The organism is Chitinophaga sp. LS1, assembly GCF_034274695.1.
GTDB lineage: Bacteria > Bacteroidota > Bacteroidia > Chitinophagales > Chitinophagaceae > Chitinophaga.
Genome location: NZ_CP128362.1, coordinates 2,850,172 through 3,080,857 on the forward strand (window position 1 = coordinate 2,850,172; position 230,686 = coordinate 3,080,857).

215 protein-coding genes, 7 tRNA genes, 1 other RNA gene and 1 pseudogene (2 of these 224 running past the window's edge) are annotated in these 230,686 nt (G+C 44.8%); 159 read left to right on the forward strand and 65 right to left on the reverse strand.

Going from position 1 to position 230,686, the window contains the following annotated elements:
- On the reverse strand, window positions 1–1,757 hold the 5' portion of the coding sequence (locus tag QQL36_RS11765; protein ID WP_321569815.1) for a TonB-dependent receptor. 253 nt of this gene lie to the left of the window's left edge; only the first 1,757 of its 2,010 coding nucleotides appear in the window; the start codon lies at window positions 1,755–1,757; its stop codon lies off the left edge, out of view.
- 478 nt (window positions 1,758–2,235) lie between these two features.
- On the opposite strand from QQL36_RS11765, the gene QQL36_RS11770 reads away from it, so the two are divergent.
- The 14 genes from QQL36_RS11770 to QQL36_RS11835 all read left to right on the forward strand — a co-directional run bounded on the left by QQL36_RS11770 (window position 2,236) and on the right by QQL36_RS11835 (window position 17,023).
- Window positions 2,236–3,075: an energy transducer TonB gene (locus QQL36_RS11770; protein ID WP_321569816.1), complete on the forward strand. Its 840-nt coding sequence runs from the start codon at window positions 2,236–2,238 to the stop codon at window positions 3,073–3,075.
- 238 nt (window positions 3,076–3,313) lie between these two features.
- Window positions 3,314–5,890, forward strand: a complete 2,577-nt coding sequence (locus QQL36_RS11775; protein ID WP_083721251.1) for a phosphoenolpyruvate carboxylase — start codon at window positions 3,314–3,316, stop codon at window positions 5,888–5,890.
- An 83-nt stretch (window positions 5,891–5,973) separates the two neighbouring features.
- Window positions 5,974–6,276, forward strand: coding sequence for an urease subunit gamma (gene ureA / locus QQL36_RS11780; RefSeq protein ID WP_083721250.1), 303 nt, complete (start codon window positions 5,974–5,976; stop codon window positions 6,274–6,276).
- Window positions 6,277–6,292: 16 nt separating this feature from the next.
- Complete coding sequence (gene ureB, locus QQL36_RS11785) at window positions 6,293–6,667, forward strand: urease subunit beta (RefSeq protein ID WP_083721249.1); 375 nt, start codon at window positions 6,293–6,295, stop codon at window positions 6,665–6,667.
- Window positions 6,664–8,379: an urease subunit alpha gene (ureC, locus tag QQL36_RS11790; RefSeq protein WP_321569817.1), complete on the forward strand. Its 1,716-nt coding sequence runs from the start codon at window positions 6,664–6,666 to the stop codon at window positions 8,377–8,379. The genes ureB and ureC overlap by 4 nt, the downstream gene beginning before the upstream one ends.
- Window positions 8,380–8,886 (forward strand): urease accessory protein UreE, encoded by a 507-nt coding sequence (gene ureE, locus QQL36_RS11795; RefSeq protein ID WP_321569818.1) that lies wholly within the window; start codon window positions 8,380–8,382, stop codon window positions 8,884–8,886.
- A gap of 2 nt (window positions 8,887–8,888) precedes the next feature.
- On the forward strand, window positions 8,889–9,560 hold the full coding sequence (locus QQL36_RS11800; protein ID WP_321569819.1) for an urease accessory protein UreF: 672 nt from the start codon (window positions 8,889–8,891) through the stop codon (window positions 9,558–9,560).
- Window positions 9,561–10,175, forward strand: coding sequence for an urease accessory protein UreG (gene ureG, locus QQL36_RS11805; RefSeq protein ID WP_083721245.1), 615 nt, complete (start codon window positions 9,561–9,563; stop codon window positions 10,173–10,175). It abuts the gene before it with no gap.
- Window positions 10,175–10,957 carry an urease accessory protein UreD gene (locus QQL36_RS11810; protein WP_321569820.1) on the forward strand — a complete coding sequence of 261 codons (783 nt, stop codon included), beginning with the start codon at window positions 10,175–10,177 and terminating at the stop codon, window positions 10,955–10,957. Before ureG ends, QQL36_RS11810 begins: the two co-directional genes overlap by 1 nt.
- 12 nt (window positions 10,958–10,969) lie before the next feature.
- Entirely contained in the window at window positions 10,970–11,671 is a 702-nt protein-coding gene (locus QQL36_RS11815) for a sulfite exporter TauE/SafE family protein (RefSeq protein ID WP_321569821.1), read from the forward strand.
- A gap of 128 nt (window positions 11,672–11,799) precedes the next feature.
- Window positions 11,800–13,200, forward strand: coding sequence for an NADP-dependent phosphogluconate dehydrogenase (gene gndA / locus QQL36_RS11820; RefSeq protein ID WP_083721242.1), 1,401 nt, complete (start codon window positions 11,800–11,802; stop codon window positions 13,198–13,200).
- 66 nt (window positions 13,201–13,266) lie between these two features.
- A complete protein-coding gene (gene zwf / locus QQL36_RS11825; protein ID WP_083721240.1) occupies window positions 13,267–14,772 on the forward strand; it encodes a glucose-6-phosphate dehydrogenase in 1,506 nt (501 codons plus the stop codon).
- An 8-nt stretch (window positions 14,773–14,780) separates the two neighbouring features.
- On the forward strand, window positions 14,781–15,506 hold the full coding sequence (gene pgl / locus QQL36_RS11830) for a 6-phosphogluconolactonase (RefSeq protein WP_083721238.1): 726 nt from the start codon (window positions 14,781–14,783) through the stop codon (window positions 15,504–15,506).
- A 65-nt stretch (window positions 15,507–15,571) separates the two neighbouring features.
- Entirely contained in the window at window positions 15,572–17,023 is a 1,452-nt protein-coding gene (locus QQL36_RS11835; RefSeq protein ID WP_321569822.1) for an alpha-L-fucosidase, read from the forward strand.
- Between the two features lie 51 nt (window positions 17,024–17,074).
- Here QQL36_RS11835 and QQL36_RS11840 read toward each other — a convergent pair whose 3' ends face one another.
- A complete protein-coding gene (locus QQL36_RS11840) occupies window positions 17,075–18,481 on the reverse strand; it encodes an FMN-binding glutamate synthase family protein (protein ID WP_235643459.1) in 1,407 nt (468 codons plus the stop codon).
- Window positions 18,482–18,716: 235 nt separating this feature from the next.
- Between QQL36_RS11840 and QQL36_RS11845 the strand changes: the two genes are divergently transcribed.
- From QQL36_RS11845 to QQL36_RS11875, 7 genes are all read left to right on the forward strand, one after another.
- Complete coding sequence (locus tag QQL36_RS11845; RefSeq protein WP_321569823.1) at window positions 18,717–21,284, forward strand: family 20 glycosylhydrolase; 2,568 nt, start codon at window positions 18,717–18,719, stop codon at window positions 21,282–21,284.
- Window positions 21,285–21,439: 155 nt separating this feature from the next.
- Entirely contained in the window at window positions 21,440–21,880 is a 441-nt protein-coding gene (locus tag QQL36_RS11850; protein ID WP_321569824.1) for a universal stress protein, read from the forward strand.
- A gap of 100 nt (window positions 21,881–21,980) precedes the next feature.
- Window positions 21,981–24,566, forward strand: a complete 2,586-nt coding sequence (locus QQL36_RS11855; protein WP_321569825.1) for a phosphatidylglycerol lysyltransferase domain-containing protein — start codon at window positions 21,981–21,983, stop codon at window positions 24,564–24,566.
- A 17-nt stretch (window positions 24,567–24,583) separates the two neighbouring features.
- On the forward strand, window positions 24,584–25,276 hold the full coding sequence (locus QQL36_RS11860) for an AcvB/VirJ family lysyl-phosphatidylglycerol hydrolase (protein ID WP_321569826.1): 693 nt from the start codon (window positions 24,584–24,586) through the stop codon (window positions 25,274–25,276).
- Window positions 25,277–25,627: 351 nt separating this feature from the next.
- On the forward strand, window positions 25,628–25,993 hold the full coding sequence (locus QQL36_RS11865) for a hypothetical protein (RefSeq protein WP_321569827.1): 366 nt from the start codon (window positions 25,628–25,630) through the stop codon (window positions 25,991–25,993).
- A gap of 135 nt (window positions 25,994–26,128) precedes the next feature.
- Complete coding sequence (locus tag QQL36_RS11870; RefSeq protein ID WP_083721219.1) at window positions 26,129–26,401, forward strand: hypothetical protein; 273 nt, start codon at window positions 26,129–26,131, stop codon at window positions 26,399–26,401.
- A 972-nt stretch (window positions 26,402–27,373) separates the two neighbouring features.
- The gene (locus tag QQL36_RS11875; protein WP_083721217.1) at window positions 27,374–27,970 is read left to right on the forward strand and encodes a response regulator transcription factor; all 597 of its coding nucleotides are present in this window, start codon (window positions 27,374–27,376) and stop codon (window positions 27,968–27,970) included.
- Window positions 27,971–27,985: 15 nt separating this feature from the next.
- Here QQL36_RS11875 and QQL36_RS11880 read toward each other — a convergent pair whose 3' ends face one another.
- The 3 genes from QQL36_RS11880 to QQL36_RS11890 form a co-directional block, all read right to left on the reverse strand.
- Window positions 27,986–28,642 (reverse strand): FAD-binding oxidoreductase, encoded by a 657-nt coding sequence (locus tag QQL36_RS11880; protein WP_321569828.1) that lies wholly within the window; start codon window positions 28,640–28,642, stop codon window positions 27,986–27,988.
- Between the two features lie 12 nt (window positions 28,643–28,654).
- Window positions 28,655–28,903: a hypothetical protein gene (locus QQL36_RS11885; protein WP_321569829.1), complete on the reverse strand. Its 249-nt coding sequence runs from the start codon at window positions 28,901–28,903 to the stop codon at window positions 28,655–28,657.
- Window positions 28,904–28,989: 86 nt separating this feature from the next.
- Complete coding sequence (locus tag QQL36_RS11890; RefSeq protein WP_083721211.1) at window positions 28,990–29,841, reverse strand: helix-turn-helix domain-containing protein; 852 nt, start codon at window positions 29,839–29,841, stop codon at window positions 28,990–28,992.
- 140 nt (window positions 29,842–29,981) lie between these two features.
- Here QQL36_RS11890 and QQL36_RS11895 point away from each other — a divergent pair, with 140 nt between their 5' ends.
- Entirely contained in the window at window positions 29,982–30,218 is a 237-nt protein-coding gene (locus QQL36_RS11895; RefSeq protein ID WP_143708711.1) for a hypothetical protein, read from the forward strand.
- Here the strand turns inward: QQL36_RS11895 and QQL36_RS11900 are convergent.
- The 5 genes from QQL36_RS11900 to QQL36_RS11920 form a co-directional block, all read right to left on the reverse strand.
- On the reverse strand, window positions 30,215–31,195 hold the full coding sequence (locus QQL36_RS11900) for a tetratricopeptide repeat protein (protein WP_083721207.1): 981 nt from the start codon (window positions 31,193–31,195) through the stop codon (window positions 30,215–30,217). The two genes, QQL36_RS11895 and QQL36_RS11900, sit on opposite strands and share 4 nt — an antisense overlap.
- Window positions 31,196–31,439: 244 nt before the next feature.
- A complete protein-coding gene (locus QQL36_RS11905) occupies window positions 31,440–31,916 on the reverse strand; it encodes a MarR family winged helix-turn-helix transcriptional regulator (RefSeq protein WP_083721205.1) in 477 nt (158 codons plus the stop codon).
- Between the two features lie 121 nt (window positions 31,917–32,037).
- The gene (gene uxuA / locus QQL36_RS11910) at window positions 32,038–33,219 is read right to left on the reverse strand and encodes a mannonate dehydratase (RefSeq protein ID WP_220388708.1); all 1,182 of its coding nucleotides are present in this window, start codon (window positions 33,217–33,219) and stop codon (window positions 32,038–32,040) included.
- A 70-nt stretch (window positions 33,220–33,289) separates the two neighbouring features.
- Complete coding sequence (locus tag QQL36_RS11915) at window positions 33,290–34,576, reverse strand: glycerate kinase (protein ID WP_321569830.1); 1,287 nt, start codon at window positions 34,574–34,576, stop codon at window positions 33,290–33,292.
- A gap of 68 nt (window positions 34,577–34,644) precedes the next feature.
- Window positions 34,645–35,082, reverse strand: a complete 438-nt coding sequence (locus QQL36_RS11920) for a hypothetical protein (protein ID WP_321569831.1) — start codon at window positions 35,080–35,082, stop codon at window positions 34,645–34,647.
- Between the two features lie 190 nt (window positions 35,083–35,272).
- On the opposite strand from QQL36_RS11920, the gene QQL36_RS11925 reads away from it, so the two are divergent.
- From QQL36_RS11925 to QQL36_RS11935, 3 genes are all read left to right on the forward strand, one after another.
- Window positions 35,273–38,326 (forward strand): amidohydrolase family protein, encoded by a 3,054-nt coding sequence (locus QQL36_RS11925; RefSeq protein ID WP_321569832.1) that lies wholly within the window; start codon window positions 35,273–35,275, stop codon window positions 38,324–38,326.
- 11 nt (window positions 38,327–38,337) lie between these two features.
- A complete protein-coding gene (locus QQL36_RS11930; RefSeq protein WP_083721199.1) occupies window positions 38,338–39,630 on the forward strand; it encodes an amidohydrolase family protein in 1,293 nt (430 codons plus the stop codon).
- A gap of 107 nt (window positions 39,631–39,737) precedes the next feature.
- The gene (locus QQL36_RS11935) at window positions 39,738–40,241 is read left to right on the forward strand and encodes a pyridoxamine 5'-phosphate oxidase family protein (RefSeq protein ID WP_321569833.1); all 504 of its coding nucleotides are present in this window, start codon (window positions 39,738–39,740) and stop codon (window positions 40,239–40,241) included.
- A gap of 95 nt (window positions 40,242–40,336) precedes the next feature.
- Here QQL36_RS11935 and tyrS read toward each other — a convergent pair whose 3' ends face one another.
- Window positions 40,337–41,620 carry a tyrosine--tRNA ligase gene (gene tyrS / locus QQL36_RS11940; RefSeq protein ID WP_321569834.1) on the reverse strand — a complete coding sequence of 428 codons (1,284 nt, stop codon included), beginning with the start codon at window positions 41,618–41,620 and terminating at the stop codon, window positions 40,337–40,339.
- Between the two features lie 142 nt (window positions 41,621–41,762).
- Here tyrS and QQL36_RS11945 point away from each other — a divergent pair, with 142 nt between their 5' ends.
- A complete protein-coding gene (locus QQL36_RS11945; RefSeq protein WP_321569835.1) occupies window positions 41,763–42,473 on the forward strand; it encodes a hypothetical protein in 711 nt (236 codons plus the stop codon).
- 95 nt (window positions 42,474–42,568) lie between these two features.
- Here the strand turns inward: QQL36_RS11945 and rfbD are convergent, their stop codons facing one another.
- The 6 genes from rfbD to QQL36_RS11975 form a co-directional block, all read right to left on the reverse strand.
- Window positions 42,569–43,432, reverse strand: a complete 864-nt coding sequence (gene rfbD, locus QQL36_RS11950) for a dTDP-4-dehydrorhamnose reductase (RefSeq protein WP_321569836.1) — start codon at window positions 43,430–43,432, stop codon at window positions 42,569–42,571.
- A 1-nt stretch (window position 43,433) separates the two neighbouring features.
- Window positions 43,434–44,003 carry a dTDP-4-dehydrorhamnose 3,5-epimerase gene (gene rfbC / locus QQL36_RS11955; protein ID WP_083721188.1) on the reverse strand — a complete coding sequence of 190 codons (570 nt, stop codon included), beginning with the start codon at window positions 44,001–44,003 and terminating at the stop codon, window positions 43,434–43,436.
- Between the two features lie 6 nt (window positions 44,004–44,009).
- Complete coding sequence (rfbB, locus tag QQL36_RS11960) at window positions 44,010–45,065, reverse strand: dTDP-glucose 4,6-dehydratase (RefSeq protein ID WP_083721186.1); 1,056 nt, start codon at window positions 45,063–45,065, stop codon at window positions 44,010–44,012.
- A gap of 101 nt (window positions 45,066–45,166) precedes the next feature.
- The gene (locus tag QQL36_RS11965) at window positions 45,167–46,111 is read right to left on the reverse strand and encodes a UDP-glucuronic acid decarboxylase family protein (protein WP_083721184.1); all 945 of its coding nucleotides are present in this window, start codon (window positions 46,109–46,111) and stop codon (window positions 45,167–45,169) included.
- Window positions 46,112–46,129: 18 nt separating this feature from the next.
- Window positions 46,130–47,443 carry a UDP-glucose dehydrogenase family protein gene (locus QQL36_RS11970; protein WP_083721181.1) on the reverse strand — a complete coding sequence of 438 codons (1,314 nt, stop codon included), beginning with the start codon at window positions 47,441–47,443 and terminating at the stop codon, window positions 46,130–46,132.
- The gene (locus QQL36_RS11975; protein WP_083721178.1) at window positions 47,440–48,579 is read right to left on the reverse strand and encodes a DegT/DnrJ/EryC1/StrS family aminotransferase; all 1,140 of its coding nucleotides are present in this window, start codon (window positions 48,577–48,579) and stop codon (window positions 47,440–47,442) included. The genes QQL36_RS11970 and QQL36_RS11975 overlap by 4 nt, the downstream gene beginning before the upstream one ends.
- 108 nt (window positions 48,580–48,687) lie before the next feature.
- On the opposite strand from QQL36_RS11975, the gene QQL36_RS11980 reads away from it, so the two are divergent.
- Window positions 48,688–49,935 carry a 3-deoxy-D-manno-octulosonic acid transferase gene (locus QQL36_RS11980; protein WP_321569837.1) on the forward strand — a complete coding sequence of 416 codons (1,248 nt, stop codon included), beginning with the start codon at window positions 48,688–48,690 and terminating at the stop codon, window positions 49,933–49,935.
- On the opposite strand, the gene QQL36_RS11985 is transcribed toward QQL36_RS11980, so the two are convergent.
- Entirely contained in the window at window positions 49,905–50,978 is a 1,074-nt protein-coding gene (locus QQL36_RS11985) for a hypothetical protein (protein ID WP_321569838.1), read from the reverse strand. The two genes, QQL36_RS11980 and QQL36_RS11985, sit on opposite strands and share 31 nt — an antisense overlap.
- A gap of 129 nt (window positions 50,979–51,107) precedes the next feature.
- On the opposite strand from QQL36_RS11985, the gene QQL36_RS11990 reads away from it, so the two are divergent.
- Window positions 51,108–51,674 (forward strand): thymidine kinase, encoded by a 567-nt coding sequence (locus QQL36_RS11990; protein WP_083721171.1) that lies wholly within the window; start codon window positions 51,108–51,110, stop codon window positions 51,672–51,674.
- Window positions 51,675–51,677: 3 nt separating this feature from the next.
- Here QQL36_RS11990 and QQL36_RS11995 read toward each other — a convergent pair whose 3' ends face one another.
- The gene (locus QQL36_RS11995) at window positions 51,678–52,184 is read right to left on the reverse strand and encodes a GtrA family protein (RefSeq protein ID WP_321569839.1); all 507 of its coding nucleotides are present in this window, start codon (window positions 52,182–52,184) and stop codon (window positions 51,678–51,680) included.
- A 117-nt stretch (window positions 52,185–52,301) separates the two neighbouring features.
- Entirely contained in the window at window positions 52,302–53,777 is a 1,476-nt protein-coding gene (gene accC / locus QQL36_RS12000) for an acetyl-CoA carboxylase biotin carboxylase subunit (RefSeq protein WP_321569840.1), read from the reverse strand.
- A 31-nt stretch (window positions 53,778–53,808) separates the two neighbouring features.
- Here accC (QQL36_RS12000) and QQL36_RS12005 point away from each other — a divergent pair, with 31 nt between their 5' ends.
- Genes QQL36_RS12005 through QQL36_RS12020 form a run of 4 tightly spaced genes read left to right on the forward strand, consistent with a single transcriptional unit; the run spans window position 53,809 to window position 56,897 of the window.
- A complete protein-coding gene (locus tag QQL36_RS12005; RefSeq protein ID WP_083721167.1) occupies window positions 53,809–54,474 on the forward strand; it encodes a heme exporter protein CcmB in 666 nt (221 codons plus the stop codon).
- A gap of 42 nt (window positions 54,475–54,516) precedes the next feature.
- Window positions 54,517–55,179 carry a cytochrome c biogenesis protein CcsA gene (ccsA, locus tag QQL36_RS12010; protein WP_321569841.1) on the forward strand — a complete coding sequence of 221 codons (663 nt, stop codon included), beginning with the start codon at window positions 54,517–54,519 and terminating at the stop codon, window positions 55,177–55,179.
- Entirely contained in the window at window positions 55,176–55,433 is a 258-nt protein-coding gene (locus tag QQL36_RS12015; protein ID WP_204545984.1) for a CcmD family protein, read from the forward strand. Before ccsA ends, QQL36_RS12015 begins: the two co-directional genes overlap by 4 nt.
- 45 nt (window positions 55,434–55,478) lie before the next feature.
- A complete protein-coding gene (locus QQL36_RS12020) occupies window positions 55,479–56,897 on the forward strand; it encodes a Glu/Leu/Phe/Val family dehydrogenase (protein WP_083721164.1) in 1,419 nt (472 codons plus the stop codon).
- Window positions 56,898–57,003: 106 nt separating this feature from the next.
- Here QQL36_RS12020 and QQL36_RS12025 read toward each other — a convergent pair whose 3' ends face one another.
- On the reverse strand, window positions 57,004–57,447 hold the full coding sequence (locus QQL36_RS12025) for a type I restriction enzyme HsdR N-terminal domain-containing protein (RefSeq protein WP_321569842.1): 444 nt from the start codon (window positions 57,445–57,447) through the stop codon (window positions 57,004–57,006).
- Window positions 57,448–57,501: 54 nt separating this feature from the next.
- On the opposite strand from QQL36_RS12025, the gene QQL36_RS12030 reads away from it, so the two are divergent.
- The 4 genes from QQL36_RS12030 to QQL36_RS12045 all read left to right on the forward strand — a co-directional run bounded on the left by QQL36_RS12030 (window position 57,502) and on the right by QQL36_RS12045 (window position 61,985).
- Window positions 57,502–58,272 (forward strand): AMP nucleosidase, encoded by a 771-nt coding sequence (locus tag QQL36_RS12030; protein WP_320580561.1) that lies wholly within the window; start codon window positions 57,502–57,504, stop codon window positions 58,270–58,272.
- A gap of 59 nt (window positions 58,273–58,331) precedes the next feature.
- Complete coding sequence (locus QQL36_RS12035; RefSeq protein WP_321569843.1) at window positions 58,332–60,095, forward strand: ABC transporter ATP-binding protein; 1,764 nt, start codon at window positions 58,332–58,334, stop codon at window positions 60,093–60,095.
- A 91-nt stretch (window positions 60,096–60,186) separates the two neighbouring features.
- Entirely contained in the window at window positions 60,187–61,236 is a 1,050-nt protein-coding gene (gene queA, locus QQL36_RS12040; RefSeq protein ID WP_083721156.1) for a tRNA preQ1(34) S-adenosylmethionine ribosyltransferase-isomerase QueA, read from the forward strand.
- A 77-nt stretch (window positions 61,237–61,313) separates the two neighbouring features.
- Complete coding sequence (locus tag QQL36_RS12045; RefSeq protein ID WP_321569844.1) at window positions 61,314–61,985, forward strand: 2-C-methyl-D-erythritol 4-phosphate cytidylyltransferase; 672 nt, start codon at window positions 61,314–61,316, stop codon at window positions 61,983–61,985.
- Here QQL36_RS12045 and QQL36_RS12050 read toward each other — a convergent pair.
- Both QQL36_RS12050 and radC read right to left on the reverse strand, forming a co-directional pair.
- Window positions 61,982–62,959, reverse strand: a complete 978-nt coding sequence (locus QQL36_RS12050) for a Gfo/Idh/MocA family protein (RefSeq protein ID WP_083721152.1) — start codon at window positions 62,957–62,959, stop codon at window positions 61,982–61,984. The genes QQL36_RS12045 and QQL36_RS12050 overlap by 4 nt on opposite strands.
- An 87-nt stretch (window positions 62,960–63,046) precedes the next feature.
- Window positions 63,047–63,844, reverse strand: coding sequence for a RadC family protein (radC, locus tag QQL36_RS12055; protein WP_321569845.1), 798 nt, complete (start codon window positions 63,842–63,844; stop codon window positions 63,047–63,049).
- Window positions 63,845–64,064: 220 nt separating this feature from the next.
- Between radC and QQL36_RS12060 the strand changes: the two genes are divergently transcribed.
- The 4 genes from QQL36_RS12060 to QQL36_RS12075 all read left to right on the forward strand — a co-directional run bounded on the left by QQL36_RS12060 (window position 64,065) and on the right by QQL36_RS12075 (window position 67,023).
- Window positions 64,065–65,009 carry a ribose-phosphate pyrophosphokinase gene (locus QQL36_RS12060; RefSeq protein ID WP_072360476.1) on the forward strand — a complete coding sequence of 315 codons (945 nt, stop codon included), beginning with the start codon at window positions 64,065–64,067 and terminating at the stop codon, window positions 65,007–65,009.
- A 41-nt stretch (window positions 65,010–65,050) separates the two neighbouring features.
- On the forward strand, window positions 65,051–65,641 hold the full coding sequence (locus QQL36_RS12065; protein WP_321569846.1) for a 50S ribosomal protein L25: 591 nt from the start codon (window positions 65,051–65,053) through the stop codon (window positions 65,639–65,641).
- Between the two features lie 144 nt (window positions 65,642–65,785).
- Window positions 65,786–66,367 (forward strand): aminoacyl-tRNA hydrolase, encoded by a 582-nt coding sequence (pth, locus tag QQL36_RS12070; protein ID WP_083721146.1) that lies wholly within the window; start codon window positions 65,786–65,788, stop codon window positions 66,365–66,367.
- Window positions 66,368–66,411: 44 nt separating this feature from the next.
- Window positions 66,412–67,023, forward strand: a complete 612-nt coding sequence (locus tag QQL36_RS12075; RefSeq protein ID WP_083721143.1) for a fumarylacetoacetate hydrolase family protein — start codon at window positions 66,412–66,414, stop codon at window positions 67,021–67,023.
- Window positions 67,024–67,245: 222 nt separating this feature from the next.
- On the opposite strand, the gene QQL36_RS12080 is transcribed toward QQL36_RS12075, so the two are convergent.
- Window positions 67,246–67,719: a MarR family winged helix-turn-helix transcriptional regulator gene (locus QQL36_RS12080; RefSeq protein WP_321569847.1), complete on the reverse strand. Its 474-nt coding sequence runs from the start codon at window positions 67,717–67,719 to the stop codon at window positions 67,246–67,248.
- 74 nt (window positions 67,720–67,793) lie between these two features.
- On the opposite strand from QQL36_RS12080, the gene QQL36_RS12085 reads away from it, so the two are divergent.
- The 4 genes from QQL36_RS12085 (at window position 67,794) to QQL36_RS12100 (ending at window position 72,046) form a co-directional block, all read left to right on the forward strand.
- Window positions 67,794–69,905: a thiamine pyrophosphate-dependent enzyme gene (locus QQL36_RS12085; RefSeq protein ID WP_321569848.1), complete on the forward strand. Its 2,112-nt coding sequence runs from the start codon at window positions 67,794–67,796 to the stop codon at window positions 69,903–69,905.
- A gap of 79 nt (window positions 69,906–69,984) precedes the next feature.
- Window positions 69,985–70,058 (forward strand) — tRNA-Met (locus QQL36_RS12090).
- A 78-nt stretch (window positions 70,059–70,136) separates the two neighbouring features.
- Window positions 70,137–71,375, forward strand: a complete 1,239-nt coding sequence (locus tag QQL36_RS12095) for an AAA family ATPase (RefSeq protein ID WP_321569849.1) — start codon at window positions 70,137–70,139, stop codon at window positions 71,373–71,375.
- Entirely contained in the window at window positions 71,372–72,046 is a 675-nt protein-coding gene (locus QQL36_RS12100; protein WP_143708709.1) for a hypothetical protein, read from the forward strand. The genes QQL36_RS12095 and QQL36_RS12100 overlap by 4 nt, the downstream gene beginning before the upstream one ends.
- 992 nt (window positions 72,047–73,038) lie before the next feature.
- Here QQL36_RS12100 and QQL36_RS12105 read toward each other — a convergent pair.
- On the reverse strand, window positions 73,039–73,779 hold the full coding sequence (locus tag QQL36_RS12105) for a hypothetical protein (RefSeq protein WP_321569850.1): 741 nt from the start codon (window positions 73,777–73,779) through the stop codon (window positions 73,039–73,041).
- 315 nt (window positions 73,780–74,094) lie between these two features.
- On the opposite strand from QQL36_RS12105, the gene QQL36_RS12110 reads away from it, so the two are divergent.
- The 3 genes from QQL36_RS12110 (at window position 74,095) to QQL36_RS12120 (ending at window position 76,125) form a co-directional block, all read left to right on the forward strand.
- Complete coding sequence (locus tag QQL36_RS12110; RefSeq protein ID WP_321569851.1) at window positions 74,095–75,276, forward strand: hypothetical protein; 1,182 nt, start codon at window positions 74,095–74,097, stop codon at window positions 75,274–75,276.
- 72 nt (window positions 75,277–75,348) lie between these two features.
- Window positions 75,349–75,489 carry a hypothetical protein gene (locus QQL36_RS12115; RefSeq protein ID WP_179090983.1) on the forward strand — a complete coding sequence of 47 codons (141 nt, stop codon included), beginning with the start codon at window positions 75,349–75,351 and terminating at the stop codon, window positions 75,487–75,489.
- Window positions 75,490–75,510: 21 nt separating this feature from the next.
- On the forward strand, window positions 75,511–76,125 hold the full coding sequence (locus QQL36_RS12120) for a peptidylprolyl isomerase (protein WP_321569852.1): 615 nt from the start codon (window positions 75,511–75,513) through the stop codon (window positions 76,123–76,125).
- Here the strand turns inward: QQL36_RS12120 and QQL36_RS12125 are convergent.
- From QQL36_RS12125 to QQL36_RS12150, 6 genes are read right to left on the reverse strand one after another with little or no spacing between them, the layout of a single operon-like run.
- The gene (locus QQL36_RS12125; RefSeq protein WP_321569853.1) at window positions 76,122–76,775 is read right to left on the reverse strand and encodes a class I SAM-dependent methyltransferase; all 654 of its coding nucleotides are present in this window, start codon (window positions 76,773–76,775) and stop codon (window positions 76,122–76,124) included. The genes QQL36_RS12120 and QQL36_RS12125 overlap by 4 nt on opposite strands.
- An 18-nt stretch (window positions 76,776–76,793) precedes the next feature.
- Window positions 76,794–77,780 (reverse strand): glycosyltransferase family 2 protein, encoded by a 987-nt coding sequence (locus QQL36_RS12130; RefSeq protein ID WP_321569854.1) that lies wholly within the window; start codon window positions 77,778–77,780, stop codon window positions 76,794–76,796.
- Entirely contained in the window at window positions 77,773–79,698 is a 1,926-nt protein-coding gene (locus tag QQL36_RS12135; protein ID WP_321569855.1) for a glycosyltransferase family 2 protein, read from the reverse strand. Before QQL36_RS12135 ends, QQL36_RS12130 begins: the two co-directional genes overlap by 8 nt.
- On the reverse strand, window positions 79,688–80,896 hold the full coding sequence (locus tag QQL36_RS12140; protein WP_321569856.1) for an ABC transporter ATP-binding protein: 1,209 nt from the start codon (window positions 80,894–80,896) through the stop codon (window positions 79,688–79,690). Before QQL36_RS12140 ends, QQL36_RS12135 begins: the two co-directional genes overlap by 11 nt.
- The gene (locus tag QQL36_RS12145) at window positions 80,893–81,738 is read right to left on the reverse strand and encodes an ABC transporter permease (RefSeq protein WP_083721119.1); all 846 of its coding nucleotides are present in this window, start codon (window positions 81,736–81,738) and stop codon (window positions 80,893–80,895) included. The genes QQL36_RS12140 and QQL36_RS12145 overlap by 4 nt, the downstream gene beginning before the upstream one ends.
- A gap of 3 nt (window positions 81,739–81,741) precedes the next feature.
- Entirely contained in the window at window positions 81,742–82,602 is an 861-nt protein-coding gene (locus QQL36_RS12150; RefSeq protein ID WP_321569857.1) for a beta-1,6-N-acetylglucosaminyltransferase, read from the reverse strand.
- A 209-nt stretch (window positions 82,603–82,811) separates the two neighbouring features.
- On the opposite strand from QQL36_RS12150, the gene QQL36_RS12155 reads away from it, so the two are divergent.
- Genes QQL36_RS12155 through QQL36_RS12165 form a run of 3 tightly spaced genes read left to right on the forward strand, consistent with a single transcriptional unit; the run spans window position 82,812 to window position 85,492 of the window.
- Window positions 82,812–83,228 carry an acyl-CoA thioesterase gene (locus QQL36_RS12155; protein WP_321569858.1) on the forward strand — a complete coding sequence of 139 codons (417 nt, stop codon included), beginning with the start codon at window positions 82,812–82,814 and terminating at the stop codon, window positions 83,226–83,228.
- Between the two features lie 3 nt (window positions 83,229–83,231).
- The gene (locus QQL36_RS12160) at window positions 83,232–84,203 is read left to right on the forward strand and encodes an NAD(P)H-quinone oxidoreductase (RefSeq protein WP_321569859.1); all 972 of its coding nucleotides are present in this window, start codon (window positions 83,232–83,234) and stop codon (window positions 84,201–84,203) included.
- A gap of 41 nt (window positions 84,204–84,244) precedes the next feature.
- Window positions 84,245–85,492 (forward strand): ATP-binding protein, encoded by a 1,248-nt coding sequence (locus QQL36_RS12165; protein WP_321569860.1) that lies wholly within the window; start codon window positions 84,245–84,247, stop codon window positions 85,490–85,492.
- A gap of 36 nt (window positions 85,493–85,528) precedes the next feature.
- On the opposite strand, the gene QQL36_RS12170 is transcribed toward QQL36_RS12165, so the two are convergent.
- The 3 genes from QQL36_RS12170 to QQL36_RS12180 form a co-directional block, all read right to left on the reverse strand.
- Window positions 85,529–86,446 (reverse strand): DUF6600 domain-containing protein, encoded by a 918-nt coding sequence (locus QQL36_RS12170; RefSeq protein WP_321569861.1) that lies wholly within the window; start codon window positions 86,444–86,446, stop codon window positions 85,529–85,531.
- Window positions 86,447–86,463: 17 nt separating this feature from the next.
- On the reverse strand, window positions 86,464–86,949 hold the full coding sequence (locus QQL36_RS12175; protein ID WP_321569862.1) for a hypothetical protein: 486 nt from the start codon (window positions 86,947–86,949) through the stop codon (window positions 86,464–86,466).
- A 111-nt stretch (window positions 86,950–87,060) separates the two neighbouring features.
- On the reverse strand, window positions 87,061–87,744 hold the full coding sequence (locus QQL36_RS12180; protein ID WP_083721103.1) for a VIT1/CCC1 transporter family protein: 684 nt from the start codon (window positions 87,742–87,744) through the stop codon (window positions 87,061–87,063).
- Between the two features lie 177 nt (window positions 87,745–87,921).
- Here QQL36_RS12180 and yiaA point away from each other — a divergent pair, with 177 nt between their 5' ends.
- Together yiaA and QQL36_RS12190 are read left to right on the forward strand one after the other, a co-directional pair.
- Window positions 87,922–88,341 (forward strand): inner membrane protein YiaA, encoded by a 420-nt coding sequence (gene yiaA, locus QQL36_RS12185; RefSeq protein WP_083721101.1) that lies wholly within the window; start codon window positions 87,922–87,924, stop codon window positions 88,339–88,341.
- A 159-nt stretch (window positions 88,342–88,500) separates the two neighbouring features.
- Window positions 88,501–88,833 (forward strand): DUF4870 domain-containing protein, encoded by a 333-nt coding sequence (locus QQL36_RS12190; RefSeq protein ID WP_083721099.1) that lies wholly within the window; start codon window positions 88,501–88,503, stop codon window positions 88,831–88,833.
- Between the two features lie 147 nt (window positions 88,834–88,980).
- Here the strand turns inward: QQL36_RS12190 and QQL36_RS12195 are convergent, their stop codons facing one another.
- A complete protein-coding gene (locus QQL36_RS12195; protein ID WP_321569863.1) occupies window positions 88,981–90,021 on the reverse strand; it encodes an isoaspartyl peptidase/L-asparaginase in 1,041 nt (346 codons plus the stop codon).
- 119 nt (window positions 90,022–90,140) lie between these two features.
- On the opposite strand from QQL36_RS12195, the gene QQL36_RS12200 reads away from it, so the two are divergent.
- The 4 genes from QQL36_RS12200 (at window position 90,141) to QQL36_RS12215 (ending at window position 96,859) form a co-directional block, all read left to right on the forward strand.
- On the forward strand, window positions 90,141–92,213 hold the full coding sequence (locus QQL36_RS12200) for a hypothetical protein (RefSeq protein WP_321569864.1): 2,073 nt from the start codon (window positions 90,141–90,143) through the stop codon (window positions 92,211–92,213).
- A gap of 20 nt (window positions 92,214–92,233) precedes the next feature.
- Window positions 92,234–93,340, forward strand: a complete 1,107-nt coding sequence (locus QQL36_RS12205; protein WP_321569865.1) for a glycoside hydrolase family 88 protein — start codon at window positions 92,234–92,236, stop codon at window positions 93,338–93,340.
- A 272-nt stretch (window positions 93,341–93,612) separates the two neighbouring features.
- Entirely contained in the window at window positions 93,613–96,060 is a 2,448-nt protein-coding gene (locus tag QQL36_RS12210; protein ID WP_321569866.1) for a glutaminase family protein, read from the forward strand.
- A gap of 643 nt (window positions 96,061–96,703) precedes the next feature.
- Entirely contained in the window at window positions 96,704–96,859 is a 156-nt protein-coding gene (locus QQL36_RS12215; RefSeq protein WP_321569867.1) for a hypothetical protein, read from the forward strand.
- Between the two features lie 101 nt (window positions 96,860–96,960).
- On the opposite strand, the gene QQL36_RS12220 is transcribed toward QQL36_RS12215, so the two are convergent.
- A complete protein-coding gene (locus tag QQL36_RS12220) occupies window positions 96,961–97,200 on the reverse strand; it encodes a hypothetical protein (RefSeq protein WP_083721084.1) in 240 nt (79 codons plus the stop codon).
- 84 nt (window positions 97,201–97,284) lie between these two features.
- On the opposite strand from QQL36_RS12220, the gene QQL36_RS12225 reads away from it, so the two are divergent.
- The 3 genes from QQL36_RS12225 to QQL36_RS12235 all read left to right on the forward strand — a co-directional run bounded on the left by QQL36_RS12225 (window position 97,285) and on the right by QQL36_RS12235 (window position 102,436).
- On the forward strand, window positions 97,285–98,730 hold the full coding sequence (locus tag QQL36_RS12225) for a sialate O-acetylesterase (RefSeq protein WP_321569868.1): 1,446 nt from the start codon (window positions 97,285–97,287) through the stop codon (window positions 98,728–98,730).
- A 144-nt stretch (window positions 98,731–98,874) separates the two neighbouring features.
- Window positions 98,875–99,750, forward strand: a complete 876-nt coding sequence (locus QQL36_RS12230; protein ID WP_321569869.1) for a DMT family transporter — start codon at window positions 98,875–98,877, stop codon at window positions 99,748–99,750.
- A gap of 202 nt (window positions 99,751–99,952) precedes the next feature.
- The gene (locus QQL36_RS12235) at window positions 99,953–102,436 is read left to right on the forward strand and encodes an ABC transporter permease (protein WP_321569870.1); all 2,484 of its coding nucleotides are present in this window, start codon (window positions 99,953–99,955) and stop codon (window positions 102,434–102,436) included.
- 1 nt (window position 102,437) lies between these two features.
- Here the strand turns inward: QQL36_RS12235 and QQL36_RS12240 are convergent, their stop codons facing one another.
- Together QQL36_RS12240 and QQL36_RS12245 are read right to left on the reverse strand one after the other, a co-directional pair.
- Window positions 102,438–102,857 carry a hypothetical protein gene (locus tag QQL36_RS12240; protein ID WP_083721076.1) on the reverse strand — a complete coding sequence of 140 codons (420 nt, stop codon included), beginning with the start codon at window positions 102,855–102,857 and terminating at the stop codon, window positions 102,438–102,440.
- Window positions 102,858–102,905: 48 nt separating this feature from the next.
- A complete protein-coding gene (locus tag QQL36_RS12245; protein ID WP_083721074.1) occupies window positions 102,906–103,145 on the reverse strand; it encodes a hypothetical protein in 240 nt (79 codons plus the stop codon).
- Between the two features lie 409 nt (window positions 103,146–103,554).
- Between QQL36_RS12245 and QQL36_RS12250 the strand changes: the two genes are divergently transcribed.
- From QQL36_RS12250 to QQL36_RS35645, 8 genes are all read left to right on the forward strand, one after another.
- Window positions 103,555–104,130, forward strand: a complete 576-nt coding sequence (locus QQL36_RS12250) for an RNA polymerase sigma-70 factor (RefSeq protein ID WP_321569871.1) — start codon at window positions 103,555–103,557, stop codon at window positions 104,128–104,130.
- 242 nt (window positions 104,131–104,372) lie between these two features.
- Window positions 104,373–105,371 (forward strand): FecR family protein, encoded by a 999-nt coding sequence (locus tag QQL36_RS12255; protein WP_083721069.1) that lies wholly within the window; start codon window positions 104,373–104,375, stop codon window positions 105,369–105,371.
- Between the two features lie 403 nt (window positions 105,372–105,774).
- Window positions 105,775–109,263 carry a TonB-dependent receptor gene (locus tag QQL36_RS12260; RefSeq protein WP_321569872.1) on the forward strand — a complete coding sequence of 1,163 codons (3,489 nt, stop codon included), beginning with the start codon at window positions 105,775–105,777 and terminating at the stop codon, window positions 109,261–109,263.
- Window positions 109,264–109,267: 4 nt separating this feature from the next.
- Entirely contained in the window at window positions 109,268–110,872 is a 1,605-nt protein-coding gene (locus QQL36_RS12265) for a RagB/SusD family nutrient uptake outer membrane protein (protein ID WP_321569873.1), read from the forward strand.
- A 32-nt stretch (window positions 110,873–110,904) separates the two neighbouring features.
- Window positions 110,905–112,038 carry a SusE domain-containing protein gene (locus QQL36_RS12270; protein ID WP_321569874.1) on the forward strand — a complete coding sequence of 378 codons (1,134 nt, stop codon included), beginning with the start codon at window positions 110,905–110,907 and terminating at the stop codon, window positions 112,036–112,038.
- Window positions 112,039–112,049: 11 nt separating this feature from the next.
- Entirely contained in the window at window positions 112,050–113,183 is a 1,134-nt protein-coding gene (locus QQL36_RS12275) for a glycoside hydrolase family 76 protein (protein WP_321569875.1), read from the forward strand.
- Window positions 113,184–113,227: 44 nt separating this feature from the next.
- On the forward strand, window positions 113,228–114,292 hold the full coding sequence (locus QQL36_RS12280; RefSeq protein ID WP_321569876.1) for a glycoside hydrolase family 76 protein: 1,065 nt from the start codon (window positions 113,228–113,230) through the stop codon (window positions 114,290–114,292).
- An 89-nt stretch (window positions 114,293–114,381) separates the two neighbouring features.
- Window positions 114,382–114,690: a GIY-YIG nuclease family protein gene (locus tag QQL36_RS35645; protein WP_083721058.1), complete on the forward strand. Its 309-nt coding sequence runs from the start codon at window positions 114,382–114,384 to the stop codon at window positions 114,688–114,690.
- Here the strand turns inward: QQL36_RS35645 and QQL36_RS12290 are convergent.
- From QQL36_RS12290 to QQL36_RS12315, 6 genes are all read right to left on the reverse strand, one after another.
- Window positions 114,659–114,820 (reverse strand): phosphatidate cytidylyltransferase, encoded by a 162-nt coding sequence (locus QQL36_RS12290; protein WP_083721056.1) that lies wholly within the window; start codon window positions 114,818–114,820, stop codon window positions 114,659–114,661. The two genes, QQL36_RS35645 and QQL36_RS12290, sit on opposite strands and share 32 nt — an antisense overlap.
- 146 nt (window positions 114,821–114,966) lie before the next feature.
- Window positions 114,967–117,444 carry a mechanosensitive ion channel family protein gene (locus QQL36_RS12295; RefSeq protein WP_321569878.1) on the reverse strand — a complete coding sequence of 826 codons (2,478 nt, stop codon included), beginning with the start codon at window positions 117,442–117,444 and terminating at the stop codon, window positions 114,967–114,969.
- 78 nt (window positions 117,445–117,522) lie between these two features.
- The gene (locus QQL36_RS12300) at window positions 117,523–118,104 is read right to left on the reverse strand and encodes a nitroreductase (RefSeq protein WP_083721053.1); all 582 of its coding nucleotides are present in this window, start codon (window positions 118,102–118,104) and stop codon (window positions 117,523–117,525) included.
- A 9-nt stretch (window positions 118,105–118,113) separates the two neighbouring features.
- On the reverse strand, window positions 118,114–118,554 hold the full coding sequence (locus tag QQL36_RS12305) for a thioesterase family protein (RefSeq protein WP_083721051.1): 441 nt from the start codon (window positions 118,552–118,554) through the stop codon (window positions 118,114–118,116).
- Between the two features lie 12 nt (window positions 118,555–118,566).
- Window positions 118,567–119,142 carry an RdgB/HAM1 family non-canonical purine NTP pyrophosphatase gene (rdgB, locus tag QQL36_RS12310; RefSeq protein WP_083721049.1) on the reverse strand — a complete coding sequence of 192 codons (576 nt, stop codon included), beginning with the start codon at window positions 119,140–119,142 and terminating at the stop codon, window positions 118,567–118,569.
- A 17-nt stretch (window positions 119,143–119,159) separates the two neighbouring features.
- On the reverse strand, window positions 119,160–119,657 hold the full coding sequence (locus tag QQL36_RS12315; protein ID WP_083721047.1) for a hypothetical protein: 498 nt from the start codon (window positions 119,655–119,657) through the stop codon (window positions 119,160–119,162).
- A gap of 169 nt (window positions 119,658–119,826) precedes the next feature.
- On the opposite strand from QQL36_RS12315, the gene QQL36_RS12320 reads away from it, so the two are divergent.
- From QQL36_RS12320 to carA, 39 genes and pseudogenes are all read left to right on the forward strand, one after another.
- Window positions 119,827–120,945, forward strand: a complete 1,119-nt coding sequence (locus tag QQL36_RS12320; RefSeq protein ID WP_235643451.1) for a branched-chain amino acid aminotransferase — start codon at window positions 119,827–119,829, stop codon at window positions 120,943–120,945.
- Between the two features lie 277 nt (window positions 120,946–121,222).
- A complete protein-coding gene (locus tag QQL36_RS12325) occupies window positions 121,223–121,411 on the forward strand; it encodes a hypothetical protein (protein ID WP_321569879.1) in 189 nt (62 codons plus the stop codon).
- A 271-nt stretch (window positions 121,412–121,682) separates the two neighbouring features.
- Window positions 121,683–122,063, forward strand: coding sequence for a 30S ribosomal protein S12 (gene rpsL, locus QQL36_RS12330; RefSeq protein WP_012789278.1), 381 nt, complete (start codon window positions 121,683–121,685; stop codon window positions 122,061–122,063).
- Window positions 122,064–122,095: 32 nt separating this feature from the next.
- Window positions 122,096–122,563, forward strand: coding sequence for a 30S ribosomal protein S7 (rpsG, locus tag QQL36_RS12335; protein ID WP_320580615.1), 468 nt, complete (start codon window positions 122,096–122,098; stop codon window positions 122,561–122,563).
- 241 nt (window positions 122,564–122,804) lie between these two features.
- The gene (fusA, locus tag QQL36_RS12340) at window positions 122,805–124,949 is read left to right on the forward strand and encodes an elongation factor G (RefSeq protein WP_083721041.1); all 2,145 of its coding nucleotides are present in this window, start codon (window positions 122,805–122,807) and stop codon (window positions 124,947–124,949) included.
- Between the two features lie 183 nt (window positions 124,950–125,132).
- The gene (locus QQL36_RS12345; protein WP_321569880.1) at window positions 125,133–125,774 is read left to right on the forward strand and encodes a polysaccharide deacetylase family protein; all 642 of its coding nucleotides are present in this window, start codon (window positions 125,133–125,135) and stop codon (window positions 125,772–125,774) included.
- A 274-nt stretch (window positions 125,775–126,048) separates the two neighbouring features.
- Window positions 126,049–126,657, forward strand: coding sequence for an outer membrane beta-barrel protein (locus QQL36_RS12350; protein ID WP_083721264.1), 609 nt, complete (start codon window positions 126,049–126,051; stop codon window positions 126,655–126,657).
- Between the two features lie 1,346 nt (window positions 126,658–128,003).
- A complete protein-coding gene (gene rpsJ / locus QQL36_RS12355) occupies window positions 128,004–128,309 on the forward strand; it encodes a 30S ribosomal protein S10 (RefSeq protein ID WP_012789286.1) in 306 nt (101 codons plus the stop codon).
- 238 nt (window positions 128,310–128,547) lie between these two features.
- Complete coding sequence (gene rplC / locus QQL36_RS12360; protein ID WP_083721037.1) at window positions 128,548–129,165, forward strand: 50S ribosomal protein L3; 618 nt, start codon at window positions 128,548–128,550, stop codon at window positions 129,163–129,165.
- 1 nt (window position 129,166) lies between these two features.
- Complete coding sequence (gene rplD / locus QQL36_RS12365) at window positions 129,167–129,805, forward strand: 50S ribosomal protein L4 (protein WP_083721035.1); 639 nt, start codon at window positions 129,167–129,169, stop codon at window positions 129,803–129,805.
- 57 nt (window positions 129,806–129,862) lie between these two features.
- Window positions 129,863–130,162 (forward strand): 50S ribosomal protein L23, encoded by a 300-nt coding sequence (gene rplW, locus QQL36_RS12370; RefSeq protein ID WP_083721033.1) that lies wholly within the window; start codon window positions 129,863–129,865, stop codon window positions 130,160–130,162.
- An 87-nt stretch (window positions 130,163–130,249) separates the two neighbouring features.
- Window positions 130,250–131,080, forward strand: a complete 831-nt coding sequence (gene rplB, locus QQL36_RS12375; RefSeq protein ID WP_083721031.1) for a 50S ribosomal protein L2 — start codon at window positions 130,250–130,252, stop codon at window positions 131,078–131,080.
- A gap of 79 nt (window positions 131,081–131,159) precedes the next feature.
- Window positions 131,160–131,426 (forward strand): 30S ribosomal protein S19, encoded by a 267-nt coding sequence (gene rpsS, locus QQL36_RS12380; RefSeq protein WP_072360589.1) that lies wholly within the window; start codon window positions 131,160–131,162, stop codon window positions 131,424–131,426.
- A gap of 92 nt (window positions 131,427–131,518) precedes the next feature.
- Complete coding sequence (gene rplV / locus QQL36_RS12385) at window positions 131,519–131,875, forward strand: 50S ribosomal protein L22 (RefSeq protein ID WP_083721029.1); 357 nt, start codon at window positions 131,519–131,521, stop codon at window positions 131,873–131,875.
- Window positions 131,876–131,917: 42 nt separating this feature from the next.
- A complete protein-coding gene (rpsC, locus tag QQL36_RS12390; RefSeq protein ID WP_083721027.1) occupies window positions 131,918–132,721 on the forward strand; it encodes a 30S ribosomal protein S3 in 804 nt (267 codons plus the stop codon).
- A gap of 40 nt (window positions 132,722–132,761) precedes the next feature.
- On the forward strand, window positions 132,762–133,184 hold the full coding sequence (gene rplP / locus QQL36_RS12395) for a 50S ribosomal protein L16 (RefSeq protein ID WP_083721025.1): 423 nt from the start codon (window positions 132,762–132,764) through the stop codon (window positions 133,182–133,184).
- Between the two features lie 54 nt (window positions 133,185–133,238).
- The gene (rpmC, locus tag QQL36_RS12400; protein ID WP_072360597.1) at window positions 133,239–133,439 is read left to right on the forward strand and encodes a 50S ribosomal protein L29; all 201 of its coding nucleotides are present in this window, start codon (window positions 133,239–133,241) and stop codon (window positions 133,437–133,439) included.
- 64 nt (window positions 133,440–133,503) lie between these two features.
- Entirely contained in the window at window positions 133,504–133,761 is a 258-nt protein-coding gene (gene rpsQ / locus QQL36_RS12405; RefSeq protein ID WP_083721022.1) for a 30S ribosomal protein S17, read from the forward strand.
- A 76-nt stretch (window positions 133,762–133,837) separates the two neighbouring features.
- The gene (rplN, locus tag QQL36_RS12410) at window positions 133,838–134,206 is read left to right on the forward strand and encodes a 50S ribosomal protein L14 (protein ID WP_072360601.1); all 369 of its coding nucleotides are present in this window, start codon (window positions 133,838–133,840) and stop codon (window positions 134,204–134,206) included.
- Between the two features lie 158 nt (window positions 134,207–134,364).
- Window positions 134,365–134,703 (forward strand): 50S ribosomal protein L24, encoded by a 339-nt coding sequence (rplX, locus tag QQL36_RS12415; RefSeq protein WP_083721263.1) that lies wholly within the window; start codon window positions 134,365–134,367, stop codon window positions 134,701–134,703.
- Window positions 134,703–135,278, forward strand: coding sequence for a 50S ribosomal protein L5 (gene rplE, locus QQL36_RS12420; RefSeq protein ID WP_083721020.1), 576 nt, complete (start codon window positions 134,703–134,705; stop codon window positions 135,276–135,278). The genes rplX and rplE overlap by 1 nt, the downstream gene beginning before the upstream one ends.
- Window positions 135,279–135,354: 76 nt before the next feature.
- A complete protein-coding gene (gene rpsN, locus QQL36_RS12425) occupies window positions 135,355–135,624 on the forward strand; it encodes a 30S ribosomal protein S14 (protein WP_083721018.1) in 270 nt (89 codons plus the stop codon).
- Window positions 135,625–135,768: 144 nt separating this feature from the next.
- Window positions 135,769–136,167 carry a 30S ribosomal protein S8 gene (rpsH, locus tag QQL36_RS12430; RefSeq protein WP_083721016.1) on the forward strand — a complete coding sequence of 133 codons (399 nt, stop codon included), beginning with the start codon at window positions 135,769–135,771 and terminating at the stop codon, window positions 136,165–136,167.
- A 148-nt stretch (window positions 136,168–136,315) separates the two neighbouring features.
- A complete protein-coding gene (gene rplF / locus QQL36_RS12435; RefSeq protein WP_083721014.1) occupies window positions 136,316–136,870 on the forward strand; it encodes a 50S ribosomal protein L6 in 555 nt (184 codons plus the stop codon).
- A gap of 86 nt (window positions 136,871–136,956) precedes the next feature.
- Window positions 136,957–137,313 carry a 50S ribosomal protein L18 gene (gene rplR / locus QQL36_RS12440; RefSeq protein ID WP_083721011.1) on the forward strand — a complete coding sequence of 119 codons (357 nt, stop codon included), beginning with the start codon at window positions 136,957–136,959 and terminating at the stop codon, window positions 137,311–137,313.
- 39 nt (window positions 137,314–137,352) lie between these two features.
- A complete protein-coding gene (rpsE, locus tag QQL36_RS12445; protein WP_072360615.1) occupies window positions 137,353–137,871 on the forward strand; it encodes a 30S ribosomal protein S5 in 519 nt (172 codons plus the stop codon).
- Between the two features lie 74 nt (window positions 137,872–137,945).
- Window positions 137,946–138,131: a 50S ribosomal protein L30 gene (rpmD, locus tag QQL36_RS12450; protein WP_083721009.1), complete on the forward strand. Its 186-nt coding sequence runs from the start codon at window positions 137,946–137,948 to the stop codon at window positions 138,129–138,131.
- A 114-nt stretch (window positions 138,132–138,245) separates the two neighbouring features.
- Window positions 138,246–138,692 (forward strand): 50S ribosomal protein L15, encoded by a 447-nt coding sequence (gene rplO / locus QQL36_RS12455; protein ID WP_083721007.1) that lies wholly within the window; start codon window positions 138,246–138,248, stop codon window positions 138,690–138,692.
- Between the two features lie 178 nt (window positions 138,693–138,870).
- Window positions 138,871–140,211 carry a preprotein translocase subunit SecY gene (gene secY / locus QQL36_RS12460; protein ID WP_083721005.1) on the forward strand — a complete coding sequence of 447 codons (1,341 nt, stop codon included), beginning with the start codon at window positions 138,871–138,873 and terminating at the stop codon, window positions 140,209–140,211.
- A 126-nt stretch (window positions 140,212–140,337) separates the two neighbouring features.
- Window positions 140,338–141,138 carry a type I methionyl aminopeptidase gene (map, locus tag QQL36_RS12465; RefSeq protein ID WP_083721003.1) on the forward strand — a complete coding sequence of 267 codons (801 nt, stop codon included), beginning with the start codon at window positions 140,338–140,340 and terminating at the stop codon, window positions 141,136–141,138.
- 114 nt (window positions 141,139–141,252) lie between these two features.
- On the forward strand, window positions 141,253–141,471 hold the full coding sequence (gene infA, locus QQL36_RS12470; protein ID WP_012789309.1) for a translation initiation factor IF-1: 219 nt from the start codon (window positions 141,253–141,255) through the stop codon (window positions 141,469–141,471).
- Window positions 141,472–141,497: 26 nt separating this feature from the next.
- The gene (gene rpmJ, locus QQL36_RS12475; RefSeq protein ID WP_072360626.1) at window positions 141,498–141,614 is read left to right on the forward strand and encodes a 50S ribosomal protein L36; all 117 of its coding nucleotides are present in this window, start codon (window positions 141,498–141,500) and stop codon (window positions 141,612–141,614) included.
- Between the two features lie 34 nt (window positions 141,615–141,648).
- On the forward strand, window positions 141,649–142,029 hold the full coding sequence (rpsM, locus tag QQL36_RS12480; protein WP_072360628.1) for a 30S ribosomal protein S13: 381 nt from the start codon (window positions 141,649–141,651) through the stop codon (window positions 142,027–142,029).
- A 92-nt stretch (window positions 142,030–142,121) separates the two neighbouring features.
- The gene (rpsK, locus tag QQL36_RS12485; protein WP_072360630.1) at window positions 142,122–142,523 is read left to right on the forward strand and encodes a 30S ribosomal protein S11; all 402 of its coding nucleotides are present in this window, start codon (window positions 142,122–142,124) and stop codon (window positions 142,521–142,523) included.
- Between the two features lie 167 nt (window positions 142,524–142,690).
- Window positions 142,691–143,296 (forward strand): 30S ribosomal protein S4, encoded by a 606-nt coding sequence (rpsD, locus tag QQL36_RS12490; protein ID WP_083721001.1) that lies wholly within the window; start codon window positions 142,691–142,693, stop codon window positions 143,294–143,296.
- Between the two features lie 126 nt (window positions 143,297–143,422).
- Window positions 143,423–144,418 carry a DNA-directed RNA polymerase subunit alpha gene (locus tag QQL36_RS12495; RefSeq protein ID WP_083720999.1) on the forward strand — a complete coding sequence of 332 codons (996 nt, stop codon included), beginning with the start codon at window positions 143,423–143,425 and terminating at the stop codon, window positions 144,416–144,418.
- Window positions 144,419–144,490: 72 nt separating this feature from the next.
- Window positions 144,491–144,871: pseudogene (gene rplQ / locus QQL36_RS12500) on the forward strand (50S ribosomal protein L17); the annotation flags it as partial.
- A 264-nt stretch (window positions 144,872–145,135) separates the two neighbouring features.
- Window positions 145,136–145,957: a hypothetical protein gene (locus tag QQL36_RS12505; protein WP_083720994.1), complete on the forward strand. Its 822-nt coding sequence runs from the start codon at window positions 145,136–145,138 to the stop codon at window positions 145,955–145,957.
- 96 nt (window positions 145,958–146,053) lie between these two features.
- Window positions 146,054–147,163: a glutamine-hydrolyzing carbamoyl-phosphate synthase small subunit gene (gene carA / locus QQL36_RS12510; protein WP_083720992.1), complete on the forward strand. Its 1,110-nt coding sequence runs from the start codon at window positions 146,054–146,056 to the stop codon at window positions 147,161–147,163.
- 622 nt (window positions 147,164–147,785) lie between these two features.
- Here the strand turns inward: carA and QQL36_RS12515 are convergent.
- Window positions 147,786–149,015 (reverse strand): pyridoxal phosphate-dependent aminotransferase, encoded by a 1,230-nt coding sequence (locus QQL36_RS12515; RefSeq protein WP_321569881.1) that lies wholly within the window; start codon window positions 149,013–149,015, stop codon window positions 147,786–147,788.
- Between the two features lie 171 nt (window positions 149,016–149,186).
- Window positions 149,187–149,588: a DUF1573 domain-containing protein gene (locus QQL36_RS12520; protein ID WP_083720988.1), complete on the reverse strand. Its 402-nt coding sequence runs from the start codon at window positions 149,586–149,588 to the stop codon at window positions 149,187–149,189.
- A 200-nt stretch (window positions 149,589–149,788) separates the two neighbouring features.
- Here QQL36_RS12520 and QQL36_RS12525 point away from each other — a divergent pair, with 200 nt between their 5' ends.
- On the forward strand, window positions 149,789–152,188 hold the full coding sequence (locus tag QQL36_RS12525; protein WP_083720986.1) for a thiamine pyrophosphate-dependent enzyme: 2,400 nt from the start codon (window positions 149,789–149,791) through the stop codon (window positions 152,186–152,188).
- Window positions 152,189–152,609: 421 nt separating this feature from the next.
- Window positions 152,610–153,323, forward strand: coding sequence for a response regulator transcription factor (locus QQL36_RS12530; RefSeq protein WP_083720984.1), 714 nt, complete (start codon window positions 152,610–152,612; stop codon window positions 153,321–153,323).
- A gap of 55 nt (window positions 153,324–153,378) precedes the next feature.
- Here the strand turns inward: QQL36_RS12530 and QQL36_RS12535 are convergent, their stop codons facing one another.
- Both QQL36_RS12535 and QQL36_RS12540 read right to left on the reverse strand, forming a co-directional pair.
- Window positions 153,379–154,089, reverse strand: coding sequence for a YebC/PmpR family DNA-binding transcriptional regulator (locus QQL36_RS12535; RefSeq protein ID WP_083720982.1), 711 nt, complete (start codon window positions 154,087–154,089; stop codon window positions 153,379–153,381).
- 111 nt (window positions 154,090–154,200) lie between these two features.
- Window positions 154,201–155,691: an amino acid permease gene (locus QQL36_RS12540; RefSeq protein ID WP_083720980.1), complete on the reverse strand. Its 1,491-nt coding sequence runs from the start codon at window positions 155,689–155,691 to the stop codon at window positions 154,201–154,203.
- A gap of 180 nt (window positions 155,692–155,871) precedes the next feature.
- On the opposite strand from QQL36_RS12540, the gene QQL36_RS12545 reads away from it, so the two are divergent.
- From QQL36_RS12545 to QQL36_RS12555, 3 genes are all read left to right on the forward strand, one after another.
- Window positions 155,872–157,131: a dicarboxylate/amino acid:cation symporter gene (locus tag QQL36_RS12545; RefSeq protein WP_321569882.1), complete on the forward strand. Its 1,260-nt coding sequence runs from the start codon at window positions 155,872–155,874 to the stop codon at window positions 157,129–157,131.
- Between the two features lie 87 nt (window positions 157,132–157,218).
- Window positions 157,219–157,884: a DedA family protein gene (locus QQL36_RS12550; protein ID WP_083720975.1), complete on the forward strand. Its 666-nt coding sequence runs from the start codon at window positions 157,219–157,221 to the stop codon at window positions 157,882–157,884.
- A 17-nt stretch (window positions 157,885–157,901) separates the two neighbouring features.
- Window positions 157,902–159,140, forward strand: a complete 1,239-nt coding sequence (locus QQL36_RS12555) for an MFS transporter (protein ID WP_083720972.1) — start codon at window positions 157,902–157,904, stop codon at window positions 159,138–159,140.
- A 74-nt stretch (window positions 159,141–159,214) separates the two neighbouring features.
- Here QQL36_RS12555 and QQL36_RS12560 read toward each other — a convergent pair whose 3' ends face one another.
- The 3 genes from QQL36_RS12560 to QQL36_RS12570 all read right to left on the reverse strand — a co-directional run bounded on the left by QQL36_RS12560 (window position 159,215) and on the right by QQL36_RS12570 (window position 161,463).
- Complete coding sequence (locus QQL36_RS12560) at window positions 159,215–159,676, reverse strand: MarR family winged helix-turn-helix transcriptional regulator (protein ID WP_083720970.1); 462 nt, start codon at window positions 159,674–159,676, stop codon at window positions 159,215–159,217.
- A 260-nt stretch (window positions 159,677–159,936) separates the two neighbouring features.
- Entirely contained in the window at window positions 159,937–160,875 is a 939-nt protein-coding gene (gene mdh, locus QQL36_RS12565) for a malate dehydrogenase (protein WP_083720968.1), read from the reverse strand.
- 75 nt (window positions 160,876–160,950) lie between these two features.
- Complete coding sequence (locus QQL36_RS12570; protein WP_179090981.1) at window positions 160,951–161,463, reverse strand: TlpA family protein disulfide reductase; 513 nt, start codon at window positions 161,461–161,463, stop codon at window positions 160,951–160,953.
- 355 nt (window positions 161,464–161,818) lie between these two features.
- Between QQL36_RS12570 and efp the strand changes: the two genes are divergently transcribed.
- From efp to accC (QQL36_RS12585), 3 genes are all read left to right on the forward strand, one after another.
- Window positions 161,819–162,385, forward strand: coding sequence for an elongation factor P (efp, locus tag QQL36_RS12575; RefSeq protein ID WP_083720963.1), 567 nt, complete (start codon window positions 161,819–161,821; stop codon window positions 162,383–162,385).
- 58 nt (window positions 162,386–162,443) lie between these two features.
- Window positions 162,444–162,932, forward strand: a complete 489-nt coding sequence (accB, locus tag QQL36_RS12580; protein ID WP_083720961.1) for an acetyl-CoA carboxylase biotin carboxyl carrier protein — start codon at window positions 162,444–162,446, stop codon at window positions 162,930–162,932.
- 112 nt (window positions 162,933–163,044) lie between these two features.
- Complete coding sequence (accC, locus tag QQL36_RS12585; RefSeq protein ID WP_083720959.1) at window positions 163,045–164,382, forward strand: acetyl-CoA carboxylase biotin carboxylase subunit; 1,338 nt, start codon at window positions 163,045–163,047, stop codon at window positions 164,380–164,382.
- Window positions 164,383–164,510: 128 nt separating this feature from the next.
- Here accC (QQL36_RS12585) and QQL36_RS12590 read toward each other — a convergent pair whose 3' ends face one another.
- On the reverse strand, window positions 164,511–166,709 hold the full coding sequence (locus tag QQL36_RS12590; RefSeq protein WP_083720957.1) for a glutamine synthetase III: 2,199 nt from the start codon (window positions 166,707–166,709) through the stop codon (window positions 164,511–164,513).
- A 372-nt stretch (window positions 166,710–167,081) separates the two neighbouring features.
- On the opposite strand from QQL36_RS12590, the gene purL reads away from it, so the two are divergent.
- Window positions 167,082–169,337 carry a phosphoribosylformylglycinamidine synthase subunit PurL gene (purL, locus tag QQL36_RS12595; protein ID WP_083720955.1) on the forward strand — a complete coding sequence of 752 codons (2,256 nt, stop codon included), beginning with the start codon at window positions 167,082–167,084 and terminating at the stop codon, window positions 169,335–169,337.
- 683 nt (window positions 169,338–170,020) lie between these two features.
- Here the strand turns inward: purL and QQL36_RS12600 are convergent.
- Window positions 170,021–171,262 (reverse strand): aminotransferase class I/II-fold pyridoxal phosphate-dependent enzyme, encoded by a 1,242-nt coding sequence (locus tag QQL36_RS12600; RefSeq protein WP_083720953.1) that lies wholly within the window; start codon window positions 171,260–171,262, stop codon window positions 170,021–170,023.
- A 105-nt stretch (window positions 171,263–171,367) separates the two neighbouring features.
- On the opposite strand from QQL36_RS12600, the gene pafA reads away from it, so the two are divergent.
- From pafA to QQL36_RS12615, 3 genes are all read left to right on the forward strand, one after another.
- Window positions 171,368–173,047, forward strand: a complete 1,680-nt coding sequence (gene pafA / locus QQL36_RS12605; protein WP_321569883.1) for an alkaline phosphatase PafA — start codon at window positions 171,368–171,370, stop codon at window positions 173,045–173,047.
- Between the two features lie 262 nt (window positions 173,048–173,309).
- Complete coding sequence (locus QQL36_RS12610; RefSeq protein WP_083720948.1) at window positions 173,310–174,089, forward strand: enoyl-CoA hydratase/isomerase family protein; 780 nt, start codon at window positions 173,310–173,312, stop codon at window positions 174,087–174,089.
- Between the two features lie 131 nt (window positions 174,090–174,220).
- On the forward strand, window positions 174,221–174,874 hold the full coding sequence (locus QQL36_RS12615) for a hypothetical protein (protein WP_083720946.1): 654 nt from the start codon (window positions 174,221–174,223) through the stop codon (window positions 174,872–174,874).
- A 231-nt stretch (window positions 174,875–175,105) separates the two neighbouring features.
- On the opposite strand, the gene QQL36_RS12620 is transcribed toward QQL36_RS12615, so the two are convergent.
- Window positions 175,106–175,486, reverse strand: coding sequence for a hypothetical protein (locus QQL36_RS12620; RefSeq protein WP_083720944.1), 381 nt, complete (start codon window positions 175,484–175,486; stop codon window positions 175,106–175,108).
- A 322-nt stretch (window positions 175,487–175,808) separates the two neighbouring features.
- Between QQL36_RS12620 and QQL36_RS12625 the strand changes: the two genes are divergently transcribed.
- From QQL36_RS12625 to aroE, 3 genes are all read left to right on the forward strand, one after another.
- A complete protein-coding gene (locus QQL36_RS12625; protein ID WP_321569884.1) occupies window positions 175,809–177,242 on the forward strand; it encodes a tetratricopeptide repeat protein in 1,434 nt (477 codons plus the stop codon).
- Between the two features lie 306 nt (window positions 177,243–177,548).
- Window positions 177,549–178,313 (forward strand): phosphosulfolactate synthase, encoded by a 765-nt coding sequence (locus tag QQL36_RS12630; RefSeq protein ID WP_083720942.1) that lies wholly within the window; start codon window positions 177,549–177,551, stop codon window positions 178,311–178,313.
- A 6-nt stretch (window positions 178,314–178,319) separates the two neighbouring features.
- Window positions 178,320–179,060 carry a shikimate dehydrogenase gene (aroE, locus tag QQL36_RS12635; RefSeq protein ID WP_321570549.1) on the forward strand — a complete coding sequence of 247 codons (741 nt, stop codon included), beginning with the start codon at window positions 178,320–178,322 and terminating at the stop codon, window positions 179,058–179,060.
- A gap of 181 nt (window positions 179,061–179,241) precedes the next feature.
- Here the strand turns inward: aroE and QQL36_RS12640 are convergent, their stop codons facing one another.
- Complete coding sequence (locus QQL36_RS12640; protein WP_083721261.1) at window positions 179,242–180,039, reverse strand: class I SAM-dependent methyltransferase; 798 nt, start codon at window positions 180,037–180,039, stop codon at window positions 179,242–179,244.
- A gap of 43 nt (window positions 180,040–180,082) precedes the next feature.
- On the opposite strand from QQL36_RS12640, the gene truB reads away from it, so the two are divergent.
- A complete protein-coding gene (gene truB, locus QQL36_RS12645) occupies window positions 180,083–180,769 on the forward strand; it encodes a tRNA pseudouridine(55) synthase TruB (protein WP_321569885.1) in 687 nt (228 codons plus the stop codon).
- Window positions 180,770–180,841: 72 nt separating this feature from the next.
- Here truB and QQL36_RS12650 read toward each other — a convergent pair whose 3' ends face one another.
- Window positions 180,842–183,253 (reverse strand): BamA/TamA family outer membrane protein, encoded by a 2,412-nt coding sequence (locus tag QQL36_RS12650; protein WP_083720935.1) that lies wholly within the window; start codon window positions 183,251–183,253, stop codon window positions 180,842–180,844.
- 106 nt (window positions 183,254–183,359) lie between these two features.
- On the opposite strand from QQL36_RS12650, the gene QQL36_RS12655 reads away from it, so the two are divergent.
- Entirely contained in the window at window positions 183,360–184,091 is a 732-nt protein-coding gene (locus tag QQL36_RS12655; RefSeq protein ID WP_321569886.1) for an RNA methyltransferase, read from the forward strand.
- On the opposite strand, the gene QQL36_RS12660 is transcribed toward QQL36_RS12655, so the two are convergent.
- The gene (locus QQL36_RS12660; protein ID WP_083720931.1) at window positions 184,084–185,316 is read right to left on the reverse strand and encodes an ABC transporter permease; all 1,233 of its coding nucleotides are present in this window, start codon (window positions 185,314–185,316) and stop codon (window positions 184,084–184,086) included. The two genes, QQL36_RS12655 and QQL36_RS12660, sit on opposite strands and share 8 nt — an antisense overlap.
- A gap of 94 nt (window positions 185,317–185,410) precedes the next feature.
- Here QQL36_RS12660 and QQL36_RS12665 point away from each other — a divergent pair, with 94 nt between their 5' ends.
- Window positions 185,411–186,697 (forward strand): DUF5103 domain-containing protein, encoded by a 1,287-nt coding sequence (locus QQL36_RS12665; protein WP_083720928.1) that lies wholly within the window; start codon window positions 185,411–185,413, stop codon window positions 186,695–186,697.
- 83 nt (window positions 186,698–186,780) lie between these two features.
- Here the strand turns inward: QQL36_RS12665 and QQL36_RS12670 are convergent, their stop codons facing one another.
- The 3 genes from QQL36_RS12670 to ffs form a co-directional block, all read right to left on the reverse strand.
- Window positions 186,781–188,100 (reverse strand): NAD(P)/FAD-dependent oxidoreductase, encoded by a 1,320-nt coding sequence (locus tag QQL36_RS12670; RefSeq protein WP_321569887.1) that lies wholly within the window; start codon window positions 188,098–188,100, stop codon window positions 186,781–186,783.
- A gap of 198 nt (window positions 188,101–188,298) precedes the next feature.
- Entirely contained in the window at window positions 188,299–188,949 is a 651-nt protein-coding gene (gene fsa, locus QQL36_RS12675) for a fructose-6-phosphate aldolase (RefSeq protein ID WP_321569888.1), read from the reverse strand.
- Window positions 188,950–189,195: 246 nt separating this feature from the next.
- Window positions 189,196–189,295: signal recognition particle sRNA small type (gene ffs / locus QQL36_RS12680), an RNA gene on the reverse strand.
- 290 nt (window positions 189,296–189,585) lie between these two features.
- Here ffs and QQL36_RS12685 point away from each other — a divergent pair.
- Together QQL36_RS12685 and QQL36_RS12690 are read left to right on the forward strand one after the other, a co-directional pair.
- Complete coding sequence (locus QQL36_RS12685; protein WP_321569889.1) at window positions 189,586–190,038, forward strand: DUF5684 domain-containing protein; 453 nt, start codon at window positions 189,586–189,588, stop codon at window positions 190,036–190,038.
- 87 nt (window positions 190,039–190,125) lie between these two features.
- The gene (locus tag QQL36_RS12690; RefSeq protein ID WP_321569890.1) at window positions 190,126–190,605 is read left to right on the forward strand and encodes an RDD family protein; all 480 of its coding nucleotides are present in this window, start codon (window positions 190,126–190,128) and stop codon (window positions 190,603–190,605) included.
- Between the two features lie 3 nt (window positions 190,606–190,608).
- On the opposite strand, the gene QQL36_RS12695 is transcribed toward QQL36_RS12690, so the two are convergent.
- Window positions 190,609–191,340 carry an RDD family protein gene (locus QQL36_RS12695; protein WP_321569891.1) on the reverse strand — a complete coding sequence of 244 codons (732 nt, stop codon included), beginning with the start codon at window positions 191,338–191,340 and terminating at the stop codon, window positions 190,609–190,611.
- Window positions 191,341–191,387: 47 nt separating this feature from the next.
- On the opposite strand from QQL36_RS12695, the gene QQL36_RS12700 reads away from it, so the two are divergent.
- The 5 genes from QQL36_RS12700 to QQL36_RS12720 all read left to right on the forward strand — a co-directional run bounded on the left by QQL36_RS12700 (window position 191,388) and on the right by QQL36_RS12720 (window position 196,731).
- Window positions 191,388–192,371, forward strand: a complete 984-nt coding sequence (locus QQL36_RS12700) for a stage II sporulation protein M (RefSeq protein WP_321569892.1) — start codon at window positions 191,388–191,390, stop codon at window positions 192,369–192,371.
- Window positions 192,368–193,192, forward strand: coding sequence for a DUF4129 domain-containing protein (locus QQL36_RS12705; protein WP_321569893.1), 825 nt, complete (start codon window positions 192,368–192,370; stop codon window positions 193,190–193,192). The genes QQL36_RS12700 and QQL36_RS12705 overlap by 4 nt, the downstream gene beginning before the upstream one ends.
- Window positions 193,193–193,263: 71 nt before the next feature.
- Window positions 193,264–194,412, forward strand: coding sequence for a DUF4350 domain-containing protein (locus QQL36_RS12710; RefSeq protein WP_321569894.1), 1,149 nt, complete (start codon window positions 193,264–193,266; stop codon window positions 194,410–194,412).
- A complete protein-coding gene (locus tag QQL36_RS12715) occupies window positions 194,412–195,392 on the forward strand; it encodes an AAA family ATPase (protein WP_083720910.1) in 981 nt (326 codons plus the stop codon). Before QQL36_RS12710 ends, QQL36_RS12715 begins: the two co-directional genes overlap by 1 nt.
- A 1-nt stretch (window position 195,393) precedes the next feature.
- Window positions 195,394–196,731, forward strand: coding sequence for a DUF58 domain-containing protein (locus tag QQL36_RS12720; RefSeq protein ID WP_083720908.1), 1,338 nt, complete (start codon window positions 195,394–195,396; stop codon window positions 196,729–196,731).
- Here the strand turns inward: QQL36_RS12720 and QQL36_RS12725 are convergent.
- The 3 genes from QQL36_RS12725 to QQL36_RS12735 form a co-directional block, all read right to left on the reverse strand.
- Window positions 196,720–197,355, reverse strand: a complete 636-nt coding sequence (locus QQL36_RS12725; RefSeq protein WP_083720906.1) for a hypothetical protein — start codon at window positions 197,353–197,355, stop codon at window positions 196,720–196,722. The genes QQL36_RS12720 and QQL36_RS12725 overlap by 12 nt on opposite strands.
- A gap of 269 nt (window positions 197,356–197,624) precedes the next feature.
- The gene (locus tag QQL36_RS12730; RefSeq protein WP_083720903.1) at window positions 197,625–198,623 is read right to left on the reverse strand and encodes an NAD(P)H-dependent flavin oxidoreductase; all 999 of its coding nucleotides are present in this window, start codon (window positions 198,621–198,623) and stop codon (window positions 197,625–197,627) included.
- Between the two features lie 17 nt (window positions 198,624–198,640).
- Complete coding sequence (locus QQL36_RS12735; protein ID WP_083720901.1) at window positions 198,641–199,228, reverse strand: riboflavin synthase; 588 nt, start codon at window positions 199,226–199,228, stop codon at window positions 198,641–198,643.
- Window positions 199,229–199,356: 128 nt separating this feature from the next.
- Between QQL36_RS12735 and rpsU the strand changes: the two genes are divergently transcribed.
- The 17 genes from rpsU to QQL36_RS12820 all read left to right on the forward strand — a co-directional run bounded on the left by rpsU (window position 199,357) and on the right by QQL36_RS12820 (window position 212,474).
- Complete coding sequence (gene rpsU / locus QQL36_RS12740; protein ID WP_083720899.1) at window positions 199,357–199,554, forward strand: 30S ribosomal protein S21; 198 nt, start codon at window positions 199,357–199,359, stop codon at window positions 199,552–199,554.
- A gap of 80 nt (window positions 199,555–199,634) precedes the next feature.
- Window positions 199,635–200,579 (forward strand): tyrosine-type recombinase/integrase, encoded by a 945-nt coding sequence (locus tag QQL36_RS12745; protein WP_235643449.1) that lies wholly within the window; start codon window positions 199,635–199,637, stop codon window positions 200,577–200,579.
- Between the two features lie 290 nt (window positions 200,580–200,869).
- Window positions 200,870–201,169, forward strand: coding sequence for a ribosome hibernation-promoting factor, HPF/YfiA family (gene hpf / locus QQL36_RS12750; RefSeq protein WP_083721260.1), 300 nt, complete (start codon window positions 200,870–200,872; stop codon window positions 201,167–201,169).
- A gap of 274 nt (window positions 201,170–201,443) precedes the next feature.
- Window positions 201,444–201,517: transfer RNA gene (locus QQL36_RS12755), tRNA-Thr, on the forward strand.
- Between the two features lie 84 nt (window positions 201,518–201,601).
- Window positions 201,602–201,683 (forward strand) — tRNA-Tyr (locus QQL36_RS12760).
- A gap of 123 nt (window positions 201,684–201,806) precedes the next feature.
- Window positions 201,807–201,879 (forward strand) — tRNA-Gly (locus QQL36_RS12765).
- Window positions 201,880–202,062: 183 nt separating this feature from the next.
- Window positions 202,063–202,134 (forward strand) — tRNA-Thr (locus QQL36_RS12770).
- Between the two features lie 37 nt (window positions 202,135–202,171).
- Window positions 202,172–202,248: transfer RNA gene (locus tag QQL36_RS12775), tRNA-Tyr, on the forward strand.
- A 69-nt stretch (window positions 202,249–202,317) separates the two neighbouring features.
- Window positions 202,318–203,505: an elongation factor Tu gene (gene tuf / locus QQL36_RS12780; protein WP_083720894.1), complete on the forward strand. Its 1,188-nt coding sequence runs from the start codon at window positions 202,318–202,320 to the stop codon at window positions 203,503–203,505.
- Window positions 203,506–203,620: 115 nt separating this feature from the next.
- Window positions 203,621–203,691: transfer RNA gene (locus QQL36_RS12785), tRNA-Trp, on the forward strand.
- A 96-nt stretch (window positions 203,692–203,787) separates the two neighbouring features.
- Complete coding sequence (secE, locus tag QQL36_RS12790; protein WP_083720891.1) at window positions 203,788–203,979, forward strand: preprotein translocase subunit SecE; 192 nt, start codon at window positions 203,788–203,790, stop codon at window positions 203,977–203,979.
- The gene (gene nusG / locus QQL36_RS12795) at window positions 203,979–204,572 is read left to right on the forward strand and encodes a transcription termination/antitermination protein NusG (RefSeq protein WP_235643442.1); all 594 of its coding nucleotides are present in this window, start codon (window positions 203,979–203,981) and stop codon (window positions 204,570–204,572) included. Before secE ends, nusG begins: the two co-directional genes overlap by 1 nt.
- Window positions 204,573–204,847: 275 nt before the next feature.
- A complete protein-coding gene (locus tag QQL36_RS12800) occupies window positions 204,848–205,528 on the forward strand; it encodes a response regulator transcription factor (RefSeq protein ID WP_083720885.1) in 681 nt (226 codons plus the stop codon).
- Between the two features lie 8 nt (window positions 205,529–205,536).
- Window positions 205,537–206,898 carry a HAMP domain-containing sensor histidine kinase gene (locus tag QQL36_RS12805; protein ID WP_321569895.1) on the forward strand — a complete coding sequence of 454 codons (1,362 nt, stop codon included), beginning with the start codon at window positions 205,537–205,539 and terminating at the stop codon, window positions 206,896–206,898.
- Between the two features lie 90 nt (window positions 206,899–206,988).
- A complete protein-coding gene (locus QQL36_RS12810) occupies window positions 206,989–208,269 on the forward strand; it encodes a TolC family protein (protein ID WP_321569896.1) in 1,281 nt (426 codons plus the stop codon).
- Between the two features lie 10 nt (window positions 208,270–208,279).
- Window positions 208,280–209,377, forward strand: coding sequence for an efflux RND transporter periplasmic adaptor subunit (locus tag QQL36_RS12815; RefSeq protein WP_321569897.1), 1,098 nt, complete (start codon window positions 208,280–208,282; stop codon window positions 209,375–209,377).
- A 1-nt stretch (window position 209,378) separates the two neighbouring features.
- Window positions 209,379–212,474: a CusA/CzcA family heavy metal efflux RND transporter gene (locus QQL36_RS12820; RefSeq protein WP_321569898.1), complete on the forward strand. Its 3,096-nt coding sequence runs from the start codon at window positions 209,379–209,381 to the stop codon at window positions 212,472–212,474.
- Window positions 212,475–212,489: 15 nt separating this feature from the next.
- Here the strand turns inward: QQL36_RS12820 and QQL36_RS12825 are convergent, their stop codons facing one another.
- A complete protein-coding gene (locus QQL36_RS12825; RefSeq protein WP_321569899.1) occupies window positions 212,490–213,056 on the reverse strand; it encodes a DUF1579 domain-containing protein in 567 nt (188 codons plus the stop codon).
- A gap of 374 nt (window positions 213,057–213,430) precedes the next feature.
- On the opposite strand from QQL36_RS12825, the gene rplK reads away from it, so the two are divergent.
- The 11 genes from rplK to QQL36_RS12880 all read left to right on the forward strand — a co-directional run.
- Window positions 213,431–213,874, forward strand: coding sequence for a 50S ribosomal protein L11 (rplK, locus tag QQL36_RS12830; protein WP_072360740.1), 444 nt, complete (start codon window positions 213,431–213,433; stop codon window positions 213,872–213,874).
- Between the two features lie 46 nt (window positions 213,875–213,920).
- Window positions 213,921–214,610: a 50S ribosomal protein L1 gene (gene rplA, locus QQL36_RS12835; protein ID WP_083720872.1), complete on the forward strand. Its 690-nt coding sequence runs from the start codon at window positions 213,921–213,923 to the stop codon at window positions 214,608–214,610.
- A 40-nt stretch (window positions 214,611–214,650) separates the two neighbouring features.
- A complete protein-coding gene (rplJ, locus tag QQL36_RS12840; protein ID WP_083720870.1) occupies window positions 214,651–215,181 on the forward strand; it encodes a 50S ribosomal protein L10 in 531 nt (176 codons plus the stop codon).
- Window positions 215,182–215,282: 101 nt separating this feature from the next.
- Window positions 215,283–215,654 carry a 50S ribosomal protein L7/L12 gene (rplL, locus tag QQL36_RS12845; RefSeq protein WP_083720868.1) on the forward strand — a complete coding sequence of 124 codons (372 nt, stop codon included), beginning with the start codon at window positions 215,283–215,285 and terminating at the stop codon, window positions 215,652–215,654.
- A 250-nt stretch (window positions 215,655–215,904) separates the two neighbouring features.
- Window positions 215,905–219,714, forward strand: a complete 3,810-nt coding sequence (rpoB, locus tag QQL36_RS12850) for a DNA-directed RNA polymerase subunit beta (RefSeq protein WP_083720866.1) — start codon at window positions 215,905–215,907, stop codon at window positions 219,712–219,714.
- Window positions 219,715–219,842: 128 nt separating this feature from the next.
- Window positions 219,843–224,138 (forward strand): DNA-directed RNA polymerase subunit beta', encoded by a 4,296-nt coding sequence (rpoC, locus tag QQL36_RS12855; RefSeq protein WP_083720864.1) that lies wholly within the window; start codon window positions 219,843–219,845, stop codon window positions 224,136–224,138.
- A gap of 97 nt (window positions 224,139–224,235) precedes the next feature.
- Window positions 224,236–224,916 carry a DUF4397 domain-containing protein gene (locus QQL36_RS12860; RefSeq protein ID WP_179090979.1) on the forward strand — a complete coding sequence of 227 codons (681 nt, stop codon included), beginning with the start codon at window positions 224,236–224,238 and terminating at the stop codon, window positions 224,914–224,916.
- A gap of 115 nt (window positions 224,917–225,031) precedes the next feature.
- The gene (locus QQL36_RS12865; protein ID WP_179090978.1) at window positions 225,032–225,643 is read left to right on the forward strand and encodes an OmpH family outer membrane protein; all 612 of its coding nucleotides are present in this window, start codon (window positions 225,032–225,034) and stop codon (window positions 225,641–225,643) included.
- A 177-nt stretch (window positions 225,644–225,820) separates the two neighbouring features.
- Window positions 225,821–227,254, forward strand: a complete 1,434-nt coding sequence (locus QQL36_RS12870; RefSeq protein WP_083720858.1) for an APC family permease — start codon at window positions 225,821–225,823, stop codon at window positions 227,252–227,254.
- A gap of 693 nt (window positions 227,255–227,947) precedes the next feature.
- On the forward strand, window positions 227,948–228,892 hold the full coding sequence (locus QQL36_RS12875; RefSeq protein ID WP_321569900.1) for a FecR family protein: 945 nt from the start codon (window positions 227,948–227,950) through the stop codon (window positions 228,890–228,892).
- Between the two features lie 202 nt (window positions 228,893–229,094).
- A protein-coding gene (locus QQL36_RS12880; protein ID WP_321569901.1) for a TonB-dependent receptor crosses the window boundary here: on the forward strand, window positions 229,095–230,686 show its 5' end (the start). It continues 1,600 nt past the right edge of the window; the window shows 1,592 of its 3,192 coding nt (coding positions 1–1,592); its start codon is at window positions 229,095–229,097; the stop codon falls past the right edge of the window.

Consider the following 230,686-nt stretch of genomic DNA (forward strand, 5'->3'; position numbering starts at 1 on the left):
GATAAGTGTGCAGGCAATTGTGCCAGCAAGCCTGCATATGCTACATGACGCGGTACGCCGGTAATGGCATTGCCGGAAAGGTTTTTGCCAGCTGTGTTATAATCACTGAATATGAAATGGCTGTAAGCATAACTACCATTGAATTGCAGCCATTTAGTGAACCAGGTCATACCTTGCACTTCTATGCCTTTTTGTTCCGTGCCGCCAGCATTGATGAAGTATTCTGTACCATCATCATGGAGCTGACGAACGATGGCATCCTGTAGTTTGTAATAGAATACAGATGCATCCAGCTGGTATTGATGACGGGCTCCCTGTAAACGGAAGCCTGCTTCGTAATTCCAGCCTGTTTCAGCCTGTAAAGTGGTATTAATGATATTGTCAGTCGCGCGTACTTCTGCAATGGAAGGAGGAGAATATCCTCTGCTTACAGAAGCGCGTACAGACCATTCAGGGAGGATAAGATAAGAGAGAGATACCCGTGGCATCAACTCTGCATCAAACTTCTTTCTACCCTCTTCAAAGCGGTATTTAAAATAATTGACGCTGAGAGCGGCTTCTATAATCCATTGTGTACCGGGACGAACAGATAGACTTGTGAAAAAGAAATGCTGGCCGGCAGTGATATTGCTGGCTGCCTGCACGGTATCTCTTTTCCCTTTGTTATTGCCATAGTTTACAATGTCAGAATTGGTTTGTGACCATTCAATACCCGTGGTCCAGTCTACATGTATATTGGTGCCATTGATGGGTTGATCCTGTAGTGCGATATAAGTACGTGCACCGGCAGTGTTTTCATCCCTGGCTTCGAAGTTTGTAATAAACGGATTTTCGAAGTGTGTATTGATTCCGTAAAGGGTAAACACATGTTTCCAGTGTGTGGATAACTGGGCAGTGTGTACTAAACCACCTAAAGCGGTTTTATTGCGGATGCCGGCTTGTTGCTCAATGGCGCCGGGCAGGGTAGCAGTGGCTGGTCGGGCAGCGCGGGGATTGGCGGCAGCCTGGGCGGCGGTGAGGCCTCCGGGGGTACGATAATCCATATCGCTATAGAATGCAATCAGTTTGAGGCTGTTATACGGATTGTATTGCCACTGTTGGGCCGTTTGTATATAATATCTTTTTAAGGCGCTATTCTGGCGGTAGCCGTCAGATCGCTGTACACCTTCATATATATTGACCTGGTATTTATTCCATTGTTGCTGCCAGCCGGCTTCTTCATGGAAGAGGCCATAACTGCCCCCCTGAATATCTGCTTTCAGGTGAGCGGTATCAGGAAGGGTACCGGCAGGGTGGAGGAGTACCACACCGCCAGAGTTAGCACCGAACTGGCTGCCATCAGGCCCTTTCAGTACTTCTATGCCGGAGAAAGCCCCTGCATCTGATAGGTTCAGATACGTGTTGCCACCTGCATCAGTAAAAGGAATTTCGTCCATATAGATCTTCACATTCCGGATGCCAAAGGGAGAGCGTAACAGACTACCTCTCAGAGATAAGCGATAACTACCGGGGGAACGTTCTTCCATTCGTATACCCGGAACGGAGTTCAAGATGGGGATGAGCGTAGTTCCTTGTTGCAGTAATATTTGTTTTTCGGTAATGACAGCGCTGCTGGATGGTACCTGTAAGAATGAGTATTTTTTGCCCGGATAGGCCATGACCTGTACTTCAGGAAGTTGGGTAGTGTCTGCGGGTTGTTGCGCATATACAGAAAATGACAACAGGCAGGTTAAGCAAGGCAGAATAAGGCGTGTCATGTATCAAATCTAGTTATTCTATTATTGGTAGCAAAACTGCGGCCGACATTAAATTCCAACAGATTTTTAAAAAATAATTCAAATCATATTTGGAAATGTAAAACAGGTTAGCGTATATTTGTCTACAGAATCGGTAGACTAATAAGCGCCGATACAAACCGCAAGAATTTTGTTTGCTATAAGCTGTAAATAGAAAAAGAAATGCCGGACAGGTTTGCGGGGCAAGGTATGTTGCAGATTTATTGGTGGTAAATTATAATGTAACGTATCCCCCCGCGCCCCTGGCATATTAGCATCTTGCACTGATACACATCCGACAAAAATTACTTTATATAAGATAGTGAATACTTCCTTTAGCAAAATAGGTGTCCCGATCCGGATATCAATCTGGAATGGATTTTTAAAAAGCTAAAAAATATTTCTCCTTTATCATATGGAATTGTTTTAACCCCGCATCTCTATTGTAAATGTTCAACACATGAATACAAAAAACATTTACAATGCAGACTTCCTCGACATTCTCTTCGAGGGTCGTAACAAAGATTACGGCGCATATGAACTCCGCAGAAGTGAAGATGGGCGTGTTCGCAAAGCCTTGATAGGTACAGCTTCTATCGCTTTGGTTGTGGTGGGTGGATATGTTTTAAGTAATAATCTCTTTGCTGCGTCAATGGGTATACGAAATACACAGCTCGTGTATGATAGTACCAAATTAATTGAATTACCTCCAGACGATAAGGTAATTCCTCCTCCTCCTGTTGACCCTCCTCCACCTCCGCCGGCCGCATCATCCATTAAAGTTACACCTCCCGTTATCACCCCTGATGAATTAGTTCGTGCTGAAGATGAAGTTGTGAAGCTCGATAGTATTGGTAACAAAACTATTGCATTAGCTACTGTACAAGGTGATGACGTCAATGGGCGTGATATCGCATCCATGCTTGGTGGTGAAGGTACTACAAATGTAGTAGAAGCCCCTAAAGTACCTGCAAAAGACCCCGTGTTTTATACCGTTGAAATCATGCCTTCATTCCCAGGTGGTGAAGACGCATTGTTAAGATTTCTCCGCGACAATGTGCACTATCCTCGCGTGGCTCAGGAAAGCGATATACAGGGAACAGTATTCGTACAGTTTGTAATAGACAAGCAGGGCAATATCAGCGATGTCAAAACAATTGGTGCTGTTAAAGGAGGTGGCCTTGAAGAAGAGTCCATCCGTGTAGTAAAGAAAATGCCAAAGTGGAAAGCCGGCCGTCAAAACGGAGAAGCGGTAAGTGTACAATTTAACCTCCCTGTCAGGTACACGCTGCAAAATTAATCCCCAATTGCTCCTGCACAAAGCATAATGATTTTTTAAGATACTAATTACTTTTTACCCGAACCTATTGTTCAATTAACGTTTGCACTCAACTGCAACGAGGGGGGATCCTTTGCGTGCCACGGCTATATGCCGTGGCATATTGTTTAGACAGTTTTTCTATTAAACTTTGTAACTATTTTGTACTACTTTTATCTCCCGGTTGGCTATGGGTCACTAAAAATTAGTAAAATCAGTTATGGAAGCACCGGTAAATAACACTCTACAGTTGTTTAAGAATTTGGTCGGCACCAAATTCCAGTTATACAACAGCCTTTTTACTGCTCTACCTTTTCATAAGGTGGAGAAGACCGGCGTCTTTCTCTCGTTATTCCTGATCCATTGTGAAGAGGGATACGGAAAGGAAAAAAGTCCGCAGGAAATTCTCACTTCTTTTTTCGAGCAGTATACCAATACCAATGAGCAGCAGAAGATTGATATGCTGTTCCGTTTTGTGCAATACGCAGAACGTCAGGTTGTACTGTTCGATGCACTGGAAGATGCTGCATTCCGCCACATTCACGACATGAACGGTACAGGTTCGCTTAGTCACCTGGAATCTGAAGTAGTGGCTGAACAAAAGCAGGATGAACTGGCTGCGAAGTTGCAGGATTTCTCAGTACGCCTTGTACTTACAGCACACCCTACACAGTTCTATCCAGGCAATGTTTTAAGTATTATCAATGACCTGTCAAGGGCGTTGATCAATGATAATACAGCTCAGGTGGATTCCTACCTGAAGCAGTTGGGTAAGACGCCTTTCTTTAAAAAGGAAAAGCCGACACCTTATGACGAGGCTATTAGCCTGGTCTGGTTCCTGGAAAATACGTTCTATACCGCTGCCGGTAAGATCGTATCCCGCCTCAAATCTCACTTCCCCGCAGCTATCAATGGCAATAATCCGGTGATCCGCATGGGATTCTGGCCAGGTGGTGACCGCGACGGTAACCCATTTGTAAATGCAGATATTACGCTGCGTGTAGCAGATGCGCTGCGTAGCGGGATCATTAAATGTTATTACCTGGATGTACGCCGCCTCAAGCGTCGCCTCACTTTCAAAGGCATCGAAAATGAGCTGGCCGCACTGGAACAACAGCTATACAGCAATCTCTTTATTCCTGGTCACAAGACAAACCTGTGCCGTCAGGATATACTCGATACCCTGTACAGGGTGCGTATTATCCTCATCGAGGAAAACAACGCCCTGTTCCTGAACCTGCTCGATGACCTCATTGTAAGGGTAGAGCTGTTCGGGCTGTTCTTTGCCACACTGGATATCCGTCAGGACAGCTCCGTACATGGACCGCTGCTGGCCGGGATCGCAGCTGGTTCCGACCTTCTGCCAAAGAACTATACAGATCTCAGCGACGAAGAAAAAATCAGTGCACTGCTCAAAATAAAATCAGCTGCTGATCCGGAAATCGTGAAGGAAGGTCTGCAACAGGATACCCTGGCTACCATCAAAGCGATCAAAACTATCCAGGACGCAAACGGCGAGTTTGGTTGTCATCGCTACATCATCAGTCACACAACCAGTGCACTCGATGTGATGGAAGTATATGGGCTTTTCCTGCTGAGCGGTTGGGATAAAAATGACCTGAGCGTGGACATCGTACCACTGTTCGAAACTATCGAAGACTTACGACATGCCGGTGAGGTAATGCGCTCTCTCTATTCCAACGAAGCATACAGAAAGCATCTGCAACAGCGCTATAACAAACAGACCATTATGCTCGGTTTCTCCGACGGTACCAAGGATGGTGGCTACCTGATGGCTAACTGGTGCATCTACAAAGCGAAGGAAGAACTGAGTGCTATCTCCAAAGAATATGGTATCAATGTAGTCTTCTTCGACGGTCGTGGAGGTCCTCCTGCAAGAGGTGGTGGAAAGACCCATCAGTTCTATGCATCTATGGGTCGCAATATTGCAAACAAAGAAATTCAGCTTACCATACAGGGGCAAACCATCAGCTCCAACTTTGGTACGGTAGATTCTGCTCAGTATAATATTGAACAACTCGTACATGCGGGTATTGCCAACGAATTGTTCTCCAGCCGTGAAAAGACGTTGACTGCCGAACAGGAAGAGACGTTGCAGGTACTGGCAGATGCCGGATTTGAGTCCTTCAATGAACTGAAGAACCATCCTGATTTCCTGGATTACCTGAACTACGCCAGCCCGCTGCGCTACTATGCCGAAACCAATATCGGCAGCCGCCCTTCCAAAAGGAATGGTTCTGCTAAGTTGAACCTGAATGACCTGAGAGCAGTGCCTTATGTAGGAGCATGGAGCCAGATCAAACAGAACGTTCCTGGTTTCTACGGTGTAGGTTACAGCATGGAAAAAATGGAGAAAGACGGTAAGTGGGAACAATTGCAGGATCTGTATAAAAATTCCCTGTTCTTCCGTACCCTGCTGGACAACTGTGAGATGGCGATGAAGAAATGTTACTTCCCACTCACTGCTGCTTACAGAAATCATCCGCAGTTCGGAGAAGTATGGACACTGATTTACGATGAATTCCAGCGTACCCGTACTTACCTGTTGAAACTGACAGGACATTCTGATCTGATGTCTCATTACCCGATCGACCAGTTGTCTATCCAGATGCGCGAGCGTATCGTACTGCCACTACTCACTATTCAGCAGTATGCATTAAGCCGCATCCGTGAGATGAATGAGGCTGGAAATGGAGATGGCCTGAAAGAAATCTTCGAGAAATTAGTCGTAAGATGTTCATTTGGGATCATCAACGCGGGAAGAAACTCTGCATAGAATTAATTTTAATAAGTTAGAAAGCCGGATTGATCATCCGGCTTTTTTTGTAATTTACCCCATAACCCAAAATCTAAAGAAGTATGCATTTAACAGCCCGGGAACAGGAGAAACTATTGCTCTTTTTGGCTGGTGAACTGGCCGAAAAGCGAAAGGCCAGAGGGGTAAAACTAAACTATCCTGAAGCCATTGCGCTGATCAGCAGCCGCCTGCAGGAGGGCGCCAGGGATGGACAGTCCGTGGCATATCTTATGCAATATGGTGCGACCATCCTCACCCGCGAAGACGTGATGGAAGGAGTGCCGGAAATGATAGACGAAATCCAGATTGAAGCCACTTTTCCAGATGGCTCAAAGCTGGTAACTGTCCACCATCCTATCAGATAACACCAAAATCTATGTTATGATTCCCGGAGAATACTTTATAAAGCCTGGTCATATCAATGCCAACGAAGGCCGTGATACTGCTACCATCACCGTGGTGAATACCGGCGACAGACCTGTACAAATCGGATCTCACACCCACTTTTTCGAAGTCAACCGCATGCTTTCCTTTGACCGCAAAACTGCTTTTGGCAAGCGCCTGAATATTATGGCAGGCACCGCTGTGCGCTTTGAACCGGGCGAAGAAAAGACGGTGGAACTCGTGAATCTTGGTGGTGCCAGGAATGCCTATGGCATGAACAACCTGGTGAATGGTACTACTACCACTGCCCTTGCAGCCACACAAGCCATGAAAAAGATCAATGACGGTCACTTTAAAAACAATCCATCATGAGTCTGCAGATCAACAGGGCACGCTACGCTGCCATGTATGGCCCTACCACCGGCGATCAGGTGAGACTGGGAGATACCGACATCATTATTGAAATAGAAAAAGACTATACTGTATACGGAGATGAAGCCAAATTCGGCGGGGGTAAAACCATCCGCGACGGTATGGCGCAATCCTCCACTGCCACCCGCAACGACGGTGTGCTGGATATGGTGATCACCAGCGTGATGATCATCGATCACTGGGGCATCGTGAAAGCAGACATCGGCATCAAAGATGGCCGCATTGTGAAAATAGGCAAAGCCGGTAACCCTGATACAATGGATGGGGTAGACCCTGACATGATTATCGGCGCCAGCACAGAAGTGCATGGCGGTGCAGGACTGATCGCTACTGCCGGGGGCATAGATACACATATTCACTTTATTAGCCCACAGCAGATCACCCATGCCTTACATAGCGGTATCACAACCATGATCGGTGGTGGTACAGGTCCTGCAGATGGGACGAATGCAACCACCGTCACTCCCGGCGCCTGGTTCATCCGTAAAATGCTGGAAGCAGCAGATGCTTTTCCTATGAACCTGGGTTTTCTTGGCAAAGGTAACTGTGCTACAGTAGACCCCTTGAACGAACAGATAGAAGCAGGTGCACTGGGATTAAAAATACATGAAGACTGGGGCGCTACCCCTGCTGTAATTGATGCTTCCCTGAAAGTGGCAGATAAGTACGATGTGCAGGTTGCGATCCATACCGATACCCTGAATGAATCCGGTTTCCTGGAAGATACCATTCAGGCCATCAATGGCCGTGTGATCCATACCTATCACACAGAAGGCGCTGGTGGCGGGCATGCGCCTGATATTATCAAGGCAGCTATGTACCCGAACATCCTGCCCTCTTCAACTAACCCGACCAGACCGTATACGGTGAATACGATCGATGAGCACTTAGATATGCTCATGGTGTGTCATCACCTGGATAAGAGTGTGCCGGAAGATGTATCCTTTGCTGACAGTCGTATCCGCCCTGAAACTATTGCGGCAGAAGACATTCTGCACGACATGGGCGTATTCAGTATGATGAGTTCCGACTCCCAGGCCATGGGCCGTGTAGGAGAGGTGATCATCCGTACGTGGCAGACGGCTGACAAGATGAAAAAACAAAGGGGCTACCTGCCTGAAGATAAAGAGAACGACAACTTCAGGGCAAAAAGGTACGTCGCAAAATATACGATCAATCCTGCTATTACGCACGGTATTTCGGAACATGTAGGCTCACTGGAACCCGGCAAACTGGCGGATATCGTGCTGTGGAAACCTGCATTGTTCGGGGCCAAGCCTGAAATGATTATCAAGGGCGGTATGATCAGCTGTGCCAGAATGGGCGATCCGAATGCGTCTATTCCTACCCCACAACCGGTGATATACAGGGAGATGTTTGGCGCGTTCTCAAAAGCCCTGCACAATACCTGCGTCACCTTTATAAGTCAGGCAGCTGTGAATAACAACATTGCCGCTACTTATGGTTTACAAAAGATCGTATTGCCGGTGAAGAACTGCCGTAATATTGGCAAGAAAGACCTGATTCACAATAACAGTACGCCTGACATCAAGGTGAATCCTGAAACATACGAAGTATCAGTAGATGGCAAGGTCGTGACCTGTGAACCTGCTACCGTACTGCCATTAGCTCAACGTTATTTTCTATTCTAAATGATCCTGATCAACTCAATACAGGGAAACATAAAAGCCGTGGATATGGCTGCACGGGTAGTGGATCCGTTGCAGCTGGAATGGTTTGAGACAGGTAAAAAGATCATGCGCCGCCATACCCGCAACGGGGTTGAAATAGGTTGGAAAGTGGTGAAAGGATTGCCTGTGTTGCAGGATGGTGATATTCTCTGGATGGATGAAAATGTAGTCATTGCCGTGAGTATCCTGCCTGCTGCAGCTATTGTACTTTCACCTGTCACCATGCTGGATATGGCGACTATCTGTTACGAGATTGGTAATAAGCACCTGCCTTTGTTCATCGTGAATGACGAGGTATTGGCGCCATACGAAGATCCGTTGTTTCGCTGGCTGGAAGCAAAAGGTTATGCGCCGAAACAGGAGCAACGGGTATTGACAAATATGCTGCGAAGTAATGTTCAGCCACATGAGCATGGATCTGGTTCTACCTTATTCAGTAAGATCCTGCAGCTGACCACTAAATCATAAATATGCAAAACTGGTTGCCACATCTGTTGCACCTGTCCGATCCGGCATTGCCGGTAGGGGCTTACACCCATTCCAATGGGCTGGAAACCTATGTGCAGCAAGGACTCGTCAAGGATGCTGCGACCGCGGGTACTTACATCCGCAATATGCTGGAATATAATTTTATTTACAACGATGGCTTCTTTGCATGGCAGGGATATATGGCTGCGGCAGCGGACGATGTAGAATTGTTATTATCGCTTGATGAGGAGTGTACCGCATTGAAATCTCCGCTGGAAATGAGACAGGCCAGCCAGAAACTGGGACTGCGGCTGTTGAAGTTGATGACCCCACTGACTAAACATGTATTCGCAAAGGAATATGCGTCAAAAACAACGGGTCATTACTGTTTAGTATTTGGGGTATATGCTTACCTGCTGGGCATTCCATTGGAAGAAGCTATGACGGCGTTTTATTACAATGCCGCTACCGGTATGGTGACGAATTGTGTAAAACTCGTGCCACTGGGGCAACAACAGGGGCAGGAAATCCTGTATAGTTTATTGCCATTATTATCAGATTGGGTAGCTAAGACGCAAATGATTCCCCGTGAGCTGGCAGGCCGCTGTAGTCCTGCTTTTGATATCAGCTGTATGCAGCATGAAAAATTATATTCAAGGTTATACATGTCGTAAATGGAGAACAGAAAATATATAAAAATAGGGGTGGCTGGCCCGGTAGGCGCTGGCAAAACTGCTTTGATAGAACGCTTATCCCGTCAGCTGCATGAGACATATAGTCTGGCGGTGATCACCAATGATATTTACACAAAAGAGGATGCGGAATTCCTCATGAAAAACAGCCTGTTGCCAGCCGAACGTATTATCGGTGTGGAGACAGGTGGTTGTCCACATACCGCTATCCGTGAGGATGCCAGTATGAACCTGGAAGCAGTAGAAGAAATGGTAACACGCATTCCGGATGTGGAAATCATCTTCATTGAAAGTGGTGGAGATAACCTGTCAGCTACTTTTAGTCCTGATCTGGCAGATGTGACCATTTTTGTGATCGATGTGGCAGAAGGTGATAAGATACCCCGCAAGGGAGGCCCCGGTATCACCCGTTCCGATCTGCTGGTGATCAACAAAATTGATCTGGCGCCTTATGTCAATGCAAGTCTTGAGGTAATGGAAAGAGATGCCCGGAAGATGCGGGATGAGCGGCCCTTTATTTTTACAAACCTGATGTCGCTACAGGGATTGGATCAGGTGATAGACTGGATTAAGAAATACGCGCTACTGGAAGCATAATGTATAGTGAGTTACAAATAAATACTGCCGTAAGGGATAGCAAAACTTATTTGCAACATTGCTATTTCACCCGCCCGTTCAAGGTGGCTGATATCAGTGGGCAGCATGCAGCAGATCTACATTTAACATTGATGAGTGCATCGCCCGGTATATTGGATGGTGATGAATATGATATGAAGGTGCATGTAGCGCCGGGTACCAGTTTACATTTGTACACCCAATCTTATCAGCGCATATTCCAGATGAAATCGGGTGCAAAGCAGGTGTTTTCAGTTCATGTAGGAGCAGGCAGTAGTTTTTATTACCTGCCGCATCCCAGTGTGCCACATGAAAATGCGGTGTTTACTGCTGTGAATAAAATCCGGTTAGAGAAGGATAGCCGGCTGTTGTGGGGAGAGATCATCACATGTGGGCGTAAGCTGAGTGGGGAGATCTTTCGCTGCCGGCATTTTCAGAGTACCACAGAAGTACGTTGTGAAGGAAAGCTTGTGTTTAAGGATGTGACTTTATTGGAACCGGCACAGATCCCGGCAGTAGAGATGGGGCAGTGGGAGGGATATACTCACCAGGCATCTTTGTATTGGCAGGATAGTACTGTCGATATGGTGGAAATGGCAGGAGAGATATATGACCTTTTGTCCGCCGAGGCAGGCATTCGGGGTGGTGTGTCCAGAACAGCAGCCGGCGCACTGTTGGTAAGGGTTTTAGGGCAGGGGGGCGAACAGCTCTACCTGCTATTTAAAAAGATAGCATTGCTGGCAGGTGCTGAAAGAAGACTTTAATACGATCATGGTATGAATATGGAGCTACAGTTGCTCATTATCACGGCATTGACAATCAGTACCCTGCACACGGTGACGGGACCGGATCATTATATTCCTTTCATAGCCCTGAGCAGGGTGAGGAACTGGTCAATAGGCAAAACGGTGGTATGGACGCTGCTTTGCGGCGTGGCGCATGTGGGTAGTTCTGTGTTGTTGGGATTGCTGGGAATCGCGTTGGGCTGGTCATTGTCAAAGATCAGTGGGTTGGAAAATCTGCGGGGAGGTATAGCCGGTTGGGCGCTACTCACCTTTGGATTGTTGTACACAATATGGGGATTGAAACGTGCCTGGCAAAACAGGGTGCACAAGCATTTTGATGTATACGACAACGGAGACATATATGTATATGAGCATAAACACGAGCAAATCGTGTATCCGCAAGAGCGGAGAAAGGTGACACCATGGATTATGCTTATTATCTTTGGTCTCGGTCCCTGTGAACCACTGATACCTTTATTGACATATCCTGCTGCGCAACATTCTACTTACGCCATGGTATTGCTCATCGTGATATTTACGCTTTTTACATTACTGACCATGGTGGCGATGGTGCTGTTAGGCTATTATGGCTTTTCGCTGCTGACTACCAGTCGATTGGAGCGATATGTGCATGCATTGGGAGGGTTCACTATTTTTATTTGCGGGTTAGGTATGGTGTGGTTGGGTTGGTAACGAAAAGATTTACTGGTACATATCATCGAGGTAATTGAATGTTTTCCCGATGCGCATATCGAATATGTACGATTCCTAATTGATAATTCGTAATTTTACTTCATCTTTTGGCTTTTACACGATAATTTATGGCACAAAGCGTATTCGATTTTGGCATGATTGGTCTTGGCGTAATGGGAAGAAACCTGTTGCTCAACATGGCTGATCATGGCTTTTCCGTTATTGGTTTCGACAAGGATACAACCAAGACCGGAGCACTGGAATCGGCTGCTACAGCTGGCACTACCGTGAAGGGAGTGGCTGAACTGGCAACCATGGTACAATTGCTGGAGCGTCCGCGCAAACTGATGATGCTGGTTCCCGCTGGGAAACCGGTTGATGATGTGATCGAATCACTGATCCCGCTGTTAGAGCAGGGCGATGTAGTGATCGATGGCGGTAACTCTCATTATACTGATACCCTGCGCAGGGTGAAATATCTGCGTGAGAAGGGTATTCATTTTATGGGCATCGGCGTATCCGGTGGTGAAAAGGGAGCCCGCACGGGTCCCAGCATCATGCCGGGTGGCGACAAGGAAGCTTATGAAAAGGTAAGACCTATGCTGGAGGCAGTATCTGCCAAGGTAAATGGCACTCCTTGCGTAGCTTACCTGGGTAAGGAAGGTGCCGGCCATTATGTGAAAATGGTACATAATGGTATTGAATATTCCATCATGCAGCTGATCAGCGAAACTTATGCCTTGCTGAAGAAGGAAGGTCTGAGCAATGAACAGCTTCATGAAACATTCAAAAAATGGAATGAAGGCGATCTGCAATCATTCCTCATCGAAATCACTGCGGACATCTTCCTGCAAAAGGATGACAAGACCAGTGCACACCTTGTAGACGTGATCTCTGACAAAGCCGGTTCCAAAGGAACAGGTAAGTGGACTTCACAGGATGCGATGGAACTGCCGGTAGCCGTACCAGTGATTGATACAGCAGTAGCTATGCGTACCGTGTCTGGTTACAAAGACGAGCGCGTAGAAGCTGCTAAAATTTATAGCTCTTCCGAGTCAGCACCTGCGCTGAGCGTAGAGCAGATTCACGATGCACTGAGCTTTGGTATTCTCCTGAGCTATGCACAGGGTCTGGCTATGCTGACACAGGCTTCCAAAGAACTGGAAATGGAAATTCCATTGCCGGAAGTAGTGAAAGTATGGAGAGGAGGTTGTATTATCCGTTCTACCCTCCTGGAAGTATTTAACCGCGCATATGAGGCGAATCCGTCATTGCCTAACATCTTATTGAGTGAAGAGATTGCAGCTATCGTGAAGCAGGTAGTTGGTAACACCCGTGCAGTAGTAGCAAGTGCTGCACAGGCGGGAGTAGCAGCAGCAGGTATTATGTCTGCACTGTCTTACTTCGATGCATATCGTACAGAGCGCATGCCTACCAACCTGGTACAGGCACAGCGTGACTACTTTGGTGCACATACCTATCAGCGAATAGACCAACCCGGTACTTTCCATACCGTGTGGGGAGAATAAATAGATGCGGCCTGACGGAGATTGCGCACAACTGCGTCAGGCTGCACTGCTTAAAACAATAATTTTATGCAAAACCACAAACGCCCTGCGGCCTCCATCCTCTTTATTTTTGGAGGTAGCGGCGATCTGAATTACAGAAAACTTTCGCCGGCTTTATATAACCTTTTTCTGGACGATTATATGCCGGAAAAATTCGCCATCGCAGGTATCGGACGTAGCCAGTACACCAACGAAGATTATCGTACCCACCTCCTGGACGGGATCAACAAATTTTCCCGTCGTAAAGATGAGCAGAATGGTCACTGGGATGAGTTCTCAAAAAATGTAACCTACCTGCAGATGGATGCGGACAATCAAGCTGCTTACAGCAAGATCACCGACTATGTGAAGGAGAAGGAAACTGAATGGGGAGAGCATCCAAATGTGATCTTCTACCTGGCAGTAGCACCACAACTAGTGCCTTCAATCGCTCAGAAACTGGGTGCACTGAACCTCTGCACAGATAAGAACTGTACCCGTATCGTTATCGAAAAGCCATTTGGCCATGACCTGCAGAGTGCTCATGACCTGAATGCGCTGCTGGGCCGTCTGTTCTCTGAAGAGCAGATTTACCGTATCGACCACTACCTGGGTAAAGAAACCGTTCAGAACATCCTGGCACTGCGTTTTGCCAATGCCCTTTTCGAACCAGTTTGGAACCGTAACTATATCGATCACGTACAGATCACTGCTTCAGAAACAGTAGGTCTGGAAGATCGTGCACAATACTATGAAAAGTCAGGCGCCCTGCGTGATATGGTGCAGAACCACATCCTGCAGGTACTCTGTATGGTGGCTATGGAAGCACCGGTATCATTCGATGCGAATGAGGTGCGTAATAAAAAGGTTGACGTGCTGAATGCAATGCGTCCTTTTACCAAAGGTGAGGTGCATGAGAATGCAGTACGTGGCCAGTATTCCAATGGCTGGATCAAGGGGAAAGAAGTTCCTGGCTACCGTGATGAAAAAGGCGTAGCAAAGGAATCAGCTACGGAAACATATGCAGCTGTGAAGTTCCATATTGATAACTGGCGCTGGCAGGGCGTACCTTTCTATGTACGTACCGGTAAGCACCTGCATCAGAAAGCAACAAATATCACCCTGCAGTTCCGTCCGGCTCCTCACTTTGCATTCCCATCAGAATCTGCTGAGACCTGGAGACCTAACCGACTGACTATCAGTATTACACCTGAAATGGATATCCGTATCCGCTTCCAGGCTAAACGCCCGGGTCAGGCCATGACACTGGAACCAGTAGACATGGTATTCAACTTCGATCACCAGTACGGTGATGACCATGCTCCGGAAGCATACGAAACACTGCTGCTGGATGTGATGGAAGGAGATGCTACCCTGTTTATGCGTGCAGACCAGGTAGAAGCTGCCTGGAAACTGATCATGCCAATACTGGAAACATGGGAATCCCGCACACCGGTAGACTTCCCTAACTATGCGCCTGATTCATGGGGGCCGGAAGATGCTGATGCAATGATCGCCAGAGATGGACATGCGTGGATCAATCTGCCTAAATAATATTTGACATGGAATTACATATAGCCAAGAATACCCAGGAACTAAGCGAGAACCTGGCTGCATGGATCAGCAACTATATACAGGAAGTATTACAGGATCAGGACATTTTTACCTTTGTACTATCCGGTGGCAGTACGCCTAAGTCGCTGTACCACTTACTGGCTAAGGAGCCTTACAGCAAGATGATTCCATGGGAAAGAATTCATTTCTTCTGGGGAGATGAGAGAGCTGTGCCGTTTGAAGATGACCGTAACAATGCCCGCATGGCATTTGAAAGTCTGCTGGAAGTAGTGAATGTGCCTAAGGAAAATATTCATGTAATGCGCACCGACATCAAGCCGGAAGAATCAGCAGCAGCATATGAAGAAATTCTGCTGGAATATTTCAAGGATTCAGACACGACCTTCGATCTTGTACTGCTAGGTATGGGGGATGATGGACATACCCTGTCCCTCTTCCCGGGTTTACCAATCGTGAACGAGAAAAAGGCGTGGGTAAGCGCTTTCTGGCTCCAGGCACAGGATATGTACCGCATTACGCTGACAGCACCGGTGGTGAACCAGTCAGCATGCGTAGTATTTATGGCGACCGGCGGTGGTAAGGCCCTGACTTTGAAAAATGTGATTGAAGGTACTTTTGATGCAGAGAAATTCCCTTCTCAGTTAATCAGACCGCAGGATGGTGAGTTACATTGGTTTGTGGATGAGGCTGCGGCAAGTGCCCTGGAAATGTAAAATGAGCTCTTTTTTAAATAGAAAGCCGGTTGCGAAAGTGACCGGCTTTTTTTATTTTGTTGAGTATGAAACCATCACTTATTTACCTGTTTGCGTTATTGTTCGGCGCTTCCTCCGTTATAGGACAAAAGAAATATACCGCCGACTGGGCTTCGCTGGAAACCCGTGGTATTCCGGCCTGGTTCAATCAGTCTAAATTCGGCATCTTCATACACTGGGGCGTATATGCAGTACCCTCTTATGCACCTGTAGGCCCGGGTGGTTACTCAGAATGGTACTGGTATCAGCTGGATGGCCGTACCGATGGTCCGCACGATGCCACCCGCGCATTCCACGATAAGAACTATGGCAAGGATGTACCATATCAGGATTTAGAAAAACAGTTTACTGCTGCATTGTTTAATCCTGATCAATGGGCGGATATCTTTCGTCGCTCAGGTGCAAAATACGTGGTGCTTACTTCCAAGCACCACGAAGGTTATGCGATGTGGGATAATAAACAGGCGAGTGAAAGCTACGGCCGTACATGGAATGCAAAAGATGGTACGCCAAAGAGAGATCTGCTGGGCGACCTTACGAATTCAGTGCGCAAGGCAGGTCTGAAAATGGGGTACTATTATTCCCTTTACGAATGGTTCAATCCAATCTGGAAAAAAGATAAACAACAATATATCAATCAGGTGATGATTCCCGAGTTCAAAGACCTGGTCACAAAGTATCAACCTTCTGTGATCTTCTCTGATGGCGAATGGGAACTGTCTGATACTGCATGGCACAGTACATCATTGCTGGCATGGTTGTTCAACGAATCGCCTGTGAAAGATGAAGTAGTGGTTGATGATCGCTGGGGCAGTAATACACGTGGTAAACACAATGGTGCGACTTACCTTACATCTGAATATGGTAGTGGTATGCAACCGGGCGTGATATGGGAAGAAAATCAGGGCATTGGTCAGTCTTATGGTTATAACCGCATGGAGAATGTGGATGATTACAAGAAGAGTGCAGATCTCACATTGATGCTGGTAGATATCGTATCAAGAGGTGGTAACCTGCTGCTGGATATCGGACCCACTGCTGATGGCCGTATTCCGGTGATTATGCAGCAAAGATTGATTGATATTGGTGCGTGGCTGGATGTGAATGGAGAAGCGATTTTTGATACTAAAGCATGGAAAGAAACAAGACAGTGGAGTGAAGGAAAAATACCTGAGCTGAAGGAGTCAAATTTCATGTCGGATTATAGTATTTCAAACCTGATAAAACCGGCCAGGGATCGTGCGCATGTAGAGCTATTCTTTACACAGAAAGAGAACGTATTGTATACGATTGTACCGGGATATGTACCGCAGGTGAAGATCAAAGATTATATGCCGTCCAGGAAGGTGGGTGTGAGTATACTGGGATGTAAAAAGAAGATCAGTGGAAAGCAGGTAGGGAAGGACTTTGTAATTGATTTATCAGGATTAACACCTGGTGATTTACCGACACCGTTATTTACCATTCGCATAAAATAAAATAGACCAAAACGCTTCTGCTTTTGGCAGAAGCGTTTTGGTTTTGATAATTTACCAGTTATCGATACTTATTTTCTCTATCGTTTCAGCATTCAATAAAGCCCCTACTTCTGTACTTGGATAGATCTCTTCGAAGGTCTTTACCTGGTTCATAAACACCCTTCTTGAAAGGTGACTTCTGGTAATATGATGTGGTGTTTCCAATCCTGCTGCAGCAGCCAGTTCAATGGCACTTTCAATAGTATCCTGATGATAATTAGCTACTCTGTGCTTTTTATCATCAACAACCAGACCCGCCTGCAACCATTTATCCTGTGTCGCTACACCTGTAGGACAACGGTTTGTATTACAAATTAAGGCTTGTATACAACCTATTGCCATCATCATTGCTCTTGCACTGTTGCAGGCATCGGCACCCAATGCCAAAGCGCGGAGGATGTGGAAGCCAGTGAGGATCTTACCAGAGGCAATCACCTTTACTTTATGACGGATATTGTATCCTCTCAGTGTATCGTGTACAAATGCCAGTGCATCCATCAGTGGCATACCAACAGAGTTGCTGAACTCAGGAGGTGCCGCACCGGTACCGCCCTCACCACCATCAACAGTGATAAAGTCAGGATAGCAGCCAGTTTCCAGCATGGCTTTACAGATCGCATGGAATTCAGATTTCTGACCGATACACAGTTTGAAACCAACAGGTTTACCATTTGCCAGATTACGCATTTTGCTGATGAATTCCATCATCTGGCGGGGTGTATTGAAGGCCGTGTGGTAAGGAGGGGAGGCCACTGTGGTATGTGGTTTCACATGACGGATAGCGGCGATTTCAGGGGTGTTCTTTGACGCAGGCAGGATACCGCCGTGGCCTGGTTTGGCACCCTGAGATACCTTTAGTTCGATCATGCGGATTTGTGGCTTCGCACTATTCTGTGCAAATAGGTGTTCGTCGAAATGACCATTTTCATCACGGCAGCCGAAGTAACCGGTGCCTATTTGCCAGATGATATCGCCACCCTGGTTCAGGTGGTGCTCACTGATACCACCTTCGCCGGTGTTATGAGCAAAGTTGCCAATTTTGGCGCCGCCGTTCAACGCTTCGACCGCATTGGCACTCAGGGAACCATAGCTCATAGCAGACACGTTGAGGATGCTGGCAGAATAAGGCTGCCGGCATTCAGTACCACCGATCTGCACACGTGGATCCTTGTTCATGGTGTCGAAGGAACGGGGCTGGATGGAATGGGCCATCCATTCATACCCCTCAGCATATACGTTGAACTGGGTACCAAAGGGTTGTGAGTTCAGTTCACGTTTGGCACGCTGATAGATAGTGGAACGGTCTACCCTGTTGACAGGGCTACCGTCGATATCGCTTTCTACAAAGTACTGGTAGATTTTAGGACGTATATCTTCCATCAGATAACGCATTCTGCCTACAATGGGGTAATTGCGCATAATGGCGTGTTTTTTCTGGAAAATATCAACAAATCCGAGGATAATAAGTGGAACAATCAATACCAGTAACCACAGCACCCAGGGAAAGAAATAAACGCCACAAAATATAAGCGCGAGACTGCCTAGCGTAAAAGCAAAAAATCCTTTCATAAACGAGCTTCCTTTTTAATGAGTAGTTAAAGATAGGAGAAAATGGTAATTCGCCTTATATTAGGGCGATTAATATCAACTGAACATGCATATAAGGAGGTTTTTACTGGTATGCGGTCTCTTTACAGTAGCCGTCACCAAGAGTTGGGCGCAGGCGCCTTTTGACGCTTCGCAATTGAAAGTATCCTGGGAAGTAGGGGAAAATCACTATCAGGGGAAAGCACAGTTTATGTCTGTTTTCACCATTGTCAATACAGGTCATACCGCATTTCCTGCCCAGGGATGGCAGTTATATTTCAACTTTGTAAGATCGGTAAATGCAGGCCCTACCACTGGTGGTGTAAGTGCTGCGCATGTGAACGGAGATTTGTATAAACTAACGCCTACTGCGGACAGTAAAGGGATTGCAGCTGGCGATTCTATTCGTATTGCACTGGTAGCTGATGCATGGGCGGTGAACTATACAGATGCACCAGATGGTTTATACTTCGTATGGGATAAAGAACCAGGCAAAGGATACAGTGTACCAGCATTGAATGTCCGCCCTTCTACACAACCTAAGCAATACCTGCGTTTTCCGGGTGATAAGATTGGTCTGATCACACCACAGGATATCTATGAGCAGAATAAAAATACAGCGGATGTACCCCTTGCTGAATTACCAAAGGTATTTCCTACACCAATTGAAATCACGAATGGTACAGGAGAACTGGTACTGACACCGGCCATGACCATCAGCGCAGATCCTGCATTTGCAAAGGAATCTGCCTATCTCGCAGCTGAACTGAAAACCGTATTTGGTAAGGAACCAGCTTTAACAAACGGCGGCAAAGCAACCATTACTTTATCTTCAGATGCCAGCCTGGCACCTGAAGATTATACACTGACTGTGACCAGCAATGGTGTACAGATTAAAGCGGGTGAAGGTGCCGGTATTTTCTATGGTATTCAATCCCTGAAATCGCTGTTCCCTGCGAATGCTTGGGCCGGTGCACAAAAGAAAATAACCCTCCCTGCAGTGAATGTAAAAGACGGTCCCCGCTTTGGCTACCGTGCATTTATGATCGATGTGTCCCGCAATTTTCATAGCAAAAATGACATCTATCGTCTGCTGGATCTGATGGCAATGTACAAACTGAACGTACTGCATTTTCACCTGACGGACGATGAAGGCTGGAGACTGGAAATCCCTTCCCTGCCTGAGTTGACGACAGTGGGTGCACACCGTGGTCATACACCCGATGAAAAGGATCATTTACAACCTGCATATGGTTCCGGTCCTGATGTGAGCAACGAAGCAGGCAGTGGTTTTTATACCAAACAGGATTTCATCGACATCCTTCATTTTGCCGCTGAGCGTCATATCCGTGTGATTCCTGAAATTGAAACACCGGGGCATGCGCGTGCAGCAATCGTATCAATGAAAGCCCGCTACGAAAAGTTATCAAAAGCTGGTCAACAGGCTGCTGCTGAAGAATATTTATTATCAGATCCGAAAGATGCATCTGTATATCGCTCTGTACAGAACTGGAATGACAATGTGATCAACGTAGCATTGCCGGCAGTATATCACTTCCTGGATAAGGTAGTGGAAGAAGTACAGGGAATGTATAAAGAAGCGGGCGTACCGCTGGAATATGTACACATGGGTGGTGATGAGGTACCAGCTGGGGTATGGGCGGGTTCTCCTGCTGTAAAGGCGCTAATGGAAAAAGATAAGCGTATTCGCGATGTGAATGATCTTTGGTATTACTATTATGGAAAAGTGAATGATCTGTTGAAGAAAAGAGGATTGAAACTGTATGGCTGGGAAGAGATGGGGATGCGTAAAACAACCCTGGATGGTAAGCCTTTCAGCATGCCAAACCCTGGATTTGGGGCTGAAAATCTGATGGTAGATGTATGGAACAATATCATGGGTGGGGGTGCAGAAGATCTGCCTTACCGGTTGGCCAATGCGAATTACAAAGTAGTGCTTTCAGGAGTGAGCAATATGTACTTCGATATGGCTTACATGAAGTCATTTGATGAACCGGGTTTCTACTGGGGTGGTTTTGTAGATGTGGATAAACCCTTCTATTTCATCCCGCTGGATTATTACAAGAACTCTAAAGTAGATGCACTGGGAAATCCGTTGGATCCGGCTATTTTCAAAGACAAACAACGACTGACTGGTTATGGTGCTGATAACATTGCAGGTGTGCAGGGATTGCTGTGGAGTGAGACAGTGAAGAATGTTGCCAGGATGGAGTATATGATCTTGCCTAAGTTGCTGGGATTGGCTGAGAGAGCATGGGCGAAAGATCCGGAATGGGCGCAGGTAAAAGATAGTGCACTAAGTGCAGATCTGTATGCAAAAGCGTGGAGTTCATTTGCAAATACACTGGGTAAGAAAGAGTTGGTGAGATTGAGTTATTATAATGGCGGGTATAATTACCGTATACCTACAGCGGGTGCGCGTGTAGTAGATGGGGTGGTGGTTGCGAATCTGCAATTACCAGGGTTTACGATCAGATATACAACAAATGGCAAGGAGCCGGATGCAAAGAGCAAAGTGTATGCAGGAACCATTAAAGAGAAAGGAACGATCAAATTAAAGGTATTTGATGCCAAAGGTAGGGCCAGCAGATCGGTATCTATTGAAAATAAATAGGCTGGTTGCAGGCCATCGCCGCCAAAAAACGCTTCTGTCACAGGCAGAAGCGTTTTTTGTTTTATCCCCATACTTATAGTAAATTTGTACCATAATACACCCTTACCTAAGCCTACCACAACAAACATCTGCATTTAAAAAAAAACCGACTGTCTATGTCAAAAATCATGATAGCTGTAGATCTTAGCAGCTATTCTGCCAGCGTTATTGCTGCTGGTATGGAACTCGCGCGGAGCACCAAGTCTCCTGTAACCATCACTTCTATCCTGGACAAGAACGCAGAAGTAATACCTGTGATCGAAACAGTAAGCCCATCTGCCGATGAGCTGAATGGTCGTCTGCAGGACATTATCGCACATCTTGAAACTTACCGGGAAGCTTACCCTGATGTAACTGTATCCGTTACCGCTACTTTAGGCAATCCAAAAGAAGACATTCTGGAGCAGGCAGCTGAAGAAGGTGCAACTACCCTCGTAATTGGTACACACGGCCGCACCGGTCTGGACCATTTACTGATTGGCAGCACGGCTGAATTTGTCATCCGTCATGCTTCTATTCCTGTATTGGTAGTGCCTTACAGGAAAGAAAAGCATTAAAATTTAATTAAACTGTTCACCATATCCTTATTGCCTTTCAACTTACACGTAGTTTTGTGTGTTAAGTAAGGATCATGCTATACTCAAAATTATACCTGTAATGCCCTTGAAAGACAAGATCAAAATTGGGCCGTTGTTGCGTAAACTGCATTGGAAAGAAATGCTGGCTGTACTTTTTATTTTACTGGCCATCTATTTCTTCAGGCAACAGCGCCATGAATTATATTCTCTGATGCCTGCCATAGAGCGGGCTGACCGCTTCTGGGTGATCGTCGGCATAGTACTCTCTGTGGTATACATTTTACTGCAGGCATGGATGTATCTCTATAGTTTCCGTTCTGTAGGTAGTAAGCTGGACATCGGCAGAGGAACTGAATTGTTTCTGAAGCGTAACCTGCTAAGTATCTTTTTGCCTGCAGGCGGCGTGAGCTCACTGGCTTACCTGCCACAGAGCCTCAGACGCAGCCAGATTAATAAGCAACAGATCCATCAGGCCTCCGGCATCTATGGATTTGTAGGTATTTTCTCCGTTTTCCTTGTGGGAATACCTGTGGTGGGCTATGCAGTATTGCACGATGAATCGATGCTGGAAGCAGTAGGGGGACTGGTGACCATTTGTGCGGTGCTGGCAGGCACTGTCTGGTTAGTGCGTTCTATCCAGACGAGGGGAGCCGCTTACAACCTGCTGGCAAAATATCTGCCTGGTGTGATGCAGCATGTAGACGAGATCTTCGCCTTTGACCTGAACCGCCCCGCATTTATAAAAACAATACTGGTGTCTGCCGGCATAGAGTTGGCAGGCATCGCTCATTTATACCTGAGCATGTTGGCTACAGGGGCGCATCCATCGCTGGAAGCCGCTTGTGTAGGGTACATCGTAGCTACGATCTTCCTGATTGTATCGCCTTTTTTGAGGGGATTGGGCGCCATTGAGCTTTCATTGGCTTACCTGCTCACCAATTATGGATTTACCTCCCTGCAGGCATTGGAAATCACATTATTATACCGCCTTTTCGAGTTCTGGCTGCCTTTGCTGGCAGGGGTGTTTGCTTTTATCCTGAAGGGGCGTCACCTGGTGCTGCGCTTAGTGCCGCCGGTGTTGATCTTTCTGCTGGGGATGGTGAACATTTTTTCGGTATTGACGCCTCCCCTCGCAAATCGTTTGCGGGTGCTGAGAGGCTATATTCCAACAGAGAGTATTCATGCTTCCAACTTATTGGTGGTGTTCCTGGGATTGGTACTGCTGGTCACCGCCACTTTTCTGTTCAGGGGATTGCGTAGTGCCTGGATTGTTGCACTGACGGTATCGGTGTTATCAGCCTTTGGCCATATCAGTAAGGCATTGGACTATGAAGAGGCTTCGCTGGCATTGTTAACGGCGCTTATTTTGCTTATTACTGCCAGGCAATATAGGATCAAGAGCAATCGTCAACTGGTGAATATCGGGGTCGTGACGGCAGTCGCAACGCTACTGGTAGTATTGATCTTTGGCACGATCGGTTTCTATTTCCTGAATGTAAAGCATTTCGGAATTGACTTTACCCTGTTGCATTCATTGCGTGCATCTTTTCATGGCTTCCTGTTACTTGAAGACGATGGGTTAAAACCGGTGACGCGTTTTGGCCGGGAGTTTTTAAGTGCCATCCGGGTATTGGGGGTAGGAGCCTGGGCGTTCCTGTTCTATACCATTATTCGTCCTTATCTGCATAAAGGCAAGCATACGAATGCGGCGATGGAAAAGGCGCAGTATTACCTGAGTCAATATGGTAGTTCCGCGATGGACTACTTTAAAGTGGGGGATGACAAGTTGCTCTTTATATCAGAGAAATACGAGGGTTTTATTGCCTACAGAGTAGCCAGTAGTTTTGCAATCGTACTGGAGGAGCCGGTATGTGCAGAAGATGCAAAATTGCCTTTGCTGCAGGAGTTTGAAGAGCAGTGTAAGAAGATGGGATTGAAGCCTGCATTCTACAGAGTGGATGAACAAAGTATGTATTATTTTGAACACCTGCGGAAAAAGAAGATCCTGATAGGGCAGGAGGGTATTGTGGATGTGACCGCGTTTACATTGAGTGGAAAGGATAAAAAATCCTTGCGTAACGGGTTGAATAGCCTGGCAGCGAAAGGGTATGTAACGGCAATAAAACGTGCGCCATTGAGCCCTGAGTTGGTAAAGGAACTGAAAGAAGTGTCTGACGAGTGGCTGGTGGATTATGATGTAAAAGAGATGACCTTCTCCCAGGGCTTGTTCGATATAGATGCCATCAGGGACCAGGATGTGATCACGGTAACGGATGCGCAGGGACAGGTGGCAGCATTTTTGAATATTATTCCGGACTATGCACCGGGGGAATGTACATATGATCTGATCCGCAAGCGTACGGCTACACCTGGTGGGTGCATGGATGCGTTGATCATCACATTGATACAGGATGCAAAGGATCAGGGTTTACAATACCTGAATCTGGGCCTGGTACCGATGTCTGGAATACAGCAACCGCAGAATACAGCCGAGCAGGTAGTAAAATTTGCGTACGAAAAGATCAAGGCGTTCCGTCATTATCATGGCTTGAGAGAATTCAAGGAAAAGTATGCCACGGACTGGACGAACAAGTACCTGGTATATGAGCATGATTTTGACCTGATACAACTCCCGGCTGCATTGAGCAAAGTAATGAAGGCTTGATTATAAAAACGCTTACAATGGTGAAAGGATTATGGCTGATGGGGGTACTGGGCCTTGTGATGGCTACAGCCCATGCGCAAACGGATATCAGCAAACTGCCTGTAACAGTGAAGGCACCTACAGCTGGCAACCAGCATCCGATAGTATTGTTTTTGTCAGGAGACGGAGGGATGAAGAAGTTTGCCGTGGATATGGTGAATACGCTGAATGCAAAGGGTTTTCCTGTTATTGGGTTGAACTCCCTGAAATACTTTTGGAGTAAGAAGACCCCACAGCAGGCAGGGGCAGATGTGGCAGCCTTATTACAATATTATAGTAAGGAGTGGAACAATCATTCATTTTTGCTGGTAGGTTACTCAATGGGAGCGGATGTATTGCCTTTCATATATCAGCATTTGCCGGGGGCGTTGCAGAACGGGACGTTATCGCTGGTGTTTATGTCACCATCCGCAAGTACGGATATGGTGGTACATATTTCAGATATGCTGGGCAAGAGTTCTACGCCTGGGGCGCTGAATGTACCGGCGGCGATGAATACGATCGTGAATAAGCCGTTATTATTGATTTTCGGGAAAGATGAAAACGACTTTGATCTGCATGCATTGACGATTACAAATTATAAATCCCTTGTATTGCCTGGAGGGCATCATTACAATGATGATGCGACTGGGGTAGTGACGCAGATGGTGTCGCACTGGGGGCCTAAATAAATAGTAACGCTCTTCCTCTCCGGAAGGGCGTTTTTTTTATCTCTAAAACTTTGGCGATCGCCTGTTTTTTTAATTAACAACTGGTTAACTGTCCTAATATTTGTTGCTAAAACGTTATACCATTCTATGTATGTAAACTATTGCAGATCATGCAATTAGTGAGGTATTTTGCAGCTATTTTTATTCGTTAACATCTTATTAACCAAATTCTCAGTCCGGTAATGTATCATTACAACGTAGTAATGTAATGTAGAAAAAAAGGATTTGTACCACATTTGTCAGCCATGGAAACCTCTTTCGGGTATCTACCCGTGAGAATTTTATCTTAAAGCGTATACACGAACAGCTATAATGGATAAAAACTTACTTCAGGATATTGCAACGGGTTGGTGCATTAAGATGCTGAAACCCTTTGCTGACGAGCCTTTTAATGGTTGGTTTTTGATGAAAACTCCCCAGGTTTCAACCGGGGGAGTTTACTTTTCAAGTAATGAAAGTGATTGGAAAATAAGGCGCAGCTGCAACAAAATAGCAGTAGGATTTTTTAGCTTGCATGCAGGCTATCCTGTATTAAAAATTGATCTTACACCCTCAAAATATAAGTTTATGAAAAACACGTACTATACTGCCTGCAGGGGCAGGTCCTATATTCCTGTTAACTATGGGGATGAAGCTAAACAAAGTTTTGTAACTGTTAAAACAGCATTAGCCAATTAAGGGATCGATACAAGAGACACAACATTAAAAAGGCTATCCGATAAATCAGCAAGGAAGAATCCATTGCAGACCTGGAACGAGTGACTTTAAAAATTTCTTATTATTCAAGTACATTGTAAACCCCACTATGCCAGCATGCCTAAACGTTATTTTGAAAGACTGCAAACCATTGATTACCTGATAAGGATCAAAGGCACAGGAAAACCCGCTCACCTTGCAAAAAGGTTAAGGATTTCCGAGAGAACTTTATTTGAATTTTTAAAAATGATGAAAGAACTGGGAGCTCCTATAGCATATGACCGCTATAAGGAAAGCTATTATTACTCGGAAAAAGGAGGCTTCAATATTAAATTTGTGAAGAATCTAACTTTAGCACTTGTGACGAACCTTCTCTTTTTTCTGATGTAATCCATTACTACTGTGTAACCCAATTCACACAGCTTATTCAATCTTTTTTTTCTGCTCAATCCTTCGGGATAGGGTCAGGACTTGTTTCCCCATGAATGCGCGTTACTGCGGAGTATGTTATTCCGCAGTTAACGGCGTATTAACTATGTCATTAACTGCACATTAACCTATTTTGGAGAAACTCTTCCTACCTTCCATGCCTGTTACACAAAAACTATATGGGGTTTGTCTTGCCATTTATCCCGCATAGGCAATTCTATATATGTAGCACCTAAATTTCGCAATTACCTTTTTCTCATAAGACGGTTTAGATTTCATAAGCTTCTGTACGCAGGTTTCTGTTAAGTTACCTGCCAGTTTTTTCCCATCTTAGCTATTATAAAAAAATCGGCCCTCACCAAGGGGTAAGGGCCAGAACATTCACATGTCAACCCGTTACAGCTGTGTCAATGAGTATGATACTGTAACGTTTTAATTTTTTAGTCAGTCATTAATGTTTGAACGATATATCAAATTTAGAGATAATGTTTTGATCTGGTGGTTAACCGATTGTTAAGGCACCCTCATTTTTATAATCCATAATTTTTTTACACTTAATATTGTGATACAGAACAGAGAACAAGCTCTTTTCTTTTCCTTTCATATTGTTTTACTATTTGGGAGCCTGCGGTTTTATGAGTAAATTGGTACGATTCCACGACTCCCTGACTATGTCCCTAATCAATGCAGGCTTACGTTTGAATAATTTTTTCTTTTTAGGTATTCTATAATATACAAACAATTGTTTATTAGTATTTATTGAAAAATCATATACTTATCGGATTGACTACTGTGGGTATTTGTTTCAAATTTGTTTCGGTATGGGAAACCGTGTATATATTCCATTACAGCCATACTAGTATACCAATTTATCGACACTTGCAGTACCGGAATTAAAGGTTTCGCAACATATACAAACCCAAAAAAAACAATATGAAAAATGTGCGGCGCAACAGCACTGGGAAGGCCAGTGGGGAGGATGCTTTAGGGGCGGAAGGCGGAGAACATGGGGATTCAAAACACCTGGTACAGCAACTGGCAAAAGATATCAGTAATGTCGTATTCATGGATAGTGACATTCCCGGACTAACTGCTATCGAAGCCGCCAATATTCTGAAAGCAGCTTATCCCGACATCAACGTACTATTATTTTCTGTGCGAAATAAGGAAACAGCTATTACCACCATTACCAGCAAGTATGATCCTGTACCACCACCAGCTTCTCTGAGTGCTACGTTTGCGCAACTTTACGAAGCGGCCATCCATAGTAATACGGCAACTATTCAGAAAGTACTTACTTTCTTCAACCGTAAACCGGAAGAAGAACCCATGCAGTATGGCCTTTCTCATCGTGAATTGCAGGTACTTGATTGTCTGGTAAGTGGAGATACCTACAAAAAAATAGCCGAGCACTGTCATATTAGTGTCGGCACTGTACGCTCACATATTATGAACATCTATCGCAAACTGGATGTAAATTCCCGTTCGTCTGCTATTGTCAAAGCTATGCAGGAAAGACTGGTAGGCTAGCTTACGCTTGTCCCACTATTCCCAGAACCCCGCCGCTTTTACCTGTTTCCAACCCAATTGTTTGAGCAATTTTCTTGTTTGAACCACCATCGGAATATAGCCAGCTACATAAAATGTAGTATCATTTGAAGGCAGTTGCAGTTGGTCCAGCCAATTGATAATATCCTTTTCCTGTCCGTCAGAGAACAGTACCGGCATGCCCATTATTGCTGCGGGTAGGGGATCTTCGTCTATTGCCACTGTATGGAAGCCCTGCTCCGGGTTCCGGTGGTGATACAGAGACAGGATATGGCCCATGGCGCTGGCATCGCCTATACATACCAGCTTAGAAGCTGCTGTAGGTTGGTGGAATCCGCCTCCGGGGCCTACGTACATGACAGGATCACCAGGAGCCAGCATTCGAAGCCACTCACTGCCCTGGCCTACGTGGCCCGCATCTATGATCAGGGTAGCTATCCGGGTATTTTCGTCGTAGTGTGCTACGGTGTAATCCCTGAACGCAGTACTGCTTACCTGGCACTTCAGGTGCTGACAGCTACGCCAGGCGAGGGGGGCGGGGAGCTGCAATTCCAATTTAAGTAAGCGGTGATCAAGAGCTGTTACCTGGCGCACATGCGCAGTCTTCCCCACCTTTCCCATCAGGAAGGCGGTTGCTTTTTCCTTTAACGACATATATTTTTGTGTTTAGTCTACTATCCCTGTTAGTTCCGGGAAGAGGTCAGTGATCAATGAGATGGCTTTGGGTGAGCGCAGTCGGAGGTGTGTAAAGATTCCGTTCAATTGTAGTACGGGTATCAGATCGATGATTTCCTGTACGGCTGATTCATAGGATGGATAATCAACTGGATTTTCAATTACAGCCAGACTGGCAAGGAAGTCGGAAACAGCCCCACGCTGTAACCGCACATTATTTTCTGTGCTGATAGCATGCATATCATTGTGTATTATATTGCTTGGCTGCATAAAGAGATCATTAATTCGGTACAAAATTATTGATGCTTCACACCTTACCTGTTATACTATTCCGGGTCAGATAGGGATTTATCCCGTACACTTTCCCTGAAGGCGGCAGGTGTATAGCCTGTATGTTGCTTAAAAAAGCGGTTGAAATAAGAGACTTCGTTGAATTGTAAATGCCAGGCTATTTCCTTCACACTTTCTTCTGCATGCAGTAGTAAGCGTTTGGCTTCCAGTATTCTACGTTCTGTAATGAGGGACGATGCAGTCTGTCCCGAGTATTGTCGCACCACTTCATTCAGGTAGTCCACCGAAATGTGGAGCGCCTCGGCATACTGTGCGGGTTTGGTCCATTCCAGGTAATGAGCGGCTACCAGTTCCCGGTAGCGGGTAAGGAGCGATTTATTGGCAGATGGTGCATCGGCAGTATGACGCTGTACCATGAGCAGGAGAATGGAGAGGTAATGCTGCAACAGGGGAATGGCCTGTGCCTTTTTTTCATTGTATTCTCTGTACATCAGGCAGATGATCTGGTTCACTGCTTCCAGCTCATCGGTTGGCAGTGTCACAGGTCCCTGCAGAGTGACCGGGAGTGATAACAGAGGAAGAAAGTCCGCAGTGAATGCAATGCCCCATCCTGTTCCTGTTTGCTCCGGTTGGGCCAGATGTACCTGACCGGGAACGATGAGTCCTATTTGCCCTGCATTCAACGTAACCAGCTCCATATCGATCATATGTGCACTGATACCTTCCATCAATACAAACAGCATGTAGTAATTGTGCCGGTGCACATCTGCCAGGCTGGCCATTTCCCTATTGGTAGTGGTGGACATGATTTTGATGGCAAAAGAAGGCAGATCCGGGAACAATCCATCCAGACTTTGCGACGCTATAAATTGCTTTTTCCGAGGCATATCATAAAGGTAGACGAACGGGGTGGGAGAAAATTGTAGAATTAACAAAAAAGTTATTTAGCCCTATTGTTTATTAATTATATATTGAATAAATTTATATACCCTATGACTTCCAAACTATTATTAAAAAACCTATGACCATGAATTGGATTGAAGAGTTAAATGTGATCTACCAAAAGCTAGGCGCTGTTGGTTTTGAAGAAGTAAAAAAAGAGATCTTAAAAGCCCAGATGAGCGGGCATAACGGAGAAACCTACTACCTTGTTCTCCAGCAGTTAATCATGATTAAGAAGGATAGAGTACAGATCTACGAACTGATCAAAGGTGAAGTAGAGAATATTATCCACTTCAGCAAGCACATGATTCACCTGAATTAATTTCTGTCAGCCAGTTCCTCTTTTAAGCTTTGCGCTTTGAAATAAATGGGTGCACTATCCGGTATTTTCAGCAACCATTCAAGGCAAAGTTGTTTATTGCCCTCTTTCAGATAGCTCAGGGCTATATAGAATGCGGCGTTATACTGGTAGGGTGAAGTCCCCGCAAATACGATCCCCAGATCCTTCCGGGCCCTGTTCAGTTCTCCCAGTTCAAGCAGGCTGACTCCTTTGTAATAGCGCGCCGGGGCGTGCGAGGAATCCTTTGCCAATAGCTGATCCAATAGCTGGATGGTATGGGTGAAATGACCGTGGTTAAAACTCATGGCTGCTTCGTGCAGAAGGAGGGCGGTATCGGCTTCCTGGCCTTCCCTGTGTATATGCTCCATCTCTGTACCGGAAAACTGTCTGTATACATCCTTGTGCCAGGGGCTCAGGAACAGCAGACCGGCCAGACCGGCGGCTATAATAGCGGTGACGATGACGTAGATACTGATCTTTGTATTTGGGTTGCCTTTGGTATGAAACCAGCGTTCCCGCTGATCAGCGAGCATCTCTTCCAGTTCTTCGCGTGTATTGTCATTGTCCTGGATGTTTCCCGACCAGGCCAGTGCTTCCTCCACGTATTTCATATGCACAGCATCCAACCCTGGGGAAGGCGCTACCGGATGGAAAGAAGACCCCTTGTTGGGCGTTTTTTCCATCAGTTCCTGTTTCCACTTTAGCTGGCAGGCATATAAAAAGAATGGCTCGAAATGATTAGTGAGCAAAAGTTTGTGATGACGGGCGTAGTTGTATATGGCCAGTAACACCTCTTCAAATACGTTGGCTGCTTCCTTTATATTACCTCCCCAACCAATTACCATGTGCTTTACCTTTCGGGAATAGCGCTTGTAAATGGCATCTACAATAGCAGGGGAGCTGTCCAGCAAACCATCTATATATTCGTCGTCATTATTTATAATCCGGCTGGATACCATAAAATCTTTCCTATGGGATAAAATTAAAAGTAATCAAGGTCAATAGACAAAAATATCTATTACAATGGTTATGCCGGATTTAAAAAATGTTGAATATAAAGGATGAGCGGTTTATTATGCTGTGTCTTATTAATGCATATCGTGTTATTTGTGTATCTTTTATAGAGAACTGAGCATTTGGGTGCCATTTCTCTGCATTGTTGCGTCTGGTCATCAAAAATTCCCGTATCTGGAAAAAATTCCATCAGGCAAGTTCAGGATGAAGTGAAAAGAGGAGTTTACCGAGGACCTGCCTGAGGGCAGCCGCATCTGAGTCTCCGATGATGGCTGTATATTCAGCCTGTATTTCTTCGAAGGTTTCAAATGCGGCTATCAGCAGTTTCTTGCCATTATCAGTCAGTGATATGAGAATGGCCCTGTTGTCGACGGCATGTTTCGTAGTAGAAATATATCCTTCTGATTCCAGGTACTTGACCACTTTGCTCATCGCCTGTTTGGTGATTCTTGCTTTCTTGGCCAGTTCATTGTTTATAATACCTTCTGGTTGAATATTGATAAATACTACCAGATCTCCCAGCTTAAAATTGTTATATCCTTTCTGTTGTAACTTTTCTACTATTCTACAGTCCATGTCCTTTTTCAACAATCCCAATAGTCTGGTCAGACTTCGTTTCCGTTGTGCCAGATGCAGCGCTACCTGCTCATCCAGTGAACTGTTCATTAGCTGTTTGTTTTCAGGGGTGTTACTTATTGGTTCAGCCGGTTACTATCCAGCTGCGTATGCGTTCGTTTCTAATCCCAACCTTATATAATTGCCAGCGTACGGCAGAAGGTGTTTGCTTTCATTTATTGAAGACTGAACGTGCAATACCCATTTCCAATCCCCGTAGTTCGGCAAGGCCCCGCAGTCGCCCAATCGCACTATAACCCGGATTGGTGTGTTTCTGCAGGTCATCCAGCATCTGGTGACCATGATCCGGTCGCATTGGGATGCTCACATTGCGCTTATGCATTACGGCGAGGATATTCCTGACCACTGCATACATATCCACATCGCCTTCGAGGTGATTGGCTTCATGGAAGTTGCCAATGCTGTCACGCTGTGTGCTGCGGAGGTGAATGAAATGAATATGTTCTCCCAGTCTTTCCACCATGCCTGGCAGGTCATTGTCTGCACGTACACCGTAAGAACCGGTGCAGAAACAGAGACCATTCGCCGCGTAAGGGGCTGCCTGCAGCAGTTCGCGTGCATCCTGTTCGGTGCTCACTATACGGGGCAGACCTAAAATAGGGAAGGGAGGATCGTCCGGATGGATGGCCAGTTTGATTCCTACTTCTTCTGCAACTGGTGCTATCTGTTGTAAGAAATAGAACAGGTGCAGCTTCAGCTGAGTAGCATCGATGCCTTTATATTTATCCAGGGCTTCCTGGAATTGCTGTAAAGAAAAACTTTCTTCAGAACCAGGTAAACCGGCTATGATGTTGCGTTGCAGCAGGGTCTTTTCTGCATCGGTCATACTATCAAAGCGCTCCTTAGCCATCGAGATGTCAGCAGGATCGTAATCATTCTCAGCTCCGGGACGTTGCAGCATGAAGAGATCGAAGGCCATGAAGGCTGCTTTTTCAAACCTTAATGCTTTAGAACCATCTTCCACGGTATAAGCAAGGTCAGTACGTGTCCAGTCCAGCACTGGCATAAAATTGTAGGTAACTACATAAATGCCACATTCTGCCAGATTACGCAACGACTGTTGGTAATGCTGGATGTATGTTTTGAAATCGCCACTTTGTGTTTTTATATCTTCATGTACAGGCACACTTTCTACTACGGACCAGGTCAGACCTGCCGCTTCGATGAGCGCTTTCCTTTCCAGGATCTCTTCTTTAGCCCATACTTCGCCATTTGGAACGTGGTGCAATGCCGTTACTATTCCGGTGGCCCCGGCTTGTTTGATATCAGCCAGGCTCACCGGGTCTTTCGGCCCGAACCAACGCCATGTCTGTTCCATTCTTAACATACGCATATACAGGTTTAAATGTCAAAAATAGGACTTCCAGCCATAATTAATAAAGAAGTAATGATGTTTTTATACACTATACAAGAAGAATGATTATAATATCCATCACATTCGTCTGTGTAGGCCCGGTAATCAGCAGTCCGCCGGCCTTTTGAAAAAAAGGATACGCATCCTGTTTATCCAGATGTTCCTGAGCATTCTTACCGATTTGCATAATCGCAGCATCGACAATGGCGCCCGCAGCATCTGTAGGACCATCAGTACCGTCGGTGCCTGCACTTAATAAAGTAATGCCTTCGGCTTCTCCCAGCGCAATGCCTGCCGCCAGCGCGAGTTGCTGGTTGCGTCCACCCAGGCCGTTACCAGTTACGGTGACAGTGCTTTCACCACCAGCCAGCAGACAGGTGGGCCTCTTACCCTTCCATTCTTTTGCCTGGGCAACCAGCGATTGTGCAATGGTGATTGCATCACCTGTCAATGTCGATGTGAGAATGTGTGTATCATATCCCAGTTGTGTGGCTGTGTGGACCGCAGCTTCCAGGGCTATACGGTTCGTGCCTGCGAGGAAAGTATAAGTGTGTGCAAAACGTGGATGCCCGGGTTTGGGCGTATCTGCTATTATTCCTGTGCAGCCTCTTTCCAGGTGTAAATAGATAGAAAGGGGCAGCAGCTCGGTGAGCTTGTATTTTTCCACCACCGCCATAGCATCTGCAAATGTGGAAGGATCAGGTACGGTAGGTCCTGAACCGATTACATGGAGATCATCGCCCACTACATCACTGAGAACAATGGCGCAGAGTGCGGGTGTATTTGTGAGGAGTGCGAGTTGTCCGCCTTTTACACCGGAGAGGTGTTTGCGTATGGTATTCATTTCGTGAATATCTGCGCCGCTTTTTAGCAAAAGATCAAATACGGATTGTACTTCCTGTAGCGTAACTCCGGGCGGATGATCTGCGAGTAGTGCAGATGCGCCACCGGATAACAGGAATAACACGATATCATCTGCCTGTACACCGGTGATCATTTCTGTCATTTGCAGTGTAGCAGCTACGCCATTTTCATCTGGAATAGGATGACCGGCTGTAGCAAGGGTGATATGTTGTAATGGTAATTCATGTCCGTATTTGGTGATCACCATGCCCTGTAACTGACAGTCAGAGAGTGCTGTTTCTACAGCATGTGCCATGGCAGCAGCTGCTTTCCCTGCACCAAATATCCATACAGGCCTGCCTGCGGTACGTGGAAATGATTTGCCGCAAATGGTGATGGTATCCGCATTATGTTGTATACATTGTTGTATTAACGTTGCCGGTTGTACGGCATTGATCGCGGAATTAAAAATGGAAATTGCATCAGTATTCATATTGAAAAAAAATAAGGATGCTTCTGAGCATCCTTATCCATTTTTATTTTGTTGGGTATTGTAAGTAACTAGTTGTTGTGCTTCTGTTGTTTCTTATCCATACGTGCTTCCATCTGTTCTTTCTTCTTCATTTCCCAGTCGTTCCATTTCTTGTATTGCTCTGGTGTAAGTACTGATTTGAAGCGTTGGCTACGTTCTTCATTGAGTGCTTTCACCTGTTGCATTTTATCTTTCTTTGCAAGAGATGTATTATTTTTGAGCGCATCCAGGCGACGGCTAATGTCAGTATTGATAGCATGAATATCTGCATCCTGCTTGTGCGTAAGATTCAAACGGCGATCGAGCTTAACACTCATTTTGTCTGCTTTTTCGTCAGCACTCCAGCGAACACGTTTACCTGTGCTGTCAACAGCATTTGTACGTTTATTCTGCGCCATACTATTTGCATGAACGCTTAAGAACAGGCACATCAGCAAACTACTTATGCAGATCATGTATTTTTTCATAAAAAGGAGATTGATTCGTCTTGTTAAATATAGTCATTTACCGCAATATTAATACCAATCATATAAAATATAGTGGGGACCAAAATTCATTTATTTATTTTAACAAATGAACAACATTATACACCGTCTATAGTAAGTGCCGATAATAATCCGATACCAAATCTAAACCGCTAAAAACCAATAGAAAAAGATGATTAAAACCCGTATCTACCTTCCCTTAAAAAGGGAGGCCCGTACGATGACCGGGAAAAGGCTGGCTGGCTTATGCCTGTTATTAGGCAGCCTGTTTGCCACTGGTCAGCTCAGGGCGCAACAGACGTTTCCTGTGAATGGTGTGGCTGATCCGAGAGAAGGCTGTTATGCCTTTACCAAAGCCACTATCGTTAAAAGTGCAGGGAATGTGTTAACCAATGCAACTTTAGTGATCCGGAATGGACGCATTGTCAGTGCAGGCACTGGCGCCATCCCTGCCGATGCAGTAGTGATCGATTGCGCCGGCAAGTTCATCTACCCTTCTTTTGTAGATGCCTACAGCGATTATGGGACACAAGCGGTAAAGAAAAGTAATGTAAGCCGTCGTGATGATCCTCAGTTTATCTCTACTACCAAAGGGGCTTACGGCTGGAACCAGGCCATTAAAAGCGAAGTAAATGCAGCAGCAGTTTTCAGTACCGATGCTGCTACCGCTGCTACCCTGCGCGAAGCCGGTTTTGGTACCGTACTTACGCATCAGCAGGATGGTATTGCAAGAGGTACCGGCGTACTGGTAACATTGGCAGATGGCAGAGAAAACAAAGCCATCATTAAAGAAAAAGCAAGTACCCATTATTCATTTGACAAAGGGAGTTCTACTCAGAACTATCCCGGTTCACTGATGGGATCTATTGCCTTACTGCGCCAGACTTATCTCGATGCGCAGTGGTATCGCTCACGTCCTGAAAAAGAAGGTGTGAACCTGTCCTTACAGGCATGGAATGACAACCAGTCCCTGCCCCAGATCTTTGAAGTGAATGATAAATGGGATGCACTGAGAGCCGATAAGATCGGAGATGAGTTTGGCGTGCAATACATCATCAGGGCAAGTGGTAACGAGTACCAGCGCATACCTGAAATGATTGCTTCCAAAGCATCTTTCATCCTGCCTGTTTCTTTCCCGTTGCCAATAGATGTGGAAGATCCGGAAGATGCACGCTTTGTTGCACTTAGTGAAATGAAGCACTGGGAAATGGCCCCTTCAGAGCCTGCTGCTTTTGAAAAAGCAAACATTCCTTTCTGTATCACAGCCGATGGGCTGAAAGATGTGAAGCAGTTTTTAGCCAGTGTACGCAAAGCCATAGAATATGGTTTGACCGAACAGAAAGCACTGGATGCAGTGACACTCGCACCTGCTAAACTGCTGAAAGCAGAGGACCAGGTGGGTTCACTGGATGCCGGTAAACTGGCCAACTTCCTTATTACATCAGGTAATATCTTCAATGAAAATACTGTCATTTATCAGAACTGGGTACAGGGTAAGAAATACAGTATCAAAGACGATAACTGGAAAGATGTAAGAGGTACCTATACCCTGACTGTTACCCCAGGCAATGCTACCTATACCGTGCTGGTAAAAGGTACTCCCAGTGCACCAGCGTTATCCTTATTATCCACTGATACCGTCGGTGGTTCACTCGGCTTTACCGGCGACCTGGTAAAAGTAGCGTTCCCTGTGAAGAAAGGCAGTGCACAACTACGCCTCACCGGTATTACAGATGGCAATGGATGGAGTGGTACTGGTGTGGATACCAGTGGTAATAACATTCACTGGCAGGCAGTATTGAAAGCGCCATTTGCGGGTACTGATTCGATGAAAGCAAAACCACAACCATTCATTGGCAATAACTATTTTCCATTCAATGGATATGGTTGGGAAACAATACCTGCACAGCAGGATATCCTTATCAAAAACGCTACTGTATGGACGAATGAACAGGATGGTAAACTGGAAAATACAGACGTGCTGATTCGCAATGGTAAGATTGCACAGATCGGTAAGAACCTTGTTGCCGGTAGCGCTAAGGTGATAGATGGTACAGGCAAACACCTGACAGCAGGTATCATTGATGAGCACTCTCACATCGCCATTTCAAGAGGTGTGAATGAAGGTACACAATCAGTTACTGCAGAAGTACGTATTGCTGATGTAGTCAATCCTGATGATGTGAACATCTATCGTCAGCTGAGTGGTGGTGTGACAGCATCTCACCTGTTGCACGGTTCTGCGAATACCATCGGTGGTCAGTCACAATTGATCAAACTGCGTTGGGGCGCAGACGCCGAAGCGTTGAAATTTGCGGGTGCTGATCCATTCATCAAGTTTGCACTGGGCGAAAACGTGAAGCAATCCAACTGGGGAGATAGACAAAGAGAGCGTTTCCCACAAACCCGTATGGGGGTAGAACAGTTACTGACGGATGCATTTACCCGCGCACTGGATTATGAAAAACTGGGTGCGGACAAGCGCAAAGATCTGGAACTGGAAACCCTGTTAGAGATCATCCACAGCAAGCGTTTCGTAACCTGCCACTCTTATGTACAGAGCGAAATTAATATGTTGATGCATGTGGCGGATACTTTCCATTTCCATATCAACACCTTTACACATATTCTGGAAGGCTATAAGGTAGCTGACAAGATGAAGGCACATGGCGCCGGAGCAGGCACCTTTGCCGACTGGTGGGCGTATAAGATGGAAGTACAGGATGCGATCCCTTACAATGCAACCATCATGCAACGTGTAGGTCTCACCGTAGCTATCAACTCAGACGATGCTGAAATGGCCCGCCGTCTGAACCAGGAAGCCGCCAAGAGCATCAAGTATGGTGATATGACCGAGGAGGAAGCCCTGAAACTGGTGACCCTGAATCCTGCCAAACTGCTGCACGTAGCAGATAAAACAGGTAGTATCAAGGCGGGTAAAGATGCTGACCTCGTACTGTGGAACGATGACCCACTGAGCATTTATGCAAAAGCAGATAAGACCATCGTGGATGGTATTGTATACTTCGACAGGGAGAAAGACAAAGCACTCCGTCAGCGCATCAGTTCAGAGCGTAACCGCCTGATCCGCAAAATGCTGGCAGAGAAGAAAAAAGGAACGCCTACACAGAAAGCGGCTCCTGCTGAAGAAGAGAACTATCATTGCGAAGACCTGCAGGCAGGTCACCAGCATAGTTTGTTGGGTGATGAAAATGGTAACAATTAAAACATTGATGGATGAAATACCTGATTCTATTATATATTTCAATCACCGGCTCTCTGGCGGCCATGGCACAGGAAACGATTTATCCTGCCGGCAAGCAGCAGGAGACCGTAGTACTGACCAATGCTACCATACATGTAGGCAATGGGCAGGTTATTGAAAAAGGCGTACTGACCTTTTCCAATGGCAAGATCACGGCGGTGGGCACTTCCGTAGCTACACCTGCAGCAGGAAAAGTGATTGACCTGCAAGGGAAACACGTATATCCCGGCATCATCGCTCCGGTAACGAACCTGGGTCTGACAGAAGTGGAAGCAGTAAGATCTACCAACGACTTCAAGGAAGTAGGGGAGATAGATCCTTCTGTGCGTGCACTGGTCGCTTATAATACCGACTCCAAAGTAATTAATACCATTCGAGCCAACGGTATTCTGCTGGCACAGGTGACACCGGAAGGTGGTTTGATTTCCGGCTCATCTTCTGTTGTTCAACTGGATGCCTGGAACTGGGAAGATGCTGCTTACCGTAAAGATGGTGCATTGCATTTCTACATGCCCAGCCTTTTGCCTCCCCCTGCTCCGCCAAAGGACAGACCGGCTCCTCCTTCCACCAGGATCAAAGATGCTACAGAGAAGATTGACCAGGTACGTGCTTTCTTCAGAGACGCAAAAGTATACCTGGCACAGAGTAAGCATGGGGAGACCAACCTGAAGTTTGAAGCGGTACGCCGCCTTTTCTCAAAAGATGAGAAGCTGTTTATACACTGTGATATTGTGAAAGAAATGCTGGTGGCGGTGGATTTTGCCAAAGAGTTCGGATTCGATGTGGTGATTGTAGGCGGGGCAGATGCATGGCGCATAGCGGATATCCTGAAACAAAATAACATAGCAGTTGTGCTGAAGCAACCACACGCCCTGCCCGTAATGCAGGATGATGATGTGGACCAGCCTTATAAACTGGCTTACCAGCTGCAGCAGGCAGGGGTATTATTTTGTCTGAGCAATGAAGGTTTCTGGCAGCAGCGTAACCTGCCTTTTGAAGCAGGTACCGCCAGTGCATATGGCTTAAGTAAGGAAGAAGCCCTGAGTGCAGTGACTATCAATGCCGCAAAGATCTTAGGGATTGATAAGGTGACCGGGACCCTGGAAACAGGGAAAGATGCGAATATCACCATCAGTACCGGCGATATTATGGATATGCGGTCCAGTGTAATTACACAGGCGTTTATTCAGGGAAGAGAGATCAGCCTGGATAATAAGCATAAGCAGCTGTATGAAAGATACAAGTTCAAGTATGGTTTGAAGTAAATTTAGTTTTCTGGCCTGTTATTAAAAATCGCTTTTGTCACCAGACAAAAGCGATTTTTTTTGAGGCTGGTATGATTTTTACTGCTACTCCCTTATAAACCATATATATGGGAGCAATTATGAAAAGAGATGACGCCATCAAGAAGGTCACGGAAATGATCAATGACGTTGGCGTATGCATGCTCACAAACATCGATGAGCATGGCCAGGTCATATCGCGACCAATGGCGACAGCTGATGTGGATAAAGAAGGAAATGTGTGGTTCTTCACCAACGAGTACTCGGGAAAAATTACCCAGATCTCTGAAAACAATGAACTGAACCTCATTTATGCACATCCGGGTCACAACACTTACCTGAATATCTTCGGTATTGGCAGCATTGTTATTGACAAAGAAAAAATGAAACAGCTCTGGACACCAGCAGTAAAAGCCTGGTTCCCGGACGGCATTGATGATCCAAAACTCTGCCTGTTAAGAGTAGATACCAAGCAGGCCTGGTACTGGGACAACTCTTCCAGCAAAATGATCATCTTTTTTAACATGCTGACTGCAATTATCAGGGGAAAGCAATTCGAAGACGGGGACACCGGAGAACTCAATCTGGACTAAGACAAACAATCGTAAACGGCCCTCATTTGCCAACACTTTACAGCGTATATAAACCAGTGGTCAGACTTTAGATTGTCCGACCACCGGGGATTTTTTTATTTAACAATAACCAGGTAGTAGTTCCTTCTCCCTTTCTGGAACAGAATATACTTACCCGCCAGCAGGAGAGAGCTATCTACTACTGCAGCCAGGTCTTCTACTTTCTTTTTATTGATGCTTACACCACCGCCCTGGAGCATTTTGCGGGCTTCTCCTTTACTTGGGAAGATGCCTTTTTCAGCAGCAAAGGAGATGACGTCTTTTCCTTCCTGCAGTTCTGCCAGGGTCGTTTCTACCTGTGGTACGCCATTCATAACATCCAGCAACTGCTCATCCGTGAGCGATTGCAGTATCTCGGCCGTATCGTTGCGGAATAGCAGTTCAGAAGCCTGCAAAGCGAACTCATAGTCCTTTTCACTGTGGATAAAAGTGGTCACTTCTTTTGCCAGTCTCTTCTGCAGCAGCCGCTGCTCAGGTTTTTCCCTGTGCTGAGCGATGAGTTCTTCTATTTCCGCCTTGTCCAGCAGGGTGAAGATCCTGATATAGTTCTCGGCGTCTTCGTCAGTCGCTTTCAGCCAGAATTGATAGAACTGGTATGGAGAGGTGAGTCGGGCGTCCAGCCATATGTTACCGCCTTCAGATTTACCGAATTTGGTACCGTCTGACTTTTTCATCAGCGGACAGGTAAAGGCAAATGCCTCACCATTGGCTTTCCGTCTTACCAGTTCGGTACCGGTTACGATATTGCCCCACTGGTCAGAACCGCCCATTTGCAGTTTACAGTTCCTGGCAGTATACAGGTGGAAAAAGTCGTAGCCCTGAATCAGCTGGTAAGAAAACTCCGTGAAGGACATACCGCTGTCGCCTTCGATTCTTCTTTTTACAGAATCTTTGGCCATCATATAGTTTACAGTGATGTGCTTACCTACATCACGGATAAAATCCAGGAAGCTGATGTTCTGAAACCAGTCGAAGTTATTGACCATTTCAGCAGCATTAGGTTTGGAAGGATCAAAGTCCAGGAACTTTTCCAGCTGGGCCTTAATACCTGCCTGGTTATGTTTGAGGGTATCAAGATCGAGCATTTTCCTTTCGGCCGCCTTAAAAGAAGGATCTCCCACCATACCGGTGGCACCGCCTACCAGCGCCAATGGCTTGTGGCCAGCCCGCTGCAGGTGTACCAGCAACAGGATTGGAACAAGGCTACCTACGTGCAGAGAATCTGCGGTAGGATCGAAACCCACATAGGCAGTGGTCATCTCTTTCTGTAATTGTTCCTCGGTGCCGGGCATAATATCCTGCAACATTCCCCGCCATCTTAATTCTTCTATCAGGTTCATGATTTATTGGGATAATTTTTGCAAACGTAAGAAATTAACCAGAAATTAGGCAGTCGCAAACGGTATTGCTTTTGCCCTACAACCCGGAACCAGGGTAAATACGTACATTCATGTGATAAAATAATAGCATATATCTCGCAGTATGAAGAAAAAAATGTTTTTTGCTGCGCCATTAATATTGGCAGCACAATTATTATACGGTCAGCAACAGGATTGTAAGAGCTACTACTTTCTGCAGAACAACGCGGAAGTGGAAATGAGCATTTATGACGGCAAGGGCGAACTGGTGGCTAAGAATATCGAGAAGGTATTGAATGTCAACAGAATGGCCAATGTGATCAGCTCCAACTTCTCTACTACGCTGAAGGATACAAAAGGCAAAGACCTTTCCACCGGGAAGGGTAAATTTAAATGCACCGGCTCCGAAATACTGCTGGATATGCAAATGGCGATGCCCAACATTCCTCAGCTTCAGAATATGAAGATGGAAGCAGGTAGTGACGAGATTTTCCTTTCTTATCCTGCAACCCTGAAAGAAGGGCAGACCCTGCCTGGTAATGAAAAGGAAATGAGGGGAAATATGAATGGTATGGAGATCAGCATGACCCTGAAGGTGAGCGACCGTAAAGTAGTGGGAAAGGAAAAGATCACGACCCCTGCCGGTACCTGGGAGTGCTTTAAGATCTCTTATAAACTGGGATTCACTGTGCAGATGATGGGAACGAACTTCCCGATGGACCTGGATGTAAATGCGACTGAATGGTTTGCGCCGGGGTTCGGGATTGTAAAAACGGATACTGAGAGAGGAGGTTCGACACTGGGGAGTATGCAGATCACGGCCTTTAAGAAATAACACATTCATGAAAGAGGTTATTCACCAACGGGGAATGAAAACCATTTTCAGAAAGAAAAGTGGGTGTATCTAACTTTTGATACACCCACTTTTCTTTATAGATGTTTCAGGCATACCGCCAGACTTTCTCTCCAATAAGGAATTTCCAGTCCGAAGGTATCCTTGATCTTTTGCTTGTTGAAAACGCTGTAAGCCGGGCGTTTGGCAGCAGTTGGATACTTATCAGAAGTAACCGGCTGAATATTGCAGCTCAGGCCACTCATATCCCTGATGGCAATGGCAAAGTCGTACCAGCTGGTCACGCCTTCGTTGCTGTAATGATATACACCACCTAAAGTACCGGGTGCATCGATCGCTTTGCTCAGTACTGACAGTAATGCCTGCGCCAGATCTACGGCATAGGTAGGCGTGCCTGCCTGGTCAAATACTACGTTCAGGCTATCCTTTTCCTGCATCAGCTCACGCATGCGCTTTACGAAGTTCACACCATACTGGCTGTATAACCATGCTGTGCGGATCACGATGGTATCTTCATTAATACCCAGCGCTGTCGCTTCACCACGTAGTTTGGAACTACCATAAATACTTTGTGCATCCGTATCGTCTTCTTCTGTATAAGGGGTATTTTTTTTACCGTCAAATACATAGTCAGTAGATATCTGGATAAATCTTGCATTGTGTGCCTGGCAAGCGTTAGCCAGGTGCATGACCGCTTCGAAGTTCAATCTGAAAGCCTGTTCTTCTTCTGATTCAGCTTTGTCTACCGCTGTATAGGCAGCACAGTTGATGCAGGCATGGATTTCCTGCTGAGAGAAGAATGCGGTTACTGCTTCTTCATTTGTTATATCCAGCTCTGTATAGTCTGTATATAAAAAACTGAAGGCTGGATAATCTCCTGCTATTTGCTTCAAAGCCTGTCCTAGCTGCCCATTGGCGCCGGTGATCAGCACTGTTTTCATATTATTCAGTGGGTTTGTTATATACAAAATTGTGTGTGCAGTTTGCCAGTGTTGGCAGGATCTGGTCCTTATCAGATACAATCGCATCTTTCAGGTCAATCTGCCAGTCGATCTTCAGGGCAGGATCATTGTAAATGAGGCCGCCTTCACTTGCTTTGTGGTAGAAGTTGTCAACTTTATACATCACCTCTGCAGTAGGGCTCAGTACTACATAGCCATGGGCAAAGCCTTTAGGCACGAGCAGTTGCAGCTTATTTTCGGCAGAGAGTTCTATAGAATAAGACTGACCATAGGTAGGAGAGCCGGTACGGATGTCAACCACCACGTCCAGGATCTTACCTTCCAGTGCCCTGATCAATTTGGTCTGAGCGTATGGTTCCAGCTGATAATGCAATCCACGCAATACCCCGTAGGTAGAACGGGCCTGGTTGTCCTGAATAAAGTTCAGGTCAAGGCCGGCATCTTTAAATACGCGTTCAGAATAGCTTTCAAAAAAATAACCGCGATTATCATGATGCACCTTTGGCTCATACACTAACAAATCGGGAATCGGTGTCGTTGTAAATGGCATGTAGTATTATCTTTTCTGGTATTGGTCACTGTAATATTCCTGGTAAGCACCGCTGGTTACGTGGTCCAGCCATTCTTCGTTGGCGAGATACCATTCTACGGTCTTTTCCAGTCCTTCTTCGAACTGCAGGGAAGGATACCAGCCCAGTTCTTTGTTCAGTTTAGTCGCATCGATCGCATAGCGAAGGTCATGGCCGGCGCGGTCTTTCACGAAAGTGATCAGTCCTGCGGAAGTGCCAGGTGCACGTCCTAGTTTCTTGTCCATGATCATGCAGAGCAGGTTAATGAGGTCGATGTTTTTCCACTCATTAAAACCACCGATATTGTATGTTTCCCCGATCCTGCCTTTATGGTAGATGGTGTCGATAGCGCGGGCGTGGTCTTCAACGAAGAGCCAGTCGCGAACGTTTTCACCTTTACCATATACAGGTACGGGCTTATTATGCTTGATGTTGTGAATAGCCAGCGGAATCAGCTTCTCAGGGAAATGGTTGGAGCCATAGTTGTTAGAGCAGTTGGAGATCACTACGGGCAGGTGGTATGTATGGTACCATGCCATTACGAAGTGGTCAGAGCTGGCTTTGGAGGCAGAGTAAGGAGAGCGGGGATCGTAAGAAGTTTCTTCTGTGAAGAAACCTTCCTGGCCCAGGCTACCGTATACTTCATCAGTTGAGATGTGATAGAAGCGTTTGCCTTCGAGATTATCTTTCCAGTATTTTCTGGCGGTATTCAGCAGGGTAGCAGTACCCATTACATTGGTCTTGATAAATGCCAGCGGGTCCATGATAGATCTGTCTACATGGCTCTCTGCGGCAAGATGTATTACACCATCAAATGTATATTCCTGGAACAGCTCATCGATAAAAGCTTCGTCAGTAATATCGCCTTTTACAAAAGTGTAGTTGGGCTTATCCTTGATATCATTCAGATTTTCCAGGTTACCGGCGTAGGTCAGCGCGTCAAGATTGACGATCTTATATTGTGGATAATTATTGACAAATAATCTCACCACGTGAGATCCAATAAATCCAGCACCTCCGGTTATTAAGATGGTATGGTTCATATATAATAAAATTACGGGTTACAAAATACGAATAACGATTGTAAAACTATCTCATTAGTATACAACCAGACATTCGTAGTCTGTAACCCGTGTTGAGTTATTTATTTGTTAAGAGCTTCTTTGAAGTATTCGTATGTGATGCGCAGACCGTCTTTTCTATCCACTTTAGGAGACCAGCCCAGTATCTCTTGTGCCTTTGTAATGTCTGGTTTACGTTGCTTCGGATCATCTTTTGGCAATGGCTGGTACACCAGTTTTTGCTTGGTACCGGTCAGTGCTATGATTTCTTCCGCAAATTCTTTCAGTGTAATCTCTGCAGGATTTCCGATGTTTACCGGTAAGTGGTAATCGCTCAGCAGCAGGCGGTAAATGCCTTCTACCAGGTCGTCTACATAGCAGAAAGACCGGGTCTGAGAGCCATCTCCGAATACAGTCAGATCCTGTCCTGTCAATGCCTGGCTCATGAATGCAGGCAGTGCACGGCCGTCATTGAGGCGCATTCTTGGACCATAAGTATTGAAGATGCGGATGATGCGTGTTTCTACACCGTGGAAATTGTGATAAGCCATGGTAATCGATTCCATGAAGCGTTTCGCCTCATCATACACTCCACGTGGACCTATTGGATTCACATTGCCCCAGTATTCTTCTGTCTGTGGATGTACCAACGGGTCTCCATATACTTCTGAAGTGGAAGCTACCAGGATCCTGGCTTTCTTCTCCTTGGCAAGACCCAGCAGGTTGTGGGTACCGAGGGAGCTTACTTTCAGTGTCTGGATCGGCATTTTCAGATAGTCAATCGGGCTCGCAGGAGAGGCAAAATGTAGGATATAATCCAGTTTGCCGGATACGTGCACGAATTTGCTGACATCATGATGGTAGTATTCAAATTCCGGTAACGGGAACAGGTGTTCGATGTTCTTGATATTGCCGGTGATAAGGTTATCCATTCCAACTACCTGGTAACCTTCTTTTATGAAACGATCACAGAGGTGTGAGCCCAGGAAACCTGCAGCACCAGTGATCAGAATTCTTTTTTTCTCCATAAATATTTTGGTTGAATGTTAAATAGAAGCAGCTGCGCGGCCTACGCTCTCATAATGAAAGCCTAGTTCCTGCATCCTTGCCACGTCAAACAGGTTACGACCGTCGAATATGAGTGGGTTATTCAGTGTTGACTTGATTTTCTCGAAGTCAGGCGTTCTGAATACGCTCCATTCGGTTGCTATCACCAATGCATCTGCATTGTCCAGGCAATCGTACTGGTGACTGGCGTAAGATACTTTGTCTCCCAGCAGTCTTTTTACATTCTCCATGGCTTCAGGGTCGTGTACTGTAATAGTAGCACCTGCGGCCACCAGTGCATCTATGATATATAAAGCCGGTGCTTCGCGAATATCGTCGGTATTTGGCTTGAAGGCCAGTCCCCACAGTGCAAAGTGTTTACCTTTCAGGTCGTTATTAAAGAAGGCATTGATCTTTGGCAGCAGGAACAGCTTTTGCTTTTCATTCACGTCCATTACTGCGTTCAGGATACTGAAGTCATATCCTGCATCTTCAGAAGATTTTACCAGTGCCTGTACGTCCTTAGGGAAGCAGCTACCACCGTAACCAATACCTGGGAACAGGAAGCGCTTACCGATACGGTCATCGCTACCTACACCACGGCGTACCATGTCTACATCGGCACCCAGTTTTTCGCACAGGATGGCGATTTCGTTCATGAAAGAGATTTTGGTAGCGAGGAAAGAGTTAGCAGCATACTTAGTCAGTTCTGCAGATTTTTCATCCATGAACAGGATGGGATTACCCTGGCGAACGAATGGTCCGAACAGTTCGCCCATTACTTTGCGGGCTCTTTCTGAACGGGTACCTATTACCACGCGGTCAGGTTTCATGAAGTCATCCACAGCTACACCTTCGCGCAGGAACTCAGGGTTGGACACCACATCGAATTCACATTTGCAGTTTTGGGCAATAGTAGCCTGTACTTTGTCGGCAGTGCCTACTGGTACAGTGCTTTTGTCTACAATAACCTTGTAGTCTGTAATGATGTTACCCAGTTGTTCGGCCACTTTCAGGATGTAAGAGAGGTCTGCGGAGCCATCTTCACCGGGAGGGGTAGGAAGTGCAAGAAAGATCACTTCAGCGTCTTTCACACCGGCTGCAAGGTCAGTAGTGAACTGCAGACGATTTTCTTTGAGGTTACGTTCAAATAATTTTTCCAGGCCGGGCTCGTAAATAGTGATTTGTCCGCCGGACAACTTGTTCACCTTAGCGGCATCAATGTCCACACAGGTGACATCGTTACCGGTTTCAGCAAAACAAGTACCAGTGACCAACCCTACGTACCCGGTGCCTACTACTGTAATTTTCATTTGGAGGTTTGATTTAAAAATGAAAGAACGGAGTGAATAATGTGATTCAATTGGTCTGCATCCATTTCGGTGTGGATCGGTAAGGAGATCACTTTGGACGTCAGAGAGTCTGTAATAGGCAGGTTAAAATCAGCGCCGCCAAAATTGGCAAACATCTTTTGCTTGTGAGCAGGTACAGGATAATAAATCATAGCAGGAACTTGCTGCTCAGCTAAATATTGTTGAAGTGCAAGACGGTCTGCACCTTCGAGTTGTAATGTATACTGGTGATATACGTGATAGCTGTTTGCCGCACGGTAAGGTACCGTAATCTTTGGATGGTTGGCAAATGCTGCATCGTAGGCGTCAGCTACTGCACGACGGGCCTTGATATACTCATCCAGCAGCGGGAGCTTGATGTTCAATACCACCGCCTGTAGTGTATCCAGGCGGGAATTGATACCCACTACATCATGATAGTAACGTTGAGACTGTCCGTGGTTGGCGATCATTTTGATCTTTGCAGCCAGGGCATCGTCGTTAGTGAACAGGGCTCCGCCATCACCATAGCAACCCAGGTTCTTGGAAGGGAAGAAGGAAGTACAGCCTATCTGACCGATAGCTCCGGTTTTCTTCACAGTTCCATCGGAGAAGGTATAAGTACCACCGATCGCCTGAGCGTTATCTTCGATAACAGGAATATTGTACTTGCGTGAAATTTCCATAATTGGCTCCATGTCAGCACTATGGCCATACAGGTGCACGGGAACGATTGCTTTGGTTTTTGGTGTGATGGCCTTTTCAACTGCCACCGGGTCAAGACAGAATGTCTTTGGATCTACATCAACGAAAACGGGTTTAAGCTGCAGGAGAGCTATTACTTCGGCTGTAGCAATAAAGGTAAAGGATGGTGTAATGACTTCATCACCAGGTTGCAGATCCAGCGCCATGATGGCGATCTGTAATGCATCGGTACCGTTGGCACAGGGAATTACGTGCTTCACTCCCAGATAGTCTTGCAGAGCCGACGTAAATTTCTGTACTGGCGCACCATTAATATAAGCTGCACTTTCTAAAACTTCCGCCATAGCAGCATCTACCTGCGGTTTTATCTTGTTGTATTGGCGTTTGAGATCCACCATTTGAATCGGAACCATGTCTGGGATAGATATTTTGTTTAAAGTGAGGCAAATTTACAAATTTTGACATAGGAAGGGCAGTATCTTTGCTCCTGTTAAAAAATTCAGTACAAGTACGTCATCAGGATGCTGGGAAATGCCATATATAATATAGGAATAAGATCATACCGGGCCGGGGTTGGGCTGGCTGCAATTATCGGCAATGCCAAAGCGAAACTGTGGATTGAAGGCCGCCGTCACTGGCGGGAACGGATGAAGGAACAGCTGAAAGGATCCGGCCCCCTCATTTGGGTGCATGCCGCCTCGCTGGGTGAATTTGAGCAGGGGAGACCCGTGCTGGAGGCGATCCGGGCCCAATACCCCCATTGCCGTATCCTGCTCACCTTTTATTCCCCATCCGGGTACGAGGTGCGTAAGAATTACCAGGGAGCTGATTACGTATACTACCTCCCGTTGGATACTCCGGGCAATGCCACAGATTTCCTGGACATCGTACATCCGACACTGGTGATCTTTATTAAATATGAGTTCTGGTATCATTTCCTGACAGCCTTGTCCCAAAGGCAGCTACCAGTATTGCTTATTTCCGGTATTTTCAGACCTAACCAGTTATTTTTCAAGCCTTATGGTGGTATTTTCAGACAATTGCTCCGGCAGTTTGACTGGATTTTTGTACAAAACCAGGATTCGCTGGACCTGATCCGGCAGCTGGGTATTGAAAGAGCAAGCCTGGCTGGGGATACCCGTTTTGACAGGGTATCGGCGCTGTTGGAGGAGCCTGCCTCTTTGCCCGCTATCGAAACCTTTATCAGTGGCCGTAAGGCTGTGATAGCAGGTAGTACCTGGGAAGCCGATGAACAGGCACTGGCTGAATGGTGGAAAACAAATGCGAAACCCGATCGCTGTTTGATACTGGCGCCGCATGAGATTCATGAAGCGCATATTAAACAGGTGCAGTCATTGTTCCCCGGCGCTGTCCGTTATTCACAGGGCGGTCAGGGCGAGGTGCTGATCATTGATAATATTGGTCTGTTGTCCCTGTTATATCGTTATGCCCGCGTCACCTTTATCGGTGGGGGATTTGGAAAAGATGGCATTCACAATATCCTGGAGCCGGCTACTTACAGCAAGCCGGTAGTATTCGGGCCAGTATTCCATAAATACCCGGAAGCAGCTGCATTATTGGCAGCAGGTGGTGGTGCGACCATTGCTAATGTCAGTGCATTAACTACAGAAATGGAATCCTTACTGGAAGACAATACCCGCTGTATGCAAATAGGTAATGCCGCCGGCCGTTTTGTGGCCGAAAATAAGGGTGCAACCGGAAAAATTCTGGCTTATATTCAGGAGAAACGTTTTTTCACCAAAGCATAGAACTGGCGAACGACACGGTTATCATCTACCCAACCCTGCCTGATTTTCAACTCTCTTTCTATCCAGTATTCCGCATCCGGCAATGAGTGCATCTCATTGATCGTCTTGACGGAGCGCTCATAAGAGTCTACATCACCACGGAACAGTTCCTGGATGAACTGGAATTTGTCGTTGATACCGATAGCCTGGCGCAGGTCTTTGACTGGCATATCGTTGAAGCGATCACCGATCTCTGACTGACTTTGACGCAGGCGGTCGTTTAGGGAAGGAATATTTTGTGCTACTTTTTGGTTCAGTTCTTTTAACTCGGAGTGAATACCGTTGGTTTCAGGCTTTTCTGTTTTTTCAGGTTTTTCAACCTTTTCGACTTTTTCTGGTCTGGAAGCACTGACAACGGGCTGGCTATGGTCACCGAAGAGGGTGATGAACACAGGTTGTTTTTCTTCTTCTTTGGGAGCCGGAGTAGGAGCGGGTGCAGGTATTGGTTCTGGAGCTGGTGTCGGTGGCTGGTAAGCGACCGGTGGTTCAGGAACTGGTGCTGGTTTTGGCTCCGGCGCAGGTGTTTGATAAGCTTTCAGGGCATCCTGTTCAGGTACTGGCGACTGATACGCTTTCAATGCTTCTAATGTAGGAGCCGGTGACTGGTACGCCCTCAGTGGTTCTGGCGCAGGCTCTGGCGTTTTCTCCGCAATAGGTTGATTTACAACCGGTGCCGGTTCAATCATTCCTACTGGCTCTGGAGCTGGCGGTTCAGGTCGTTTATATTCAACAACTGGTATTGACTCAGATGGCGTAAATTGCGGGGCGGTTATGTTATCATTGGAATCAACTGTAACTTCCGGGTCAGCCATAGTCGCTCCCGGCATAATTACAGCAATATTACTCTGTCTGCGTTGTAATTCTCTTTCCCGTTCTCTTTCAAGACTACGGGCATGAAGAATCTCCGCCTGCAATAATTGCACGTAATATGATATAGACTGCAGGGTCGCGCCAGTCGTCTTTAATTCCTGTAACTTGTCAATTAATGCACTTATTTTTTCCATAATCGCAAAAAAAAATAATTTAATGCAAAATGCGTTCCATGCGTTAATTGTTAACGTAGTCTGGGAGAATTTATTTTATTTGCATGAAGTTATACCATTTTAATTAACTGTAAATCAAAATAGTATATTATGTTTATTGAACCTTCTCTTGCAGGAGGGCGAAGGGGTTGGATAGAAGTGATCTGTGGCTCAATGTTTTCTGGAAAAACGGAGGAGTTGATCAGGAGATTAAAAAGGGCCCGCATTGCCAATTTAAAAGTCGAAATATTTAAACCGGTCATAGATACCCGCTACGACGTACAACATATTGTTTCTCACGATGAAAGCAGAATAAAAAGCACCCCTCTTGAGAACTCCCAGCAGATCCTGTTGCTTGCGCAAGACGTAGATGTCGTGGGCATAGACGAAGCCCAGTTCTTTGATGGTGAATTGATGGAAGTGTGCGACCAGCTGGCATTACGTGGAATTCGTGTAATTGTGGCAGGTCTGGACATGGATTACATGGGTAAGCCATTTGGGCAGATGCCATTTTTGCTGGCGAAGGCAGATTACATTACCAAGCTGCACGCCATCTGCGTGAAGTGTGGCAACATCGCCAATTATTCTTACCGTAAATCAGCCGATAAGCATACCGTATTGTTAGGAGAAACAGACCTGTACGAACCCCGTTGCAGGCACTGTTATTACGAAGAGTAGTCTTTATTTTTGCTCCGCTACTTTTACCTTGAATGTGAACCTCTTCTGTGCCAGGTAACTGAATATTACAACAAAGCAGGTAGTCAGTATTTTGGAAGGAGTAGGGTAGAAGTGCAGGTAGTCTACAAACAATTTCATGAATCCATAGTTCAGCAGCAGGCAGGTGCCTACCATCATAAAGTAGCGGACCAGTTGTACCCGGCCTCTCAGGTTGGATTCAGAGAATACGATGTATTTGCTCAACAGGAAACCTGTGGGAAAAGTGACAGCAAGCGCCATAAATAAAGCTGCGATATGCGCCTGTATAGTGATAAATGGTAAGACTACGTCAGCAGGGGGAATGAGGTCGTTACCTCCTCCAAGGATGTAATGGTAGCTGATATAATATAAACATATGTCCAACACCGTATTACCTCCACCACATGCCAGGTAGCGGAAGGTCTGAAAGGGCATCACTTTGGCAAATGGGCGGTAGAAAAACGAAATAACTAATAAAATAAACCGTCTCATAATAGAAATATACAATAACAAAACTAGTACGTTTTACCGTTATTGAATCGCGCTTTAGAATTATCTTAACAATTTGATGGTTTTTAAAGGGATGGATGAGACGGAATAAATGAACGTTTAGCGGCGGGTTTTCCATCTGCCTCCCGCCTGGTTTACAGGTTGCTGTTGTGCTTTTCGCAGTTCCTCCTGCCAAACCTGTACAGCCAGAAGTGCGGCCGCCCGGGCTGCATCCGGCGACGGAGTTTCCAAAGATTGTGGCGTGAAGTATTTCCCTATAAAATTAGTATCGAATTGTCCGTTGATGAATGCAGGTTGTTGCAGTGCCCAGCTGCCAAAGGGTAAAGTGGTCTGGATCCCTTTTACCTGGTACTCAGCAATCGCACGGATCAATCTTTCCCTTGCTTCCTCTCTGTTAGCGCCCCAGGCAATGAGTTTGGCAATCATTGGGTCATAATATATAGATATATCCATGCCTGCTTCATACCCGTCATCTACCCTGATCCCATATCCCTGAGGGCGTACATAAGTTTCAAGTGTACCTGTATCCGGCAGGAAATTGCTGGCAGGGTCTTCTGCACATATCCTTAACTCGATGGCATGGCCATTTATTGTCAGGTCTTCCTGTGAAAAAGATAATTTTTCCCCTCTGGCTATCCTGATCTGCTCTTTTACCAGGTCCAGTCCAGTGATCAGTTCTGTCACCGGGTGTTCCACCTGCAGGCGGGTGTTCATTTCCAGGAAATAAAATTGTAACTGTTCATCTACGAGGAACTCTACTGTGCCGGCCCCATAATAGTTACAGGCTTTGGCTACATCAAGCGCGCACTTGCCCATGGCGGAACGGATATCCGGTGTCAGGCAGGAGGAGGGCGCTTCTTCGATCAGTTTCTGGTGACGGCGTTGTATAGAACACTCACGTTCAAAGAGATATACGTAATTACCATGCTGGTCACCCAGTATTTGTATTTCAATGTGGCGGGGAGCACCTACATATTTTTCAATGAAAACGGCATCGTCGCCAAAGGCGCTCATGGCTTCACTTTTGGCCAGCCGGATCTGTTCTTCCAGCTCTGAGGCTGCGTTTACTACCCGCATACCTTTACCTCCACCACCGGCAGAGGCTTTGATCAGAATAGGGAAGCCGGTTTTTTTCACGACCTCCTGGGCCTCCTCAAGGCTGCGTAGGGGCGTTTCGGTACCGGGTACCATTGGTACGCCGAATTTTTGAGCGGCTTGTTTGGCGGCCAGTTTGCTACCCATCATTTCGATGGCGTAGGCGCTGGGGCCAATGAAAGTAATACCGGCGGCAATCACCGCTGCAGCAAAACGGGCATTTTCGCTTAGAAATCCATAACCCGGATGGATGGCATCCGCTCCGGCTTGTTTGGCTGCTGCCAGGATCTTTTCGATTTGCAGGTAGGATTGGCTGGATGGGGCAGGGCCTATACAGATAGCTTCATCAGCATATTGTACAAAGGGCATGGTACGGTCAGCTTCAGAATACACCGCTACAGTAGCAATGCCCATTTCCCGTGCAGATCGCATAATACGTAGTGCGATTTCGCCGCGATTGGCTACCAGTATTTTTTTCATAAAAGCGAATATAAGGTATCTTTGCCCCCTCATGAAATCGACCGCATTCCAACAAACAATTACCCTGGTAAAAAAAGACATATTACTGGAATTACGTCAGAAATATGCGCTTTATGGGGTTCTGCTCTATATCATTTCTACCGTATTTGTCATTAACCTGATGATAGGCAAGCCGGAAGAAAAGACCTGGAATGCACTTTTCTGGGTGGTACAGTTATTTGTTTCTGTCAATGCGATTGCCAAGAGCTTTTTGCAGGAAAACCGGGGGCGGCTGTTGTATTTTTACTCACTGGTACATCCCCGTAACTTCATCATTGCTAAGCTGATATATAATATTCTGCTCATGGCGCTCATGAGTATAATTACCCTGGTATGCTGCATTCTCTTTATGGGCAATCCTATTATTAATATATCCTATTTCCTGGGTGTTATTATGCTGGGGGGCCTCAGCCTTTCCCTGCTTTTTACCATGCTGGCGGCCATTGCAGCTCAGGCCAATCAGAATGCGGCACTCATGGCAATCATGGGATTCCCGATTATGCTTCCCTTGTTAACTATGCTGTCGAACATCGCCCGTTCCTCATTTATCACTGTCTATCAGCCCGGTCTGCCTAAGATGTTCCTGATGTTGGGTGCCATGGATATACTCATCGTAGGCTTGTCCCTGATTCTATTCCCTTTTTTATGGAAGGATTAGAATTTTGTTGTAGGTTTGCCACTCATTTAGTCGTTAAAAACAATGGCAAAGCACTGGTGGAAAGCTTTAGCGGTAATACTTCTCATCTACACTATAATTGCTGGGTTTACAATTAATATACCCCTTATAGGTACGAATCAGCAATCATCCCGGGGACTATTTTTCCACGTACCGATGTGGATGTGTATGTATACCATGTTTAGCATTTCGGTAGCAAATTCCCTGCTCTATCTCACAAAATACGATTTGAAGAAAGATGCCCTGGCTGGCGCAGCCGGTAGTGTAGGCGTATTCTTTGGCATACTGGGTTTTTGTACCGGTACGCTGTGGGCAACGTATACCTGGGGCGGAACAATCACGAATGACGCCAAACAACAGCTTACCGCTGTTGCTCTGCTCATATATATGGCTTACCTGGTACTGCGCATGTCTATTCCGGACATCGATAAGCGTGCACGTATCTCTGCCGTGTTTAACATTTTCGCATTTGCTTTGTTGATTCCCTTAACATATATCATCCCACGCATGGTGGAATCTCTTCACCCAGGTGCCGCCGGCTCTCCTACGTTTGCCTCAAAAGATACTGATGGCAGTATGAAGACGGTGCTCTATCCCGCATTCATTGGCTGGGTACTGATGAGTGTCTGGATCTATACCCTCGTGGTGCGCTACAAAAAATTAGAGTTAAAAAATATTTTTAAATGATTAACAAAGCGATTTCTTTCTGTTGTACCTGTTTGTTGTTATTAGTATCCCTGCTGACCTTTGGACAAGAGCCGGCATCACAACAACAGAATACGGAGACTGGACCGGTAAATGAATTTTTTCGTAGCAATGGCAAGATATATGTGGTAGTAGGAGTCCTGCTGATCATCTTTATTGGAATTGTGATTTTTTTAGTTCGCCTGGATAGGAAGATCAGTAAGCTGGAGCGTAGGGAACGTGCTGATACCCTCTAAGACTTTATTAAGTCCAACTACATATTTATACCAAAACAGTTTTTTATGGCGCAAGAACAGCACATAAGCTTTTTTCAGAACGTTGAAAAAAGCTTTGACAAAGCCGCAGGTTTCACGAAATGGGAGAAGGGCATTCTCGAGCAGATTAAAGCTTGTAATGCCGTTTACCGTATGAAATTCCCCGTACGCGTAGGTGATACGATTGAAGTGATCGAAGCCTATCGTGTACAGCACTCACACCACAAACTTCCTTGTAAAGGTGGTATCCGCTTCAGTGAAGAAGTGAACCAGGATGAGGTAATGGCCCTTGCCTCCCTGATGACTTACAAATGTGCCATCGTAAACGTACCCTTCGGTGGTGCAAAAGGTGGTATCAAAATCAATCCCCGCAATTATTCCCCATTCCAGCTGGAAAACATTACCCGTCGTTACACTGCTGAACTGGTAAAGAAAAACTTTATCGGCCCTGGTATCGATGTACCTGCTCCTGATTATGGCACCGGTGAAAGGGAAATGAGCTGGATCCTGGATACTTATATGAGTCTTCGTCCGGGAGAAATAGATGGTTATGGCTGCGTAACGGGTAAACCCGTATCACAGGGCGGTGTAAGAGGTCGTAAAGAAGCTACGGGTCTGGGTGTATTCTATGGTTTGCAGGAACTATGTAATATCAGGGAAGATATGAAAAAGGTCGGTCTGGAGCCAGGTCTCATTGGCAAAAGGGTGATCGTACAGGGTATGGGTAACGTAGGTTACCATGCCGCTAAATACTTCCATGAAGCAGGTTCTGTCATCGTAGGTCTGATCGAATATGATGGTGCGATCTACAATGAGAAAGGCCTGGATCCTGACAAGGTATTGAAACACAGGAACGAAACTGGTTCAATCATCAACTTCCCGGGGGCACAAACTCTGGCGAAAAATACAGACGGACTGGAACTGGATTGTGATATCCTGATCCCTGCCGCACTGGAAAATGTGATACACAAAGGCAATGCTGCTAATATTAAAGCCCGTATTATCGGTGAAGCTGCAAATGGTCCTATTACACCAGAAGCAGATGATATCCTGAATAAGAAAGGCGTGATTGTAGTGCCGGATATGTTCCTGAATGCAGGTGGGGTGACCGTATCTTACTTTGAGTGGCTCAAGAACCTTAGCCATGTACGTTATGGTCGTCTGGGCAAACGTTTTGATGAGAATATGAATATTCACATTCTTGGCGTGATTGAAGAAATGACAGGTAAGAGCGTGTCAGAAAGAGAAAGAAAATTCATTGCACACGGTGCGGACGAAGTGGATCTGGTATATTCCGGTCTGGAAGAAACTATGCATGCTGCTTTGCACGAAGTGCGTGAGATCATGGTGAACCATCCTGATGTACACGATATGCGTACTGCCGCTTATATCTGTGCAATTGATAAAGTAGGCGCAGCTTACGAACAACTGGGTATTTTCCCTTGATTGGAATACAGCATATTTACACAAGGACGTATCAGCAATGGTACGTCCTTTTTTCTGAAAATGTTTTTCATCCCCCGTTGGTGAATTCCCTCTTTCATGAATGTTTTTATTGGTGCGAGGGTAGCATTTCAATGAAATCCCAGCGGCCGGCCTGCACATTATGTTCGCAGCACCAGGTATTGATGCCGTTGGTGATCACCAGATAGGCAGCGGGCAATACCATATGATAGCGAACGATCTGCTCTAAAGTAGTCTGGCTGAGGGGAATCCCCATCTCCTTGCACTCCACGATCATCCAGGGCTGGTGATTTTTGTTGAAAACTACGATGTCATAGCGCTTTTTCATCTCTCCCAGGTAGATCTCTTTTTCAATGCCTATCAGGGATGCCGGGTATTTAAGGGTAGCGACGAGATAATTCAGAAAGTTTTGACGTACCCATTCTTCAGGGGTGAGGACAACGTATTTTTTCCGGAAACGGTCGAAGATCAGGTCTTTAGCGTTTTCAGTGATGATTTTGAAGTCAGGAGGGGGAAATTCGATGGTAATCATCGGGCAAAGGTAGTCTTCTCAGGAATTTTTTGTAAATTTGCATGTCAAAAGGCTATGAAGACAAAAGACGAAATAGTAGCTAATTGGCTTCCCCGCTACACCGGAGAAAAGCTGGAGAACTTTGGCTCCCACATCCTCCTCACCAACTTTAGTAATTACCTTAATTTATTTGCAGAATGGAACAATGTCAAGATCGTTGGCAATGGCAAAGCAATGCAATGTGCCACTGCAAATGACATTACCATCATCAATTTTGGTATGGGAAGCCCTGGTGCCGCTACCATCATGGACCTGCTGACAGCTATTTCACCCAATGCCGTATTATTCCTTGGCAAATGCGGTGGTCTGAAGAAAAAGAATAATGTTGGAGACCTGATCCTGCCTATTGCAGCTATCAGAGGTGAAGGTACCTCCAATGACTACTTCCCGCCCGAAGTTCCTGCACTGCCCTCATTTGCCCTTCAAAAGGCAATTTCCACCACCATCCGTGAATATGGCTGCGACTACTGGACAGGTACCTGCTACAGCACCAACCGCCGTGTATGGGAACATGATGTGGAATTCAAACGCTACCTGGAAAAGATCAGGGCAATGGCCGTGGATATGGAAACAGCCACCATCTTTTCAGTAGGTTTCTACAATAAGATCCCTACCGGTGCATTATTACTGGTTTCTGACCAACCTATGGTTCCGGAAGGAGTGAAGACAGAAGAATCTGATAAGAAAGTGACTTCTGATTATGTGAACAATCACCTCAAGATCGGTATTGACTCGCTGAAAGCGCTGATCAATAGTCACCAGACAGTGAAGCATCTACGATTCTAAGTTCGTAAGCAGTAAGAATTTTGCGTATTATTTCGTAATATGAGCAGTATAAAGGACTCATGCTCACATCTGCCACTACGCAACAAACATTACTTTCCATCCGGAATCTAACCGTTTCCTTCGCCGGCCATCAGGCGGTGAAGGATATTTCTCTGGATATCAGAAAAGGGGAGATTATGGGAATAGTCGGAGAATCCGGCTCCGGAAAGTCTGTGACGTCGCTGGCCCTGATGCGGCTCATTCAGTCCCCTGGACTTATTTCAGCTGGTAGTTTATTGTACCAGGTTGACCCGGAAAAGCCCCCTGTTAATCTTCCCGATCTCTCCGAAAGTGAGATGCGCAAATGGAGAGGCAATGAAATCGCAATGATCTTTCAGGAGCCGATGACGGCACTGAACCCGTTACATACCTGTGGTGCACAGGTTATGGAAGTGCTCCGTCTGCATAAGAAAGTCTCTGCCAGTGAGGCAAGGGAGCAAACATTAGCTTTATTCAGGCAGGTGCGCCTACCAGATCCGGAGAAGATCCTGCACCGTTATCCACATCAGTTGTCCGGCGGTCAGAAACAACGAGTCATGATTGCCATGGCCATCAGCTGTCAACCCCGCCTGCTGATAGCTGATGAACCGACTACAGCCCTGGACGTTACCGTACAAAAGACTATTCTCGCCCTGTTAAAGGAACTGCAACAGCAAACAGGTATGAGCGTGGTGTTTATCACCCATGACCTGGGTGTGATTGCAGAAATCGCTGACAGGGTCGCGGTGATGTACAAAGGGCAGATTGTAGAGCAGGGCAGTGTACAGGAGATATTCACACATCCACAACATCCTTATACCAAGGGCCTGCTGGCCTGCCGCCCTCCACTGGATAAAAGATTATACAGACTGCCGGTGACCCACGACTTTATGGAAGTGGACACTGCCGGTCAGATTCAGGAAAAAGGCCAGGCCGTACAATCGCTGGTACAAAGCCTCGAAATTCCTGCTGAAAAGATAATTCTCAGAGAACAGTACATTGCACAGCAACCTCCATTGTTGGAGGTAAAGGACCTGCATACCTGGTTTCCTGCCTCCCGCAATATATTCGGAAAGGTCCTGAGCTGGACCAAAGCCGTGAATGGGGTGAGCTTTACAGTCAAAGAAGGTGAAACAATGGGGTTGGTAGGGGAGTCAGGATGTGGAAAGACGACCCTTGGTCGTACCTTGCTACGACTCACGCCTCCCACTGGCGGAAGCATATTATATAAAGGGAAAGACCTTTGCCAGTTGCCGGCTTCAGAGATGCGGGACCTCCGCAAAGAGCTGCAAATCATATTTCAGGATCCTTACTCGTCCCTGAATCCACGTCTGACCGTAGGTCAGGCCATTCTGGAACCGTTGCAGGTACACGGATTATATGCTAATGATCAGCAGCGTAAAGAAAAGGTACAGGAATTGCTGGATAAAGTAAATCTGTTGCCGGAGCATTATTACCGTTATCCACATGAGTTTTCGGGTGGGCAGCGGCAGCGGATAGTCATCGCCCGTGCGTTGGCGTTACAACCTTCATTTATCATTTGCGATGAGTCGGTTGCCGCCCTGGACGTAAGTATACAGGCGCAGGTATTGAATCTGCTGATGCGCTTACGGGAAGAGTTTGGATTTACGTATATATTCATATCGCACGATCTATCGGTAGTGCGTTTTATCAGTGACAGAATGATTGTCATGAACAAGGGGAGGATAGAGGAAGCCGGCTTGGCCGATCAGGTCTATGAACATCCACAGAGTGCATATACAAAGCAGCTCATTAGTTCTATTCCTAAAAACATTTATGCGTAATTAATTGTTTTATAAATAGCAAATAATCATTTTTTGATAGATGGTATATTATCAATACCTTTGCAACCTTTAAATTTATTCATACCGTAATATGAAACTATCACAGTTTAGGTTTGATCTTCCTTTAAATCTGATCGCACAGCACCCTTCCAAGACAAGAGATGAAGCACGTTTGATGGTGGTAAATCGTGCCACCGGCAAAATCGAGCACAAGGTATTCAAGGATATCCTGAATTATTTCAATGACAAGGATGTAATGATGGTAAACAACACGAAAGTGTTCCCTGCCCGTCTTTATGGCCGTAAAGAGAAAACAGGTGCCAAGATTGAAGTATTCCTGTTGCGCGAACTGAACAAGCAGAATCGTTTGTGGGATGTGATTGTGGATCCTGCCCGTAAGATCAGGGTTGGTAACAAGTTGTATTTTGGAGATGATGAGTCGCTGGTAGCGGAAGTAATTGACAACACTACTTCCCGTGGCCGTACAATCCGTTTCCTGTTCGAAGGTAATGATGAAGAGTTTAAGCAAGTGCTGGACACCCTGGGTGAAACGCCACTGCCTAAGTACATCAAGCGTAAACCTGAAGATGAGGACAAGGAGCGTTATCAGACTGTGTATGCCAAGTACGAAGGTGCAGTAGCTGCGCCAACTGCTGGTTTGCACTTCAGCCGTGAGCTGATCAAGCGTCTTGAGATCAAAGGTATTAAGTTTGCAGAGGTAACTCTTCACACTGGTTTAGGTACTTTCCGTCCTATCGAAGTAGAAGATCTGAGCAAGCACAAGATGGATGCAGAGTATTTCAACATTGATGAATACGCTGTGAAGATTGTGAACAAGGCGAAAGAAGAAAATCGTAAAGTATGTGCGATCGGTACTACAACTGTAAGGGCTGTAGAATCTTCCGTGACTGCGCAGAACATGCTGAAAGCAGCAGAAGGATGGACTAACACATTCATTCATCCTCCTTATGATTTCGCTATCCCTAATGCTTTGGTAACTAACTTCCACCTGCCTAAGACAAGTCTGCTGATCATGGTGTGTGCGTTTGCTGGTTATGACCTGGTGATGGAAGCTTACCAACAGGCTATCAAGGAGAAATACCGTTTCTTCAGCTATGGCGATGCTATGCTGATCCTCTAATAAACGAAACAGATTCTCAATTATTTATTGCGAATGGTGCTGCTTAGGCAGAATCATTCGCAATTTAATTTCAGCTCGTGGAACAACGAAAGAAAGTAGCCATCATTGTAGCCGGAGGTTCCGGTACCCGCATGGGGAGTGCCGTTCCGAAACAGTTTTTGGAACTGGCCGGAAAGCCGGTATTATGGCATACCGTCAATGCTTTTGTGCAGGCATATGCTGATATGGAAATCGTATTGGTATTGCCGGAGGCCCATTTCAGTTATGTGGCTGAATGGATAGGCGATTTTAAGCAGGTGATGTTGGTGAAAGGTGGAGAAACCCGTTTCAATTCTGTACTCAACGGGTTGAAGATGGTGCAGGAACCGGCAGTGATTTTTGTACACGATGGTGTAAGGCCGCTGGTTAGCAGCGCATTAATTCACCGTTGTTATGAAGGAGCAGTAGCGCAGGGGAGTGCCATTCCTGTGATTGAAATGAAAGATAGTATCCGCGAGTTGGTAGGGGATGGTAACAGGGCGGTAGACAGGGAGCAATATAAGATTATACAGACCCCGCAGACATTCCTCTCGGAGTGGATCCTACCCGCATTTGAGCAACCTTTTGATCCGTTATTCACAGATGAAGCAACGGTAGTAGAGCGCCAGGGCCGCCAGGTACAGTTAGTACCCGGCGACGAAGCGAATATAAAGATCACCCGTCCGCTGGATCTGACGATCGCGGAGGCCTTATTAGGTACAAGAAATTAAGCTTCTGAAGATAATCCCTTATTGATTTTAGCAAGGATCTGATGTGCTACTTCCATAGCCTGCAGACCATCAATTGCATTCACCGGTACAGGTTTATTCAGGAGGATAGCATCTCTGAACAGTTCCAGCTCCATTCTGATCGCGTTCACCTGTTTGATTTCAGGATTATCGATAGCGATGGTTTTTTTACCGCTGTTGGTATCTATATCCAATGTGAATAATCCTTCATCTTCTGGTGTTTTCAGCTTGATGATTTCAGTCTTCTTGTCCAGGAAGTCGATGCCGATGTAAGCATCTTTCTGGAAGAGGCGCATTTTGCGCATCTTTTTCAGAGAGATACGGCTGGATGTCAGGTTGGCTACACAGCCGTTATGGAATTCAATGCGAACGTTGGCTATATCAGGTGTATCGCTCATCACAGCGACGCCACTGGCAGAGATACGGTTCACGGTAGACTTTACGATACTGAGCACGATGTCGATATCATGGATCATCAGGTCCAAAATTACGCTTACGTCGGTACCACGTGGATTAAATTCAGCCAGGCGATGTACTTCGATGAACATGGGGTTGAGTGCATGTCCTTTCAGTGCAAGGAAAGCCGGGTTGAAACGTTCCACATGACCTACCTGGAATTTGATATTAGCTTCTTCCACCAGTTTTACCAGTGTTTTAGCTTCTTCCATGGTATTAGTCATCGGCTTTTCCACGAAAATGTGCTTTCCGTTGCGGATAGCGCTTTCACATAACTTGAAGTGCTGGGTGGTAGGAGCGATGATATCGATGGCATCAGAAGCCTGTATCAGTTCTTCCGCGGTCGAGAATCTCGGAATCTGGTATTGCTGTGCTACACTGGCGGCATTGCTATCACTTGGATCAAAAAAGCCGACTACTTCTACGTCTTTTATGGTGGCCCATTGAGAAAGATGGATCTTACCCAGGTGCCCCACACCAAAGATTCCTATTTTGAGCATATTATTCTTTGAAAATAAAATAATTGCGAATGTAAGGAAAAGACGGTGTTATATCCAAATGTTATATTATATATGTGAATGTTGCAATTATACCATGGCAATCCTCATTCCGGAGAAGCCCAATGGAGAGTTGTTTTCTCTGATTAGCCTGCTCCTTACTGGTTGCTTTTTTTCTTCATCCATCAGGCCTTCTTCATTCAGGCTGTAGTACCCTGCCTGTGATACGATGATATGATCCAGCACCATTATATCCAAAATGCTGGCAGCCTGTACGACCTTTCGTGTAAAAAGAATATCGGCCTGACTGGGACTCAGATTGCCTGAAGGATGGTTATGGCAAAGAATAATAGAGGTAGCTCCCAGTTCCAGTGCCTCTCTCAGAATCACTCTCACATCGGCAGGTGCAGAAGAAATACCTCCAATGCTCACGCAACAATCCTTGATCACCGTATTCGCAAAATTTAAATACAGTACATGTACCCGCTCATTGGAGCAATCTCCCAGAATAGGTTTAAAATATAAAGCCGCTTCCTGCCCGTTTCTGATTTTGGTTTTTGGCAGCATGAATCCGGCCTGCCTTCGGCGCCCGAGCTCCAAAGCAGCTATTATTCTGGCTGCTTTAGCTTCGCCAATACCCCTCAGTTTCTTCAGTTGATTGACATTTAGCTTCCCTAATTCCTGTAAATTATTGGATGATTTGTGAAGTATTTCCTGTGCCAGCAACAATGCGGATTTGTGCTTATGGCCTGTATTTAATAATAAAGCGAGCAATTCTGCATCACTCAATGTTCCTGTCCCTTTTATGATTAACTTGTGTCTTGGTTGGTCATCTGTGTGCCAATCTTTGATTGACACATGCCCGGCTAACGAATCAATGGTATCCATTCTTTCTATGCTTTACCAAAAGTTACATCTTTTCCCCCGGGCTTTCAATTTTTTTTAAATTAGCACTACAATCCACAGCAAAGAGTAGGTAACTTCTTAATAATAAGAGTTTTACTTATTCGAAATAAAGCAAAGTCGTGTGTATGGCCCTGTAGTCACCAAAAAATAAAAAAATTCATACTCCAAATATCATAGTTTTGCAACCTCTTTTTTATAGTTCATGCAACCATCAGTAAAAATATTCACAGGGAACAGCAATCCCGCGCTGGCAGAGAAAATCGCCAGCCGCTACGGCAACGGGTTAGGCAAATTGACAATTCAGAAGTTCAGTGACGGAGAATTCCAGCCGATTTATATGGAAAGTATCCGCGGTGATTATGTTTTTCTCGTGCAGAGCACTAATTCTCCATCGGACAACCTGATGGAGTTATTAATGATGATCGACGCAGCCAAAAGGGCTTCTGCCGGTTATATCACCGCAGTAATTCCGTATTTTGGCTTCGCCCGGCAGGACAGAAAGGACAAACCAAGGGTAGCCATCGCCTCTAAGCTGGTAGCGAATCTGCTCACGTCGGCAGGCGCTAACAGGGTGATTACCATGGATTTGCACGCTCCTCAGATCCAGGGATTCTTCGATATCCCGGTAGACCACCTGGATAGTTCGGCAATTTTCATACCGTACATTGAGAATTTGAAGCTGGAAAATCTTACCTTTGCGTCCCCTGATGTGGGAAGCACTAACAGGGTAAGGGAAGTAGCAGCCTACTTCAACGCGGAAATGGTGATCTGCGATAAGCACCGTAAACGTGCGAATGAGATCGCTTCCATGGTTGTAATAGGTGATGTAAAAGACAAGGACATCGTGCTGATCGATGACATCTGCGATACTGCAGGTACCCTTACCAAAGCAGCTAACCTACTGATAGAAAAAGGAGCAAAGAGTGTTCGTGCATTTTGTACACACCCTGTGCTTAGCGGGAAGGCTTACGAAAACATTGAGAATTCTGTATTGGAAGAGTTCGTTATCTGCGATACCATTCCATTGAAACAGCAATCTTCAAAGATCAAGGTGATCAGTGTTGCTGATCTCTTTGCAGTAGCCATCAGGAACATGCATGAGAACAAGTCTATCACAAACTTGTTCGTGCATAGCCACCGCCGCTAGTAGCAACAAGCTTATTTATAACAATTATAAATGTTTAATCAATGAAAACGATAACAATCGAAGGACAACTCAGAAGCGAATATGGCAAAAAAGCCACCCGCCAGGTACGTTCTGAGGGACAAGTGCCTTGTGTTATTTACGGGGGTGCTGAAACCGTGAGCTTTTCTGCTCCGGCTGTTGCTTTCAAAACGCTTGTTTACACTTCTGAATTTCAGCTCGCTGAAATCAAATTAGGTGCTAAAACTTACAGATGTGTACTGAAAGATCTGCAGTTCGATACCGTAACTGACGAGCTGTCACACATCGACTTCCTGGAACTGGTTGAAGATAAGCCAGTAGCGGTAAGCCTGCCAATCAAGATCGTAGGTCAGTCCGAAGGTGTTAAAGCCGGTGGTAAACTGGTTGTAAAGATCAAGGCACTGAAAGTTAAGGCGCTGCCTAAGTACCTGCGTGAGAATATCGAAGTAAACATCGATAACCTGGAACTGAATGGTAACATCCGCGTAGAAGACGTAGTAGCTGAAAACATCGAGATCACTAACTCTCCTCGTATTCCTATCGCTTCCGTAGTAATGACCCGTCAGTTACGTCAGGAAGAGGCTGCTAACGAAAAAGACGCCAAGAAGAAATAATTTTCTTTATAGATATTTTTCCAAAAAGTCCCGTCCTGGTTCGTCCGGGATGGGACTTTTTTTATTTTTACGCCGTGGTTTGCAAAACTTCCGTATATATGGTGGATGGCGCCACGAGTTCGTGTTTATTAAATTAGTCGACAGATGAAATACCTGATAGTAGGGCTTGGGAATATAGGCGCAGAATATGAGCATACCCGCCATAATATTGGATTCGATATCGCAGATACCTTTGTTGCAAAGCACGGAGCTACCTACAAAAGCGAACGCCTGGCGGATGTGGCAGAAGTGAAATGGAAAGGGCGTACCCTTATTGTAATAAAGCCTACCACCTACATGAACCTGAGTGGCAAAGCCGTAAAATACTGGATGGACAAGGAGAAAGTGCCATTGGAAAATATTTTTGTGCTGGTAGACGATCTGGCCCTGCCGGTAGAAGTGCTGCGTATCCGCCCTGGTGGTAGTGATGCGGGACAAAACGGGCTTAAGAATATACAGGAGCTACTGGGTACAAATCAGTATCCACGGTTGAGATTCGGTATTGGTAATGACTATCCTAAAGGCAGACAGGTTGATTTTGTATTGGGCAAATGGCCTAAAGATGAAATGGTAATAGTGCAGTGGAAATTGGAAAAATGCGTGGAAATCATTGAAGGATTTGTATCTATAGGTTTGGAACGCACGATGAACAAGTATAATAACCTTAAATATTCACCTGGAAACTAAATTTATAAATCCATTCATTTAACCTTAATTAAAGATTAACCGTCATGAAAATTATATGCGTTGGAAGAAACTATGCCGATCATGCAAAGGAATTGAAAAATGAGGTACCGACAGAACCTGTGATTTTCATGAAGCCTAAGAATGCATTGCTGCAGAACAACCATCCATTTTACTATCCAGAGTTTACCGACAACCTCCATTATGAATGTGAACTGGTGCTGAGAATATGCAAAAACGGAAAGCATATTCAGGAAAAATTTGCAGATAAATACTATGACCAGATTGGGATTGGTATTGATTTCACTGCCCGTGATCTGCAGGATAAGCAAAAGCAGAAAGGATTACCGTGGGAGATTGCAAAGGCGTTTGATAATTCGGCTGTGGTAGGGCAGTTTATCCCCATTACCCCTGAGTTGGATAAAAAAGATATTAATTTCTGTTTGTATAAAAATAAAGAACTGGTGCAGCAGGGGAATACGAAAGACCTGTTGTTTTCATTTGATTTTCTGGTGGCTTATATTTCTAAATTCTTTACGCTGAATATCGGGGATCTGGTATTTACAGGTACGCCGGCTGGGGTAGGTCCTGTAGAGATAGGGGATACGCTGGAAGCGTTTATTGAAAATGACAGTTTGCTGGAGTTTGTAGTGAAATAAGTTTTGATGATTATAAATGAACCGGCCTGCTCATCCACTGAGCAGGCCGGTTTTTATTTTGATTTGTTTGAACAACTTTGATAGAATTTCTCGTTAGTTCTTGAAATCACTTGTTTGAGGTTATCTGTCACATCCAGAACTTTGGAGAATCCTTTATATTACTTTTTTCCAGGCTTCTTTTGGGTGTAATCGATCACCCTCTGAATTCCGGTGTCCTTTAAATTACTTATCTTCTGGCACCTGCTTCGTCAAAGTAACCTCATCCGGCACATTATTATAAATCACATCCAATATCCTCGTCAGCTCCTGAAAATCGTCTTCTGTAAGATGATTCCAGCCCGTTTTACGCATTTCCAGCACTAAAGGTCTTGCTTCCTTATACTTATCTGCGCCTTTAACAGTGAGCTGTAAAAACACCTTCCTGCGGTCCTGGGGAGATCCTTCCCTAAGCACCAGTTCTTTCTTAACCAGTAATTCAATAATACGGGAAACGGTGGTAATATCCTTCGATGTCAGCTTAGCGAGTTCGTTATGCGTAATCTTTTTGTGCTTATACAGGTTTTCTATCAGCAGCCACTGGTCAACAGTAATGTCCACCTTATGAATATCAAAAGTCTTTTGCCAGTAGTTACGGATTCTTTTAAGGGTGGCATCCAACTTAAAAAAAGATGGATTCGTTACGAAAGTATTAGGCATAATTATTTAAATTGCATTAGCAATAGTTGCATTAGCAACTATTTAATCTTATAAACATCCAAACAGGATATAAAGTGTTTAAAGATAATACAATCACCCCAACTATAAAAGCAGGGATTGCTAATAAGCAAGGCCTGTGGCTGAAAGCCTTCCGGCTGATGTGTCAGGCTTCCCAAATGGCCGCCACGTATGAAGCGAATCGCTCCGTTTGCAAATATGTACATTCCACGTCCCGTGGGCATGAAGCTATTCAGATAGCAGCTGGATTGCAGTTACAACCCTGGGATTATGCCAGTCCTTACTATCGGGATGACAGTATGATGCTGGCCATGGGTTTTACTCCCCTTGAGCTGATGTTACAACTCCTTGCAAAGGGAGATGACCCTTTCTCCGGCGGTCGATCGTATTATAGTCATCCAGCCAGCCGGGTACCCAATCGCCCCTTAATCCCTCACCAGAGCAGTGCTACCGGCATGCAGGTCATTCCGGCTACAGGCATGGCACAGGGTATCCGTTATCTGGAAAGAAATTTATCTGACTCTCTGCCTACCGGCCCCCATGGAGAATTACCGGTAGTTCTTTGCTCTCTCGGTGATGGCAGTGTCACGGAAGGTGAAGTCAGTGAAGCATGGCAGAGTGCTATTCTGTGGGAGTTACCAGTCATTTACCTGGTACAGGACAATGAATGGGGTATTTCTGCTTCATCTGCAGAAACCCGTGTAATGGATGCATATGAATATGCTGCGGGATTTAAAGGCCTGAAACGAATACGGGTGGATGGAAGTGATTTTGAAGAGAGTTATCATGGCATGGAGGCTGCAATCAGTTATGTACGCAAAGAAAGGAAACCTGTATTGGTACATGCCTGTGTGCCATTGTTAGGGCACCATACCTCCGGTGTACGCAAGGAATGGTACAGAACAGATGAAGACCTGTCCTTTCATGGAGAAAAGGATCCCTTACCCAAACTAAAAGCATTATTAATATCCTCCGGTATTCCGGAGAAGGACCTGTTAACCATTGAAAGAGAAACACAGGAATATATAGAAGCCGAATTTGATAAGGCGCGGATAGCACAGGATCCGGATCCCCGCACAGTGAAGGATCATGTATTTGCACCTGCTGCTGTTACAGTAGAAAAAGGGAATCGTACCCCCGCAAATGGTACGAAAGTGATGATGGTGGATGCTGCTTTGCATGCGGTAGAAGAAATCCTGCGGGACTATCCTGAAGCCATCTTTTTTGGTCAGGATGTAGGACGCCGTTTGGGTGGCGTATTCCGCGAAGCAGCTACCCTTGCGGAAAAATTCGGTGACCACAGGGTATACAACACAGCTATACAGGAAGCTTATATCGTTGGAGCTACTGCTGGTTTATCAGCAGTAGGTGTTAAGCCTATTGTAGAAATTCAGTTTGCCGATTATATCTATCCTGGATTTAATCAGCTGGTGACGGAGATTTCGAAATCCTGTTACCTCAGCTATGGCAAATTCCCGGTGCAGACCCTGATCCGTATACCTATTGGTGCTTATGGAGGTGGAGGACCTTATCATTCTGGTAGTATCGAATCTACTTTGCTTACCATTAAAGGTATTAAAGTAGTCTATCCATCCAATGCTGCTGATATGAAAGGACTGATGAAGGCTGCTTTTTTAGATCCCAATCCGGTTGTTATGCTGGAGCACAAAGGTTTATATTGGAGCAAAGTTCCTGGTACACAGGCGGCGATCATGATTGAACCAGATGCAGACTATCAGTTGCCAATGGGCAAGGGGAGGGTAGTGGTACCTGCTCATCCAAAAGACGTGAAGAAGGGCGATACTTGTTGTATCATCACCTACGGAATGGGGGTATACTGGGCAATGGCTGTCGCTGCGGCCTTCCCTGGTCAGGTAGAGGTGATTGATCTGCGTACATTATTCCCGCTGGATGAAGAGCTGGTCTATTCATCTGTTTCCCGCCATGGAAAATGCCTTGTGCTCACTGAAGAACAACTGAATAATTCCTTTGCACAGGCCTTAGCGGGTCGTATTCAACAGCACTGCTTTCGCTCGCTGGATGCGCCGATTTTCACGCTTGGTGCTTTGGATTTGCCAGCAGTGCCTATCAATCTGGCGTTGGAGAATGAAATGTTGCCAAATCCGCAAAAGGTGAAGGCTGCGGTGAAGGAATTATTAGCGTATTAAAAAAAAATATAAATACCTCTTGGCTTTTATCAATTTAGCGATTATCTTTGCACTCCCGTTTTGAACAAGACGAGGATTTGGCGAGGTAGCTCAGGCGGTTAGAGCGCAGGATTCATAACCCTGAGGTCAAGGGTTCAACTCCCTTTCTCGCTACGAATTAAAAAGGTTTTCAGGTAATTTGCTTGAAAGCCTTTTCTTTTTTATATTCATCTATACTTTGATGGTAAATTTATGAATGACATATTCATTTCATCTATCAGCATAAATGAAGTTCGGAATACAAAAGAACTCGAAATACCCATTTCGTCTGATGAAAGAAAGCATTTAATCATCACTGGACGAAACGGAAGTGGTAAAACTTCTCTACTTGTCGAATTACAAAAATATCTTTCTGCAGTTATACAAGAAAGCAATATTAGCTTTTTAGCTAATGTTATAAGGCGAAGAGATTATCTTATTTATGAAAAAAATGAAGTAATAAAGAATCATACTCCAGAAAGTATGAGTTCTTACACTACGGAAATAGAAGCTGTTAATAGAGAAATCAAGGCTTTAACAGGCGTGTCAATAAGCTTTAATCATTTTAATGAAATTTTATCAAATTTCAATTCAGGGAAATTTATAGTTGCGTCATTTGACTCAAAGCGTAACTCAAAATTTAATGTACCAAGTGGTATTAACAAAATTAAATTTAAGCGGAATTATAATCCCCGAGAGCATGTTGGAGCTGATTTTATTCAATACATTGTAAACTTAAAAGCAGACAGATCATTCGCTAGGGATGAGAATGAAACGGATGTTGTGAGAGAGGTTGACTCATGGTTTGCAAACTTTGAAAGAAACCTCGCTGAATTATTTAGTGATCCCCAACTTAAATTGTCGTTTGATAGAAAGAACTATAATTTTAATGTACTTGAAACAGGTAAGGAACCATATAATTTAAACCAACTTTCTGATGGTTATTCTGCGGTTTTAAGTATTATAACAGAATTATTATTAAGAATGGAGAGTTCTGGTGCAAAAAGTTATGATGTAGAAGGAATTGTGCTTATAGATGAAATTGAGACTCATCTTCATATTGAATTACAGAAAAAGGTACTTCCATTTCTAACTACATTTTTTCCAAAACTACAGTTTATCATTACAACACATTCCCCATTTGTTATAAGCTCAATAGAAAACGCAGTTATTTGCGATCTTGAAAAGAGGATTGTCACGGATGATTTATCTGGTTATTCCTATGATACTTTAATTGAGAGTTATTTTGAAGCAGATAAATATTCATCAATTTTAAAGAAGAAGATTGCTGAGTTTGAATATCTAAGTTCTAAAGAAGAGTTAGATGAAAAGGAAAGAGATCAACTACGGGAATTAAGGAAATATATTGATGATGTTCCCAAATTTTTAGCAGATGAATTAGCGGTTAAAATTCAACAAATTCAGTTAAGAACACTTAATAAGAACAAATGATTTTTGCTTCTAAATCTCAACCTGCCCCACCTTGCTTAGCAATTGAGAAAGCAAAAGCTACTGGGAGTTACAGATGTGACGGAGTTCTTCATGCAATAAGGAATGATTTCTATAATAAATGCTATATATGTGAGCAAAGAGAGCCTACAACAATAAACGTTGAACATTTTCGACCACATAGAAATTATCGGGATGTGATGTTTGATTGGAATAATCTCTTTTTTGCTTGTGGGCATTGCAATAACATAAAACTAGCCAAACCCATATTTGATGATATTCTAGATGTCACTCAGGAGACAGACGAAGTAGATAAAAAAATAAGATATCATATTAACCCATACCCAAAAGAAAAGGCTGAATTCCGGGCCCTTGAGAACACCGATCGTGTTAATAACTCAGTTACGCTTTTAGATGCAGTTTACAATGGAACTACTACCTTAAAATCTATTGAAGCCGCAAATGTTCGAAATCTTTTACTTAAAGAGATAAGGACTTTTCAGGATTTGTTATTTGACTATTATGATGAAACATATTCGGCTGAGGAAAAAGAGGAAATAAAACAAAAGATTATTAGACATTTGCGTCCTGCATCAAGCTTTACGGCTTTCAAAAGATGGGTAATAAGAGATCATGAAAACCTAAAGGCGGATTTCGAGCAATATTGTGGGTGAATAGCTAAGGCTTTTTTAAGCAGATCTATGAATATGCTAAAGCAACAGTTCAGCTAGTAAAGCCATCATCTTATTATCTTTCATGTCTATGAACTCGATCCTTCTTTGTAAAACTATACTGCTGATATTACCTGTTATTGTCCTGATTTTCGTATTCCTTATCAGAGATATATTACGCATTACAGCCAGAGCAGGAGGAGGTTCATGTGATTTTACCAAAGAGTATACTCTGATTGTAATAGGGCTGCATTTACTAGTACTTAACGTATTTTTGCTAATGCAAGGTGCGGGTGGCAACTGGCCTTTTCTTGTGATTGGCATTGCGTTACTTATTTGTTGTATTGCCCTGGGATTCAGAGAGCTTTAAACCTTGTTCTATGGCACTACAAATTTCTACCAATTGTAAAGTTCAAGCATTTACCTGGACATATAATGATGAGAATACTTCTCCAACAACCTGGAGGTGTAGTTGTGATTATTCTGCCAAGGAAGATGAGTCGTTTGTAAGAGAATGTTCTATAATGCCTTTAATGACATTAGGAATAATAAGAGCTTCACACATGATAATCCTGTATTGATTTTAGTAATGTCACTGCAAGAGTAAAATTTCTTCAATCTATAGAAACAAAGCATAAGAATGCTGCAGTAGCAGAAGCTGTTCCTGATTGGGGGCAGTTTAAAATTAAAAATATACTGATAGAATGCGAATTGTGGATATTGTCTAATACGGAGGTTTTGGCCACCCCAAACGGAGCAAAGAGCCCAACTTTTTCAATCTGGATAGTGACTATCTACCTCGTAGTTCATTTGATTTTATTAACGACTGGGTTGATAGTTCCAATAATGTTGATTAGTCTTATACTGTCACCACTTTTAGTACTCTTGATGGTATTTACAATATTGAAATATGGCAAATACAGAGATGGTAAGTTTGGATATCAATAATATTTCAGGCAGGATGTCTGAAAGCCTTTTAAAATTCTATTAAACATTCAATAAGTAATATTCCCCCTAATAGTATCATTCACCTGAACCTTATACTTAATCCCCGTATCCCTCCGGTTTTTTACAAGATAATCTTCAAATGAATAAAAGCATGGCTCTGACACCTTAATATCCAGCGTATCTCCCTTCATCCACCTAATATCATTAAAGCAATCAAAATCAAATCTGGATACATAAAAATTCCCGTATTTCGGAATGCTATCATTCCTATGAATAACCGATATGTTCAGAAAATAATAACCATTCCCAGGCTTAACATATCTATACACAATCAAATCATACTTTTGACTTGGCGATGTTTCTCTATAAAATACTTTCCGCTCGTAAGATGTATCAATAGGATCCTTGTGCACAACTTTCACGATAGTCCCATTCATAGGAAATATACTATCCTTAAATTGGGACTTACCCCTGCTTATAAATTCAGTAAATTTTTCAGCAACAATAACCGTATCGCTACCTTGCCAATAGACATCATCTACGTCGTAACTGAAGAACTTATATTGGCTCGCAGTACTTTCAACGGAGTCAGTTATTTTTAAAATCGCGATAAAGTAGGATCGGCCACCATCCCATGCTCCCTGTTCATAGGCGTAGTTTAATAAGAATTTGGTGCTGTCTGGTGAGTATGTTCTTGAACGCTCTGTAAAAGTACCGGTGCCGAAATCCGGAAAACATGCTGGTATGGCCAGCAGAGCCAATACCAGAAAAACTACAACAAATTTCATAAGTATAAAAATTTCAGCTTCCTACAAAATACGCCGATACCCCTTCACAATATCTCCAATCCTCACCTTATACCCCCCACACTGCACAGTAAATACTTATCTCCACACAAACAGATATCCATCACAAATACATCATGCGGTGTATACTCCTCACACCTCGCCTGCGCAAATGCTACCACACTATCCGGACAACCAGCCTCTTTCTTTAATTTTAAATAATGCCTTTACTTCGAAGTCTCCACCTGCTGCCGCTCCCCATCCAAATACGCCTGCAAAAAAAAATCGCATAACATATTTATTCTTTAATTTTATTCAATGGACAATTTAATAGATAACCTCATCAGCCGTTGGGAAAAAGCCTTTGACGACATTCAACACCTCCCTGCTTTCAAAGCACAGGTTAAAACAACACTATACGCCCCCGGCACCCGTTATAACCTCGAAAAATATGACCAGCACTCCTTCCCCTCAAATGGAGCCTTATCAAAGGAAAAAGACGACTACGAATACGGCTTCAGTGACCTGGGGTTACCTTGCTACATGACCTTTGGCAATGAAGCAATCAAAACCTTATGGGAAGGTTATTATAAATATACCAATAACCTCGCGGAGTACATAGAATTTAATATCAACACAGGCGTGCCTTCCGCCCTTACAAGGATTACATTTGAAAATGGCCGTAAGATCACCTCACAACGTTTGGGTATAAACGGTAAAGGAACTATTTACAAACCGGGCCAATCCAGGGAAGAGTTAATTAAAGAATATAAAGAAAATGATCTCTTCTTTTTCCTGATCACGACCACATTTGAGTACGACACCGATGGCAGGATCACCCGCTCCGTAAGCAACAATGTCGCCCCCGGGCTGGGAAAGTATTCTTCCTACGATGAATACGCCTATACCGATAATCAGCTGGATAAGATCAGAACCTTCCATGAAGGAGGCAGTAACCGTCTGACCTACAGCCGGAACAGGGAAAACCTGTCCAAGGATGCACTGATCGAAAAACTCGCCCAGGCTATGGCCCAATCCATCGTTAGTTCTCTGACGCATCATGAAACTACGTCACCACTGGCCCTCCTGGAAATAAATTACCACTATGCTGATAACTATTTCCCCCTCCTGGTTTCTCAATCTCAACAGGAAGTTGAACAAAGACTCGAAAATGGGGGAGAAGTTTTCTTTCATGACAAATATGACGATTCCTCTCCATTAGATATCACCTCATTCGAAGACTACTTCGCCCAAATGGAACAACTAATGGAAGAACAGGATAACTGGGATATTGGCCGGATAGCCCTCAGAAGAACCGCTGCTATCCTAACCGAAACCAAACTATTAGGGAAAATCAAAACCACCACTGACTTTGCAGCTTATGCTGTAGACTGGACCGTAGAAGGTGGCCGCGAAGATTTAGAGGAAATCCTCCTGGAATGCGGGGTAAAACCTGAAACCCTTGATCTGTGGAAAGAGAAAAAATTCATTACTGAGTAAATTTTATTTCCGATTGGCGTAATCAAAAAGAACGCTCATTCCCAATCTTTACAGCTTCTAAAAGAAGAGCAGATGTTGGATCTTGCTCACAAAGCAGGGTTTAAATATGCTAAAGTGGTATCCGGTGACGACCTTACAAAGGAATATTTTCAGGAAAGAAATGACGGTCTGTCCCTCTCCAATTCAGAACTCATCCTCGTGGCAAATACCTAATTATTTTTTATCTTGAGCGCTATGAAATACATATACGCTAGTCTGTTTTTATTGATATTCGCAGCCTGCGGTCAGTCAGTCGACTACCGCTCCCAGGAAGTCATTCTTGACCAGGCAGTTACGATTGAAGATGCTTACAAGCTGGCTGATAAATATTCCTTTATCACCGCGACTCCATTGAACTCTTCAAAGGATACAAATGCTTTGGATAAAAAGCTGTTTAGTCTGAATGTAGGAGATACTGCCACAATTGAAGGACGTTATTACAGGGTAGTAGCTGATACAGGGAATTACACCTTCCGGGCCAGCTATATCCACCTGGATGGTGCAGTATTAAAGCATAAAGAGATAGACAGCCTCCGCACGTTGATACAACAGCAATACGCCGCCGGTAAATCTTTCGAAGAGCTGAATACTAAATACAACATGGATCCCAATCAAAAGGACGGAGATACCGGTCCATTTACTGCCGGTATGATGGTAAAACCATTTGAAGATGCTGTACGTGTCCACAAAAAAGGAGATATCTTTTTAGTAGATGTGCCTGATAAGAAATGGTACTTTGTAGTGAAGAAAACTGCCGATAATGAAGGCGAAAAAATAAGGATCGTATTAAGTATTAAGAAAGTAAACTAACGATAAAAAGAGGTCACTGCTTCCTGACCTGTATAATTTGGCCCGGTCTGGTCATCAGCACCCACATAGGTCCAGGTGATATCAATATGCCGGGGGCCGGTACATGTCAGGAGCTTCCTTCTTTTATTATACTCAATCCCATACAAAGCAAATAATTTCTTTACATCCACCCCCTGTATATTATTCAGATCAAGATTGGCCACAAACAAGCCCCATGGTTGCAACGTTGCTATTGCCCTCACTAACACCTTCAATTTATCGCCTATATAATGAATACCATGTACACAGGTAATCAGATCATATTTCTCCGCAGGAACCCAATTCACTAAAGATCGTACCTCAAATTCCAGGCAACCAATAAAAGGAGGTATTTCCTGGAACAAATCCACCAGGTCAATCCCTTTCAATTGCACCCCTGACTGCTGCGCTAATCCTTTCGCATATTGAATCAATGCATTACCCTCCCCACAACATAAATCCAGCCATTTCACCTCACCCCTTTGCGCCAGGCAATCATCGAGGTACTTCGACGGATTGAAAAATAATTCCTTTTCATAACTATTCACTCCAATCGCCACCCGCTTACGATTCATCTTGTTATTCGCCACAATGGGAGACCAGATTAATTCAGCTTCTGTCAGCAATTTCATAACAACAAAATACTAAATTCATTGCTTGTATCGAAGCATTATTTTCAATAAAATTTTACATAAAAAATAGAGCGTTACCTTGTTCGGGTGCATCTTAAATGCTTTGCCAGCCTGGTTAAGCGCTTGTAGGGGTGCATTGTATTTATGATAGGTCATATCAGTAGTTCGTGCAAAATATAATGACCAGTTATATTGGGCCTGCCGTTTTAAACGGGAACGTTCTGTAGCAGGAAGATAAGGTTGTATCAGGTGAATGGCTTTCGAAATATCAAGAATATGCTGACAGGACAGGAAATACCTGCTGGTGATATTGGATGTATGTACTCTGTAATAGGCCAGCCGCTCTGGCGTATAAACCACCGGGTAATGCGCGGCAATCCTTACCCACATTTCCCAGTCCTCGCCATAATGAATGCCGAAAAAACCACCTAATTGTTCATAGACCTTTCTTCTGACCAATACTGCTGGTGGCTGCATTTTTTGCCCTGTAGCTATCTGCAATAGCCAATCCTGTATAACCCCTGTCTCCGTCTTCAGGACGTTACTTTTATTAATTTCAGCTCCCTGCTCATTGATGTATGAAAAACCTGTGCAAATGGCCCCGGCATCAGGATATTGTTCAAATAACTGCGTGGCCTGCTGATAAATACCCTGCCCTGATAAGTCATCTCCGTGTAATAAGTGCACAAAATGCCCCTTTGCACGATTAAGACATGTTTCAAAATTACGCAGGCTCCCACGGTTCTCCGGTTGTTGGTAAAACGATACCCGACCCTGGCCAATCGATGCTACCAGTGCTGCAATATCCCCATCTGTACTACAATCATCCACTACTTCAATCTGCATCAGCGCCGGCCCCAGGTCCTGTTCCAGCACACTTTTTAAAGTAGCTTCCAGGTAGTGACTACAATTGTAAGTTGGGATCATCACAGACCATAATGGTCTGTGTACCTCCGGTGAAAGCGGCTCTATAATAGGTGGTTGATCGGGAATCCTGTTATTCATAATATGCCTTCCAGTTTTGTTGTCCGGATTGTAACGCCAATCGCTCCTCTTCATTTGATAACAGGGGTATTTGCCTTTTTAATACCTCCTTCACTAATTGCAACATCATTTTCCTGTTGTCCGACATATTCTGACCATGAATCCGGTAAGCAGCTATCCTTTCTTTATGATGAAAAGTAGGTAGCAGCCTTGCTATTTTCAGGTTGAGGTCATAATCTTCACATGCCTTCAGTTTTGTGTCAAAATGAAAATGAAAGAACAGGTCCCTCCTGTATAGAATACAACCTTCCATACCTATGTAGTTCCCCTGCAATAAAGAGAGGTACCCGGTTCCGCTATTATATACTTCCGCTATGAATTCCCCGTTTGCATCAACCCTGTCATGTGCACCGGATACAAAAGCTAACTGCGGATAGTACCTGAAATAGAAAAGGTTTACTTCAGCAGCGCCTGGATATAAATAATCATCTGCATCGAGGAAGATCAGGAATTCCCCCTTACTAAATTGTACGCCTATATTCCGCGCTGCTGATAAACCAACACGTTCTACATAGATGTATTTCACCCGGTCTCCATATTCTTTACAAATCGCCGCCGTATCATCGCTGGAACCATCATCCACTACTATAACTTCCATATTGGGCCATGTTTGGCCCAGCGCACTCTCAATGGCCGGTCTGAGATAATGCCCATGGTTGTAACAGGGAATAATTACAGAAACAAGGTTCCACGCTACAGAAACCGGTTCCAACAGCCATAAGGGAAATGTCTGAATATCCTGCCGCCACAGGTGTTGATGTGCTTTATAAAATCGAATACCAGATTTACACCCCCTGATCTCAGTGATAATATGCCTGATATACTCCTCCTTGTTCCCTTTTATCCATTGTATTAATCGCTGCAGGTAGTATCGGGGTAACCCTTGCCGTAGTCGCTTTAATTCTCCCGGATGCTGGTAATTTTCATATTGCACAAGCAGTGCACTGACATGCCCACGCATATAACCGAACAGTTGTTTTCGCAACCCTTCTTCAGTAGAACGATGTTCATGATAAACAAACAACTCCGGTACATAATAACAATCCCACCCTTCGGCCAGTATGCGGTGCCACATTTCCGAATCACCACTACACCCCGAAGCTCCTACATCCAGCCTTTCATCAAATAACCCCGCCACCTGGAATGCTTCTTTCCGAAAGGCCATATTAGCTCCCGCGCCGATATCCCATGCCGGCACACCATACTCAAGGTGATCAAGAAAATACCGGTGATTAAACCGCTTGGGCAGATACCCTTTATTAAACCCCCACTTTCTTTCAAATGTATACTGCGCCCTTGTATCCAGGGAGGCGGGTATCACAAGCCCTGTCACTGCCATGATCAAAGGATCTGTAAAACATGCCTTTAGATTAGTGATCCAGTTTTGCGGAATGAGGACATCATCATCAGTATAAGCTATAATATCTCCTGTAGCTGTTCTGGCACCTGTATTACGTGCTATATCAAGCCCCTTCCTGTCTTCACGAACATATCGCACCTGGGCAAACTGTTTTGCTACCAGCAATGTCTCATCATTCTCCGGCGCATTATCCACCACAATCAATTCAAATTCAGTATCGGGACCAGATAATAATGATTGCAGGCACTTATACAATGACTGTGGCCGGTGACGGGTACAAATCACAACAGATAATCTTACTGCCTGATCCGTAAATGCAAGTGATGAACCACATTCGCTGTAATGTGTCAGTGCAGGTTGTATAGCAGCCCGTATTTTGACAGTAATGTCCTCCGGCGAAGTAACCCATACATGCCCCAATGGTACTTCTCCTAACCATACCACAACATAATGCTGGCCTTTCTCTACAGAAAAACTATCTACTGCGGATAATTGTATATGGTGTATTTTATAGTACATGCTGCTGTTTTAAAATCACCGGAAACGCAGGACGAACATACCCCATCCATTTCCCAAACCAGGCGGTATTCTCCCTGAAATCCTCCACATTGAATGAAAGACAACCTTCAAAATAAAATATCCGCTGCGTCGTGTCTTTTACAAAAACAATGGATAAATAGTAAGCACCATTGTTTAGAAAATTACCCGGTATATTACATTCCCCCGTTATAAGCCCTGCACGCAGATCTGATCCTTTGGATGCCACATCAAAAATGCATTCACCTGCCATGTTAAATAAATGAATGCCAACAATCAGACTACCCGGATCGGGATCGCTATACCAAAATTCAAACCTGGTAGTAAATGGTGTACGGATATCGAAAATATCCGTATCATATTCAATGGCTATTTTTTTGATTCGTATATAATCATTGCCAGGCGCTGATTCTGGCGTATCATAACTTTGTTCCAGGTAATTGTTGTCTGTACTTTTCAGGTAATTGGCAATCACAGTCTCCGGCTTGCCTGAATCAATGATATGCCCTTTATGTAAGGTGATGACCCGATCACACAGGTTTTGCAACGCCTGCGTATTGTGACTTACAAACAAAACCGTCTTTCCTTTTCTGTCTGAAATTTCTTTCATTTTCCCCAGGCATTTGCGCTGGAATTCTACATCTCCCACAGCCAGTACCTCATCTACAATCAGAATTTCAGGATTTAAATGTGCGGCTATCGCAAATGCCAGTCGCATATACATGCCACTTGAATAATGCTTGACAGGTGTATCAATTAATTCCTCTACACCAGAAAATGCAATGATCTCATCGAAACAGCTTTTTATCTCGGAACTTTTCATTCCCAGAATATTGCCATTGAGAAAAATATTTTCACGTCCTGTCAGATCTCCATGAAATCCTGACCCGACTTCAAGCAGACTGGCAATAGTCCCCCTGCCAGATATGCTGCCCGTAGTAGGTGTAGTTATAGAAGAAATGATTTTTAACAGGGTGGATTTTCCCGCACCATTGTTACCAATGAACCCCATGACTTCTCCCTGGTTGATTTCAAAGTTGATATCTTTCAGCGCCCATAGTAAGTATTTATCAGCATTCTGTCGCTTTAGCCAAAAGCGAATATCCTCCCGAAGCCGGCCAGAACCTGGATTACCAAGACGGTATAATTTGGAGATGTTTTCAACCTTTATAGCTATCATACAACGTCCATTATTTTAAGTTCCTTTTTCTTAAACAGCGTAATGCCCACCACTAATAAAAATAGTACTTCTACAATGCAAAGTGCCAACCAGCGGTAATGAACAGGTTCATTCGAAAAATAAGCTGCCCTGAATGTTTCTGTGATGACAGTGAGCGGATTTAACCAAAACAATAACTGGTATCGGGCCGGAACAATTGATGCCGGGTACACCACCGGTGTGGCAAACATAAATAGCCTGAGTATAAACTGAAGTGCATAATCCAGGTCCCTGTATCTCGCGGTAAAAACGCTGATAATCAGGCCGGCTCCCAGACCGAATCCTGCGGTCAACAGCAACAGGAATGGAGTAAGCAATATGTAGTAATTACCATGTATTCCCATCGTGGCAAAATGATAGATGTAGATGGCAATAAAAAGTAACAATTGAATACCTATCCTGATACTATGTGAAAGTACATTGCTAACAGGCACTACCAATCGTGGAAAATATACCTTATTGAAAATATTGGCATTTTGCAAAAAAGTATACATCGTCCCATTCAGACAATCGGAAAAGAAACTCCAGAAGAGAATCCCGGACAAATAAAATAGTACGGGCGGAATACCTCCCGTAGAAATCTTTACCACCTTTCCAAAGATGATATAGTAAACCAGGGTAGTCAGTGCCGGTTGAATAAATACCCAAAAAGGTCCCAATACCGTCTGCTGATAACTTGCAATCAGGTTACGCCTTACAAACCGGAACAAGAGATCTTTGTAACTGACAATTTCGCGGAGGTTCCAATCAAACCATTTTGTATTGGCATTAATTTCCCAGTCCCAGCTTTCGTTATTTTTCATCGGTTAAACCCAATTTTTAGTATAAAGGATGGTTCTATCAATTTCGTCCTGTATCTGATTGTCAATATTGGGATCAAATTTCCTCGCAAACAGCCGGCTACTATGCTGCAGACAATTCAGATCTTCCATAGTAAGCACTTTCGGGTGCGATCCACCGCCAGAACGATCTATATAGCGGTAATTGTCATTGATGATCATATTGCTTAATGGACTGTTCATCAGCAAGGTATTCACCAGGAATTCATCCGGCGCCCAGGTGTGTTTGAAAAATGAATAACATGTTCTTTCAGACAGGAACTGGCTTAGGTAGAATGCGGCCTCTCCACTCAGCGTCCAGTAAGCAGCTAAAGGCCCTCCATATAGCTGGTAGGGTAGTGGAAACTCCCTTTGCGGTAAAAGGTTGGAAAGTATATTTTCCAGTCGGTGTTTTCCCCTGAAACTGTAATCTATCAGGTGATATCGGGTATACCGCTGATGCGCTTCGTTCCACCAGGCAGTAGGCGGTGTTTCTGAGGTAAGGAAAGAGTGACCAATATAAGCATTGAGAAAATCATAAATATAACCAGTCGGTTTTATCGGATAGTCCTGCCCGCTCAGCAGGTTGACATAGTCATACGATCGGCCACTTGAAAAAATAGCACGCAGCGACGCACCGATGGCCTCAAGCTGACTAAACCCTGCCCAATGCACTGTTTTACGTTCCTGAACAAAAAAAGTATTCGGCAAGCTCGAGAGGGGTATAAAAGGAGCGATGTCTACTTTATTGTCAAGGTGTACATAAAAATCAAATTTCCTGTGGTATAGCGTTCTAATCAATCTCTCTGCCATAGCAGGGTACTGATGCAACACGATAATGTTGGCCATCCTCATAACGATCTCATTGTTGTGGTATCACTGTTACTCGATAGAGAAAAAAATCAGGGAGGAGATAGGTATAGTAGTAATATTAAAATTATTAAAACAAATTGAATAAAAGGGTAGTAAAAATTCGACAAAAACAAATATTGATAAAAGGGAAATATTATCAGAATCCTTCATGTAGATTTGCTTATAAATGAAAAAGGACCAACACAATGGAATACGTAAAAGAATACACCGTTAAACCAGAACACATCGACGTTCAGAACATCATGGACGGTCTCTATTACCCTTTCTACATGGAATATTGCAGACACGACTTTATCAAAGACATACTGGGTTTCAGCCTGGAAGAAGAAGCACAGAAAGGCATCAATATGGTGCTGTCTCAATATACCATCCAGTTCGTTCGCTCTCTGAAAAGAGACGATACATTCACCGTTACCTGTCAGCTCATGGCTGATGGAAGCGGCAAACCGCAGATCCATTTTGAACAGAAGATCATGCTCAATAACAAGGTCGTTACCAAAGCGGTATTCACAGGCACCTGTGTACCTGCTACCGGTGGCAGACCTTTCCTGCCAGATGCTATCAAAGAAAAACTGAAAGACGCACCCATTTTAAACGCATAAGCTATGAAAGCCATCGTCATTACCAAACCCGGAGGACCGGAAGTACTGCAACTACAGGAATACCCTACACCCACACCGGGTGCAGAAGAAGTGCTGATTGAAATCAAAGCGGCCGGACTGAACAGGGCAGACGTCTCTCAGCGCAAAGGGAAGTATCCACCTCCTCCCGGTGTAGTACAGGAGATCCTGGGAATGGAAGTGGCTGGCATCGTAAAGGAATGCGGCCCGGATGTGACCATGTGGAAACCCGGCGATAAAGTATGTGCCCTCATTGCTGGTGGTGGATATGCCACCTATGTCACTGCGAAAGAAGGACAATGTCTACCCATACCAGATAAACTTTCATTTGCCGAAGCAGCCAGTCTGCCCGAAGTGATAGCCACCGTATGGACAAATGTCTTTCAGCGGGCACGCTTACAACCCGGCGAAAATTTGCTGGTCCATGGTGGTAGCAGTGGTATCGGTATTGCTGCTATCCAGCTGGGGCATGCCTTTGACGCAAATGTATACGTAACCGTCGGCTCAGAAGAAAAAGGCAAAGCCTGCCTGGAACTCGGAGCCGCCGGTTATGTCAATTATAAAGAACAGGACTTCAGGGAGGCATATGCCAGCACTGGCATGGACGTGATTCTCGACATGGTGGGAGGGGACTATCTGGACAAAAACGTTCAGCTACTCAATACCGAAGGCCGCCTGGTGTACATTAATGCCATGGGTGGAAACATGGCGCAGCTGAACATCGGCAGGATGATGCAGAAGCGCCTCACTATCACTGGTACGACCCTGCGCCCCCGTGATTATACCTTTAGAAAAGCCCTGTCACAGGAGCTGCTGGAAAAAGTTTGGCCACTTATTCACAACGGAAAATACAAGCCTGTCATATATGCAACTTTTACATATGATAAAGCTCCGGAAGCCCACGCCCTCATGGAAAGCAGCCAACATATCGGTAAGATTATATTAACGAATGAATAAGCCTTTTATATTACTTTTGCCCACTTAAATGCGCACGTAATATGAAAGAAAAAGTGTCTGTTACAGATACCGGTATACAGTCTTCCGGCCTTCCCCGGGACTACATGGAAGCGGTGGCAGAATATATCTGGAATGGTTTTGACGCAGCTGCATCCATCATCGATATCACTTTTGAAACAAATGAAATAGATACTATCCATAGTCTGTCCATTACAGACAATGGTACTGGTATCGACTATGAACAGCTGAAGGAGACCTTCGGTAACTTCAACGACTCTATCAAGAAGGCCACCTTTCAGAAGACATCTTCCTTCATCAAAGGAAACAAAGGCCGTGGACGTTTCTCCTTTTCCGCCTTTAGTGGAAAAGCATTGTGGAAAACAGTCTATAAAGACCAGACCACCGGTCAGCTCAAAGCTTACGAGATCCTCATTACAAAAAACTCTAAAGATTATTTCGATCCGCACAACAACCGGGATCTGTCTAAAGGTGCTACCGGCACCATGGTGACTTTCACGGACCTCTTTGCTGTGACTGGTTTTTCCTTTCAGTCAGATGAATTTAAGACCTTCCTGGAAAGAGAGTTTGGCTGGTTTCTGATGCTGAACCGGGAAAAGGAATACCAGATCCGCATCAATGGAGTGGCTGTACCTTACCAGCAACTGATAGCAGAAAGCGATATTGGCACCTTGCCCATCAAGGATGTGGAGGGTAAGGACCACTATTTCAAGATTACCTTTGTCAGGTGGTCTGAGCGTATTGGCGATAAATTCTTCTTTTACTTCCTCAACTCCCATCAAAAGGAATTGTTCAAGGACCTCACTTCATTTAACAATAATGCGATCGGGTTTTATCACAGTGTGTATGTAGAATCCCGCTACTTCGATGCTTTCAACCCTCAGGATAATGAGTTGTCTCAAAACCTGTTTGAACGCACCCGTCAGCATGGAGTATTCAAATCGCTGATGAATCACCTGCATGAGCTGGTGCGACTGCGTCAGAAAGCCTTTGTAGATGGAGAAGCGGCAGAGAAACTGGTGGATAACTATGAGAAGAACGGCATCATTCCAAAACTCAATGATGGGAGAAAAAAGAAGGCATTGCTCAAGGTGGTGAAGAGTCTTTACTGTATAGAACCCCGTTTATTTCAAGGATTAAACAAAGAGCAGCAGCGTATCAATGTTGGCTTGCTCGGTATTCTGCTGGAAGCAGGTATGAAGGACGACATTGTAGAGCTGGTCAGCCATATTGTACCACTCACAGACGAAGACAGAAAGTTGTTGAGATAAAAGAATGCTGGTGATTATATCACCAGCATTCTTTTATTACCTTCTCACTCTCGATGATGGTGACGGTGAAGACATCATAGGTGCTGTACGCATAGGCAAACTATTTACATTTCGTATTTGCTCAGATCTTTGTATGGTCGGCGTCGGTCTGTCCTGCATTTGCATAATTGGCCGGGCAGTCGTGTTACTATTAAAACTCCTGAACTGTCTGGGTTGTGGATTCTGAACCTGTGGTCTGTACACCTGCATGTTATTGCCAGTCTGTACGGCATTGCCGCGTACTCTGGTTTCCTGTATAGCCATCGGGGTGATAGTCCTGTTAGTATACCGCTGAACCTCTGCCACATTCGGTCCCTGTGAATAATACAGGTTATTGCCGTGTGTAGTGGCAAAATTGTTAATCACAGAGATCCTGTCCGCACTATTGGGCCGTGTTACCACTCTCGAAATATCATTGTCATATATGTGATCCCTTGGCACCTGGTTCCAGTAATAGTCATGTGGTCTCCACCCGCCATAGGCAGCACCTACGCCTACACCAGGTCCCAGTGGCGCCCAGCAGTAATAGTTATCCACAGCACCCCAGGTAACCCATGCCGGTGACCAGTCGTATCCGGGTATCCATAACCAGCCATACGCATCGTCGTAAAACCAGCGGCCATAATGAAAAGGTGCCCATCCCCAGTTGAAATCAGATGCCCACATCCATCCTTCATTGCTATATACCCAATGACCATTCGTTGCATAAGGACGGAATTCTCCATCCATTCCCGGACTCCACACATGGCCATAGCCAGGGTAATCAATCCAGCTGCCATAAGGCGACAGGTCATCGTAAAATGTCTGGTAAGTAATACTTCCATTCGGGGAGGTGCTACCTTGTATCGCAGTTGTAGTAGTACAACTATTCAACAACAATAAACACGAACACAGGGCTAAAACAATACGTTTCATGACTATTAAATTTAAGGTTATTTCAATGCCTGGAAGAAACTCACATTCCCTTCATCAGAAACCTGTAACACTTCTTTCTTAGCGCCCTTGCTGAGCTCCACGAAATAACTGTCGGGGGCGTCAGCAGTCACACCAAATAACTGCATATCTGTACCATTATTCTCGTTATCATCATACCTTATTACAGATACCACATTGTAATCTTGGTATTCTTTCCTGATTTTGCTTTGAGCTTTCAGGGGCAGGTCGGTAAACTTTTTACTGCTGGTAGTACCTACCAATTCGGAGCCAGCATCGTAATAGGCTGTCATGGTATGCCCATGCCGCTGGAAGATGACCTCATCGAAATTGCCGGGATGAGACCATACCGCATGCTCCACATGGCTGAAATCCTGTGAGAATTGTGTTTTGGATAGATTGCTGACAACCTTGTCAAAGGAGTTTGCCTCACTGGTCATTACCACCATGAAAAGGGCGGCTGCTGATAAGAATAACGTTTTCATATGCTTTTAGTTTAATACTGATACAAAGCTAAAAGCATATGAAACGTCAAAGTAGGCGATGTAGGTCAATGGGGTTAAATGGTCGGTCAGGAGGCAAAGTCGTGTTCTGAATCAGCTCACCAATTTAGCCAGTGAATAAGCCGCCACAGCCGCTATAATGCCTGTGAGCGCTACCTTCAAAGTGCCTTTTATCAAAGGTTGCCCGGTTACTTTTGATTTAAAGTACCCAAATATGATCAGGGCTACCACCGTAATGATACAAGAAAAATAAAACCCCTGCTGGTTATTGGAAGTCATTAGATAGGGGAACAAAGGAATAAACCCACCTGCCAGGTAAGAGAATGCAATCGTCAATGCAGATTTGATCGCTCTGTCCTTATCCGGTTTATCTAGCCCCAGTTCAAAGCGCATCATAAAGTCTACCCATTTATGTTTGTCCTGGCTGATTTGTAAAGTCACTTGCTTACTCAGCTCTTTATCTACACCCATGTCAATAAAGATGGCTTCCACCTCCATTCTTTCTGTGTCCGGTACATTCTCTACTTCTTCATATTCCCGTTTTAGTTCGGAATCATAGTGCTCTACTTCTGTCTGACCGGCAAGAAATCCACCCAATCCCATTGAAATGCAACCTGCTGCAATTTCAGAAAGTCCGGATACGATAATGAGGTGGTTCGTATCCAGTACGCCGCTCAACCCCGCAGTAAGGGCAAAAGGTACGGTTAACCCGTCGGACATGCCGATGATAACATCTCTGACAAAGTTGGAGCTACTGATGTGTGTTTCCTGATGCATGCTTATTAGTATTGATATAAAATTATCAAAATAGAATGAGTATTTAAAACCGGCACATTAGAGAAGCTTGATTTTCATAATATTATAACGCAAAAAAATTTTATCCCTGAATTCAGCTATTTCAAGCCCCTGATAATTAGGGTTAATTTGTATCTTATATAGAAATTTACCGATACAATGAAACAAAAACCATCGATGGCATTTATTGCCGCATCCTGGGTTGCGTTGCTTATTGGGGTTGTTGGCTACATCGTAGGCCTGTATAATGCCCAAATGCAACTTAATGAAAAGGGATACTATTTCACTGTGCTGATGTATGGTCTCTTTGCAGGGGTATCTGTGCAAAAGTGCGTAAGGGATAGGTTAGAGAAAATTCCCGTTACAGACATTTACTATGGTATAAGCTGGGTGTCTACATTACTCTGTCTGATCCTCCTGGCAGTTGGATTATGGAACGCCACCATGCTGCCTAGCGAAAAAGGATTTTACGCATTTGCATTTTTACTGAGCATTTTTGGTGCCATCGCAGTACAGAAAAACACCCGCGATAGCCAGGCTGCAAAGGAAGAAATCGCTGATATTAATAGAGAGGCATAGTTTTAATATTCTGATCCTGAATTGATTGCATTGTTTGTAGTTGTTTCGTAGACGCTGTTTTTTTCGCTTGTAGTACTTCCGTAGTAGGCAAAAAATAGCTACACATGTTTGGGGCAAATACTTTTGTGACATCATCAATCACAAAAAAATGATCATATCATGAAGGACAAAACATTAGCTATCGTCGCCTACTGTACAATAATTGGTTGGGTAGTTGCATACATTAAGTATAAAGAAACACCTGAACGTTCACCACTGGTACGTTACCATCTTGCACAGGCCTTAGGCGTATTTATCGCTGGTCTGGCAATTTCAATTATTGTTTCTATCGTCGCAAGAATAATTCCTACCATGGGATTCCTCTTGAGTGTAGCCGGCCTTCTTCCATTGATTCTGCTGATATTTGGAATAATAACAGCTTCTAATGAAGCACAGAGACCTGTACCAGTAATTGGTAAAGTCTTCGAAAACAAATTCAGCTTTCTGAACTAAGCATGTTTTCAGAAAAAATTAATCCCAATCATTGTTGAAAAGCCCGGATTAACTATCCTTTTGAAAGCATAAAAAGACTGACTAATAAGGTGTTATTTACCATTCTCCCCTCTAAAAATGGTTGCCTGTTAGTCAGTCTTTCGCTTTTTATTGTGGTTTGTAGATCTCAATATCAATCTGGCCATCTTCGGTAATAGTACCTCTGTACATTCCTTCTGTATTAAAAGGCATCACAGCATGGCCTGCCTGATCCAGTGCAATTAATCCACCGCTCCCACCCAGGATACCGATTTTCTCAATCACTGTTTTCGCAGCCAGATCCAGACTAATACCCTTGTATTCCATCATGGCAGAAAGGTCGTAAGCTGCTACGTCTCTGATATAATATTCACCCCAACCGGTACAGGACACAGCGGCAGTTTTATTATTAGCATAAGTACCCGCACCAATGATAGGAGAGTCACCGATACGGCCGTACTTTTTGTTGGTCATACCACCAGTAGAGGTTCCTGCCGCCAGGTTACCATTTCTGTCCAGCGCTACAGCGCCTACTGTACCGAACTTGTTATCCACATTTTCGATACCCAGTTTGCCGGCTGGCGTATAACTATGGTCCGGTTTTGTTTTGGTAGAATCGGTTTTGAGTACTTGTTGCAGGGCGTCCCAGCGTTCCTGTGTCCAGAAATATTTAGGGTCTACGATTTCCAGACCTGCATCTTTTGCAAACTGCTCAGCTCCACGACCCGCCAGCATCACATGTTCAGATTTCTCCATCACAGCCTTGGCGGCAGCAATCGGATGTTTGACAGTGGTCACCCCGGCTACAGCACCTGCCTGCAGGGATTTACCATTCATAATGGCAGCATCCATTTCATTTTTGCCATCATGAGTGAAAACAGCGCCTTTGCCCGCATTGAAGAGAGGAGAGTCTTCCATCACCTTGATCGTAGCTTCTACTGCATCAACACTGCTCTTGCCGGCTTTCAGGAGTTTGTAACCCGTAATCAGGGCTTCTTTCAGTACCGCTGTGTAAGCAGCTTCTTTTTCAGGAGTCATGTTTTGTTTGGTAATCGTACCAGCACCGCCATGAATTACTAAAATATATCTTTCCTGTGGTGGGGTACCTTCTTCGGCATAGCAAACCGCCTTCAGACTAAGCATAAGGCAGCACAAGAGTAACTTTTTCATATAAGCTAAAATAGTAAAAAGACAGCATAGGATACCTTTCCTCTTATCATTTTGCATATTTGAAAAGTCAACTTTTTATGCAAACGTTTCCATAAAAACGTACTTTTAGTATTCCACGAATGAAAAACTATATTACTTTCCTGTTGACCTGCACATACAGTATAGTGTGTGGACAAACGCCCATCAACCGCCAGGCGCTGGTTGAGCGGCATAATGTGACCCTGCACCAGGCAGATACGCTCGCTGCTCTGACACTGGGCAATGGCAACTTTGCATTTACTGTAGATGTCACTGGTTTGCAAACGTTTCCCGAAGCATATAGCAAAGGTATTCCCCTGGGTACCCAGTCAGGCTGGGGATGGCATAGTTTTCCCAATAGGGAAGGGTATAAAATCGATGAAGCTTACCAGCCTTATCACCTGCATGGCCGGGATATCACCTACGCGGTACAAAAAAAGAATACCCCTGCTGTCGACTATTTCCGCCAGAATGTACATCGCTTACAATTGGGAAATATTGGGTTTCAGATACTGAAAAGGAATGGACAACCCGCTACCCTCGATGATATCCAACAGCTAGACCAGGTACTGGACCTCTGGAATGGAGAGATCCGCAGCGCTTTTACTGTAGAAGGCGTCCCCGTAAAAGTCCGTACCGTCGTTCATCCGCAAAAAGACCTCGTATCCATCAAAGTCATTTCCCCGCTTGTAAAGCAGGGGCGTCTGAAAATCCGTATCCGCCTTCCTTACCCCACAGGCGAATTCGCAGATGCAGGTACAGACTACCAGCATCCTGACAGGCACCAATCGTCTGTTATTAAACCCGGTCTTATCATCCACGAGTTAGATTCAACCCATTATTATCTGAATTACTCCCCTATAAATACCAGCAGTCCTCATCTCCATGAGTTTCTGCTTACCCCTGACGAGGAGATCACTGTTGAGTTCTCTCCTCATGAAGCGCAGGACCTTCCTTCTTTTGCGCAAACGGAAAAAGACAGCCGCCAATACTGGCAGGCATTCTGGAAAAGGGGCGGAGCGGTTGATTTCAGTGGTAGTACAGACCCCCGCGCCTTTGAACTGGAAAGGAGAGTGGTCCTTTCCCAATATCTCATGGCAGTGCAATGTGCTGGCTATATGCCGCCGCAGGAAACAGGGTTGACGTACAATAGCTGGTATGGTAAACCACACCTTGAAATGTACTGGTGGCATGCCGTTCATTTTGCTCTTTGGGGAAGGGCAGACCTGATGGAGAAAAGCCTGCAATGGTATGCGACCGTTGCAGACAAAGCCCGTGCTATTGCGCAAAGACAGGGTTACAAAGGTATTCGCTGGCAAAAGATGACAGACCCTGAAGGGAATGAAAGCCCCTCTTCTGTAGGCGCTTTCCTCATCTGGCAACAGCCTCATTTTATTTACATGGCTGAGTTACTGTATCGCCAGCACCCGGAAGTATTGGCAAAATATCAGTCGCTGGTCGCTGCCACGGCCGATTTTATGGCATCTTATGCGTGGTATGACAGTGCCACCCATCATTATATTTTAGGCAAAGGTCTCATTCCTGCACAGGAAAGATTTAAACCGGAAGACACGTACAATCCAACATACGAACTGGCTTACTGGCGATGGGGATTGCAAACGGCTCAACGATGGAGAGAAAGAGCAGGGCTACCCCGTAACCCGGAATGGGATCAGGTATTAAATGGCTTATCACCACTACCACAGCAGGAAGGCTTGTACCTGGCAGCTGAAAGTGCGCCTGATAGTTATACCCGACCGGCATACATGACAGATCACCCAGCTGTACTGGGTACCCTGGGGATGTTACCCACCAGTGCTGCACTGGATACGGTTGTTATGCATCATACCCTCGATAAGATATGGACCAGCTGGGATTGGAAAGATACCTGGGGATGGGATTTTCCACTCACCTGCATGACGGCGGTGAGACTGGGACAACCTGAAAGAGCGATAGATGCCCTGTTTATGAATATCAAAACAAATACCTGGTTACCCAATGGCCATAACTACCAGGATGATCGGTTAAGGCTTTACCTGCCTGGAAACGGTGGGTTATTAACAGCGGTGGCCCTGATGTGTGCAGGTTATGATGGCTGTACCATCAAAGAACCGGGTATTCCTAAAAACGGTAAATGGAAAATAAAATGGGAAGGCCTGCAGCCTATGCCCTGATAAATTAAAATAAATCCACAATGAAAAAGTACTTCCTGTTCGTTACCATGCTGTTGGCCGTAAACACCCAGGCACAGAAAACCCTCATTCCAAAGAAGACCACACTGGCTGCGCTGACGAAGACGAATCAATATTTTATGGAGAAGTGGCCGGATACGGGCAAAGAGATTGTGTTGAATAAAACATGGCCATCTAATATCTGGACCCGTGGTGTGTATTATGAAGGCCTCATGGCATTGTATGCTATTGATCCAAAGCAACCCTATTATGATTATGCAGTGCGATGGGGTGAAAAACATAACTGGAATCTTCGCAATGGTATTAAAACCCGCAATGCGGATGACCAGGATTGTGGGCAGACGTATATTGATCTGTACCTGATAGACAAAAAACCGGAACGTATCGCCAATATCAAAGCGTCTATTGATACAATGCTCAGGACATCTAAAATAGACGACTGGCATTGGATCGATGCCGTTCAGATGGCGATGCCTGTAATGGCCCGCTTAGGTAAAATATATAAGGATACGGCTTATTTCCACCGCATGTATGAAATGTATGAGTGGACAAAGAATGGTTTGTACAATAAAGAAGAGCATTTGTGGTGGAGAGATAAGGACTTCATTCCTCCTTATAAAGAACCAAATGGGCAGAACTGCTATTGGAGTCGTGGTAATGGATGGGTACTGGCAGCATTGGTAAGAACAATGGAACAACTCCCCGAAAATTCCCATTATTATAAGATCTTCCTCAATGACTTTAAGGAAATGTCAGCCGCTGTTTTACCCCTGCAAAGGACGGATGGGTTCTGGAATGCGAGTCTGCATGATCCAAATAATTATGGTGGAAAAGAGCTGACAGGTACTTCATTATTTGTATATGGTATTACCTGGGGTATTCGTAAAGGCTACCTGGATAAAAAGACTTATTATCCGGTGGTAGTGAAGGCGTGGAACGCGCTGGTAAAAGATTGTGTACATGATAATGGAATGCTGGGCTTTGTGCAGAGTACAGGTAAGCAACCTTCAGATGGTCAGCCGGTTAGTTTTGATAAGATACCTGATTTTGAGGATTATGGGCTGGGATGTTTCCTGCTCGCAGGTAGTGAGATTTATAAATTAAAATGATTTTTCAGGCCTGTGGCAGCTATTGCTTCTTTCCTGCCTGCCGCAGGCTCCACCCTCCCTCGTTGAACCCCATTTGCAAAAAAATTAAGCGTACCATATACCTTTATTTAGAATAAAATCCCTATTTTTCACCCGTGTGAATGAATAAAGTGTAGCAGAATACCACGTCATTACTCAAACTCAGGTCTATGCGTCTCAACACTTCCGCAGCCAGCAATGGCTTTGCGTCCACGTTCGCGTATAATTTAATCAATATAAAGCTCCACAAAACCATGAACAGATTTTTGGGATTTGCCGCGCTGTTGCTCGCTCAGCAATTGCATGCGCAACAACAACAGGCTCCAGCCTATCCATTGGTCACACACGATCCTTATTTCAGCATCTGGTCCGCTTCGGACAATCTCACCGCTTCGGCCACCCGTCACTGGACAGGTGCAGAACAGCCTATCGTAGGCATGGTAAAAGTGGATGGCACCACTTACCGTGTACTCGGTCAGCAAGGTGAACATTATGATGGTATCGTGCCTGCTGCCGATGAAAAGAAATATACTGTCGCCTATACAGAAACAGCGCCTGCTGCTGACTGGATGTCGACCGACTTCATTGAAAAAGGCTGGCAGACAGGTGAAGCTCCTTTCACCAACGACAAACACATGTCAGGTACACAATGGAATACCCGCGACATCTGGGTACGCCGCTCATTCAACCTGAATAAGATCCCTTCAGAACCATTGTTCCTGAAGATCAATCACGATGATAACGCTGAAGTATATATTAATGGTACTAAAGCGTATAGCTACGAAGGTTGGTTGAACCACACACAATATTTCCCCATTAGCGACGATGTAAAGAAGCTCCTGAAGAAAGGTAAAAATGTACTGGCCATACATGTTACCAATACACAGGGCGGTGCTTTCCTCGATGCTGGTATCTCAGTAAAACCAAAGAACTTACTGGCGGACAATATCAAAACAGCCGTGCAGAAAAGCGTACAGCTCACCGCTACGCAGACTACCTACACCTTTAGCTGTGGTAAAGTAGACCTGACGCTGAACTTCCTGTCTCCGTTATTATTAAATGACCTTGACCTGATGTCTCGTCCGGTATCTTATATTAGCTACAAAGTACAATCTAACGATGGTGCACAGCACGATGTACAGGTGTACTTTGGTGCAAGTTCCACGCTCGCTACCAATACCGCTGGCCAGGAAGTGACAGCACAGCAGCTCACCAGCAATGGCCTGTCTATCCTGAAAGCAGGTACAACAGAGCAGGCAATCCTGGCGAAGAAAGGTGATGACCTCCGCATAGACTGGGGATACCTGTATGTAGCTGTACCAAAAGAAGCCAACGCTACCCAGACTATAACAACTGATGGTGATGCGATTGCTTCTTTCGTAGGGAAAGCAAAAGCAGTAACTGCCGGCAAACAACTGATGTTGAACACGGTTGTAAAACTGGGTAAAGTAGGTGCTGAATCCAAAGAACAGGTTGTCCTTATTGGTTATGATGATATCTACAGCATTCAGTACTTCGGTACTAACCTGCGCCCATGGTGGAAAAAGGATGACACCTTCACCATCGAAAAAGAACTGGCTGCTGCCAGCAAATACTATGGTTCCATCCTGGAACGTTGCAAAACCTTCGACAAACAGATGTATGCTGATGCAACCAAAGCAGGTGGCGACACTTATGCTAAGTTGTGTGTACTCGGTTATCGACAGAGCATCGCTGCACATAAACTGGTGAAGAGTCCTGAAGGCGAAATACTGTTCCTCTCCAAAGAGAACTTCAGCAATGGCTGTATCAATACAGTGGATGTAACTTATCCATCCGCACCTCTGTTCCTGATCTACAATCCTGATCTGATGAAGGGGATGACAAACGGTATCTTCTACTTTAGCGAAAGCGGTAAATACACCGAGCCTTACGCTGCACATGACCTGGGTACCTATCCGCTGGCAAATGGGCAGGTATATGGCGAAGGCATGCCGGTAGAAGAATCTGGTAACATGATCATCCTGACTGCAGCTATCGCAAAAGCAGAAGGTAATGCTGATTATGCAAAGAAGCATTGGAAGACGCTGTCAACCTGGGCAGACTACCTGCTGAAAGAGGGTTTCGATCCAGCTAACCAGCTGTGTACCGATGACTTTGCCGGTCACCTGGCCAGAAATGCAAACCTTTCAGTAAAAGCGATCGTTGGTTTGGGTTGTTATGCTATGCTGGCAGATCAGCTGGGCGAAAAGACAACAGCTGAGAAATTCAGAACAGCGGCAAAGAATATGGTGACTAACTGGATGAAACTGGCAGATGATGGTGACCACTACACCCTGGCGTTTGAGCGCAAAGGCACCTGGAGCCAGAAGTACAACCTGGTTTGGGATAAAGTGTTGGGGCTGGACCTGTTTCCAAAAGCTGTATACGACAAGGAAATCAAATATTATCTGACACAGCAGCAACGTTTTGGTTTACCACTGGATAGCCGTAAAACCTACACTAAATCTGACTGGATCGTGTGGACAGCGGGGCTAACCGATAACCAGGCTGATTTTGAAGCACTGATCACTCCGGTGTATAAGTATGCAACAGAAACCAGCAGCCGTGTACCTATTTCCGACTGGCATGAAACTACCGATGGTAAGATGGTAGGATTCCAGGCGCGAAGTGTGGTAGGTGGATATTTTATGGAAATATTGGAAAAGAAACTGGGTAAATAATTGGCTGCAATCAGCCGTATCGGGGTGGGGTGGCCTTTTTACAGGCTTCCTCACCTTTGTTTTTAAGGTGTAGTAATTGTACTACACGTCATCATTGGCGGCTTGGTTATATTTGCAACACACACTTTGTTATACTATCCTTAGACTTCTCTATTACCAAATATCAATCTAAAATAATTTATTTAATATATGTATATGAGCATGATCATATACTGTTAAGAGCTTGGTTTTTATTAGGATATGGTAGAAAAAGGTTGTCATTCCTGGCGACCTTTCATTTTTCAAATCTTATTTTATCCCTTTATCTTTTTACCTACATCTATTACTTGTACCGGCCGGTTTGGCCGGTTTTTTTTCAGATTATTTAAATGATGAAGGCCTGTCGTTGACAGGCCCTCATCATTTAAATAGAAGCGCCTGCGAATTCTCTTCGCAGGCTGCTCACTTTTTTGGGTAATGGATGCAATTGAGGAAATAAAATGGATGGAATAAGGAAACAATGAATGTTTGGGGTTTGGGGAACAATGAACGAAACGGGGAAACAATGAACATTGGGGCATTGCCAACCGGATGAAAAATCAGGGGTCGCAATTGGATGAAATCCGGGGATCACAACTGGACAAAAAATCGGAGGTTAAAATGGATGAAATTTTGGAGGCGGCAACTGGATGAAAATAAAGTAGAAATCAGGGTGAAAATGAATGAAATTCAGGGTGAAATGGATGAAAAGCTGGGGGTAATAATGGACGAAATTTCGGGGTTAAAATGGATGAAACTCTTGGAAGTTACAATGGAATGAAAACTGCTTGCACTACACGAATAAATATCTTATTAATTAGTTTGAACTAAACCAGTTTTGACTAAACACTGATCAATCAGTTCTTGCTAATCACTTATCAATTAGTTCTCACTAAACCCACTGAAAAAGCGACGCGCTACGTGTTTAAATCTATTCACATCTTCTTCGCTCTCCAGTTCCATATCGAAATGAGAATTGGTCGTATTATAATATTGTAAAGCTGCTGCTGCAATGTCGATATTACCGTAGGCATCTGCAGTGGCTTTGATAAAGCTGCTATTTGAATTCAAATAGTGAAGTGCTTTGATGTCAAATTCGAAAGTGATGATACCGTTTGCCATGATAGTTTCATTTTAATAACTCATCCTATAAAAATTTCGTGCCAAACTTTTGTAACTTGTAGAGATCATTAAAAAACTAATTTCATGCGATTATCCACGTTCCTCAGTACCACTGTGTTATCACTATTTGTTACTTTTTGTTATGCTGATATTAAATTGCCTGCTTTAGTCGGAAGCAATATGGTTCTGCAACGCAATAAACCATTACATATCTGGGGATGGGCTGATAAAGGCGAAACAGTCACAGTAACTTTTAAAGGAAAAGCAGTAAAAACTGTTGCAACAGAAAAAGGTAAATGGCAGGTTACATTACCTGCGATGCCAGCTGGCGGCCCTTACGAAATGTCGTTAAAAGGGAAGAACACTATTCACCTTGATAATATATTAATAGGTGAAGTATGGGTGGCTTCCGGCCAGTCAAATATGGAAATGCCGCTCCAGGGCTGGGGCAAGGTCCACAACTTCGAACAGGAAGTCAAAGCAGCGAACTATCCCAACATTCGTCTGCTGATGATAAAACGTGCAACCAGTACCGTACCGCTTGATACCGTCACTGTTTTGCAGGGTGGATGGCAGGCGTGTACGCCGCAATATATTCCGGAATTTTCTGCAGTCGGATACTTTTTTGCCCGTGAAATTAATGGGTATCAACAAGTACCTGTGGGAATCATCCTCACTTCGTGGGGGGGGACTGTAGCAGAAGCGTGGACGAGTGGGGAATCGTTGAAAAAAATGCCGGCATTTGCGGATGCGGTTAAATCATTTGAGCAACTGTCTACGCCGGAAGCGCCTTCAAATCCTAATAAGGCAACATTATTATATAATGCGATGATCCATCCTGTTATACCATATACCATCCGTGGAGTGATCTGGTATCAGGGGGAGAGCAACGCTGAGAGGGCGTATCAATACAGGGAGTTGTTTCCCCTCATGATCAAAGACTGGCGGAAACAGTGGAAGCAGGGGGATTTTCCTTTCTATTTCGTACAGCTGGCTAATTACAAGGATGTGGATGCACAACCTGTGGAGTCTGATTGGGCAGAGCTGCGGGAGGCACAGTTAAAGACTTTATCACTGCCAGCTACAGGTATGGCATCGGCGATTGATATTGGAGAGGCGAAAGATATACATCCTAAAAATAAACAGGAGGTAGGGCGTAGGTTGTCCCTCATCGCAAGGGCAGAGGTGTATGGGGAGAAAATTCCTTATTCCGGGCCTATCTATTTGTCTAAGCAGATTGCAGGGAACAAAGTGACTTTGAACTTTAAATATACCAATGATGGATTGCAGGTGAAGAAAGGTGGGACATTAAAAGGGTTCGCTATCGCTGGCGAAGACAAGCAATTCCATTGGGCACAGGCTACGATCAAGGGGAATCAGGTCGTGGTGTGGAGTGAAGAGGTGCCACATCCTGTGGCGGTGAGGTATGGTTGGGCCAATAATCCTGAGGGTAATCTTTACAATGGTGCTGGGTTACCAGCGAGTCCTTTTAGGACAGATGATTGGAAGGGAGTGACATTTGGGAAGTAGGAGCGATCACTTTCAGAACATAAGTGTGGAAATCTTTCAGAACATATTGTTGGAAATGAATCCCTTTGTAGAAGTATCCAGAGCAACTTTCAGAACCGATGACAGGAAAGATATTACCTTTGGGAAGTAACCAGGTTTTATCAGATGCGTCAAGTTGTATTCGGTGTATTATTCGCCATGCTATGGGCTTCCGCCAGCGTGGCTACCAAGATTGGTATCAGATCAGCAGAGCCTTTAATATTGGCCAACTTCCGATTTTTCCTCGCCGGAGGAGGGATGTTGTTGTTTGCCTATCTTATTCAGAAAGGCAAACATAGAATGCCGCAGGGAAAGGAGTGGAGACAGCTGCTCACATTTGGGTTTCTCAATACTACCTTATACCTGAGTTTATATGTTATTTCCATGAAATCGGTATCTGCGGGTATCGGCACCCTGGCTACTGCAACGAACCCTTTATTCATCATGGCGATATCTGCATTATGGCTCAAGCGACCATTAAGATGGTATGAGCTCACGGGTATGTTCCTTGGTTTATCCGGCGTTGCAGTAGCTACTTATCCTTTGTTGGCCGATAGCCATGGGTCTGTAGCAGGGCTAATTATACTGCTAACCGGTATGTTATCTGTTTCTGTTGCTACTGTCTATTATTCCCGCATCGAATGGGAGTTATCCAATCTCGTCATTAATGGCTGGCAGGTGTTTCTGGGTGGGTTATTGTTATTGCCATTTACCTGCTTTACTTCTGATTTTTCTACTACCAGATACGACATCAATTTTTGGGGTGGGCTTTTATGGTTGGTACTTCCTGTTTCTGTCACGGCATTACAACTCTTCTTCTACCTTGTAAAGCGTGATGCAGTACGTGCATCGCTTTGGCTCTTTCTCTGTCCGGTATTCGGTTTTATTTATGCAGCTATCTTATTGCATGAGGCGGTTACCTTGTTTACATGGGTGGGGACGATTTTAGTAATAGCAGGGTTATATTTGGGACAGCGGGAGAAGTTTGCTGCGAAAAAGTGATTATTCAGTAAATTTAATCATGCCCAAAGATGGCAATTTCAAAAGTGTACCTGCAAAAGATCTTTTACAACAAATAAAACGATCTTAATCTTCCCTCGTCCATAACCGGACATCACTCCGCTCAAAACCGGACACCCTACCCCCACAACCCTCTGACTATCATCTTATTCCCACATGGCACTATTCCTGCTTCCACCTCCTCATGCTGAAAATCACCATCCGCCGCCTCCTCCGTTTTAAAAAAGCTTCCTTACTCAATATCGCCGGCCTTGCCATCGGCATCGCTGCCTCCCTGATCGTGTTCATGATCATTCGCTTTGAAACCAGCTTCGACACCCAGCAGCCCAACTATAAAAACATCTACCGCATCGTCACCCCAACAGACTACTCTACCGGCGTACAATACAATTCTGGAGTATCCACCGGCGTACCTGATGCTATAAAAAACGAGTTTCCACAAATGGAAAAAGTAGCAACCCTCCAAATGATAGAGGGGGCGCAGTTTTCTGCAGAAGAGAATGCAGGCAAAAATGCAGGAGAAAATGCAAGAAAGAATGCAGGAGATAATGCAGGCAGGAATGTAGAAGATAATGCAGGCAAGGATGCAGGAGAAAATGCAATAAAGAATGCAGGAAAAAATACAAGCGAAAAGGTCTTCAAAGAAGACCACGGTACTTACTTTATAGAACCCAGCTGGTTTGACCTGTTCCACCAAAAATGGCTCTCAGGCGATCCCTCCCAATTAGCCGCTCCCAATACAATCGTCTTAGACAAAACCACCGCCGAAAAATACTTCGGCACCTGGAAAAAAGCCATCGGCCAGATCATCACATTAGACAATAAGTATCCGCTCAAAGTAGCCGGTATCTTAGATAACGCACCTGCCAATACTGACTTTCCCCTCCGCATGGTAGTTTCATTTGAAACCCTCCGTCAGCACCCTGACGATTATAGCTATGTAAAAAACGACTGGGGCGGCATGAATGGTCAGCACCAGGTCTTTGTACAATTACCAGAAAATACAGACCCTGCTACTATCAGCAACCGCCTTAAAACTTTCAGCAAAGAACACTACACCAATCAATTGATTAAAGTAAGAACCCTGCTCTTACTTCCCCTCAGCGAAAACCACTTTGACAACCGTTTTAGTTATATCGTTCCTCATGTTTCCAGCCATACCCGATTGCTCACCCTTACATTCATCGGTGTGCTCATCCTGCTCATGGCCATCATTAACTTCATCAACCTCACCACCGCCCAAAGCGCCATCCGCTCCAAAGAAATCGGTATCCGCAAAGTATTAGGCAGCTTAAGAAGACAACTCATCACCGACCTGCTTTTTGAGACGGCTATACTCGTAACCGTAGCCATCCTGCTAGCCATCGGCATCGCACAATTATCCTTACCTGTATTGCGCGGATTTACCCCCATGCCAATCGCCGTATTCAGCATAGAAAATATTGTTTTCTTATTCATCCTTTTAATCTCTGTCACCTTATTCGCTGGCATCTACCCAGCTTTTATCTTATCCGGTTATCAACCGCTCAAAGCATTCAAACCCGCTGGTTTCTCCGTACGCCGTGGTTTAGTCATCACTCAATTTGCCATCTCCCAGATCATGATCATCGGCACTATCGTGGCCATGGAGCAGGTACACCTATTACAATCTGCTGACCTGGGGTTTAATAAGGAGGCGGTATACACGGTACCTGGTTTTGGTAATTACGACCTGAATGGTGCTGATGCCCTCAAAACCCGTTTAAAACAATACGCCGGTTTCGCCAGCATCACCTTAGCCAATATGCCACCCACTGCAAATAGCAACTGGATGGATGTTTTTTATTTTGACCAGGGGGCTACTCCCAGCAATTATAATATTGACATCCGTTGTGGGGATGCTGATTACGTCCGCACCTTTGGCCTGCAACTCATAGCAGGGCGTAACTACCAGGATGGTAAAAATATCCGTGAGCTTATCATCAATCAAACCTTTGCAAAGCAATTAGGCTATAAAGATCCTGCAAGTGCGATCGGTCACACGATAAAAATTAGTAACACAGGCGAATGGCACCAAATCGTAGGTGTGATAAAAGACTTTACCAACAATTCCCTGAGAGAACAGGTACGCCCGTCTGTAGTGATGCCCTGGCGCGAAGCCTGCTGGCTTACCTGCATAAAACTGACTGATTTCAAAATGATCGATGTACTGAAAGACGAATGGATGAAAGCCTTTCCCGGCTATGTGTTCAATGGTAGCTTCCTCACACAGCAAATGGAAAACTACTACCAGCAGGAGCAACAGCTTTCCCTGCTCTACCGCCTCTTTGCCGGCATCGCTATATTTATTTCCTGTCTGGGTTTATATGGAATGGTCTCTTTCATGGCAGTACAAAAAAAGAAAGAGATCGGAATTCGTAAGGTACTGGGTGCATCTGTCATGAATATACTTTACCTCTTCTGGAAAGAGTTTCTCACTTTAACAGGCATGGCTTTCCTGATAGCCGCACCAGCTGGCTGGTGGCTCATGAACAACTGGTTGCAAAACTTCACATTGCGTACGGAGGTCGGAGCAACAGTATTCCTGACCGCCATTGCAGCATCGGTAGCCATAGCTTTGCTCACCGTGAGTCACAAAGCAATGACTGCCGCGCTGACCAATCCGGTCCAAAGTATTCAAACGGAATAGACTACTCTTCAAATTCAATGGTTTTGATCTTGTTAGCAAGGTTGTCGATACTTTGCAGCTCGATCTCTATCATTTTCCTTTTCAGTGCTGCTGCTTCTTCAGAAGAGATAAGCCCATCACTTAATGCTGCTTCTATTTTCTGTAGTAAAAGTTTTTTAAATTTCACTACCCGTTTCCGTTTGTAATACGCATTCTTCTCCCGGATAAGGAACTTCCAGATTAAAGAGAAGGCTATTGAAACAGTGGGAGCAATAATTACAAGCCAGGACTTTAGTGGATAATTGTCAGGGAGATTGCTAGCTAGTAGTACGAGCAGGGTACCACTGCTTGCGCCAGCTATACTGGCAGATGTAGAGCTTGGTTGCTGGTTATTGAGAGCCTCTGTGGATGGGTTAGCAACCAATGAGTTTGCTTGATCCAAGGAATGAAAATGGTTTTATAGGATTGAATTGAATTTATGGTATTTGGGTCACTTCCCTAGTAGTACATCCATCGTGCGAAGAATCTCTTGTACATCATTCTGTTTTTCAAGTTCAAGTACTACTACCTTTCCTCTTCTGTCCTCCAATACTAAAGCCTTCGGAGGATGTGTGTTATATTTCTTCAGCCTGGCTGATTCCCTCCAGGCACTGATAACAGGTAATGCTAAGGTAGACAGCAAGCTGAAAACAGCTATAATTGATAATATGGTATTAAATATCGCCGACATTAATCATTTGAAGTTTGATAATTTTGGGTAACAATACTAAGTTAAGACTTTTCCCCCGATTCACACATAAAATTCTTACTATATTAACATTTCAATTAATGACTGATATTACTGTCGCAGTGTATACTGGTAAAGGGTTTGGGTTTTATTTATTTGACAGAAAAGTACTCAATTCTGAATGAGTAATCCACTCTATTCCTTTCAATTTTACCTTGGGCAAATTCAAATGGTTTGGGTGTCCCCTGCGGCAGCTTCCGGAAGAAGCGGCTTGCAGGAAAAAAATATTTTTTAGGGCTGTCAGTAATTTTTCTAATTTATCTGTCCTATATCAAATGGCCTAACTGCCATTATTCCACATTATGAAAGGGGCAAAAATTATCTATATCGTCTACGGTACTGTCAGCAGGGTATGAGCAACAATGAAAACATCCATTTATGGCAACAGCAAATAGCTGATGATGGCGATGAAAAAGCTTTCGCCTCGCTATTCCGTCACTATTACGAACGACTGTTGCATTTCTGCATGCAATATGTGTCCACGCGCGAAGCTGCGGAAGAAATCGTCTCCGACGTATTTGTGAAGATCTGGAACCGACGTGCCGGGCTGGGTGCTATTTCTAACCTGGAAGTATACCTGTTCGTAGCAGTCAAAAATCATTCACTCAATTATCTTGAACAATATTCCAACCTTAGAATTACTCCACTAAATGATGATTCAGGTTTAGCCGGGCTGACCACTACAGACCCGGAGAAAACAATGGAATGGAAAGAGATCCTCTTCAAAATGGATCAGGAAGTAAACCGCCTTCCGGATCAATGTCGGCGGGTATTTAAACTGATTAAAGAAGAAGGATTTAAATATAAAGATGTGGCTGAAATTCTTAACATCTCGCCACGCACTGTCGAAACACAATTATTCAGAGCGATGAAGCGATTGAATGAAGTGATCGGTCCATTTGTTTCAATGAAAGCAAAAAAGAAATAGGCAATTCGTCTTGCGGATGAAGTAGGTCATGTATTTCGCTAAGTAAGTAGATCATTCATTTCGCTGAAGAAGTAAGCCATTCGTCTTGCTAAAAGAAAGTAGGTCATTCTTTTAGCTAAAGAAATAGGCCTTTCTTTTCTCTGACAATGAACATGTATTTCGCTAAACAGAAAAAAAATTAATCTCTCTGTAAGTAGTTTTCAAAATATCTCTGTCCTTCTCATACAACCGGCTTCTCAATTATGATCAACGATGAACTTTTTAATACACTAGCCGCCAGGAAACTGGCTGGAGAAGCTACCGCCGAAGAGCTGCAGGAGTTGGATATCCTAATGCAGGATAACGATTATTTACGGGAACAATTTACCCTATTACAATCCTATTTCAGGGAAGCACCTTATCACGCTGCTGCAGATACTGAACTAGCCCTGCAAAAAACCATGGCACGCATTCACGCCACTCCCACACTCCAACCCAAAAGAGCTGTGTGGAAATGGCTCAGTGTCGCCGCCGCCGCTATATTAATACTCGGTACCGGATTATTGTATGTAGACAAAGCACATACTCCTATATCACAGATGGCAGCCAACGACACCATGCAATGGCTGCATCGCCAGAATGGCAAAGCAACCCGCGCCAGCATCGAACTCGCTGACGGTAGTAAGATCTGGCTCAATGTAGACAGTAAACTCACTTACCCTGAAGTGTTCAACAGCAAGTCCAGGGAAGTCTACCTCACCGGCGAAGCATTCTTTGATATCGCACCCAATCCAGGTCGGCCTTTCATCATTCACCTCGCTAAAGGAAGTGTACATGTACTAGGTACCTCCTTTAACATCCGTGCCTATGATAATGAAGCCGTGCAGACTTCCGTACAAACAGGTAAAGTAGCCTTTATACCTGCTGATAACAGGGATACCGTCTTCATCACACCAGATGAAAAAGTAACCTATCAGCCTGCCGCTACAAAAGCAATTATTAAAGAACCAACAGCTGCTGAAGACGATAAAGCCTGGACTGAAGGCCGACTCGTATTCAGAGATAAAACATTGGAAGAAATAGGCATTGAACTGGAAAGGACCTTCGGCAAGAAGATCTCATTTATAGATGAAGCACCACGGCATTACAGGCTCACCGGCTCATTCCAGAACAATAACCTGCAGGATATCATGTATTACCTTGCCAGATCAAGATCATTCCACTATAATATAACTGATAGCACACTGCTGATAAGTGAATAGCAGGAAGGTAAACGCAACCACTGTAATTGCATATTGCTGATAGGCAAACAGCAAGGCCACAAAACGGAAAAGCAATATAGCTTATGCATAGCAGCAAGGCCGCCAGATGGCAAAGCAAAACAGCTGATGCAGGAAAAACAAAACTGTCAAACCGCAAAGCTAAAGAGCGATGCATAACAGCGAAACCACAAAACGGCAAAGCAAACAGCTTTTGCATAACCGCAAAGCTGCCAGACCGAAAATGCTAAACACGTAAATCAAAACAGTAAAAGAAAAAAGAAACAAACAGCATAATTCACGTTAAGGTACAGGCATCACTAAAAAGGGCTTCCAATTCAGCCCTTTTTAGCCGCCCCCTACTCTGTAAATATCACTGATACACACAATAAACCAAAATAGCGTTATGAAAGAAAGACCGCTACGTTTTACTATTCCGGCTACTTTCCGCTCCCTTTTCCTGCCTATGTTCGTCTGTATGATCGTTATGAACATACTCGATCTGCGCGCCCAGATGGCTTTCGCCTCCAACACTGGCCGTTACTCAGGCGCACAGCAGGTCAATGCCGCCGAAAAGCCCACAGAAAACCGCATCTCCCTCCAGGTAAACGATGAAGGATTGGGACAGGTGCTGGAAAAAATTGAAGCGCAAACACCCTTCGTCTTCGTCTACTCTAACGACGAAGTGAAAGCCGGCCAAAGAGTCACCCTTACCGTCAAAGATCAACAGCTCGACGATGTGCTCAAACTCATCCTCTCTCCGCTGGACATCCGCTTCGAAAAGATCAATAACAAAATCATCCTGCGTCAGGGCCGCCAGCCAGCCGCTACTTACCAGGCAAATGATCTGAGTGTCAGTGGCCGTATTGTAGACGCCAAAGGCGTTGGCATCCCTAACGTCAACGTACGTCTGCAAGGTACCAATCTAGGCACCACTACAAATGATGATGGTTTTTTTACGCTAAAGATCCCAGCTGGGCAAGCCAATGGTACCTTAGTTTGCTCTTCCGTTGGCTACATCCCATCGGAGGTGGGTATCAATGGCAGAACTAATATTACCGTAATGCTCACCGCCGATTCCAAGGACCTGGGAGAGATAGTGATCACAGCTTACGGCTCACAAAAGAAAACCCAGGTAACTGCGGCCATCAATACCATTTCGACCAGGGATATTGAAGGCCGCCCTGTAACAAACATGTTCCAGGCCCTACAGGGTACTGCCCCCAACCTCATCCTGCAACAACAAAATGCAGAACCAGGTGCTAAACTCACCCTCAATATCCGTGGTGTAGGTAGCCTCACCGGCAACTCCCCACTCATCATCATCGATGGTGTGCAGACCGGTGGCGATGGCTTACAAAACCTGAACCCTTACGATGTGGAAAGCATCTCCGTATTGAAAGATGCCGCTTCTTCCGCTATCTACGGTTCTCAGGCTGCTAACGGTGTTATCTATATCACCACCAAAAGAGGTTCCAAAGACGATAAACCATCCGTGACCTACAATGGTATGTATGGCTGGCAAAAACCAACCACACTACCCCGCAACGTGGAAGCATGGGAATATATGACCCTGAAAGATGAAGCACTGGTGAACTCCGGTAAAACACCACAGTACACACCCGATGAAATTGCTTACTGGAAACGTAAAGGTTCATATCCCTCTTACATGGATGAAATGATCCGTAACTATACCCCTCAGCAAAATCATAGCTTAAGCCTGACTGGCGGGGGTAAAAGCAGCAGCTATCTGATCTCCCTCGGTTATGTCAACCAGGGCAACATGCTGCAGAATAAATACGTAAACCAGGACTTCTATTATAAACGCTACAACGCCAGAGCAAACCTCGGCGTAGATGTAAGCAAATACGTAAAAGTAAATGCAAACATTGCGTACACTAAATCCTTCTTCCGCCGCCAATCTGCCGACATCGGTATCCTGATGCGCGATGCCATGCGTACACCCCGTATCTATCCTGTAAAAGATTCTCTGGGCAACTTCGTCGTTCCTGCACTGAACAGTAACAACGTGTTCGCACAGCTGGATCTGCAAGGGTTTGACCTGGTTGAAAAAGATAACCTGCTCGGTGGTCTGGATGTAACGATCACCCCGGTGAAACACCTGAAGCTGAACTTCAATGCCTCCGGCAATTACACCATCACCAACGATATCAACAGGGTGAATAAGTATAGCTACGCTCCTTATTATACCACTGCGAATCCACCTACTTACAACCAGTATTCTGAATCTGAATACAAGGATAACAACACGAACGTATACGCCACTGCTGAATACGAAAACAACTTCGGCAAGCACTACGTAAAAGCACAGGTAGGCGCACGTAGCGATGCAGTGAATGAATACTATGGTATCAAAGCCAGCCGCTATGGTACCACCAACCTCGATGACCAATGGGCTATCGGTGGCGGTTATATTCCTAAGCCTGATGGCAGCTATGATTATTCTACCATCGGCACTTACAATGATATCAGCAATCCCAATCTCTATGCACTGAACTCTCTCTTTGGAAGGGTCAACTATGTATACGACGATAAATATCTCGCGGAGTTCACCTGGCGCTATGATGGCTCTTCCAAACTGGCTCCCGGTCATCGCTGGCAGTTCTTCCCTGCATTCTCCCTGGGGTGGAGAGTGACAGACGAAAAGCTCTTCAAAGACTTCAAAGATAAATACGGCAACATCAAGCTGCGCTACTCATGGGGTCAAGTGGGTAACTCCAACATCGGAGGCTTCAACTACCTGGCCCGCGTAACGCTCAACTCCGGCAAGTATGCGTTCAACAACGCACCTGCTCCCGGTGCTGATTTCTCCGCATACAACGAAACGTTGCAATGGGAAATCTCTACCATGAGTAACTATGGCGTGGATATGGATCTGTTCAATAACAAGATCACCGCCAGCTTCGACTACTTCAATAAAACTACCACTGGCATCTACCTCTTCCAGGTAGTACCGGGTACAGCAGGTATCGGCTCTTCTTTGCAGAACGTAGGTAAAGTGGAAAACAAAGGATGGGAAATCTCCTTATCCTACCACGCGAAAACAGGCGCTGTGAAGCACACGATCGGCGTAAACTTATCTGATAACCTGAACAGGGTGATCAAATATGGTGAACAGTCCATTCAGGGTTCTGACTTCACTTACATCATCAAAGAAGGATTCCCGATCGCTTCTTACTATGGCTACAAATCCAATGGTCTGTACCAGAACCTGGACGATATCAAGAATGCACCCAAAGTGCCATTCGCCTACAATCAACAGGTGATGCCCGGCGATATCAAATATATAGACCGTAATGGTGATGGCGTGATCGATGCAAACGACCGTTATGTATTCGGTAATCCATTCCCTCGTTACACATTCGGATTTAACTACAGTGCCAGCTGGCGCAACTTCGACTTCTCCATGTTCTGGCAGGGAGTTGGCAAGCGTACCCAGTTCCTGCGCGGTGATATCGTAGAAGCATTCCATAACAATGAGGACCACGCCTTTGTACAACACCTGGATCGCTGGACACCTACAAATCCGGATGCAACCTATCCACGTCTCACCATCGGTGCGGCTGATGCTAACAACTTCGCTTATTCAGACTACTGGCTGTTCGACACCCGCTACCTGCGCCTGAAGAACCTGCAATTTGGCTACAATCTGCCTAAGCGCTTTACCGATCGTATAAAGGTACAGGGTGCAAGGATCTACTTCACCAGTCAGAACCTGCTCACCTTCACACCTCGTCGCTTCCACGATCTTGGTGTAGATCCTGAGTTCACACAGTTCGACGATAAGCTGTCTTTTTCCAATTACAATGCTATTGCAGGACGTAGCTATCCGAATGCAGCTACCTTCTCTTTCGGTATAGACCTGAAATTTTAAACGTATGAAGAGACTACTGATAATACTCATAAGTGCGACTACGCTGTATTCCTGCCGTAAGCTGGATCAGCCTATCACACGCGAATATACAGAGGAAGCCTACTGGCGGGATGCTGATGATGCAATCGCAGCCGTAAACAGTTGTTACGAAAATATGTCGAACGACGGCTACTTTTTCGGCAACGAAGCACTGAGCGACAATGCTTATGTAAACGGTACCGGTTTTGACAACGTGACCGCTATTGCTGATGGGGCCTACGATCCATCCAATGCAAGAGTAACGAATGAATGGTCATACCGCTATACCTGTATCCGCAAGTGTAACACCGTAACAACGAATATCGACAAGGTGCCAAACATGGATTCTACCCTGAAAAAAAGGATCCTGGCCGAAGCCCGTTTTATTCGTGCCTACTCTTACTTTCAGCTGGCAGACTGGTATGGGGATGTTCCATTCTATACCAACCTCATTACCATCGACGAAGCTAAATCCATCACCCGCACACCAAAGGCAGACATCCTCAATTTTGTACAGTCAGAGCTGGCTGCCATCCGTGCAGACCTGCCGGTAAACACTGCTTATGCTGAACAGGACAGAGGCCGCATCACCCGTGGTGCTGCGATCGCTTTCAGTGCACGGGTACATTTGTACAAGGGAGAGTGGCAGGCTGTGGTAGATGATTGTGAACAACTCATTGGCAAAACTGATAACGGAACTTATAGTCTGCAATCCAGCTATAAAAATGTATTCAGCATCAACAATGAATATAACAGCGAAGTGATCCTCGACCTGCAATATGGGGGTGGTCGTACCTATGCTACACAACGCAACTTCCTTCCACAGACAGTTGCCTTGCTGAGGAGTGTGCTGGTGCCTACACAGGACCTCGTAGATGATTATGTAATGCTGAATGGTAAAGGTATCGCTGAATCAGGTTCCGGTTACAATGAAAGTAATCCTTACACCAACAGGGATCCTCGTTTTGAAGCCACCATCCTGCACGATGGTTCTACCATCACTGACTTTAACGGTGCGGTACAAACGATTCTCACACAGCCAGGTTCTAATCCCGCTACCAATAGTGTGGATGATCAGGGAGCTTCTCCCACCGGTTATTACTTCTACAAATATTACGATCCAACCGCCAGCAATTACAACTCCAGCCTGAATCTGATTATGATTCGCTATGCAGAAGTATTGCTGATGTATGCAGAAGCAAAAAATGAACTGGGACAACTGGATGCGAACGTATGGAATACCACTGTTCGTGCATTGCGTGTACGTGCTGGTTTCAATGATGCAGGTGCTACTGAATATTCTTCAGCCACTACCGACCAGCTCAGAACCATCGTACGCCGTGAAAGACGTGCAGAACTGGTATTCGAAGGTATTCGTCCATTCGATATCCGTCGCTGGAAAATAGCTGACCAGGTACTGGCCAGACCAGTAAGAGGGATCAAGGTAACCGGAGGTGCTTTTAACAAAGATGCAAATGGATATATCATTGTAGAAAACAGGCTTTTCAACAATCCAAAACATTACCTCTGGCCGGTGCCTACATTCGAACGCGACCAAAACAGCCACCTCGGACAAAACCAGGGTTGGTAGAATTTCCACTTATTTAAAAATTGCTGCAACACATGAAAACATACTTCCTGCATATATTAGCTATCATGTCCCTGCTGGCTGTCAGCTGTAAAAAGGACGATTACAAACTCAATACGAACATGAAGCCGGTACCAGCGCTGAGTGCACCGGTAGATGATAAGTATATCAAACTGCAACCTACTACCAGCGCTTCCGTATCATTCGAATGGGAGCAGGCACGTGCCGAAGATGGTTCACTGGTATTGTACGAAGTAGTGTTCGACAAGGAAGACGGCGACTTCTCTGCACCACTTGCTACCATTGCATCTGATGGTGGTGGTGTGAATAACAAACTGACACTGTCTCACAAAGATCTGAATACCATCGCTGCCAAAGCGGGTATCGCTTCTCTTGCAGTAGGCAAATTGAAATGGACTGTCAACTCATCAAAAGGATACAATATTCAGAAAGCTGCTGAAACCCGTACTATCGAAGTAGAAAGACCAAATGGTTTTGCAGAAATTCCTGTTGATGTATTCCTGACAGGTGCTGCTACTGAAGCTGGTGATAACCTGGCTGCTGCGCTGAAAATGAAATCTACTTCTGCGGGTGTATTTGAAATCTATACTTCTCTGAAAAATGGTACTTACCATTTCACAGACAGAAATAATGGTACGCCGACTACCTTCTATATTGATGGGGGAGCTGTAAAACAAGATGGCGAAAGTACGCAGGCAGTTGGCACAAAAATATACCGTCTGCAACTGGATTTCAACAATGCTGCAGCTACTGTAACTGAAATTACCGCGATAGGTCTATGGTTCGCACCTGAAAACAAAATCATGTACAACCTGGATTATACCAGCAATGGTGTATGGTCTTTCAAAAACCAGCCGATCACCTTCCACCAGGAATCATGGGGGCGTGATGAACGTTATAAATTCCGCCTGAGTGTCACTGCAGCTGATGGTACGACAGGTTACGAATGGTGGGGTTCTTCCAATGCAGACAACAACCGTCCTACTTCTGCCACACCACTGTCTTTCTGGGAACTGCACCTGATCAGCAACAGCGATCAGTACAACTACTGTTTCAAATTCAACGGTGATGTAGATACTAAAAACTGTGATGTGAATGTATACTTCTCTCCTGACAAGACGTATACGCATGAAGTGATCATTAAATAAATTATTGAATTATGCGCAAATTGATAATTGTTGGCACCTTACTCATTACAGGATTTACTTCCTGCCTGAAAGAGCCTGTGGACGATGGTCCCGGGCCTGGCGTAGGCGCTGTGAGCTATGTATATAACTGGCCTGCTATTGCTGATTCTACAGAGAATTCACTGATCAGCGGCTGGTACAATCAGAGTGGCAATTACTTTAACAAGAACAATAGCAGTGATCAGACTTTCAACTACTGGCCCAATGCGCATGCATTGGATCTACTGGTAGATGCATACCTGCGTACAGGTGATGTGGCCATCAAAGCACGTATGGATAAATTGCTGGATGGTGCACAGGTGAAGAATGGCAATACCATCATCAATCACTTCTATGATGATATGGAATGGATGACGCTGGCTTGCCTGCGTGCATACGAAGCCACCAGTGATGCGCGATACAAAACTGCCGCTACTACCCTGTGGGAAGACATCAAAGGTGGATGGGATGAAACCTTTGGTGGTGGTATTTATTGGAACAAGGACCGTCAAAATAAGAATACGCCCGCCAATGCGCCCGCCAGTATCATCGCCTCCCGCTTTTACCAGCTGGATCATAAAGGCGATGACCTGGCATGGGCCAAGAAGATCTATCAGTGGCAAAAGGATAATCTCGTAGACCCAACTACAGGGCTGGTATGGGATGGGCTGGATGCCAGTGGTACGAACAAGGCCTGGAAGTTTACCTACAACCAGGGTGTGTTCATAGGTGCAGCAGTAGAGTTGTACAAACTTACAGGAGATAATACTTACCTCTCTGATGCCTTGAGAACGGCGAATAATTCCCTGGGTAGTGAGTTCACCACCAACAACATCTTCAAAGACGAAGGTGGGGGCGATGGTGGTCTGTTCAAAGGTATATTGGTTCGTTACTTAATGCTGCTCATTACAGATGGTAGTATTTCCAGCACCGACCAGGCGAAATTTGCGAATTCCTTATTGCTGAATGCACAAACTATGTGGTTGCAGGGTACTACCCGTCCACAGGTGATCTTTAATACCAGCTGGACAAGTACAGCAACTACTACAGATCTGACTACCCAGCTCAGCGGATCTATGTTGATAGAAGCTGTCGCCAGACTAAAAGAACTGGAATTGATTGACTAATTTTATATCTCCGGCTTCGGCCGGAGATATAAAAATCCACAAGCATGCTTAAATACTCAGGTCTCATGATGCTGCTATGCCTTCATAGCAGCATTTTCGCGCAGTCATCTGCCAACAAAACTCACGCAGACACACTCTGGTCAGCAGTCACCAGGAATCTGTATGACGCGCAAAACAAACTCTATTACGAAACCACTGACAAGGAAAAGAGAGAAAACCCGCATTCCTATCTCTGGCCTTTGTGTGGTTTGATCCAGGCAGCCAACGAAATGGAAGCCATTCACCCGGGCAAAAACTACATGCCCACCGTTATTGCAGCCATTAATGCCTATTACGACAAAAAAGCGCCCGCACCGGGTTATGACTCCTATGTCGTGAAAGAAAAGGGCGGAGACAGGTTTTATGACGACAATCAGTGGATTGCCATCGCCTACCTGGATGCGTATAAGCGCACAAAGAAGAAATGGTATCTTGAAAAAGCCACGGAAATTTATAAATTTATGATGACGGGCTTTGATACCATTTCCGGCGGTGGTTTATACTGGAAAGAGGGAGATAAAGGTGGTAAAAACACCTGCTCCAATGGCCCGGGCGTATTGGTAGCCTTACAGTTATATCAGGCTACCCACCAGAAAAGCTATCTCGATACAGCGCTGCTGTTGTACAATTGGGTCAACAAATACCTGCAGGCGCCCGAAGGCTTTTATTACGACATGATCCATGTGCCATCGTTGAAAATCGACTCCGCTGCTTACACCTACAATGCGGGTACGATGCTGGAAGCCAATGTCAAACTATATCATATTACAAAGGATAAGCATTACCTGGAAGCTGCACAACACATAGCAGCCGGCAGTTATACTCACTTTTTCCGCCAGGGCAGGTTTCCATATTCCTATTGGTTCAATGCTGTCCTGCTCAGAGGGTACGAAGCATTGTATGCTGTGGATGGTAACCGACAGTATATCAATGCAATGCAGGAAGATGCCGACAAAGTATGGACTACCGAAAGTGATGAAAGAGGATTGGTCGGCCATAAGAAGGACAAAGATTTATTAGGACAAACGGGCATGATGGAAATTTATGCCCGCCTTGCCCGGATAAAATAAGTATCTTTGCTTCTCTATGAAATACAGGAATACAAAAGGTTACCTCCGACACAGGGTAACCTTTTGTGTTTCATGGCTTAACCATTAATATGTATACCGTTTATATCCTTTTTTCCCGGAGGTACCAGAAAATCTATACCGGACACACGACTGATCTTGTTAAAAGATTTCACTTTCACAATGTGCATGGGCGCCAGAAAGGTACCCTGCAGTACAGGCCATGGGAGGTCATCTATCTGCAAAACTTTGAGGATAAGATCTCCGCAATGAAACATGAATGGCTGCTTAAATCAGGCAAGGGCCGTGCGTGGATATGGTCCCGCATCAAGCAGGAGTTTTATGCCAACGGATATATCAGTGGCTCTGTTACTTCCGTCCACGGGATATCAGAAATATGATCAGGAACACCACAACTGCTACAGCAATGATCCCTGTCCATACACCGGCTTTAAAAATACCGCCTACTACTTCGCAGCTGCTTAACAGCATGATGGCAAAACCCAGTAACGCAAGTTGTAAGTTTTTCATAATCTTAGCTTTATATACTGATACATCATACAGTGTGCCAGATGCTACCTTGCGTTATAGTGAAGACATTTAATGGATATTACCCGATTTTCCCGTGGCAGGTTTTCATCATTTTGTTTCTGAAAGCGTGAATACGCTTTCAGAAACTATGGTGTTGGTGGATTAGGGTGCTGTTGTTGCCAGAACATGGGATCCATATTTATCTGCACCTGCTGTGGTGTAGGATGTGCAATCGTAATACCCGCTTCCTGCAGGGAAGCATATATTGACGTCAGCACCGCACTTTTCATGCTCCCTGCCTGACCCAGATCATTGATCCAGAAGAATGCCTGAAAATCCATCCCCCCATCTCTGAAGTTACTTAGTAACACTGTGGGCTCCGGCGCCGCCATGACCCCTTCATGCTGTTGCAAGCATTGTTTCATCACCAATATCACCTTATTAATATCCGCACCATACGTCACACCTACACTGATGTCTACTCTCCGTGAACGGTTACTCAATGTCCAGTTCACCAGCTGTTGCGCAATCAGTTCTCCATTCGGCACAATCACCTCCGATCCATCACCAGCCGAAATCCTGCTGGACCGGATACCAATCTCCTTTACCACACCCGTACGGGTTCCTAATTCAATGGTATCACCCACCTCAATTGGTTTTTCAAAAGCCAGTATAATCCCCGACACGAGGTTATTCACAATATTCTGTAATCCAAAACCAATACCTACACCCAATGCCCCCACGACAATTGCCAGCTTATCCAATGGTATCCCCGAAGCTGCAAACGCCAGTAATACGCCAGCTCCTAAAACTGCCAGTCGTAGTAACAACATGTAAGATCCCCAGCCTTTGCGGGTCGGTACATTATTGCCGGTATATCCCAATAAGAAAGTTAATAACTGACTCACCACCGAAGACACCCAAATAATCAACAGGAACACAATCACCCCTCCAAAAGAAAAAGCAAAACTGCCTATCTTTCGTTCTGCCACCAGTATATCTGCTACCAGTTCATACAAGGCGTCATATATGTACAGGTTCCTGGCTATCAGCGTCAGGTATCCCACTGTTGCTATTACATACAGGATCGATTTCAACCTTGCCTTGATATGCTGATAATCGAGGAAAGACACAAACGTACTTGAATGTTTATTCGCCTCCACATGCAGGTAAATGGCCTCCATCAGTATCTCCACCGTCAACACAATCGCCAGTGAAATGGTAATACTTACCACGCCCGCCGCACCAAAGATCTTTGCCGCAGTGACCCGCGCTATGATCACCAGGAACAATGACAATCCACTCATCATCATAAAGATCCACACCGCATGTTTTGCATATTTCGGTAATGGCAGCTTGGTTTGCTCAATGCTGTGCAACAGGTAGTAACCTAAGATCACACCGAGTATGCCACCTGTAAAGACGCCCCACTGCTCTGTAAATGTGACCTGTATCAACAGGTTATTCACACAGTATAACGCTAACAGGCATACGAGCAGGAACCATCTTCTGAACAAATGTCCTGGCAGATACTTTTTAATAATAACAGAAGCGCAAATCACCGCTATACCCCATGTAATCTCCGAAAACAATATCGGGTACTGAATATTCAGCATGGCCGACAAGGTGGCCATCAATAACAATGTGCCCGCTATCGGATGTACAATCACATACCTGATCTGTTGCAGGATGGTCTCCGCTTCCGGACCGGTATGATCTCTTCTGATCCGTCTTATGTTCGACATTACCCACCATGCAAACCCTACTGCCGCCAGCAACCAGAATAAGATCATCGGTCTTCTGATAGCAAAAAAGATCTGCAATACATGCATATTTTTCGCCACTGATCGCTGTAATACGTGTGGGAAAGTAGGCCCCTTTTTACCTGGCCGCGGCGGTTCCCACAGATAACTGAAATCTTTATCGAACATCCGCACACTATACTTCGACAACTGGAAATCCATATCCTCTAACAGGTTGGTGGATTCCAGGTACCGCTTTGCCACCTTATTCTGTAATAATCCAAGGAACAATAAATTGCGCTTGTTCGCACTGTCCACCTGTCTCCACTTGGTGATCAGTGTGGCCATTTGCCCCACATAAATATCCCGCAGTTCATCTTCCGCAGGTATATCTCTCATGGTGGTATCCTTTCGCAATTGCTGTAGGGTATCCGTGATGTTTACTAATTTATCATAATATTTGAATAACTGGCTTTGCCAGTTATCCAGCCGCCATTCCAATTGTACGAGTAAGACCCTGTTGGTATACAGGTCCATTACATTCGGGGTACTTCCAAGGGCGGTAATATCCCGCTTCACTACATTCAGAGAAGAATCGATCAGTGGGAGTCGTTCACTGATCTCAGAAGTATCCATCCCTCGTTTTAGTATACTCATTACCTCATTGAGCATGAGGGTATAACTTTCCAGTCGGGTGATCAGCACCGCCACCGAGGTATCAGAAAGGTGTAGTTTAGGTTTCCCCGAAGAGCTGTCTTTCACCTGTTGTGAAATGATTTTGCTCAGGGTCGCGCTGTCCAGGGGCTTGGACGCAGGGGTTTGTGCGTGCAGCAATACTACATGACACAAGAATAGCAGGAGTAAGGTTAATCTGACCTTCATGTATTAGCAGATTAAAAAGAATATGGCTTTGAGTAAGTTGTGAGCACCCAAAGCCATATCAATAAAAATACCGGATTTTTATTTTTCCCACTTCACTTTTTCAGACATTGGCTTTAAGCGCCTGCCTTCAGGTAGGGGTTCATCGGAATAACCGAGGTAAAAGATGCCGATTACCTTGTCTTCCTCGCCCAGAGAAAGATAATCTTTCATGGCGGGAGAGAAGGTCATACCACCGGAACCCCAGTAGCCAGCCAGTCCCAGGGCGGTAGCTCCCAGCCACAGGTTCTGGACTGCACAGGATACGGCAGCAATCTCTTCAATTTCAGGAATACCTGGTTTGTTGCCTCTCTTCATACAAAGTACGATTACGTGGGAGGCCAGGTCGCCCTGTGTTTTCAGTTTTTCGTAGTTGCCCAGGATAAATTTATCAGGGGCGGTATTGGCTTTGTATAGCTCAGCGTGAGCTGTACAAAAGCGTTTTACGGCATCGCCGCTAAATACCGGAAAGTACCATGGTTCAGTATAACCATGAGTAGGGGCCCAGTCAGCCAGTTCAAGGAGAGCCTGAATTTGTTCGTCCGGAATGTGTTTGCCATTCATAGAAAACGGCTTGATATTCCGACGGGTGGTGATAATGCTCTTCAATTGCTCAAAGTCCATGCGCGATATTTATTTAACAGGTGAAAGAGTTTGTTTCCACTCTTCGGGCAGGCGGGCTACTTTTCTGGTTTTGTAATCAAAGTAAATCATACCGGATTTGGCTTCTGCGATCAGGATGGTTTTATCCCCGCGGACAGTTGTAATACGGTAGTAAAGATCAAACCCAAAAGGGGTGAAATCGTCGGCCCCTACAGCGATGTCAAAGATATCGCCGTGGAAGCCTTCACCTTTGTATACGAGGGCGGCATCGGCCATGATAAGGCCTGCCTGACCATCTTTGTCCAGTTCACCATACCCGAAATTGGCAAGGAAGCGGAGACGTGCTTCGTGAATGATAGAGAGAATGGCATCGTTACCTACGTGACCGCCATAGTTGATATCCCCAATCCTTACAGGGAGTTGGGTGTGAAAATCCATTTGTTCGGGAAGCTCAATTTTTACTCTGGCCATTTATGTATGTTATCAGTGAGCCTTGAGGAAGGCAATCAGTTTCTGGAATGCTTTGGCTCTGTGGCTAAAAACATTTTTGCCGGCCATGTCCATTTCGGCAAATGCGAGCGCAGAACCATCAGGAACGAAGACAGGATCGTAGCCAAAGCCTTTGCCACCTCTGCGTTCGGTGAGGATCGTGCCGGGGCAGATACCTTCGAACTGGTATTCTTTATCGTCGAGAATAAGGGAGATGACGGTTCTGAAATGGGCACGGCGATCGGTTTGGCCTTTCATTTCGTGCAGCATCTTCTCAATATTGTCTTCGGCAGATTTCTGCTCGCCGGCATAGCGGGCGGAGAGTACACCGGGGGCGCCGTTCAATGCAAATACTTCCAGCCCTGTATCTTCAGAGAAGCAGTGCTGGTGAGTCATATTGTGGATGGTCACCGATTTTTCCCGGGCATTCTCTTCCAGGGTATCGTGTGGTTCCGGTATATCGATGTCGATACCGGCTTCCTGTAGGGTGATGATCTCGAACGTGTCGCCCAGCATGGAGCGGATTTCCTTTATTTTATTTTCGTTGTTGGTAGCGAATACTAGCTTCATGAATGTAAGTTACAGATTTATATCCCCAGCAATAGTTTGAGGCCTCCCCACAGCTTTCCTTTCAACATCTTATCCTGTGCGATGAGCTGCAGATCGTCTGAATGCAATAACTGACAGCCATTGGCGGAGATCATCTGGTAAACAGGGAAATCTTCCAACCCCATGGTAGCAGGAGGGATGCCAAAAAACACAGCCTGCTTCATTTTTACGGCCGATTGCCAGGATGTAAAGGCCATGGCAGGGTAATGGGCTATATTTATCAATGCTATATCCTGCATACCCAGTTTACAGGCATTTAAGATATTGGTGAGGAGGTTGAATAATTCTTCGTTTAAGTACGCTCCCCCCTCATTTTGTATGAATAGCGCAATATTTTTTTGATTTTCACCTAAAAATTTCACGTCCGGAATGACAGCAGGAGTGGTGGCAACAGGTGCTTTTTCCCCCGGTATGATGGGCTGGGTAAAGATCCTGGCCAGAAAGTATGGGTCCAGCTGTACTTGATCAAAAGACATGCATATATAGTTTAAATTGAATGTAAAGGCCCCCTTTGGGGAAAAATTTGCTTTATTTGCATTTGACGAATTGAGCAAATTTAAGTCTATTCATTTTCAGATGCGCGATTTCCGACTTTAGATTTCGCCTTCCTTTCATACATCCAAAACAAATTAACAGCACTTTATTATGATGGGAGTAGATAAACAAATAGAAAACAGGGTAGGGGAAGAAGCCTTAAAAAAAATTAAGGTAACCCGCACAAAGAACTCAAGGATTGGGGAAATAGACTTCAATAACCTTATCTTCGGGAAGCAATATGCCGACCATATGTTGGTGGCAGATTTTGATGGGAAAGAGTGGAAGAATGCAGAGATCCTGCCTTTCGGCCATCTGTCAGTGAGTCCTTCCAATGCTGCATGGCACTATGGCCAGGCTATTTTTGAAGGCATCAAAGCCTACAAAGATCAGGAGGGCAATCCGATGATTTTCCGTCCATACGATAATTATGCACGTTTTAACAGTTCTGCAGAGCGTATGGGGATGCCTGAAGTACCGGAGTGGCTTTTTATAGGCGGGATGGAACTTTTGATCGATCTGGACAGAAATTGGGTACCGACTAATGATGGTTGTTCCCTGTATTTACGTCCTTTTATGATTGCCGCTGATGAATTTATTGGCGTAAGGCCTTCAGATACGTATAAATTTGTTATTATTAACTCGCCGTCCGGTCCGTATTTTAATAAACCGATTAAATTGCTGGTACAGGACAAATATATTCGTGCTTTTCCTGGTGGTGTAGGTGCTGCCAAAGCAGCAGGTAACTATGGCGGGGTAATGTACCCAACCATGCAGGCACGCAAGCAGGGTTATGATCAGATACTGTGGGTAGATGGATTGGAATTCAAATACTTACAGGAATGCGGTACAATGAATGTGTTTGCCATAATAGGGAACACTGCCATAACGCCGGATTTGAATCAAGGCACGATTCTGGCTGGGGTAACACGCGCTGCTGTAATGTCTGTATTGGAAGATATGGGCTTGACAGTAGAGGAGAGGCCGGTATCGATCGAAGAGTTGGTAACGGCGAATGAAGCGGGTACCCTCCGCGAGGTATTTGGCACCGGTACAGCTGCCAGTGTGGCCTATGTACAGGAGTTGGATTACAAAGAGCACCAGATCAGGCTTGATACTACCAGATACGAGGTAGGAAATGAGTTGCTGCAAAGGCTGGATGCTATCCGTACGGGTAAAGCGGAAGATACCCGTCACTGGAATTACAAAGTAGGAACTTACTCAAAATAGTCTTAGTTGTGTTGAATTGAAAGGCCATCTGCGCGAGTAGATGGTCTTTCTCTTTTATATAAAGCCGTCTTTGCACAAAGACGGCTTTGTTTATATATGTCGGCCGAAATACGTATCCGATAAGACATCCTTAGGTCTCACAGGGAGATAAGCCGCCTATAAGCCGCCTATATCCCGCCTATAAGCCGTAGATAAGCCGCATCTATATAGAGGCGGCTTATCTACGGCTTATGTACGGCATATGTACGGGTTAGCCTTTATTTTAACCAAAGGCGCGATGGAAACACAAAGCTATTTTGTACATTTGCGCCCTATGACCATGGTATCTTTCATCGCGTCGTTGGATCAGGCTGCTCCTCCTGGGGAGATTTCACCTTATTTGAAGGCTTTGTGGTGGGATGGTAAAGGGAACTGGCAACAGGCTCACGACATTATCGAGCATATGGATAATGACACGGCCGCCTAGGTGCATGCCTACCTCCACAGGAAAGAAGGCGACCGGGGAAACGCCCGGTATTGGTACAACAGAGCGGGACGAAGTATGCCAGAATCTACGCTGGACATGGAATGGACGGATATTGTCACGGAATTAATCAATACATGACATGATTTCCTTCAAAAAAATGTTCAAAACATTTTGTTATTAACAAGGTTCGTGTTACCTTTGCCCTCCCAAATTCCCATTCTGGGTGATTTGGATGTCATTGTAAACCGACAGAAAAAAAAACTTAGGTAGAATGCCTACTATACAACAATTAGTAAGAAAAGGAAGAGAAATTATCCGGGCTAAGTCCAAGTCCAGGGCTTTAGATAGCTGTCCACAGCGCCGTGGTGTTTGTACCCGTGTGTACACAACCACCCCTAAGAAGCCAAACTCTGCACTGCGTAAGGTAGCAAAGGTGCGTTTGACCAACAAAGTAGAGGTGATTGCTTATATCCCTGGTGAAGGACATAACCTGCAGGAGCACTCTATCGTACTGATCCGTGGTGGTAGGGTAAAAGATTTACCGGGTGTTCGTTACCACATCGTTCGTGGTTCCCTCGATACTGCTGGTGTGAAAGACAGAAAGCAGAGCCGTTCCAAGTATGGTACCAAAAAGGAAAAGGCTAAGAAATAATTTATAATAACTATTTGAAATTTTCCAAATAAATGAGAAAGCAAGCCGCGAAAAAGATGCCTTTGGCTCCGGATCCTCGCTTTAACGACAAACAGGTTACCCGGTTTGTTAATAACGTGATGGAGCAGGGCAAAAAGAGCATTGCCTTTAGGATATTTTACGATGCGATCGACAGAGTGAGCACTATCACTAACGATAATGGTTACGAAGTGTGGAAGAAAGCGATCACAAACGTAACTCCTGCCGTTGAAGTTAGAAGCCGTCGTATCGGTGGTGCTACCTTCCAGATCCCTTCTGAGGTTCGTCCTGACAGAAAGATCTCCCTGTCTATGAAATGGTTGATCCGTTTCGCAGGTGAAAGGAATGGTAAGAGCATGGCTGAAAAGCTGGCTGCTGAAATCGTAGCTGCTGCAAAAGGTGAAGGTGCTGCTTTCAAAAAGAAAGAAGATACTCACCGTATGGCTGAAGCTAACAAGGCATTCTCTCACTTCAGGATCTAAATCTACTGCCGTTTTACGGTAGATGGTTTATAAAGATATAAGGGAAACATCCTCTGGGCTATACTGGGGGATGTTTTTCCTTTTCTCATATATACCAATTTTTTAAACCTTGTAACTAAAGGGTCGCGTAAGTATTCTGCTGCTGAAATAACAATTTGGCAAAGTTGCCTGTTGTATTTATTAGCAAAAATGAATTACCTTTGCCCCCCAAATTGCATTATTATACAGTCATTTTAATATTATGGCAGACTTAAGATTTCAAAGAAACTTTGGTATTGCGGCGCACATTGATGCGGGTAAAACCACTACCACAGAGCGTATCCTGTACTACACAGGTAAATCCCATAAGATAGGGGAAGTGCACGAAGGTGCCGCCACCATGGACTGGATGGCGCAGGAGCAGGAGAGAGGTATTACCATCACATCTGCTGCTACTACCTGTTTCTGGAAATTCCCAACCACTCAGGGAAAGCTCCAGCCAGATACAAAAGAATACAAATTTAACATCATCGATACTCCAGGTCACGTGGATTTCACCGTTGAGGTTGAACGTTCCCTGCGTGTACTGGATGGTCTGGTGGCTCTGTTCTGCGCTGTATCCGGCGTTGAACCACAGTCTGAAACCGTTTGGCGTCAGGCTAACCGCTACCGTGTACCACGTGTAGGTTTCGTAAACAAAATGGACCGTGCCGGTGCTGACTTCCTGAACGTGGTAAAACAGGTGAAGGAAATGCTGGGTGCAAATCCGGTTCCACTGATGCTGCCTATCGGCGCTGAAGATACTTTCAAAGGTGTGGTTGACCTGATCACCATGAAGGGTATCATCTGGGACGAAGAAGGTAAAGGTGCTACCTACCAGGAAATCGAAATTCCTGCTGATATGAAGGATGAAGCTGAAGAATGGAGAGCTAAACTCGTAGAAGCTGTTGCTGAATACGATGACAAACTCATGGAGAAATTCTTCGAAGATCCTAACACTATCTCTGAAGATGAAATTCACGAAGCTATCCGTAAAGCAACGATCGATATCGCTATCATCCCAATGCTGTGCGGTTCTTCATTCAAAAATAAAGGTGTACAGAAAATGCTGGATGCCGTATGTCGTTACCTGCCTTCACCAGTAGATATCGAAGCGGTTAAAGGTACTGATCCTGACAATGGTAACGAGATCGAGCGTAAGCCAGATGCAAAAGAACCATTCTCTGCACTGGCGTTCAAGATCATGACTGATCCATTCGTAGGTCGTCTGGCGTTCTTCCGGGCTTATTCCGGTCACCTGGATGCTGGTTCTTACGTACTGAACACCCGTACAGGTAAAAATGAGCGTATCAGCCGTATCATGCAGATGCACGCCAACAAGCAGAACCCAATCGACTTCATCGAAGCTGGTGATATCGGTGCTGCTGTAGGTTTTAAAGATATCAAAACAGGTGATACCCTGTGCGATGAGAAAAATCCTATCGTACTGGAATCTATGACCTTCCCGGAACCAGTTATCCACATCGCTATCGAGCCTAAAACTCAGGCGGATATGGACAAAATGGGTCTGGCTATCGCTAAACTGGTAGAAGAAGATCCTACCCTGAAAGCTAAAACTGATGAAGAAACCGGCCAGACCGTATTGAGCGGTATGGGTGAGCTTCACCTGGAAATCATCGTTGACCGTATGCGTCGCGAGTTCAAGGTAGAAGTTAACCAGGGTGCACCTCAGGTTGCTTTCAAGGAAGCATTCACGCTGAAGGTTGAACACCGTGAGGTTTATAAGAAACAAACTGGTGGTCGCGGTAAATTCGCAGACATCCAGATCGAAATCGGCCCTGCTGATCCGGAATGGCTGAAAGAGAACGACGGTAAACAATTCCAGTTCATCAACGATATCTTCGGTGGTTCCATCCCTAAAGAATTCGTTGCTCCGGTACAGAAAGGCTTTGAGTCTGCTATGCACCAGGGTGTACTGGCTGGCTACCCGCTGGATAACCTGAGAGTTCGCCTGTATGATGGTTCATTCCACCAGGTTGACTCCGATGCAGTATCCTTCGAATTGGCTGCAAGATCAGCTTTCCGTGAAGCAGGTCGTAAAGCAAAACCAGTTCTGCTGGAACCAATCATGAAAGTAGAAGTTCAGACCCCAGACCAATACATGGGTGACGTAACAGGTGACCTGAACCGTCGTCGTGGTATGCTGGAAGGTATGGAAATGAGAAACGGTGTACAGGTAATCAAAGCTAAAGTACCTCTGAAAGAAATGTTCGGATATGTAACTCAGCTGCGCTCCCTGTCTTCCGGTCGTGCTACTTCCATCATGGAGTTCTCTCACTACTCACCTGCTCCAAATGCTGTTGCTGAAGAAGAAATGGCAAAGGCAAAAGGTAAAGTGAATGCATAAATCATGATTAGTATCTGATTGAATATGGTCCCGTTCCGGTTAATCCGGAACGGGACTTTTGTTTGGGGCCAATTGTAACATCTCTATCACTGCAACGTTTTATCCTCAAGATGCTGGATCTTTTCTATATAGGGTAGTATATACCCAAAATTGTCTCTATACAAAAGCCGACTTTAACCAAAAATGAACACCCCCCGAATTTTGATCAGTATTGATCTGGAAGAGCTGAAACTGTCAGCCAATAATAATAATGGCCAGGAGATGAGCCTGGAAGAAAGGCAGCAGATTTCACTGGATGGTTTGGGAAAAACAATCACCTTACTGGACAAGTACCAGGTAAGAGCTACTTTTTTTATTACCGCCTCCTGGGCGCAGGCCTATCCGGAAGTGGTGCGTCAGTTAGCCCTCAAACACGAAGTTGCTTCACATGGTGCTTTGGATAAAGAAGTATTGGAGCAGATCATTGGTGACCGCTTATACGGTTGTCGCATGAGGGCATCCATAAAGCCCGATTATAGTTCGCTGAGGGCTGCCGGGTACTTATACCACTCCGGTGGTCAGCGGGTGCGTCCTATGACCATAGAAGGGGATTGCTATGAGATTTATGCGGAGTCTGTGCGTCCGTTGTGGATTACGAAACTCTTTTTAGGCCGTCAACCTGTTATTTCATTGCATTTCCGTAGTTGGGAATTGAGTGTACACCCCATTTCGCGTGCTACCGGCCCCAGATTGGCGGAGCGATTGGACAGCGTGCTGGGTTATCTGCAACGCAAAGGTCAGTTTATACCCCATATTGAGTGGCTGCAGGAACAGCTTACCGACTAATAATAGCCATCGATTGCAATACCAGCTTCATTTAATCTCATTTTCTTTATACTTATTTGATTCATTTCCAGTATATTCGCAACTATATTGTTGATGTCTGGCACTGAATTTGAAATACCCCATTTGTCCCCATCCCTGCTTATTTATCCTCTTATCTTATTGGCTCAGGTACCATTAGCAAAGCAAGACACATTTACAGATTGCATGTATTTCCTAGTTCGATAGGGCATTGTCCCGATGGCAAGTATTAATCAATAAAATCAAAAAACTGAAAATGAAAAAATTCCAAGCATTAACCCTGGCCCTGATGACGGTATTGTTTTTTAGCACCACGGCATTTGCGCAGACCCAGAAAGGAAACATTTTGATTGGATCTGACATTACAGACATTGGATTGAATTTTCAAAAATCCAGTACCCAGTTTAGTTTTAATCTGAACCCTAAAGCAGCCTGGTTTATCAGTGATGGGCTGGCAGTGGGTGGATATGTGAATTTCGGGCTGTCGACCAGTAATGGAGCAGGTTCTGATGTAAGTTATGGTATTGGTGCCCTGGCGCGTTATTATCCGACAGACAAGAATGTGCAGAAGCTGGAGTTTTCCAAGCGTGCAAGGTTTTTTGTAGAGGGTAATGCCGGTTTTGGTGGTACGAATCCTGCGAGTGGCGCATCTACGAATGGGGTAGAATTGGGTGTAGGCCCTGGTATTTCTTACTTCATTACACCTAATGTGGCGTTGGAAACGCTGTTGAAGTACAATATTATTGTTGGTGGTGGTAACTCAACTACGGCACAGCAGTTGAACCTGGGTGTAGGTTTCCAGATTTTCCTGCCTGGAGCGAAGGCGAAGGAGATCTACAACGAGGAGAAGCGTAATATGAAATAGGCATTAGAAAAATAATGAGGGGCCGCTTACGGATCATTTTGGTCTGTGGGCGGCTTTTTTCTGTTTTGAACACTTTGAATGAACTGGTTGATAATGAACATAATGAATGGTTGTAATAAGGAAAGTGACTATTATCTTTATATAAGTAAGACGCCGCCAGGGGCGTTGCTGGGATTGCCGAAAACCAGTTAAACAATAGAGTAGGCCTTTACCCTCTGAAAAACTAAGAAAATGAACGCAACTATTCTAGCAGCATTGACTAAGTTCTTGTATACTCTGTTCGGTAGCCTGTAGATTCCCGAAACATTGGCAAGCTTTTAAAGGTCCTGGTAGTAACCGGGACCTTTTTATGTGGGGATATGTGTGAGATTAATACTGAACAGGAATAACTGAACGGAATATTCTGAACTAGTTGAAAATGAATGAAATGAACGATGGTAGTATTCCTACTACTTACTAATTTTAGAATATGGGATTGCCGAAAACCATTATTAGAGTAGGCGTAACCAGTGAAAAACCATAACCATGGATCTGCTGAACCAATTATTAGCAACACTTTTAACGCTGTTGCAATCTCTGCTGGGTGGTTTGTAATTTATTACGCCCCTGATTCCACGGAAAATGCCACGCAACAAAAAAGACATTTTCCAACTTATTGCCTTCCTGGTGCGAGCCGGGGAGGCTTTTTTTATAATGAACGAGCTATCTCATGGTGAACAATCTGGATTTGCTGGGGGGAGTGGCGTATTCAGGAGTATTAGTTAAAAGAAAATGAACGGGCCATTTTTCTTCACTGAACGAAATGAACAAGCAGCTGAAAATGAATGAAATGAACTATTACAAATTGATTCTCTGCGGCTAATTTTAATCCAATGTTCCTTGTGTGAGGGGCATTTGGGATTGCCGAAAACCAAGTAACAGAGTAGGCATAACCTTATGAAAAGCCTTCAAAAACATCTATGGATTTATTGAACCAGGTATTGGCTTTAGTTCTTAGTCTGATTCAGCGTTTGTTGGGTAAGTTACCTCTCTGAAGCTGACAGGTCTAGAAATATTGCTTATTGCATTCCCAGACAGGACTTGCTGCCGGTTTCCCGGCGGCTTGTTTTTTTTATGGGGGGTATTGGAAGCAGCGAAGCCAACAGTGTGCCAATTTCCTTTAATATGTTATTTTCCTGCCTTAATTATACTTTTACACAAATTAACATTTGCCTCAAACCCGCCATCATTCTACAATTAACTAAAAAGGTATTTATTTTTCCCCGGTATTGTTGGGGAATACAAAAATACTGATTACCTTTGCCCTCCCAAATTGTAAAGGGGAAAAAAGTAGAAGTTCATTGCATATGTCTCAGAGAATTAGAATCAAGCTGAAGTCCTACGATCATAATCTGGTAGATAAGTCTGCTGAGAAGATCGTTAAAACAGTGCGTAACACTGGTGCCGTGGTAACAGGTCCAATACCTTTGCCAACTGAAAAGAAAATTTTTACGGTGCTGCGTTCACCGCACGTTAACAAGAAAGCTCGTGAGCAGTTCCAGTTGTGCACACACAAGCGCTTACTGGATATCTACACCTCTTCTTCCAGGACTGTAGACGCCTTGAGTAAGTTAGATCTGCCTTCCGGTGTGGAAGTAGAAATCAAAGCGTAGGACATCAGCAGGTGGGCAAAAGGCCTGCCTGGTTTGATTTAATCTTATGACTGCTGTTTTGCTGACAGTGAGGTATACAATCTCACAGGGGAAAGTAATCTCCGTTTGTCAGAGTGTAAACGCCACAAATTAAAATATAGGTCACGCCTTCTGGGTGGCCGCCCAATAAAGCATTTAAACCGCCTATCCTGGGGATAGCTAGATCCACCCCCAGGCGCTGGGTATAATATATAATAACATGAAAGGTATTATTGGCAAAAAGATCGGCATGACCAGCATCTTCGAACCGAATGGTAAGCAGACTGCTGTGACCATCATCGAAGCCGGTCCATGCGTAGTAACTCAGGTTAAATCTCAAGAGACTGACGGTTACAACGCTATTCAGGTAGCATTTGGCGAGAAAAAAGAAAAGAACGCTACCAAAGCACAAATCAATCACTTCGCGAAAGCAAGTACCTCCCCCAAACGATTTGTAAAAGAGTTCCGCAACCCGGATATACAAAAAGCTCTTGGTGAAACCATTACCACCGAAATATTTGCAGAAGGAGAAACAATTGACGTAGTCGGTACCTCAAAAGGTAAAGGCTTCCAGGGTGTTGTTAAACGCCATGGATTTAGCGGTGTGGGCGAAGCTACACACGGTCAGCACGACAGAAGCAGAGCTCCTGGTTCCGTGGGTGGATCCTCTTATCCTTCCCGCGTATTCAAGGGTATGCGTATGGCTGGTCAAACCGGTAATGAGCAGGTGAAAGTTAAAGGTCTTAAGATCGTTAAGATTTTCGCTGAGAAAAATTATATCCTGGTAAGTGGTTCCGTTCCCGGCCACATTGGTTCAATCGTTTTAATCCAGAAGTAATATGCAACTTGATATTTTAAATATAGAAGGTAAGAAAACAGGAAGAACTATTGAGCTCCCTGAAGAAATTTTCGGAGTGGAGCCTAACAACCACGTGATCTACCTGGCTGTTAAACAATACCTCGCTGCTCAGCGTCAGGGTACCCACAAGGTAAAGACCCGTGCTGAGGTGAAAGGTGCTTCCCGTAAACTGCACAAGCAAAAAGGTACTGGTGGTTCCCGTAAAGGTAACATCCGTAACCCACTGTATAAAGGTGGTGGTACCATCTTCGGTCCAAAACCGCACAAATATGACATTAAGCTGAACAGAAAAGTAAAAGATCTCGCTAAGATTTCTGCACTGTCTGTAAAAGCTAAAGAAAACAGTATCATCGTTCTGGAAGATCTGAACCTGGCTACTCCTAAAACTTCACAGTTTGCGGGTATCCTGGCGAAACTGAACCTGAATGTAAATGGCCGTAAGACTTTGGTTGTACTGCCTGAATACAATGATAATGTGTACCTGTCTCTGCGCAACATCCCTACAGTAGATAGCGTAATGCTGAGCGATATCAATACTTATGATATCATGAATAGCAATACCCTGATCATCACTGAGAGTGCTGCCAAAATCTTCACAGAAGAGCCGGTAGAAGCTTAATTGTCAAATTTAAATCACACAGCTGGCGGGAAAGCCTGCCACTCAAAGCGATAAAAGATGAAACTTTCAGACGTTTTAATCAGACCGGTAGTAAGTGAAAAAGTGAACAAAGCCACTGATAAATTCAACCGTTACTACTTCATCGTAGACAAGAAATCCAACAAACTGGAAATCAAGAAAGCAGTTGAAGAGTTCTATGGCGTTGCAGTATCAGAAGTGAACACTGCCGTTATGCCTGGTAAAGCTAAACAGCGTTTTACCAAAGCTGGTTTCATTGCTGGTAAGAAACCTTCTTACAAGAAAGCAATTGTAACCCTGGCTGCAGGAGAATCTATAGATCTGTATGCTAACATATAGTGCTCATAGCTGCGGCAACGCGGCATGATGGATGTATATGCAGATCACATTTATAAATAAAGCAACTAGTTAAACAATTACTAGATCATGGCACTGAAGAAATTTAAACCGATGACAGCCGGTACCCGTTGGAAAATTGGCAACGCGTTCGCTGAGCTGACCACGGATACTCCTGAAAAGAGCCTGCTGGAGGCTAAGTCCAAAACCGGCGGTAGAAACGTACAGGGTAGAAGATCTATGCGCTACATCGGTGGTGGACACAAGCAACATTACCGTATCATAGACTTCAAACGTGACAAACATAGTATTCCTGCTACTGTAAAGAGCATTGAGTACGATCCAAACCGTAGCGCATTCATCGCACTGCTGAACTATGCAGATGGTGAAAAACGTTACATCCTGGCTCCTCAGGGTTTACAGGTTGGTGCTACAGTAGTGAGCGGTCCTGATGCTGCTCCTGAAGTAGGTAACTCCCTGCCGCTGAGAAACATGCCACTGGGTACTGTTGTACACAATATCGAACTGCAGCCTGGTAGAGGTGGTGCAATCGCTAGAAGTGCCGGTACTTATGCACAGCTGAGCAACAAGGAAGAAAAATATGCCGTAATGAAAATGCCTTCTGGTGAGCTGCGTAAAGTGTTGATCACTTGTGCTGCTACTGTAGGTACAGTTTCTAACTCTGACCACGCACTGCAATCAATTGGTAAAGCGGGTGCTAACCGTTGGAGAGGTATCAAGCCACGTAACCGTGGTGTAGCCATGAACCCTGTAGATCACCCGATGGGTGGTGGTGAAGGTAGATCTTCCGGAGGTCACCCTAGATCCAGAACAGGTAAATATGCGAAAGGTCTGAAGACTCGTAAGCATAAGAGCTCTGATAAACTGATCATCAGCAGGAAAAACGGCAAAAAATTATAATTCATAAAGCTTTTACCAGTTCCGCTTCGGGCGGATAGCCAGAAGCGGAACGGTTAAAGTAGAATAAAAATAAAAAGACATGGGTCGTTCCATTAGAAAAGGTCCTTACGTTGACCAGAAATTAGGAAAGAAAGTAGATAAAATGAATGAAGGCACCAAGCGTACTGTAATCAAGACGTGGAGCCGTCGTTCTACCATCACACCTGATTTTGTGGGCCATACATTTGCGGTACACAATGGTAACAAGTTCATTCCGGTATACGTTACCGAGTTTATGGTAGGTCATAAACTGGGAGAATTTGCACCAACCCGCAACTTTAAAGGACACGCTAACAAGAAAATGTAGTCATTCGTTTGAAGTTTTAAGCTCGAGGTTTGCAGCGTGAAATACCTCGAACCCGGGACTTCGGACCTCAAACATTCAAATTTATAATTACAATGGAAGCAGTAGCTAAGCTTAATAATAATCCAACATCTACCCGCAAAATGCGTCTGCTGGCAGACCTGATCCGTGGTATGGAAGTTGAGAAAGCGCTGAATGTATTAAAGTTCCATCCTAAGCACCCTAGTGTACCTCTGGAAAAACTGCTGTTGTCAGCTGTTGCGAACTGGAAAGTGAAGAACGAAGGTGTACGCGTTGAAGATGCGAATCTGATTGTTAAAACCATCTTCGTTGATGGTGGTCGTATCCTGAAAAGAATGCGTCCGGCTCCACAGGGTAGAGGTTACCGTGTTCGCAAAAGAAGCAATCACGTAACCCTTGCAGTTGACAGCAAAGTGGCTGAGGCTAAATAAAAGAAACTAAACTATTTATCTAATAGACAAATAAACCAGAACATGGGTCAGAAAACAAATCCTATTGGTAACAGGTTAGGTATCATCAGAGGTTGGGACTCTAATTGGTATGGTGGCAAAAAAGATTATGCTACCAAACTGATCGAAGATAACAAGATCAGAACTTACCTGAATGCCCGTATCAACAAAGGTGGCATTTCCAGGGTAGTGATCGAGAGAACTTTAGGTAAATTGATCATCACCATCCATACATCCAAGCCTGGTATCATCATAGGTAAAGGTGGTGGAGAGGTAGACCGCATCAAGGAAGAAATAAAGAAACTGACTTCTAAAGAAGATGTACAGATCAACATTCTGGAGATCCGTCGTCCTGAAATAGATGCCAATATCGTAGCTGAAACTATCGCAAAACAGATTGAAAGCCGTATCAACTACAAACGTGCTATCAAGATGGCGATTGCTACTGCAATGAGAATGGGTGCTGAAGGTATCAAGGTTAAAGTAGGTGGTCGTCTGGGTGGTGCTGAAATCGCACGTTCAGAAGAGATGAAGCAAGGTCGTGTACCTTTGCACACCTTCCGTATGGATATCGACTATTCTTCTCTGTTTGCACAAACAGTATATGGTAAGATCGGTATCAAAGTATGGATCTGTAAAGGTGAAGTACTGGGTGAGCGCGATCTGAATCCAAATGCTATTTCCGGTAAGGATGGCGAAGGCCGCACAGGTGGTGAAGGTCATGGTCATCGTGGTGGAGAAAGAAGAGGCGGTGGCGACAGAAGAGGTGGTGATAACCGCGGCGGCGACAGAAGAGGTGGCGATAACCGTGGTGGTGGCCGTAGATAATCTTTATAACAATTAACATTAACATTTAACATATACTAAGATGTTACAGCCCAAGAGAACGAAACACAGGAAGATGCATAAAGGCCGCATCAAGGGGAACGCAAAACGTGGTGCGGATATCTCCTTTGGTAGTTTCGGCTTGAAAGCATTAGAACCTAAGTGGATCACAGACAGGCAGATCGAAGCTGCTCGTGTGGCTCTGACAAGAGCAATGAAACGTGAGGGTAACGTGTGGATCCGTATATTCCCTGACAAATCCATTACTGCCAAGCCTTTGGAAGTCAGAATGGGTAAAGGTAAAGGTGCTCCTGACCATTGGGCTGCTGTAGTTAAGCCAGGTCGTATGTTGTTCGAAGCGGACGGCGTACCTCTGGAAGTAGCTAAAGCTGCAATGGAGCTGGCTGCACAGAAACTGCCTATTAAAGTGAAATTTGTAGTACGTCGCGATTACGCTGAAGCATAATTGCTACAGCAACCGGGATAAACTATAAACGATAAACCAGAAATAATAAATACAATGGCAAACGAAAAGCTGGATCTGAAAGGTTTAAGCGAACAGGAGCTGAAAGAGAAAATCTCCGAAGAGCAATTACGCCTGAAGAAAATTACATTCAGTCACGCAATTACGCCAATTGAGAATCCAATGAGCATCCGCTCTCTCAGGCGTCAGATCGCACAGCTGAAAACTGAGCTGCGCAAAAGAGAACTGGGCTTCTAAGCCTTAAAAATAAATTCATTCATCGGTCCGTAAGGAGCGGTCTGGATAATAAATACTTTCAACAATGAGCGAAAGAAAATTAAGAAAAACCAGAATTGGTGTCGTTTCCAGCAACAAAGCGGAAAAAACAATCAGCGTTAGCGTTGAGCGTAAAGTGAAACACCCGATCTATGGTAAATTCGTGAAAAAAACCACCAAGTTCATGGCTCATGACGAGCTGAACCAGTGCAGCATCGGCGATACCGTTAGAATAATGGAAACTCGTCCGTTGAGCAAGAATAAGTGCTGGAGATTGATAGAGGTGATCGAAAAGGTAAAATAATTTATTATTGTTTCAAGCTGCATGCAGCGTTCCTGGATGCAGCCGCTGATTAAACAAATACAAATCTTATAAAAAGATGATACAACAAGAATCAAGGCTGAATGTAGCTGATAACAGTGGTGCCAAGGAAGTACTGTGTATTAGAGTGTTAGGCAACTCCGGCCAGGACTACGCAAAAGTAGGTGACAAGATCGTTGTTACTGTAAAAGACGCGATCGCAGGTGGTGGTGTGAAAAAAGGTACAGTGCACAAAGCTGTTATCGTAAGAACTAAAAACAAGCTGCGCCGTAAAGACGGATCTTATATCCGTTTCGACGATAATGCCGTTGTATTACTGAACAACTCTGACGAGCCACGCGGTACCCGTATCTTCGGCCCAGTTGCCCGTGAGCTGCGCGATAAGGGATACATGAAGATTATCTCTCTGGCTCCCGAAGTATTGTAAAGATATCGATGCGTTCGCTGAAAGCATAAAGCAAAAAGTAAAAAAAGCTTATTGCTTTGTGCTTTCAGCATAAATGCATATCTTTGCTGCCCGTTTCTAAAACGAATATTAATCAAGCGGAACCGATGTTTCGCTTGGCGTTTATAAATAAACAAATAATGAAAACGAGATTCAAGCCTAAGTTCAACATTAAGAAAGGCGACACCGTTGTAGTGATTGCCGGCGATGATAAGGACAGGACCAAGCCCCGTCAGGTGCTGGAAGTGATCCCTGACAAGGCGCGCGTACTGGTAGAAGGTGTGAACATCATCACCAAACATACCAAACCAACTGCTCAGAATACCAAAGGTGGTATTGTTAAGCAGGAAGCTCCTATCGCCATTTCTAACGTAATGTTGTGGGATGCTAAGGCTGGTAAACCTACCAAGGTAAACCGTCAGCGTGAAAATGGTAAATTAGTTCGTATAGCTAAAAAATCAGGGGAGGCAATCAAATAATGGCAAACACTACATATACACCCAGACTGCAGACTAAATACCGTACTGAAGTAGTTAATACTCTGCACAAAAAATTCAACTACAAAAGCGTAATGCAGGTACCTCGCCTGGTGAAGATCTGTCTGAACCAGGGTATCAATGGTGCTGTAGGTGATAAGAAACTGGTAGATATTGCTGTGGATGAAATGACCCGTATCTCCGGTCAGAAAGCTATCGCTACTTTATCCAAAAAGGATATTTCCAATTTCAAACTCAGGAAGAACATGCCAATCGGTGCTCGTGTAACACTGCGTGGTTATAACATGTACGAATTCCTGGATCGTCTGATCGCTGTATCACTGCCTCGTGTACGTGACTTCAAGGGTATCAATGAAAAAGCTTTCGATGGCCGCGGTAACTATACCCTGGGTATCAATGAGCAGATCATCTTCCCTGAGATCGACATCGATAAAGTAACAAAGATCTCCGGTATGGATATCACTTTCGTTACTACGGCTAACACCAACGAAGAAGCTTACGAGCTCCTGAAAGAACTGGGTATGCCGTTCAAGAACATCAAGAAAGATCAACAATAATATTTGATCTCAAATTCCAAATCCCTTCCGGGTTTTGGAATTTGACATTTATAAACTGGAATTATAAACTCTAATTATGGCAAAAGAATCCATAAAGGCTAGACAAAGGAAAAGAGAAGCCATGGTTGCTAAGTTCGCTGAAAAACGTGCTGCCCTCAAAGCTGAAGGTAACTACGAAGCACTGGATCAGCTGCCTAGAAACGCTTCTCCTGTTCGCCTGCACAACAGATGTCAGCTTTCCGGTCGTCCAAAAGGTTACATGCGTCATTTCGGTCTTTGCCGTAATATGTTCCGTGACCTGGCGCTCGCTGGTAAGATCCCTGGCGTAAGAAAAGCTAGCTGGTAATCACCACTCATGGGATGGACAATTATCCCCCGACGAATAGTAATTGTCCTTTTTCCCCCTTTTATATTCGTTAAAGATCTTGATTTTCCTATCTACACGATTTGGATATCGCATTGTAAAAAGTTTTTAAAATTATTAGAAACAATGGTTACTGATCCAATAGCAGACTTCCTGACCAGAATCCGGAATGCTCAAATGGCCAACCACAGGATTGTGGAAATTCCTGCCTCCAAACTGAAAAAACGTATCACTGAGATACTGTACGACAAAGGTTATATCCTGAAGTACAAATTTGAAGAAGACAACAAACAGGGTCTGATCAAAATAGCTCTGAAGTATGATCCTCAGACTAAAGTACCTGCTATCACTGATCTGCAGCGTATCAGCCGTCCTGGTCTTCGTCAATACTCCAAACCTGCTGATTTCAAACGTATCAAGAATGGTCTGGGTGTCGCTATCGTGTCTACATCTAAAGGTGTAATGACTGATAAAGAAGCGAAAGTACAGAACGTGGGTGGCGAAGTTGTTTGCTACGTTTATTAATATATTAAGGTCCGCACAGGACCTTCTGGCGTTTGTCAATGGCTTGTGCAGATCTCTCCAATAAATGGTCCGTTTCAGAATTAAGCCTTTCTATACGGTGGCTGAACACTGAGGGATCGAAAACACATAACAGTAAAAAACTGCAATTATGTCTCGTATAGGTAAAGCTCCTATCAAATTAGCAGCCGGTGTTACAGTAACTGTATCCGCTACTAATGAACTGACAGTAAAAGGCCCTAAAGGTGAACTGAAAAAGAACATCGACAGGGATATCAAAATAGAAGTGGCTGATGGTGTACTGACAGTAGTTCGTCCTACTGAACAGATCCGTCACCGTGCACTGCATGGTCTGTACCGCGCACTGATCAACAACATGGTGGTTGGTGTTACAGAAGGCTTCATTAAAAAACTTGAGCTGGTGGGTGTGGGTTACAAGGCTGCCAACGCTGGTCAGCTGCTGGACCTGTCTCTGGGTTACTCTCACAATATCGTGATTGAAATCCCTAAAGAACTGAAAGTAACTACATTGACTGAAAAGGGTGCTAACCCTAAAATCACACTGGAAGGTATTGACAACCAGCTGTTAGGTCAGGTAGCTGCTAAAATCCGTAGCCTGCGTAAACCAGAGCCTTATAAAGGTAAAGGTGTTCGCTACAGCGATGAAGTGGTTCGTAAGAAAGCAGGTAAGTCTGCAGGTAAATAATTTTAATTGGCTAACCGGTATGCTTTACTGGTTAGCTAATTCAACAATATTCCGGCAGCATCGGAATATATAAATTAAACATAGAAATGAGCACAAAAGCAGTTAATAGCAGACAGAAAATCCGTTACCGCATCCGTAAGAAAGTGGTAGGTAGCGCTCAGAGACCAAGATTATCTGTATTCCGCAGCAATAGCGATATTTACGTGCAATTGATCGATGATGCAAACGGTACTACACTGGCTTCTGCATCTTCCCGCGATAAGGATATCGTAGCACAGAAAGGTACCAAGATCGAGAAATCTAAATTGGTAGGTGCAGCTGTGGCTACTAAAGCAACCTCACTGGGTATTACAGCAGTAGTATTCGATCGTGGTGGTTATCTGTACCATGGTCGTGTGAAGAGCGTAGCTGATGGTGCAAGAGAAGCTGGTCTCCAATTCTAAAAATCGAAATTGATTAAATCGTAATTCGCAAATAATAAAATGGCAAAGAATACATTTAATAAAGTTAAGGCGGGTGACCTGGAGCTGAAAGAAAAAGTGGTAGCTATCAACCGTGTTACCAAAACCACCAAAGGCGGTCGTACTTTCAGTTTTTCTGCCCTGGTAGTAGTAGGTAACGAACACGGTGTAGTAGGTCATGGCCTGGGTAAAGCCAAAGAAGTACAGGAAGCAATCACTAAAGGTATCGATGATGCCAAGAAAAACCTGATCAAGGTTCCTGTAATGCATGGTACTATTCCTCACGACCAGCTGGCTAAAGAAGGCGCTGCTAAGGTGCTGATCAAACCAGCCGCTCATGGTACTGGTGTAATCGCCGGAGGTTCTATGCGTGCCGTGCTGGAAAGCGCAGGTATCACTGACGTTCTGGCAAAATCTCTGGGTTCTGCAAACCCTCACAACGTGGTAAAAGCTACATTCAAAGCTTTAGGCCTGCTGCGTGAGCCAATACAGATTGCAAAAACCAGAAGCGTATCTCTGAAGAAAGTATTTAATGGATAATAACACCCTATGGTGAAAGGGACTGCTGCACCGCAGCAGCTCCTGTAATTGTAAGGTGCTAATTCAAAATAACAATGGCAAAGATTAAAGTCACTCAGGTAAAAAGTGGTATAGACCGTCCAGAACGTCAGAAACTGACGCTGAAGGCCCTGGGTCTGAACAAAATGCACAACACCGTTGAGGTGGAAGCCACTCCCCAGATCCTTGGGATGGTGCGTAAAGTAAATCATCTGGTAAAGGTAGAAGAAGTACAGGGTTAAGGCTTTGCCGTTCCTCTGGAAAAAAATGCTACATTTATAGTGGATTATTTGCGAATAACATTATACATTTAATGCGAGCGGTTAATTTCCGCGTAAGTAAAAAAAATTAACTCAATGAATCTGCACACGTTACAACCTGCACAAGGTTCCGTACATAAAGAAAAACGCCTCGGTCGTGGTGAAGCATCCGGTAAAGGTGGAACAGCTACAAAAGGTAATAAAGGTGGTCAGTCCCGTGCTGGTTACTCCAGCAAAAGAGGTCACGAAGGTGGTCAGATGCCAATTCAGCGTCGTATGCCAAAACGTGGTTTCAAGAGCCTGGATCCTACTACCTATGTAGTATTCAACATCGGTCAGCTTGACACCCTGGTAGAAAAATACGGTTTACAGGATTTCTCTCTGGAAAATCTGTACATGAACGGCTTAATCAGCCGCACTGCAAAAGTAAAAATACTGGGTCAGGGCGAACTGAAGGCTAAAGTTACTGTAAGAGTGAACGCTATCAGTGAAAAGGCCAAGCAGCTGATCGAAGCAGCTGGTGGTTCAGTTGAACTGGTGTAAGTTTTCACGACTGGAGAGACGCCTACGGAGTAGTGCGTCTTTTCATCTTTTATTCAGCCAGCGAAATAATACATCACAAATCCCGGCCAGAGTTACTGAAGAGCAGCTAATTGCAGGTTTGGAATTTGGTCCCGCCATAACCGGGATGAAATTTTGAATATTAAACATTCATCTTCCTGTGAAGAAATTTATCGAAACGATTAAGAATATCTGGAGCATCGAGGATCTGCGTAGCAGAATCCTGACAACCCTGCTTCTTGTCCTCATTTATCGTGTAGGATCCTATATCGTGTTACCCGGTATCGATGCCAACCTGTTGCATCAGTTCTCAGAGAAATCCAATCAGGGTATCCTCGGACTGTTTAATATGTTTGCCGGAGGCTCTTTCTCAAGAGCGTCCATCTTTGCGCTGGGGATCATGCCATTTATCTCTGCCTCTATCGCCATACAACTGTTGACCATAGCTGTACCTTATTTCCAGAAACTCCAGAAAGAAGGAGAGAGTGGCAGAAAGAAAATCAATCAGTTCACCCGTATCCTTACGGTAGTGGTGACCGGTTTTCAGGCGAGTGCGTATGTTGCCTTTCTGAGAGGCCAATCCAGCGGAGCTATTATCGCTGAATATGGTACCTTCTTCTTCTGGCTCACTACCACAATCGTACTGACTGCAGGTACCCTCTTTGTAATGTGGCTGGGTGAAAAAATCACTGATAAAGGTATCGGTAACGGTACATCCATCATCATCATGGTGGGTATCCTTGCCCGCCTTCCTCAGGCCCTGATTCAGGAATTTACCTCCAGAACTGCGGAAGCCGGCGGCGGATTGCTGGTTTTCCTGATAGAACTGGCAGTATTCATATTCATTACTATCGGTCTGATCCTGCTGGTACAAGGTACCCGCAAGGTACCGGTGAACTATGCTAAACGTATAGTGGGTAACAAACAATATGGTGGTGTACGCCAGTTCATTCCTCTCAAGGTGAATGCAGCGGGTGTAATGCCAATCATCTTTGCCCAGGCTATCATGTTTATCCCGGCTACCGTTATTGGTTTTGCTACCAGTGACAGTGCTTCCGGATTCATCCGTATCTTCAGCGACCATACCAATGGTTGGTATAATGTGATCTATGCAGTATTGGTAATTGTATTCACTTACTTCTACACTGCATTGATCTTCAACCCAACCCAGATGGCCGAAGAAATGAAACGTAACAATGGTTTCATCCCAGGTGTTAAACCTGGTACTGCAACTGCAGATTATATTGGTGCAGTTATGGACCGCATCACCCTTCCAGGTGCATTCTTCCTGGCAATGGTGGGTATCCTGCCCGGTGTAGCTGCTGCCGTGCATATCAACAGTAATTTCGCAACCTTCTTCGGTGGTACTTCACTGCTGATCATGGTGGGTGTTATTCTGGATACGCTGCAGCAGATCGAAAGCCAGCTTCTGATGCGCCATTACGATGGCCTGATGAGCACTGGCCGTATCAAGGGCAGAACTGCTCCGGCAAATGTTTAATTCTCATTAGACAGCTGGGTCGTAAGTAGCCACAGAAGCATAAAGCAGACAGCAGCTAACCCTGCTGCAGGCTTTATGCTTGGTGGCTTCACTGTTTAAAAGACACAAGTCCAACCCGTTTTTACTATGGTGCATTATAAGACTAAAGACGAAATCGAATTGATGCGCAAAAGCGCATTATTAGTGAGCGCAACATTGGAAGAGGTAGCTAAGAAGCTGAAACCGGGTATGACTACTGATGATATCGACAAGATCGTTGAAGACTTCATCGTAGCCAACGGCGCCGTACCTTCCTTCAAGAACTATAAAGGGTTCCCTAAGGCCTGCTGTATCTCTGTGAATGCAGAGGTGGTACATGGTATTCCTAACAGCTACGTGGTACAGGATGGCGACATCGTGAGCGTAGACGTAGGGGTATTGCTGAACGGCTTCCATGGCGACAGTGCTTACACCTTTGCGGTAGGTAATGTAAAACCGGAAGTTTTACAGTTAATGAAGGCAACCAAGGCCGCTTTGTATAAAGGTATAGAGAAAGCTGTGGCAGGTAACCGTGTTGGTGACATCGCTCATGCTATTCAGGAATATACCGAGAAAGAGAGGGGGTATGGCGTGGTACGTGAGCTGGTAGGTCATGGTCTGGGTCGTCACCTGCACGAAGATCCTCAGGTACCTAATTACGGTAAGAGAGGCAGTGGTCCTATCATGAAAGAAGGACTGGTGATTGCGATCGAACCGATGATCAACCTGGGCACAAAGGACGTGGAGTATATGGAAGATGGGTGGACAGTGATCACCCGCGACGAGAAACCTTCCGTTCACTTTGAGCACAATGTGGCAGTAATGAAAGGGAAAGCAGACCTTTTATCGTCATTTGCCGGTATCGAGAAGGCAGAGGCGGAAAATCCTGCATTAACCGCAACCTATTGATAGTTAATGAGTAAGGACGATTATAATTCGTTTTCTCAGACAATTATTCAGGTTTATTTTTAGAATTTTATTTTTTACGAAGATTTCGCTATCTTTGCAGTCCTAAAAATTTTTATGGCAAAACAGGCACTCATTAAACAGGATGGAATAATACTAGAAGCCTTGTCTAACGCTATGTTCCGGGTGAAATTGGAAAATGGGCATGAGATTTTGGCCACCATTTCTGGCAAAATGAGAATGCACTATATCCGCATCCTTCCTGGCGATAAGGTAGGGGTCGAGATGAGCCCATATGATTTGAGCAGAGGAAGGATCATATTTAGATATAAATAAACACATAGACTTATAACTCATAACTTATGAAGGTAAGAGCTTCCATAAAAAAAAGAAGTGCAGATTGTAAGATCGTGCGCAGGAAGGGTAAATTGTTGGTGATCAACAAGAAGAATCCTCGTTTTAAACAACGTCAGGGTTAATCATATTAAATAAACTAGAAAATTTAATTCAAATATGGCACGTATAGCCGGTATCGATCTACCTAAGAATAAAAGAGGAGAAATTGGTCTGACCTATATCTATGGTATTGGCCGTTCTACCGCTCAGTACATTCTGGAGAAGTCAGGAATTGACTTTAACAAGAAAGTAAAAGACTGGAACGATGATGAGCAGACAACTATCCGTAACATCATCAATGGTGAGTTTAAGGTAGAAGGTCAGCTGCGTTCTGAAGTACAAATGAATATCAAGCGTCTGCTGGATATCGCTTGTTACCGTGGTCTTCGCCACAGAAAGGGCTTACCGCTCAGAGGCCAGCGTACTCGTACTAACAGCCGTACCCGTAAAGGTAAACGTAAGACGGTTGCAGGTAAGAAAAAAGCGCCTAAGAAATAATCTTGATAATACAAATAACAAGTTCCAGTTTCCAATTGTCGTAAAGATGACGTGGTGTATCTGGAACCTGGAACCTGGAATTTTATATAATTATGGCAAAAGCACAAAATACAAAAGCTGCAGCTAGCAAGAAAAGGGTAGTTAAAGTAGATAACTACGGTGATGTTCACATTTCTGCTAGTTTCAACAACATTATCATCAGCATTACCAACAAGCAAGGACAGGTAATCTCCTGGTCTACTGCTGGTAAAATGGGCTTCAAGGGTTCTAAGAAGAACACTCCATATGCTGCCCAGCTGGCTGCTTCCGATGCTGCTAAAGTAGCACTGGATGCTGGTCTGAAAAGAGCAGATGTTTTTGTAAAAGGTCCAGGAGCAGGACGTGAGAGCGCAATCCGTGCGATCGCTAACTCCGGTATCGAAGTGACTATGATCAAGGATGTGACTCCGCTGCCACACAATGGTTGCCGTCCTCCTAAGAAGAGAAGAGTATAGTATCTATATAATATACTGAAGATTTTCGAAAGTGGATAGCTGAGGGAAAACTCTCACTGACTACTTTCGAATTTCTAATTCAGAAATTTTAACAAACAAGTGGGTATATGATCGTGTTTAAGATTTTTTAAAGATCATATATCGTAACTAAAAAATCTAGTAACAAAATGGCAAGGTACACAGGACCAAAGACCAAGATCTCCAGAATTTTCGGAGAGCCGATTTTAGGTAACGGTAAGTATTTAGGAAAGAACAGCAACCCTCCGGGTCAGCATGGTGCAACCCGTAAGCGTAAACAGCTGGGTGAATACGCACTGCAGCTGCGTGAAAAACAGAAAGCTAAGTACACTTATGGTGTATTAGAGCGTCAGTTCGCTAACCTGTTCGTTGAGGCAAACCGTCGTAAAGGCGTTACCGGTGAAGTATTGATCAAATTACTGGAAGCTCGTCTGGATAATGCAGTATTCCGTATGGGTATTGCTCCTTCCCGTCCTGCTGCTCGTCAGCTGGTGTCTCACAAGCACATCACTGTAAACGGTCAGGTAATGAACATCCCTTCTTATCAACTGCAACCAGGTGATATCATCGGACTGAAAGAATCTGCTGCAACTAACACTGCAATCACCAGCAACATTCGTGGTAAAAACCCTAAATTCAGCTGGTTGGATTGGAACGAGAAAGAACTGAAAGGTACTTTCATCGCCTATCCTGAAAGGGAAGCAGTTCCTGAGAATATCAAGGAACAGCTGATCGTAGAATTGTACTCTAAATAATAACAATACTTTAGCCGTTAGCGAAGCATCGTCAGTTATCAATGTAAGTTTCTTATATTGGTATCTAATGATTGCCTGCTGACGGCTATTGGCAGTTTTACATAAACATTTAAACTTAACATATCAATGGCAATTCTGAATTTCCAAAAGCCTGATAAGATCGTTTTGCAAAAGTCAACAGACTTTGAAGCTCAATTCGAATTCCGGCCGTTAGAACCGGGTTATGGGGTGACTGTAGGTAACGCGCTTCGTCGTGTCCTGTTGTCATCACTGGAGGGTTATGCCATTGTGGGAATAAAGATAGAAGGAGCAGACCACGAGTTTGCAACTTTAAAAGGAATTACCGAAGACGTAACTGAGATCATCCTGAACCTGAAACAGGTTCGTTTCAAAAGGATCGTGGAGAATGAAGTGAGCAACGAAAAGATCCAGATCTCTATCAAAGGTAAGACCGAGTTCCGTGCTGATATGATCGAGAAAGCTACCAGTGCTTTCCAGATTATGAATCCTGAGTTACTCATCTGCACACTCGATCCATCTTCAAAGCTGGATATCGAACTGACTATCGGTAAAGGCCGTGGTTATGTGCCTGCTGAGGAAAACAAACCAAAGGATGCAGTATTCGGCTACATCGCCATCGACTCTATCTTTACACCTATTAAGAATGTAAAGTATAGCATTGAAAATACCCGTGTGGAGCAGAAGACTGACTACGAGAAGCTGATCATGGAAGTGATCACTGATGGTACCATCCACCCGGAAGAAGCTGTTAAACAAGCTTCCCGCATCCTGATCCAGCACCTGATGATCATCACTGACGAAAATATCAGCTTTGATACGAAGGATACTGAGAAAGAAGATGTGGTTGATGAACAAACACTGCAGCTGCGTAAGATCCTGAAGACTCCACTGGAAGATCTGGATCTGAGCGTACGTGCTTTCAACTGTCTGAAAGCTGCTAAAATCAACTCCCTGAGCGAACTGGTACAGTACGAACAGGAAGAGCTGATGAAGTTCAGAAACTTTGGTCAGAAATCCCTGAGCGAAATCGAGCAGGTACTGAACGAAAGAGGTCTGCATTTCGGTATGGATCTTTCCAAACTGAAACTAGACGAAGAATAGTCTAAACTACTTTATAACATAAGTACTCTGTAATTCCTGACACGGTACAGGGGAATCTAAAATCACAATGTCATGCGTCACGGTAATAAAGTGAACCACTTAAGCAGAACTGCTTCTCATCGTAAAGCCCTGTTATCTAACCTGGCTATCGAATTGATCAATCACAAACGTATCACCACCACCCTGGCGAAAGCTAAGGCGCTGCGTGTTTATGTTGAGCCTCTGCTGACAAGAGCAAAGGACGATTCTACCCACAACCGTAGAATTGTGTTCAGCTACCTGCAGAACAAAGAAGCGATCAAGGAAATCTTTGGTGCAGTAAGCGAGAAAATCGCAAACCGCCCAGGTGGTTATACCCGTATCATCAAGCTTGGCAAACGTATGGGCGATAATGCTGAAACTGCACTGATCGAACTGGTTGATTTCAACGAAATCTACGGTGGTAAAGTGGAAGAGAAAGCAGCTCCTGCGAAGAAAACCCGTCGTGCCGGCGGTGCTAAGAAGAATGATGCAGCGGCAAATGCAACTGAAGAGAAAACTGCTGAGTAATTAGCAAATAGTATCCGAAGATAATGAAAGAGTCCCGGGAGTAATCCCGGGATTTTTTTATTTGTAGAATAGGAGAGGGCCTCTGGCAGCTGTCGTATTATTCAATTAATTAATTAGATTATTTTGTAATATTGCTAACAGGACAACTAACCATAATCTCTGAAACCTATGATTTATTTAAAGTGCAACGCCTGTGCTCACCACAACCCGTCACGCTCTGAATTCCTCACATTTTGTGAAAAATGTGGCAAAAAGATAGAGAACTGCTTCTCTAACTGGAAACAAAAACGCCCGGAAGGCGATTTTGAAGCATTCCAACAGGAAGTTGGCATCTATGTGAAAGAAGAAGAACCTAAAGAAAGTCTCAAAGAAAGATATATTAAATGGGCCGGCCGGCGGGGTGCGCTTGTATCCCTGATTCTCGTAATAGGTCTTGCTGCAGTAGCCGGGGGGTATTTCGGCAAGAAAATGGTCATAAGCATCATCTATCCTAAAATAGATAAGTCCTGGCTCTATTCGACCTGGGAAACTGTTGTTATTGGCCGCCAGGCGGTCGAAATAAGCACACCAATGCACCTGGGTGTCAACGACCAGCCACTGACCCCTGAACTGGCTCCGCTGGTTGAATATGCCAAAAGCTATCGTAACCGATCAGAGGAAGGTATGCAGGTAATGGTAAACATGTTCAGCTTCCGGACTAACATTTCGAACGATCTGGAACTTGCAGCTACTACTGCTGCGAACGGAATGCAGAAAGAAGATGCCATCTCTGATCTGAAATATACGACCAGCCACATTACTCAAAGTGGTATGGATGCATTGCTGCTGCAGGGTACCTTTAGCTACAAAGGTTCCCTTCGACTCTCATTTTATGACCTGCTGGTGACCCGTGGACAACACCGCTGGGAAATTGGAATAAGGTACCGTGATGATGATAAAGATGCATCTACAGCCGCATTACGTATCATAAAATCGATACATATTAAGTAATTGCTGAGGTGGGCGAAGAATTAATCTGAGTTTTTCTCAATTCTTAAGCTATTATTCAATAACTTTGCACGATTTTTTAAAAAAGAATAATAAGCAATGCCTCAGACAAGATCAATCCAGCCTGCGATATTACTGTTAGAAGATGGAACAGTATTTCAGGGAAAAGCTTTTGGTAAAATAGGCACCGCTTCCGGTGAGCTGTGTTTTAATACTGGTATGACGGGATACCAGGAAGTATTTACCGATCCTTCCTATAAAGGGCAGGTCCTTATTATGAATAATTGCTATATCGGTAATTATGGGGTGAAAAAGGATGATGTAGAGAGTGAAAGTGTGAAAATTAATGGCTTGATCGCTAAGAACATTGCATACAATTACTCCCGTCCATTGGCGGATGGTTCTCTGGAGAATTTCCTGAACGAGAATAACCTGGTTACTATTTACGATGTAGATACCCGTGCGCTGGTATCACACATCCGTAGCCAGGGTGCGATGAACTGTATCATTTCTTCCGAAATACTTGACGTAGATCAGCTGAAAGCTAAGCTGAAGGAAGTACCTTCAATGGAAGGTCAGGCACTCTGCAAGGAAGTGTCTACTAAAGAAGCTTATAATGTAGGCGATCCTAACGCTGAGATTCGTATAGCAGTACTGGACAATGGTGTAAAGCGTAATATGCTGAAATGCCTGTCTGACAAAGGTGCTTACCTGCAGGTATTCCCTACAGATACTCCTTTTGAAGAGTGCGAGAAATTCAAGCCGAATGCTTACTTTGTATCCAATGGTCCTGGTGATCCGGCGCCGCTGAAATATGCAGTGGATACAGTGAAGAAAATTCTGGCGGCAGAAAAGCCAATGTTTGGCATCTGTCTGGGACATCAGTTGCTGGCACTGGCCAACGACATCCCTACTTATAAAATGCACCACGGCCACCGCGGTCTGAACCATCCGGTAAAGAACCTGGCGACTGGTCGTTGCGAAATCACTACCCAGAACCACGGTTTTGCGGTAGATCCGAAGGCAATAGCTGCCAGCGAGCATGTAGAGGTAACACACGTAAACCTGAACGACGAGTCAATCGAAGGTATCAGGATTAAGAACAAACCTGCATTCTCCGTACAGTACCATCCGGAGTCAACTCCTGGTCCGTATGACAGCCGTTACCTGTTCGATGACTTCTTTACCATGATTAAGAAGCACATGTAAGATTAGTTTGTATGTAGAATATGACCAAAAGGCGGTCCGGCTATGTCCGGGCCGTTCCTATTTATGCTAAAATACTGGTTGAAAAGAAAGGGGCTTTTGCACTATGCAAAAGCCCCTTTTTATGGAGTGAGATATAAATAGTATTGATTATCAATAGTTTACTTGGATATTGGGCAAAAAATACGGCTCCGTGAACGGAGCCGTTTGCCTTTATAAATTCCACGTTATGAAAAACTGATACAAAAATACGGTATTTTGCTAAAACGTTTTAGTTTTCTTCAAACTTTTTTACAGAAATCTGAAAATTTCTTTTTTCTGTAGTCGCAACACCTTTGTGTTGACGGAGTAAAGTTCGGTTGATAAAAACGTTCGGAAAAATTTCTAAGGTTAAATTTATGCTAAACCACGAGTTTCACTATTCTTTACTTCTATCTCTATCCCGTCGTTCACAATTCAAATATACGAACTAAAATGAAGAATCCAACATTTTTTATAGAAATATTGCACATTTTGTTTAAAAAAATGTACATATATTTTTTCTTAATGTAAAAAAGAGGCCGTTTTGGCCTCTTTTTCTATTTCTGAAGAGAATATCTATTATATGTAATTTTATATAATATAACTATTGTCTGGCTTCGACCATCGTTTCCTGTGCGACTTCAGTGCGACCTGGATAGATTTCGAGCGCTTTTCTTAAACAGATCATAGCCTGACGGATATCATCGGTATTAATGACATAGGCGAGTCTTACTTCATTACGGCCTAAACCTGGGGTTGCATAAAAACCGGTAGCTGGTGCCAGCATCAGTGTTTTGCCTTCGTAATCGAAGCTTTCCAGCAGCCACTGGCAGAATTTATCGCTGTCATCGATCGGCAGGCGGGCCATTGCGTAAAATGCGCCACCCGGATTAGGGCAGAACACGCCTGGAATTTCGTTGAGCATGCTCACCAGCAGATCTCTGCGACACAGGTATTCAGCCTTAATTTCCCAAAAGTAATTAAGCGGCAGATCCACGGCAGCTTCGCCGGCAATCTGGGCAAACGAAGGAGGGCTCAGTCTTGCCTGAGCGAATTTCATAACAGCGTCTAATACCTGTTGGTTTTTTGTCACCAGGGCGCCAATACGGCCGCCGCAGGCGCTATAACGCTTGGAGATGGTATCCATCAGGATGACATGTTGCTCCAGTCCCTCCAGATTCATGGCGGAGAAATGATCGCCTACATAGCAGAACTCTCTGTATGCCTCGTCAGAGAAGAGGTACAGGTTATACTTCAAACAGAGTTGTTTCAGTACATTCAGTTCTTCATGGCTGTAGAGATAACCGGTGGGGTTGTTGGGATTGCAGATCATCACCGCTTTGGTACGTGCCGTGATGGCTTTTTCGAATTCCTCCATGGCCGGTAGTGCGAAACCGGTTTCAATGGAAGAAGTGATGGTAGTGACCGTTACACCTGCCTCTGTAGCAAACCCATTATAGTTTGCATAGAAAGGCTCAGGTACGAGTACTTCATCGCCCGCATCCAGGCAGGCCATGAATGCGAACATGATGGCTTCAGATCCACCTGTGGTGACAATGATCTGCTGATGGTTCAGCTCAATACCAAATCGTTCATAATAAGTCACGAGTTTGCGGCGGTAGCTTTCGTTTCCCGCGCTGTGACTGTATTCAAGAATTTTGAAGTCTGAATGGCGTACCGCATCCAGAACCTGTTTTGGTGTTTCAATATCGGGTTGGCCGATATTCAGGTGGAATACCTTGGTCCCTTTTTTCTTAGCAGTTTCTGCGTAAGGGACAAGTTTTCGGATGGGAGAAGCAGGCATTTCCTCACCTCTCTTGCTAATGGTAGGCATATATTGTGTTTGATTTGCGTATACAAAGGTAGTGGATTCGCAGATGCTGATGGTTGGGTAAATATATGGTATGCAGGTAGAGTCTGGTAGCAATAAAAAAAGCCTTACAATTTTAAAAACTGTAAGGCTTAATAAGTTATACAACGGGGGCCGTTGCAATGGCAGTACAAATTAGTTTTCAACTTGACCTGTCAGGTGCAGTTCTTTATCCTGATCTACTCCCTTAACTTTTACCCAGATAGTTTTGTTCTGTGTACCTACGCTATTTGCGCTGTAACCTGCAGTAATCTTACCTTTTTTACCAGGCAGGATTGGTTCTTTGGTCCAGGTAGGAGTAGTACAACCACAGCTCGCACGTGCAGTTTCAATGATAACAGGTTCTTTGCTGACGTTGGTGAATTCGAAATCAACGGAAACTGGTTTGTTAAACTTAGTTTTACCGAAGTCAATGGTTTCTTTCGCAAATTTCACTTTACCATCAACAGGATTTGCTGGTGTAGTAGTCTGAGATTGAGCCCAAAGAGCAGTAGTTAACAACATGCTCGCAAATAGGGATAAGATAAACTTTTTCATTTGATATAATGTGGTTTAAGACGATTGGTTAAAAAAATGATCACCGTTTCGTAAGTAACAAATTTACAGCCAAAAATAACGCTTCAATAGAGAATTTATTAAAATCTTATTAAAAAAATTCTAATTATTTTACCTGATACATTTACAATCATTTCTCACTTCTATTTTATACCTTACTTTTGTGACATATACAACGAGGCATGATAGAAAACAATGAACTAACTATGAATACGGAAAGCCGGCTGTCATTCGAGGAATTTCGGAAAGAAGTACTTGAGGATTACCGCCTGGCCTGCGAAAGCAGAGAAGTTAGTCTGCTGGCCCGTAAGGAAGTCCTTACAGGTAAGGCCAAGTTCGGTATATTCGGAGATGGAAAGGAAGTGGCTCAGGTAGCCATGGCCAAGTATTTCCAGCCAGGAGATTTCCGTTCCGGTTACTACCGTGATCAGACGTTTGCTTTCGCCAGTGGTATTGCCACTCCTGAGCAGTTCTTCTCACAGATGTATGCAGATCCTGACCTTGCCAATGAGCCATTTTCGGGAGGCCGACAGATGAACTCGCATTTTACCACTCCTAACCTTGGTCAGGATGGTAATTGGTTGAATCTGACAGAAACAAAGAACACTGCAACAGATATGTCGCCTACTGCAGCCCAAATGCCACGGGCCCTGGGTTTGGCATTTGCCTCCAAATTATTCAGGGATGTAGAAAGCCTGAAGGATCTGGAAGGGTTGTCAAAGAACGGGAACGAGGTCTGTTTTGCTACTATCGGTGATGCATCCACATCAGAAGGCCACTTCTGGGAGACCATGAATGCGGCAGGTGTATTGCAGGTACCGTTAGCGGTATTTGTATGGGACGACGGGTATGGTATTTCCGTACAGCGTAAGTACCAAACGACTAAAGACTCCATCAGCGTTGCGCTGGAAGGCTTCCGTAAAACAGAAGAATCCAACGGTTTTGATATATATAATGTGAAAGGGTGGGATTATGCCGCCATGTGCGAGGTATTTGAAGCGGGCATCCGTAAGATCAGGGAAACCCACATTCCTGCCTTATTCCATGTGGAAGAGCTGACCCAGCCACAGGGCCACTCAACCAGTGGTTCTCACGAGCGTTATAAAAGCAAGGAGCGACTGACCTGGGAAAAGGAATTTGACTGTAATCACCAGATGCGCCAGTGGATATTAGAAAATGCACTTTCTGACGAAGCTACCCTGGCAGAAATAGAGGCGAAAGCCAAATCTTTTGCACAGGAATCACGTAAGAGTGCATGGGAAAAGTACATCGCGCCTATCCGCAAAGAGGTACAGACCATGCTGGGATTTGGTCAGGCAGTAGCTGCATTGCCACAGGTAGATACAGCAATGGTGAATAACCTGCTGCAGGAGTTGCAGAATAACAGGGAGCCCTGGAGAAAGGACATCCTGAAAACAGCTGCTAACATCCTGTTTCGTCATAGGAACATCAAGGCACCGGCTATTGCTGCCCTGAAAACTTACTATGAGGACCTGCTGGACCGCGAAAAAGAAAATTACAACTCCTTCCTGCATGCTACAGGCGTGAATTCGGCACTGAATGTACCAACAGTACCGGCAGTGTATGATGAAGATGCGGTAAGTATAAACGGATACGAGATCCTGAACAAATATTTCGATCAGCTGATCGGTAATAATCCTAAAGTTTTTGCCTTTGGTGAAGACGTAGGTAAAATTGGTGACGTAAATCAGGGTTTTGCTGGTTTACAGGCAAAACACGGCAATAAACGCATATTCGATACCGGTATCCGTGAGTTAACAATTATGGGGCAGGGTATAGGGATGGCATTGCGTGGTTTAAGACCAATTGCTGAAATCCAGTACCTTGATTATCTGCTCTATGGCCTGCAACCACTGAGTGATGATGTAGCCAGTCTGCAATACCGTACAAAAGGTATCCAGGCGTGTCCTATCATCGTTCGTACCCGTGGTCACAGACTGGAAGGCATCTGGCACTCCGGTTCACCAATGAGCATGATCATGGGTGCCCTGAGAGGTATGCATATGTGTGTACCACGTAACATGGTGCAGGCGGCAGGTATGTACAATACCCTGCTGCAGGCCAATGAACCTGCCCTGATGATCGAATCTCTGAATGGCTACCGCCTGAAGGAAAAACTGCCTAATAACCTGGGTGAGTTTACCGTACCATTGGGTGTACCGGAAGTGATTAAAGAAGGTACAGATATCACCATCGTGTCTTACGGCTCTACTTTACGTATTGTAGAAGAAGCGATGCAGACACTGGAAGAGCTGGAGGTATCCGTTGAACTGGTGGATGTACAGACATTGTTACCTTTTGATATCAATCATAAGATCCTGGAATCACTGAAGAAGACGAACAGGATCCTGTTTGTAGACGAAGACGTACCAGGTGGTGGTACCGCTTATATGTTCCAGCAGGTGATTGAAGGTCAGGGTGCTTACCGCTGGCTGGATGTGGCCCCACGTACATTGAGCGCACAGGCACATCGCCCTGCATATGGCTCTGATGGGGATTACTTCTCCAAGCCAAATGTGGAAGATGTAGTGAGAGTAGTGCTGGAAATGGTGGCTGAATAAAAAAAGTAATTGAGCTTAAAATACGAACGCAAGGCTGTAAAAGGCCTTGCGTTTTTGTTTTGTATCGTTGTAGGTTTAAGAAATGACAAGTAGTACAGGTACAAATATGATAAATAGTTTTATAATATTTATTATTCCTGCAAAAGAAATTCCTAATTGAGTGAAACAGGACAATTAAGTTAGGATTACTAATGTTTAAACATTTTTTTCTCTAAGTATGTTATAATTCTGTAGTGAGTGATACTTAACATATTAGACATTGATTTTTTCTTAGTCATCAGGAATGAATAAAATGAATGTTTGAAAATCAGCGCGCAGGATATAAATTGTATTGTATTTTTTAGAGGGCGAATTGAGCAAGCACCACGTTACGATAGGTTAATAGTAATTAAATTATTTAATTATCAACCCAAATCCATTTATGAAAGCAGGAGTACTGTTAGTTGAAGATGATCTGTTTTTTGCCAAAGTGGTAAAAAACCATTTAGAAAAAGCCGGGTATGATGTGACACATTGTGCCAATGGCGAAGAGGGCTGGGCAACTTTTCAGGAAAAGCCCTTCGACATCTGTCTGTTGGATGTGATTATGCCAGGCATGGATGGGTTTACCCTGTGCCGGGAAATCCGCGACAAGGATGAGAACGTACCTATCATTTTTGCTTCCTCCCGATATATGGAGCAGGATAAGCTGAATGGCTTTGAAGCTGGTGGGGACGATTACCTCGTGAAACCTTTCAATATGGAAGAGTTGCTCTGCCGTATGGAAGTGTTTATGAAGCGGAGCCGTCTGTTACAGCATGACAAGCAGGTGGTGTTCACCCTTGGTACGCTCATGTTTAATTACAGCGAATTCAAAATATATCATCAACCAACCAATACCAATATCAATTTACCGCCTAAGGAGGCTGAGTTGCTCAAGTATCTCTGTGAAAATGCGAATAAGAAGCTGAAGAGAGAAGGGATTCTGCTCAGTGTGTGGGGAAATGACGACTTTTTCACCGGCAGAAGCATGGATGTATACCTGACGCGTATCAGGAAGCATTTTAAGCTGGATGGTACCATTAAACTGGAAACCATACACGGGAAAGGGTTAAGGTTATTGACCGAACCGGAAAAGGTTGCTGAAAAGCTTTAAAAAATAAAAAGGGTCTGCCATAGCGGACCCTTTTTATTTTATGCAAAGATTGCAATTATTTCAGTGTGTGAAACACCTGCTGTACATCATCATCCTGCTCTAGTCTGTCAATCAGTTCCAGCACTTCTTTCGCCTGCTCTTCATTCAGCTCGGTAGTAGTGGTAGGGAGTCGTTTTAATTCAGCACTGATAGGAATGATATTTCTATCTTCCAGTGCTTTAGACATGTTCCCAAATTCAGTGAACGGAGTACGCAGAATGATATTACCCTCGCTGTCTTCCCCGATTTCTTCCAGTCCGGCATCAATCAGTTCCAGTTCCAGGTCTTCCAGGTTTTGTCCTTCGTTTTTAATTTTGAATTCACCCACACGGTTGAAGAGGAAACCTACGGAACCACTGTTGCCGAGGGAGCCGCCTAATTTGTTGAAGTGCATACGTACGTTAGCCACGGTACGGGTTGGGTTGTCTGTAGCAGTTTCTATCATTACAGCCACCCCGTGCGGTGCATATCCTTCGTATACAACTTCTTCGTAGTCAGTTTTATCTTTCCCCATCGCGCGCTTTATCGCAGCTTCTACGCGGTCTTTGGGCATGTTTACACCCTTCGCATTCGCGAAGCACCTGCGGAGGGCTGGATTATTATCAGGATCAGGACCTCCCGCTTTTACAGCTATCGCGATTTCCTTGCCTATCCTGGTAAACTGCTTTGCCATCCTGTCCCAGCGGGCAAACATGGTATGTTTTCTTACTTCAAATATCCTTCCCATATTGGGTAATGTAATTAGTTATTAAGAATAGAGACGCAAATTTAATGGAAAAGGCCGGAAAAACTGAATTTCCCGGCCTCTTCCTGCTTATACTTGGAGAATATTTTATTACTACATTTTTCTGATGTTGCTATTCTTGACGCTATATCTGAAATAGATAATGAAGCCTATTAACAGCCATACCAGCAGTCTTAACCAGTTTTCCCAGCCAAGGCTGAAAATCATAGCCAGGCAGAACAACGCACCTACGATAGGCACAACTGGCACCCATGGAGTTTTGAATTCACGGGGCTGATCAGGATCTGTTCTACGCATTACGATCACTCCAAAGCATACGAGTACGAAGGCAAACAGGGTACCGATACTTGTCATATCACCCACTACGCTATCCGGAACGAATGCTGCGAACAGGGATACGAACACAAAGAACATAGCCTGTGACCTGTACGGCGTACGGTATTTAGGATGCAGTTCAGCAAATACTTTTGGTACCAGACCATCGTTGGCCATGGAGTAGAATACACGGGTCTGTCCCAGCAGCATTACGAGGATAACTGAGGAGAAACCAGCCAGGATAGCTACTGTTACGAATGTAGACAGCCAGCCGTACCCAATCATGTATTTGTCAATTACGTAAGCTACAGATGCTTCACCACCTTCTTTCACGAAGTCCTGGTAAGGAGCGATACCTGTCAGCACGTAAGAGAAGAGGATATATAAGGCAGTACATACGAACAGGGAAACCAGGATACCTATTGGCATATTGCGCTTAGGATTGATTGTTTCCTGTGCAGCAGTAGATACCGCATCAAAACCAATGAAAGCAAAGAATACAACACCAGCACCCCGAAGGACCCCTGATATACCATGGAACCCGTAAGCAGAATAATCGATCACTGTACCATTGTGCATGGTAACAGTGCCGGCATCAGCAGGGATCATGAATGGCGTATGGTTGGCAGGGTTGATGAACTGCCAGCCAAGAATGATGATCAGGATTACGATGGCTACTTTGGCGATAACGATAATGTTATTCACCATAGCAGAACCTTCGATACCCCGTATGAGCAATAAGCTCAGCATCAGCAATATGAATATAGCTGGGAGGTTCATGATACCATGTGCTCCCGCATCAGAAACTTCGAATGGACTGTGACACCATTCGTAAGGAATGGTCCATCCCACTGTTTTTTCCAATAGCTTATTCAGGTATTGCGCCCATCCTATGGCTACGGTAGCGGCTCCAAGTGCATATTCCAGCACGAGATCCCATCCGATGATCCAGGCGACAAATTCACCCATGGTAGCATAAGAATAGGTGTAAGCACTTCCGGCGATAGGGATCATAGATGCAAATTCTGCATAGCATAAACCTGCTAATGCACAACCTGCAGCTGCAATAATAAAAGAGAAGATTACTGCAGGTCCGGCGTGTTGTCCGGCAGCAGCAGCAGTTCTTACAAAAAGGCCTGCTCCAATGATGGCGCCAATGCCCAATGCAATCAGGGAACCTGCGCCCAGCGTGCGTTTAAGTCCTTTGTCCGATTCAGATGCTTCTGATAATAAGATGGAGAGAGGCTTTTTTACAAAAAGTTTGCCCATACTGTATGTCTATTGTGGTTGACGTTTGAATGGTTTAGTAATTTGTTGTTTCAAATCATTACAGATCGCCAAATATAGGCATCAATTTTATAAAATGACACACAACTTTAGATGAACAGCGTTATTTTTGAGGGATTTTTATCACTTTATATAATTTATTAATATAAAAAGCACCGCTGCATGAAGAAAACCAACCGCCTTACCTTGTATATTTTTATAGCAATGGTACTGGGGATATTGACAGGTTATTTGGTGAATATTGCTTATTCGGGTAAAGATGGTGGGCAAGTTACTGTTGGAAAGTTCGTAGAAAACGTATCGATACTGACCAGTGTTTTCCTACGCCTGGTTAAAATGATCATTGCTCCGCTGGTATTTACCACGCTGGTAGTAGGTATCGCCAAGTTAGGGGATATTAAGGCCGTAGGCCGTATTGGAGGTAAGACCATGTTATGGTTTATAACAGCTACTTTCGTTTCCCTGTTTCTGGGATTGATCCTGGTAAACATATTGAAACCTGGTGCTGACATGCACCTGGTGGATAAACATGCAGATACCGGTATTAAAGCGGCAGATATGACCCTGAGAGGTTTTTTCGAGCACGTGTTTCCGGATAGCGTAGTGAATGCAATGGCACACAACGAGATCCTGCAGATTGTAATATTTGCATTGTTTTTTGGTGTGGCTACTGCAGCAGTAGGGGAACTGGGCCAGATTGTGATCAAGTTCCTGGATAGTGTAGCGCATATTATGCTCAAGGTAACCGGGTATGTAATGAACTTTGCACCATTTGCCGTATTTGGTGCTATGGCAGCCACGATTGCAGAGAAGGGGGCCGGGATACTCAAAACCTACGGTATATTTATCGGCGAGTTCTATATGGGGCTTGGTACCCTGTGGCTTGTACTGGCAGGGGTAGGTTGCCTGATATTGGGTAAGCGTGGTTTGGATCTCCTGAAAAGGATCAAGAATCCGGCATTGCTGGCGTTCAGTACTGCCAGCAGTGAGGCTGCTTATCCTAAGGTGATGGAAGAACTGGAAGGATTTGGTGCTGACAATCGTATTGTGAGCTTTGTACTGCCACTGGGTTATTCCTTCAACCTGGATGGTTCTATGATGTATATGACCTTTGCGAGTCTCTTTATTGCACAGGCTTATGATATGCACCTGGGCATCGAGCAGCAGTTCTCTATGTTGCTGGTATTGATGATCACCAGTAAAGGGATAGCCGGGGTACCAAGGGCGTCGCTGGTAGTGATAGCAGGCACTCTGTCTATGTTTAAGATTCCTGACGAGGGATTATTGCTGTTGCTGGGGGTAGACCACCTGCTGGATATGGGCCGTTCTGCTACCAACGTAATTGGAAATGCGATGGCGACTGGCGTAGTATCAAAATGGGAGGGTGCACTGGCGGAGCCAAGAACTAATCCTGAACTATAACATAGAGATAACGTTTAAATCCTTATTTTGCTTCCGCGGCGATTCCGCAGGGCAAGACCTTAAATTAGTGGAGATTATACAAAGCATATGGACCAGTTTTTAGAACTATTCAAGCATCTTATTAACCCGGCATGGATCATTGAGCATGGTGGATTGTACCTGTTATTGATTATCATTTTTGCAGAAACGGGTCTGTTTGTAGGATTCTTCCTTCCCGGCGATTCACTGTTATTCCTCGCGGGATTTTACGGCACTATGTTGAGCGAGAGTTTTTATAATACGCCTTTGATTGTGATAATGACGATGGTGGCGGTTGCTGGTATATTAGGAAATGCGGTTGGTTTCTGGATTGGCCGGAAATCGGGGCCACTATTATTTAGTAGAAAAGATACCCTCTTCTTTAAAAAGAAGCACTTATACCAGGCCAAGGAATTGTATGACAAGCATGGCGGCGGGGCTATTTTCCTTGCCCGCTTTATGCCGATTGTACGCACATTTGCTCCGATAGTTGGGGGTATTGTACAGATGGACAAGAAGAAATTCATGTTTTACAATATCGTCAGTTCATTTGTATGGGTGTTTTCCATGATGCTGGCGGGTCATTACCTGGGTAAAGCATTTCCTGGGCTGCAGAAGCACCTGGAACTGATCATTATTATACTTATACTTATTACCACATTGCCTGTTTTAATAAAATTATTTTTCGGTAAAACGAAGCATCATGCGCCACCGCATGCGGATGTGAATGAATAATTATCTTTAAAATCCTCATGAAACCAGACTCGAAAAATTCCACCATCTTCAATGTTGCCGTATTGGTGGCATCATTGGGTTATTTCGTAGATATCTACGACTTATTACTATTTACCATAGTACGGGTGCCCAGCCTGAAATCACTGGGTGTATCACAGGATGAGATTGACAAGGGTATCGGCGTCTGGCTGATGAATATCCAGATGATAGGGCTGCTGTTAGGCGGTATCATGTGGGGCATCATTGCGGATAAGAGAGGACGGCTCCGGGTATTATTCGGTTCTATTCTTTTGTATTCAGTGGCCAATATTGCCAATGGCTTTGTACAGACTACGATGGCGTATTCCTTCTGGAGGTTTGTAGCTGGGGTAGGTCTGGCTGGTGAACTGGGGGCTGGTATAACCCTGGTAGCGGAAATACTGCCAAAGGAAAAGCGAGGCTATGGTACAATGATCGTAGCAACCGTTGGGGTTTCTGGTGCTATAGCGGCAAATCTGATTGCAAAGCTGGTACCTGACTGGCGGTATTGTTATTTCATTGGTGGTGGTTTGGGGTTAGTGTTGTTATTACTGAGGATCAGTGTGATGGAATCTGGTATGTTCCATGCGGCAGCTACGGACAATTCGGTAAAGAGAGGGAATATATTTGCGCTGATAAATAACCGGGAGCGGTTTATTAAATACCTGAAATGCATCATGCTGGGTACACCCACCTGGTTTGTGGTAGGGGTATTGGTAGCATACTCTAATAAGTTTGCGGTCGAAATGGGGGTAAAGGACCCGATAGCGCCTGGCGATGCTATTGCCTTTTGCTATGCGGGGCTGGTATTGGGTGATTTTGTCACGGGCTGGGTGAGTCAGTTGTGGAAAAGCCGGCGAAAGGTCATGATCCTGTTCCTGTTACTCACCACCATTTTTACGGTTGTCTACCTCCATCAATCGGGTACCAGCAAGACCTTCTTCTTTACGGTTTGCTTCTTACTTGGTTTCAGTGTTGGGTTCTGGGCGATATTCGTAACGATAGCGGCGGAGAGTTTTGGTACGAACCTGCGGGCGACGGTAGCGATTACGGTGCCTAACTTTGCGAGGGGGATGCTGGTGTTGATCACGATACTTTTTGGCTGGTTACAGCATTCTTTCAGTTATCTGACCAGTGCGGGAATCGTGGGTCTGATTACGATAGGTTTAGGGTTACTGGCATCTTACCTGGTGCCGGAGACATTTGGAAAGGATTTGAATTACATGGAGACCATCTAAAACAAGAATAGTTGATAAAAAAAGTCCGGATGTACTGAGTACCAATACTCACTCATCCGGGCTTTTTTTTGTTTTTAATACCTCATTAGGATCTTATCTAACAGTAAGTTCAGTTGTTTCGCTTCTTCTTCAGTAAGCGACAGGTTCAGAGAATCTTCCAGGGCGGGAAGGTCTACATCGACTTCATCGAGCAGTGCGAGGCCTTTGGGAGTGATCATGACATCTACTGCACGACGGTCAATTTCGCTTGCTTTTCTTTCTACCAGCCCAGCTTTTCTGAGGCGCTCCACGAGGCGGGAAACGTCGCTCATTTTGTCCAGCATCCTTTCTTTCAAAGTATTGATATTAGCCGCTTTAGGATGTTGTCCCCGCAAAATGCGAAGGATGTTATACTGCTGCATGGTGATGTCAAACTTTTTAAAGAAATGCTGGTGACGGGAAACCAGCCAGTTACCTACGAAGATGAGACCTATTAACCCTTTGTTATACTCGCTGGACCAACTTTTTTGCGAGATCAGTTTTTCTATATTTGACATAAGTGCGCGTATATCGGCTTAAAAATACGATAATTCACTTATGTATAGGGAATGGAAAATAAACGGGGGCACTTAATTGAGTAGTAAAAAATAAAGAGCGCGTATAAAAAAATAAATAAACCTCCTCAGAAGTGCTTACAGTACTACCTATCTGCATTAGGTATCCGAATAAAAAGGGGCCGTATCTTACTTAAGATACGGTCCCTTTGATGATTTGTGGTTTTGGCGGAAGGCCAATTTTAAGATGTTAATAAGTGGAATCAGGCTACAACTTTCATATTGTCAAGTACGTCCATTACTTCTTTTACGTGATCAGCGGAGGTTCTAAGCAGGTTTGTTTCGTCCTGGTCCAACTGTAGTTCTATAATTTTTTCGATACCATTTTTACCCAGTATCACTGGTACACCCAGGTAGATGTCTTTGAGGCCATATTGTCCGGAGAGCCATGCGCAGCAGGGGAAGATGCGTTTTTCGTCTTTCAGTATAGCTTCTACCATCTGGGCTGCTGCGGCGCCGGGTGCGTACCATGCGGAGGTACCCAGTAGGTTTACGATTTCGCCACCACCTACTTTGGTGCGCTGGATGATGGCTTCTAATTTGTCGGGGGCTACCAGTTCAGTGACAGGGATACCTGCCACGGTAGTGTAGCGGGGTAGGGGGACCATGGTATCGCCATGACCGCCCATGAGGATGGCTTGAATGTCTTTGGGAGAGCAGCCAATTTCTTCGGCGAGGAAGGCACGGTAGCGGGCGGTATCCAGGATACCGGCCATACCGAACACTTTGCTGCTGTCTTTACCGGCAGTGAGGTAAGCGCAATACGTCATTACATCGAGTGGGTTGCTAACTACGATGATAATTGCATCAGGGGAATACTGGGAGATATTCTCTGTTACAGACTTTACGATATTGGCATTGGTGTTGATCAGGTCGTCGCGACTCATTCCTGGTTTACGGGGGAGTCCCGACGTAATCACCACCACATCGCTACCGGCTGTCTTCTCATAGTCATTCGTCACCCCCGATATCCTGGTGCTGTAATAGTCAATAGGCGACTGCTGCCATGTATCGAGCGCCTTCCCTTCAGCTGTTCCCTCCTTGATGTCCAATAACACGACTTCCTGTAAAAAATCTCTGTGGACCAGCACATTAGCGCAGGTTGCGCCTACATTGCCAGCTCCTACAACAGTAACTTTCATCGTATACTTTTTATTTTGGTGAAGAATATGAGGATGAACAAATGTAACTAATGCCCGCTGAAGCCGATTTGCAGGCTACTTCAGGAGCTCGGCGAGTTCTTCGATCTTTGCGGTACCTTCAAAACCTTTTACAAACTGACCTTTCTTATCATATACGAAGAGGCCTGGGAAGTAGTGTAGGTTGTAGAAATACATGATCTGGCGGGTGGGTTCGCTGCCCATGGTAATGTTCGGGTAGTTCTTAATATTATAATGGTCATAATATTCTTTCATCAATTCCCGTTTGAACGGTGTCACCATCAGGATCTGTGCTTTTTTGAACTTGTCGATGTTTTTGAGCATTTCTTCTGTCAGGTGTTTGCAATGGTCACAGTCTACACTGAAAACAAAAATCAGGGTTTTGACGTTCTTTTTCAAGTTCTTTTTGGTAATTACCTTTCCGTCAGGGAGGGTAAACTCAAAGGCGGGGGGTGTTGGAAACTGCAGGTAAGGAGGTTGGTCCTGGGCTGCAGTAGTGGTAGTTTTGTTGGATTGTGCATTCATCAAGGCTGGCAGACATAACAATAGTACGATCAGATAGTGCTTCATATAACTCTTTGATTTGAAAATAATATTACAGCTAAAGGTATCGAATTTAAGCATACGTAAAAGGGCCATTTACATGACTGGAAGAACCGGCCTCATACACTGAAATCAATGTTATTCTGGCCTTAAATTGGCTTAAAAAGGGCTCAAAACGCTTACTTTTCCACTTTTTTATAAAAAAATTACTAGATTACCTTCCCTTACACTATGTTTGCATTCCTAAAAAAAATAATAGGTAACATTAGGTCTCTAAATACACTAAAACAAATTAGGAAGCAACGGGTTTTGGGTTTTGCCAGAATGATTACTTTTGCAATCCTTAACGTAAATTTTTAACTTTAAATTAAGTATCCTTTTTATGGCTACCACTGCAGATATCAGAACAGGATTGATAATAAAGCTGGAAAACAGCCTTTATTCTGTTGTAGAGTTTGGTCAGAACAAAACAGCCCGTGCCGCTGCTAAAGTTTGGGCAAAACTGAAGGGTGTTGATAACAGCCGTTCCATCGAGCATACCTGGAACTCCGGTGATACTATCTACCCTGTGCGTGTTGAGAAGAAGGCATTCCAATACTTATATCAGGACGATAGTGGTTACAACTTCATGGATAATGAGACATTCGAGCAGATTGCTTTACCGGCAAGTATTATCGATGCACCTCAGTTCCTGAAAGAAGGCCAGGAAGTAGGAGTTAGTATTAATACGGAAACCGAACAGCCAATGAGTGTGGAATTACCGGATAAAATCGTGGTGAAAGTAACGTATTCTGAGCCAGGTTTGAAGGGTGATACTGCTACACGTACGCTGAAACCTGCCACTGTAGAAGGTGGGGCAACCGTGAATGTTCCTTTGTTCGTAAATGAGGGAGAACTGATCAGAGTAAACACCAAAACGGGTGATTACATTGAGCGTGTAAAAGAATAGTTTTAGTCCATCCAATTATATATCTACTTCAAGCATTTCTAAACCAAAAACTGTCTACATGGATTTTAAACAGATTCAGGAGCTGGTCAAGATGGTCAACAAATCCAACATCAGCGAACTGAGCATTGAGCAGGACAAGTTTAAGATTACAATAAAGCAAAAGGATAACGAAACTCAGCAGGTGATTGCATTGCCAACTATGGCAGCGCCTGTACAGGCAGTTCCTCAGGCAGTTGCTGCTGCGCAGGTTCCTGTATCAGCTCCGGCTGCTGACGCGCCAAAACCAGCTGCTGATGTAAAAGCAGACAACCTGGTAACCATTAAGTCTCCTATGATCGGTACTTTCTACCGCAGCCCTGGTCCTGATAAACCTTTCTTTGTGAATGTAGGTGATGAGGTATCCGCAGGTAAAGTGGTATGTATCATTGAGGCGATGAAGCTTTTCAACGAGATTGAAAGTGAGGTAAGTGGTAAAATCGTAAAAATACTGGTAGATGATGCATCTCCTGTAGAATACGATCAGCCACTGTACCTGGTAGAACCATAAAATTGTTAGTTAAAAGGTTGGAATATTATGAGGTATTGTAGGGATTCCCCTGCTTCATATTGTTCCAACCTTTTAGGCTTATTAACTTTTTTCTTTAACCTATCGAAAAAACATGTTTAAGAAAATATTGATTGCCAACCGTGGAGAGATCGCCTTGCGTATTATACGTACCTGTAAGGAAATGGGCATCAAAACGGTGGCTGTTTATTCTACTGCTGACAAGGACAGTCTTCATGTGAAGTTCGCGGATGAGGCGGTATGTATAGGCAAGCCGCAGAGCAGTGAATCATATCTGAATATCCCTCACTTAATGGCGGCAGCTGAGATCACTAATGCGGATGCCATCCATCCGGGTTATGGATTTTTGGCTGAAAATGCACGTTTTGCAGAGATCTGTGGAGAACACGGCATTAAATTTATCGGCCCTACTCCGGAGATGATCCGTAAGATGGGAGATAAGATGACAGCTAAAGAAACCATGATTGCAGCAGGTGTACCTGTTATTCCGGGTTCCGGCGGTTTATTACAAAGCCTGGAAGAAGCAAGGACACTGGCTAAAGAAATGGGCCTTCCTATCATCCTGAAAGCAACTGCTGGTGGTGGTGGTAAAGGCATGCGTGTAGTTTGGAAAGACGAAGAGCTGGAGAATGCCTACAACATGGCAAAAAATGAGGCCCGCGCGGCATTCAATAACGATGGTATCTACATGGAGAAATTCGTGGAAGAGCCAAGACATATTGAGATCCAGGTAGCTGGTGACCAGTATGGTAAAGTATGTCACCTGAGTGAGCGTGACTGTTCTATTCAGCGTCGTCACCAGAAGCTGGTTGAAGAGTCTCCTTCTCCGTTCATGACACCTGAGTTGCGTGAGAAGATGGGTGAAGCGGCAATCAAAGCTGCATCAGCGATCAATTATGAGAGCGTAGGTACGATTGAGTTCCTGGTGGATAAGCACAGGAATTTCTACTTCATGGAAATGAATACCCGTATCCAGGTAGAACATGGTGTGACTGAAGAGGTGATCAATTTCGACCTGATTAAAGAGCAGATCAAGATTGCAGCTGGTATTCCTATTTCAGGGAAGAACTATATGCCGGAGATGCACGTAATTGAGTGTCGTATCAATGCGGAAGATCCATACAATGATTTCCGTCCTTCTCCAGGTAAGATCACTGTTTTGCATATTCCTGGTGGTCATGGTGTAAGAGTAGATTCTCACATCTATGCGGGCTATGTAATTCCTCCTTATTATGATTCAATGGTAGCTAAGCTGATTACGATCGCACAGACGAGGGAAGAAGCGATCAGCACCATGGAAAGAGCGCTGAGTGAGTTTGTGATTGAAGGAGTGAAGACAACCATTCCATTCCATCAGCAGCTGATGAGAGATGAGAATTTCAGAAAAGGTAACTTTACAACTAAGTTTACGGAGACGTTTAAGTTAGTGTAAGATATTTTATTAGATAGGGTCCCGGTGGTGCAGACTGCCGGGATTTTTTTATGTGCAAAACCTCTTTAAAACACAAAGCCCCGGGTAAATACCCGGGGCTAATCATACACCAAAACAATCTTACGGTTTTATCGCAAGAAAAGCAGCTCTCTGTACTTAGGCAATGCCCATTGTTTGTCATCTACCAGGAACTCCAGTTTATCGGAGTGGTATCTGATCACATCAAAGTACGGCTTAATTTTTTCACAATAATCTATAGCTTTCTGGCGGCTGTCAGTAACTTTGTTAGTTACTTTGCGCGCTTCAATCATAGCCTGTACGTTCTCACTGATGACGTTAACATGTTCGGCTATTTTGTTAGCAATCTGGGTTTGCGCCTTAACAGATGCATCGCCTAAACCTATTTCTTTCAGACCACGGATGTTAGTGATCAAACTATTCATATAGGTGATTGCTGAAGGCAGGATCGTGTTGGTAGCCAGGTCGCCTATAACGCGGGCTTCGATCTGTACCTTCTTCACATAGTCTTCGAGGAGGATTTCATGACGAGCATGCAGTTCCTTCTCTGTGTAGATACCTACTTCTGTGAACAGTTTAGTAGATTTCTCAGTTACGAAAGCATCCAGAGCCTGAGGAGTAGTTTTTACATTTGGTAAACCTCTCTTCTCGGCTTCTTTTTCCCATTCTTCGCTATAACCGTCGCCTTCGAATAAAACTTTTTCCGAATCTACAATATATTTTCTAAGAGTTTGCATAATCGCAATCTCTTTTTTCTCACCTTTTTCAATCAGGGCATCCACTTCAACCTTGAAGGTAGCGAGGGTTTTAGCCACGATAGTATTCAGCACTGTCATTGCAGAAGCACAGTTAGCAGAAGAACCTACGGCACGGAACTCGAACTTGTTACCAGTGAAGGCGAACGGAGAAGTACGGTTACGGTCGGTGTTGTCCAGCATCAGTTCTGGAATGTGACGGTGCAGGTCGAGTTTCAGGATAGCTTCATCCTGCTCATCGAACTTGTTGCTTACGCGGGTTTTTACTTCCTGCAGTACATCGTACAGGTATTTACCTGAGAATACGGAGATGATTGCCGGAGGTGCTTCGTTAGCGCCCAGACGGAAATCGTTGCTTGGAGAAGCGATAGAAGCTCTCATCAGGTCAGCGTAGTCATGAACAGCCTTGATCGTATTAACGAAGAAAGTCAGGAACATCAGGTTGGTCTTTGGAGTCTTACCAGGAGCCAGCAGGTTAACGCCGGTGTCGGTAGCCATAGACCAGTTATTGTGTTTACCTGAACCGTTGATACCAGCGAATGGTTTCTCGTGCAGCAGGCATTTCAGTTTGTGACGTTTAGCAACCTTGTTCATCACGTCCATGAGCAGGGAGTTGTGGTCAACTGCGATGTTCACTTCTTCGAAGATAGGCGCACACTCAAACTGAGAAGGAGCTACCTCGTTGTGACGGGTTCTCAAAGGAATACCCAGTTTGTATGATTCCAGTTCGAAATCACGCATGAAAGCGTAAGCACGCTCAGGGATAGAACCAAAGTAATGGTCTTCCAGCTGCTGACCTTTGGAAGGTGCGTGACCAACTACGGTACGACCAGTCATGACCAGGTCAGGACGAGCGTTTGCCAGGTTTTCGTCAACCAGGAAGTATTCCTGTTCCCAACCGAGGGTAGGAGTAACTTTGGTAACGTTTTTATCGAAATAGTTACATACGTCTACAGCAGCTTTGTCGATAGCAGATAATGCTTTCAGCAGAGGTGCTTTGTAATCCAGTGATTCACCGGTGTATGAAACAAATATAGTAGGAATGCAGAGTGTCTTACCAAATCCCTGTTCCAGGATGAATGGAGGGGAGGAAGGATCCCATGCAGTGTAACCACGCGCTTCGAATGTAGCACGCAGACCACCATTAGGGAATGAAGAAGCATCAGGCTCCTGTTGTACCAGAGCGTCGCCGTCAAATGTTTCCAGCGGGGTACCATCACTCTTCAGGGTGAAGAAAGAGTCATGTTTTTCAGCAGTAGTACCAGTTAATGGTTGGAACCAGTGTGTGTAGTGGGTAACACCTTTTCTCATTGCCCAGGCTTTCAGACCGGATGCGATCTGCTCAGCCATTTTACGTTCGATTTTGGTGCCAGCCTTAATTGAGTTCATCAGGCTTTTGTAAGCCTCATCACTCAGGCTTTCCCGCATTGCTTTTCCTGCGAATACATTGCTGCCGAACACTTCGGTGATCTTAGTACCGGTGAGTGCTTCGGATGTGATTTTGGAATCAACGCCAGAAAGGTTTTCCAGCGCGGTGAAGCGTAACGATTGCATGCTGTAAATAATTTTACACAAAAGAACGCTGTTGTGCTTACATAAGCAAGAATTAAATTGATTTTAACTAAAAAATTACATTTTTAGGTTATAAAGGTTAATTATTTTGATTTTTGGTCAAAAAAACGGGGGTGAGTAATCCTTAAACTGATGTATTTAAAAAATAGTAATGTATCAAAAGGGCTTTTTTACTTCAGTAGTGAGTAGAAAAAGGCTTGTTTTGGGTAAAATTACTTAAGTAATTTTTGGGTAAAAGGATATAATTTCCAGTTAAAATGGTAGCTACCAAGAGGTGATTTCCTTGTCAATTGCAGGAAAAACCTGTAGGTTTGCATCTTCTTTTAAATATATCGTACTCATACATCTAGTTACATGCAAACTTCCGTAGAAACTCCAGATAAGTTCTCCCAGACTAGCGTTGAAACTGCTGAACAGCTTGGGCTTACTGCAGACGAATTTGAGCGCATAAAGAACATCCTTGGCCGTACGCCAAACTTCACTGAACTGAGTATGTATTCTGTAATGTGGAGTGAGCATTGCAGTTACAAAAACTCAATCGTGTGGTTAAAAACACTGCCCCGCGATGGGGAGCGCCTGCTGGTAAAGGCAGGTGAAGAGAATGCCGGTCTGGTGGATATAGGCGATGGTTATGCCTGTGTATTCAAAATCGAATCACATAACCACCCCTCCGCTATTGAGCCATTCCAGGGTGCTGCTACCGGTGTAGGTGGTATTCACCGTGATATCTTCACAATGGGTGCCCGTCCGATTGCTGCCTTGAACTCTCTGCGTTTTGGTAATCTGAATGACAAGAAAACACAGCACCTGCTGAAAGGTATTGTTCATGGTATCGGTCATTATGGCAACTGCTTTGGTGTGCCTACTGTGGCTGGTGAGACTTACTTCGAAGATTGCTATGGTACTAACCCGCTTGTAAACGCGATGAGCGTTGGAGTGGTGAAAGTAGGCCAGACAGTATCTGCTACTTCTTATGGTGCTGGCAACCCTGTATTCATCGTAGGTTCTGCAACCGGTAAAGATGGTATAGGCGGTGCTTCTTTCGCAAGTGCGAATATCACCGAAGACAGCGTGGAAGATCTGCCTTCCGTACAGGTAGGAGATCCATTCCAGGAAAAGAAACTGCTGGAAGCATGTCTTGAAATCATTCCAACCGGAGCTCTGGTAGGTATGCAGGACATGGGCGCAGCTGGTATCACCTGTTCTACCGCAGAAATGAGTGCGAAAGGAGAACATGGTATGATTATCCACCTGGATAAGGTACCTACCCGCCAGCAGAATATGAAAGCATGGGAAATGCTGCTGAGCGAAAGCCAGGAGAGAATGCTGATCGTATTGCACAAAGGCCAGGAAGCCGAAGTGCTGAAAATATTTGAGAAATGGGACCTGCATTGCGTGCAGATTGGTGAAGTAACTACCGACAAGTCACTGAAGTTCTATATGAACGATGTGCTGGAAGCTGATGTACCTGCAGAAAGCCTGGTACTGGGTGGTGGTGCTCCTCAATATCACCGCGCTTATACCGAGCCTGTTTACTTCGAAAAAATCAAAGCCTTCAGTATCCAGAACATTCCGGATACCCTGCATGCACAGTTTGCGGCAGAAAGGCTGGTAAAGCTGCCTAACATCGCTTCCAAACGCTGGATCTATACCCAGTATGACAGCATGGTAGGTGCAGCGAATGCCTCTACAAACGCGCCAAGTGATGCGGCTATCGTAACCGTAAAAGGCACGAAGAAAGTACTGGCTGTAACTACTGACTGTAACAGCCGTTTTGTATATGCTGACCCTCACATCGGTGGTCAGATCGCTGTAGCCGAAGCTGCCCGCAACATCGTATGTAGTGGTGGCGAGCCTGTAGCAATTACAAACTGTCTGAACTTCGGTAACCCTTACGATCCTGAAGTATACTACCAGTTCGTACATGCTATTAAAGGTATGGGTGAAGCCTGCCGTAAATTCAATACCCCTGTTACAGGTGGTAACGTGAGCTTCTACAACCAGTCTCCTGATGGCGCTGTATATCCTACGCCTACTATCGGTATGCTGGGTATCCTGGATAGCATCGAAGACCGTATGACCCTGAACTTCAAAGAAGCTGGTCACCTGGTGTACCTGCTGGGTCGTAGCCGCAATGATATCAACAGTTCTGAATACCTGCACAAACTGATCGGCATTGAATTCAGCCCAGTTCCTCACTTCCACCTGGAAGAAGAAGCACAGCTGCAAAATGCCATCACCAAGCTGAATAAAGCAGGTTTGATTCAGTCTGCACACGATGTGAGCGAAGGTGGTCTGTTCATTACCCTGCTGGAAAGCGCTATGTCTTCCGGATTAGGTTTTGACGTACATACCAATGCTAACTTCCGTAAGGATGCTTACCTGTTTGGTGAAAGCCAGAGCCGTGCGGTAGTCACTGTAAGACCTGAGGATAAAGAGAAATTCGAAGCTTTGCTCCATGGACTGGTAGATGCAACTGAATACTCTGTCAGGTATGAGAAGATTGGTGCCGTGAAAGGTGAACATGTAATTGTAGATGGTGATGACTGGGGTAAAGTGAGCCAGTGGAAAAAACAGTATGATACTGCTATCGAAGGCCATTTAGCATAAGAAACAAGCTTGTAAAAGAATATGAGGTGTAACATATATCCCACATGGGTGTTATGTTGCACCTTTTCTCTTTTTTAGCTGTTCATCATACACTTATAAAAAGTAGCCAATTTACTAAATCTTTACTGGTGGCTGGTTTGCCTGAAAAGGAGGTTTTATTGTACGTTGTATTTACTTTAACAACTCATTAACAAAATAGCATCTTCGTGTGAGTTTATATTACCATATGTTAACTATTTTTGATTCAGAGAGATGCAATATACAAGTCCAGTTGTCAGGGGCTTTTTAGTATAAAAATATCCAGGAGTCTTATTGATTCCCATTCTATGAAAACCAATTGTTCTACTTACCATGTCCTAATGAAAGCTAAGTGATTTACACCTAGTGAGAAAGAAAGATTTGTAGAGGAGCTCTTCGTATTAAAACGAAGGGCTCCCTTGTTTTTACGCGCGATCAAATAGCGAAAAAGGGAACTCAGAACTTCGGGACGGCCCCTTCTTATTCGGGTACCAGATGGAGAGAATTCTCGTAGATGCAATTCTCATAGCCTTCCTGTTACTTACGATACATCCCCTTTTTTCACGCGGGCGTTGGCCTGCGGCCGACTGGGAAAACGTTATTGATATATGCAAAAAGCCCTGATCATTTGGGTGATCAGGGCTTTTGCTTTATTAATTATAACCTTATATCATTGGTATTTCAGCTACATTATACACCTTCTTATCCAGCTTCTCTTTCGTTTCGCTGAATGCCTTCAACGTCAGCTCGATGTCCTCATCGTTATGCGCTGCTGTTGGAATCAGGCGGTAAATGATCTGTCCCTTAGGAATTACAGGGTATACTACGATAGAGCAGAATACATTATAGTTCTCACGCAGGTCCAGACACATGGCAGTTGCTTCAGGAATATCACCCTGCAGGTAGATCGGCGTTACCGGAGAGTTAGTGCTACCGATGTTGAAACCACGCTCTTTCAGGCCAGACTGTAATTTGTTTACATTAGACCAAAGCTTAGCTTTCAGTTCAGGATGGTTACGCATCAGTTCTACGCGTTTCAGGTGACCAACTACCAGTGGTAATGGAACTGATTTCGCGAAGATCTGGGAGCGCATGTTGTAACGCAGGTAATTGATGATCTGCTTTTCGCCGCTGATGAAAGCACCGATAGAAGCACCGGATTTAGCGAAGGTATTGAACAGCAGGTCAATTTTATCCTGTACACCCTGTTCTTCACCTGTACCTGCACCGGTTTTACCCATTGTACCGAAACCATGTGCATCATCCACTATGAAGCGGAACTCGTACTTGTCTTTCAGGGCAGCGATTTCCTTCAGCTTACCCTGATCGCCCGCCATGCCGAATACGCCTTCAGTGATCACGACGATACCACCAGAGGTACCTTTGATCAGGTCTTCAGCACGTTTCAGTTGTTTTTCCAGGTCTTCGATGTCATTGTGTTTGAACACATAACGGTGACCCTGGTGTAAACGAAGACCGTCGATAATACTGGCGTGACACTCAGCATCGTATACGATCACGTCACGACGGCCGCACACTGCATCGATGGCACTCATGATACCCTGGTAACCATAGTTAAGGAGCGATGTATCTTCCTTGCCCATGAAATCGGATAATTCTTTTTCCAGCTTTTCGTGGTAGTTCGTATTACCACTCATCATACGGGCTCCCATTGGCATGGCGAGACCGAAATCCGCTGCTGCTTTAGCATCTGTAGCACGTACCTCAGGGTGGTTCGCCAGACCCAGGTAGTTGTTCAGACTCCAAACGATTTTCTCATTGCCCCGGAACTTCATACGGGGACCAATTTCACCTTCCAGCTTAGGGAATGCGAAATAACCGTGGGCTCTGTCTGAGTGCTCCCCGATAGGGCCCATGTGTTTCAGCAGTTTCTCGAATATATCCATATGTTAAATAATGATTAATAGTGGTTGTTTTAATTTTGCCACAAAGGTATTAAAATATTAGTTTTTGTAAACTTGGGTTACATTTCAAAATGTTAAAAAAAAATAATGTATAAAAGAATTCTCGGCCCGAAGATTTTAACGATAGCATTAGTTACAGTTAATTGTGTCTTTTTAAATCAGGTAAGTGGCCAAAAAGCTACTTCTCCTAAACCTGGCCAGGCTACTGCCTGGGATAAACCAGCCACGCCGCTATCAGGCCGCCCCAAACTGGTGGTTGGCATTGTGGTGGATCAAATGCGTTGGGACTACCTGTATCGCTTTAACAACCGTTATTCTGATGGTGGCTTCAAACGGATGTTGCGGGAAGGATTCTCCTGCGAAAATACACTAATTAATTATACTCCAACAGTTACGGCCGCGGGTCATACCTGTGTTTATACCGGTTCAGTACCTGCCGTACACGGAATTGTGGGGAATGAATGGTTCAGCCCGGCCTTAAACAGAGAGATTTATTGTGCGGAAGATAGTACGGTAAATACCGTGGGGAGTACTTCCAATGCCGGAAAAATGAGTCCTGAGAATATGCAGGTGACCACGATCGGCGATGAATTGAGGCTGGCTACCAATTTCAAAAGTAAAGTGGTAGGGGTGGCGATTAAGGACAGAGGCTCTATTCTGCCCGCAGGTCATAGCGCTACAGCGGCTTATTGGTATGACGGTACTACCGGCAACTGGATCACCAGTTCTTACTATATGAACCGCCTGCCTGACTGGGTAGAAAATTATAACAGGGAAAAGTGGCCGGCACAATACCTGGAGCATCCATGGAATACCCTGTACCCAATTGAAAGTTATACACAGAGTGCTGAAGATAACAAAGCTTATGAAGGAGCTACCCCCGTTTTTCCACATGACATGAGTGCAAATGCCAATAAAGGAATTGCTGGTACACCATATGGCAATACCATGACCCTGGCTTTTGCCCAGAAAGCGGTAAATGCTTATCGCTTAGGGAATAATGGCGTGACAGATATGCTCACGGTAAGCCTTTCTTCTACTGATTATGTAGGCCACCAGTATGGACCTAACTCTATCGAAGCGGAAGATACGTACCTGAGATTAGATAAAGACCTTGCTGCCTTCTTCAAATACCTGGACGCCACTGTGGGGAAAGGCCAATACCTTGTATTCCTGACTGCCGATCATGGGGTGGCACATGTACCAGGCTTTTCAAGAGAAAATAAATTACCGGGTGGTAGCTGGAGCGTGGCTTCGGATATTAAGCAGATCAATGCCATTGTAAAAGAGCGTTTTGGTGTGGAAAAAGCGGTTATTGGTGCAAGCAATTATCAATTGTACCTCGATCACGATGGTATTGAGAAAGCTGGTAAATCTGTGAAGGATATTGCAGTAGTAGCAGCCAAAGAATTACTGAAAGATACCGCGATTGCAAATGCGTTTCCTTTGTCAGAACTGATGAATGTGATTATCCCGAATCCTTTGAGAAATATGCTTATTAACGGGTACAATGCCAAGAGGAGTGGTGATATTCAATACATTGTTCGTCCTGGTTATATAGAAGGAGGGAAAACCGGTACAACACATGGTTTATGGTATCCTTATGATGCACATATTCCATTGGTCTGGATGGGATGGGGTATACATTCCGGGAAGAGCAACAAGCTCACGGGCATGACGGATATTGCACCTACCATTGCAGCTTTGTTGAGAATACAGATGCCGAGTGGAAATGTGGGGTTGCCAATAGATGCGATAGCTCATTAAAAACGTAATGCTATTAGAAACGTTAAAAACGCTTCTGCTCAAAAGCAGCGGCGTTTTTCTTTTATATTTGGTTTAAACACATAACATTTCTACTTATGAAAACGTTAATTGTTAGCCTGATTCTGTGCCTGTTTCCACACGGATTATGTGCACGACAAACTCCGGTCCCTGGGTGTGTATGCCAGCGTAGGTTACAGATTGAACTAAGTTTGCAGAAATTAGTATATTCATTCAGCGAAACCAGCTTCGCAATAATCGCGAAATGAAATACGAACATATCCTGTATAATGTATCGGGTCGTGTGGCCACACTCACTCTCCACCGCCCTGAAAAGCGCAATGCGTTGAATGCCGCAATGGTAGTAGAATTGCAGGCAGCATTGGATGCAGCTGGCAAAGATGCCGCTGTAAAAGTGATCGTATTAAAAGGTTCCGGAGAGGCGTTTTGCGCCGGTGCGGACCTGGAATCCCTGCAACAATTACAAAAGAATACAAGAGAGGAAAATCTGGCAGATTCCCGTGCTTTGATGGCACTGATGAAAAAGATCTATTACCATGACAAGGTGATCATAGCCCAGGTAGAAGGTCATGCCATTGCAGGCGGCTGTGGGTTAGTGACGTTATGCGACCTGAGTTATGTCGTACCAGAAGCAAAACTGGGCTATACAGAGGTGAAGATCGGTTTTATCCCTGCCCTGGTATCAGTATTCCTTGTACGAAAGATAGGGGAGGGAAGGGCCCGTGAATTACTTTTAACAGGCAGATTGATCACCGCAGCAGAAGCTGCGGGCTATGGTTTGATCACCCAGATGGTACCAGCCGGAGAGATAGCTGCTCTTGTCTCGAAAGTAGCAGAGGATCTCTGTAACAATGCTTCGGGCAATTCGTTAAAAGTAACGAAGCGGTTAATCACCCGGGTATATGACCTGCCACTTGACGAAGCATTGGAACACGCTGCCGCCGAAAATGCCGTAACCCGTGAACATGCTGATTGTCAGCGGGGTATACAGGCTTTCCTGGACAGGCAGAAAATGACATGGTAATCCGGTACGATTTTTTCAATATTACCTATGAAACCGAAGCATGATAATGATCCCTAAACCAATAGGTCAAATGCATGCCAGGCATCCGGTATTTAACCGATAACACTTTTTACACGAAACAATTAACTGTCATGCAAAAAGCTCTTTTCACGTTTTTGTTATTGGTGATGGTCTCTACCAGCCAGTCGTATGCTCAACGACTGGTGTCCGATGCAAAAATTGTATACAATATGCAATCCTCCGGCCAATCGGCTACAGACTCCAGTTTTAAAGGAGGTACGCTCACCCAGTACATGAAAGGTACTCAAAGCCGGGTGGATATAGATTTCAGCGAAGTCCATATCAGCTATCTGATAAATAGCAAGGAAGAATCGGTGGTGACGTTGATCAATAACCATGGGGATAAGTACCTGACCCGGTCCGGAAAGGAGGAATATGAGAAGGAATTGAAGTTGTATGCCGGGGCACAGTTTAAAGATGGGAGTGAAACAAAGAAGATAGCAGGGTATAATTGCCGGAGGGCGACTGCAAAATTACCGGATGGAACGACTTTCGAAGTGTATTATACTACTGATCTACAGCCGGAAAACAGGCAATATAACAGGCGGTTTGTGAATTTGAAGGGGATACCGTTGCAGTTTGAGATATTGAATAAGAATGGGGGGAAGATGACGATGGTAGCCGTGACGGTTGAGTTGAATGCGGTGCCGGGGTCTTATTTTGATGTGCCGAAGGCGGGGTATAAGGAGATCAGCAGGGAGGAACTGGCGAGGATGGGTAGTTGATGAAATAGTTAATTGAATAGCATAACACAAAGGCGAAGGCTCCGGTTATACCGGAGCCTTCGCCTTTTTACCAACCACCCCAAGTGCGGGTTCACGCCCAAGGCGTGAACCCGCACTTGGGGTGGTTGGGGCTGCGAACGGCCGAACCGCAAAGCCATACCCATAATGGCTATAAACGAAAATGCCCCGGTATACCGGGGCATTTTCCTAATGCGCTATATTCAAATGAAATTAGTTCTTTCTAAGAGGCAGAATAATCTGCAAATGATGGTAGCCCATGTTGGATGGCTGTTGGATCTGAGCAGCATAAGGCAGGACATACGTCACATTCCCCTGCTTAATCGTCATGGTAGACTTAAAGTTCCATGAGGCATTATCGTCAGACAACTTAAAGCCTGCATTGATCGCATTGAAGCGATAACCTGCATCCAGGCTCAGATTTGCCTTAGGCATTGCGCTAAGGGAGAGCTTTTCTTCAGCCTTCTTTCCTTTGTCTTTATTATCGTTTGTAATATTATCACTGGCGAATGCGCTGGTGGCTACCAGAGCCATAACACCGGCCAACAAAAAAGACAATGAAAAGGTCTTAAATATGTTAGTAATCTGTTTCATTGTAACACAAATGTACAAACTTTTTTATATATTTTATAACACTTCCTTAACGAAGTTAGTAAAAATTTCTTAAAGTTATGTTAAACTATGTTAAATATGCTGATAATCAGATAAGACTTTCTTTTATTCCTGTAGCTTGATCCTGCGGCAGGATTTTTGCCACCTAAGATATGAATAGCTGACATCGGTAGGGATAGTTTTAACATTCTTTTGACTCATAATTTTGTTAAAAGATTAATGCTAGCAAAGGAAAATTTTCAGAGATAGCGACTGCATGCCTGGCGCTAAGCTGAGGAATCAAAAAATACTTATATTTACATTAATGAATCAAGACTTCCCATTTTTAAACGATGATTTTGAGGAGATAAGAGACTTGTTACAGCAGTTTGAAAACCTGAAATCCGGACAGTCTCACAGTTTCCTTGATGAGGATTCCTTCGAACTGATCATAGACTACTATGATGAGCATGATGAACTCCCCAATGCAATGCAAGCGGCCGAACTGGCTATCGAACAGTTCCCGTACTCTTCGACACTTCTACTCAAAAAAGCCAATCTTTTAATAGAATCCAAAAAATACCAGGAGGCCATGGAACTGCTGGAAAAAGCGGCCATCCTCGACAGCACTGATATCAACCTTTACATCCTGCAAACCGACGTTTACCTGGCTATGAACCAGCACCAGAAGGCAGCTGCCCTGCTGGAAGAACAGATCAGCGTGTTTGACGGAGATGATAAAACGGAACTATTACTTGAGCTGGCTGATGTGTATGACGATTGTGAGGAGTTCGACAAAGTGTTCGAATGCCTGAAACTGACCCTGGAGCATGCGCCAAACAACGAAGAAGCGCTGCACAAGATCTGCTTCTGGACAGAATTTACCGGTCGTAACGAAGAAAGTATCCGCCTCCATACCGGCATTATCAATGAGCATCCATACAACCAGCTGGCCTGGTTTAACCTGGGTACGGCTTACCAGGGGCTCAAACTGTATGAAAAGGCAATAGACGCCTACCAGTACGCCATCGTTATTGATGAAAAATTCGACTATGCTTACCGGAATATGGGCGATGCCTTCATCCGCCTCCGCAAGTATGCCGATGCCATCGATGTGCTGAAAAAGCACCTGGAAATCGCTAAGCCTGAGGACGTGATCTATGAAGCCATCGGTCACTGCTACGATCGCCAGAAAAAATATACACAGGCCAGGTACTACTACCGCAAGGCATCGCACCTGAGCCCCAGCAACGATAAATTGTATTACAAGATCGGCGCTGCCTACATTATGGAGAATAACTGGGAAAATGCCATTAAATCCATTCTGAGCGCCATCAAGATAAATAAGAACAATGCTGAGTACCTGATGGCACTGGGCAATTGCTACATGGAACTGGACCGCCACAAAGAGGCCCTGATCCACCTGCTGGCAGCTGTACGCCTCCGTCCAGCCAGCGCTAATACCTGGCTGGAATTTATAGCCGGGCTGTACCGCTCTGGTTTCTACGAAGAAGCCATGACCCAGCTGGAAGCGGCTACCCGAAAAGTAGGTCAGAAGCCGGTGTTCTTATATTGCAAGGCAGCCATCAGCATCGCTACCGGCCAGCACAAAGAAGGCCTGTTGCTACTGGAAAATGCCCTGCAGGAATCACCTAAGTACCTGAAAAAGATGCTGGTGATTGATCCTACCCTGTTGCAATACCCAGGAGTGCTGGAACTGGTGGGCAAGTACAAACCGGTAAGGAAAAGAAAGAAGTGATCTTCCCTGAAATAGGACAAAAAGCGCTTATGCCCATAGGTATAAGCGCTTTTTTTGTACATAAATAGTGTTAGTAATTAACCACTTAGCATATAAGGTCTTGTGTTTTTAAATAGAAATCACTTATTTGGGGCCTGTTTGCCGGGAATGTGTTAATTTCGCGCCGGTTTTATATATAGCTATTATTTATCTTGGGTAAGTTACTATTCCATACCGCAACACAAAAACTGACCAACGTGCGTTCCGGCTGTCGGCCAAAACTGTATGCCAGGAATGCCAACCAAGAAGACGATAAAAATGTTTCAAATGAATTTTAATCTGACACAAATTCCAGAACGTACGGCGAAACCGCGTAATTATGGCCTAACCATGGTAATGGACAAAGGTCTGAGTCTGCAGGAAGCTAAGAATTTCTTATCGATTTCGGCACCGCATGTCGATATCTTAAAGCTGGGATTTGGTACATCATTCGTGACACCGAACCTGCGTGAAAAGATTGAGGTGTATCAGGCAGCTAATATTCCTGTGTATTTCGGGGGTACCTTATTTGAAGCATTCCTTATCCGTAACCAGATCGACGATTTTATCAGTGTGATCAAGGATTATGGTATCAGGCATGTTGAAGTATCCGATGGTTCTATCACCATTCCACATGCTGAAAAGTGTGGTTATATCGAGAAACTGTCCAAGATCTCAACTGTATTGAGCGAAGTTGGTTCTAAAGACGCTGAGCACATTATTCCTCCCTATAAATGGATTGAGCTGATGAATGCTGAGCTGAGCGCTGGTGCCAGCTACGTAATCGCTGAAGCAAGAGAAAGCGGTAACGTAGGTATCTATCGCGGATCCGGTGAAGTAAGAGAAGGTCTGGTACAGGAGATCCTGACCCAGGTCCCATCTGAAAAGATTATATGGGAAGCTCCTCAGAAAGCACAACAGCTGTACTTCCTGGAACTGATTGGTTGCAACGTGAACCTGGGTAACCTGGCTCCTTCTGAAGTAATCGCGCTGGAAGCAATGAGAGTAGGTCTAAGAGGTGATACTTTCCACCTGTATTTAGATAAAGCTTAATTAGTGATGAAGGTATATGGTCTGATAGGATACCCGCTGAGCCATTCTTTTTCCAAAGGTTTCTTTGCGGAAAAGTTTGCCAGAGAAGGCATCCTGGGATGCGTGTATGACAGCTTTTCACTGCCGGCTATTACTGAGTTGACACCATTAATGGCACAATACGGTGAGGAGCTACAGGGGTTAAATGTCACCATTCCTTACAAGGAAGCAGTGATCCCTTACCTGGATGAACTGAGTCCTGCTGCGGCCAAAATGAAAGCGGTGAATTGTATCCGTTTTATCAATGGCCGCAGGATCGGGCATAATACCGATGCCATCGGGTTCAGGCGTTCCCTGGAACCGTTGCTGCAACCCCATCACAACAAAGCACTGGTATTGGGTACCGGTGGCGCTGCCAAAGCCGTACAATATGTACTGGAAGCGCTGAATATCCCTTATCAGTTAGTAAGCAGACAGGCAGGTCCTCAAAACATCACTTATAGTGACATTACTGCCGATGTGATCGCGACACATACCCTGATCATTAATACAACGCCGCTGGGCATGTACCCACATGTAGATGCAGCACCTGCATTGCCTTACGAGCTGATGAATGAGCAACATCTGTTGTACGATCTGATTTACAATCCTGCTATCACCGCCTTCTTACAAAAAGGCGCAGATCGGGGAGCGACAATCAAAAATGGCCATGAGATGCTGATCTTACAGGCAGAGGCGAGCTGGGAAATCTGGAATGAAAAAGTATAAAAATATTTACGGAAGAGGTTATTCACCAACGGGGGATGAAAACCATTTTCAGGAAAAACATTCATGAAAGAGGGAATTCTTCAACTGGGAATGAAAACCATTTTTAAAGAACAGAGGATGTATCAAAGCTGATACATCCTCTGTTCTTTTGGATACCATAATAGCGCCTGATTGGCGCTATTTATGCAACCTTAATGTTGTAATATACGCAGGTCGTAAAGAAATTGCGCACAAAAGGCAATGCCGCAACCGGGCCAAATTGTTTCCTGGGCTTGAGCCCGAACTTGTATTTGTAAATCGGATTGATCAGGTAAAACTGCTTTTTAGAGATCTGATATCCCTGTTGCTTCACAATCTTCTCAAATCTTTCGATAGAGATCCCTGTATCCTTAATTTCCATCAGTTCGTCGATGATGCCCTGTGGTTCACCAAATGCACGCAGCAATCCTTTGTACAGGAAGTTGGGCAGCAGGTGAATATAAGGCATCATATTCAGCACCTTGTTCTGGCAGGTCTGCTGGTGACCGCCATGTGGCATGTACCAGGGGGGAAAGCCAAAATATACCTGTCCCCGTGGGGTGAGCAGGTTTTTCAGATACCCAATGATCTTCGACTGATCCGGAATGTGCTCAATGGCATCTTTGAGAATGATGAGGTCGAAAGAGTGTTTGAACTCTCCCAAAAAATCAACGTCATAAATATTCTTGTTGATCAGTTGCATTTGACCTGCATCTACATATTGCTTCAGGTATTGATGACCCAGGGCAATCTTGTCGTCAGAGAGGTCTACACCCACACAATGACATCCTCTTTCCAGGAAAGGAATTAATACGCCGCCTTCTCCACAGCCGATCTCCATGATCCGGATATCCGGCGTGATGGCCATCGCAGTCTCTATAAATGGCAGGACGTAGTGTACGGAGTTATCAACTTGCTGCTGATACCTAACGTCTGCATTACCGTGTTGTATTAACGACATATGTTTTGAAAATTGTGTGAAAATAGTAAAATATCTTTGCGGCATGAACCAACAAGCAAAAAATAAATACGAAGAAGGACAGGTGATACTGATCAACAAGCCATTGACCTGGACTTCTTTTGATGTGGTGAGGAAAATCAGGAACACGACGAAGGCAAAAACTGGTCATGCAGGTACGCTGGATCCGCTTGCTACCGGGTTGCTGATTTGCTGTACAGGAAAAATGACAAAGAAGATCAATGAGGTGCAGGCACAGGAAAAAGAATATACGGGTACGTTTACTCTCGGAGCGGTAACACCTACTTATGACCTGGAATCGGAACCGACAGATTTTAAACCACTGGATGGTTTGACGCCGGAAATAATTCAGGCTGCAACAACAGAATTCATGGGTGAATTGCAGCAGCTGCCACCTATTCACTCTGCTATCAAGCAGAATGGTAAGCCTATCTATGAGCTCGCACGTAAAGGTGTGGAAGTAAAAGTGGAGCCGAGAAAGGTGTTTATCAAGACTTTTGAAATTACTTCAATAGAATTGCCGGTGGTGCATTTCAGAGTCGAGTGTAGTACGGGTACTTATATCCGTTCATTGGCGAATGACTTTGGTGCGGCGCTGGGAGTGGGTGGATATATGAGTAGTTTGTGCAGAACGAGGATAGGGGAGTTTAAACTGGAGAATGCTTATGGGATGGAGGATTTTATAGAGAAAGTTAAAAGCGAAAATTTATAAAACAAAAACGCTTTCGCCATGGGCGAAAGCGTTTTTGTTTTAGCGGGCCTGCGGCCTGCTTTTAAAATTCGTTTAGAATGGATACCCAATCGCCACGTTCCAGATAATATGATCCCTGCGCCAGCTTCCACTGCCCAGGTCCCACTCACTCAAAAACCAGCCATCTTTATTCCCTGTAAAATAAGGCACCTTCACAGGTATACCCCAATCCAGGCGTATCAGGAAGAAAGAGAAGTCAAGTCTTAAACCAGCACCGGTACCAATCGCGAGGTCGTGGTAGAGTTTGTTCAGCCTGAACTCAGAACCTGCGCGGGAAGTATCTTTCTTCAACATCCAGATATTACCCATATCCACGAAAGTCGCGCCCTTCAGGTTCACACTTCCATTGAAAAGACGCAATAAGTCAAAACGGTATTCAATGTTCCCTTCCAGCTTCATATCACCTGTCTGATCAGGGAAGGTAGCCGCTGTGGCTGATGTATCTTTAAATGTACCAGGACCTAAGGTACGCAGCCTCCAGGCACGTATACTATTCGATCCACCCGCGGTAAACTGGCGGATATAAGGCATTACACTCGACTTGCCATAAGGAATGCCCACACCACCGTAAATACGTGTCGCCAGCGTAGTGTGCGGTGTCAGGTTCCAGTAATGACGGTAATCGGCTTCCATCTTAATGAAGCTCGCAATATCCATGTTGGTGAGCGATTCCAGGTCATTGGTAGTACCAAATGCAGCGCTCATCAGGCTATTGATCCCATTCAGCCATGCACCGGATTCTTCGATATTGGCCCTGAAGTAGGAATTATGCAGTTTATGCAGCAGGTCATTGTTGCTATAGATGTAAGTGAGGTTTTCCCCACCTATGAAAGCCGGTTCAAAGCTCCGTTTCAGATAAGGGTTATTTGCCACGGTCGTTGCCTTGAACGTTGGGTTCAGGTTTACGCCTACATAGTTTAGTGAGATCGGTTTTACATTCCATGCTTTATAAGCAGACTCTTTCCACTCATAACCAAAGGAGGCATTGATATTGGAAATATAAAACTTATCGGTACGTGTCAGGTAGTCAATACCCGTTGTGAGGCGGGTTTTTACCCCTGTACGGGTAGACGCGATATGGAAAGGCGTGATAAAGCGTGGAAAGATCAGACTCACCTGTCCGCCGATCTCCTGTGACTGCAATACCCAATTACCCTGGTTACGGATCAGTTCAATACCGCCATTCAGACTAACAGTGAGCTGGGTGGCTGAGCGACCTACGTTCAGGTGTTTATAGTTCAGGCTGACACCGCTACCGAGCAGGTAGTCGGACGATGTACTCACCTCAAAGTTGGCTCCCAACTCCTGTTTACGCTTAGGCGCCAGGAAGAGGTAGGTTTCCAGTGTGTTTGGTTGCGTTTTGCTTTCCCTGAACTGAAGGGTCACGAACTGCCATGCACCCAGGTCATAGAGGTGGCTGATGGCGTCGTTAGTCTTTTGCTGGGAATAGAGTTCGCCATTGTGCAGGCTGATGGAGTGCTGAATCACCCTGGGTTTGAACATATTCTGGCGGTAGCGGATGACGAGGTCATTCAGTTCCAGGCGCTTGAATATCGTATCGTTGGTATTGCCGTAGCTGGGATAATCAGGATACACATACACACTATCCAGGTGATACTGCTGGTAGCGGGTGCTGGTGTCGTCCGGGTTCCTTATTTTGACAGTGATATCCATTTTGGGGTTATCCTGTCCTTTCTTTTCGTTGTATACGTTGATGATCCCTTCAAAAGGGTTCATGAGGTTGCGGAAGAGGGTTTTGTGCAGCGTATCGATTTCAAACTCGATAGCATCCCTGTCAAATTTATAGTAACCGGCATTGCGCACTACCCGCATCAATCTTTCCCTTTCACTGCCCAGTAGTTCCTGTTTGTAAGACATGCCGGTTTTGATAAGGGAGAGTTTTTCGGTTTGCTGTACCACTTTAAGGATGTTGGTATCGGGTACTTCGTAGCGGATACTGTTGATCACGAAGTTCTTGCCGGTATTTACCAAATAAGTTAGGCTTGTCTTCTGGTGCCTGGTAGTTTCCTTATAGTCCACGGTAGCGTAGAAGTAGCCCTGGTTATTCAGGTAGCTCACCATTCTTTTTACCGATTCTTTGGTTTTCATGGAATCGTAGACTACAGGTTCTTCCAGGTTACGCTTGGAGAGCATCAGGTTCCAGAACCAGTTGGATTTTTTCTCTTTATTTTTCTGGTTGTAGAGCCACACTTTCATGCGGGTGCCGATGAATGAGGTATTGGACTGCTGCATCATGAGCTGTTTGGAAGCGAGGGAGGCGTGGATATCCTGTTTTTCGGCGGATGTGGCATCTCCTTTTACGTTCACATTGCTCTGAATGAATAGTTGCTGGTTGCTTTGCAGGTATTTAGTATTGGAACAGGCAGCCAGCACCAGTATGGTTATTGTTGAAACAAGAAGATTCAGAAAGGTTGGCCGCTGCATCAAGTCAATACAATGTTTATTGTTTATAGCAAGAATTCCATGACGTACATAGAACCATTACCTGTGTGGCTTTGCCGATTAAAAGAATTCATGTAGGTTTGGTCCTATGTTGTCAAAGGCGCAAATTAAGTATATTCAATCATTACAGCATAAAAAATACCGTCAAAAATCTGGCCAGTTCATTGCTGAAGGTGATAAGATCGTTCCTGAGCTGGTATCCGGGGGCATGACGGTGAGAGAAGTGTATGCTACCAAAGAGTGGCTCAGTGGGCATGAACAGTTATTGAAAGGACGCGTACCTTTCATCGAGGTAGAAGCACATGTATTAAAACAATTATCTGCCCTGACTACCCCCAATCAGGCCCTGGCACTGATAGATATTCCGAAAGCAGCGCCTTTGGTACTGAAAGGCCAGGTGTCACTTGCATTAGACACGATCCAGGACCCCGGAAATATGGGCACCCTGATACGGATAGCTGATTGGTTTGGCATCAGACAACTGATCTGCACACCGGATTGTGTAGATGTGTATAACCCCAAGACGATCCAGGCTACCATGGGCAGTATTGCCAGAGTGAACATTATTGAAACGGATCTCTTACCCTTACTGGAAAACGCAGAAGTTCCTTCTTATGCCGCTACCCTGCACGGAACGGATATTACTTCCTTCTCCAAAATCGCGGAAGGCATCATCCTGATCGGCAATGAGTCAAAAGGATTGAGTGATGCCGTGATCGAAGCTGCTACGCACAAGCTCACCATTCCCAGACTGGGTGGGGCTGAATCCCTGAATGCCGGTGTGGCAGCGGGAATTATCTGTGGGCGATTGCTTATTTAAACTGTAATGCTTTTACAGGTGTGATCTTTCGTGTAACCAAAGACGGTATGGTGAGGATGAGCAGGCAAATGAGGAAAGTACCCAGGTTGATGAGGACGACATGATACCAATGCAGGTCTATCGCGGCTGCAGACATATAATAACTTTCTTCGTCCAGCTTCAAAAAGCCGGTTGTCTTTTGTAACATCGCCAGACCTACACCGAGTATATCACCTATGATTAATCCTGCCAGTACGATATACCCTGCCTGGTAGATGAAAATACGCTGGATATTGCCGTTACGCATACCGAGTGCTTTTAGTATGCCTATCATATTCGTACGTTCGAGAATGAGGATCAGGATGGCGGTGATCATGTTGATAACTGCCACGATGGCCATAATGACGAGGATGATGATCTCATTTTTATCCTGCAGTTCCAGCCAGTCAAAGATATTTGGATAGATGTCTTTGATAGTGCGGAGAGCCAGTTTATCAGGAATACCATTTAACGATTCTTCCCCTATTTCGGTCATTTTACGGTAATCATCAATGAATATTTCATATCCGCCAATGCTGCCTACCGGCCAGTTATTCAGTTTGCGGATCAGCTCCAGGTCACCAATGACGTAGGTCTTGTCATATTCTTCCACAGCTGTTTTATAGATGCCCGTTACCTTGAGCTTTCTGGCTCTTGGGGTAAGGCCTGCGCCTTGTATAAAATAAATGATCAGAGGGTCGTTGACTTTCAGTTGCAGCTCTTTGGCCATGGTGCTGGAAATGATAATTTCCGGTGCATAGCTGGTGTCATTGAAGTGAATGACATTGCCAGACTGCATAAAATGCTGAATGTGAGACCAGTTATAATTACGGTCCACGCCTTTGAAAATTACACCGGAAAGGTCTTTCTCCGCCTTGATGATAGCCGATTTAGTGGCGTAAAGATTCACGGTGTTGATACCATTTATTTTTTTCAGGTAGCTGACAATGTTAGTATCTGCTTCGAATGGGATCTGTTCTGTGAGGGGACCAGCGTTAGCCTGGTAATTGTTAATATGCATATGCCCCCAAAAGCTGAAGATCTTTTGCTGAATGACCTGCTGAAAACCGTTTACCAACGCGATTGCCAGAATCATAACAGCTACGCTGATAGCGGTGGCTACCACGGCAATGTTGATGATGAACCTGGAAAAAGAGCCGGACCGGTTGAAGGCGATCCTTCTGGCAACGAAGAACGATAAACGCATGAGACAAATGTATCAAATTTTCTGATGGGTAAAAGAGGGTTTTGCCACTAGCCGGGGAAAAGGTCGTACCTTAACATTCCTATATAGATAAGTTATGATGATAAAGCCCTACTTCTGTATACCTGTAATCGGGCTGCTGTTATACTTTATTCCGGCAGTAGCGCAGGATAACATCTATGGACCTGGTCACATTTACTACAATAATATCAGGTCTGTAAAACTGAATCAGTCCGGCGATCAGACAGCTTTCCCCCTTATTTCACTGAGTGGGGATGCCGTGGATCTTACATTTGATGATCTGGATGCGGATGTCAAAAACTACTATTATACATTACAGTTGTGTAATGCAGACTGGACACCCGCCAATATCAATCAGCTGGAATACCTGAGGGGTTTTTCTGAGAACAGGATTACGAATTATAAATTTTCCAGTATAGCGCTGGTACGATATACACATTACGAACTGTCGTTGCCGAATGCGAATTGCATGCCTACAAAGGCGGGCAATTACCTGCTGAAGGTATACCTGGATAGCGATACGTCGCAACTGGCATTTACAAAGCGATTGCTGGTAGTGAGTAATAAAGGAGGGTTGAGTGGCGTGATACAGCAACCGGTATCGCCAAAGGTGTTCAAGACGAATCAGAAGGTGAATTTTACGGTGAGTACAGGTGGGTTGAATGTGGTGAATCCTTTTGATCAGTTGAAGGTGGTGATCTTGCAGAACTACAGGTGGGATTTTCCGATACTGAATCCGAAGCCGATGTTTATAAAGGGGAATACGATTGAGTATAATGCGGAGATGGATTGTCAGTTTCCGGCAGGGAAGGAGTGGAGATGGATTGATCTGAGGAGTTTCCGGTTGCAGACGGAACGTGTGAAGAAGTCAGATTATCACCCTGATGGTACGGATGTATATGTGATGCCGGATTATCCAAGGGGGAATACGATGTATTCTTACGTGAAGGATTATAACGGCATGTACTTTTTAGCGACGATTGATAATTATGATCCGTTTTATGAAGCGGATTATGGAACGGTACATTTTACTTATCCTGCGCCGGAGCCGTATGCAGGGTTTGATCTGTACCTGATAGGGGAGTTGACAAATTATGAGTACAATGACGCAAGTAAGATGGTGTATAACCCGCAGACGAGGGCTTATGAGGGAACGATGTTTTTGAAGCAGGGTTTTTATAATTATGAATATGCGTTGCTGGATACGAGGGATCCGGATGCCAGGCCGAGTACGACAGAGACTGAGGGCGATTGGTGGGAGACGGAGAATAATTATACTATACTATTGTATTATAGAGATTTGGGAGGAAGGTATGATGAGTTGGTGAGTACGGTGACGTTGAATTCGAGATTAAATAGATAAAACAAAAAACGCTTTCGCCATAGGCGAAAGCGTTTTTTGTTTTATCTATGGCCTGCGGCCAGCTTTTAAATTGACTATACGATTTACTGTACTGTTTGTCTCAATTTCACAATATTGGCCGCACCTCTCTTTATAATAATTCTCGTACCTCTGTCAAAAGTAAAATATCTATAAAACCAGTTTGTAAGCACCACCAGTTTATTCCTGAATCCCAATAAGCTCATCAGGTGCACCAGCATCCACACGATCCATGCAAAGTACCCACTGATTTTCATTCCAAAAAACTCAGCAATCGCTTTGTTACGACCAATGGTCGCCATGCTGCCGAGGTCTTTATACCTAAATGGTTTGATAGCAGATTTCTGTCCTTTGGCAATAAACCTGATATTGTGCGCCACGTTCACTCCTTGCTGAATGGCTACCTGTGCTACCATTGGATAGCCTTTAGGAAAGCGTTCCGGATCATTCACCATCTGTGCGATATCACCTACGGCATAGATATTTTCATATCCTTTTACCACGTTGAATTCATCCACAATGATGCGTCCGGCGGGAGCGATGATATCTGTAGGGATACCGTTCACGGGCACGCCTTTTACACCTGCCGCCCACAGCAGAGATTTACTTTGCAGTTTTTCTCCATTGCTAAGGGTAAGGGTTTCCCCATCATACTCTTTCACAAATGTATTGAGGATGACATTCACACCCAGTTTGTGTAAGCCGTCCAACGCTTTTTGGGAAGATTGTTCACTAAAGCCATTCAGTACGCGTGGGCTACCTTCTACCAGGTAGATCTTCATGAGGGATACCGGTAGTTCGGGGTAATCCTTGGGCATAATGTACTTGCGCAATTCTGCAAAAGCACCGGCCAGTTCCACGCCTGTAGGGCCTCCACCTACCATGACGAAGTTCAGTTTTGACTGAATTTCTGCAGGGTCTGAAAGCAGCAGGCTCTCTTCGAATTGTTTGATTACGTAGTTACGGATCTGTACGGCTTCGATGAGTGACTTCATACCAATAGCATGTTGTTCAATCGCTTTGTTGCCAAAGAAATTGGTGGCACTACCGGTGGCGAAGATCAGGTAATCGTAGTGCAGTTCGCCGATACCGGTTTCCAGAATATTGTCGGCAGGGCGTACACCTGTTACTTCGGCCATACGGAAGTAGAAGTTTTTCTGGTGTTTGAATATGCCGCGAAGGGGAAAAGCAATGCTATCCGTTTCGAGGCCGGCAGTTGATACCTGGTATAGTAAAGGTTGGAATAAGTGATAGTTGTTCCTGTCTAGCAGGACCACCTGAACGGGGGCTCCTTTCAATTGTTTAGCCAGATTAATACCTCCAAAGCCTCCACCAACAATAACAACACGGGGTAAACCTAAATCTGGGACATTCGGCTGAATCATAAAAACATCATTTAGCGATCAATGAAATATAGTAGAAGAAATCTATGCCAATTAGATAGGGCACTATGTTTTTAAACGCCGGAGTTTATAAATGCATATCAAAGTTATAAAACTTTCAGAAAAAAATGAAAGTTATAAATAAAAAAATCCCCGATGCATTGCTACACCGGGGAGAATATACCATCTAAAAAGTATCTACTACATTTTCTTAGCGTCCTCGAGGAACTTAGCCAGACCGATGTCAGTCAATGGGTGTTTCAGCAGACCCAGGATTGAATCGAGTGGGCAGGTACAGATATCAGCACCGGCTTCAGCACATCTTACAATGTGGAGCGCGTTGCGGATACTAGCTGCAAGGATTTCAGTTTTGAAGCCCTGAATGCTGTAGATCTGAGCGATCTGAGCGATCAGTTCAACACCATCCCATGATGAATCATCGATACGACCGATGAATGGAGATACGAAAGTAGCACCGGCTTTAGCAGCCAGGATAGCCTGACCTGCAGAGAATACCAGTGTACAGTTTGTTCTTATACCGTTGTCAGTGAAGTATTTCAGTGCTTTTACACCATCCTTGATCATTGGTACTTTCACCACGATGTTTGGGTGAATAGCAGCCAGTTTCTTACCTTCTTCGACCATTGATTTGAAATCGGTAGAAAGTACTTCTGCGCTGATAGGACCGTCTACTAGTTCGCAGATGTCTGCATAATGTTTCAGGATATTTGCTTCACCTTTGATACCTTCTTTCGCCATCAGGGAAGGGTTGGTGGTTACGCCGTCGAGCACGCCCAGGTCGTGTGCTTCTTTAATCTGTGCCAGATTTGCTGTATCTATGAAGAATTTCATGGTGAAATGTATTTAGTATGATTTAGTAATGAATTCAACGAAGTAAGTTATGCAACAATTCACAGATTGTCAAGCATAACGTATTGCAAATATAGACCCATACGAGTATAGATGAATCTTAAATTTGAAATCAATAAATAAAAAGCTGAAGATTACTGGGTCATACCACACAGGCCATTCGTATGAAGAGAATAGTGAGAATCAGCTATTGACGAGCGCCTGATGACCTGGAATAAAAAAGATAAAAAAAGGCAAGGTACTTACATCGCACCGCTACAACCGCCTACCCTTGCTACATTCCTGTCCTGGGGGAGTTCAGCAGGAGCTGGTCGTATAAGCCTTGCCGGCTGCAAATGTAGAACAATTGCATTAACTTCCAAACATATTTTAAAAGATTCTATGAAAATCTTAAAAAATGCAGTATTTTGAAGAATATAAAATCGGGGTTCGGGACGATAATTGTCGACGTAGTTATATGTTTGAGGCCAACTAATCAGCATTTTATTTCTTTAATTTTTTTAATGAGTATCCCTATCAGGTATTTTTTTAAAAAAATACACACCACATTATATAGATTTAAAAAAGAATATTTATTTTGTTTAAAATTAACCGTTCACCTAAAAATTAATTAACCTCATGGAAACAACTTACGACGGCGGCGGCATTAGCAGCATCTTTGCCATATTTGGAATAGGATACTTCATTTTTATGTTGGCGCTTTCTGTTTTTTCAATCATTGTTCATTGGAAAGTATTTGAAAAAGCAGGTCAGCCTGGTTGGGCGATATTTGTTCCTATTTATAATTTTATTGTATATCTCCGTATCATCGGTAAACCATGGACATGGGTTTTCCTGATTTTCACGCCTGCTGTTATCGTAGGTGCTTTCATCGTATGGATTAATGGTTCTATGGCCATGGCCAGAAGTTTTGGCAAAGACACTATGTTTGGTCTTGGCCTCATGTTCCTGGCACCAGTCTTCTACGCGATCATTGCATTCGACAAGACCATCCAATATGTAGGGCCCAATGGTATTCCTACAGAAGATCTGGACAGCCAGATCGGCAGCATCGGAAAGCCGGCAATGTAATAGTTTTTTGTTGTTTTTTTGCCATATTGATCTGCTGCCGGTTGCTCACAGGGCCGGCAGTTTTTTTAATTTCTATCACTTTTGAGCATGTACCAAGGAGAGGACATTTTAAAGGAATTCGATGATGAAGTGACGATCCCCGACTCAGTAGACATGGGTGTCAGGTTTGTTAATTTTATAATTGACTGGCTGTTGTCGATGGTTTACCTGTTTGCCACTGCATTTTGTTTGGGCATTGTACTAGGGCTGACAGTTCCCAACTTTAGTTATTGGATCATAGAAAATAGAGGGCTGTTCAAATTTCTGAGTTATGTATTCGCTTATACGGTCTGGCCGCTTTACTATGTTTTGCAGGAAGGGCTTTTAAAGGGACGAACAATTGGGAAATTGATTACAGGTACTGTCGCTATCCGCCTGGACGGGCAGCCACTTTCATGGGGAAACGTATTCGGCAGATCTTATGCCCGCATTGTTCCGTTTGAGATGTTTTCAGGCTTCGGCACTCCATGGCATGACAGCTGGACTGCAACGACCGTTGTTAAAAAAGCAGACTTAGTGACAATGTAATTTTTACCGGGTTGTATAGTAGTTGTAATCGTTCAGCACGGTCTCCAGGAACTGGTAATGATCCATCTCTGTTTCGATCACCAATACTTCTTTTACTCTCGCTGATACTCTGGCTATCAGATCCTGATTACCAGATTTGATAGCCTGGTCCATCAATACCTTGATCTTATTCATATCTCTGTCAGACAAGCGAAGGATCTGTGGAAAGTGAGGCTCGTAGTTGAGCGAAGACATATCCCGGTAAATGGTATCCTGTATACTGCTTTTGTTCTTTGTATTCACTACTATTGTACCGGCTACTACATCGCCCAGGCGCTGGTCATAATTGGAACGGACCATGGAGATGATAGGAATGGCACCATTCAGGAACAGGAATCCCCAGGGTGTTTCGATCATACGGAACATCCAGCGGATCAGGTGCTGGCTGATACTTGGCTTACCCCCATTCAGACTCCTGACCTTCAGGCCTAACATCATTTTTCCGGGAGATTGCCCGTTCATCGTAATCTCAAACAAAAGATAATAGAGCGACACCGGGAGCAAACAAAAGAGAATGTACATCACTGTTTCAGTATTGCCGGACAGGTGCATCCTGTTAAACGTTACATAGATAGCAATGATAAATGCCAACCGGATGAGAACGTCAATAAACCATGCCAGAAACCGCATCATAATGTTGGCAGTTTCAAATTCCAGCTCTATATTGAAGGATGTAGGTATTTTTACATTAGCCATGTACAAATTTACTAATTAATGTATATGTTTGTTATAATGGATAACCCATGCGTGAGACTACTTTTATAAAGAAAAATTTACCCCGCTGGAAAAAGTACCAGGAGGAACCAACCGAGGATCCGGATGAGATGGCTGCACGGTTCACCAGTTTGCTGGATGACCTTGCGTACGCCAAAACATTCTATAGTTTCAGCAAGGTCACAGGTTACATTAACAGTCTGGCGGCAGACATCTACCAGCGGATCTACGGAAACCGCCAGGAAAAGGACGGCCGTTTTCAGCGATTCTTTTTGTACGAGTTACCCCTGATCTTCCGTAAATATCATCGATTATTATTATTCACCGCTATATTTTTTCTGTTATTCTGTGTTATGAGCGCATTTTCTGCCGCCCGCGACGAAACTTTTGTAAGAGGAGTGCTGGGCGATGAGTATGTGAGCATGACGGAACGGAATATCAGTAACGGGGACCCATTTGGTGTGTACGGTAATGGAAATGAGCTGGTTATGTTCATGACGATTGCCTACAACAATATCAGGGTGGCGATCATGTGTTTTATGGGAGGGATATTTATGGGTATTGGCACCTTATACATCCTCATGTCCAATGGGGTGATGCTGGGAGCTTTTCAATATTTATTTTTTGCCAAAGGGCTGGGGTTGAAGTCGGTGCTGGTGATCTGGATTCATGGTACGCTTGAAATTTCTTCCATCGTTATCACAGGGGCCGCAGGTCTTGTGATGGTAAGTGGCCTGATCTTTCCGGGTACGCGCAAGCGACTGGATGCCCTGAAAAAAACAGCCAGAGATGCGGTCAAGATGATGATCAGCCTGATCCCGGTATTCCTCACCGCTGCATTCCTGGAAGGGTTTGTGACCCGGCATACCAAAATGCCCATGTTTGCAAGTGTAAGTATCCTGTCCCTGTCCCTGATATTTATAGTAGGTTATTTTGTGGTATACCCGATTTATATATACCGCAGGGGATTCAGACTGGATGAAGCCGGCAAAGTTATAAAACCTGTGAAATGAGGGAAGGATTGAAAGCATTATTACTCGCATTATTACTACTGCCCGGTAGCCTGTTTGCACAGGATACCAGCGTAAGTATTATGGAAGAAGCTCCGGTACCACAGGTAACGGCAGATATCGATACCGTGGTGGCCCTGAATACAGCCCCATACCTGTATGACGAAGCAATACCTATGGATGCAGATACCATAGACGACTATGACGAAGCATCTGCCTTGCTGATCCGGAAATTGCCAACCGAGGTAAAAGATAAATTCAGCAAAGACAAAGAACTGGTATATCACCAGAAGCCTCCCCAAAAACCATCCAACTTCAATTTCAAATGGCTGGAGGCTATTTTCATTGGGATTGCATACCTCTTCAAAGCTTTCTGGTGGCTCATCGTCATCGCCATTCTGGCCACAATGGGGTTGGCTATTTTCGTTTACCTCCGCAGAAACGGTTATGTGTTTAAGTGGAGTAAAACGGAAAATAATAAGGAGGATATACAGCTGGTAGAAGAGGATCACGATGCGAGTGGATACGAAAGTCATATTCAGCAGGCTATTGCAGAAGGGAAGCTCAGACTGGCAGTGCGCCTCATGTACCTGCAGACAATACGGGTACTGGCCGATAAAGAAATTATTGTGTACAGTAAGGAGAAAACAAATTCGGCTTACCTGCGTAGCTTGTCGCAAACCCAGTGGCATAAACCTTTTGCACGACTGACTGTGGATTACGAATATATATGGTACGGTGAAGTGCCTGTGAATGGGGAACAATTCAGCACTATTCAGGGGCAGTTCAAACAATTTATGAACGAATTAGGCTATATCCGGTGAAAAGAACAATAGGCATAATCATCGCTTCTGTATTCTTGCTATTGTTCGTGGTAGCAATAATAGCTTCCAATATGCAGTCGTTATCACGGGATGAAGACCTGCACCTGGAAAAGCAGACATTTTCTTATAAGGATAAAAATCCGGGGGGCTGCTATGTCATGTTCGAATCTCTGCCATCCTTTTATGATGGCGAACATCCCAATGTGGTTTCCAAGCCATTTGCTGCCACCGCTAAGAAGGACATTAGTCTCAGAACTGGTGAAGGTATTCTTTACTACCTGGTGGCAAACAGGCTGTTTACCACGGCAGAAGATGTGGATTCCATGATTGAGTTTGTGAACAGGGGCAATCAGCTTTTTGTTGCAGCCAATGATCTGGACAGCACCTTTATAAGCAGGTTATATACCAAAGTGTCGAACAACACTAATTTCTTTGCAAAACCAGGTGCCGAAGAGCACTATGTGAACCATGCACTGACACCTGATACTGTATATACCCGGGATTCAATTGCAGGGGGGCGCTACTTTACCCTGCTGGATACGGCCAGAACAACGATATTGGGTACTGACAGTAATTTCAGGGCCAACTTTGTAAGGATCAATGTCGGGAAAGGACAGGTCTTTTTGCTGCTGCAACCTTCTATCCTGACCAACTACTTCCTGATGTATAAACACAATCTTGGTTCACTGGAAAAACTGGCAGCTTACACCTATGGTTATTACACCGTGTATTGGGATGAATTCTATAAATATCACCAGTATCCACAGGAAGGAGAATTTAGTCAGTGGAGTGTGCTGATGCGCTATCCTGCCCTGCGCTGGGCGTTGTGGCTGCTGGTATTGCTCCTGCTGCTGTATGCCCTTTTTGAAAGTAAAAGAAGACAGCGGATTATTCCTGACAAAGTTGTGCTGACAAATAACTCACTGGAATTCGTAGAAGCGCTGGGGCAGTTATACTATCAACAGCATGACAACGTGAACCTGGCGAGAAAGATCATCATGCAATGGCTGGAATTTATCCGCACAAAATATTATCTGAATACAAATACCATCGACGACGAGTTCATACGTCGTTTATCACATAAAACAGGTATGCCACTGGCAGATGTAGAAGCGATCATTGACAGCATTCACTTTATACAGCTGGCAGATAAAATCACAGATACATACCTGAAGGAGTTTTATAGTAAAATACAGGCGTTTTATTTAAATACTAAATAATGGAGGAAACTACATTTCATCCCCGTACAGATTTTTATGCATTGCACCAGGGTGTAGCTGCTATACGGGAACAGATAGGAAAAGTAATTGTCGGTCAGCATGAAATGGTGGAACTGCTCATCACCGGTTTGCTGACACAGGGACATGTGCTGATTGAAGGTGTACCCGGAGTAGCAAAGACGCTGACCGCAAAACTGCTGGCCAGAACTATTGATGCAGATTTTTCCAGGTTACAGTTCACACCTGATATTATGCCTGCCGATGTGATAGGTACCTCCATATTCAATCCTGAAACGAGGAACTTTGAATATAAACGTGGACCGGTTTTCAGCAACCTGGTACTGATTGATGAAATCAACCGTGCCCCTGCCAAGACACAGGCGGCCCTGTTCGAGGTGATGGAAGAGAAACAGATCACCAACGATGGCATCACGCATCCATTGCCTGCGCCATTCATGGTGGTCGCTACCCAGAACCCCATTGAACAGGAAGGAACTTATCGCCTGCCTGAAGCACAGCTGGACCGTTTTCTCTTTAAGATCGAAGTGAAATATCCTTCACTGAACGAGGAGATCACCATGCTGCAGGCTATGCACCAGTTCAATGGTCTGACAGACCTGACGAAGATGGTGGATAAAGTGGTGACTGCCAGCCAGATCATCGAATTCCAGGCACTGGTAAGGCAAGTACATATTGAAGATAAACTGCTGCACTACATTGCAGCACTGATCCAGGAAACCCGTGTGAATGCTTCCCTGTACCTGGGTGCATCTCCCCGTGCTTCTATCGCGGTGATGAATTGTGCAAAAGCAACTGCGGCCGTTAACAACCGTGATTTCGTAACGCCGGATGATATTGTGAACATGCTGCCACATGTATTGCGTCACCGTATTATGCTGACACCTGAGCGTGAAATGGAAGGCATCACAACCGATGAAGTGATCGCCCAGATCATCAAAGCTGTAGAAGTACCGAGGTAATATGAAGAAAACATATCTGGCATTATTCTTTACCACCCGCCTGTATACGATCATAGGTGCACTGGCACTGTTCTTTATACTGGCTTATTTTTTTCCGGTGTTATACCCGGTGGCTTTGTTCCTTGCAGCAGGGCTGGGGTTGTTGTTGCTGGTCGATCTGTTCTTCCTGTTTACCGCAGGTCCTGACCCATTTCCTGTATCCAGGGTTATGGGGCAGCGCTTTAGTAATGGAGACGACAATACCATTCGTCTGCATGTAAAAAATAACTTTCGTTTTCCTGTGTTTGTCACCATACTGGATGAATTACCTTTTCAGTTTCAGCTGAGAGATTTCAGGCAGAAAACAATGTTGAAACCCGGAGAATCGAAAGTGGTGGAATACTTGCTGCGTCCGGTGGAGAGAGGAGAATACCAGTTTGGCGATACGAATTCATTTGTAAAAAGTCCGATCGGGCTGGTGCAAAGACGTATTATAAAAGCCGGTGCGGAAACGGTGAAAGTATATCCTTCATTTTTGCAGTTGCGCAATTTTGAGTTGTATACATTCGATGATCGTGTGGGAGAGATGGGGGTACATAAAAAGAAGATGATTGGCCAGAGTATGGAATTTGATCATATCAAAGAATATGTGCGTGGCGATGATGTGAGAAGAGTGAACTGGAAAGCCACCGCCCGCAGAGGTGGATTGATGGTGAATAATTATGTGGAAGAGAAGTCGCAGCAGATCTATTGTGTGATTGATAAAGGCAGGGCGATGAAGATGCCTTTTGAAGGGATGACATTGCTGGATTACGCCATCAATTCTTCGCTGGTGTTCAGCAATATCGCATTGCAGAAAGGGGATAAGGCCGGACTGGTCACGTTGAAGGAGCAGGATGTAGATGTATTGCCGGCGAGTAGTAAGAAAGTACAACTGAATAAAATTCTGGATACCCTGTATGCACAGGAAACGCAATGGCAGGAGAGTGATTATGAAAAGATGGTGGTAACACTGCGTAGTCATTTCAACCAGCGCTCCCTGCTGGTGTTGTTTACAAACTTTGAGTCATTGTCCGCCTTGCATAGACAGATGCCTTATCTGCGCCGGTTGTCAAAATATCATTTGTTGCTGGTGGTATTTTTTGAGAATACAGAATTAAAGAAAATCACCCAGGAAACGCCTACAGCCGTAGAAGACATTTACAGGCAGGTGATTGCGCAGAAGTTTGCTTATGAGAAGAAGCAAATGGTGCGTGAGCTGGCGCAGTTCGGGATCCTTTCCCTGTTGACTACGCCGCAGCAGTTGAGTTTGCACCTGATCAACAAATATCTGGAGCTGAAATCACGCTCACTCATTTAATTTTTTTACAGGAATAGTGGTGAGGGCCTTGAGGCGCTCATCATTTTTGTATGTGGCTGTAGCATTTACAGCTTGTATCTCCGTTTCATTGTTGTTAATGAGCAGGTCCTGCCCCAATAATTTCCCATTACTTACTTCGAAAGAGACGGCGCTGGTATCCAAAGGGAATATTCTACCAGAGCTATAGATCCCTTCTACATTCAGATAATAATGGAACCCCCTTTTCAGGCTATCGGCATAATGGTGAAACCGGATGCTGTCCAGTTTGGGGAGTACGATATCGGCAGTCATAGACTGGGGGATATCGGCGCTGGTAATGGTCAGCTGGATGGTGTAATCCCGGCTGATGAGGGATTTTCTGTCCAGTAATAAGTAGCCATTTTGAAAGGTACCGCTGTTGGGGACTACTTTGATGCGGTTCCAGTTGTAATTACCGCGGAGGAAACCGGGGGTGGTTCTTATTTCGCCGTTGGCGAAAGCGATATAGAGGCCAATGGGGATTTTGTTATAGAGTTCGGGGAGGGAGGAGGAGTCGTAGACGGCTTTGATGGATTTAACTTCCTTTTGCTGACCGGTGGCCAACAGGGTGAGAAGGGTGGATAAAATGGTGAGGAATGATTTCATAGGGGAAAGGTATAAAAAATCGTTCCAAATAGGGTGTAGCTATAGTGCTATAAGGGTGCTATAAGGGTACTAAAAGGGCACTTCATTATCCCCGGGATATTGAGGTGCCCTTTTGGTGACGAATTGGTGTCGAAGAAGCGTCGAACAAGCGTCGAAGACGTGTCGAACAAGCATCGAAGAAACATCGAACAAGTGTCGAAGAAGCATCGAACAAGCGACCTGCTCAAGGTGGACCTGAGGTGGACTTGTGTATGATATTGAATTGATTTTTAGATAGTTGCGCTGATATCCTTTCCAGCGTCCAGGGCAAGCTTTGTTTCCTTCATCAGGTTGTGAACAATTTCTTCAATAGAGCTGATTTCTTTTACGAGTTCTACGCTCTGTCCGGCAGACCATAATTGTTGATAATTCCCGGGTTTTACGGCCTGTTCCAGTTTTTTCATCCCCCTGAGTTGTACGAGCATTTTGAAGTATTTGCGGGTACGGGCGTTGTTATTGAGGAGTTTTTCGAACCAGTTTTGTGTATAACCGATTTTCCGGGCGGTGGGGGTGTTAATGATATTGCAGGGGGTACCGGAGAGGCGTTCAGTAAGTACGATGTCGTCCATGCCGTATTGGAGAATGGCGTTTTTGTATTCGGCGCTCACGGAGGCTTCGTGGCTGGCAATAAACCGGGTACCGATAGATACGCCGTCGGCACCGAGCAGGAGGGCGCTGGCTATCTGGCTGCCATGGGCAATGCCACCAGCGGCAACGAGTATTTTGCCTGGAAAGTGTTCCTGCAGGGAGGGTATCAGTACATGCATAGGGTAGGGGCCTGCATGGCCACCGGCGCCTGCGGTAACGGCGATAAAGCCATCGCAGCCTGCCTGTGCTGCTTTTTCCGCATGGGCAAGATTCGTCACATCACAGAGCACTGTGGCGCCATAGCTGTGGGCGGCGGCAATGACTTCTTTGGGACTACCGAGGGAGGTGATATAGAGGGGGACTTTGGATTCGGCACAGACCTGGAGGTGTTTGGAATAGAGCGGGTTGGTCTTTTGCACGATGAGGTTCACGCCATAGGTGCCTTGTGGCGCCTGGGTGCGGTGAGCGTTCAGTCTGTCGAGCACGTCTTTTAGTTCACCTTCGCGGCGGTAATTGAGGGAGGGGAAGGTACCGGCAATACCGTTGTCCATAGCAGATCTGACCATAGCTTCATTACTTACCAGAAACATGGGAGCCATGATCACCGGGTACCGGATGGCCAGCGTTGAGGTTAATTTCATGCGTGTGTATTTATATGCTAATTGGCTGTTTTCTGCCGTGCGACGTACTTACCCAGGATATCGAATTCCAGGTTGATGATACTGCCGGCATGAACAGCGGATATATTAGTATGTTCGTAGGTATATGGAATGACAGCGATGGTGAATTCAGTGTTGGTAACATTGAAAACAGTCAGGCTGATACCATTGAGGCAGATGGAGCCTTTTTCCACGATAAGACCAGCGAACTGGGCCGGGAAGCGGAAGCGGTATTCCCAGCTACCATTTTGCGGGGTGCAGGAGAGGCATTCGCCGGTGGCGTCTACATGGCCCTGTACGATGTGCCCGTCAATGCGGCCATTGAAGAGCATGGCTCTTTCCAGATTTACTTTCTGACCTGGGGTAAGCAGGCCGATATTGCTTTTCTGGAGGGTTTCGGCAACGGCTACGATCTGGTAGATATCTTTGTCAATGTGGGTAACTGTTAGGCAAACCCCATTGTGGGCGATGCTTTGGTCTACTTTCAATTCGGGCGTGAGGGAGGAGTGGATGGAGATGACCATATTGCTGCCTTCCTTTTTTGTAGCTATAACTTCGCCTAGTGATTCTATTATTCCTGTAAACATGGAACGAAATTATGGAAAAAAGCGGAGGTGAAAGCTGACGAAAGGCACCCATAAAATTCAAACAATAGTTTGTTTTTTTAGAATTAAATGGTTTATCTTTGCCTTCCTGAAAAAAAGAGGTATTTATTATGTTAATTATCGATTCTAAAGATTGCGAAAATATTGACAAGGCGCTCAAGAAGTACAAAAAGAAATTTGAGAAAGCGCGTATACTGTTACAACTGAGAACTCGTCAATCTTTCACAAAACCTTCTGTTAAGCGTCGTACCCAGGTGTTGAAAGCTGTTTACAAACAGCAGTTGGCTACTGGTAAATTTGACGTTTAATATCTAATTACGGATAATTCCAACGCAAAATATGTGATGATTGTAAGGTTTTCAATAACTTTACAATCATCAATTTTTTTGTGTTGAGCGACGTATTACCCCCAGTAGTAAACCGTTTCCTGGCTTATATTCAGCTTGAAAAGCGCTATTCCGCGCACACCTATGCTGCTTACCAGCAGGATCTTATCCAGTTTTTTACTTTTTTGCAATCCCAATATGGCGATGTGTCACTTTCTGACATATCGCATTCTTATGTCCGTACCTGGCTGGTTACTTTAATTGACCAGGGTATGATTGCGAAGACTATAACCCGCAAGGTTTCTTCACTTAAGTCATTTTTCAAATATGCATTGCAGCAGGGGGAAATTACCCAAACCCCTATGACGAAGGTATCGGTGCCTAAATTAGGTAGCCGCGTGCCGCATTTTATTGACGAAAAGGGGATGCAGGCTATTGAAGACAATCGAAGTATGAGGAAGGGGAGGGAGGACAAACCTATCTTTTCGGATGATTTGAAGGGAAAGACCCATAGGATGATATTTGAGTTGTTGTATCATACAGGGATACGGTTGTCGGAGTTGATAGGGTTGCAGGTCAGGCATGTTGATATATCCCGGTTGACGATTAAAGTGCTTGGAAAGGGGAATAAGGAGCGGATTATACCGATTAGCCCGTTATTGGGTCAGCAAATAGGGGAGTATAAGGATCTAAAGAAGAAGGAGCTGGCGGAATTTGATATGGAAGTGTTACTAGTAAATCCGGAATCTGGTCGTAAATTATATCCAAAGTATGTCTATAATGTGGTGCGGCATTATCTCTCTGCCCACCAAATCACCACGATCAGTCAGAAAAGTCCGCATACGCTGCGGCACACGTTTGCAACACATTTAATGAACAATGGGGCGGATCTGAACGCAGTGAAGGAGTTGTTGGGCCATGCAAGCCTGGCTTCGACGCAGGTGTATACGCATAATACTATTGAGAAGTTGAAGGAGGCGTATAAGAAGGCGCATCCGAAGGGGTAGTATAGGTTGAAGACTAGTATTTAAAAAAAGCGAATAAGCCTATCTCACCTCTTTTGCCGCAGGCAAATGCAATTCCCCGATATGGGAATATTGGTTACTTATATATTAACAAAATATTACTAAATGGTTATGATAATAACCACTTAATTCGCTAAATTAGTAATGAGTTCTTTATATGTTGTTTTCATTAGTCGTTACACTCTCATGCCATTAAAAATAATTGATTGACGGCCTATGACGTAATGTTACGAGCATGTACAAGATTGTTAAAACTAAAAAAATTTAGTGCTATGAACGTTCAAATTCAAACTGTGCATTTTGATGCGGATTCCAAATTGATTGATCATGTGAGCAAAAAAGTCGCAAAGCTCAATACTTATTATGACAGGATCATCAGTGTGGAAGTTTTTCTTAAATTGGATGGAATAGCCCATCAAATTAAGGATAAAGTAGCCGAGATAAAAGTGCACATCCCGCGCCAGGACTTATTTGTAAAGCACGAAAGCAAATCCTTCGAAGAATCTTTTGACCTCGCATTTGACTCCGTCGTTAACCAGATTAAGCGTACTAAGGAGAAAAAATTTCAGTAAAACCTTAAAAATATTTTGGAATTAATAATCTGTTTACTACCTTTGCCATCCCGATCGAAAAAAGGGATTGGGCAAAGGTAGTAAAGTTCTTTACTGTAGGGCATTTTAGCCAATACGATCAGGTACGGAAAAAAAGTACTAAGTGCTGAAAAAAAAGATTTTGAGAATAACAAAATACTATTATTTTTGCACCCTCTTAAGACAGCAACTAAGGAGCATACAACGCAACTAAGAAGCACTTAAGAAAAGTACTCAAGATATAAATACTTGGTATGCCAGCATAGCTCAGTTGGCCAGAGCTACTGATTTGTAATCAGTGGGTCGGGGGTTCGAATCCCTCTGCTGGCTCCGGAGGAAATCCGAAGCAAACAAAATAAAGTAAGTCCCGCAACGGATGAAGAGGTTTGTGGAAGTTTTTCAGGAGTAAAGAATGGGCAGGTTCCAGAGCGGCCAAATGGGGCGGACTGTAAATCCGCTGACTACGTCTTCACAGGTTCGAATCCTGTCCTGCCCACAAAGTGCAAATGTTCCGCCTTTGCCCAATAGCAATGGCGGAACAATTTTGTTAAGAGGAGAAGCTGAAGTGTGAGAGCGCCATAGCAATTAAAGAGTTCTTTCTGATATTATTTTAACAAATGCGGGAGTAGCTCAGTTGGTAGAGCGACAGCCTTCCAAGCTGTAGGTCGCGGGTTCGAACCTCGTCTCCCGCTCATAGTTAATTACGAATTTGCTTCGTGATGGCCTTGAGCGGTAAGTTTTGCAGAAGTATTACACTGTATCCGTTCAGGTAAAAAATCTCCAAAGCTTTATGAATATTGTTCTTCGTTCAAACTGGTTTTTTCAGAACCAGCAGGTTTGATGGGCAATAAAAGTTCTTTAAAATTAATTAGTATGCTGTTGTAGCTCAGGGGTAGAGCACTTCCTTGGTAAGGAAGAGGTCGTGAGTTCAATTCTCATCAACAGCTCAAACGGATTCATTCGATAGTCCGGAATCCAACATTTCGTTGTAGCTCAGTGGAAGAGCGGTTTCCGGTAAAATGTGCCGGTAATGGTCATGAGTTCAATTCTCATCAACGGTACAAGTTTGTAAAACCGTTTTAACAAAACACAATCAATACAATCTTTACAAACCATCTAAAAAAAATACAATGGCAAAAGAAACCTTTAAGCGGGATAAACCCCACGTAAACATTGGTACCATCGGCCACGTTGACCACGGTAAAACTACCTTAACTGCTGCCATTACAAATATTTTGGCAAGCAAGGGTCTGGCTGAGAAGAAAGGATATGATGAAATTGATGCCGCACCTGAAGAAAAGGAAAGAGGTATTACCATCAACACTGCACACGTAGAATACCAGACTGCAAGTCGTCACTATGCGCACGTTGACTGTCCAGGTCACGCTGACTATGTGAAGAACATGATCACTGGTGCTGCGCAGATGGACGGTGCTATCCTGGTGGTTGCTGCTACAGATGGTCCAATGCCACAAACTAAAGAACACATCCTGCTCGCTCGTCAGGTAGGTGTACCTCGTATCGTTGTTTTCATGAACAAAGTTGACCTGGTAGACGATCCTGAACTGCTGGAACTGGTAGAACTGGAAATCCGCGAGCTGCTGAGCAAATATAACTACGATGGTGACAACACTCCAATCATCAAGGGTTCTGCTACAGGCGCTCTGGCTGGTGAAGAGAAATGGGTTGCTGCTGTAGAAGAGCTGATGAACTCTGTAGATGAATTCATTCCGCTGCCTCCTCGCCCAGTTGATCTGCCTTTCCTGATGTCTGTAGAAGACGTTTTCTCTATCACAGGTCGTGGTACCGTTGCAACCGGTCGTATCGAACGTGGTCGTATCAAGGTGGGTGAACCAGTTGAAATCGTTGGTCTGATCGAAAAACCTCTTACTTCTACCTGTACAGGTGTTGAAATGTTTAAGAAATTACTCGACGAAGGTGAAGCTGGTGACAACGCTGGTCTGCTGCTGCGTGGTATTGAAAAGAAAGATATCCGTCGTGGTATGGTTATCACTAAACCAGGTACTATCACTCCGCACACCGATTTCAAATGTGAAGTATACGTACTGAGCAAAGAAGAAGGTGGCCGTCACACTCCATTCTTCCAGAAATACCGTCCTCAGTTCTACTTCCGTACTACGGATGTAACTGGTGAGGTTGAACTGCCAGCTGGTGTTGAAATGGTTATGCCAGGTGATAACATCGGTCTCGTGGTTAAGCTGATCGCTCCAATCGCTATGGAAAAAGGTCTGAAATTCGCTATCCGCGAAGGTGGACGTACCGTAGGTGCTGGTCAGGTTACTGAAATCATCAAGTAATCACTTTTTTCAGCATAAAAGCCATTAGCAATTCGCAAATTGCTAGCCGGTTAATCAGATTTTTTAGTAAATTCGATTTCGGTGTGACATAAGCAAACTGCTAATGGCTTTATACACGGGCATAGTTCAATGGTAGAATAGAGGTCTCCAAAACCTTTGATCAGGGTTCGAATCCTTGTGCCCGTGCAGTGTAAAATTGGTGAAAAGTGAAAGGTGAATTGTGAATTTCATTCGCCATTCACTTTTCACCTTTCATGTTTTCAAACGGTTAATTTTAAACCAATGAACAAGCTCAGAAACTATTTCCGGGAATCCTATCATGAACTGGTGCATAAAGTATCCTGGCCTAGCTGGCAGGAACTACAGTCCTCTACAATGGTTGTTCTAATTGCTACCGTGGTAATTACCCTTGTTGTATGGGGAATGGATGCCCTTTCTAACCTGGTGTTAACACAGTATTATAAAATGTTCTAATGATGACAGAAGCATCCAATAACCCTGCAGAAGAAACAAATGTTCCGACCCAGGATACCAAATGGTATGTACTTAGAGTGGTGAGTGGAAAAGAAAAGAAGGTTAAAGAATACCTGGATATTGAGGTGCGCCGTTCCGATTGGGGAAATGTGATCACTCAGATCTTCTTGCCTGTTGAGAAAGTGTATAAAGTACAGGCTGGTAAGAAAGTGATGCGCGAAAAGAACTTTTATCCCGGATATGTGATGATCGAAGCTATAGATGGTAAAATGAGTGACGAAGTCATCCAATCCATCCGCAACGTTTCCGGTGTAATCCACTTCCTTGGTAAAGAAAAGCCGATCGCTCTGCGTAAAGCTGAAGTAAATAAAATGTTAGGTAAGGTCGATGAACTGTCTGATAACGGACTGACCATGAGCGAACCGTTCATCGTTGGAGAAACTATCAAGATTATCGACGGACCATTCAATGACTTTAATGGTGTTATTGAAGAGGTGATCGAAGATAAGAAGAAGTTGAAGGTGACAGTAAAGATCTTTGGTCGAGCTACACCAGTGGAGTTGAACTTTATGCAGGTAGAGAAAATAAGCTAAAGATTTTAGGTTTTTTAATAGGAGCCGTTCCGAAAGGGGCGGCTTTTTTTTGTTTAAAACTGGCCTGCGACAGTAAGGATGATAAGAGGGCTTTTTCTCCTGCCGGGGCAATCCTTTTACCCAGATTTCCCTGCGGTAGCAAAGGATTCGTATTTCAGGCATCAGCCTAAAAAGGAGAAAATTTCCATGTTGCCGCAGGCCATTTAAAGGATCTTTTAATCCTTTTATAATCCGAATTCCCTTTCCCTGCTATTCATAATCGGTACCTTTGCCATGTGAAGATACTACTGATAGAAGATGAGCCCAAAGTCGCCGCTTTCATCAAAAAAGGACTGGAAGAAGACCAACACCAGGTGGAAGTAGCTTACGATGGCGAAATCGGACATAAAGCAATCATGCAGCACGATTACGATGTGATCATCATGGATGTGATGCTCCCCTACATGAACGGCCTGCAGTTGAGCAAAAGCATCCGCGAACAAGGCATCCGTACCCCCGTGCTCATGCTCACCGCCCTCAATACTACCCCCGACATAGTAGATGGCCTCAACGCTGGCGCAGACGACTACCTCGCCAAACCATTTCACTTCAGTGAACTCCTGGCCAGAACAAACGCCCTGCACCGCCGCACCGCCGACTTCAAAGCCGCTACCTCCAGACTCACCTTCATGGACCTCACCCTGGACCTGGACACCAAAACAGCCACCCGGGAAAACAAAGAAATCATCCTCACCGCCAAGGAATACGCTTTGTTAGAACTCTTCATGAATAACTGCAATAAAGTCCTCTCCCGCGCTTACATCGCCCAAACTGTATGGGGACTAGACTTCGACAGCGGTACCAACACGATTGATGTATACATCAACTACCTCCGCAATAAAATTGAAAAAGGATTCTCAGGCGACCGCTTAATACATACCGTAGTCGGCATGGGATATGTGATGAAGATGAAATAAACGGGTTTATGAAGATACGTCACCGACTGGCATTACAGTTTACCGTTCTATCAGGTTGCATCCTGCTGGTCATTTTCGTGCTCGTATACCTCCTGTTGCAAAACTATGTGAATAACACCTTTTTTAACCAGCTGGAAGACCGCGCCCTCATCACCGCACAGGTATTCCTGGAAAAAGATGAACTGGCCAAAAAGAAGTGGAAAGACATCGAAAAGAAATACATACAAACCATCCCCGGCGAAGATGGTATGATCTACGATAAAGAAAACCAGCCTGTATTTATTGAACCGGGTGCTCTCAACATACCACCTGCCATTATCCAGACAGTTCGCTACCATAAAAAATACCGTTTCCATTATAAAGGCCAACCCGCTGTAGGGCTGTATTATTCAGACAACCAGGGGAACTTTGTCATCTTCGTCACCGCCGGCAACGAAGCGGGACAGGCACAATTGATACATAACCTCTGGATCTTAGGCGGCACATTTGCACTCGGTATGCTCATGGTATTCGTAATTGGGCAGTGGTTCTCTTATCGTGCATTGCGCCCCATCAATTTCATTAACAGACAAGTGAAGAATATTCGTGCTTCCAACCTACATGCCCGTGTGAAAAAGAGCCGTAATGAAGATGAAATCGATGAACTGGCCAGTAACTTCAATGACCTGCTGGAACACCTGGAAAAAGCCTTTCACATGCAGCAATCCTTTGTTTCCAATGCATCGCATGAGTTACGTACGCCACTGACAGCGATTATCACCGAACTGGAAGTCATTCTCCAAAAACAAAGAGATCAGGAAGACTATATAAAAACATTGCGCTCTGTACTGGATGAATCAGCCAAACTGAAAACCATCACCAATGGGCTGCTGGAACTCACACAGGCAGATACAGATACCTATGCAGGCAAAGAACATATCAGAATGGACGAACTGCTGTGGGACCTGCGGGAAGAATGGGCCAGCAAACATCCGGAACAGCTACTCAATATGCAGATGTTACAATTGCCTGAAGATGCTACCAGGCTGGAAATAACAGGTAACAGAGAGTTGCTGGTACTGGCTATCAAAAATATTATCAAGAATGCCTTTAAGTTCTCCGGCAATCAACCTGTGGATTGCACCCTGGATTGCCAGGAAGAACAATTGTTAATCACTATCACGGATAGTGGAATCGGTATATTACCCGAGGATGCAGCACGCATTTTTATGCCACTCTTCAGGGCCAATAATGCACGTATTTATCCCGGCTTTGGCATCGGCTTATCGATGGCACAAAAGATCATCCAGGCACACAATGGACAAATCAGTGTGAGCAGTGAACCCGGCCACGGCAGTACATTTAACGTTTCCTTCACGATTCATCATTAAATCTAATGGGTTTTTAATTTACCTCTAACGGCCCCCTAATAACAGCGTTGCAACTTTACATGCGTTAAAATTTATAAAACGATCATGTATTTGAAACGGGTATTATTCCTCTTCCTATATCTCGCAGTCATATTGCCTGTAGCTGAAGCGCAGACAGATACTGTACGCTATGCACTGCCGGATGCTGAAAAGGTTTTTCTTGAAAATAATCTGTCACTGCTGGCAGGGAAACTGGAAATTCCTATAGCAGAAGCAAAGATCCTGCAGGCCAGAGCATGGCCCAATCCCAACCTGTCCATCGGCGATATCCAGTTCTACACCAATGGTACGACGGCATCTGCGCCCCCGCTATTTGGTAATTTCTGGAGAGACAGAACATTCAGCGCACAGCTGGAACAACTGATTTATACCGCACGCAAGCGAAAGAAAAATATTGACCTGGAATCCCGCAACAAAGACCTCGCGGCCAGCAATTTCATGGACTTGCTGCAATCATTGAAAGCTGACTTCCGGCAAACAGAAGCTTCATTATTATATCTGCAACAGATACAGGGCGATCAGTTATTTCAGTTAGGCGTTGTGAATACTTTATTAAAGGCACAACAGGCCATGCTGAAGCAGGGGAATATTTCACAAACTGAAATGTACCGCATCAAAGCTTTACAGATCTCCCTGCAGTCGGATATCAATGAAACACACGAAGACCTGACGGCACAGCAGGAACACCTGAAAAACTTACTGGCGCTGAACTCAAATGTGTACCTGGTATTGGATGACCCAATAGCTACTTCAGATATGGTCACTGAATTGGAGCAACATCCTTTGCAGGAATTACTTACACAGGCTACACAACACAATGCAGGTATCATGGCTGCACAGCAACAAAAGCAGGTAAGTGTAGCTGCATTGACTGTAGAAAAAGCAAACAGGGTACCTGACCTGAGCCTCAATGTAAACTACGACAGAGCAGGTAATGATCAGCTCAACTTTATGGGCGCCGGCGTCTCTATGGATCTGCCATTTTTCAACAGGAATAAAGGCAATATCAAAGCGGCACAACTGGCAGTACAACAAAGTGATCTGTTAGAGAAAAATAAGATCACAGAAGTGAATAATGCGGTGGTAAAAGAATGGACAGACCTGCACAAAGCGATTGGCCTGTATGAAAGTATTGACACCGACTACCTGGATAAACTCGATACCATGGTAGAAGGCATCAGCCGCAACTTCGTGAGCCGGAATATCAGTCTGCTGGAATTCCTGGATTTCTTCAGCTCTTTTCGCGATAGCAAGCAGCAATACTATGCTGCGATCAGGAACATCAGTATGAAAAAGGCGACGCTTAATTACTTAACCGGAACGGAGCTATAAACAACGCATTATGTACCGTATATTTTACATAGGACTGGCCATGGTATTAATATCTGCCTGTCACAATTCTACCACTACGACTAACACCACTACGCAGGAGGCAAATACCTGTATTATTTCGCCCAGCCTGAAAAAGCTGATTCAGTTAACGCCGCTGTCAGAAGCTCCTGTACACGGAGAGCTGGAACTGACGGGGAGTGTGAGTTATGATCAGGATCACCTGTATCATTATCAATCACTGGCCAGTGGTGTAGTAAGAGAAGTACGTTTTAACCTCGGTGATTATGTCACCAAAGGACAGGTATTGGCCGAAATAAAAACGACAGAATTGAGTGATCAATCTGCGGGGCTTCACAAAGCAGAAGCTGCGCTTGCACTGGCAGAAAGACAATTGAGAGCTACGACCAGTCTGCACGATGATGGCATTGCATCAGACAAAGAATTGCTGGAAGCACAGAATGAAGTGGCCGCAGGTAAACTGGAAATTAACAGGATCAAAGAAACACTCACTATACAGGGTGGCAGTGTGGATAAAGGTGTATTACTGATACATGCGCCTATGAGTGGTTATATCGTGGCGAAGAAAATGACTACCGGCTATCAGGTGAATGCGGGGGATGATGATCTGTTTATCATTTCTGACCTGAAGCGGGTATGGGTCATGGCAAATGTATATGCGGCACAGTTAGGCATGGTGAAAGCGGGTCAGGAAGTAGCGATCAGTACCACCGCTTATCCGGGAAAAGTGTTTACAGGCAGGATCTCCCGTCTCTCCAACATCTTTGATCCGGAAGAAAAAGTAATGAAAGCAGTGGTAGAAATTGACAACGCCAATCTGGAATTAAAGCCGGATATGATGGTGAGTGTGAATGTACATATGAGCACAAATGAACAGGCGCTGGCAGTGCCACTGGATGCCGTGATCTTTGACGATGATAACTACCATGTGGTGGCGTATCACAGTGACTGCGATGTGCGTGAACTGACCATTAATCCGCTGTCGCACGATAAGCAGTATTATTATGTGAATGAGGATGTACTGCACAAAGGTGATATCATCATCAGTCGCAACCAGTTATTGATCTATAATCAGCTGAAAGGAAGATAGTATGAACAAACTAGTAGAAAAGATCGTTGGCTTTGCACTAAAGAACCATACGCTGGTCCTGTTCTTTACTTTCCTGCTGATAGTAGCTGGTGTAGTCGCCATTAAGAATACATTGATAGAAGCCTATCCGGATGTGACCAATACCCGTGCCCGTATTATTACACAATGGCCGGGCCGGAGTGCGGAAGAGATAGAGAAGTTTGTGACCTTGCCTATTACGAAAGAGATGAGCACCATTCCGGGTAAGACGGATGTGCGTTCTATTTCACTCTTTGGCTTGTCTGTCGTGACGGTGAATTTCGAAGATAATGTAGAAGATTTTTATGCACAGCAATATGCGAGTAACCGCATGCGCAATGTGGATCTGCCTGCTGGTGCAGATGCAGAAATAGAACCCCCATACGGTGCCACAGGAGAGATATTCCGATATGTGATCAGGAGTAAAGACAGACCGATCCGTGACTTGTCTGCCCTGCAGGAATGGGTGATCAGCAGGGAATTGCTGTCAGTACCAGGTGTAGCAGATGTGAATAGTTTTGGAGGGGAAGAAAAGAGTTATGAGATCAGGGTGAATCCTACAGAACTATCGAACTACGGTTTGACGGCATTGGATGTATTTCAGGCGATCGGTAAAAGTAATATCAACGTGGGTGGCGATGTGATTCAGAAGGGGAGTCAGGCATATGTGGTACGTGGTGTGGGATTGCTGGAAAAGACAGCAGATATCGAGAACATCCTTATTACAAACATAAAAGGCACCCCGGTGCTGGTGAAGAATGTGGCGAATGTAGTCGTAACAGGAAAACCGAGATTGGGTAGAGTTGGGTTGAACGGCGATGACGATCTGGTAGAAGGGATTGTGATCATGCTGAGAGGGGAGAACCCCAGTAAGGTAATTGAGAAATTGCGGGAGCGGATTGCAGATCTGAACAATCGTATCCTGCCCAAAGATGTAAAGATAGAACCGTTCCTGGACAGGACGGAGCTGGTAGATAAGACCATTACAACAGTTACACATAACCTCATAGAGGGAATTTTGCTGGTATCCATTGTTGTGTTTGTGTTTCTATATAACTGGCGAACTACAGTGATAGTGGCGTCCGTAATTCCGCTGGCATTTTTGTTTGCCTTGCTGATGTTGCGGATACAGGGGCTGTCGGCCAATCTGATCTCCATAGGTGCAGTAGATTTTGGGTTATTGCTGGAGGGAACGATGGTGATAGTCGAGCATGTATTCGCCAGTATGGACAAGCGTGCCCGTGATATGGGCATGGAGGCATTCAACGCTATGCCGAAGGATGGTTTCATACAGGATAAAGCGAGAAGTGTGGCAAAGTCGATCCTGTTTGCACAAGTGATCCTGATCGTAGCGTTGATGCCTATTTTTACATTTCAGAAAGTGGAAGGAAAGATGTTTTCGCCACTGGCATTTACATTGGGGTATGCATTGTTAGGGTCACTGTTATTGAGTTTGACCTATGTACCAGTGATGTGTAAACTGTTGCTGAACAAGAATGTGGTAGACAGGCACAGTGCGGTGACGGAGTTTTTCAGGAAGACCATATTCAGGTTGTTTCAGTTTGCGACTAAGTACAGGAGGGGAACGATCATTGGTTTCTTTGTACTGCTGGGTGGTTGTATACTGGGATTTGGCAGTATGGGAACGGAGTTTATTCCAAAGCTGAATGAGGGTGCGATCTATATAAGAGCCACCTTGCCAAGTAGTGTGAACCTGGATGAATCGGTGCGATTGACGAAAGAGATGAAAGCACAGCTGCGGAGTTTTGATGAAGTACAGTTTGTGCTGACACAGACGGGCAGACCCAATGATGGTACGGATCCTACTGGTTTTTTCAATATTGAATTTCATGTGCAGTTGAAAGATGAGGGGCAATGGCAGCACCATATAACGAAGGAGCAGTTATTAGAGCAGATGGAGGCGAAGTTGCGGGTGTATCCGGGGATTGTGTTTGGGTTTAGTCAGCCGATCATGGATAATGTGGAAGAGTATGTAGCGGGCGTAAAGAGTGCATTAGTCGCGAAGGTATATGGTAATGATCTGTCTTCACTGGAACGGACGGCGGATAGTATTGCTGCGGTGCTCAATGGGATCAGGGGTATTGAGGATGTGAATGTGTTCAGGAATATTGGTGCACCGGAATTGAGGATTAAGTTGAGTGAGGCGAGGATGGCCAGGTATGGAATCAGCATGGAAGATGCGCAGGCGGTGGTAGAGATGGCGATAGGGGGGAAGTCGGCATCTACATTCTATGAGGGAGAGCGGATGTTTGAGATCAGGGTGCGGTACGATGAGCATTTCAGGCAATCGGAGCAGGAGATCAGGAATATATTGGTGCCGGCGGCGGGAGATGCAAAGGTGCCATTGTCGGAGATCGCAGATATCGGGTTCTTTACGGGGCCTGCATTTATCTACAGGCAGGGGAGTAGCCGGTATATAGCGGTAGGTTTTTCAGTGAGGGGTAGAGATCTGGGAGGTACCATAGCAGAAGCGCAGGAGAAGGTAAAGGAGCGGGTGAAATTACCGGAGGCGTATAAGCTGGAATGGGCAGGGGAGTTTGAGAGTCAGCAGCGGGCTACGGGCCGGCTGGCGTATATTGTACCGATATCGTTGTTATTGATCGGTTTCCTGTTGTATATCAATTTCAATAACCTGAAGGATACTTTGTTGTCGTTGATAACGGTGCCGTTTGCCTTTATGGGTGGGTTCTTTTCGTTGTGGATAACGCATACCATATTCGGGATTTCGGCAGGTATTGGATTTATTATATTATTTGGCGTAGGAACGATAGATGGGATCATATTGATATCGGTGATGAAGAGTTACTGGGAGAATGGGATGCCGTTGAAAGAGGCGATAGAAAATGGAGTGAGGGATAGGATCAGACCTGTATTTATGATAGCGGTGATGGGATCGTTGGGATTATTGCCGGCGGCATTGAGTCATGGTATGGGATCGGAGATCCAGAAGCCGTTGGCGATTATGATAGTGGGGGGATTGGTCGTGTGTATGCTATTGAGTCTGATGGTATTACCACAGTTTTTTTACTGGGCGTATAAAAAGAAGGGTGGCGAGTAGCCACCCTTCTTTTTATCATTTCTTTCTGGTCAGGTGAATTTCCATGCTTTTGATATCTTTTCCATCTTTGGTGTAGTACATTTCCACCATGTGGTGGTCGTCGTCCTGGATGGTGAAAATCTCTTTCATGTCGATGTCTTTTCCCTGCATAGGGTCATAGCTTTTGCCGGCGAGGGTAAGTTTGTGGGTGTCATCGTTCCATGTGCCCTGGAGGAGCATGATACCGGTACCCATGTTGTCGACCCATGAATTCTGGAAGATCTTTTTAGCATTGTCATATGCGAGGAGGCCATGGCCTTCGAATTCCATGCCATCGATGTTGCCTTTGTGGACAGATTCCTGGTATCGGCCACCGAGGATCATTTTATTTTCGGTGGTGCCGGTAGATTTGGATGGTGGGGCGTCGGGGGCCATCCAGAAGGTCATTTCATAATCCCAGGTACCATCGGAATGCGCGAGCATCTGGTGAACTTTTCCCGGGGTCATGTAATCCATCCAGGCTTTTTGGGCGCCGGACTGATCCTGAGCGAGGATGGTGGTGGCGGCGAGGATGGGGAAGCATAATAACAACAGACATTTCATGATTTGGTGGATTTTAAGTATTAAAAGAACAAGGAAGACGAGGAGAAGGTTGAAGGCGGGGGCAACAATAAATTTATATGAAGAGGATTAGGAATTCCGGTAAATTCCATTAGATTTGTGAGAGAGGGTGCTGGAACTCATATGTTAGCCTTCCCTATTACTTAATTGCCAGCAAAAGTTTTGCAATAGAATTGTAAAATTTTAACCCCAAATAGATGATAATAGCAAAAAGGATGCCCGAAAGCAAATTCTTTTTGTGATTTATTATATTATTATATACCTTTGCATCCCCTTCAAAAGGTATTTTTTTTCTTCCTTTGAGTTTTGGGAGTCTCGGAAGAGACGAGACGTTTTAACCAAATTAAATTTTCAACATGGCAAAAGAGATCGCTACGTACGTGAAATTGCAGGTTAAAGGCGGCGCTGCCAACCCTGCACCTCCAATTGGTCCAGCCTTGGGTTCCAAGGGTGTGAACATTATGGAGTTCTGTAAGCAGTTCAATGCCCGTACCCAGGATAAAGCGGGTAAGGTATTGCCTGTGTTACTGACTGTTTACACAGATAAGTCTTTTGATTTCGTAATTAAGACTCCTCCTGCAGCTGTACAGTTGCTGGAAGCAGCCAAATTGCAGAGTGGTTCCAAAGAGCCAAACCGTAACAAGGTTGGTAAAGTTACCTGGGCTCAGGTAGAAGCTATCGCAACAGATAAGATGGCTGACCTGAACTGTTTCACCAAAGAGAGTGCCATGAAGATGGTAGCTGGTACTGCCCGTTCTATGGGTATTACTGTGGATGGTAACGCTCCATGGAGCAACTAATTGTTTCACCTGTGTATAACGGGTTAACTTTTTAAAACATTTTGCAATGGCAACTAAGAAAAGAAAAGTAGCTGATACAAAAGTGGACAAGAACAAGATCTACTCCCTGAAGGAGGCGTCCACAATTGTAAAAGACATTAACTGCACTAAGTTCGACAGCTCTGTCGATTTACATATCCGTCTGGGCGTTGATCCCAAGAAAGCAGACCAGGCTATCCGTGGTTCCGTAACGCTTCCCCACGGTACTGGTAAAACTAAACGTGTTCTGGTACTTTGCACGCCTGACAAAGAGGCTGCTGCAAAAGAAGCTGGAGCTGATCACGTTGGTTTGGATGAGTATATCCAGAAAATCGAAGCTGGCTGGACTGATATCGATGTAATCGTAGCTACACCAGCTGTGATGCCAAAGATTGGTAAGCTGGGTAAGATCCTGGGTCCCCGTAACCTGATGCCTAACCCTAAGACTGGTACTGTTACTAATGATGTAGCGGCAGCGGTAAACGAGGTGAAAGGTGGTAAGATTACCTTCAAGGTAGACAAGGCTGGTATCATCCATGCTTCTATTGGTCGTGTATCATTTGCTCCTGAAAAGATCGAACAGAACTCTCAGGAACTGATCAACGCTATCATCAGGTTGAAACCAGCTACTGCTAAGGGTACTTACCTGAAAGGTCTGGCTATGGCGAGCACAATGAGCCCAGCCATCACGGTTGACACTAAATCTGTTCAAAACTAACTGATTCGCCGGCTGGCAGATCGACAAACTGAGAAAAGCTATGAACAAAGATCAAAAAAATGAAGTGATTGAACTGCTGAAAAGTAAGTTCGCTCAATATAACAACTTCTACATCACAAACACTGAGTCTCTGACTGTAGCGCAGGTAAACAATTTGCGCAGGGTTTGTTTTGATAAGAACGTGGAAATGAAGGTGGCTAAGAACACCCTCATCAAGAAAGCACTGGAATCACTGGATGCTGAGAAATATGCAGGTGTATTTGAAGCACTGAATGGTGTAACTGCCCTGATGTTCTCTGATTCTCCAAAAGAACCAGCGCTGATCATTTCTACTTTCCGTAAGGAAAACAAGAAAACAGAAAAGCCTGAGCTGAAAGCTGCATTTGTAGCTGATGAAATCTACACTGGCGATGCTCAACTGGCTAACCTGGTTAAAATCAAGACTAAGAACGAACTCATTGGAGACGTTATCGGTCTGTTGCAATCTCCTGCTAAGCGTGTTATCGCTGCTTTGCTGGAAAAAGGCAAGAAGGAAGAAGCAGGTGAAACTGTTGCTCCAGCGGCTGAATAAGCTGAAAGTGAGTGTAATAAACTCACGACCAATAAATTATGGCTTCCAAGTCACAATATAAATCATCAATCTAACTTTCAAATTCTTAAAAACATTATACAATGGCAGACGTTAAAGCATTAGCCGAACAATTAGTAGGTTTAACTGTTAAGGAAGTACAAGAACTGGCAGACGTTCTGAAGAGCGAATACGGTATCGAACCAGCTGCTGCTGCAGTTGTAGTAGCTGCAGGTGGTGGCGAAGCTGCTGCTGCAGAAGAAAAAACTGCCTTCAACGTTATCCTGAAATCTGCAGGTGCTAGCAAACTGAACGTAGTTAAGATCGTTAAGGATCTGACAGGTCTTGGTCTGAAAGAAGCTAAGGAACTGGTAGACGGTGCTCCTAAGGAACTGAAAGCAGGCGTTAGCAAGGCTGAAGCAGAAGACCTGAAAGCTAAGCTGACTGAAGCTGGCGCTGAAGTTGAAATTCAGTAATTCTTTGCTTAAGGATACCTCTTTATAAAGGTCAAAAGTGCTTTTTGGCACTTTTGGCCTTCTTCCCTTTGGGAAAGTGTCTTTTTCGAAGCGTCAAAAAAGGGGAAATCACCGGGTCGGTGGATTTGACAATCAGGAGAAGACAGAAATTTTTGAGGGTAATTGGCAAAGAATCCTTAATTTCCCCGATTCATGTTGTGATCTACACCTCACAATATTACATAAGTTAATATAACTGCTAACTTCGAATATGTCTCTAAAAAAAGCCCAAACAAGTGAAAGAATAAACTTTGGAAAGATCAAACAAGTAACTGAGACACCGGATCTGTTGGCTATCCAAATTCAATCTTTCAAGGATTTCTTCCAGTTAGAAACCACACCAGACAAGCGTAACAATGAAGGCCTTTTTAAAGTATTCAAGGAGAACTTCCCGATCACAGATACCCGCAATATCTTCAATCTGGAGTTTCTGGACTACTTTGTAGACCCTCCGCGTTATACCATAGAGGAATGTATTGAGCGTGGGCTTACCTATTCTGTACCGCTGAAGGCCAAACTGCGCCTGAGCTGTAACGATGAGGAGCACGTAGACTTCCAGACGATTGTGCAGGACGTGTTCCTTGGGAACATACCCTACATGACTCCGAGAGGTACTTTCGTGATCAACGGAGCCGAACGTGTAGTTGTATCTCAGCTGCATCGTTCTCCTGGTGTATTCTTCGGTCAATCTATCCACCCGAACGGTACCAAGATCTACTCTGCAAGGGTGATTCCGTTCAAGGGCGCGTGGATGGAGTTTGCAACTGACATCAACAATGTGATGTATGCATACATCGACCGTAAGAAGAAATTCCCCGTAACTACGCTGTTACGTGCTATCGGGTACGAAACAGATAAAGACATCCTGCAACTGTTCGGGATGGCTGATGAAGTAAAAGCAGACAAGAAGAGCCTTGACAAATACGCTGGCAAGAAACTGGGTGCCCGTGTACTGAGAAGCTGGGTGGAAGATTTCGTAGATGAAGATACCGGTGAGGTAGTGAGCATCGAACGTAACGAAATCGTGCTGGAACGTGATAGCATCCTCGACGAAGCGAACATTGAGACGATCGTTGATATGGGTGTGAAGAGCGTATTTGTGCAGAAAGAAGAGGTGAGCGGCGACTTCTCCATCATCTACAATACTTTAAATAAAGATACATCTAACTCCGAGCTGGAAGCCGTTCAGCACATCTACCGTCAATTGCGCGGTGCTGATGCGCCGGATGATGAAACAGCAAGGGGTATCATTGATAAATTATTCTTCTCTGACAAGCGTTATGACCTCGGTGATGTAGGCCGTTATAAGATCAACAGGAAACTGGGTCTGCCTACTCCACTGGACATGAAGGTGCTGACCAAAGAAGATATTATCGCGATCATCAAGTACCTGGTACAGCTCACTAACAGTAAGGCGGAAATCGATGATATCGATCACCTGTCTAACCGTCGTGTTCGTACAGTAGGTGAGCAGTTATATGCTCAATTCGGTGTTGGTCTGGCTCGTATGGCCCGTACCATCCGCGAAAGAATGAACGTTCGTGATAATGAAGTATTCACTCCGGTAGACCTGATCAACGCGAGGACACTGTCTTCCGTAATCAACTCCTTCTTCGGTACCAGCCAGTTGAGCCAGTTCCTGGATCAAACCAACCCGCTGTCTGAGATCACGCACAAGCGTCGTATCTCCGCACTGGGCCCCGGTGGTCTGAGTCGTGAAAGAGCAGGTTTCGAGGTACGTGACGTACACTATAGCCACTACGGCCGTCTTTGTACTATCGAAACACCGGAAGGTCCGAACATCGGTCTGATCTCTACCCTTTGCGTACACGCTAAGGTGAATGATATGGGCTTTATCGAAACTCCATACCGTAAGGTACAGGATGGTAAAGTTGATATGGATAAAGTGAAATTCCTGAGTGCTGAAGAAGAGGATAGTGTGAAGATCGCTCAGGCAAATGCTCCATTGGATGAAGCAGGTAACTTTATCAATGAAAAGGTGAAATCCCGTGAAACCGGTGACTTCCCTATTCTGGACAGAGGAGAAGTAGAATATATGGACGTGGCTCCGAACCAGATCGTGGGTCTGAGCGCTTCCCTGATTCCGTTCCTCGAGCATGATGATGCCAACCGTGCGTTGATGGGATCAAACATGCAACGTCAGGCAGTACCGCTGATCAATCCACAGGTGCCTATCGTAGGTACTGGTCTGGAAGGAAAAGCAGCCCGCGATTCCCGTCTGCAGATCACTGCTGAAGGTCGTGGTGTGATTGAATTCGTTGATGCCAATGAAATCCATGTTCGTTACGAGCGTGACGAAATGCAGAAACTGGTATCTTTCGAAGATGATCTGAAGATCTACCACCTGACTAAATTCGTTAAAACCAACCAGAGCACCTGTATCAACCTGCGTCCTGCCGTTAAGAAAGGACAGCAGCTGGAATTCGGTGACTTCCTGACTGAGGGTTATGCAACCCGCGGCGGTGAACTGGCCCTGGGTCGTAACATGAAAGTGGCGTTCATGCCATGGAAAGGTTACAACTTTGAGGATGCGATCGTAATCTCTGAGCGTGTAGGCCGTGAAGACCTCTTCACTTCTATACACATCGATGAATATGAGCTGGAAGTACGTGACACCAAGCTGGGTGAAGAAGAACTGACACCAGATATTCCAAACGTAAGTGAGGAAGCAACCAAAGATCTGGATCAGAACGGTATCATCCGTGTAGGTGCACACATCAAGGAAGGCGACATCCTGATCGGTAAGATCACTCCTCGTGGTGAATCTGATCCTTCTCCTGAAGAAAAATTGCTTCGTGCGATCTTCGGTGACAAGGCTTCCGATGCGAAAGATGCTTCCCTGAAGGCACCTCCAAGCACAGAAGGTGTGGTGATCGACAAGAAATTGTTTAGCCGCGCTAAGAAAGATAAGAACTCCAAGACCCGTGAAAAAGCGGCCCTGGAGAAATTAGAAAAAGTACACCAGAAGAACGAAGAAGACCTGCTGGAAGTGCTGATGAGTAAGCTGTTGACACTGCTGAAGGATAAAACCTCTCAGGGTATTACCAACACTTATGGTGAAGTACTGATCTCTAAAGGCTCTAAGTTCTCTTCCAAGAATCTGGCGAACATCGACTTCCAGAACGTGAACCCACTGGGCTGGACAACAGATGAAGTAACCAACGATCAGATCAACACACTGCTGCACAACTATAACATCAAGTACAATGAAGAACTGGGACGTTACAAACGTGAGAAGTTCAACATCAGCATTGGTGATGAGTTGCCAGCCGGCGTACTGAAACTGGCTAAGGTTTACCTGGCTAGCAAACGTAAGCTGAAAGTGGGTGATAAGATGGCGGGTCGTCACGGTAACAAGGGTATCGTTGCCAAGATTGTACGTGATGAAGACATGCCATTCCTGGAAGACGGTACACCAGTAGATATCGTACTGAACCCACTCGGGGTACCTTCCCGTATGAACCTTGGACAGATTTACGAAACTGTACTGGGTTGGGCAGGTCTGAAACTGGGTCTCAGGTTCGCTACGCCAATCTTTGATGGTGCTACTACAGAAGAAATCGCAGATTATATCGATACTGCAGGTCTGCCAAGCTTTGGCCATACTTACCTGTATGATGGCGAAACCGGTGAGCGTTTCCACCAGAAAGCTACCGTGGGTGTTATCTACATGCTTAAGCTGAGCCACATGGTGGATGACAAGATGCACGCCCGTTCTATCGGACCATACTCTCTCATTACTCAGCAACCGTTGGGTGGTAAGGCGCAGTTCGGTGGTCAGCGTTTTGGTGAAATGGAGGTGTGGGCACTTGAAGCATACGGTGCATCCAACATTCTGCAGGAGCTGTTAACCATTAAATCAGATGACATTGTAGGCCGTGCCAAAGCTTATGAGTCAATCGTGAAAGGCGATAACATCCCGAAAGCAGGCGTACCTGAATCATTCAACGTATTGATTCATGAGTTACGTGGTCTGGGTCTGGATCTGAAATTTGAATAGTAGTTTAAGCTATAAATAGCTACAAGCTGCAGGAAGCAGTCCCGAAAAAAGGGGCGGGCGGCCTGTGGCTTGCAGCTTGTAAAGCCGGAACTCTTTTTCCCATGTGAATTTTCTTTAAACAACATACAATGGCCATCAAGAAAGAAAATCGTCCTAAATCAAACTTTAATAGCATTACCATTAGTCTGGCGTCTCCGGATAGCATCCTGGAGCGTTCTTATGGCGAAGTGCTGAAGCCGGAAACCATCAACTACCGTACTTATAAGCCGGAGCGTGATGGTTTGTTCTGCGAAAGGATATTCGGCCCTGTAAAGGACTATGAGTGCTATTGCGGCAAATACAAACGTATCCGTTATAAGGGTATCGTGTGCGACCGCTGTGGTGTGGAAGTGACTGAAAAGAAAGTACGTCGCGAAAGAATGGGCCACATCCGTCTGGTTGTACCTGTTGTTCATATCTGGTATTTCAAATCCCTTCCAAATAAGATCGGTTACCTGCTGGGTATGAGCTCCAAGAAACTGGAGACCATCGTGTATTATGAAAGATACGTGATTATCCAGGCTGGTGCTAAACAGGAGAAAGGCCTGAATTATGGCGACCTGTTAACTGAAGAAGAATATCTCGACATCCTGGATACCCTGCCAAAGGATAACCAGCTGCTGAGTGATGATGATCCTAACAAGTTCATCGCTAAGATGGGTGCGGAAGCAGTAGAAATGATGCTGGCCAGAATTGATCTGGATAGCCTTTCTTACCAGCTGCGTAACCAGGCTGCTACTGAAACCAGCCAGCAACGTAAAGCGGAAGCCCTGAAACGCCTGAGCGTAGTAGAAGCATTCCGTGAAGCAAATGGTCGTGTTGAAAACCGTCCTGAATGGATGGTGATGCAATATATCCCTGTTGTTCCACCAGAACTGCGTCCGTTAGTTCCATTGGATGGTGGTCGTTTCGCGTCTTCTGACCTGAACGATCTGTACCGCAGGGTAATTATCCGTAACAATCGTCTGAAACGCCTGATCGAAATCAAGGCACCAGAGGTGATCCTGCGTAACGAAAAACGTATGCTGCAGGAAGCGGTTGACTCCCTCTTCGATAACAGCCGTAAATCAAATGCGGTGAAAGCGGAAGGTGGTCGTGCACTGAAATCACTCTCTGATGTACTGAAAGGTAAACAAGGTCGTTTCCGTCAGAACCTGCTCGGTAAACGTGTTGACTATTCCGGTCGTTCCGTAATCGTGGTTGGCCCTGAACTGAAACTGCACGAATGTGGTCTGCCAAAAGATATGGCGGCAGAGCTGTTCAAACCATTCATCATCCGTAAGCTGATCGAAAGAGGTATCGTTAAAACGGTAAAATCTGCGAAGAAGCTGGTAGACAGGAAGGAAGCAGTAGTTTGGGATATCCTTGAAAATGTACTGAAAGGACACCCGGTAATGCTGAACCGTGCTCCTACGCTGCACCGTCTCTCCATTCAGGCATTCCAGCCTAAACTGGTAGAAGGTAAAGCGATCCAGTTGCACCCGCTCGTGTGTTCTGCGTTCAACGCGGATTTCGATGGTGACCAGATGGCGGTACACGTACCGTTGAGCAATGCTGCGATCCTGGAAGCACAACTGTTGATGCTGTCTTCACACAACATCCTCAACCCACAGAATGGTACGCCAATCACCCTGCCTTCACAGGACATGGTTCTTGGTCTGTACTATATCAGTAAAGGAAAGAAATCTACCCCTACTGAAAAAGTAGAAGGTGAAGGAATGGCTTTCTATTCTGCTGAAGAGGTGATCATCGCTTACAACGAACAGAAAGTGAACCTGCACGCAAATATCCGCGTAAAGGCAAACATTCGTAACGAGAAGGGTGAGTTGGTGAACAAGCTGATCGAAACGACAGTAGGTCGTGTGATCTTTAACCAGCACGTTCCAAAAGAAGCTGGGTATGTAAATGCACTGCTGACTAAGAAATCACTGCGTGAGATCATCGGTGACATCATTAAATTTACTGACATCCCGAAAACTGCGAAGTTCCTGGATGATATCAAGCAATTAGGTTTCCGTACGGCGTTCCGTGGTGGTTTGTCCTTCAACATCAATGACCTGATCATCCCTGAGGTGAAACAGGTAATGATCGACAGCGCATCTAACGAAGTGGACGAAGTATGGGATAACTATAATATGGGTCTGATCACGAATAACGAACGTTATAACCAGATTATCGATATCTGGTCCCGTGCAGATACCAAAGTAACTGAAACGCTGATCCGTGAGCTGGCGAATGACAAACAGGGCTTCAACTCTGTATACATGATGCTCGACTCCGGTGCGCGTGGTTCCAAACAGCAGATCAAGCAGCTGGCAGGTTTGAGAGGATTGATGGCCAAGCCACGTAAAAGTGGTTCTACTGGTTCAGAGATCATCGAAAACCCGATCCTGTCCAACTTTAAGGATGGTCTGAACGTATTGGAATACTTCATCTCTACGCACGGTGCGCGTAAAGGTCTTGCGGATACGGCGTTGAAAACAGCGGATGCTGGTTATCTGACCCGTCGTCTCGTAGACGTTGCACAGGACGTAGTTATCAACGAAGAAGATTGTGGTACCCTGCGTGGTATTGCTACTTCAGCGCTGAAAGACAATGAAGAAATCGTAGAACCATTATACGATCGTATCCTGGGTCGTACATCCCTGCAGGACGTATTTGATCCTCATACTGAAGAGGTGATCGTTGAAGCAGGTGGTATAATCGATGAGGATATCGCTCACCGTATCGAAAACAGTGCGATTGATACTGTTGAGATCCGTTCTGTACTGACTTGCGAAAGCCGCAGAGGTGTGTGTGTGAAGTGTTATGGTAAGAACTTGGCAACCGGTTATACGACTCAGCGTGGTGATGCCGTAGGTATCATTGCAGCACAGTCCATCGGTGAGCCTGGTACTCAGCTGACACTGCGTACCTTCCACGTGGGTGGTGTGGCTGGTTCTACATCAGTAGATACTGGTCTGGCTGCTAAATTCGAAGGAACCGTACAGTTTGATGGTCTGCGTACCACTACATACGAAAACAACGATGGTGATAAAGTACAGGTGGTAATTGGCCGTACAGGTGAATTACGTATCGTAGACGTGAAGAACGATCGTCTGCTGATCACCAACAACATTCCTTACGGTTCTACACTGCTGGTGAAAGATGGCCAGAAGGTAGCGAAAGGTGATATAATCTGTACATGGGATCCATACAACGCCGTTATCGTATCTGAAATCGCTGGTAACATCCGTTTCGATAGCATCATTGAAGGTATCACCTTCCGTGAAGAAGCTGACGAGCAGACAGGTCACCGTGAGAAAGTGGTTATCGAAACCAAGGATAAGAATAAGATCCCATCCCTGTTCGTAGATGGTAACAAGGAAGTGAAATCTTATAACTTACCAGTAGGTTCACATATCGTAATCGAAGAAGGGGAAGCTGTAAGAGCGGGTCAGGTAATCGTGAAGATCCCACGTATCCTCGGTAAACTGAGAGATATCACGGGTGGTCTGCCACGTGTAACTGAACTGTTTGAAGCACGTAACCCAAGCAACCCTGCTATCGTATCTGAGATCGATGGTGTGGTAGCCTTCGGTAACATCAAACGTGGTAACCGTGAGATCATCATTGAAAGCCGTGAAGGTCAGATCAAGAAATACCTGGTGCCATTGACACGTCATATCCTGGTACAGGATGGTGACTTCGTGAAAGCAGGTACTGCGCTGTCTGATGGTTCTATCACGCCTGCAGATATCCTCTCTATCAAGGGTCCATTTGCCGTACAGGAATACCTGGTAAATGAGATTCAGGAGGTTTACCGCTTACAGGGTGTGAAGATCAACGATAAGCACATTGAGGTGATCGTACGCCAGATGATGCGTAAGGTGAACATCGAAGATCCGGGCGATACCCGTTTCCTCGAAGGAGATACCACTGATAAGTTTGAATTCTTTGAAGAAAACGACCATATATTCGATAAGAAGGTAGTAACAGAAGCTGGTGAATCAACTTTGTTGAGAGCTGGTCAGATTGTTACCCTGCGTCAGGTAAGAGAAGAAAACTCTCTGCTGCGCCGTTCGGACAGGAAACTGGTTGAGTTCCGCGATGCGAAACCAGCTACTTCCAGCCCGCTGCTGCAAGGTATTACCAAGGCGTCTCTGGGTACACATAGCTGGATCTCTGCTGCGTCCTTCCAGGAAACCACGAAGGTATTGTCTTCTGCTGCCATCAACGGTAAGATAGATGACATGCTGGGTCTGAAGGAGAATGTGATCACAGGTCACCTGATCCCTGCAGGTACAGGTTTACGCGAGTTCGAAAACATGATCGTAGGTTCCAAAGAAGAATACGATATCCTGGCATCTTCCAAAGAAGTGTTCCAGTTCGACGAAGAAGAATAAGCGAAATGCTCAAACTATAAAAAAATGTCCCGTGCGTAGTGCCGGGACATTTTTTTTACGTGTAACTTTCGGGCAATTTCTATAAATAGGTTTGATTGTGAAAAAATTCATTGTATTACTGGTCATCATAGCAGGGATCTATGCTTGCAACAAGGATAGTGATAGCTCTATACCTGACACTACATCTTATTTGAATGTATTTGTGGCCAACCCGGATGCCAGCTATGATATTGTATTGGATACTACCTCCATGGGCACTGGCTTGTCTCTGGGAGAATATACCGGTTATAAATCATTTACTGCAAAGCGTTATACTTTGTGCATTTTTGCCACCGGCGACAGGGAAGATACATTGATACAGGGGCAGATCAGTTTGCGTAATAACCATTATTACACTATATACTTCGAGAAGAACCACAATAATATATTGCAGTTCCTAGCCACAGAAGATAAAATGGGTGCAACAAGCAGCAAGACAGTAGGTTACCTGCGTGTAGTAAACCTGAGTGATAGTTATGACACCACTGGAACTACGGCAACAGTCATGGATTTTGGTATCGATGGTACGGAGTTTTTTTCCAACATTGGTTACCTGGGATACTCTGTTTTCAAGGAGATCACACCGGGTGCCCATTCACGTGATATAAGGGATGCTGATTCAACAAGCCTGAATACAGCTGATTTCAACATTGAGGCTGGGAAGAGTTATAGCTGGATTGTATATGGAAATGCTTTGGTGGCTGACAGTTTTAAGGTAGTGACTTTTCAGCATAATTAAAATGTGAAAGAGTTGTTAAGAAACTGTGGGCATTAGTATTATAACGTAAAAACCTTATTTTAGCCGTTTAATTTTTAAAATGTATTTAAGGAGATTAAAAAATCCACCTAACAACATGCGCACTAAACAAATTGTGAAAAGCGGATTATTGGCAGCATTCGCAGCCGCGACATTTATGGCTTGTCAACAACCTGTCAAGAAGGATACCGAATCATCAGCACCTGCCGCAGGTACAAGCGCTTCGACCGCTTCGAACGGTCTCGTTATTGCTTACGTGGATATTGATACTGTAGAAGCTTATTATAACTACTTCAAGCAAAAGAAAACTGAGCTGGAAACCAAACAGCAGGCTATCGAAAACGAACTGCAGGCAAATGTACGTGCATTGCAGAACGAAGCAGCTGATTTCCAACGTAAAGCTACCGGTATGACCCAGTCAGAAGGTGAAGCTGCTCAGCGTACCCTGTATCAGAAACAGCAACAACTGGAAGGCAAAGCACAGAATATGCGTGCGCAGTATGCTGAACAGGAAAGCAAATTCAACGAAGAACTGCAGAAGAGACTGAACGACTTCCTGGAGAATTTCAACAGCGACAAGCGTTATGCATATATTTTGTCTTACCGTACAGGGGCGAGCAACATCCTGTTCAAAGACAAAAAGTATGACATTACTCCGGAAGTTATCAAAGGCCTGAATGAGGCAGATGCAGCTAAGGAGAAAAAATAAATAGTTGCTATAGCAAAAACATATAAAAAAGTTTTTAACTTGGAATCCCGTTTCGTGGAGCTTTAGATGAACTGAAGCATTTACGGAACGGGATTTTGGGTAGTTACAGGCCAGTTGTTTTTTGAGTAATTCCACCGTATTTCTGGATGTAGTGCTACAATCAACTAAAATCTAATTATGAGTAACCAGGACACAAATAACCATCAGACGGCTTTCCGTCCCAGTCTTAGTTTGCTGGATGCAACTATGATAGTAGCCGGATCGATGATCGGGTCAGGTGTATTTCTCGTATCAGCGGAGATTACCAGGTCCATTGGAAGTGCCGGATGGCTTACCCTGATGTGGGTATTAGGAGGTATTGTGACTATTATAGCAGCCGTTAGTTACGGCGAACTATCTGGTATGTATCCACGTGCCGGCGGCCAGTATGTGTACCTCAGAGAGGCTTATAATCCCTTTATTGCATTTTTATTTGGCTGGACACAGTTCGGTGTTATACAGGCCGGTACTATAGCGGCAGTAGCCGTAGCATTTGCAAAGTATTCAGCGTTTATCATTCCATTCTTCAGTGAGGATAACATCCTGCTGGATCTGAAGCTCTTTACCGTCTCTGCGGCCCAGGTACTGGCTATTATCTCAATAGTAGTACTAACCTGGATTAATACCAGGGGGATCAGGAATGGCAAGATTATTCAGACAGTATTTACATTGGCAAAACTGATATCTCTGTTTGGGCTGATCGTATTCGGGTTTTTGCTGGGGGCAAAAGCGGAAGTCTGGTCGGCTAACTGGGCGCATGCCTGGGATGCGATGAGCGTGACAAAAGCAGCCGACGGCACAATCGTTACCACAGCGTTGTCTGGCCTGGCACTGTTTGGTGCAGTGGCAATTTCGATGAAAGGATCACTGTTCAGCAGTGACGCCTGGAACAATATTACTTTCATTGCGGCAGAGATCAAGAATCCACAGCGGAATATAGGCAGGGCATTGTTTCTGGGTACATTCCTGGTAACAATTGTATATGTGAGTACGAACCTGATGTATATAGCTGTGTTACCTTTACAGGAAATTGCATTTGTACCAAAGGACCGCGTCGCGGTTGCAGCAGCTACGCATATCTTTGGAAACGGAGGTGCGATAGTGATTGCTATCATGATCATGGTTTCGACCTTCGGTTGTAATAATGGATTAACCCTGGCCGGCGCCCGTATCTACTACACCATGGCGCAGGACAAATTGTTCTTCAAAAAGGCAGGAGAACTGAACAAGTTTAATGTTCCCGCCAACGGATTATGGATTCAATGCCTGTGGGCTTCTTTGTTATGTTTGACTGGGAAATACGGAGATTTGTTGACCATGGTAATATTCGGGGTATTGATATTTTATGTGATCACTATCCTGGGTATTTTTATCCTTCGCCGTAAGCAACCGGATATGCCACGACCTTATAAAGCATTTGGTTATCCTGTATTACCTTTGTTGTATATAATAGTTGCGGCATCATTAGCGTTGTTATTACTGAAATTTGAGTTCAACTATGCTATATCAGGATTGGGTATTATCCTGTTAGGTATTCCGGTGTACTATGTGGCAATGGCGCGGTCTAAATAGCTAAAGAAGACAAGAAAAAGCTAATGTGACACAAAAGTTGTATGTAAAATGGTTGGAAATTTATGTGACTGTTGTGGAAATTTCAGTGAATTGATGTAATTTGCATAGAGACTTCCGAAAGGACCCGACGAATTGGTTTGTGTGTAACCCTTGACGAACACGTATGAATAGAAAACCCTTTGTCAATACTGTGTGTACCTGGTGGGGTATTTTATCATAGTCATCACAACTACAAACGCGAGCCCGCGGCAATATAGATTGATAAGGATGGAATGAGTGCCAGCGACTTTAAGATTGTGTGTAAACAAGTATTGTTGCATTGGATAATGATGTATAGAACCTTGTCATTGTTGCCCAGCTGGGTGTAGCGAAATTTCCGGAAGACTAAATTTAAATTCAAAAAAACATTTTCTGATTTTTTAAATCATTCAAGATATTTTTCTCATTAGGTGGGGGCTTTTAGATATGTTAAGATCTGGAGCCCCATGGTAAACCATTAAAAGCCTACACGATTTGCATTCTCGAACATTCACATGACAATCTTAACAACAAGCGTAAGGTATCTACCCTACGCTTTTTTTTTGCTCCTATGTTAAGCAATTATTAACTCCATTTTTTGATTAGTACTCCCTCTTTTCTGCAACGTACTCTCTATGCTGACCACAAAACAGTATTCGTTTATCCGCCATAAAAATGAACATTGACAATTCACTACTAGAAAAATACTTTAAGGGAACCTGCACGGACGAAGAGGTGAAGCTGGTAGAAGCTTATCTTTCTCAGCCCGAAACGCCGGAAGCCGATGAATGGTTTCAGGAGAGGTATGAAGAGAGTGCAGGTACCCCGGTTGTAAGTATGAAGCGGAATATATTCCGTCGCTGGTATAGCGCAGCTGCTGCGGTAGCTATATTGATCGGTGTACTGGGTTGGATGTGGCAGTGGCAGCATAACTCAGCAGGTAAGAATTTAGTGGCTTCTGCATGGGATACACTGGCGAATTCAGGCAACGACATTAAAAGATTGGCGATGACTGATGGTTCGGAAGTTTGGCTGGCCCCGCATTCATCTGTAATATATAATCAGCAATATAACGATAGTACCCGTGAGTTATGGTTGGAAGGTGAAGCATTTTTTAGAGTAAAAAGTGATCAGGCAAGACCATTTAGTGTGCATACCGGTAAGCTGGTCACCACCGCCCTCGGCACCGCATTCAACATCAGTACGACAAGCAAAGCTGATGGCAGTATAGAGGTCAGTCTGCTGGAAGGGAAAGTTTCTGTAGCTACCTCCGCATTTTCCTGCATTCTGCATCCCGGTCAGATGATAGCATGGCGTGATGACCTGGTTTCATTTGCACCTGTCAATTTCAACCTGCAGGAAGTAAATGACTGGCGGCAAGGGAAAATGGTGTTTGACAAAACCCTGCTGGCAGATGCCTTCGCCCGTATGCAGGCCCGTACTGGCTGTAAGATCATCATAGATCCGTCGATTAAAAAAGATCTCAAAGTATCAGGAACATTCCCGGCCTCCACGCCGGTTGAAAATATACTGGAAGCAATGCAATATGTACATGGATTTAAAGTCGAGAAAAGAGGCAATAACACATATGCGATAGTTACACCAACAAACAACAACTAAAACAAAAAAACTGTACAAACGCCATGCAGCACAGGCATGGGAAATAGATGGGAATTGATTTTCATTACAAAGACACAACGATATTAACTGTACTGGCGTACTAATGCGCCACTGTAGGGGACAACCCGAGCTATCATTATTAAACTTAAAGTAATTCTAAAGTATGCAAAAATCTACACAAAGATTTTGTAATGGGGAAGTTATGCGAACATGGAAGGCTTTCCTGTTGTGTTTTTTACTCGCAGGGATCCCTGTGGCGCTATCAGCGCAGTCCTACCAATCTCTGAACGACAAGGTCACAATTAACCTTGAACACACAAATGCAGCAGCTGTTGTAAAATCGCTTGAACAACAAACCAGTTACACTTTCGCTTACGACCCGGAGTATTTACAGCATTGCTCACTGGAAGCAGTGAAGTTCAATGCAAAGGCTTTATCCGATGTATTACGCTACCTGGATGAATATGCGCCGATTGATATTTCGTACAATAACCAGACAGTAGCGTTGAAACAGGGTAAACAGTTCCGCAATGCCACCCTGGAAAAAGGCCGTGTAAGCGGAAAGATTGTGGATTCCAAAAATGAACCATTACCGGGTGTAACCATTCTTGCCAGCAATGGACAGGGAGCAGTGACCAGTGTAGATGGCATGTATGAACTGAGTCTGAATCCGGGTGTATATACCCTTACATTCAGCTATGTGTCTTACGACACCCGTCAGGTTACAGATGTAAATGTTACAGCCAAAGGTGTAACACCGCTGAACGTAGTGATGAAAAGTACAGGTTCCCGACTGAAAGAGGTAACTGTTACAGGCAACTACAAGCGTGCATCTGTAGAAGGATTATATGCTATTCAGAAAAATAACGCAGGTATTACGGATGGTATCAGTGCTGAACAAATTAGCCGTACACCTGATAAAAATATTGGTGAAGTACTGAAGCGTGTGAGCGGTTTGTCTACCATGGAAAATAAATACGTAGTAGTACGCGGTCTGAGTGAAAGGTACAACCAGGCAGTATTGAATGGACAGGTAATGCCCAGCACAGAGCTGAACAGGAAGAACTTCAGTTTCGACATTATTCCTTCCAACATTGTGGAGAACGTTACGGTTGTAAAAACCCTGACACCGGATCGTAGCGCCGAATTTGGAGGTGGACTGGTGGAAGTCAATACCCTGGATATTCCTTCACAGAATTTTCTGAACGTAGCGGCGGGTAGCAGCTATAACAGTATGACCACCGGCAAAACATTTCGCTCTCTTCAGTTAGACGGAAGCGAATACTGGGGCAAAGCAGCGCCTCACCGCAACCTGTTGGGTAAACTGGACTGGAATAATACAGCAGACATAAAGGCTGCTTATAATGCCAAGGGCAATCAGGCCACCGCATTCAGTAATAACTGGGGAGTGTATGAAATGAAAGCCCCTGTTTCCCAAAACTACCAGCTCTCTGCCGGTACAGTATTCAATGTATCGGGTAAAAACCAGCTAGGTGTAGTGGTGTCTGCAAGTTACCGTAACACTTTTCAGACACAGGACATCAGGATGAGTCGTGATAATTTTGATGGCAGGGTAAATGCGGATGATCCTGATCGTGCAGGTTTTAGCGGACAGCGTTTTGGCCTCACAACCAACTTGGGTGGACTGGCAGGTATCGGATTGAGAACTCCTCATACACGCATCGGATATCAGACTTTGTTCCTGAGAACATACGATCAGCAGTTGATTATAGGGAAAGGTCAGCACTCTGATCCAAGTGGTATGTTGCTGGGATATTATGATCTGACTACACA

Bases quoted from the DNA above. Each gene is read 5' to 3' on its own strand.
- QQL36_RS12615 (WP_083720946.1), top strand. From the start codon at position 174,221: ATGCAAAAAGCTCTTTTCACGTTTTTGTTATTGGTGATGGTCTCTACC.
- QQL36_RS12670 (WP_321569887.1), bottom strand. From the start codon at position 188,100: ATGATTCAGCCGAATGTCCCAGATTTAGGTTTACCCCGTGTTGTTATT.
- QQL36_RS12175 (WP_321569862.1), bottom strand. From the start codon at position 86,949: ATGAAAACGTTATTCTTATCAGCAGCCGCCCTTTTCATGGTGGTAATG.
- QQL36_RS12325 (WP_321569879.1), top strand. From the start codon at position 121,223: ATGGAAACACAAAGCTATTTTGTACATTTGCGCCCTATGACCATGGTA.
- QQL36_RS12105 (WP_321569850.1), bottom strand. From the start codon at position 73,779: ATGAAATTTGTTGTAGTTTTTCTGGTATTGGCTCTGCTGGCCATACCA.
- QQL36_RS12180 (WP_083721103.1), bottom strand. From the start codon at position 87,744: ATGCATCAGGAAACACACATCAGTAGCTCCAACTTTGTCAGAGATGTT.
- QQL36_RS12100 (WP_143708709.1), top strand. From the start codon at position 71,372: ATGATTTTTGCTTCTAAATCTCAACCTGCCCCACCTTGCTTAGCAATT.
- QQL36_RS12080 (WP_321569847.1), bottom strand. From the start codon at position 67,719: ATGCCTAATACTTTCGTAACGAATCCATCTTTTTTTAAGTTGGATGCC.
- tyrS (WP_321569834.1), bottom strand. From the start codon at position 41,620: ATGAACCTGATAGAAGAATTAAGATGGCGGGGAATGTTGCAGGATATT.
- mdh (WP_083720968.1), bottom strand. From the start codon at position 160,875: ATGAAAGTTACTGTTGTAGGAGCTGGCAATGTAGGCGCAACCTGCGCT.
- QQL36_RS12590 (WP_083720957.1), bottom strand. From the start codon at position 166,709: ATGCAATCGTTACGCTTCACCGCGCTGGAAAACCTTTCTGGCGTTGAT.
- fsa (WP_321569888.1), bottom strand. From the start codon at position 188,949: ATGAAATTCTTCATAGATACAGCAAATCTGGCACAGATTAAAGAAGCA.
- aroE (WP_321570549.1), top strand. From the start codon at position 178,320: ATGAAGGTATATGGTCTGATAGGATACCCGCTGAGCCATTCTTTTTCC.
- QQL36_RS12115 (WP_179090983.1), top strand. From the start codon at position 75,349: ATGTTGGATCTTGCTCACAAAGCAGGGTTTAAATATGCTAAAGTGGTA.
- QQL36_RS12875 (WP_321569900.1), top strand. From the start codon at position 227,948: ATGAACATTGACAATTCACTACTAGAAAAATACTTTAAGGGAACCTGC.
- QQL36_RS11895 (WP_143708711.1), top strand. From the start codon at position 29,982: ATGAATTGGATTGAAGAGTTAAATGTGATCTACCAAAAGCTAGGCGCT.
- QQL36_RS12225 (WP_321569868.1), top strand. From the start codon at position 97,285: ATGCGATTATCCACGTTCCTCAGTACCACTGTGTTATCACTATTTGTT.
- rplB (WP_083721031.1), top strand. From the start codon at position 130,250: ATGGCACTGAAGAAATTTAAACCGATGACAGCCGGTACCCGTTGGAAA.
- ureB (WP_083721249.1), top strand. From the start codon at position 6,293: ATGATTCCCGGAGAATACTTTATAAAGCCTGGTCATATCAATGCCAAC.
- rpsN (WP_083721018.1), top strand. From the start codon at position 135,355: ATGGCAAAAGAATCCATAAAGGCTAGACAAAGGAAAAGAGAAGCCATG.
- truB (WP_321569885.1), top strand. From the start codon at position 180,083: ATGAACCAACAAGCAAAAAATAAATACGAAGAAGGACAGGTGATACTG.
- rpsH (WP_083721016.1), top strand. From the start codon at position 135,769: ATGGTTACTGATCCAATAGCAGACTTCCTGACCAGAATCCGGAATGCT.
- QQL36_RS12650 (WP_083720935.1), bottom strand. From the start codon at position 183,253: ATGCAGCGGCCAACCTTTCTGAATCTTCTTGTTTCAACAATAACCATA.
- QQL36_RS35645 (WP_083721058.1), top strand. From the start codon at position 114,382: ATGTATACCGTTTATATCCTTTTTTCCCGGAGGTACCAGAAAATCTAT.
- QQL36_RS11815 (WP_321569821.1), top strand. From the start codon at position 10,970: ATGAATATGGAGCTACAGTTGCTCATTATCACGGCATTGACAATCAGT.
- QQL36_RS12820 (WP_321569898.1), top strand. From the start codon at position 209,379: ATGAACAAACTAGTAGAAAAGATCGTTGGCTTTGCACTAAAGAACCAT.
- QQL36_RS12530 (WP_083720984.1), top strand. From the start codon at position 152,610: ATGAAAGCAGGAGTACTGTTAGTTGAAGATGATCTGTTTTTTGCCAAA.
- QQL36_RS12220 (WP_083721084.1), bottom strand. From the start codon at position 97,200: ATGGCAAACGGTATCATCACTTTCGAATTTGACATCAAAGCACTTCAC.
- QQL36_RS12060 (WP_072360476.1), top strand. From the start codon at position 64,065: ATGCAACCATCAGTAAAAATATTCACAGGGAACAGCAATCCCGCGCTG.
- QQL36_RS12815 (WP_321569897.1), top strand. From the start codon at position 208,280: ATGTACCGTATATTTTACATAGGACTGGCCATGGTATTAATATCTGCC.
- QQL36_RS12005 (WP_083721167.1), top strand. From the start codon at position 53,809: ATGAAATCGACCGCATTCCAACAAACAATTACCCTGGTAAAAAAAGAC.
- QQL36_RS12205 (WP_321569865.1), top strand. From the start codon at position 92,234: ATGAAAAAGTACTTCCTGTTCGTTACCATGCTGTTGGCCGTAAACACC.
- QQL36_RS11990 (WP_083721171.1), top strand. From the start codon at position 51,108: ATGTTTATTGAACCTTCTCTTGCAGGAGGGCGAAGGGGTTGGATAGAA.
- rpsK (WP_072360630.1), top strand. From the start codon at position 142,122: ATGGCAAAAGCACAAAATACAAAAGCTGCAGCTAGCAAGAAAAGGGTA.
- rplF (WP_083721014.1), top strand. From the start codon at position 136,316: ATGTCTCGTATAGGTAAAGCTCCTATCAAATTAGCAGCCGGTGTTACA.
- QQL36_RS11985 (WP_321569838.1), bottom strand. From the start codon at position 50,978: ATGGAAAAAATAAGTGCATTAATTGACAAGTTACAGGAATTAAAGACG.
- QQL36_RS12275 (WP_321569875.1), top strand. From the start codon at position 112,050: ATGCGCAAATTGATAATTGTTGGCACCTTACTCATTACAGGATTTACT.
- ureE (WP_321569818.1), top strand. From the start codon at position 8,380: ATGATCCTGATCAACTCAATACAGGGAAACATAAAAGCCGTGGATATG.
- QQL36_RS12690 (WP_321569890.1), top strand. From the start codon at position 190,126: ATGTACCAAGGAGAGGACATTTTAAAGGAATTCGATGATGAAGTGACG.
- carA (WP_083720992.1), top strand. From the start codon at position 146,054: ATGCCTCAGACAAGATCAATCCAGCCTGCGATATTACTGTTAGAAGAT.
- QQL36_RS12150 (WP_321569857.1), bottom strand. From the start codon at position 82,602: ATGGCCAACATTATCGTGTTGCATCAGTACCCTGCTATGGCAGAGAGA.
- QQL36_RS12250 (WP_321569871.1), top strand. From the start codon at position 103,555: ATGAGCAACAATGAAAACATCCATTTATGGCAACAGCAAATAGCTGAT.
- rplD (WP_083721035.1), top strand. From the start codon at position 129,167: ATGCAACTTGATATTTTAAATATAGAAGGTAAGAAAACAGGAAGAACT.
- tuf (WP_083720894.1), top strand. From the start codon at position 202,318: ATGGCAAAAGAAACCTTTAAGCGGGATAAACCCCACGTAAACATTGGT.
- QQL36_RS12065 (WP_321569846.1), top strand. From the start codon at position 65,051: ATGAAAACGATAACAATCGAAGGACAACTCAGAAGCGAATATGGCAAA.
- QQL36_RS11875 (WP_083721217.1), top strand. From the start codon at position 27,374: ATGAAAAATGTGCGGCGCAACAGCACTGGGAAGGCCAGTGGGGAGGAT.
- purL (WP_083720955.1), top strand. From the start codon at position 167,082: ATGCAAACTTCCGTAGAAACTCCAGATAAGTTCTCCCAGACTAGCGTT.
- QQL36_RS12345 (WP_321569880.1), top strand. From the start codon at position 125,133: ATGAACACCCCCCGAATTTTGATCAGTATTGATCTGGAAGAGCTGAAA.
- QQL36_RS11885 (WP_321569829.1), bottom strand. From the start codon at position 28,903: ATGCATGCTATCAGCACAGAAAATAATGTGCGGTTACAGCGTGGGGCT.
- QQL36_RS12265 (WP_321569873.1), top strand. From the start codon at position 109,268: ATGAAGAGACTACTGATAATACTCATAAGTGCGACTACGCTGTATTCC.
- rpmD (WP_083721009.1), top strand. From the start codon at position 137,946: ATGGCAAAGATTAAAGTCACTCAGGTAAAAAGTGGTATAGACCGTCCA.
- QQL36_RS12525 (WP_083720986.1), top strand. From the start codon at position 149,789: ATGATAGAAAACAATGAACTAACTATGAATACGGAAAGCCGGCTGTCA.
- QQL36_RS12600 (WP_083720953.1), bottom strand. From the start codon at position 171,262: ATGGATATATTCGAGAAACTGCTGAAACACATGGGCCCTATCGGGGAG.
- QQL36_RS12260 (WP_321569872.1), top strand. From the start codon at position 105,775: ATGAAAGAAAGACCGCTACGTTTTACTATTCCGGCTACTTTCCGCTCC.
- QQL36_RS12125 (WP_321569853.1), bottom strand. From the start codon at position 76,775: ATGAAATTGCTGACAGAAGCTGAATTAATCTGGTCTCCCATTGTGGCG.
- QQL36_RS12255 (WP_083721069.1), top strand. From the start codon at position 104,373: ATGATCAACGATGAACTTTTTAATACACTAGCCGCCAGGAAACTGGCT.
- QQL36_RS12200 (WP_321569864.1), top strand. From the start codon at position 90,141: ATGAAAAACTATATTACTTTCCTGTTGACCTGCACATACAGTATAGTG.
- QQL36_RS12315 (WP_083721047.1), bottom strand. From the start codon at position 119,657: ATGTCTTTTGATCAAGTACAGCTGGACCCATACTTTCTGGCCAGGATC.
- rplW (WP_083721033.1), top strand. From the start codon at position 129,863: ATGAAACTTTCAGACGTTTTAATCAGACCGGTAGTAAGTGAAAAAGTG.
- rpmJ (WP_072360626.1), top strand. From the start codon at position 141,498: ATGAAGGTAAGAGCTTCCATAAAAAAAAGAAGTGCAGATTGTAAGATC.
- QQL36_RS12515 (WP_321569881.1), bottom strand. From the start codon at position 149,015: ATGCCTACCATTAGCAAGAGAGGTGAGGAAATGCCTGCTTCTCCCATC.
- rplJ (WP_083720870.1), top strand. From the start codon at position 214,651: ATGAACAAAGATCAAAAAAATGAAGTGATTGAACTGCTGAAAAGTAAG.
- QQL36_RS12170 (WP_321569861.1), bottom strand. From the start codon at position 86,446: ATGAAACGTATTGTTTTAGCCCTGTGTTCGTGTTTATTGTTGTTGAAT.
- QQL36_RS12025 (WP_321569842.1), bottom strand. From the start codon at position 57,447: ATGATTACCATCGAATTTCCCCCTCCTGACTTCAAAATCATCACTGAA.
- QQL36_RS12295 (WP_321569878.1), bottom strand. From the start codon at position 117,444: ATGAAGGTCAGATTAACCTTACTCCTGCTATTCTTGTGTCATGTAGTA.
- QQL36_RS11845 (WP_321569823.1), top strand. From the start codon at position 18,717: ATGCATATAAGGAGGTTTTTACTGGTATGCGGTCTCTTTACAGTAGCC.
- QQL36_RS12120 (WP_321569852.1), top strand. From the start codon at position 75,511: ATGAAATACATATACGCTAGTCTGTTTTTATTGATATTCGCAGCCTGC.
- QQL36_RS12545 (WP_321569882.1), top strand. From the start codon at position 155,872: ATGAAGAAAACCAACCGCCTTACCTTGTATATTTTTATAGCAATGGTA.
- QQL36_RS12210 (WP_321569866.1), top strand. From the start codon at position 93,613: ATGAACAGATTTTTGGGATTTGCCGCGCTGTTGCTCGCTCAGCAATTG.
- rpsL (WP_012789278.1), top strand. From the start codon at position 121,683: ATGCCTACTATACAACAATTAGTAAGAAAAGGAAGAGAAATTATCCGG.
- QQL36_RS12130 (WP_321569854.1), bottom strand. From the start codon at position 77,780: ATGAATAACAGGATTCCCGATCAACCACCTATTATAGAGCCGCTTTCA.
- QQL36_RS12165 (WP_321569860.1), top strand. From the start codon at position 84,245: ATGAAAGAAAAAGTGTCTGTTACAGATACCGGTATACAGTCTTCCGGC.
- QQL36_RS11870 (WP_083721219.1), top strand. From the start codon at position 26,129: ATGCCTAAACGTTATTTTGAAAGACTGCAAACCATTGATTACCTGATA.
- rplO (WP_083721007.1), top strand. From the start codon at position 138,246: ATGAATCTGCACACGTTACAACCTGCACAAGGTTCCGTACATAAAGAA.
- QQL36_RS12640 (WP_083721261.1), bottom strand. From the start codon at position 180,039: ATGTCGTTAATACAACACGGTAATGCAGACGTTAGGTATCAGCAGCAA.
- QQL36_RS12155 (WP_321569858.1), top strand. From the start codon at position 82,812: ATGGAATACGTAAAAGAATACACCGTTAAACCAGAACACATCGACGTT.
- QQL36_RS11865 (WP_321569827.1), top strand. From the start codon at position 25,628: ATGGATAAAAACTTACTTCAGGATATTGCAACGGGTTGGTGCATTAAG.
- QQL36_RS12050 (WP_083721152.1), bottom strand. From the start codon at position 62,959: ATGCTCAAAATAGGAATCTTTGGTGTGGGGCACCTGGGTAAGATCCAT.
- QQL36_RS12535 (WP_083720982.1), bottom strand. From the start codon at position 154,089: ATGGGAAGGATATTTGAAGTAAGAAAACATACCATGTTTGCCCGCTGG.
- QQL36_RS11840 (WP_235643459.1), bottom strand. From the start codon at position 18,481: ATGCGCAATTACCCCATTGTAGGCAGAATGCGTTATCTGATGGAAGAT.
- rplR (WP_083721011.1), top strand. From the start codon at position 136,957: ATGAGCACAAAAGCAGTTAATAGCAGACAGAAAATCCGTTACCGCATC.
- QQL36_RS12320 (WP_235643451.1), top strand. From the start codon at position 119,827: ATGATGGGAGTAGATAAACAAATAGAAAACAGGGTAGGGGAAGAAGCC.
- QQL36_RS12555 (WP_083720972.1), top strand. From the start codon at position 157,902: ATGAAACCAGACTCGAAAAATTCCACCATCTTCAATGTTGCCGTATTG.
- secE (WP_083720891.1), top strand. From the start codon at position 203,788: ATGAACAAGCTCAGAAACTATTTCCGGGAATCCTATCATGAACTGGTG.
- QQL36_RS11810 (WP_321569820.1), top strand. From the start codon at position 10,175: ATGTATAGTGAGTTACAAATAAATACTGCCGTAAGGGATAGCAAAACT.
- QQL36_RS12160 (WP_321569859.1), top strand. From the start codon at position 83,232: ATGAAAGCCATCGTCATTACCAAACCCGGAGGACCGGAAGTACTGCAA.
- QQL36_RS12520 (WP_083720988.1), bottom strand. From the start codon at position 149,588: ATGAAAAAGTTTATCTTATCCCTATTTGCGAGCATGTTGTTAACTACT.
- QQL36_RS11945 (WP_321569835.1), top strand. From the start codon at position 41,763: ATGAAGAAAAAAATGTTTTTTGCTGCGCCATTAATATTGGCAGCACAA.
- QQL36_RS12215 (WP_321569867.1), top strand. From the start codon at position 96,704: ATGAAATTTTGGAGGCGGCAACTGGATGAAAATAAAGTAGAAATCAGG.
- gndA (WP_083721242.1), top strand. From the start codon at position 11,800: ATGGCACAAAGCGTATTCGATTTTGGCATGATTGGTCTTGGCGTAATG.
- QQL36_RS12015 (WP_204545984.1), top strand. From the start codon at position 55,176: ATGATTAACAAAGCGATTTCTTTCTGTTGTACCTGTTTGTTGTTATTA.
- QQL36_RS12655 (WP_321569886.1), top strand. From the start codon at position 183,360: ATGTTGTCAAAGGCGCAAATTAAGTATATTCAATCATTACAGCATAAA.
- infA (WP_012789309.1), top strand. From the start codon at position 141,253: ATGGCAAAACAGGCACTCATTAAACAGGATGGAATAATACTAGAAGCC.
- QQL36_RS12245 (WP_083721074.1), bottom strand. From the start codon at position 103,145: ATGTCGGCGATATTTAATACCATATTATCAATTATAGCTGTTTTCAGC.
- QQL36_RS12570 (WP_179090981.1), bottom strand. From the start codon at position 161,463: ATGAAGCACTATCTGATCGTACTATTGTTATGTCTGCCAGCCTTGATG.
- QQL36_RS12705 (WP_321569893.1), top strand. From the start codon at position 192,368: ATGAGGGAAGGATTGAAAGCATTATTACTCGCATTATTACTACTGCCC.
- QQL36_RS11925 (WP_321569832.1), top strand. From the start codon at position 35,273: ATGATTAAAACCCGTATCTACCTTCCCTTAAAAAGGGAGGCCCGTACG.
- rpsE (WP_072360615.1), top strand. From the start codon at position 137,353: ATGGCAAAGAATACATTTAATAAAGTTAAGGCGGGTGACCTGGAGCTG.
- ureA (WP_083721250.1), top strand. From the start codon at position 5,974: ATGCATTTAACAGCCCGGGAACAGGAGAAACTATTGCTCTTTTTGGCT.
- radC (WP_321569845.1), bottom strand. From the start codon at position 63,844: ATGGATACCATTGATTCGTTAGCCGGGCATGTGTCAATCAAAGATTGG.
- QQL36_RS11930 (WP_083721199.1), top strand. From the start codon at position 38,338: ATGAAATACCTGATTCTATTATATATTTCAATCACCGGCTCTCTGGCG.
- QQL36_RS12270 (WP_321569874.1), top strand. From the start codon at position 110,905: ATGAAAACATACTTCCTGCATATATTAGCTATCATGTCCCTGCTGGCT.
- QQL36_RS12630 (WP_083720942.1), top strand. From the start codon at position 177,549: ATGAATTTTAATCTGACACAAATTCCAGAACGTACGGCGAAACCGCGT.
- QQL36_RS12110 (WP_321569851.1), top strand. From the start codon at position 74,095: ATGGACAATTTAATAGATAACCTCATCAGCCGTTGGGAAAAAGCCTTT.
- QQL36_RS12720 (WP_083720908.1), top strand. From the start codon at position 195,394: ATGAAGAAAACATATCTGGCATTATTCTTTACCACCCGCCTGTATACG.
- pgl (WP_083721238.1), top strand. From the start codon at position 14,781: ATGGAATTACATATAGCCAAGAATACCCAGGAACTAAGCGAGAACCTG.
- QQL36_RS12540 (WP_083720980.1), bottom strand. From the start codon at position 155,691: ATGGGCAAACTTTTTGTAAAAAAGCCTCTCTCCATCTTATTATCAGAA.
- rpsM (WP_072360628.1), top strand. From the start codon at position 141,649: ATGGCACGTATAGCCGGTATCGATCTACCTAAGAATAAAAGAGGAGAA.
- QQL36_RS12035 (WP_321569843.1), top strand. From the start codon at position 58,332: ATGCTCACATCTGCCACTACGCAACAAACATTACTTTCCATCCGGAAT.
- QQL36_RS11850 (WP_321569824.1), top strand. From the start codon at position 21,440: ATGTCAAAAATCATGATAGCTGTAGATCTTAGCAGCTATTCTGCCAGC.
- yiaA (WP_083721101.1), top strand. From the start codon at position 87,922: ATGAAACAAAAACCATCGATGGCATTTATTGCCGCATCCTGGGTTGCG.
- QQL36_RS11920 (WP_321569831.1), bottom strand. From the start codon at position 35,082: ATGAAAAAATACATGATCTGCATAAGTAGTTTGCTGATGTGCCTGTTC.
- QQL36_RS12135 (WP_321569855.1), bottom strand. From the start codon at position 79,698: ATGTACTATAAAATACACCATATACAATTATCCGCAGTAGATAGTTTT.
- QQL36_RS11975 (WP_083721178.1), bottom strand. From the start codon at position 48,579: ATGGTTCCGATTCAAATGGTGGATCTCAAACGCCAATACAACAAGATA.
- nusG (WP_235643442.1), top strand. From the start codon at position 203,979: ATGATGACAGAAGCATCCAATAACCCTGCAGAAGAAACAAATGTTCCG.
- uxuA (WP_220388708.1), bottom strand. From the start codon at position 33,219: ATGCGTATGTTAAGAATGGAACAGACATGGCGTTGGTTCGGGCCGAAA.
- rplK (WP_072360740.1), top strand. From the start codon at position 213,431: ATGGCAAAAGAGATCGCTACGTACGTGAAATTGCAGGTTAAAGGCGGC.
- QQL36_RS11890 (WP_083721211.1), bottom strand. From the start codon at position 29,841: ATGCCTCGGAAAAAGCAATTTATAGCGTCGCAAAGTCTGGATGGATTG.
- QQL36_RS11995 (WP_321569839.1), bottom strand. From the start codon at position 52,184: ATGAGACGGTTTATTTTATTAGTTATTTCGTTTTTCTACCGCCCATTT.
- rpsD (WP_083721001.1), top strand. From the start codon at position 142,691: ATGGCAAGGTACACAGGACCAAAGACCAAGATCTCCAGAATTTTCGGA.
- QQL36_RS12610 (WP_083720948.1), top strand. From the start codon at position 173,310: ATGAAATACGAACATATCCTGTATAATGTATCGGGTCGTGTGGCCACA.
- QQL36_RS12695 (WP_321569891.1), bottom strand. From the start codon at position 191,340: ATGGCTAATGTAAAAATACCTACATCCTTCAATATAGAGCTGGAATTT.
- QQL36_RS12735 (WP_083720901.1), bottom strand. From the start codon at position 199,228: ATGTTTACAGGAATAATAGAATCACTAGGCGAAGTTATAGCTACAAAA.
- rplL (WP_083720868.1), top strand. From the start codon at position 215,283: ATGGCAGACGTTAAAGCATTAGCCGAACAATTAGTAGGTTTAACTGTT.
- QQL36_RS11915 (WP_321569830.1), bottom strand. From the start codon at position 34,576: ATGAATACTGATGCAATTTCCATTTTTAATTCCGCGATCAATGCCGTA.
- QQL36_RS12300 (WP_083721053.1), bottom strand. From the start codon at position 118,104: ATGGACTTTGAGCAATTGAAGAGCATTATCACCACCCGTCGGAATATC.
- QQL36_RS11860 (WP_321569826.1), top strand. From the start codon at position 24,584: ATGGTGAAAGGATTATGGCTGATGGGGGTACTGGGCCTTGTGATGGCT.
- QQL36_RS11905 (WP_083721205.1), bottom strand. From the start codon at position 31,916: ATGAACAGTTCACTGGATGAGCAGGTAGCGCTGCATCTGGCACAACGG.
- QQL36_RS12665 (WP_083720928.1), top strand. From the start codon at position 185,411: ATGATGATAAAGCCCTACTTCTGTATACCTGTAATCGGGCTGCTGTTA.
- QQL36_RS12825 (WP_321569899.1), bottom strand. From the start codon at position 213,056: ATGAAATGTCTGTTGTTATTATGCTTCCCCATCCTCGCCGCCACCACC.
- rpsG (WP_320580615.1), top strand. From the start codon at position 122,096: ATGAGAAAGCAAGCCGCGAAAAAGATGCCTTTGGCTCCGGATCCTCGC.
- QQL36_RS12550 (WP_083720975.1), top strand. From the start codon at position 157,219: ATGGACCAGTTTTTAGAACTATTCAAGCATCTTATTAACCCGGCATGG.
- QQL36_RS12145 (WP_083721119.1), bottom strand. From the start codon at position 81,738: ATGAAAAATAACGAAAGCTGGGACTGGGAAATTAATGCCAATACAAAA.
- QQL36_RS11800 (WP_321569819.1), top strand. From the start codon at position 8,889: ATGCAAAACTGGTTGCCACATCTGTTGCACCTGTCCGATCCGGCATTG.
- rpsS (WP_072360589.1), top strand. From the start codon at position 131,160: ATGGGTCGTTCCATTAGAAAAGGTCCTTACGTTGACCAGAAATTAGGA.
- rpmC (WP_072360597.1), top strand. From the start codon at position 133,239: ATGGCAAACGAAAAGCTGGATCTGAAAGGTTTAAGCGAACAGGAGCTG.
- QQL36_RS11935 (WP_321569833.1), top strand. From the start codon at position 39,738: ATGGGAGCAATTATGAAAAGAGATGACGCCATCAAGAAGGTCACGGAA.
- QQL36_RS12870 (WP_083720858.1), top strand. From the start codon at position 225,821: ATGAGTAACCAGGACACAAATAACCATCAGACGGCTTTCCGTCCCAGT.
- QQL36_RS12020 (WP_083721164.1), top strand. From the start codon at position 55,479: ATGGCGCAAGAACAGCACATAAGCTTTTTTCAGAACGTTGAAAAAAGC.
- QQL36_RS11770 (WP_321569816.1), top strand. From the start codon at position 2,236: ATGAATACAAAAAACATTTACAATGCAGACTTCCTCGACATTCTCTTC.
- rpoC (WP_083720864.1), top strand. From the start codon at position 219,843: ATGGCCATCAAGAAAGAAAATCGTCCTAAATCAAACTTTAATAGCATT.
- QQL36_RS12075 (WP_083721143.1), top strand. From the start codon at position 66,412: ATGAAAATTATATGCGTTGGAAGAAACTATGCCGATCATGCAAAGGAA.
- QQL36_RS11980 (WP_321569837.1), top strand. From the start codon at position 48,688: ATGCTGGGAAATGCCATATATAATATAGGAATAAGATCATACCGGGCC.
- zwf (WP_083721240.1), top strand. From the start codon at position 13,267: ATGCAAAACCACAAACGCCCTGCGGCCTCCATCCTCTTTATTTTTGGA.
- QQL36_RS12700 (WP_321569892.1), top strand. From the start codon at position 191,388: ATGCGTGAGACTACTTTTATAAAGAAAAATTTACCCCGCTGGAAAAAG.
- QQL36_RS11855 (WP_321569825.1), top strand. From the start codon at position 21,981: ATGCCCTTGAAAGACAAGATCAAAATTGGGCCGTTGTTGCGTAAACTG.
- QQL36_RS11880 (WP_321569828.1), bottom strand. From the start codon at position 28,642: ATGTCGTTAAAGGAAAAAGCAACCGCCTTCCTGATGGGAAAGGTGGGG.
- hpf (WP_083721260.1), top strand. From the start codon at position 200,870: ATGAACGTTCAAATTCAAACTGTGCATTTTGATGCGGATTCCAAATTG.
- QQL36_RS12725 (WP_083720906.1), bottom strand. From the start codon at position 197,355: ATGAAATCATTCCTCACCATTTTATCCACCCTTCTCACCCTGTTGGCC.
- QQL36_RS12140 (WP_321569856.1), bottom strand. From the start codon at position 80,896: ATGATAGCTATAAAGGTTGAAAACATCTCCAAATTATACCGTCTTGGT.
- rpsC (WP_083721027.1), top strand. From the start codon at position 131,918: ATGGGTCAGAAAACAAATCCTATTGGTAACAGGTTAGGTATCATCAGA.
- rplN (WP_072360601.1), top strand. From the start codon at position 133,838: ATGATACAACAAGAATCAAGGCTGAATGTAGCTGATAACAGTGGTGCC.
- efp (WP_083720963.1), top strand. From the start codon at position 161,819: ATGGCTACCACTGCAGATATCAGAACAGGATTGATAATAAAGCTGGAA.
- QQL36_RS12805 (WP_321569895.1), top strand. From the start codon at position 205,537: ATGAAGATACGTCACCGACTGGCATTACAGTTTACCGTTCTATCAGGT.
- fusA (WP_083721041.1), top strand. From the start codon at position 122,805: ATGGCAGACTTAAGATTTCAAAGAAACTTTGGTATTGCGGCGCACATT.
- accB (WP_083720961.1), top strand. From the start codon at position 162,444: ATGGATTTTAAACAGATTCAGGAGCTGGTCAAGATGGTCAACAAATCC.
- QQL36_RS12715 (WP_083720910.1), top strand. From the start codon at position 194,412: ATGGAGGAAACTACATTTCATCCCCGTACAGATTTTTATGCATTGCAC.
- rplA (WP_083720872.1), top strand. From the start codon at position 213,921: ATGGCAACTAAGAAAAGAAAAGTAGCTGATACAAAAGTGGACAAGAAC.
- QQL36_RS12685 (WP_321569889.1), top strand. From the start codon at position 189,586: ATGGAAACAACTTACGACGGCGGCGGCATTAGCAGCATCTTTGCCATA.
- QQL36_RS12195 (WP_321569863.1), bottom strand. From the start codon at position 90,021: ATGAAAAAGTTACTCTTGTGCTGCCTTATGCTTAGTCTGAAGGCGGTT.
- rfbD (WP_321569836.1), bottom strand. From the start codon at position 43,432: ATGAAAACAGTGCTGATCACCGGCGCCAATGGGCAGCTAGGACAGGCT.
- QQL36_RS12560 (WP_083720970.1), bottom strand. From the start codon at position 159,676: ATGTCAAATATAGAAAAACTGATCTCGCAAAAAAGTTGGTCCAGCGAG.
- QQL36_RS12495 (WP_083720999.1), top strand. From the start codon at position 143,423: ATGGCAATTCTGAATTTCCAAAAGCCTGATAAGATCGTTTTGCAAAAG.
- rplC (WP_083721037.1), top strand. From the start codon at position 128,548: ATGAAAGGTATTATTGGCAAAAAGATCGGCATGACCAGCATCTTCGAA.
- map (WP_083721003.1), top strand. From the start codon at position 140,338: ATGGTGCATTATAAGACTAAAGACGAAATCGAATTGATGCGCAAAAGC.
- rdgB (WP_083721049.1), bottom strand. From the start codon at position 119,142: ATGAAGCTAGTATTCGCTACCAACAACGAAAATAAAATAAAGGAAATC.
- rplE (WP_083721020.1), top strand. From the start codon at position 134,703: ATGGCAAACACTACATATACACCCAGACTGCAGACTAAATACCGTACT.
- QQL36_RS12625 (WP_321569884.1), top strand. From the start codon at position 175,809: ATGAATCAAGACTTCCCATTTTTAAACGATGATTTTGAGGAGATAAGA.
- queA (WP_083721156.1), top strand. From the start codon at position 60,187: ATGAAACTATCACAGTTTAGGTTTGATCTTCCTTTAAATCTGATCGCA.
- QQL36_RS12095 (WP_321569849.1), top strand. From the start codon at position 70,137: ATGAATGACATATTCATTTCATCTATCAGCATAAATGAAGTTCGGAAT.
- QQL36_RS12280 (WP_321569876.1), top strand. From the start codon at position 113,228: ATGCTTAAATACTCAGGTCTCATGATGCTGCTATGCCTTCATAGCAGC.
- QQL36_RS12190 (WP_083721099.1), top strand. From the start codon at position 88,501: ATGAAGGACAAAACATTAGCTATCGTCGCCTACTGTACAATAATTGGT.
- QQL36_RS12620 (WP_083720944.1), bottom strand. From the start codon at position 175,486: ATGAAACAGATTACTAACATATTTAAGACCTTTTCATTGTCTTTTTTG.
- rpsJ (WP_012789286.1), top strand. From the start codon at position 128,004: ATGTCTCAGAGAATTAGAATCAAGCTGAAGTCCTACGATCATAATCTG.
- QQL36_RS12730 (WP_083720903.1), bottom strand. From the start codon at position 198,623: ATGAAATTAACCTCAACGCTGGCCATCCGGTACCCGGTGATCATGGCT.
- QQL36_RS11900 (WP_083721207.1), bottom strand. From the start codon at position 31,195: ATGGTATCCAGCCGGATTATAAATAATGACGACGAATATATAGATGGT.
- rpsQ (WP_083721022.1), top strand. From the start codon at position 133,504: ATGAGCGAAAGAAAATTAAGAAAAACCAGAATTGGTGTCGTTTCCAGC.
- QQL36_RS12660 (WP_083720931.1), bottom strand. From the start codon at position 185,316: ATGCGTTTATCGTTCTTCGTTGCCAGAAGGATCGCCTTCAACCGGTCC.
- ureC (WP_321569817.1), top strand. From the start codon at position 6,664: ATGAGTCTGCAGATCAACAGGGCACGCTACGCTGCCATGTATGGCCCT.
- rpoB (WP_083720866.1), top strand. From the start codon at position 215,905: ATGTCTCTAAAAAAAGCCCAAACAAGTGAAAGAATAAACTTTGGAAAG.
- ccsA (WP_321569841.1), top strand. From the start codon at position 54,517: ATGGCAAAGCACTGGTGGAAAGCTTTAGCGGTAATACTTCTCATCTAC.
- accC (WP_083720959.1), top strand. From the start codon at position 163,045: ATGTTTAAGAAAATATTGATTGCCAACCGTGGAGAGATCGCCTTGCGT.
- ureG (WP_083721245.1), top strand. From the start codon at position 9,561: ATGGAGAACAGAAAATATATAAAAATAGGGGTGGCTGGCCCGGTAGGC.
- pafA (WP_321569883.1), top strand. From the start codon at position 171,368: ATGTATAAAAGAATTCTCGGCCCGAAGATTTTAACGATAGCATTAGTT.
- QQL36_RS11835 (WP_321569822.1), top strand. From the start codon at position 15,572: ATGAAACCATCACTTATTTACCTGTTTGCGTTATTGTTCGGCGCTTCC.
- rplX (WP_083721263.1), top strand. From the start codon at position 134,365: ATGAAAACGAGATTCAAGCCTAAGTTCAACATTAAGAAAGGCGACACC.
- QQL36_RS12290 (WP_083721056.1), bottom strand. From the start codon at position 114,820: ATGAAAAACTTACAACTTGCGTTACTGGGTTTTGCCATCATGCTGTTA.
- QQL36_RS11775 (WP_083721251.1), top strand. From the start codon at position 3,314: ATGGAAGCACCGGTAAATAACACTCTACAGTTGTTTAAGAATTTGGTC.
- QQL36_RS12230 (WP_321569869.1), top strand. From the start codon at position 98,875: ATGCGTCAAGTTGTATTCGGTGTATTATTCGCCATGCTATGGGCTTCC.
- QQL36_RS12235 (WP_321569870.1), top strand. From the start codon at position 99,953: ATGCTGAAAATCACCATCCGCCGCCTCCTCCGTTTTAAAAAAGCTTCC.
- pth (WP_083721146.1), top strand. From the start codon at position 65,786: ATGAAATACCTGATAGTAGGGCTTGGGAATATAGGCGCAGAATATGAG.
- rplV (WP_083721029.1), top strand. From the start codon at position 131,519: ATGGAAGCAGTAGCTAAGCTTAATAATAATCCAACATCTACCCGCAAA.
- rplP (WP_083721025.1), top strand. From the start codon at position 132,762: ATGTTACAGCCCAAGAGAACGAAACACAGGAAGATGCATAAAGGCCGC.
- QQL36_RS12305 (WP_083721051.1), bottom strand. From the start codon at position 118,554: ATGGCCAGAGTAAAAATTGAGCTTCCCGAACAAATGGATTTTCACACC.
- QQL36_RS12030 (WP_320580561.1), top strand. From the start codon at position 57,502: ATGAAGACAAAAGACGAAATAGTAGCTAATTGGCTTCCCCGCTACACC.
- rpsU (WP_083720899.1), top strand. From the start codon at position 199,357: ATGTTAATTATCGATTCTAAAGATTGCGAAAATATTGACAAGGCGCTC.
- QQL36_RS12350 (WP_083721264.1), top strand. From the start codon at position 126,049: ATGAAAAAATTCCAAGCATTAACCCTGGCCCTGATGACGGTATTGTTT.
- QQL36_RS12865 (WP_179090978.1), top strand. From the start codon at position 225,032: ATGCGCACTAAACAAATTGTGAAAAGCGGATTATTGGCAGCATTCGCA.
- rfbC (WP_083721188.1), bottom strand. From the start codon at position 44,003: ATGCCATTTACAACGACACCGATTCCCGATTTGTTAGTGTATGAGCCA.
- accC (WP_321569840.1), bottom strand. From the start codon at position 53,777: ATGAAAAAAATACTGGTAGCCAATCGCGGCGAAATCGCACTACGTATT.
- QQL36_RS12505 (WP_083720994.1), top strand. From the start codon at position 145,136: ATGATTTATTTAAAGTGCAACGCCTGTGCTCACCACAACCCGTCACGC.
- rfbB (WP_083721186.1), bottom strand. From the start codon at position 45,065: ATGAACCATACCATCTTAATAACCGGAGGTGCTGGATTTATTGGATCT.
- QQL36_RS11970 (WP_083721181.1), bottom strand. From the start codon at position 47,443: ATGAAAATTACAGTAGTAGGCACCGGGTACGTAGGGTTGGTCACTGGT.
- QQL36_RS12710 (WP_321569894.1), top strand. From the start codon at position 193,264: ATGCAGTCGTTATCACGGGATGAAGACCTGCACCTGGAAAAGCAGACA.
- QQL36_RS11965 (WP_083721184.1), bottom strand. From the start codon at position 46,111: ATGGAGAAAAAAAGAATTCTGATCACTGGTGCTGCAGGTTTCCTGGGC.